Origin of the sequence: Pseudomonas sp. MPC6, from assembly GCF_006094435.1 — a bacterium.
GTDB lineage: Bacteria > Pseudomonadota > Gammaproteobacteria > Pseudomonadales > Pseudomonadaceae > Aquipseudomonas.
In genome coordinates, this window is the sequence record NZ_CP034783.1 from 2,613,429 (window position 1) to 2,844,114 (window position 230,686).

197 protein-coding genes and 4 pseudogenes (2 of these 201 only partly in view) are annotated in these 230,686 nt (G+C 61.3%); 97 read left to right on the plus strand and 104 right to left on the minus strand.

Annotated features, from left to right (window positions below):
* Together ELQ88_RS14295 and ELQ88_RS14300 are read right to left on the minus strand one after the other, a co-directional pair.
* On the minus strand, window positions 1–713 hold the beginning of the coding sequence (locus tag ELQ88_RS14295) for an Ig-like domain-containing protein (protein ID WP_138965818.1). It extends 1,522 nt beyond the left edge of the window; the window shows 713 of its 2,235 coding nt (coding positions 1–713); the start codon lies at window positions 711–713; its stop codon lies beyond the left edge, outside the window.
* 35 nt (window positions 714–748) lie between these two features.
* Window positions 749–2,095, minus strand: a complete 1,347-nt coding sequence (locus ELQ88_RS14300) for a hypothetical protein (protein ID WP_138965820.1) — start codon at window positions 2,093–2,095, stop codon at window positions 749–751.
* A 304-nt stretch (window positions 2,096–2,399) separates the two neighbouring features.
* Here ELQ88_RS14300 and ELQ88_RS14305 point away from each other — a divergent pair, with 304 nt between their 5' ends.
* From ELQ88_RS14305 to ELQ88_RS14325, 5 genes are all read left to right on the plus strand, one after another.
* Entirely contained in the window at window positions 2,400–3,848 is a 1,449-nt protein-coding gene (locus ELQ88_RS14305) for a HAMP domain-containing sensor histidine kinase (RefSeq protein WP_138965822.1), read from the plus strand.
* 182 nt (window positions 3,849–4,030) lie between these two features.
* On the plus strand, window positions 4,031–6,838 hold the full coding sequence (locus ELQ88_RS14310) for a multicopper oxidase domain-containing protein (protein WP_138965824.1): 2,808 nt from the start codon (window positions 4,031–4,033) through the stop codon (window positions 6,836–6,838).
* Window positions 6,839–6,855: 17 nt separating this feature from the next.
* Window positions 6,856–7,866 carry an SCO family protein gene (locus ELQ88_RS14315; RefSeq protein WP_138965826.1) on the plus strand — a complete coding sequence of 337 codons (1,011 nt, stop codon included), beginning with the start codon at window positions 6,856–6,858 and terminating at the stop codon, window positions 7,864–7,866.
* 102 nt (window positions 7,867–7,968) lie between these two features.
* Window positions 7,969–9,462 carry an ATP-binding protein gene (locus ELQ88_RS14320; RefSeq protein ID WP_138965828.1) on the plus strand — a complete coding sequence of 498 codons (1,494 nt, stop codon included), beginning with the start codon at window positions 7,969–7,971 and terminating at the stop codon, window positions 9,460–9,462.
* Window positions 9,431–10,861: a sigma-54 dependent transcriptional regulator gene (locus tag ELQ88_RS14325; protein ID WP_128870065.1), complete on the plus strand. Its 1,431-nt coding sequence runs from the start codon at window positions 9,431–9,433 to the stop codon at window positions 10,859–10,861. The genes ELQ88_RS14320 and ELQ88_RS14325 overlap by 32 nt, the downstream gene beginning before the upstream one ends.
* Here the strand turns inward: ELQ88_RS14325 and ELQ88_RS14330 are convergent.
* Window positions 10,852–11,238 carry a hypothetical protein gene (locus ELQ88_RS14330; RefSeq protein WP_128870064.1) on the minus strand — a complete coding sequence of 129 codons (387 nt, stop codon included), beginning with the start codon at window positions 11,236–11,238 and terminating at the stop codon, window positions 10,852–10,854. The genes ELQ88_RS14325 and ELQ88_RS14330 overlap by 10 nt on opposite strands.
* A gap of 179 nt (window positions 11,239–11,417) precedes the next feature.
* Between ELQ88_RS14330 and ELQ88_RS14335 the strand changes: the two genes are divergently transcribed.
* The 7 genes from ELQ88_RS14335 (at window position 11,418) to ELQ88_RS14360 (ending at window position 18,673) form a co-directional block, all read left to right on the plus strand.
* On the plus strand, window positions 11,418–12,224 hold the full coding sequence (locus tag ELQ88_RS14335) for a class I SAM-dependent methyltransferase (protein WP_138965830.1): 807 nt from the start codon (window positions 11,418–11,420) through the stop codon (window positions 12,222–12,224).
* Between the two features lie 212 nt (window positions 12,225–12,436).
* Window positions 12,437–13,105, plus strand: coding sequence for an ABC transporter ATP-binding protein (locus tag ELQ88_RS14340; protein ID WP_138965832.1), 669 nt, complete (start codon window positions 12,437–12,439; stop codon window positions 13,103–13,105).
* 1 nt (window position 13,106) lies between these two features.
* Window positions 13,107–15,578, plus strand: a complete 2,472-nt coding sequence (locus ELQ88_RS14345) for an FtsX-like permease family protein (protein WP_138969520.1) — start codon at window positions 13,107–13,109, stop codon at window positions 15,576–15,578.
* Window positions 15,568–16,638 carry a lipocalin-like domain-containing protein gene (locus ELQ88_RS14350; RefSeq protein ID WP_138965833.1) on the plus strand — a complete coding sequence of 357 codons (1,071 nt, stop codon included), beginning with the start codon at window positions 15,568–15,570 and terminating at the stop codon, window positions 16,636–16,638. The genes ELQ88_RS14345 and ELQ88_RS14350 overlap by 11 nt, the downstream gene beginning before the upstream one ends.
* A 137-nt stretch (window positions 16,639–16,775) precedes the next feature.
* Window positions 16,776–17,018, plus strand: a complete 243-nt coding sequence (locus ELQ88_RS14355) for a hypothetical protein (RefSeq protein ID WP_128870061.1) — start codon at window positions 16,776–16,778, stop codon at window positions 17,016–17,018.
* Window positions 17,019–17,029: 11 nt separating this feature from the next.
* On the plus strand, window positions 17,030–17,203 hold the full coding sequence (locus tag ELQ88_RS34315) for a hypothetical protein (RefSeq protein ID WP_168187314.1): 174 nt from the start codon (window positions 17,030–17,032) through the stop codon (window positions 17,201–17,203).
* Between the two features lie 792 nt (window positions 17,204–17,995).
* Entirely contained in the window at window positions 17,996–18,673 is a 678-nt protein-coding gene (locus tag ELQ88_RS14360; protein WP_128870060.1) for a type 1 glutamine amidotransferase domain-containing protein, read from the plus strand.
* 94 nt (window positions 18,674–18,767) lie between these two features.
* Here ELQ88_RS14360 and ELQ88_RS14365 read toward each other — a convergent pair whose 3' ends face one another.
* Together ELQ88_RS14365 and ELQ88_RS14370 are read right to left on the minus strand one after the other, a co-directional pair.
* On the minus strand, window positions 18,768–20,147 hold the full coding sequence (locus ELQ88_RS14365; protein WP_138965835.1) for a VOC family protein: 1,380 nt from the start codon (window positions 20,145–20,147) through the stop codon (window positions 18,768–18,770).
* A gap of 112 nt (window positions 20,148–20,259) precedes the next feature.
* Window positions 20,260–21,216, minus strand: coding sequence for an alpha/beta fold hydrolase (locus ELQ88_RS14370; RefSeq protein WP_138965837.1), 957 nt, complete (start codon window positions 21,214–21,216; stop codon window positions 20,260–20,262).
* Window positions 21,217–21,433: 217 nt separating this feature from the next.
* Between ELQ88_RS14370 and ELQ88_RS14375 the strand changes: the two genes are divergently transcribed.
* Together ELQ88_RS14375 and ELQ88_RS14380 are read left to right on the plus strand one after the other, a co-directional pair.
* Window positions 21,434–22,507, plus strand: coding sequence for a diguanylate cyclase (locus tag ELQ88_RS14375; RefSeq protein WP_138965839.1), 1,074 nt, complete (start codon window positions 21,434–21,436; stop codon window positions 22,505–22,507).
* A 239-nt stretch (window positions 22,508–22,746) separates the two neighbouring features.
* Window positions 22,747–23,988, plus strand: coding sequence for a M20/M25/M40 family metallo-hydrolase (locus tag ELQ88_RS14380; protein WP_138965841.1), 1,242 nt, complete (start codon window positions 22,747–22,749; stop codon window positions 23,986–23,988).
* 108 nt (window positions 23,989–24,096) lie between these two features.
* Here ELQ88_RS14380 and ELQ88_RS14385 read toward each other — a convergent pair whose 3' ends face one another.
* From ELQ88_RS14385 to ELQ88_RS14400, 3 genes are all read right to left on the minus strand, one after another.
* On the minus strand, window positions 24,097–24,966 hold the full coding sequence (locus ELQ88_RS14385) for an oxaloacetate decarboxylase (RefSeq protein WP_138965843.1): 870 nt from the start codon (window positions 24,964–24,966) through the stop codon (window positions 24,097–24,099).
* 174 nt (window positions 24,967–25,140) lie between these two features.
* Window positions 25,141–26,175 carry an arginine N-succinyltransferase gene (astA, locus tag ELQ88_RS14395; protein WP_138965847.1) on the minus strand — a complete coding sequence of 345 codons (1,035 nt, stop codon included), beginning with the start codon at window positions 26,173–26,175 and terminating at the stop codon, window positions 25,141–25,143.
* Between the two features lie 61 nt (window positions 26,176–26,236).
* Complete coding sequence (locus ELQ88_RS14400) at window positions 26,237–27,253, minus strand: arginine N-succinyltransferase (RefSeq protein WP_138965849.1); 1,017 nt, start codon at window positions 27,251–27,253, stop codon at window positions 26,237–26,239.
* Between the two features lie 571 nt (window positions 27,254–27,824).
* Here ELQ88_RS14400 and ELQ88_RS14405 point away from each other — a divergent pair.
* A complete protein-coding gene (locus tag ELQ88_RS14405; RefSeq protein WP_138965851.1) occupies window positions 27,825–28,397 on the plus strand; it encodes a histidine phosphatase family protein in 573 nt (190 codons plus the stop codon).
* Entirely contained in the window at window positions 28,397–29,152 is a 756-nt protein-coding gene (gene cobF, locus ELQ88_RS14410; RefSeq protein WP_138965853.1) for a precorrin-6A synthase (deacetylating), read from the plus strand. The genes ELQ88_RS14405 and cobF overlap by 1 nt, the downstream gene beginning before the upstream one ends.
* Window positions 29,153–29,205: 53 nt before the next feature.
* Here the strand turns inward: cobF and ELQ88_RS14415 are convergent, their stop codons facing one another.
* Complete coding sequence (locus tag ELQ88_RS14415) at window positions 29,206–29,850, minus strand: type 1 glutamine amidotransferase (protein ID WP_138965855.1); 645 nt, start codon at window positions 29,848–29,850, stop codon at window positions 29,206–29,208.
* 342 nt (window positions 29,851–30,192) lie between these two features.
* Between ELQ88_RS14415 and ELQ88_RS14420 the strand changes: the two genes are divergently transcribed.
* Together ELQ88_RS14420 and ELQ88_RS14425 are read left to right on the plus strand one after the other, a co-directional pair.
* Window positions 30,193–30,972 (plus strand): ABC transporter substrate-binding protein, encoded by a 780-nt coding sequence (locus ELQ88_RS14420; RefSeq protein WP_128869997.1) that lies wholly within the window; start codon window positions 30,193–30,195, stop codon window positions 30,970–30,972.
* Window positions 30,973–31,112: 140 nt separating this feature from the next.
* Entirely contained in the window at window positions 31,113–31,829 is a 717-nt protein-coding gene (locus ELQ88_RS14425; RefSeq protein WP_138965857.1) for a dienelactone hydrolase family protein, read from the plus strand.
* A gap of 2 nt (window positions 31,830–31,831) precedes the next feature.
* Here the strand turns inward: ELQ88_RS14425 and ELQ88_RS14430 are convergent, their stop codons facing one another.
* The 5 genes from ELQ88_RS14430 to ELQ88_RS14450 all read right to left on the minus strand — a co-directional run bounded on the left by ELQ88_RS14430 (window position 31,832) and on the right by ELQ88_RS14450 (window position 36,313).
* A complete protein-coding gene (locus tag ELQ88_RS14430; protein WP_128869995.1) occupies window positions 31,832–32,419 on the minus strand; it encodes a hypothetical protein in 588 nt (195 codons plus the stop codon).
* 178 nt (window positions 32,420–32,597) lie between these two features.
* Entirely contained in the window at window positions 32,598–33,392 is a 795-nt protein-coding gene (locus ELQ88_RS14435; protein WP_138965859.1) for a hypothetical protein, read from the minus strand.
* Window positions 33,393–33,720: 328 nt separating this feature from the next.
* Window positions 33,721–34,902, minus strand: a complete 1,182-nt coding sequence (locus ELQ88_RS14440; protein ID WP_138965861.1) for an acetyl-CoA C-acetyltransferase — start codon at window positions 34,900–34,902, stop codon at window positions 33,721–33,723.
* Window positions 34,903–34,913: 11 nt separating this feature from the next.
* Complete coding sequence (locus ELQ88_RS14445; protein ID WP_128869992.1) at window positions 34,914–35,579, minus strand: CoA transferase subunit B; 666 nt, start codon at window positions 35,577–35,579, stop codon at window positions 34,914–34,916.
* A gap of 35 nt (window positions 35,580–35,614) precedes the next feature.
* Window positions 35,615–36,313 (minus strand): CoA transferase subunit A, encoded by a 699-nt coding sequence (locus tag ELQ88_RS14450; protein ID WP_138965863.1) that lies wholly within the window; start codon window positions 36,311–36,313, stop codon window positions 35,615–35,617.
* Window positions 36,314–36,548: 235 nt separating this feature from the next.
* On the opposite strand from ELQ88_RS14450, the gene ELQ88_RS14455 reads away from it, so the two are divergent.
* Window positions 36,549–37,451 (plus strand): LysR family transcriptional regulator, encoded by a 903-nt coding sequence (locus ELQ88_RS14455; RefSeq protein ID WP_128869990.1) that lies wholly within the window; start codon window positions 36,549–36,551, stop codon window positions 37,449–37,451.
* 114 nt (window positions 37,452–37,565) lie between these two features.
* Here ELQ88_RS14455 and ELQ88_RS14460 read toward each other — a convergent pair whose 3' ends face one another.
* Both ELQ88_RS14460 and ELQ88_RS14465 read right to left on the minus strand, forming a co-directional pair.
* Complete coding sequence (locus ELQ88_RS14460) at window positions 37,566–38,408, minus strand: NAD-dependent protein deacetylase (protein ID WP_138965865.1); 843 nt, start codon at window positions 38,406–38,408, stop codon at window positions 37,566–37,568.
* 137 nt (window positions 38,409–38,545) lie between these two features.
* The gene (locus tag ELQ88_RS14465; protein ID WP_138969521.1) at window positions 38,546–39,592 is read right to left on the minus strand and encodes a class I SAM-dependent methyltransferase; all 1,047 of its coding nucleotides are present in this window, start codon (window positions 39,590–39,592) and stop codon (window positions 38,546–38,548) included.
* Window positions 39,593–39,966: 374 nt separating this feature from the next.
* Between ELQ88_RS14465 and ELQ88_RS14470 the strand changes: the two genes are divergently transcribed.
* From ELQ88_RS14470 to ELQ88_RS14480, 3 genes are all read left to right on the plus strand, one after another.
* Window positions 39,967–41,301 (plus strand): acetamidase/formamidase family protein, encoded by a 1,335-nt coding sequence (locus ELQ88_RS14470; protein WP_128869988.1) that lies wholly within the window; start codon window positions 39,967–39,969, stop codon window positions 41,299–41,301.
* A 144-nt stretch (window positions 41,302–41,445) separates the two neighbouring features.
* Window positions 41,446–42,285 carry a DUF692 domain-containing protein gene (locus ELQ88_RS14475; protein WP_138965867.1) on the plus strand — a complete coding sequence of 280 codons (840 nt, stop codon included), beginning with the start codon at window positions 41,446–41,448 and terminating at the stop codon, window positions 42,283–42,285.
* On the plus strand, window positions 42,278–43,036 hold the full coding sequence (locus ELQ88_RS14480) for a putative DNA-binding domain-containing protein (protein WP_138965869.1): 759 nt from the start codon (window positions 42,278–42,280) through the stop codon (window positions 43,034–43,036). The genes ELQ88_RS14475 and ELQ88_RS14480 overlap by 8 nt, the downstream gene beginning before the upstream one ends.
* Before the next feature lie 205 nt (window positions 43,037–43,241).
* On the opposite strand, the gene ELQ88_RS14485 is transcribed toward ELQ88_RS14480, so the two are convergent.
* Window positions 43,242–44,555: a HAMP domain-containing sensor histidine kinase gene (locus tag ELQ88_RS14485; protein ID WP_138965871.1), complete on the minus strand. Its 1,314-nt coding sequence runs from the start codon at window positions 44,553–44,555 to the stop codon at window positions 43,242–43,244.
* The gene (locus ELQ88_RS14490) at window positions 44,552–45,292 is read right to left on the minus strand and encodes a response regulator (protein WP_128869984.1); all 741 of its coding nucleotides are present in this window, start codon (window positions 45,290–45,292) and stop codon (window positions 44,552–44,554) included. Before ELQ88_RS14490 ends, ELQ88_RS14485 begins: the two co-directional genes overlap by 4 nt.
* A gap of 304 nt (window positions 45,293–45,596) precedes the next feature.
* On the opposite strand from ELQ88_RS14490, the gene ELQ88_RS14495 reads away from it, so the two are divergent.
* From ELQ88_RS14495 to ELQ88_RS14510, 3 genes are all read left to right on the plus strand, one after another.
* The gene (locus ELQ88_RS14495) at window positions 45,597–45,860 is read left to right on the plus strand and encodes a DUF2790 domain-containing protein (protein WP_138965873.1); all 264 of its coding nucleotides are present in this window, start codon (window positions 45,597–45,599) and stop codon (window positions 45,858–45,860) included.
* A 48-nt stretch (window positions 45,861–45,908) separates the two neighbouring features.
* Window positions 45,909–46,121 carry a hypothetical protein gene (locus ELQ88_RS14500; protein ID WP_138965875.1) on the plus strand — a complete coding sequence of 71 codons (213 nt, stop codon included), beginning with the start codon at window positions 45,909–45,911 and terminating at the stop codon, window positions 46,119–46,121.
* A gap of 330 nt (window positions 46,122–46,451) precedes the next feature.
* Window positions 46,452–47,681, plus strand: coding sequence for a cytochrome c biogenesis protein DipZ (locus tag ELQ88_RS14510; protein ID WP_138965877.1), 1,230 nt, complete (start codon window positions 46,452–46,454; stop codon window positions 47,679–47,681).
* A gap of 8 nt (window positions 47,682–47,689) precedes the next feature.
* Here ELQ88_RS14510 and ELQ88_RS14515 read toward each other — a convergent pair whose 3' ends face one another.
* Window positions 47,690–48,682: an AraC family transcriptional regulator gene (locus ELQ88_RS14515; protein ID WP_138965879.1), complete on the minus strand. Its 993-nt coding sequence runs from the start codon at window positions 48,680–48,682 to the stop codon at window positions 47,690–47,692.
* A gap of 197 nt (window positions 48,683–48,879) precedes the next feature.
* Between ELQ88_RS14515 and ELQ88_RS14520 the strand changes: the two genes are divergently transcribed.
* Both ELQ88_RS14520 and ELQ88_RS14525 read left to right on the plus strand, forming a co-directional pair.
* Window positions 48,880–49,149, plus strand: coding sequence for a DUF4242 domain-containing protein (locus ELQ88_RS14520; protein WP_138965881.1), 270 nt, complete (start codon window positions 48,880–48,882; stop codon window positions 49,147–49,149).
* 51 nt (window positions 49,150–49,200) lie between these two features.
* Window positions 49,201–50,013 carry a class I SAM-dependent methyltransferase gene (locus ELQ88_RS14525; RefSeq protein WP_128870552.1) on the plus strand — a complete coding sequence of 271 codons (813 nt, stop codon included), beginning with the start codon at window positions 49,201–49,203 and terminating at the stop codon, window positions 50,011–50,013.
* Between the two features lie 127 nt (window positions 50,014–50,140).
* Here the strand turns inward: ELQ88_RS14525 and ELQ88_RS14530 are convergent, their stop codons facing one another.
* Window positions 50,141–51,067 (minus strand): universal stress protein, encoded by a 927-nt coding sequence (locus ELQ88_RS14530; protein WP_128870551.1) that lies wholly within the window; start codon window positions 51,065–51,067, stop codon window positions 50,141–50,143.
* A 201-nt stretch (window positions 51,068–51,268) separates the two neighbouring features.
* On the opposite strand from ELQ88_RS14530, the gene ELQ88_RS14535 reads away from it, so the two are divergent.
* A complete protein-coding gene (locus ELQ88_RS14535) occupies window positions 51,269–52,342 on the plus strand; it encodes an NAD(P)-dependent alcohol dehydrogenase (protein WP_138965883.1) in 1,074 nt (357 codons plus the stop codon).
* Window positions 52,343–52,484: 142 nt separating this feature from the next.
* Here ELQ88_RS14535 and ELQ88_RS14540 read toward each other — a convergent pair whose 3' ends face one another.
* The 4 genes from ELQ88_RS14540 to ELQ88_RS14555 all read right to left on the minus strand — a co-directional run bounded on the left by ELQ88_RS14540 (window position 52,485) and on the right by ELQ88_RS14555 (window position 56,528).
* The gene (locus ELQ88_RS14540) at window positions 52,485–52,871 is read right to left on the minus strand and encodes a DUF488 family protein (RefSeq protein WP_138965885.1); all 387 of its coding nucleotides are present in this window, start codon (window positions 52,869–52,871) and stop codon (window positions 52,485–52,487) included.
* 6 nt (window positions 52,872–52,877) lie between these two features.
* Window positions 52,878–53,600 (minus strand): phosphatidylcholine synthase, encoded by a 723-nt coding sequence (gene pcsA / locus ELQ88_RS14545; protein ID WP_138969522.1) that lies wholly within the window; start codon window positions 53,598–53,600, stop codon window positions 52,878–52,880.
* A 198-nt stretch (window positions 53,601–53,798) separates the two neighbouring features.
* Entirely contained in the window at window positions 53,799–55,100 is a 1,302-nt protein-coding gene (gene dctA, locus ELQ88_RS14550) for a C4-dicarboxylate transporter DctA (RefSeq protein ID WP_128870548.1), read from the minus strand.
* Window positions 55,101–55,172: 72 nt separating this feature from the next.
* Window positions 55,173–56,528: an adenylosuccinate lyase family protein gene (locus ELQ88_RS14555; protein ID WP_138965887.1), complete on the minus strand. Its 1,356-nt coding sequence runs from the start codon at window positions 56,526–56,528 to the stop codon at window positions 55,173–55,175.
* A 117-nt stretch (window positions 56,529–56,645) separates the two neighbouring features.
* On the opposite strand from ELQ88_RS14555, the gene ELQ88_RS14560 reads away from it, so the two are divergent.
* On the plus strand, window positions 56,646–57,383 hold the full coding sequence (locus ELQ88_RS14560; protein WP_128870546.1) for a GntR family transcriptional regulator: 738 nt from the start codon (window positions 56,646–56,648) through the stop codon (window positions 57,381–57,383).
* A 106-nt stretch (window positions 57,384–57,489) separates the two neighbouring features.
* Window positions 57,490–58,218 carry a tellurite resistance TerB family protein gene (locus tag ELQ88_RS14565; protein ID WP_138965889.1) on the plus strand — a complete coding sequence of 243 codons (729 nt, stop codon included), beginning with the start codon at window positions 57,490–57,492 and terminating at the stop codon, window positions 58,216–58,218.
* A 156-nt stretch (window positions 58,219–58,374) separates the two neighbouring features.
* Here ELQ88_RS14565 and ELQ88_RS14570 read toward each other — a convergent pair whose 3' ends face one another.
* Window positions 58,375–58,827: a cupin domain-containing protein gene (locus tag ELQ88_RS14570; protein ID WP_138965891.1), complete on the minus strand. Its 453-nt coding sequence runs from the start codon at window positions 58,825–58,827 to the stop codon at window positions 58,375–58,377.
* Window positions 58,828–59,020: 193 nt separating this feature from the next.
* Between ELQ88_RS14570 and ELQ88_RS14575 the strand changes: the two genes are divergently transcribed.
* The 3 genes from ELQ88_RS14575 to ligD are packed head-to-tail and all read left to right on the plus strand — an operon-like array spanning window position 59,021 to window position 64,099.
* Window positions 59,021–60,406, plus strand: coding sequence for an iron-containing redox enzyme family protein (locus ELQ88_RS14575; RefSeq protein ID WP_138965893.1), 1,386 nt, complete (start codon window positions 59,021–59,023; stop codon window positions 60,404–60,406).
* Window positions 60,407–60,416: 10 nt separating this feature from the next.
* A complete protein-coding gene (locus tag ELQ88_RS14580) occupies window positions 60,417–61,412 on the plus strand; it encodes a class I SAM-dependent methyltransferase (protein WP_138965895.1) in 996 nt (331 codons plus the stop codon).
* On the plus strand, window positions 61,409–64,099 hold the full coding sequence (gene ligD, locus ELQ88_RS14585; protein ID WP_138965897.1) for a DNA ligase D: 2,691 nt from the start codon (window positions 61,409–61,411) through the stop codon (window positions 64,097–64,099). Before ELQ88_RS14580 ends, ligD begins: the two co-directional genes overlap by 4 nt.
* A 904-nt stretch (window positions 64,100–65,003) precedes the next feature.
* Here ligD and ELQ88_RS14590 read toward each other — a convergent pair.
* From ELQ88_RS14590 to ELQ88_RS14605, 4 genes are all read right to left on the minus strand, one after another.
* Window positions 65,004–65,285 (minus strand): DUF3303 family protein, encoded by a 282-nt coding sequence (locus tag ELQ88_RS14590; protein ID WP_128870540.1) that lies wholly within the window; start codon window positions 65,283–65,285, stop codon window positions 65,004–65,006.
* 214 nt (window positions 65,286–65,499) lie between these two features.
* A complete protein-coding gene (locus ELQ88_RS14595) occupies window positions 65,500–65,901 on the minus strand; it encodes a hypothetical protein (RefSeq protein ID WP_138965899.1) in 402 nt (133 codons plus the stop codon).
* A gap of 83 nt (window positions 65,902–65,984) precedes the next feature.
* Window positions 65,985–66,503, minus strand: a complete 519-nt coding sequence (gene mug / locus ELQ88_RS14600; protein ID WP_138965901.1) for a G/U mismatch-specific DNA glycosylase — start codon at window positions 66,501–66,503, stop codon at window positions 65,985–65,987.
* An 8-nt stretch (window positions 66,504–66,511) separates the two neighbouring features.
* On the minus strand, window positions 66,512–67,138 hold the full coding sequence (locus tag ELQ88_RS14605; RefSeq protein WP_138965903.1) for a TetR/AcrR family transcriptional regulator: 627 nt from the start codon (window positions 67,136–67,138) through the stop codon (window positions 66,512–66,514).
* A 223-nt stretch (window positions 67,139–67,361) separates the two neighbouring features.
* On the opposite strand from ELQ88_RS14605, the gene ELQ88_RS14610 reads away from it, so the two are divergent.
* From ELQ88_RS14610 to ELQ88_RS14630, 5 genes are all read left to right on the plus strand, one after another.
* The gene (locus tag ELQ88_RS14610; protein ID WP_128870537.1) at window positions 67,362–68,501 is read left to right on the plus strand and encodes an HlyD family secretion protein; all 1,140 of its coding nucleotides are present in this window, start codon (window positions 67,362–67,364) and stop codon (window positions 68,499–68,501) included.
* Window positions 68,498–69,985 (plus strand): DHA2 family efflux MFS transporter permease subunit, encoded by a 1,488-nt coding sequence (locus tag ELQ88_RS14615; protein ID WP_138965905.1) that lies wholly within the window; start codon window positions 68,498–68,500, stop codon window positions 69,983–69,985. The genes ELQ88_RS14610 and ELQ88_RS14615 overlap by 4 nt, the downstream gene beginning before the upstream one ends.
* A gap of 19 nt (window positions 69,986–70,004) precedes the next feature.
* Window positions 70,005–71,474: an efflux transporter outer membrane subunit gene (locus ELQ88_RS14620; RefSeq protein WP_138965907.1), complete on the plus strand. Its 1,470-nt coding sequence runs from the start codon at window positions 70,005–70,007 to the stop codon at window positions 71,472–71,474.
* 31 nt (window positions 71,475–71,505) lie between these two features.
* A complete protein-coding gene (locus ELQ88_RS14625; RefSeq protein ID WP_138965909.1) occupies window positions 71,506–72,456 on the plus strand; it encodes an aldo/keto reductase in 951 nt (316 codons plus the stop codon).
* Between the two features lie 69 nt (window positions 72,457–72,525).
* Complete coding sequence (locus ELQ88_RS14630; RefSeq protein ID WP_138965911.1) at window positions 72,526–73,479, plus strand: LysR family transcriptional regulator; 954 nt, start codon at window positions 72,526–72,528, stop codon at window positions 73,477–73,479.
* A gap of 47 nt (window positions 73,480–73,526) precedes the next feature.
* Here ELQ88_RS14630 and ELQ88_RS14635 read toward each other — a convergent pair whose 3' ends face one another.
* The 5 genes from ELQ88_RS14635 to ELQ88_RS14655 form a co-directional block, all read right to left on the minus strand.
* On the minus strand, window positions 73,527–73,799 hold the full coding sequence (locus ELQ88_RS14635) for a DUF2790 domain-containing protein (protein WP_138965913.1): 273 nt from the start codon (window positions 73,797–73,799) through the stop codon (window positions 73,527–73,529).
* 252 nt (window positions 73,800–74,051) lie between these two features.
* On the minus strand, window positions 74,052–75,308 hold the full coding sequence (gene glyA, locus ELQ88_RS14640; RefSeq protein ID WP_138965915.1) for a serine hydroxymethyltransferase: 1,257 nt from the start codon (window positions 75,306–75,308) through the stop codon (window positions 74,052–74,054).
* A gap of 455 nt (window positions 75,309–75,763) precedes the next feature.
* Window positions 75,764–77,470 (minus strand): ATP-binding cassette domain-containing protein, encoded by a 1,707-nt coding sequence (locus ELQ88_RS14645; protein ID WP_138965917.1) that lies wholly within the window; start codon window positions 77,468–77,470, stop codon window positions 75,764–75,766.
* Between the two features lie 198 nt (window positions 77,471–77,668).
* Entirely contained in the window at window positions 77,669–79,177 is a 1,509-nt protein-coding gene (locus tag ELQ88_RS14650) for a sigma-54-dependent transcriptional regulator (RefSeq protein WP_138965919.1), read from the minus strand.
* Between the two features lie 81 nt (window positions 79,178–79,258).
* Window positions 79,259–80,173 carry a LysR family transcriptional regulator gene (locus ELQ88_RS14655; RefSeq protein ID WP_138965921.1) on the minus strand — a complete coding sequence of 305 codons (915 nt, stop codon included), beginning with the start codon at window positions 80,171–80,173 and terminating at the stop codon, window positions 79,259–79,261.
* A gap of 152 nt (window positions 80,174–80,325) precedes the next feature.
* On the opposite strand from ELQ88_RS14655, the gene speB reads away from it, so the two are divergent.
* The 4 genes from speB to betA all read left to right on the plus strand — a co-directional run bounded on the left by speB (window position 80,326) and on the right by betA (window position 86,300).
* On the plus strand, window positions 80,326–81,330 hold the full coding sequence (speB, locus tag ELQ88_RS14660; protein WP_064678307.1) for an agmatinase: 1,005 nt from the start codon (window positions 80,326–80,328) through the stop codon (window positions 81,328–81,330).
* 27 nt (window positions 81,331–81,357) lie between these two features.
* The gene (locus tag ELQ88_RS14665) at window positions 81,358–82,866 is read left to right on the plus strand and encodes an aldehyde dehydrogenase family protein (protein ID WP_138965923.1); all 1,509 of its coding nucleotides are present in this window, start codon (window positions 81,358–81,360) and stop codon (window positions 82,864–82,866) included.
* A gap of 174 nt (window positions 82,867–83,040) precedes the next feature.
* Window positions 83,041–84,609: a cytosine permease gene (locus ELQ88_RS14675; protein WP_128870529.1), complete on the plus strand. Its 1,569-nt coding sequence runs from the start codon at window positions 83,041–83,043 to the stop codon at window positions 84,607–84,609.
* 2 nt (window positions 84,610–84,611) lie between these two features.
* Window positions 84,612–86,300 carry a choline dehydrogenase gene (gene betA / locus ELQ88_RS14680; RefSeq protein WP_138965925.1) on the plus strand — a complete coding sequence of 563 codons (1,689 nt, stop codon included), beginning with the start codon at window positions 84,612–84,614 and terminating at the stop codon, window positions 86,298–86,300.
* Window positions 86,301–86,505: 205 nt separating this feature from the next.
* Here the strand turns inward: betA and ELQ88_RS14685 are convergent, their stop codons facing one another.
* Complete coding sequence (locus ELQ88_RS14685) at window positions 86,506–88,791, minus strand: Orn/Lys/Arg decarboxylase N-terminal domain-containing protein (protein ID WP_138965927.1); 2,286 nt, start codon at window positions 88,789–88,791, stop codon at window positions 86,506–86,508.
* Window positions 88,788–90,197 (minus strand): putrescine-ornithine antiporter, encoded by a 1,410-nt coding sequence (gene potE, locus ELQ88_RS14690; RefSeq protein ID WP_138965928.1) that lies wholly within the window; start codon window positions 90,195–90,197, stop codon window positions 88,788–88,790. The genes ELQ88_RS14685 and potE overlap by 4 nt, the downstream gene beginning before the upstream one ends.
* Before the next feature lie 178 nt (window positions 90,198–90,375).
* Here potE and ELQ88_RS14695 point away from each other — a divergent pair, with 178 nt between their 5' ends.
* Window positions 90,376–90,711 (plus strand): hypothetical protein, encoded by a 336-nt coding sequence (locus tag ELQ88_RS14695; RefSeq protein WP_138965930.1) that lies wholly within the window; start codon window positions 90,376–90,378, stop codon window positions 90,709–90,711.
* Window positions 90,712–90,818: 107 nt separating this feature from the next.
* On the opposite strand, the gene ELQ88_RS14700 is transcribed toward ELQ88_RS14695, so the two are convergent.
* Window positions 90,819–91,337, minus strand: coding sequence for a carboxymuconolactone decarboxylase family protein (locus ELQ88_RS14700; protein WP_138965932.1), 519 nt, complete (start codon window positions 91,335–91,337; stop codon window positions 90,819–90,821).
* 133 nt (window positions 91,338–91,470) lie between these two features.
* Here ELQ88_RS14700 and ELQ88_RS14705 point away from each other — a divergent pair, with 133 nt between their 5' ends.
* Both ELQ88_RS14705 and ELQ88_RS14710 read left to right on the plus strand, forming a co-directional pair.
* The gene (locus tag ELQ88_RS14705) at window positions 91,471–92,298 is read left to right on the plus strand and encodes an AraC family transcriptional regulator (RefSeq protein WP_138965933.1); all 828 of its coding nucleotides are present in this window, start codon (window positions 91,471–91,473) and stop codon (window positions 92,296–92,298) included.
* Window positions 92,299–92,448: 150 nt separating this feature from the next.
* Entirely contained in the window at window positions 92,449–93,102 is a 654-nt protein-coding gene (locus ELQ88_RS14710) for a peroxiredoxin (protein ID WP_128873291.1), read from the plus strand.
* Window positions 93,103–93,126: 24 nt separating this feature from the next.
* On the opposite strand, the gene ELQ88_RS14715 is transcribed toward ELQ88_RS14710, so the two are convergent.
* The 5 genes from ELQ88_RS14715 to ELQ88_RS14760 all read right to left on the minus strand — a co-directional run bounded on the left by ELQ88_RS14715 (window position 93,127) and on the right by ELQ88_RS14760 (window position 99,309).
* Window positions 93,127–95,514 (minus strand): DUF3772 domain-containing protein, encoded by a 2,388-nt coding sequence (locus ELQ88_RS14715; protein ID WP_138965934.1) that lies wholly within the window; start codon window positions 95,512–95,514, stop codon window positions 93,127–93,129.
* 137 nt (window positions 95,515–95,651) lie between these two features.
* Window positions 95,652–96,836: an acetyl-CoA C-acyltransferase family protein gene (locus tag ELQ88_RS14720; protein WP_128873289.1), complete on the minus strand. Its 1,185-nt coding sequence runs from the start codon at window positions 96,834–96,836 to the stop codon at window positions 95,652–95,654.
* 506 nt (window positions 96,837–97,342) lie between these two features.
* Window positions 97,343–97,603 (minus strand): hypothetical protein, encoded by a 261-nt coding sequence (locus ELQ88_RS34115; protein WP_161599963.1) that lies wholly within the window; start codon window positions 97,601–97,603, stop codon window positions 97,343–97,345.
* Window positions 97,604–97,611: 8 nt separating this feature from the next.
* Window positions 97,612–98,277: a hypothetical protein gene (locus ELQ88_RS34120; RefSeq protein ID WP_161599964.1), complete on the minus strand. Its 666-nt coding sequence runs from the start codon at window positions 98,275–98,277 to the stop codon at window positions 97,612–97,614.
* A 69-nt stretch (window positions 98,278–98,346) separates the two neighbouring features.
* Window positions 98,347–99,309, minus strand: a complete 963-nt coding sequence (locus tag ELQ88_RS14760; protein ID WP_138963519.1) for an IS110 family transposase — start codon at window positions 99,307–99,309, stop codon at window positions 98,347–98,349.
* A 654-nt stretch (window positions 99,310–99,963) separates the two neighbouring features.
* Here ELQ88_RS14760 and ELQ88_RS14765 point away from each other — a divergent pair.
* Both ELQ88_RS14765 and ELQ88_RS14770 read left to right on the plus strand, forming a co-directional pair.
* A complete protein-coding gene (locus tag ELQ88_RS14765) occupies window positions 99,964–101,103 on the plus strand; it encodes an alkaline phosphatase family protein (protein WP_161599965.1) in 1,140 nt (379 codons plus the stop codon).
* Window positions 101,104–101,229: 126 nt separating this feature from the next.
* Window positions 101,230–101,451 (plus strand): hypothetical protein, encoded by a 222-nt coding sequence (locus tag ELQ88_RS14770; protein ID WP_128873287.1) that lies wholly within the window; start codon window positions 101,230–101,232, stop codon window positions 101,449–101,451.
* A gap of 21 nt (window positions 101,452–101,472) precedes the next feature.
* Here the strand turns inward: ELQ88_RS14770 and ELQ88_RS14775 are convergent, their stop codons facing one another.
* Window positions 101,473–102,417: a LysR substrate-binding domain-containing protein gene (locus ELQ88_RS14775; protein ID WP_138965937.1), complete on the minus strand. Its 945-nt coding sequence runs from the start codon at window positions 102,415–102,417 to the stop codon at window positions 101,473–101,475.
* Between ELQ88_RS14775 and ELQ88_RS14780 the strand changes: the two are divergent.
* Window positions 102,361–103,032 (plus strand): annotated as a pseudogene (locus tag ELQ88_RS14780) (extracellular solute-binding protein); the annotation flags it as partial. The gene ELQ88_RS14775 and the pseudogene ELQ88_RS14780 sit on opposite strands and share 57 nt — an antisense overlap.
* 184 nt (window positions 103,033–103,216) lie before the next feature.
* Here ELQ88_RS14780 and ELQ88_RS14785 read toward each other — a convergent pair.
* The 4 genes from ELQ88_RS14785 to chrA all read right to left on the minus strand — a co-directional run bounded on the left by ELQ88_RS14785 (window position 103,217) and on the right by chrA (window position 107,063).
* A complete protein-coding gene (locus ELQ88_RS14785) occupies window positions 103,217–104,419 on the minus strand; it encodes an NAD(P)/FAD-dependent oxidoreductase (RefSeq protein ID WP_138965938.1) in 1,203 nt (400 codons plus the stop codon).
* Between the two features lie 245 nt (window positions 104,420–104,664).
* The gene (locus ELQ88_RS14790; protein ID WP_128873282.1) at window positions 104,665–105,177 is read right to left on the minus strand and encodes a DUF6644 family protein; all 513 of its coding nucleotides are present in this window, start codon (window positions 105,175–105,177) and stop codon (window positions 104,665–104,667) included.
* Window positions 105,177–105,527, minus strand: a complete 351-nt coding sequence (locus ELQ88_RS14795; RefSeq protein ID WP_138965940.1) for a DUF6152 family protein — start codon at window positions 105,525–105,527, stop codon at window positions 105,177–105,179. The genes ELQ88_RS14790 and ELQ88_RS14795 overlap by 1 nt, the downstream gene beginning before the upstream one ends.
* A 339-nt stretch (window positions 105,528–105,866) precedes the next feature.
* Entirely contained in the window at window positions 105,867–107,063 is a 1,197-nt protein-coding gene (chrA, locus tag ELQ88_RS14800; protein WP_138965941.1) for a chromate efflux transporter, read from the minus strand.
* Window positions 107,064–107,286: 223 nt separating this feature from the next.
* Here chrA and ELQ88_RS14805 point away from each other — a divergent pair, with 223 nt between their 5' ends.
* Genes ELQ88_RS14805 through ELQ88_RS14815 form a run of 3 tightly spaced genes read left to right on the plus strand, consistent with a single transcriptional unit; the run spans window position 107,287 to window position 110,282 of the window.
* The gene (locus ELQ88_RS14805) at window positions 107,287–108,258 is read left to right on the plus strand and encodes a tripartite tricarboxylate transporter substrate-binding protein (RefSeq protein ID WP_138965942.1); all 972 of its coding nucleotides are present in this window, start codon (window positions 107,287–107,289) and stop codon (window positions 108,256–108,258) included.
* Window positions 108,255–108,749 carry a tripartite tricarboxylate transporter TctB family protein gene (locus ELQ88_RS14810; protein WP_138965943.1) on the plus strand — a complete coding sequence of 165 codons (495 nt, stop codon included), beginning with the start codon at window positions 108,255–108,257 and terminating at the stop codon, window positions 108,747–108,749. Before ELQ88_RS14805 ends, ELQ88_RS14810 begins: the two co-directional genes overlap by 4 nt.
* A 24-nt stretch (window positions 108,750–108,773) precedes the next feature.
* Window positions 108,774–110,282 (plus strand): tripartite tricarboxylate transporter permease, encoded by a 1,509-nt coding sequence (locus ELQ88_RS14815; RefSeq protein WP_138965944.1) that lies wholly within the window; start codon window positions 108,774–108,776, stop codon window positions 110,280–110,282.
* Window positions 110,283–110,298: 16 nt separating this feature from the next.
* Here the strand turns inward: ELQ88_RS14815 and phnE are convergent, their stop codons facing one another.
* The 5 genes from phnE to ELQ88_RS14840 form a co-directional block, all read right to left on the minus strand.
* Complete coding sequence (gene phnE / locus ELQ88_RS14820) at window positions 110,299–111,066, minus strand: phosphonate ABC transporter, permease protein PhnE (protein WP_128873276.1); 768 nt, start codon at window positions 111,064–111,066, stop codon at window positions 110,299–110,301.
* Window positions 111,063–111,890: an ABC transporter permease gene (locus tag ELQ88_RS14825; RefSeq protein ID WP_138965945.1), complete on the minus strand. Its 828-nt coding sequence runs from the start codon at window positions 111,888–111,890 to the stop codon at window positions 111,063–111,065. Before ELQ88_RS14825 ends, phnE begins: the two co-directional genes overlap by 4 nt.
* Window positions 111,884–112,681, minus strand: coding sequence for an ATP-binding cassette domain-containing protein (locus ELQ88_RS14830; protein ID WP_138965946.1), 798 nt, complete (start codon window positions 112,679–112,681; stop codon window positions 111,884–111,886). The genes ELQ88_RS14825 and ELQ88_RS14830 overlap by 7 nt, the downstream gene beginning before the upstream one ends.
* Window positions 112,678–113,529 (minus strand): putative selenate ABC transporter substrate-binding protein, encoded by an 852-nt coding sequence (locus tag ELQ88_RS14835; RefSeq protein WP_138965947.1) that lies wholly within the window; start codon window positions 113,527–113,529, stop codon window positions 112,678–112,680. Before ELQ88_RS14835 ends, ELQ88_RS14830 begins: the two co-directional genes overlap by 4 nt.
* 184 nt (window positions 113,530–113,713) lie before the next feature.
* Complete coding sequence (locus ELQ88_RS14840) at window positions 113,714–114,244, minus strand: glyoxalase superfamily protein (RefSeq protein ID WP_138965948.1); 531 nt, start codon at window positions 114,242–114,244, stop codon at window positions 113,714–113,716.
* Between the two features lie 358 nt (window positions 114,245–114,602).
* Between ELQ88_RS14840 and ELQ88_RS14845 the strand changes: the two genes are divergently transcribed.
* Complete coding sequence (locus ELQ88_RS14845; protein ID WP_138965949.1) at window positions 114,603–115,601, plus strand: bile acid:sodium symporter family protein; 999 nt, start codon at window positions 114,603–114,605, stop codon at window positions 115,599–115,601.
* A gap of 27 nt (window positions 115,602–115,628) precedes the next feature.
* Here ELQ88_RS14845 and msrA read toward each other — a convergent pair whose 3' ends face one another.
* On the minus strand, window positions 115,629–116,135 hold the full coding sequence (gene msrA / locus ELQ88_RS14850) for a peptide-methionine (S)-S-oxide reductase MsrA (protein ID WP_138965950.1): 507 nt from the start codon (window positions 116,133–116,135) through the stop codon (window positions 115,629–115,631).
* 535 nt (window positions 116,136–116,670) lie between these two features.
* On the opposite strand from msrA, the gene ELQ88_RS14855 reads away from it, so the two are divergent.
* Window positions 116,671–117,246 carry a nucleotidyltransferase family protein gene (locus ELQ88_RS14855; RefSeq protein ID WP_138965951.1) on the plus strand — a complete coding sequence of 192 codons (576 nt, stop codon included), beginning with the start codon at window positions 116,671–116,673 and terminating at the stop codon, window positions 117,244–117,246.
* Window positions 117,247–117,291: 45 nt separating this feature from the next.
* Here ELQ88_RS14855 and ELQ88_RS14860 read toward each other — a convergent pair whose 3' ends face one another.
* Window positions 117,292–117,723, minus strand: coding sequence for a nuclear transport factor 2 family protein (locus ELQ88_RS14860; protein ID WP_138965952.1), 432 nt, complete (start codon window positions 117,721–117,723; stop codon window positions 117,292–117,294).
* Window positions 117,724–117,892: 169 nt separating this feature from the next.
* Here ELQ88_RS14860 and ELQ88_RS14865 point away from each other — a divergent pair, with 169 nt between their 5' ends.
* The 3 genes from ELQ88_RS14865 to ELQ88_RS14875 all read left to right on the plus strand — a co-directional run bounded on the left by ELQ88_RS14865 (window position 117,893) and on the right by ELQ88_RS14875 (window position 120,956).
* Window positions 117,893–118,324 (plus strand): DNA methylase, encoded by a 432-nt coding sequence (locus ELQ88_RS14865; protein WP_138965953.1) that lies wholly within the window; start codon window positions 117,893–117,895, stop codon window positions 118,322–118,324.
* Complete coding sequence (locus tag ELQ88_RS14870) at window positions 118,321–119,088, plus strand: DUF72 domain-containing protein (RefSeq protein ID WP_138965955.1); 768 nt, start codon at window positions 118,321–118,323, stop codon at window positions 119,086–119,088. The genes ELQ88_RS14865 and ELQ88_RS14870 overlap by 4 nt, the downstream gene beginning before the upstream one ends.
* Before the next feature lie 254 nt (window positions 119,089–119,342).
* Window positions 119,343–120,956, plus strand: coding sequence for a methyl-accepting chemotaxis protein (locus ELQ88_RS14875; protein WP_138965957.1), 1,614 nt, complete (start codon window positions 119,343–119,345; stop codon window positions 120,954–120,956).
* Window positions 120,957–121,003: 47 nt separating this feature from the next.
* Here the strand turns inward: ELQ88_RS14875 and sodC are convergent, their stop codons facing one another.
* Complete coding sequence (gene sodC / locus ELQ88_RS14880) at window positions 121,004–121,525, minus strand: superoxide dismutase family protein (protein ID WP_138965959.1); 522 nt, start codon at window positions 121,523–121,525, stop codon at window positions 121,004–121,006.
* Window positions 121,526–121,906: 381 nt separating this feature from the next.
* Window positions 121,907–123,589: a dihydroxy-acid dehydratase gene (gene ilvD / locus ELQ88_RS14885; RefSeq protein WP_138965961.1), complete on the minus strand. Its 1,683-nt coding sequence runs from the start codon at window positions 123,587–123,589 to the stop codon at window positions 121,907–121,909.
* 383 nt (window positions 123,590–123,972) lie between these two features.
* Between ilvD and mqo the strand changes: the two genes are divergently transcribed.
* The 7 genes and pseudogenes from mqo (at window position 123,973) to ELQ88_RS14920 (ending at window position 135,196) form a co-directional block, all read left to right on the plus strand.
* Window positions 123,973–125,622, plus strand: a complete 1,650-nt coding sequence (gene mqo / locus ELQ88_RS14890) for a malate dehydrogenase (quinone) (RefSeq protein WP_138965962.1) — start codon at window positions 123,973–123,975, stop codon at window positions 125,620–125,622.
* A gap of 164 nt (window positions 125,623–125,786) precedes the next feature.
* Entirely contained in the window at window positions 125,787–127,109 is a 1,323-nt protein-coding gene (locus tag ELQ88_RS14895; RefSeq protein WP_228761614.1) for a hypothetical protein, read from the plus strand.
* A 143-nt stretch (window positions 127,110–127,252) separates the two neighbouring features.
* A pseudogene (locus ELQ88_RS14900) lies at window positions 127,253–127,786 on the plus strand (tyrosine-type recombinase/integrase); the annotation flags it as partial.
* 246 nt (window positions 127,787–128,032) lie between these two features.
* Window positions 128,033–129,157, plus strand: coding sequence for an HDOD domain-containing protein (locus ELQ88_RS14905; RefSeq protein ID WP_138965964.1), 1,125 nt, complete (start codon window positions 128,033–128,035; stop codon window positions 129,155–129,157).
* A gap of 107 nt (window positions 129,158–129,264) precedes the next feature.
* Window positions 129,265–133,425, plus strand: coding sequence for a CHASE domain-containing protein (locus ELQ88_RS14910; protein WP_138969524.1), 4,161 nt, complete (start codon window positions 129,265–129,267; stop codon window positions 133,423–133,425).
* Window positions 133,425–134,360: a diguanylate cyclase gene (locus ELQ88_RS14915; RefSeq protein ID WP_138965965.1), complete on the plus strand. Its 936-nt coding sequence runs from the start codon at window positions 133,425–133,427 to the stop codon at window positions 134,358–134,360. Before ELQ88_RS14910 ends, ELQ88_RS14915 begins: the two co-directional genes overlap by 1 nt.
* A 524-nt stretch (window positions 134,361–134,884) precedes the next feature.
* Complete coding sequence (locus ELQ88_RS14920; protein WP_168187405.1) at window positions 134,885–135,196, plus strand: DUF6124 family protein; 312 nt, start codon at window positions 134,885–134,887, stop codon at window positions 135,194–135,196.
* Between the two features lie 445 nt (window positions 135,197–135,641).
* Here ELQ88_RS14920 and ELQ88_RS14925 read toward each other — a convergent pair whose 3' ends face one another.
* The 3 genes from ELQ88_RS14925 to ELQ88_RS14935 all read right to left on the minus strand — a co-directional run bounded on the left by ELQ88_RS14925 (window position 135,642) and on the right by ELQ88_RS14935 (window position 140,360).
* Window positions 135,642–136,343, minus strand: a complete 702-nt coding sequence (locus ELQ88_RS14925) for an AbrB family transcriptional regulator (RefSeq protein ID WP_138965967.1) — start codon at window positions 136,341–136,343, stop codon at window positions 135,642–135,644.
* A 339-nt stretch (window positions 136,344–136,682) separates the two neighbouring features.
* Window positions 136,683–138,938, minus strand: a complete 2,256-nt coding sequence (katG, locus tag ELQ88_RS14930) for a catalase/peroxidase HPI (protein WP_138965969.1) — start codon at window positions 138,936–138,938, stop codon at window positions 136,683–136,685.
* A gap of 462 nt (window positions 138,939–139,400) precedes the next feature.
* A complete protein-coding gene (locus ELQ88_RS14935; RefSeq protein WP_138965971.1) occupies window positions 139,401–140,360 on the minus strand; it encodes a DMT family transporter in 960 nt (319 codons plus the stop codon).
* Window positions 140,361–141,306: 946 nt separating this feature from the next.
* Here ELQ88_RS14935 and ELQ88_RS14940 point away from each other — a divergent pair.
* A complete protein-coding gene (locus ELQ88_RS14940) occupies window positions 141,307–142,527 on the plus strand; it encodes a helix-turn-helix domain-containing protein (protein WP_138969525.1) in 1,221 nt (406 codons plus the stop codon).
* Window positions 142,528–142,563: 36 nt separating this feature from the next.
* Window positions 142,564–143,196, plus strand: coding sequence for a glutaminyl-peptide cyclotransferase (locus ELQ88_RS14945; RefSeq protein ID WP_138965973.1), 633 nt, complete (start codon window positions 142,564–142,566; stop codon window positions 143,194–143,196).
* Between the two features lie 18 nt (window positions 143,197–143,214).
* On the opposite strand, the gene ELQ88_RS14950 is transcribed toward ELQ88_RS14945, so the two are convergent.
* From ELQ88_RS14950 to ELQ88_RS14975, 6 genes are all read right to left on the minus strand, one after another.
* Window positions 143,215–143,589 (minus strand): RidA family protein, encoded by a 375-nt coding sequence (locus ELQ88_RS14950; RefSeq protein WP_138965974.1) that lies wholly within the window; start codon window positions 143,587–143,589, stop codon window positions 143,215–143,217.
* A gap of 32 nt (window positions 143,590–143,621) precedes the next feature.
* Entirely contained in the window at window positions 143,622–144,347 is a 726-nt protein-coding gene (locus ELQ88_RS14955) for a DUF3726 domain-containing protein (protein WP_138965976.1), read from the minus strand.
* Between the two features lies 1 nt (window position 144,348).
* Entirely contained in the window at window positions 144,349–146,067 is a 1,719-nt protein-coding gene (locus ELQ88_RS14960; protein ID WP_138969526.1) for a hypothetical protein, read from the minus strand.
* 26 nt (window positions 146,068–146,093) lie between these two features.
* Window positions 146,094–147,647, minus strand: coding sequence for a BCCT family transporter (locus tag ELQ88_RS14965; RefSeq protein WP_128873245.1), 1,554 nt, complete (start codon window positions 147,645–147,647; stop codon window positions 146,094–146,096).
* Window positions 147,648–147,753: 106 nt separating this feature from the next.
* Window positions 147,754–148,740: a dipeptidase gene (locus ELQ88_RS14970; protein ID WP_128873244.1), complete on the minus strand. Its 987-nt coding sequence runs from the start codon at window positions 148,738–148,740 to the stop codon at window positions 147,754–147,756.
* 13 nt (window positions 148,741–148,753) lie between these two features.
* A complete protein-coding gene (locus ELQ88_RS14975) occupies window positions 148,754–150,196 on the minus strand; it encodes an aldehyde dehydrogenase family protein (RefSeq protein ID WP_128873243.1) in 1,443 nt (480 codons plus the stop codon).
* 91 nt (window positions 150,197–150,287) lie between these two features.
* Between ELQ88_RS14975 and ELQ88_RS14980 the strand changes: the two genes are divergently transcribed.
* Window positions 150,288–151,184 (plus strand): LysR family transcriptional regulator, encoded by an 897-nt coding sequence (locus ELQ88_RS14980; RefSeq protein ID WP_128873242.1) that lies wholly within the window; start codon window positions 150,288–150,290, stop codon window positions 151,182–151,184.
* Window positions 151,185–151,424: 240 nt separating this feature from the next.
* Here the strand turns inward: ELQ88_RS14980 and ELQ88_RS14985 are convergent, their stop codons facing one another.
* Both ELQ88_RS14985 and ELQ88_RS14990 read right to left on the minus strand, forming a co-directional pair.
* Entirely contained in the window at window positions 151,425–151,727 is a 303-nt protein-coding gene (locus ELQ88_RS14985) for a hypothetical protein (RefSeq protein ID WP_138965977.1), read from the minus strand.
* A 439-nt stretch (window positions 151,728–152,166) separates the two neighbouring features.
* Window positions 152,167–152,568 carry a hypothetical protein gene (locus ELQ88_RS14990; protein ID WP_138965978.1) on the minus strand — a complete coding sequence of 134 codons (402 nt, stop codon included), beginning with the start codon at window positions 152,566–152,568 and terminating at the stop codon, window positions 152,167–152,169.
* Between the two features lie 193 nt (window positions 152,569–152,761).
* Between ELQ88_RS14990 and ELQ88_RS14995 the strand changes: the two genes are divergently transcribed.
* The 4 genes from ELQ88_RS14995 (at window position 152,762) to ELQ88_RS15010 (ending at window position 156,299) form a co-directional block, all read left to right on the plus strand.
* Window positions 152,762–153,133: a hypothetical protein gene (locus ELQ88_RS14995; RefSeq protein ID WP_138965979.1), complete on the plus strand. Its 372-nt coding sequence runs from the start codon at window positions 152,762–152,764 to the stop codon at window positions 153,131–153,133.
* Window positions 153,134–153,495: 362 nt separating this feature from the next.
* Window positions 153,496–153,912 (plus strand): organic hydroperoxide resistance protein, encoded by a 417-nt coding sequence (locus ELQ88_RS15000; RefSeq protein ID WP_138965980.1) that lies wholly within the window; start codon window positions 153,496–153,498, stop codon window positions 153,910–153,912.
* 242 nt (window positions 153,913–154,154) lie between these two features.
* Complete coding sequence (locus ELQ88_RS15005) at window positions 154,155–154,589, plus strand: cupin domain-containing protein (RefSeq protein WP_138965981.1); 435 nt, start codon at window positions 154,155–154,157, stop codon at window positions 154,587–154,589.
* 501 nt (window positions 154,590–155,090) lie between these two features.
* A complete protein-coding gene (locus ELQ88_RS15010) occupies window positions 155,091–156,299 on the plus strand; it encodes a patatin-like phospholipase family protein (RefSeq protein ID WP_138965982.1) in 1,209 nt (402 codons plus the stop codon).
* Between the two features lie 178 nt (window positions 156,300–156,477).
* On the opposite strand, the gene ELQ88_RS15015 is transcribed toward ELQ88_RS15010, so the two are convergent.
* The 8 genes from ELQ88_RS15015 to ELQ88_RS15050 all read right to left on the minus strand — a co-directional run bounded on the left by ELQ88_RS15015 (window position 156,478) and on the right by ELQ88_RS15050 (window position 168,433).
* Window positions 156,478–157,260 (minus strand): hypothetical protein, encoded by a 783-nt coding sequence (locus tag ELQ88_RS15015; protein WP_228761644.1) that lies wholly within the window; start codon window positions 157,258–157,260, stop codon window positions 156,478–156,480.
* Window positions 157,261–157,337: 77 nt separating this feature from the next.
* Window positions 157,338–158,327: a twin-arginine translocation pathway signal gene (locus ELQ88_RS15020; RefSeq protein ID WP_138965984.1), complete on the minus strand. Its 990-nt coding sequence runs from the start codon at window positions 158,325–158,327 to the stop codon at window positions 157,338–157,340.
* Window positions 158,324–158,977 carry an alginate O-acetyltransferase AlgF gene (locus ELQ88_RS15025; protein WP_138965985.1) on the minus strand — a complete coding sequence of 218 codons (654 nt, stop codon included), beginning with the start codon at window positions 158,975–158,977 and terminating at the stop codon, window positions 158,324–158,326. The genes ELQ88_RS15020 and ELQ88_RS15025 overlap by 4 nt, the downstream gene beginning before the upstream one ends.
* A gap of 8 nt (window positions 158,978–158,985) precedes the next feature.
* Window positions 158,986–161,529 (minus strand): bacteriophage N4 adsorption protein A, encoded by a 2,544-nt coding sequence (locus ELQ88_RS15030; protein ID WP_138965986.1) that lies wholly within the window; start codon window positions 161,527–161,529, stop codon window positions 158,986–158,988.
* Complete coding sequence (locus ELQ88_RS15035) at window positions 161,526–163,640, minus strand: glycosyl transferase family protein (RefSeq protein WP_138965987.1); 2,115 nt, start codon at window positions 163,638–163,640, stop codon at window positions 161,526–161,528. Before ELQ88_RS15035 ends, ELQ88_RS15030 begins: the two co-directional genes overlap by 4 nt.
* 12 nt (window positions 163,641–163,652) lie before the next feature.
* Window positions 163,653–165,866 (minus strand): hypothetical protein, encoded by a 2,214-nt coding sequence (locus ELQ88_RS15040; protein ID WP_138965988.1) that lies wholly within the window; start codon window positions 165,864–165,866, stop codon window positions 163,653–163,655.
* Window positions 165,867–165,935: 69 nt separating this feature from the next.
* Window positions 165,936–167,066, minus strand: a complete 1,131-nt coding sequence (gene wecB, locus ELQ88_RS15045) for a UDP-N-acetylglucosamine 2-epimerase (non-hydrolyzing) (RefSeq protein WP_228761615.1) — start codon at window positions 167,064–167,066, stop codon at window positions 165,936–165,938.
* A 578-nt stretch (window positions 167,067–167,644) separates the two neighbouring features.
* Window positions 167,645–168,433, minus strand: coding sequence for an alpha/beta fold hydrolase (locus ELQ88_RS15050; RefSeq protein ID WP_138965990.1), 789 nt, complete (start codon window positions 168,431–168,433; stop codon window positions 167,645–167,647).
* Window positions 168,434–168,518: 85 nt separating this feature from the next.
* On the opposite strand from ELQ88_RS15050, the gene ELQ88_RS15055 reads away from it, so the two are divergent.
* Together ELQ88_RS15055 and ELQ88_RS15060 are read left to right on the plus strand one after the other, a co-directional pair.
* On the plus strand, window positions 168,519–169,805 hold the full coding sequence (locus ELQ88_RS15055; protein WP_138965992.1) for an MFS transporter: 1,287 nt from the start codon (window positions 168,519–168,521) through the stop codon (window positions 169,803–169,805).
* Complete coding sequence (locus ELQ88_RS15060) at window positions 169,792–170,736, plus strand: aldo/keto reductase (RefSeq protein ID WP_128873229.1); 945 nt, start codon at window positions 169,792–169,794, stop codon at window positions 170,734–170,736. Before ELQ88_RS15055 ends, ELQ88_RS15060 begins: the two co-directional genes overlap by 14 nt.
* Before the next feature lie 3 nt (window positions 170,737–170,739).
* Here ELQ88_RS15060 and ELQ88_RS15065 read toward each other — a convergent pair whose 3' ends face one another.
* The 4 genes from ELQ88_RS15065 to ELQ88_RS15080 all read right to left on the minus strand — a co-directional run bounded on the left by ELQ88_RS15065 (window position 170,740) and on the right by ELQ88_RS15080 (window position 173,995).
* Window positions 170,740–171,201, minus strand: coding sequence for a MarR family transcriptional regulator (locus ELQ88_RS15065; RefSeq protein WP_138965993.1), 462 nt, complete (start codon window positions 171,199–171,201; stop codon window positions 170,740–170,742).
* Window positions 171,202–171,333: 132 nt separating this feature from the next.
* Window positions 171,334–171,774, minus strand: a complete 441-nt coding sequence (locus tag ELQ88_RS15070) for an Ohr family peroxiredoxin (RefSeq protein ID WP_138965995.1) — start codon at window positions 171,772–171,774, stop codon at window positions 171,334–171,336.
* A 109-nt stretch (window positions 171,775–171,883) separates the two neighbouring features.
* A complete protein-coding gene (locus ELQ88_RS15075) occupies window positions 171,884–172,336 on the minus strand; it encodes an Ohr family peroxiredoxin (RefSeq protein ID WP_138965997.1) in 453 nt (150 codons plus the stop codon).
* 165 nt (window positions 172,337–172,501) lie between these two features.
* Entirely contained in the window at window positions 172,502–173,995 is a 1,494-nt protein-coding gene (locus ELQ88_RS15080; protein WP_138965999.1) for a M15 family metallopeptidase, read from the minus strand.
* 28 nt (window positions 173,996–174,023) lie between these two features.
* On the opposite strand from ELQ88_RS15080, the gene ELQ88_RS34320 reads away from it, so the two are divergent.
* Window positions 174,024–174,200 (plus strand): hypothetical protein, encoded by a 177-nt coding sequence (locus ELQ88_RS34320; RefSeq protein ID WP_178084695.1) that lies wholly within the window; start codon window positions 174,024–174,026, stop codon window positions 174,198–174,200.
* A 90-nt stretch (window positions 174,201–174,290) separates the two neighbouring features.
* Here the strand turns inward: ELQ88_RS34320 and ELQ88_RS15090 are convergent, their stop codons facing one another.
* The gene (locus tag ELQ88_RS15090; RefSeq protein ID WP_138966000.1) at window positions 174,291–175,859 is read right to left on the minus strand and encodes an aldehyde dehydrogenase (NADP(+)); all 1,569 of its coding nucleotides are present in this window, start codon (window positions 175,857–175,859) and stop codon (window positions 174,291–174,293) included.
* A gap of 4 nt (window positions 175,860–175,863) precedes the next feature.
* Window positions 175,864–176,493, minus strand: coding sequence for an isochorismatase family cysteine hydrolase (locus ELQ88_RS15095; RefSeq protein WP_138966002.1), 630 nt, complete (start codon window positions 176,491–176,493; stop codon window positions 175,864–175,866).
* 100 nt (window positions 176,494–176,593) lie between these two features.
* On the opposite strand from ELQ88_RS15095, the gene ELQ88_RS15100 reads away from it, so the two are divergent.
* The 3 genes from ELQ88_RS15100 to ELQ88_RS15110 all read left to right on the plus strand — a co-directional run bounded on the left by ELQ88_RS15100 (window position 176,594) and on the right by ELQ88_RS15110 (window position 179,705).
* Window positions 176,594–177,109, plus strand: a complete 516-nt coding sequence (locus ELQ88_RS15100) for a helix-turn-helix domain-containing protein (protein WP_138966004.1) — start codon at window positions 176,594–176,596, stop codon at window positions 177,107–177,109.
* A 132-nt stretch (window positions 177,110–177,241) separates the two neighbouring features.
* Window positions 177,242–178,450 (plus strand): YbfB/YjiJ family MFS transporter, encoded by a 1,209-nt coding sequence (locus tag ELQ88_RS15105; protein ID WP_138966006.1) that lies wholly within the window; start codon window positions 177,242–177,244, stop codon window positions 178,448–178,450.
* Entirely contained in the window at window positions 178,440–179,705 is a 1,266-nt protein-coding gene (locus ELQ88_RS15110; protein WP_138966008.1) for an MFS transporter, read from the plus strand. The genes ELQ88_RS15105 and ELQ88_RS15110 overlap by 11 nt, the downstream gene beginning before the upstream one ends.
* Window positions 179,706–179,710: 5 nt before the next feature.
* Here ELQ88_RS15110 and ELQ88_RS15115 read toward each other — a convergent pair whose 3' ends face one another.
* Window positions 179,711–180,607, minus strand: coding sequence for a LysR substrate-binding domain-containing protein (locus ELQ88_RS15115; protein ID WP_138966009.1), 897 nt, complete (start codon window positions 180,605–180,607; stop codon window positions 179,711–179,713).
* A gap of 272 nt (window positions 180,608–180,879) precedes the next feature.
* On the opposite strand from ELQ88_RS15115, the gene ELQ88_RS15120 reads away from it, so the two are divergent.
* Genes ELQ88_RS15120 through ELQ88_RS15135 form a run of 4 tightly spaced genes read left to right on the plus strand, consistent with a single transcriptional unit; the run spans window position 180,880 to window position 184,430 of the window.
* Window positions 180,880–181,194 (plus strand): DUF485 domain-containing protein, encoded by a 315-nt coding sequence (locus ELQ88_RS15120; protein WP_138966011.1) that lies wholly within the window; start codon window positions 180,880–180,882, stop codon window positions 181,192–181,194.
* Entirely contained in the window at window positions 181,191–182,864 is a 1,674-nt protein-coding gene (locus ELQ88_RS15125; protein ID WP_138966013.1) for a cation acetate symporter, read from the plus strand. The genes ELQ88_RS15120 and ELQ88_RS15125 overlap by 4 nt, the downstream gene beginning before the upstream one ends.
* A gap of 54 nt (window positions 182,865–182,918) precedes the next feature.
* Window positions 182,919–183,473, plus strand: a complete 555-nt coding sequence (locus ELQ88_RS15130; protein WP_138966015.1) for a cytochrome b/b6 domain-containing protein — start codon at window positions 182,919–182,921, stop codon at window positions 183,471–183,473.
* Window positions 183,474–183,476: 3 nt separating this feature from the next.
* Window positions 183,477–184,430, plus strand: coding sequence for a nitronate monooxygenase (locus ELQ88_RS15135; RefSeq protein ID WP_128873217.1), 954 nt, complete (start codon window positions 183,477–183,479; stop codon window positions 184,428–184,430).
* A 134-nt stretch (window positions 184,431–184,564) separates the two neighbouring features.
* On the opposite strand, the gene ELQ88_RS15140 is transcribed toward ELQ88_RS15135, so the two are convergent.
* Window positions 184,565–185,452, minus strand: a complete 888-nt coding sequence (locus ELQ88_RS15140; protein WP_128873216.1) for a LysR family transcriptional regulator — start codon at window positions 185,450–185,452, stop codon at window positions 184,565–184,567.
* 114 nt (window positions 185,453–185,566) lie between these two features.
* On the opposite strand from ELQ88_RS15140, the gene ELQ88_RS15145 reads away from it, so the two are divergent.
* The 5 genes from ELQ88_RS15145 (at window position 185,567) to ELQ88_RS15165 (ending at window position 190,166) form a co-directional block, all read left to right on the plus strand.
* Window positions 185,567–186,265, plus strand: coding sequence for an MOSC domain-containing protein (locus tag ELQ88_RS15145; RefSeq protein WP_138966017.1), 699 nt, complete (start codon window positions 185,567–185,569; stop codon window positions 186,263–186,265).
* 435 nt (window positions 186,266–186,700) lie between these two features.
* Window positions 186,701–188,218 carry a CoA-acylating methylmalonate-semialdehyde dehydrogenase gene (locus ELQ88_RS15150; RefSeq protein ID WP_128873214.1) on the plus strand — a complete coding sequence of 506 codons (1,518 nt, stop codon included), beginning with the start codon at window positions 186,701–186,703 and terminating at the stop codon, window positions 188,216–188,218.
* Window positions 188,219–188,331: 113 nt separating this feature from the next.
* Complete coding sequence (locus tag ELQ88_RS15155; protein WP_138966019.1) at window positions 188,332–188,721, plus strand: tautomerase family protein; 390 nt, start codon at window positions 188,332–188,334, stop codon at window positions 188,719–188,721.
* Window positions 188,722–188,773: 52 nt separating this feature from the next.
* A complete protein-coding gene (locus tag ELQ88_RS15160; RefSeq protein ID WP_138966021.1) occupies window positions 188,774–189,829 on the plus strand; it encodes a nitronate monooxygenase in 1,056 nt (351 codons plus the stop codon).
* A gap of 127 nt (window positions 189,830–189,956) precedes the next feature.
* Window positions 189,957–190,166: a hypothetical protein gene (locus tag ELQ88_RS15165; RefSeq protein ID WP_138966023.1), complete on the plus strand. Its 210-nt coding sequence runs from the start codon at window positions 189,957–189,959 to the stop codon at window positions 190,164–190,166.
* Between the two features lie 47 nt (window positions 190,167–190,213).
* On the opposite strand, the gene ELQ88_RS15170 is transcribed toward ELQ88_RS15165, so the two are convergent.
* The gene (locus ELQ88_RS15170; RefSeq protein ID WP_138969527.1) at window positions 190,214–191,485 is read right to left on the minus strand and encodes an epoxide hydrolase; all 1,272 of its coding nucleotides are present in this window, start codon (window positions 191,483–191,485) and stop codon (window positions 190,214–190,216) included.
* A gap of 207 nt (window positions 191,486–191,692) precedes the next feature.
* Between ELQ88_RS15170 and vgrG the strand changes: the two genes are divergently transcribed.
* The 3 genes from vgrG (at window position 191,693) to ELQ88_RS15185 (ending at window position 195,695) form a co-directional block, all read left to right on the plus strand.
* The gene (gene vgrG / locus ELQ88_RS15175) at window positions 191,693–194,437 is read left to right on the plus strand and encodes a type VI secretion system tip protein VgrG (protein ID WP_138966025.1); all 2,745 of its coding nucleotides are present in this window, start codon (window positions 191,693–191,695) and stop codon (window positions 194,435–194,437) included.
* Window positions 194,438–194,442: 5 nt separating this feature from the next.
* On the plus strand, window positions 194,443–195,216 hold the full coding sequence (locus tag ELQ88_RS15180; protein WP_138966027.1) for a hypothetical protein: 774 nt from the start codon (window positions 194,443–194,445) through the stop codon (window positions 195,214–195,216).
* Window positions 195,217–195,314: 98 nt separating this feature from the next.
* Window positions 195,315–195,695 carry a hypothetical protein gene (locus ELQ88_RS15185; RefSeq protein ID WP_138966029.1) on the plus strand — a complete coding sequence of 127 codons (381 nt, stop codon included), beginning with the start codon at window positions 195,315–195,317 and terminating at the stop codon, window positions 195,693–195,695.
* Between the two features lie 222 nt (window positions 195,696–195,917).
* On the opposite strand, the gene ELQ88_RS15190 is transcribed toward ELQ88_RS15185, so the two are convergent.
* The 10 genes and pseudogenes from ELQ88_RS15190 to ELQ88_RS15235 all read right to left on the minus strand — a co-directional run bounded on the left by ELQ88_RS15190 (window position 195,918) and on the right by ELQ88_RS15235 (window position 208,135).
* Entirely contained in the window at window positions 195,918–197,954 is a 2,037-nt protein-coding gene (locus tag ELQ88_RS15190; RefSeq protein WP_138966031.1) for an alkaline phosphatase family protein, read from the minus strand.
* Window positions 197,955–197,981: 27 nt separating this feature from the next.
* The gene (locus tag ELQ88_RS15195) at window positions 197,982–198,584 is read right to left on the minus strand and encodes a hypothetical protein (protein ID WP_138966033.1); all 603 of its coding nucleotides are present in this window, start codon (window positions 198,582–198,584) and stop codon (window positions 197,982–197,984) included.
* Entirely contained in the window at window positions 198,581–199,879 is a 1,299-nt protein-coding gene (locus ELQ88_RS15200; protein ID WP_138966035.1) for a sialidase family protein, read from the minus strand. Before ELQ88_RS15200 ends, ELQ88_RS15195 begins: the two co-directional genes overlap by 4 nt.
* A gap of 212 nt (window positions 199,880–200,091) precedes the next feature.
* Window positions 200,092–201,135, minus strand: a complete 1,044-nt coding sequence (locus ELQ88_RS15205; protein ID WP_138966037.1) for a TerC family protein — start codon at window positions 201,133–201,135, stop codon at window positions 200,092–200,094.
* A gap of 206 nt (window positions 201,136–201,341) precedes the next feature.
* Window positions 201,342–202,520, minus strand: coding sequence for a cystathionine gamma-synthase (locus tag ELQ88_RS15210; protein WP_138966039.1), 1,179 nt, complete (start codon window positions 202,518–202,520; stop codon window positions 201,342–201,344).
* Window positions 202,517–203,893, minus strand: coding sequence for a cystathionine beta-synthase (locus tag ELQ88_RS15215; protein WP_128873198.1), 1,377 nt, complete (start codon window positions 203,891–203,893; stop codon window positions 202,517–202,519). Before ELQ88_RS15215 ends, ELQ88_RS15210 begins: the two co-directional genes overlap by 4 nt.
* A 263-nt stretch (window positions 203,894–204,156) precedes the next feature.
* On the minus strand, window positions 204,157–206,592 hold the full coding sequence (locus ELQ88_RS15220) for a TonB-dependent siderophore receptor (protein WP_138966040.1): 2,436 nt from the start codon (window positions 206,590–206,592) through the stop codon (window positions 204,157–204,159).
* 102 nt (window positions 206,593–206,694) lie between these two features.
* Window positions 206,695–207,399 (minus strand): annotated as a pseudogene (locus ELQ88_RS15225) (FecR domain-containing protein); the annotation flags it as partial.
* Window positions 207,400–207,403: 4 nt separating this feature from the next.
* Window positions 207,404–207,643, minus strand: a pseudogene (locus tag ELQ88_RS15230) (sigma factor); the annotation flags it as partial.
* A 252-nt stretch (window positions 207,644–207,895) separates the two neighbouring features.
* Window positions 207,896–208,135 carry a hypothetical protein gene (locus tag ELQ88_RS15235; RefSeq protein ID WP_138966044.1) on the minus strand — a complete coding sequence of 80 codons (240 nt, stop codon included), beginning with the start codon at window positions 208,133–208,135 and terminating at the stop codon, window positions 207,896–207,898.
* 166 nt (window positions 208,136–208,301) lie between these two features.
* Here ELQ88_RS15235 and ELQ88_RS15240 point away from each other — a divergent pair, with 166 nt between their 5' ends.
* Entirely contained in the window at window positions 208,302–208,550 is a 249-nt protein-coding gene (locus ELQ88_RS15240; RefSeq protein ID WP_128869842.1) for a hypothetical protein, read from the plus strand.
* Between the two features lie 11 nt (window positions 208,551–208,561).
* A complete protein-coding gene (locus tag ELQ88_RS15245) occupies window positions 208,562–209,716 on the plus strand; it encodes a carboxylate-amine ligase (RefSeq protein WP_138966046.1) in 1,155 nt (384 codons plus the stop codon).
* Between the two features lie 13 nt (window positions 209,717–209,729).
* Here ELQ88_RS15245 and yghX read toward each other — a convergent pair whose 3' ends face one another.
* The 6 genes from yghX to glcD all read right to left on the minus strand — a co-directional run bounded on the left by yghX (window position 209,730) and on the right by glcD (window position 218,045).
* Window positions 209,730–210,617, minus strand: a complete 888-nt coding sequence (gene yghX / locus ELQ88_RS15250) for a YghX family hydrolase (protein WP_138966048.1) — start codon at window positions 210,615–210,617, stop codon at window positions 209,730–209,732.
* 992 nt (window positions 210,618–211,609) lie between these two features.
* Window positions 211,610–213,784 carry a malate synthase G gene (locus ELQ88_RS15255; protein WP_138966050.1) on the minus strand — a complete coding sequence of 725 codons (2,175 nt, stop codon included), beginning with the start codon at window positions 213,782–213,784 and terminating at the stop codon, window positions 211,610–211,612.
* A gap of 55 nt (window positions 213,785–213,839) precedes the next feature.
* The gene (locus tag ELQ88_RS15260; RefSeq protein WP_138966052.1) at window positions 213,840–214,241 is read right to left on the minus strand and encodes a heme-binding protein; all 402 of its coding nucleotides are present in this window, start codon (window positions 214,239–214,241) and stop codon (window positions 213,840–213,842) included.
* A 19-nt stretch (window positions 214,242–214,260) separates the two neighbouring features.
* The gene (glcF, locus tag ELQ88_RS15265) at window positions 214,261–215,478 is read right to left on the minus strand and encodes a glycolate oxidase subunit GlcF (RefSeq protein WP_138966054.1); all 1,218 of its coding nucleotides are present in this window, start codon (window positions 215,476–215,478) and stop codon (window positions 214,261–214,263) included.
* A gap of 3 nt (window positions 215,479–215,481) precedes the next feature.
* A complete protein-coding gene (gene glcE, locus ELQ88_RS15270) occupies window positions 215,482–216,546 on the minus strand; it encodes a glycolate oxidase subunit GlcE (RefSeq protein ID WP_138966056.1) in 1,065 nt (354 codons plus the stop codon).
* Window positions 216,546–218,045: a glycolate oxidase subunit GlcD gene (glcD, locus tag ELQ88_RS15275; RefSeq protein WP_138966057.1), complete on the minus strand. Its 1,500-nt coding sequence runs from the start codon at window positions 218,043–218,045 to the stop codon at window positions 216,546–216,548. Before glcD ends, glcE begins: the two co-directional genes overlap by 1 nt.
* A gap of 234 nt (window positions 218,046–218,279) precedes the next feature.
* Here glcD and glcC point away from each other — a divergent pair, with 234 nt between their 5' ends.
* From glcC to ELQ88_RS15305, 6 genes are all read left to right on the plus strand, one after another.
* Window positions 218,280–219,047: a transcriptional regulator GlcC gene (gene glcC / locus ELQ88_RS15280; protein ID WP_128869849.1), complete on the plus strand. Its 768-nt coding sequence runs from the start codon at window positions 218,280–218,282 to the stop codon at window positions 219,045–219,047.
* Window positions 219,047–219,958 (plus strand): LysR family transcriptional regulator, encoded by a 912-nt coding sequence (locus tag ELQ88_RS15285; protein WP_138966059.1) that lies wholly within the window; start codon window positions 219,047–219,049, stop codon window positions 219,956–219,958. The genes glcC and ELQ88_RS15285 overlap by 1 nt, the downstream gene beginning before the upstream one ends.
* Before the next feature lie 100 nt (window positions 219,959–220,058).
* Entirely contained in the window at window positions 220,059–220,988 is a 930-nt protein-coding gene (locus ELQ88_RS15290) for a hydroxymethylglutaryl-CoA lyase (protein WP_138966061.1), read from the plus strand.
* A gap of 22 nt (window positions 220,989–221,010) precedes the next feature.
* Window positions 221,011–222,201, plus strand: coding sequence for a CaiB/BaiF CoA-transferase family protein (locus ELQ88_RS15295; protein ID WP_138966063.1), 1,191 nt, complete (start codon window positions 221,011–221,013; stop codon window positions 222,199–222,201).
* 157 nt (window positions 222,202–222,358) lie between these two features.
* Window positions 222,359–223,672 carry an MFS transporter gene (locus tag ELQ88_RS15300; RefSeq protein WP_138966065.1) on the plus strand — a complete coding sequence of 438 codons (1,314 nt, stop codon included), beginning with the start codon at window positions 222,359–222,361 and terminating at the stop codon, window positions 223,670–223,672.
* 55 nt (window positions 223,673–223,727) lie between these two features.
* A complete protein-coding gene (locus ELQ88_RS15305; protein WP_138966067.1) occupies window positions 223,728–225,014 on the plus strand; it encodes an OprD family porin in 1,287 nt (428 codons plus the stop codon).
* Between the two features lie 121 nt (window positions 225,015–225,135).
* Here ELQ88_RS15305 and ELQ88_RS15315 read toward each other — a convergent pair whose 3' ends face one another.
* The gene (locus ELQ88_RS15315; RefSeq protein WP_138966069.1) at window positions 225,136–226,899 is read right to left on the minus strand and encodes an L-lactate permease; all 1,764 of its coding nucleotides are present in this window, start codon (window positions 226,897–226,899) and stop codon (window positions 225,136–225,138) included.
* A gap of 147 nt (window positions 226,900–227,046) precedes the next feature.
* Between ELQ88_RS15315 and ELQ88_RS15320 the strand changes: the two genes are divergently transcribed.
* Entirely contained in the window at window positions 227,047–227,283 is a 237-nt protein-coding gene (locus ELQ88_RS15320) for a hypothetical protein (protein ID WP_128869851.1), read from the plus strand.
* A gap of 183 nt (window positions 227,284–227,466) precedes the next feature.
* Here the strand turns inward: ELQ88_RS15320 and ELQ88_RS15325 are convergent, their stop codons facing one another.
* The 3 genes in view from ELQ88_RS15325 to ELQ88_RS15335 are tightly spaced (at most 31 nt apart) and all read right to left on the minus strand, a layout consistent with a single transcriptional unit that may run on beyond the window.
* Complete coding sequence (locus tag ELQ88_RS15325) at window positions 227,467–229,032, minus strand: amino acid permease (protein WP_138966071.1); 1,566 nt, start codon at window positions 229,030–229,032, stop codon at window positions 227,467–227,469.
* Window positions 229,033–229,043: 11 nt separating this feature from the next.
* Window positions 229,044–230,204 (minus strand): iron-containing alcohol dehydrogenase, encoded by a 1,161-nt coding sequence (locus ELQ88_RS15330; protein WP_138966073.1) that lies wholly within the window; start codon window positions 230,202–230,204, stop codon window positions 229,044–229,046.
* 31 nt (window positions 230,205–230,235) lie between these two features.
* Window positions 230,236–230,686 carry the final stretch of an aldehyde dehydrogenase family protein gene (locus ELQ88_RS15335; protein ID WP_138966075.1) on the minus strand. It continues 941 nt past the right edge of the window, so the window shows 451 of its 1,392 coding nt (coding positions 942–1,392); its start codon lies beyond the right edge, outside the window; the stop codon is at window positions 230,236–230,238.

Genomic DNA, 230,686 nt, shown 5'->3' on the forward strand with positions numbered 1-230,686 from the left:
CTGCCGGTGACCTGCTCGGTGAGGTTCGGATCGCCGACGAAGGTGTCGACGGTTCCGGTGTCCGGGTTCATCTCGGTGTAGGGGCCGTTGACGCTACGCAGGAACGGGCCGACGTTGCCATTGAGCACGCCGCTGAAATTACCGGGTGCACCGATGCCGATGTCGCGGGTGATATTGATGGCACGCCTGCCAGGCGTGGTGACGTTGACCGTTTCCACCCCGTAAGGGTGGGTGATGGTGTAGACCCCGGCGGTCGGCACTGAGATGCGCAGGCGAATCCGCGCGAAGCTTTGCTGATCGCCATCGACCGGGTTTTCCGAGGCGAATGCCGCCTCGATCCCGGCCACGTAGACTTCCAGCTCATAGCCGCTGTTACCGACCTGCGGGATTGCGGTCTCGGCCAGGAACCAGAAGGCTTCCGGCGGCCAGTTGTCGGGGAAGATCATCGGCTGAGCGTCGTCGTAGACCCCGGGTTCCGCCAGCAATATGCACATATAGGCCGGTGGCACGCTGGGCGGCACCCGCGAGCTCGCGGCCCGGGACTGGCACAGTTCCATCGACAGCTGATTGTTGTCCTGATACCACATGGGGAATTTCCCCGTGGCGAAGGTGTAAGGACCGGGGTCGACGGCGGCGAGTTGCGCGAACGCGCTGCCGGACAGCGATAACGTCAGTCCCAGGGCGTTGAGCGCCAGGCGTGGCCAATTGTTCATGATGCCTCCTGATGAGGATCTGGGCATGTGAGCGTTCATTGCACGATGACCACTTCTTCGGTGTCGCTGCCGCCATTGGATGACGTCACGCGAACCCTGGCCGGTGGAATCGGCGAGATCCCGGTGGCCAGGGTTTTCACCGCGCCTTCGCCACTGAGGGCGCCGATGGCGGCACCGCTGGCGGATGAGGCGGTGAGCACTGGCGGCGAAGTTTCATCACTGGTCGAGGCCACGAGGGTCAGTTGCCCGCTGCTGAGGCTGTACTCCGCACGCTGGATCACCACCAGGTCGGTCAGCGCCATGGACAAGCTGGTCGGTGTGCTGGTGGGGATCGCCAGGTGGTTGTCCGCGGTCACCTGCACCGTGCTCGGCAAGGTCGGGTTGGCCGCGGACTGCGCGTACCAGTTGCCGGTGGTGTTGGCTTCGCTCATGTTCAGCACCGGGCTGCTGCTGGTCACGGTGGCAGTCGCCGGCGGCGGAGGTGCCATGACGAACACGTCCTGCTGGGCGATCGGCGCGCTTGCACCGGCTTTGCGCGAGTAAGTGCTGCGCTGGGCGATCACCGGCGTCGGCCGCACCACCGTCGACAACTTGCCGGAGATGCTGAACAGCGTGGTGCGCAGATCCAGGCCATTGGGCCCTTCGATGCGCACGAAGTTGGTGTTGAACGGGCTGCCGGTGATGGCCTCTTCGAGGTTCGGATCGCCGATGAATTGCTCGGCTGCACCGGTCAGCGGATTGGTCTCGGTGTACGGGCCGTTGACGCTGCGCAGGAAGGGGCCGACGTCACCCTTGAGGGCGCCGTCATAGGTTTTCGGTGAGCCGATGCCGATGTCGCGGGTCATGTTGATCGCCCGCCGCCCGGGCACATCGACGTTGAACACATCGACGCCGTAGGGGTGGGTGACGACGTAGGTGCCGGCGGTGGGCACATCGATGCGAATGCGCACCCGGGCGAAGCTGAGCTGGTCGCCCTCGACCGGTTCTTCCGCAGCGAAAGCCGCTTCGATGGCGGTGCCAAACGACAGGTCGATGCCCCGGGTGGCGTCGACGATGGCCGCATCGGCGCTGAACCAGAACGCCTCGTCAGGGAAATTGGTCGGGAAGACGATCGGCTGTGCGTCATCGAACACGCCGGGGGTCGGCAGCAACGTGCACATGTACGACGGCGCACCGGGTGCGCCGGGAGCCCTGGAGCTGACGGCCTTGGACAGGCACAGGTCGAGGGTTCGACCGTGGGTGTCCTGATACCAGGCGGCGAACGAGCCGTTGGCGGGCAGATAGGGTCCGGGGTCGACGGCATACAACGCCGCCTGGGCGATGCCTTGGGCCAGAGCACTCACGACCAGCGCGGCCGCGGTTTTGGACAGTAAAGGGTGCATGAGTTAATCCCTCTATCAGAGTACCTGTCCCGTGAGGTGGGTCAGTTGAGAGGGTCTTCGGCAACTTCCGTACCAAGCGGCGAAAACGATCCTGAGAGGTCCGGGGCGCGGGCCTGCGGCGGGCAAACGCTGTCAGGCCATCGCTCGATCAAGCGGGCCATTGTCCCCAGCATTGGGGGTAGGTGGGGAAGGCGGGGAGGTGTGGGATAGCTACCACAGCCTTTGCCGGTCCAAACCCCGACATCGGGCAAACGGCCAGCATTGGGCTATAACCCTATAGGGGAAACGTCGGGAACAAATGTCCATGAACATGCCTACCAAAGCGCTCCTGTCGCAGGAGGGCGATACCCGCCTGCACTCGCGCAAGCCGCCGTTCAATCTGTTGCGCTGGTTTTCGCTGATCAGCCTGGCGGTGATCGGTACGGTTGCGGTGGCGCTGGGGGCGGTGTCCACGCGGTTCGTGATTACCGAGAGCGTGCAGCGCGATGCCTTGCTGACGTCGCAGTTCATTCAGGCGATCGCCTCGGCCGAGGTGCGCCATGTGTCGATCCCCAACGTGCGGACTATGGGCGAGCTGCTCGACCCCCGCAAGGACAAGGACTTTCCCGACGTCGACCCGATGGCCCGGGCCAATGCCCGTGGCGAATTCCTCGACCATATCGAACACTTGCCGGACGTGATCCTGGCCAACATCTACGCCCCCGACCGCATGGTGATCTGGTCGACGAACCCGGCATTGATGGGCACCACGATCCATACCGACGACGATCTGGATCAAGCCTTCGCCTCCAGGACCCCGGTGTCGGCCAGCTATCACGACGTCGACCACGGCCGCATGGAACAGAAGTTCGTGACGCCCCCGGAATACATCTTCATCGAGAACTACATTCCGTTGTTCGATGCCGACGGCGACAAAGTCACCGCGATGGTCGAGATCTACAAGGAGCCCAAGGACCTGATCAATCGCATGGAGCGCGGCCTGGTCATGATCTGGCTCGCCACCGCCCTGGGCGGCGGGCTGATTTACCTGGGGCTGTACTGGATCGTGCGCCGGGCCGCGATCCTGTTGGCGGCGCAACAGCAGCAACTGATCACCAACGAAACCTTTGTCGCCCTGGGCGAGATGTCGTCGGCGGTCGCCCACAGCCTGCGCAATCCGTTGGCGACCATTCGCTCCAGCGCTGAACTGGCGCTCGAATTCGACAGCGGCGCGGCGCACAAGAACATCAACGACATCATCGGCCAGGTTGATCGTATGTCGAAATGGGTCAGGGAGCTGCTGCAATCCTTGCGCCCGCTCAACGACGAGGCGGAGCCGGTCAATCTGGTGGCGGCATTGCATGACAGCCTCATGGCCTTCGAGCAGCAGATCGCCAAGGCCAACGTCCTGGTCGTGTTCGAGCCCAGGCAGACACCCATGGTCCTGAGTCAGCAGGTGCAGTTGACGCAGATCCTCAACAGTTTGCTGGCCAATGCGCTGGAGGCGATGGAGAAGGGCGGCACGCTCACCATCGCCCTGGAGCCGACCGATGCCCAAGGCGTTTGCGTGGCGGTGAGCGACACCGGCAAAGGCATGAGCGAAGAGCAACGCAGCATGGCCTTCCGGCCGTTTTACACCACCAAGCGCGGTGGCCTGGGGGTCGGACTGGTGCTGGTCAAGCGGATCATGGACCGTTTCGGCGGCGCGGTGACCCTGGAAAGCCGCGAGGGCGAGGGCACCACCGTGCGGCTTTCATTCAAACGGCTCACCTGAAATCGGGTATGAACTTTCCCCATTAGCGGGTGCCATTCCCCAGTCGTTTTTCAGTCATGGCACATTGATGTTGATAAGCCACTGTTTTGTCAGGCGTTAACGCTATGTAAAAACTTGTTACAAATCTGGCGAGCTACTTGCAAATCACCATTACCCCTTCATGAGCTTCGAGGCGGATGGTGATGGACAGTAAAGCGCGGTTTCCCTTCAAGCGGTTCGGCTTCCTGACGCCTTTGAGCGTCCTTCTGACGATGACGCTGGGAACAGCCGGTCTTCGCGCCAGCCCCATCGATGACGAACGACAGCCCGAACCCACCGACCCGTCGGCGTATTACGACGAGCCCGCCGATAAACCGGCCGCGCTGAATGCCATCCTGACGATGCCGGAAGCCAACGAAGACGCCTTCGATTTGCCCGATGGCGTCAAAGGCAGCCGCGACACCACGCGCCAGGAAAATATCCTGCCGCCCAAGGTGCAGACCAGCTTCAATTACCCCACCAATGGCAAGCCCAGCCCGCTGTTCGGCGCTCAGCCGTTCACCCAGCAACTGGTGCTGTTCGAAGAATTCGGCCCGGAAAAACTCGACCCCACCACACCGGCGGCGCCCTTGGGGTTTCCACCGGCGGCGATCGGCCCGGCACCTGCGCAGGACCCCGGCAGTGCGGCGCGCAGTGCGCCACCCGGCGCGGCCCTCGATGCGTTCTTGCGCCAACCGGGACTGACGCCATTTCCGAGCCAGTTCGCCAACGTGGTCGACCGCAATCCGTGGCAGGCGCAGATCGAGTATTTTCTCAACCGGCACATCGGCTCTGCCGCCGAAGGCCGTCCGCCAGGAAAGGGTTGGTCGCATCAGCGCTGGAACGAGTTCTACCCGCAAGCGGCCTACAAGACCGTGCAGTCCGGTGCGCGAATCAACGGCGGCCTGCGCGACAGTCGCCAGATGCATGGTTACGCCCTGGGAGAGTTCGGCCCCGGTGGTCTCTATCACAACACCGCCGGTGTACCGCTGACCGATGGCACCGCCAAAGGCGTCGATGCGCGCTTTCACCCGAACATGCCGGTACAGAACCACAACTCGGTCTGGACCTTCGACGGCACCTTACCCCCAAAATTACTGATGGTGCGTTACGGCCAGCCGGTGCTGATGCGCCATTACAACGGCTTGCCCATCGACCCGGCGGCCAACATGGGCTTCGGCTTGCACACCATCAGTACCCACGAACACAACGGTCACGCGCCGGCGGAAAGCGACGGTTACGCCAACGCGTTTTTCTTCCCGGGGCAGTATTACGACTATCGCTGGCCAATCCAGCTGGCCGGTTACGACAGCATCAATACCCGCGCCGAAGACCCGCGTGCGGCCTTCCCGTGTTCGCCGGGGGAAACCCTCTGGGTCAATGACATGAACCCCGGCCGCAAGACGTGCGACCACGGCACCATCAAGATCCGTGGCGACTGGCGCGAAACCATGAGCACCCACTGGTTCCACGATCACATGCTCGATTTCACCGCGCAGAACGTCTACAAGGGCAACGCGGCGATGATGAACTACTACAGCGCCCTGGACCGCGGGAACGAATCGGTGAACGACGGCGTCAACCTGCGCTTCCCCAGCGGCAGCGCCTTGCCGTGGGGTAACCGCGACTATGACGTCAACCTGTTGATCGCCGACAAGGCCTGGGATCAGGGCGGTCAACTCTGGTTCAACCCGTTCAACACCGATGGTTTTCTCGGTGACCAGGTCCTGGTGAACTGGCAGTGGAAACCGGCCCTGGACGTGCGCGCCCGCAGCTATCGGCTGCGTATCCTCAACGGCTCGGTGTCGCGTTACTTCAAACTGGCCCTGGTGCGCGAGGTCAAGGGCAACGGCGGTGAATTTCCCGGCCCGAAAAACTCCGGGGTTTCCTACAGTCGGGTGCCGTTCCACATGATTGCCAACGACGGCAACATCATGGAACACAGCGTGCCGTTCGACGGCAGCATGGACCTGGACGCCGACGGCAATAAACAGAATCACAACGCGATCTTGCCGACTCAGGGCATCGCCGAGCGCTTCGACATCATCGTCAACTTCGCGAAAAACGGAATCAAGCCCGGAGACAAGCTGTTCTTCGTCAACCTGCTGGTGCATGACGACGGCAAGGGCCCAAAAGAGCCCGTTGCCCTGGGTGATGTGCTCTCGGAAAAATACCTGGCGGTACTCAAGCAAAGCAGCAAGGGCCCGCAGTGGGACAAGGGTGATCCGGCCGTGGGCAAGATCTTGCAGCTCAACGTCAAGGCCTATACCGGTCAGGACCTGGCCATGGACCCGGCCGCCTATGAGCCGGCCAAACCGGGCAAGGCCGAAGGCATGGCGATGATCCCGCTGAAGATCCATCGCGATACCGTCGCCGACAAGGCGCTGTTGGCCAAGGCCCGTCACCGCACCTTCACCTACGGGCGCTCGGACGGCACCGACGAAGCGCCCTGGACGGTCAAGACCGACGGCGGGTTCGGTTTCCATATGGACCCGCGTCGCCTGAATGCCTCGACCCAGTTGGCCAGTGGCCCCACCGATGCCGGTGTCACCGGTTTCGGCACCCTGGAGGTGTGGAACATCAAGGCCGGCGGCAAGGGCTGGAGCCACCCGGTGCACGTGCACTTCGAGGAGGGGATCATCCTGAGCCGCGGCGGCAAGGCACCGCCGGAATGGGAAAAATGGGCGCGCAAGGACGTCTATCGCATCGGCTCGGAAGACGATGGCCTGGACAGTGTCGAATTCGCGATCAATTTCCGCGAATTCGCCGGGACGTACATGGAGCACTGTCACAACACGCAGCACGAGGACAACTCCATGCTGCTGCGCTGGGACATCGAGAAACCGGGGCAATTGCAGTTGATGCCGACGCCGCTGCCGAGCTGGGATGGCGTGCGTTACGTCAACTCCGCCGCATTGCCGACCTTCCGCACTGGCGATGGCTTCGGCCCGCAAGTGCCGGTCAAGAAATGAAGCGGGAGCGCACCGACATGAACGGGCATACGCCGCGCTCCCGTGCCTTGGGCGCGCACCTGGTACTGATGCTGGTCTGTTGTCTGCTGGCGAGCCGGTTGCTGGTGGCCCACGAGGTCGCCGAGGCGCCGACTGCGGCGGCGACACCCTGGGGTGCAGATTATTTCCCCAATACCCTGCTGACCGACCAGGACGGTCGGCAGGTGCATTTCTTCGATGACCTGATCCGGGACAAGGTGGTGGTGATCAATTTCATCTTCACCACCTGCAGCGATTCCTGCCCGCTGGAAACCGCGCGCCTGCGTCAGGTGCAACAGTTGCTCGGGGACCGGGTCGGCAAGGACATCTTCTTCTATTCGATCAGCATCGATCCGCTCAGCGACACGCCCGAGGTGCTCAAAGCCTACGCGCAGCGGTTCAAGGTCGGGCCGGGCTGGCAATTTCTCACCGGCGACTTCGACGCTGTCACCGAACTGCGGCACAAGCTCGGGCTGTTCATCGAAGGCGTCGACAACGGACGCAGCAAAGACCACAACCTGAGCCTGATCGTTGGCAACCAGGCCACGGGCCGCTGGATGAAAGCCTCGCCCTTCGAGAACCCGTGGATTCTGGCCGATCAGTTGGCCAACACCTTGCAGAACTGGAAGCAGCCCAGTGCCGAGCAAAGCTACGCCAATGCACCTGAACTCCGGCCGCCCAGCAGCGGCGAAGAATTGTTTCGCACCCGCTGTGCCTCATGCCACAGCCTCGGCCCGCAGGACGGGCAAGGCATCGGCATGCGCAGCATCGGTCCCGACCTGATCGGCGTCACTCGCCAGCGAGCGCCGGCATGGCTGGCGCGCTGGATTCGCGAGCCGGACCGCATGCTGGCCGAAAAGGACCCGATCGCGATGGAATTGTTTGAGCGCTTCGACAAGATACCGATGCCCAACCTGCGTCTGGATGAGAACGCGGCGCAGTCCATCCTGGCTTTTTTGCAGGAAGAAACCGAGCGGCAGCAGCCGTTGCAGGCGGTGCAAACGCAGTAGCGGCCAAATAATATCAATGACGCCATCAACCTTGAACAATGCCACCTACACTGAGTCGAAACACGGCTGAAAAGGCTTGATGCAAGCATCCAGGACCCGCCCATGCAGATATTGGAACAACACACTACAGCGGCGTCGCAGACGCCGGCTACAGAACGCAAGGGCAGGCGTGGGCCGTTCAATTTGCTGCGCTGGTTCTCCTTGGGCAGCTTTTTCATCATCGCTGCCGTGGCGCTGGGGTTGGGCTCTGTTTCCACGCGATTCGTGGTGACCGAGAGTGTCGAACGCGATTCCATGCTGACCGCGCAGTTCATTCAGGCCATGGGTGACGCCGAAATCCGCCATGCTGCGATCAGCCCGAACCGAACCATGGGTGAAATGCTCGATCCACGCCAGGACCATGGGTATCCCGACGTCGAACCGGCGACCCGAGCCGCCGCGCGCATCGAGTTTCTCGATCATGTGGAGCATTTGCCCGACCTGCTGCTGGCCACGGTGTATGCCCAGGACCGTACCGTCGTCTGGTCGACCAACCCCGAGTTGATCGGTGAGCGCATTGAAGGCGATGACGAGCTGGATGAGTCCTTCACCATGAAGGAGTCGGTGTCCACCAGCTACCACGAGATTGTCGAGGAACGCCCCGAGCAGCGATTGCTGCGCGAACCTGAATACCTGTTCATCGAGAACTATATCCCGATGTTCAATGCCGACAAAAGCCAAGTGATCGCCATGGTGGAAATCTACAAGGAACCGGTGGATCTGGTGGCGCGCATCCAGCGCGGTTTCAAGGCCATCTGGCTGGCGACGGTGCTGGGCGGCGCGGCGATTTACCTGGCGTTGTTCTGGATAGTGCGGCGTGCGGCCAAGCTGCTCGAGAGCCAGCAGAAACAACTGGTCAGCAACGAGACCTTTGTTGCCCTGGGGGAGATGTCCTCGGCGGTGGCTCACAGCCTGCGCAATCCGCTGGCGAACATACGTTCCAGTGCCGAACTGGCCCAGGACATCGCCAGCCTGGGCGCGCAGAAGAACATCGGCGACATCATCAACCAGGTCGATCGCATGTCGCGCTGGGTCCGGGAACTGCTGATGTCGTTGCGACCGGTGAATGACGACGATGAGACAGTGGACCTGGTGCTGGCCATCGACGACACCCGGGGTGCCTTCGACGCGCTGATCAAGCGCTACGGGGTCGAGGTGCGTTTCACCCCACAGGGTTGTCCGCTGGTGGTCAGCCAAAAGGTATTGCTCACGCAGATTCTCAATAGCCTGTTCGCCAATGCCCTGGAAGCCATGCCCAAGGGCGGCGTGCTCAGTATCGAGATCGAATCGCCGCAGCCGGGGCGGGTGTGCATGACCCTGAGCGACACCGGCAAGGGCATGAACCCGCAGCAACAGCAAATGGTGTTCAAGCCGTTTTTCACCACCAAACAAGGCGGGTTGGGCGTAGGCCTGGCCCTGGTCAAACGAATAATGGAGCGTTTCGACGGCTCGGTCGAACTGACCAGCCGGGAGCAGGAAGGAACCCGCGTCAGTCTCAACTTTATAGTGGCAACGGGAGGGGAAAATGGAGCGCAGCATACTGCTGGTCGAGGATGATGAACTCCTCGCCGAGAATATTCAGACCTATCTGGAGCGTAAAGACTTCGAGGTGACAGTCTGCCACTCGGCCGAGGATGCACTGGGGCAACTGGGCACGTTCGTGCCTGATGTGGTGCTCACCGATAATTCGCTGCCGGGCATGAGCGGTCACGACCTGATCCAGAAGCTGCGCATCAGCGCGCCGGACCTGAAGGTGATCATGATGACCGGTTACGGCAACGTCGAAGATGCCGTGACGGCGATGAAGGAGGGCGCGTTCCATTACGTCACCAAGCCGGTGGCCCTGCCGGAGCTCAAGCTGTTGCTGGACAAGGCCCTGGCCACCGAGCGGATGGAGCGCACGCTGTCGTTCTACCAGGAACGCGAAGCGCAGAAGTCCGGGGTGCAGGCCTTGATCGGCGATTCGGCGCCCATGCAATATCTTAAAAACACCATCGGCCAGTTGCTCGACGCCGAGCGGCGGATGGCCAACACCGATCTGCCGCCGGTACTCGTCGAAGGCGAGACCGGTACCGGCAAGGAACTGGTGGCCCGGGCGCTGCACTTCGACGGTCCGCGCAGCAAAGGCCCGTTCATCGAATTCAACTGCGCGTCGATTCCCTCCAATCTGGTGGAGTCGGAACTGTTCGGTCACGAGAAGGGCGCCTTCACCGACGCCAAGGACCGTCGCGTCGGGCTGGTGGAAGCGGCCGATGGCGGTACGCTGTTTCTCGATGAAGTCGGGGAAATGGACCTGTTGCTGCAAGCCAAACTGCTGAAGTTGCTGGAAGACCGGACCATTCGCCGGGTCGGTTCGGTGAAGGAGCGCAAAGTCGATTTGCGGGTGATCAGTGCCACCAACTGCAACCTCGAACAGATGGTCCAGCAGGGCAAGTTCCGCCGCGACCTGTTCTTCCGCCTGCGCATCATCTCGATCAAAGTGCCGCGCCTGTATGCCCGTGGCGAAGACATCCTGGTGCTGGCCCGGCATTTCCTGGCGATCCATGGCAAACGCTATGGCAAGCCGCACCTGCATTTCAGCGACCAGGCCGAAGAGTTGCTGCTCAACTACAGTTGGCCGGGCAACGTGCGCGAGTTGCGCAACATGCTGGAGCAGACCGTGCTGCTGGCCCAGAGCGACACCATCGCCACCCACCAGTTGAACGTGTGCCTGAGCCTGGTGGACGAGCCTCTGGCGTACCAACAGGAGCTCCAACACAGCGAACCGCGTCCGGCCTACAACGGCACCGAGTCGATGAACCTGCCGGAAGTGGAGCGCGACATGGTGCGCAAGATGCTCGACAAGACCGACTGGAACGTCACCAAGTCCGCACGGCTGCTGGGCCTGAGCCGCGACATGCTGCGTTACCGGATCGAAAAACTCGGCCTCGCACGCCCGGATAAACGTCAGTGGTAGACCTGGGCAGGCTGTTCCTGGCCGCGGAGGCACGCGAGCATACAGGAGGGGTCGAGCACTTCTTCGTTGACGTAGACGCCGCGTTCCGCGTCATAGGAGCGGATGAACACCCGCACGGTGGCATCCGCGACGGTCGGCAATCGTGAGTCGTAGAACACATGCTGGCTCGCAATCGGGATGAACTCCCGCGGGGCCGTCGGAATGTACGACCGCGGCGGCACTGTGCTCAGGGACGGTGGAACGGGATGGGCGAAGGGTTGGTTGTCGCCGTAATAGTTGAACCCGCTGCTGTAATCGGTGGTGGGGGTCAGGTCGTCCGCCTGGGCGGCGGTGGTCAGGCAGACAGCGAACGCCAGCATCAGATCGGTTTTGCTCATGGTTGCACCTGCGAAATCGGTATTCCCGCATTTCCCCAAGGTCATTAACTATAGCTGTCATATGGGCACGCGTTTGCGATGTCTGGGTTACAAGAAACCAACAAACGCCAAATGGGTTTTTTCAAGGCGCTGATCTAGACTCGTGCCGGTCAATCAAGACCCGAGTTCTGGAGCGTGCAATGGAAATGCCGACAAAAGAAAACGCCATCGCCAGCAACCGCGATGCCTGGAATGACTCCGCCCGACACCACAAGGACGCCCCGGAATGGCAGGCTCTTTCGAGCGCCGTGGGTCATCGGGGTTTTTCCTGCCTGGATGAGACCCTGACCGATTTGCTGGAACAGGTCGGCGTCGATGGCAAGGATGTGGTGCAACTGGGCTGCAACAACGGACGCGAAAGCGTTTCGCTGTTTGCGCTGGGTGCCCGCAGCGTGGTCGGCGTCGACCAGTCCGCCGCCTTCCTCGATCAGGCGCGGGAGCTGGCGTCTCGTTCGCCCCATGCGCCTGAATTCATCGAGGCCGACATCCATCGTCTGCCGGGCGAACTTCGCGATCGTTTCGACGTGGCGCTGATCACCATCGGCGTCTTGAGCTGGATGCCGGACATCGGCGAATTTTTCCGCCATGTCGAGCAAACCCTCAAGCCTGGCGGCAGCCTGGTAGTGTACGAAACCCACCCCTTCCTGGAAATGTTCGACCCCGAGTCAGCTGATCCCTTTCGCCCGGACAGCTCGTACTTTCGCCGCGAACCTTTCGTGCAGGACCAGCCCATCGTCTACGAAGGCCAAGTCGAACAACCCTGCGCGACGTCCTACTGGTTCGTGCACACCCTGGGCGCGATCTTCACCGGCGCCATCGACGCCGGACTGCAGATCAGTCACTTCAAGGAGTACCCGCATTCCAACCGCGAGGAACTCTATGACCAGTATCAACAGCAGCAGGCGCAGTTGCCGTTGTGTTTTACGTTGGTGGGGGTGAAGGGTTGAGTTTCTGAGCTGGACTATGTGTAGCTGCCACTGACGCCTTCGCGAGCAAGCTCGCTCCCACAGGGGATCTGCGTCGGTCACAAAACTCGCTCAAACACAAATAAAATGTGGGAGCGTGGCTTGTCTGATCGCCGCACCGCCACAATGAACGATAACGCGGTGCCACTGGCGTCCGCTATCCTAGGTCCACTGACCTCAACGAGCCTGCCCCCATGCTGTCGGTCCAAGGCGTCTTCAAAAGCTACGCCACTCCCCAGGGTCCATTACCCGTATTGCAAGGTGTCGACCTGACCTTGAAACCCGGCAGCAGCCTGGCGCTGATGGGCGAGTCGGGCAGTGGCAAGAGCACCTTGCTGCACTTGATCGCCGGGTTGGACAAGGTCGATCGCGGCAGCATCGTCAGTGGCGGGCATCGCCTGGAACAGATGAGCGAAGGGCAATTGGCAAACTGGCGGCGGACTGAAATCGGCCTGGTGTTCCAGCAGTTCAACCTGATCGGCAGCTTGCGCGTGGAAGACAATCTGGCGTTCCAGGCACGGCTGGCGGGGCGCCATGATCCGCGTTGGCAGGCGCATCTGGTGCAGCGTCTGGGGTTGGCTGATCTGCTGCGGCGTTATCCGGAGCAATTGTCCGGCGGGCAACAGCAGCGGGTGGCGCTGGGCCGGGCGCTGGCGTCGCAACCGCAACTGCTGCTGGCCGACGAACCCACCGGCAGCCTCGATGAAGCCACCAGCGACGAGGTGTTGAAGTTGCTGCTGGAACTGCTCGACGACAGCCCCACAACCTTGTTGATGGTCACCCACAGCCCACGGGTCGCGGCGCGACTGGCGGAGAAAGTGGTGCTGCAGGGTGGCCGTCTGGCTGGCGCGGACGAGCGCTGAAGTGCGGGTCTTTGGCGAAACCTTGCGCGCGCTGCTCAGCCATTGGCGGCAGCACCCGGTGCAATTTTTCAGCGTGCTGACCGGGCTCTGGCTCGCCACCAGTCTGCTGGCCGGCGTGCAGGCGCTGAACAGCCAGGCGCGGGACAGCTATGCCCGGGCCAGCCAGATGATCGGCGGTGAACCCCAGGCCAGCCTCAGTACCCCCAGCGGCGCGACCTTTTCCCAGCAAGTGTTTGTCGACCTGCGCCGTGCAGGCTGGCCGGTGTCGCCGGTGCTGCAGGGCCGGCTGACACTCAAGGGCCATGAAGACCAGCGCTTGCAGCTGATGGGCATCGAGCCGGTGTCGCTGCCGGCCGGTTCCGCGGTGGCCGGGCAGGCACTGGCGATCGAGCAGATCGTCGAATTTTTCAGCCCGCCGGGCAAGACCTGGATTTCGCCGCAGACCTTGCAGGCCCTGGGCTTGCACGAAGGTGAACAGCCGTCGAGCCTGGGCGGCGTGGCATTGCCGCCGCTGCGCGTGGAAAACGAGATGGCCCCCGGTGTGTTGCTGGTGGACATCGGCGTCGCCCAGCAGGTGCTGGGGCTGCCGGATCAACTGTCGCGCCTGCTGCTGCCCAGGGATTTCAGCGCGACGCTGCCCGATCAATTCAAAGGCCAGCTGCAACTCAAGAGCAGCGGCGATGAGAACAATCTCGCGCGCCTGACCGAGAGTTTTCACCTGAACCTCGATGCCCTGGGGTTTCTGTCATTCGTGGTCGGCTTGTTCATCGTTCACGCCGCCATCGGCCTGGCGTTGGAGCAACGCCGAGGATTGTTGCGAACCTTGCGCGCCTGTGGCGTCAGCGCGCGGATGTTGATTGCGTGCCTGAGCGTCGAACTGGGTGGACTGGCACTGATCGGCGGCCTCGCTGGAGTGATCAGCGGCTACGTGCTGGCCAGCGTGCTGTTGCCGGATGTCGCCGCCAGCCTGCGCGGGTTGTATGGCGCCGAAGTGGCAGGACGGCTGAGCCTGAGCCCGTGGTGGTGGCTCAGCGGCGTCGGCCTGAGCCTGCTCGGCGCCTTGCTGGCAGGTGCCAACAGTCTGTGGCGGGCGGCGCGTCTGCCGTTGCTGGCCCTGGCTGATCCGCAGGCCTGGCATCAGGCGCATGCGCGCTGGTTGCGACGCCAGGGATGGGTGGCCGGGACTGCCGCTTTAATTGCGCTGCTGGCATTGCTGCGGGGCGACAGCCTGGCCAGTGGTTTCGTGCTGATGGCCGCGCTGTTGCTGGGCGCCGCGCTGGCGCTGCCGGTGGTGCTCAATAGCGTGCTGAGCCTGGTATTGCCGCGCAGTCGCTCGGTGCTCGGCCAATGGTTTGTCGCCGATTGCCGCCAGCAACTGCCGGCCCTGAGCCTGGCATTGATGGCGCTGCTGTTGGCCCTGGCGGCCAACATCGGTGCCGGCAGCATGACCGCCGGTTTCCGCCAGACTTTCAGCGACTGGCTCGAACAACGGTTGACCGCCGAGCTCTACCTCAACCCGCAAAACCCGGCCCAGGCCAGGGAGCTGCACAGCTGGCTCAAACAGCAACCGCAGCTCACGGCGGTGCTGCCCAACTGGCAGGTGTCTGTCCAGGTGCAAGGGTGGCCGGCGGATATTTTTGGCGTGATCGATCACCCGACCTACCGCCAGCACTGGCCGCTGCTGGAAGCCTTGGGCGACAAGCCGTGGGAGCGCCTGGCCGGCGACGATGCGCTGATGCTCAGCGAGCAACTGGCCCGGCGCTTGAAAGTGCGCCTTGGCGATCACCTGACGATACCGACGCCGGGCGGCCCGTGGTCGCCACAGATCGTCGGGATCTACGCCGACTATGGCAACCCCAAGGGCCACATTCTGGTCAACGCCGACCACTTGCTGCGCGCCTGGCCGCAGTTGACCCCCAACCGCTTCAACTTGCGCATCGACCCGCCGTCGATCCCGGCATTCCTGGCGGCGCTGCAAGCGCGCTTCCATCTGGATGACAGCCGCATCGTCGATCAGGCGCGGCTCAAGGGCTGGTCCACGCAAGTGTTCGAGCGCACTTTCGCCGCGACCGCTGCGCTCAACAGCCTGACCCTCGGCGTGGCGGGCGTGGCGTTGTTCATCAGCCTGTTGACCCAGAGCCAGAGCCGCCTCGGGCAGCTTGCACCACTGTGGGCGCTGGGTGTGACGCGCCGGCAATTGATGCTGCTCAACCTTGGGCAAACCTGGCTGCTGGCGGTGCTGACGTTGGTGCTGGCATTGCCATTGGGCATCGCGCTGGCCTGGTGCCTGAATGCCGTGATCAACGTCCAGGCCTTCGGCTGGCGTCTGCCGCTGCAGGTGTTCCCGCTGCAGCTGTTGCAGTTGCTGGGGTGGGCGCTGCTCGCGACCTTGCTGGCGTCGGCGTGGCCGCTGTACTCGCTGTATCGCACGCAACCGGCGGATCTTCTGAGGACCTTTGCCCATGAGGATTAAGGTCGGTGTGTTGATTCTGGCATTGCTCGGCGGGTGCGATCACCCGGCGCCTGTCGAGAAAGGCTTCGCGGGGCTGGGCAATCAGGCTGCCGCGTTCAAGCCGGTGGTGCCTGGCAGGGTCTTCAGTTTCCCGCTGGATCACGGCCCTCACGCCGGTTTTCGCATCGAATGGTGGTATGTCACCGCCAACCTCAAGGACGCTCAGGGCAACGTGTTTGGCGCGCAATGGACCTTGTTTCGCAGTGCCTTGAACGCGGCGCCCGAGCAAGCTGGCTGGGGTAGCCCGATCATCTGGCTGGGGCATGCCGCGGTGACGTCGGCAACGGTGCACCACGCCGCCGAACGTTACGCCCGGGGTGGCGTCGGCCAGGCCGGGGTGAACCTGACGCCGTTCAGTGCGTGGATCGACGATTGGCATTTCAGCAGCCAGGCCAGGGCTGACAACCCGTTGGCCGACCTGCAGCTCAGCGCCCGGGACAAGGCGTTCAACTATCAATTGCGGCTGACTTCTGCGCGTCCGTTGGTGTTGCAGGGCGACCAGGGTTTCAGCCAGAAGTCCGAACAGGGCGAGGCGTCCTACTACTACAGTCAACCGTTTTTCCAGGCCAGTGGCACCCTCGAAATCGATGGCAAGTCACATCAGGTCAGTGGCCTGGCCTGGCTCGATCGCGAGTGGAGCAGCCAGCCGCTGACCGCGAATCAAACGGGCTGGGACTGGTTTTCCCTGCACCTGGACAGCGGCGAGCAGGTCATGCTGTACCGCATGCGGCATAGGGACGGCGAGCCATACCTCACTGGCACCTGGATCGACGCCCGGGGGCAGACGCAGTCATTGCATGCCGCCGACATCCTGCTCGCACCACAGGGCACGGCGAACGTCGCCGGCCGCTCCATGCCCGTGCGCTGGTCGATCAAGATTCCCGGCAAGCAACTCGACATCACGATCAATGCCCTCAACCCCAATGCCTGGATGGATTTGCGCATTCCCTATTGGGAGGGACCGGTGCAGGTGACCGGCAGCCATGGCGGGCAGGGGTATCTGGAAATGACCGGCTATTAAAATCAAAAGATCGCGTTGCCCTGTAGGAGCTGTCGAGCGAAAGCGAGGCTGCGATCTCTTGATCTTGACCCAATCCCCCCGGAACTCCGAACGCCGCCCAACCCTCTACCGTACGAACGCCCAAGCTGGAGCCCGTCATGAGCGACGACCTGAAACCGCCCGACCTTGCATCGTGGCAGCGCCTGTTCGAAGACAAGGCCTACTGGCAGCAGTCCCCCGATGCCCATTACGCCGAACTGTTGCGAGTGGCCGATGATTTGCTGGGGCAGGGCGCCATCGACCTTGAACAGTGGCAGGCCTTGAAGGCCAAGGCCGATCAATCCCATAAAGACTCGCCTGGAGTAAACGTCGCCCGGGAAGTCGACGACCCCCAAGCCTGAGGAGAACCGTCATGCACCGCAAAGCACCTGAGACCACGGAACACCCCGACGAGCCGCGGCCGCCCGGAGAAGTCGAACGCGACAACGACGCCCTGCGCCCCACCGATCCGACCCGGCGCAAGGACGGTGGTAAAGGTACCGACAGCGGCGAATCCACCGCGCAGGAAACCGCGAAGACGCCCTGATCCAGGTCAATGCTCGTCGACACGGACAGGGAAAGGATTGAAGTTCAGAGGAAGCGCAAGATGGCTTATGACTAACTGTGAAATGCCAGTATGAAAATTGAGCATTGACCCTATATACAGTCTTGTACAACTTTTCTGTATAAGGTCGCTCAATGATCGAACTGGTGAGTTTAAGCGGTTCAAGTAATGATATTCAGATTATCATTTAATAAAAATGTTTCGATAAATTTCATGTTTATATACGCGCACATATTGTTGAAGTTGCATTAAAATACCCCCGTTCGCCCAGTGTCAGGGCTCTTTACCAGTGCATGGATTGCCGAGGCCCCTACACTGGGCGAACACCTTTGCTTGAACATCACGTTAAAAGTTTCGGCACGAAAAATGGGCGACCGTCATAGTCGCCCATTTTTTATTAGCGATCAATTCTTCTGATGCTATAGATGAATGTATCTCGCGCCACGCTATCCACATGTCATCCATTGCACCGCAAAAATGTATAAGCCAGATCAACCGCACTCAGAATGTTATTCAGAAGATTTTTCCTCAAGTGCGCTAGAAGTTGCGCGGTGTTGTGCAATTTGTTGCACTCAACAGCAGACCTTGGTGCGCAGCAGCAAAAATGTTCTTTTACAGCCAGGTCATTGCGTCACCCGGCGCGCATCAAGGCCATACGCCATCACTCAATTCTCGCGGGCGACAAGTGAAACAAACTGACACCGTGAAGGGTCCATCACACAGGTCCCCCGCGCGGTTCAGCCTGCGAAAACCCTGAAATGGAGTGAGAACGACATGAAAATCCTGATGGTCCTGACGTCACACGATCAATTGGGTGACACCGGCAAGAAAACCGGCTTCTGGCTGGAAGAGTTCGCCGCACCGTATTACGTGTTCAAGGATGCCGGCGCTCAGTTGACGTTGGCCTCGCCCAAGGGCGGCCAGCCCCCCCTGGACCCGAAAAGCGATGAGCCGGATGCGCAAACCGCGGCCACCGAGCGTTTTCGCCAAGACTCCGCCGCCCGGTCCGCCCTGGCGTCTACGGCCTTGTTGAGCAGCGTCCGAGCGGCAGATTACGATGCGGTGTTCTACCCGGGAGGTCATGGTCCCCTGTGGGATTTGGCCGAAGACCCGAATTCGATCGCGCTGATCGAGACCCTGCACCAGGCGGGTAAACCGGTCGCGGCAGTCTGCCACGCGCCGGGGGTGTTACGTCACGTCAAGGATGCGGATGGCCAGCCGTTGGTCAAAGGCAAGCGCGTGACGGGCTTCACCAACACCGAGGAGGAGGCTGTGCAGCTGACGAATGTCGTGCCGTTTCTGGTGGAGGATATGCTCAAGGCCAATGGCGGTGTTTATTCCAAAGGCGCTGATTGGGCGAGCTATGTGGTCACGGATGGCCTGTTGCTGACGGGGCAGAATCCGGCGTCTTCCGAGGCGGTGGCTGAGGCCCTTTTGGCGAAGCTGAAATAAGATCAAAAGATCGCAGCCTCCGGCAGTTCCTGCGGGTGTTTACAACCCCATGCAGGAGCTGCCGCAGGCAGCGATCTTTTGACGGCGTTTACGGTTATTTGCTCAATGCTGCGAAACACTCTTCGATCGAACGCCGTTGCGTCTCGGCATACAACCCCAACTCATCGATAGTCGGTCGCCCCAGCGCCTTTTCGAACGCCTGCCGGTTCGAATGCTCCCCGTAATGGGTTTGTGCCGCATCGCCCAGGTTCGATTGAAAGATCCCCGCCGCGCTGACCGGCAGGAAATCCTCATACACCAGCGGTTCAACCCGCACGTAGCCCCCGCTCAACAGATCCTCCAGGGTTGCAGATTTCAGCGCGTCCGCCCCCAGGCCTTTTGCTGTGACGAAGTAGCGAAAGTACGCCAGTTCCTCGAGCCGCATGCCTTCATAGGTATCAGGGAACTCGCTGAAGTGCTGCGCCATCAATTCGTTGTAGCGGACCGCGTTGGCCTCGTTGGGGAAATCGTCGAGTTCGTCCCGGGCGGCATTCAGCAGGCGGTCGTAAAGTGCCCGGCCCTTGGGGGTGAGCGCGGCACCGCGCTGTTCGATTTCACCGAAGCGGGCACTGTGGCTGCCGCCAGCCCCGGCTTGATCGGTGAAGGCGACGGGTTCGTCCAGGGCCTTGAAACTGGTCTGGCGCAACAGGATCGGACACTGACGGCGGGGCGGTCCTTCGATCACCGCTTTGGGCGTGATGCCGTGGGCGGGCATTTGCGCCTGGACGATGTCGATGTCCAGGGTGCGCGGTGTCAGGTGATTGATGTGTGGGCCTTTGAACGCCACCACGTCGGCGATCAGGCGATGCTGGGCGCTGAGTTTGCGGTACTGCTCGGCGGTGACCGTGGCGCTGTGGTGCCAGCGGAAGGTTTCCAGGGCTTGCTCGACGAAGTCCTGGGCTTCCTGTTCGGTCAGGCCGCCCTGGCTTTCGGCGCGTTCGATGAGAATCAGCGCTGCCGGGGTGAATATCGAGCGCTTGTCCAGTACCGACTGGGCAAACGCCCGCAGTTCCGGGTCTTCGATCAATTCCAGGCGCAGCAGAGAAGTGAATACGCGAAACGGGCTGACCTGCAATGCCGCTTCATGCACGGCACGGAATGCAGTGGAATGTACCGGTACGCCGGCCGGGGTCAGGTCGTAATAACCCACCGGCTGCATGCCCATGACCGCGAACAGCCGGGCGAGGGTGGCGAGTTCAGCGGCGGTGCCGACCCGGATTGCGCCATGGCGCTCCAGGTCCAGCCGTTCGATTTCGCCGGTGCCGTGCAACTGGCGGGCGATCTGCGGATCGCTGTCCAGGACATGGCGGTTGGTCTGTTCCACCAATTCCATCAGCGCGCCATACAACGGCACTTCTTCGCGGTACATGTCGGACATCGCTTTGGAGAAGCGTTGGCGGATCAGGTCAGGGCTGACGAAGTTCGGGTGGCTCATGAAAAAGGATTCCTGGCGCGGTGACGTGAAGGATGAGGGAAAAGATCGCAGCCTTCAGCGGCGCCGACAAACGAAGAATCTTCCGGACTTCATTCTGCCAAGGACTGCTTGCTCAGTGCAGCCGTTGGTCCTGCGGGCTTTCCGAGCGCTGGGATGCCAAAAACTCCCGATAGACCCGCGCCGTGTGTGAAGGGTCTTCGACCATCGGCAGATGGCCGATGCCTTCCAGGATCTCCACCCGCAGATCGTCGATGCCTTTACTCCAGATGGCCACGCTGCTGACATCGATCAAGCGGTCCTTGCGTCCCCACACCAACAGCGCCGGGCACCTGATGTCGGGGAGATGCGGTTCCATCGGCGCACTGGCGCGATAATCCCTGAAGATTTCTTCCAGTTCATCGCAGGCCTGTGCGTAGCGCTGGGCGATGGCGTCCAGCACCACACCGGGCACCCACGGCGGCTGGGTCATGGTCATGGCGTAGAAACGCTGGAATTCTTCTTTCGAATGAATCAGGAACGGGTTGTGCCCCTTGGCCAGGTGGCGCTCCAGGTCACTGATCTCGGGGGCGGTGACCCCGGCCGGGTCGATCAGGGCGACTGAAACAATGCGGTCCGGATAAGTGGCCGCCAGCCACGCCGCCATGTAGCCACCCATGGCGCTGCCGATCACATGGACCTTTTCGACGCCGCAGACGTCGAGCAACTGGATCATTCGCTTGGCCTGCAGCGCAATGTCGTAGCCGCCGCCCGCCTTGAAGCCGGTTTCGCCATGACCGGCAATGTCGGGGATGATCACTCGATAGTTGCCGACAAAGTGCCGGGCAAAGCGCAGCCAGATCTGCTTGTCGGCGCTGAAACCGTGGAGCATCAGCACGCTGCTGGACGCCTCGTACGGCCCGCCTTGCCAGGTCGAGACGGTCATTTCCGGGATCGGCACGATGAGCTTGTGCAGGCGATACAACTTGGCCTCTGCCGCCATGTTCAGGTCATACAGCCAGTGCCCGATGGCCGGGTAGCTCAACCAGCTCCAGGCCGCGAACACCGCGATTGCGACAACCAACAAAAGCATCAGCGTCTTCCTTCTATCTGATCAGGGCAGGTTGTGATCGAATCATTTGAGTGTAGGTCCGTTCCGCTCAGGGGCGAACTTCGATAGGCGCAGACCGGTTTTTTTTCAATGGGCCAATACCGCCAGCCGGTGATGGCTATTTAACGTTGCCCTGATAAACTTCCAGCACATCTGCAACCCCGGTGTGTTCAGGTTCCGTCAGCGGCATAGAGGCCCCATGGAAAAAACGGGAGGAAAAGGACTTTCACTGGCCAGGAGGCTGTATACATCGCGGACCCTGGGCCTGGCCCTTGGGCTGTTGTGCGTGGGCGCGGCGATGTATCCACTCGATCCGGCGCCGTGGGTCTGGGTGTTGATGCTGCTCAACGGCATCCTCTGGCCGCATGTGGCCTACCAATGGGCACGTCGGGCGAAGGTGCCTTTCCACGCCGAACACCGCAACATCCTGGTCGATGCCTTTCTCGGCGGTTTCTGGGTCGCCGCCATGCAGTTCAACCCGCTGCCCAGCGCGGCGACACTGTCGATGATGGCGATGAACAACGTGGCGATCGGCGGCCTGCGTTTCCTGCTGGTGGGGACCGTCGCGCAGATACTGGGGGGCGGTATCGGCTGGCTGATTTTCAGGCCGTTGTTCATCCCGCAGACCACGCCGTTGCAGTTATATGCCTGTCTGCCCCTGCTGTGTCTCTATCCGTTGGCGCTGGGCTGGATCTGTTTCCGTCAGGCCACGACCCTGGGCCGGCACAAACGTGAGTTGCTGGCCCTGAGCCGCACCGACAGCCTCACCGGCCTGCTCAATCACGGTGCCTGGAAGGATCAACTGGAAGTCGAGTTCCAGCGCTGCCAACGCCAGCATCGGGGCGGGGCGGTTGCCCTGATCGACATCGACCATTTCAAATCCATCAACGACACCTACGGCCATGTCGCCGGGGATATCGTGTTGCGCCAGCTGAGTAAGATCCTCAAACAGAACCTGCGGGCCGCCGACCTCGCCGGGCGTTACGGTGGCGATGAGTTCTGTGTGATCCTCCCGGATCTGCCCCTCGCCAGCGCCGCCGCGGCCATGGACGCCCTGCGAGATCGCTTCGCCACGCTGGGCTATGAGCAGAATCCGGCACTGAAAGTCAGTCTGAGTATCGGCCTGGCTGCTTTCAATCCGGCCCACACCGACGCGACCTTCTGGCTCAACGATGCCGACCGGGCGCTGTATGAAGCCAAATCGACGGGTCGCAACCGGGTCATCTGCTGCGGCGATGGCAGGCCTCGGCACGAATTGCTCGACCCGGTCTAAAAAGGCCTGAATTGGCCCCTGTGAAATCCTGCACTGACCCCCCTGTAGGCGCTGGCTTGCCAGCGAAGGCGTCCGTTCAGGCGATAAATTTGTCGGCTGACCCACCGCCTTCGCTGGCAAGCCAGCTCCTACAGGGGATCGGTGGTCATTCGGGTTCGTATGCGTCGCATTCGGTGTAGAGCCTTGCAGCGCAGTCAGGTAGGGTTTCAGCTCCCCTGACACGAAACAAGGATCGATTCATGACGCTCAATCTCCCTCGCTCCCTGCTCGCCACCAGCCTCGGCTTGACCCTCGCCTTCGGCGCCTGCGCCCCCGTGGCGTTCGCCGAGCCGCACAAACAGGTCCTCGCCGATTCCGAGCAGTACAAAGGCGAAGCCCTGAAACTGCTGGAGCGGCTGGTGAACATCGACTCCGGTTCCGGTTATGAACCGGGCCTGACCCAAGTCAGCGACATTGCCATCGACGAGCTGAAAAAACTCGGCGCCACCATCGAACTCGTGCCGAACACCCCGGACAAAAGCAACCATGTGCTCGCGACCCTGAAAGGCACCGGCAAGGCGAAAATCCTGTTGATGGCGCACATGGACACCGTATTCAAGGAAGGCTCCGCGGCCGAGCGGCCCTTCCACATCAAGGAGGGCCGCGCCTACGGGCCAGGGGTGATGGACGACAAGGGCGGCATCGTCGCCGGCATCTATGCGCTGAAAGTCCTGAAAAACCTCGACTTCAAGGACTACGCGCAGATCACCTTCCTGCTCGATGCCAGCGAAGAAACCGGCTCGGACATCGCCACCGACCTGATCAAGAAAACCGCCAAGGCCCACGACGTGACCCTCAACCTCGAGCCGGGGCGCCCGGCGGATGGCCTGGTGGTGTGGCGCAAAGGCAGTGCCACCGCGGTGGTCGAGGTCAAAGGCAAGGCTGCCCACGCCGGTGTCGCCCCGGAGTTGGGTCGCAATGCCGCGATGGAAGCGGCGCACCAGATTCTGCAACTGGGCAAACTGGGGGATGCGGAAAAGAAAACCACCATCAACTTCACTGTGATCAAGGCCGGCGACCGCACCAATGTGATCCCGGATCAGGCGACGGCCAAGGCCGACGTGCGGGCCGCGGTGCCGGAAGAGTTCGACCGGATCGAGAAGGACCTGGCGCGGGTGTCCAAGGACAAACTGATTGCCGAGACTGAAGTCACCACGACGCTGCAACGTGGCTTGCCGCCGATGCCGCAGACGGCGGAATCGGATCGCTTGATGGCCATGGCGCAGGGGATCTACGGTGAAATTGGCCGCAAGCTGACGGAAGAAGGCAGTGGCGGGGCGGCGGACGCCAGCCTCTCGGCCGGTGTGGGGACACCGACCCTGGATGGGTTCGGGATTGTCGGCGGCAATATTCATACGCCGGAGGAATACGCGGAAGTGGAAAGCGTGGCGCCGCGGATTTATCTGTTGTCGCGGATGATTATGGAACTGGCCAAGAAGTAAGCGAGGTGCGGGTCAAGGCCGTGGTTTAGCGGTGTAGCGACTGGCGCCTTCGCGGGCTTGCTCGCGAAGGCGTCGGTTCGGTTCACACCAATATATATGGTTGAACCCTCACTCCTTGACGCTCATGAACTCCTCCGCCCACCGAATATATTCCTCAGGCTGCGTATACGTATGCGTCAGTTCGGTCGCGCTCAGGTCCGAGGCCTGGGTAAAGATCTGCCGCTGTTCCCGCAGGCTGTCGTAAGTGGCCTTGATCGCAGCGAAGTACGCACCATGGCCGTCGATGGTGACCCGCACGCCCAGTTCGGCCAGGCGTTTGTCGTCGCGCAGCAACGGGTTGCCGTAGGTGACCAGCATCAGCGGCACGCTCAGGTGCTCGGCGATCTGTTCGAGATGGTCGAAGTCCCGCACGCCCACCATGCAAATGCCGTCCGCCCCCGCCTGCTGGTAATGCCGGGTGCGGCTGATGATTTCCTGGACCGGCAGGATCCCCGCATGGGTGCGGGCGATGATCGCCATCTCCGGGTCGACCCGGGCTTCCAGCGCCGCGCGAATCTTGCCGACACCTTCGGCGACCGTGATCAGGTCGGTGGATTTGCGGCCGAACTGCGCCGGCAGCAGGGTGTCTTCGATGGTCAGCGCGGCCACGCCGGCGCGCTCGAGTTCGACGATGGTGCGCATCACGTTGAGCGCGTTACCGTAGCCGTGATCGGCGTCGGCGATGACCGGCAGTTGGGCCACGCGGCCGATGCGGGTGGCCTGCTCGGCGAACTCGCTGAGGGTGATCAAGGCAAAATCGGGCGCGCCCAGCACCTGCAGCGACGCAACCGAACCGCCGAGGATCCCCACTTCAAAACCCAGGTCAGCGGCAATGCGTGCCGACATCGGGTCGAAGACCGACGCGGTGTGATAACAGGCATCGGAGGCGAACAGCTGGCGAAAGTTACGGCGCAAATCTTGATGAGAAAGCCTGGACATATGAATTCCACCAATGGAATGGACGGGCTTGAGCAAAAGTGTCAACGCCGAAGAAACAAAAGGCTATCACGCGCGTGGGAGAGAAATGATGACGAATTTGCAGGCAATCGCGCAATCACGCCGATTGCTGCGGCCAGAGAGCTTGTTGTGGCCGGTGTCAGTGCTGGAGCCTGATCACGCAGCCACCGCCTGCGGTAGTTGATCGAGCAGCGGCACGGCGCGCACCGAGTTGCCGGGTTGCAGTTGCAGGCGCTTGGCGGTGAGGCGGTCGACGATCAGGCTGTTGCCCACCCGCCGTGCGCGAGCGCTGGTGATGCGGCAGTTTTCCAGGCGGCGATTGTGGATCAGCCATACCGGTGCTTCATCGTCCGGTGTGCCAATGGCCAGCACCAGTGGCTGGCTATCGCGCACGGTGCGGATTTTTGCAATCGGCGCTTCGATGACCGGGCCGGCGTCGAAAATGTCGATATGGCCGTTATGGGCAAAGCCTTCGGCGATGAGGATTTTCAACGCCTGCTCGGTGCTCGGATGGGCTTTGCCGATCACTGCCCGGGCCTGTTCGGTCAGCAGGCAGGTGTAGAGCGGTTGGCGTGGCATCAGCTCGGCGATGAACGATTTGTTGCCCAGCCCGGACAAGTGATCGGCATGGCGGAAATCCATCTTGAAGAAATGCCGGCCCAGACTGTCCCAGAACGGCGAACTCCCTTGTTCGTCAGCGCTGCCACGCAGTTCGGCGATCAGTTTGTCGCCAAACAGGTGCGCAAACTCGGCAACGAACAATAGCCGCCCCAATGACAGTAATCGACCATTGTTGTCCTGGCGTTGATCGGGTCGCAGGAACAACGAGCAGATTTCCGATTGCCCGGTCATTTCATTGTTCAGGAACAAAGTCGGGATCTGCCGCTGGATACCCAGGTCCGGCGATGAACTGACCGTGAGCCCGACCCGGTAGTTGTACCACGGCTCACGCAGGCCGACGGCCCCCGTGAGGGCGCTGACCCCCACCACTTGTTGATCGTCATCTTCGAGCACGAACAGGTAATCGGCATCGGCACGCTCGACCTGCCCGGCGAAGGTGCGTTGGGCCCAGCGCAGCCGGTGGGCCAGGCGTTCCTCACTGGCCGGCAGGGTGGTGAAGCCGGGGCCGGCCTGCCGCGCGAGCGCGAGCAAGGCTGGCATGTCAGTGACGCTGACCGAACGGACGATCATGCTGCAGTTCCTTCTTCACGCTTGTTCGGACGCTGTCGCCGGGCACAGGGCCGCAGGCTGCTCACAGGGCAATCAGCCGGATCGGGCTGCCTTGTGTCACCTTCAGCGCCGCGCACATCCGGGCATCCAAAGTCACCGGTTGTCCCGGGCTGTAGTCCAGGTCGGCGACGATTGCGCGATAGTCCTTGAGTGAATCGTTACTCACCAGATAGCGGCCACGGGCATCGATGGCCAAGCCCGATTGCGCGACACCGGCCTGGCTCTGCGCAATCGAGCGGATGTTCGAGGTACGCGCATGCAGCGTCGGGCCGCCGTCGAACAGGTCGATGTAGTTGTTGGTCGCGAATCCTTCGCGCGCGAGGATATCGAAGGCTTCCTGGCCATCGGGGTGGATGCGGCCGATGCAATCCTGCGCGGCCTGGGGCAGCATCGGCACATAGATCGGGTAATGCGGCATCAGTTCGGCGAGGAAAGTCCGGCTCTCCAGGCCGCAGAGTCGCTCGGCCTCGGCGTAGGACAAGTCGAAGAAATGCTTGCCCAGCGCATCCCAGAATGGCGACCCGCCTTGATCGTCGCTGAAGCCGACGATCTCGGTAATCACCGCGTCGGCAAAGCGCTGCGAATGAGCGGCAATGAACAACAGCCGTGCCCGTGACAGCAACTCGGCTGCCGGTGTGCGCACCAGCGCTGCATCGATATGAAAGCCCCGCAGCAAGGTGTGGCCACTGAGGTCGTGGCATAACGATAACGCGGGTACCCCGTGCTCGATGTTCAGCTCCCGCGAGGCACTGGTGAAGTGCCGGTTACGCAGGCTGTAGAACGGTTGGCTGAAGCCTGCGGTGGCGAGGATTTCCGAACAGCCCGCCAAGCGTCGGGTCGACGGGTCTTCCAGCACGAAGAAGTAATTCTCCGGGCCATTGCCCTGAACGTCTTTTTCGAATGAGGCGTCAGAATCGAGAATCCTGCGGCGCAAGCGTTCGGTGTCGTCCGGCAAGGACGTGACGCCCACCAGGCTTTCGCGGGCAAGTTGCTGCAACTGGGGCAGATCGGTTAACTCCACTGGGCGTAAGACCAGCATGGATGCACTCCTGTATCAATGGGTTCGGTGGTCGGCACCGGACCTGACTATCACTGTCGGTTTCCACGCATTGAATGGGCGATCGTCTGCATGACTGTCAGACGTCACACTTTATTTTTATCAGCCGTTAGTGGGTGGGGCAGCACCGTGCCGGCGACGGGTTTTTTGTTGAAATAGCCGTCGAACATGCAACTGAGCGCAGGGGAAAATGAGGCGGTCATGGTGGTCGTTGCGAGAGGGCATCCGGGCTCCTGCTGGATGGGGGGGCGGTTTCAATTGCTGATCCGAGAAAACAGTATTTATTTATCGCCTGCGCCCTGTCTAGTTAATTTTTCACGGTGTTTCCATGCCTGGAAATGGGGCGAAATGCCCGTATGCCGGGGGCTACGGCGAACTCGACTGATCGTGTAAGACATCGCCTATAAAGGTATCGGAGATAGCCGATTTTCAAGCAGGGATATGCTGTGGAATCGGCTGAAACGAAACGCCCCCGATCGCGTGACTTGCGGCACAATTACCCGGATATTGACGGTTTAAAGCCGTTTTTCTCCTTTAAACAGAGTGATCGTTCGTGCAATCGACCCGTTTGACGCTGATGTGCCACGCTAGAACCGTCGCACAGAAACTTGGGCGTTTTCCTACAGATGAGCCATTGGAGATGGCCGGGCAATCGGCGATGGGTGCCCGCCGCGCCCGGTTCAAGGGAACGCCGCGCCTGCTCTGCGGCCCGGAACTGCGGGCTAGACAAACCGCCGGGTTGTTCGGCGGCGACGTGGAGGTGGTCCCTGCGCTGCGCGATTGCGATTTCGGGCGCTGGAAAGGCGCGCGGATCGACGATTTGCTTAAATCCGAACCGGACATGCTCCAGGCCTGGCTCGACGACCCGGCCTCGGCCCCCCATGGCGGCGAGTCGGTGGTGCAACTCGGTGAACGGGTGAGCGCCTGGCTGGCGACACTGGAGGCGACGCCCAGGCACATCGTCGCCATCACCCATCCGTTTGTCATTCGCGCCGCGCTGACTCAAGTGCTGCAAGCCGCGGCGTTCCATCTGATCGATGTCGAGCCGCTGTCGGCCATCGAGTTACGGTTCAATGGTTGCTGGCGCTTGCGTTTAATCGGCACTGACCTCGAGGAAATACATTGATGAAAAAGCTTCTGGTCATCGGCATCGGTGCCGGCAATCCCGACTACATCACGATGCAAGCGGTGAAAGCGCTGAACCTGGTCGATGTGTTTTTCCTCATGGACAAGGGCCAGAGCAAAGACAAACTGATCGACCTGCGCCGGGAGATCTGCGATCGCTACATCACGGATCGCACGTATCGCTTCGTCGAAGCCCACAGCCCGGAGCGCGAGCGGGGTGATGTGGACTACAAGACCAGCGTGGAAGAGCTGAACCTGGCCAAGCAAATGACGTTCGAACGGCTGATCGATGAGCAAATGTCTGACGACCAGTGCGCCGGTTTTCTGGTGTGGGGCGACCCGGCGTTGTACGACAGCACCATAAGGATCCTGCAGGCGATTCTGGCCTCGGGTCGTTGTGTGTTCGAGTTTGAAGTGATCCCCGGCATCACCAGCGTCCAGGCCCTGGCGGCGCAGCACAAGGTGCCGTTGAATCGCATCGGCCGCTCGATTGAAATCACCACCGGCAGGCGCCTGGCGGCGGGGCAGGTGAGCGATGCCGACAGCCTGGTGGTGATGCTCGATGCAGAAGACTCCTACCATCAGGTGGCGGATCAACAGACACAGATTTACTGGGGAGCCTACCTGGGGACGCCGGATGAAATCCTCATCAGCGGCAAGCTCGAGGACGTGGCGGATGAGATCGAGCGGGTGCGCAAGGCGGCGCGGCTGGCGAATGGGTGGATCATGGATACTTATCTGTTGCGCAAGCCTTGAGTGCATCGGTGTCTGGGCTGGCCCCTTCGCGAGCAAGCTCGCTCGCCACAGGGTTAGTGTGTGCCTGACGATGCAGCCCACCACCCATCCAGCGTCACCTGCAGCCAGTCAAAGACGGCTGCATGGGCGGCGCTGTCCTGTGGTTCCCGAGGCAAGGGTGACTCGTCGGCAAAGTGCGCATTGAGCGTCGCCACGGATTCGGCATTCCACTCCGGATGAAACTGCAGCCCCAGCCGCGTCGGTCCGACGCGATACATCTGCTGCCGGCATCGATCACTGCTGGCCAGCAACTGCGCATCGGGCGGTAGGTCGATCGCGTCTTCGTGCCACTCCAGCACCTTGAGCCTCTGGCCATCGGCAAACATCACCGGGGTCCAGCCGGTTTCGCTGCGGTCCATCCGCCGTACATGGCCGCCCAGACTCAACGCCAGCAACTGCGCCCCCAGGCAAATCGCAAACACCGCCGCGCCCTGGTCCAGGCTGCCCGCCAGCCATTGCCGTTCGGCTTCCAGCCACGCCGGCCCCGCGTGGGACTCATAGGGCCCGCCCAACAGAATCACCGGTGCCGCACTCACCGGCGGCAAATGGCCGAGGTCGGCGCGAAAGACATTCAGCGTCACGCCCCGGGCTGCGGCCCACTCGCCAATGGCGCCGGGACCTTCGGCAGGGTGGTGCTGGATCAGGTTCAACGTAGGCATCACGTTTCTCGTGTCGGGCGATGGAGCGCTCAATGTGCCGCAAAAAATCACGGATCGCCAGTCGGAGTCATCAAGCGGATTTTTACCGAAATCGTGAAGGTTTTTTCCGAAACATGGGCTTGTCCTACAGTCCGTGTACCGCCTTGGCGCAGGCATCAAGCGTCTCTGATTCGGTGGCTGCTTTTTTATAAGTATTTGTCGCTTGAACACAATTTGCCCCGGGGAAGCCCCTCTAGACTGCCGGCCACTTCGGTGGCTCTCCAACGCATTCAGCACCGGAACCAGCCACCGAAAGCCAATCGAACGCTGCCAATAAGAAGCCTCCGCACACAGGAGTTATAAATGAACAAGCTAGTGATGTTCGGTGCCCTGGCACTGTCGATGTTGTCCCTGACCGCCGTGGCCGATGACGCCAAGCCGATCCGCATCGGTATCGAAGCCGGGTACCCGCCATTCTCGATGAAAACCCCCGACGGCAAACTCACCGGTTTCGACGTGGACATCGGCGATGCGCTGTGCGAACAGATGAAAGTGAAATGCACCTGGGTCGAGCAAGAGTTCGACGGCCTGATTCCGGCACTGAAGGTCAAGAAAATCGACGCCATTCTCTCGTCGATGACCATCACTGACGACCGTAAGAAAAACGTCGATTTCACCATCAAGTACTACCACACCCCGGCACGCTTCGTGATGAAGCAAGGCACCGACGTCAAGGACCCGCTGACCGAACTCAAGGGCAAGAAAGTCGGGGTGCTGCGCGCCAGTACCCACGACCGCTTTGCCACTGAAGTGCTGCAACCGGCCGGCATAATCCTGGTGCGCTACAGCTCCCAGCAGGAAGCCAACCTGGACATGGTTTCCGGTCGCCTGGACGCGACGCTGGCCGACTCGGTCACCCTCGACGACGGTTTCCTGAAAACCGACGCGGGCAAGGGCTTCGCCTTCGTCGGCCCGACCTATGAAGACGCCAAGTACTTCGGCGGCGGCGCCGGGATCGCCGTGCGCAAGGGTGATAAAGCCCTGGCGGACCAGTTCAACACCGCCATCAGCGAAATCCGCGCCAACGGCAAGTACAAGCAGGTGCAGGACAAGTACTTCGATTTCGACGTTTACGGCCATTAATCACGAAACAAGGCTGCGATCTTTTGATGTTGTTTTTTAAAAGCAAGATCAAAGGATTGCAGCCTGCGGCAGCTCAGAGCTCCGGTCGGCGACAAGAGTGTTAGGCTCTACCCGAATCCTGCACGTGTGAAGGAAGGTTCATGTTGAAGTTTGTTGCTCTGCTTACACTGCTGGCATCCGCCGCCGTCCACGCTCAAACCCCGCTGCACACCGATCTGCCGCTCAAGTACCTGGAGCAGACCCACGCCGAATCCCGCGATCAGCCCCTGGTGATTTTCCTCCACGGTTACGGCAGTAACGAGCAGGACCTGTTCGACATCAAGGATGAGTTGCCCACGCACTATAACTACCTGTCGGTGCGGGCACCGATGGTGATGGAAGAGGGTAGTTACAAGTGGTTTCGCGAAAAAGGCACCGGTGCCTATAACGGCGAAACCGATGATCTGAAGTCCAGCGCGCAGCTGCTGCAGGATTTCGTCGCACAGGCTGCGAAGAAGTATCACACTCGACCGGACAAGGTATTCCTGGTGGGGTTCAGCCAGGGTGCGATCATGTCCTACGAGGTGGCGCTGCGTCAGCCCGAGGCAGTGGGCGGAATCGCGGCGTTGAGCGGGCGGATTCTGCCGGTGCTCAAGTCCGAGCTCAAGCCGGATGAAAAACGCCAGGCGCTGGCGATTTTCATCGGTCATGGCACCGCGGACAAACGCCTTCCGTACAACGACGGCACGGAGGCGAACAGCCTGTTGCAGAGCCTGTCACTCAAGCCGGAGTTCCATGCCTACCCGGGTGTCGGTCACAGCATCAGCGCGACCGAAATGCAGGATTTGAGCGCCTGGCTGCAGCGTCTCAATCCCTGACCCTACTTGCCCGCGACGATCTGTTTGACCAGCGCCTCGTGGCCGGCATTGTCGCTGAGGCGGGAAATCACCTGGACGATCGCCATGCGCTTGTTGGACGCCGCCATCAGCGTGGTGTCGAGGGTTTTGCCGCCGCCCTGGGTGGCGGTGCTGTCGATCTGCCGCAGCCCCAGGCCAGTGCCTTTCTGGGTCAGGCTTTTCTCGCTGAGCTTGGTGAAGTCCGGCAGCGCGGCGGCTTGCTCGGTGGCGAAGTTGGACACGGCGGAGTCGAGGAACTGACCGTCGTTGTCCTTGACGTTGACGCCGCCGGGAATGGTGTTTTCAGCCGCGATCACTACGGTTTTGGTGGTCTGGTTGGTGTACATGGTGCCCGTCGCCCCGGCGGTACCGGTGGCCGCGTCGCCGGCGGGCAACGGGGTGGCGACAAAGCCCTTGGGCAAGGTGAACTTGAACTTGCCGCCCAGCATCGAAACCTTCTGCGCCGGCGCCTTGTCGCTGGCCGTCGCCTTGGCGGCCTGTGCATTCAACGCGCCGAGACTGGCAACCGCCGTCAACAACAGGACAACGGCTTTTTTACTCAACAATGACATTCAGAAACTCCAGGGGATGGCCGCGCTTTGGCGGGCGATGATCCCACAGAGTCCGGTGCACTCGCACTGTGCCATGCAGGGTCGGGGATGGATTACGACAACTGGTTCAGTGGCTGTCCTGTCTGTTCCTTCAGCTCCCCGGGCAGGCGAGCGCCTGGTCGCCAGCCGGGAGTACAGTTCAGCGCCTGATTGCCGGCTCCCCGACCTCGGGCGCGGGTGTCGCCGGTTTTGCCAGCAGGCGCCTGGTGACCCCGAGCATGGCCACGGACACCGCGACGCTGAGGCCGAAAGCGCTCAGGCCCAGGCTTGGCAAGGTCAATGCCAGGACCAGGCAGAACGCGCTAAAGGAATACATCCCGGTTGCGGTGGCCCGCAGCAAGGCCGCCGTAAATGCGGGCCCGCGGGTTTGCTGGGAGAATACCGCCATCACGCTGCCCAGGACCGGGAACACCGCGAGCAGGCCGCTCCAGCGTTCGCCGACAGTGCTGGCCAGCAGCGTGACGGCCAGGGTCAACAGGGCACCGGCCACCATGCGCAACAGTAATTTGTCGGACTTCGGTGCCGGGCCTGAAAGGATGGGCTGCACCTTTGGAAACAGATACGGCGCCGCCAGCAGCGCTGTCGCGGCGGCAATCACCGAAAACACCAGCGACGGTGGAACCAGGGACAGCACCACAGCCGCCGTGGCCCAGACCATCAGCGAAATCACCAGAGCCCAAGGCCAACCGGTTCGCTGTGCGACCCGAGCGTAGGTCACACAGAAGGCTATCATCGCGAACATGGCCGATAACGCCGCAGTCGCGGACTGTGCGGCGAACACTTCACCTTGCTCGATGGCGAGGAAGAACAGAATCGGCCCCACTACTACCGGCAACCCCGACAACCAACCGGCGACGCTAGGTCCCCAGCGTTTGCCCGCGAGGGAAATCAGCAAGAGAAATCCGGGAATTACCAGCAATTTGAGGATCAACACGCACGCATCTCCGACCTGAGTGAGGAGCAACGTTAGCATTGCCGGCGGAGGATTGCTTCATATGTGGGGAGATAGTGTATACAAAGCTTGAAATGCAAAGGCCGTGATCTCGCCACGGCCCCTGTAGGAGCTGGCTTGCCAGCGAAGGCGATTTCATATCCAACGACGATGGTGACTGATCTACCGCCTTCGCTGGCAAGCCAGCTCCTACAGGGGTACGGGTTCACAGCCCGGTAAAGGGTAGGACCCGGTGCGACGTGAGTCGCACCGGGTGTGTTGCCAGACTGCGACGGTTCTTCGTGGGCCCCCGCGCAGTCTGTTGAACGCTTTACGCTCGCTCGATCGCCAGTGCCACGCCCTGACCACCACCGATGCACAGGGTGGCGAGGCCTTTCTTGGCGTCACGCTTGATCATTTCATGCAGCAAGGTCACCAGCACCCGGCAACCCGAGGCACCGATCGGGTGACCCAGGGCGATAGCGCCACCGTTGACGTTGACCTTGTCCAGGTCCCATTCCAGGTCCTTGGCCACCGCCAGGGATTGCGCGGCGAAGGCTTCGTTGGCTTCGATCAGGTCCAGTTGCCCGATCGACCAGCCGGCCTTGTCCAGGCAACGGCGAGTGGCCGAGACCGGGCCGATACCCATGATCGCCGGGTCGACGCCGGCGTTGGCGTAGGCGGCAATTTTCGCCAGCACTGGCAAACCCAGGGCCTTGGCTTTTTCCGCGCTCATCAGGATCACGGCGGCCGCCCCGTCGTTCAGGGACGACGCGTTACCGGCAGTCACCGAACCGTCCTTCTTGAAGGCGGCTTTGAGTTTGCCCAGGGCTTCGGCGGTGGTGCCGGCCCGTGGCTGTTCATCGGTGGCGAAGGACAGCGGTTCGCCCTTGCGCTGCGCAATCATGATCGGCGTGATCTCATCGACAAAACGCCCGGCTTCGATAGCGGCCGTGGCTTTCTGCTGGGAGGCCGCGGCGAACGCGTCCTGTTGCTCGCGGGTCAGGTTGTATTGTTGCGCCAGGTTTTCGGCGGTGATGCCCATGTGGTAATCGTTGAACGCATCCCACAGGCCGTCGCTGATCATGGTGTCGACGATTTGCGCGTTACCCATGCGCAGCCCGGTACGGGCGCCGGGCATGACGTAGTTGGACAGGCTCATGTTCTCCTGGCCGCCGGCAATGATCACCTCGGCATCGCCACAGCGAATGGCTTGGGTGGCCAGATGCAGCGCTTTCAAGCCCGAGCCGCAGACCTTGTTCAGGGTCATGGCCGGCACAGTGAACGGCAGGCCAGCCTTGATAGCGGATTGGCGCGCAGGGTTCTGCCCGGCGCCGGCAGTCAATACCTGGCCCATGATCACTTCATCGACTTCGGCAGGGTCCAGGCCGGTTTGCGCCAGCAACTGACGGATCACCGCAGCGCCGAGGTCAACCGCGGACACGTTGGCCAGGGCGCCCTGGAAACTGCCGATGGCGGTACGGGTGGCGGCGACAATGACGACTTCTTGCATGGAAAGGTTCCTCACTGGGCAGTGAACTGCATTTCCGGAACGTGATCGGGCACGATCAGTTTGCCGGCGGTCTTGGCGACGATTTCCTCGACGCTGACACCCGGCGCACGTTCCTTGAGGATGAACGCGCCGTTTTCGATTTCCAGGTAAGCCAGGTCGGTCAGTACACGCTTGATGCAACCGGCGCCGGTCAGCGGCAGGCTGCAGCGGTCCAACAGCTTGGACTCACCGTCCTTGGACGCGTGGGTCATGATGACGATGATGTTGTCTGCACCGGCCACCAGGTCCATGGCGCCGCCCATGCCTTTGATCAGCTTGCCGGGGATCATCCACGAGGCAATGTTGCCTTGCACGTCTACTTCAAAGGCACCCAGCACGGTCAGGTCGACATGACCACCGCGAATCATCGCGAACGACTCGGCGGAGGAAAAAATCGAAGCGCCGATACGCGCGGTCACGGTTTGCTTGCCGGCATTGATCATGTCGGCATCGATGGTTTCTTCAGTCGGGAAGGGACCCATGCCGAGCAGGCCGTTTTCCGACTGCAGCATGACTTCCATGCCTTCGGGGATGTAGTTGGCGACGAGGGTCGGGATGCCGATGCCCAGGTTCACGTAAAAGCCGTCCTGCATTTCGCGGGCGACGCGTTGAGCCATTTGTTCGCGGGAAAGTGCCATTGTTGTTATTCCTTATTCGGTCCGGGGGCAGGGGTTCACTTACGCACGGTGCGCTGTTCGATGCGCTTTTCGAACGTGCCGCAAATGACCCGGTCGACGTAGATGCCAGGGGTGTGGATCTGCGCCGGGTCCAGCTCGCCGGGCTCGACGATTTCTTCGACTTCGACCACGGTGATCTTGCCGGCGGTGGCGGCCAGCGGGTTGAAGTTCTGGGCGGTGTGGCGATAGATCACGTTACCGAAATGGTCGGCTTTCCAGCCTTTGACGATGGCGAAGTCACCGGTGATGGATTCTTCCATCAGGTACTGGCGGCCATGGAATTCACGCACTTCCTTGCCGTCGGCGACCGGGGTGCCGACGCCGGTGGCGGTGAAGAAAGCGGGGATGCCTGCACCGCCTGCGCGCATTTTTTCGGCGAGGGTGCCTTGGGGGGTCAGGACGACTTCAATTTCGCCTTTGAGCAGTTGGTCTTCGAACAGTTTGTTCTCGCCGACGTAGGACGCCACCACTTTGCTGATCTGGCGGTCTTCCAGCAGTATGCCAAGGCCGAAACCGTCGACGCCGCAGTTGTTGGAAACCACGGTCAGGTCGCGAGTGCCTTTGCGCTTGATCTCGTTGATCAGGTTTTCCGGGATCCCGCACAGGCCGAAGCCGCCGGCGATCACGGTCATGCCGTCTTCAAGACCTGCCATAGCTTCTTCGTAGGAACTCACGCGCTTGTCGAAACCTGCCATATGCACCTCTTTTATTCTTTATGGGCGGCTGGCTAGCCGAATGGAATGGAGTGTCGCGCTGCTGGATTTATTTGTTAAGTTTATTTTTAAGGTAGATTAATAGATAAAACTCACCAATCTGTAGGAGCCGGCTTGCTGGCGAAGGCGTCTTCTCGGGCGATATCAGGCTCCACGCCGCCTTCGCTGGCAAGCCAGCTCCTGCAGGGGAATGCGTATTACGTTGGAGACAGTGTTCATGACAGTCAAGCAGATCCGTGCCTTCCTGGCCGTGGCCCAGAGCCTGAGCTTCGCCGTGGCCTGCGAACGGTTGCACCTGTCGCAATCGGCGTTGAGCCTGACCATCAAGGCGCTGGAGGAGGGCCTGGGCGGGCGTTTGTTCACCCGCAACACGCGCAATGTGGCGCTGACCCCGGAAGGCGAGTCGCTGGTGCCGCTGGCACGGCGACTGATTGCCGACTGGGACAATGCCGAGGATGAGCTGCGCCAGCGCTTCACCCTGCAGCGCGGTCGCGTGACCCTGGCGGCGATGCCGTCGTTTGCCGGCAACCTGCTGCCACCAATCCTCAAGACTTTCCGCGCGCGGTATCCCAACGTCAACGTCACCGTGAACGACGTGATCAACGAGCAAGTGCTGGAAATGGTACGTGATCGACAGGTCGAGCTGGGGGTGGCGTTTGAGCCGATGCAGAGTTCGTCGCTGCAATTCACGCCGTTGTACATGGACCGGTTTGTGGCGGTGGTGCCGCACGATTCTGCGTTGGCGGAACTGCGCGACGTCGACTGGCAGACATTGTTGCAGGAGCCGTTCATCACCTTGCAGCGACCGTCGACGCTGCGGGTGATGCTCGAAGAACACTTGCAGGCCCGGGGCATGAAATTGCCCGTGGAGTTTGAAAGCCATCAATTGGCGACAGTCGGAAGGATGGTGGCCAGCGGGCTGGGTGTCAGCGCGGTGCCAGCCTTGTGCGCCCAACAGATGCGCGAACTGGGCGCGCGGTGCATTACCTTGCGCGATCCGGTGGTGGAGCGGGCGATCGGGGTGTTGACCACACCTGGAGGGGAACTGTCGGCGGCGGCGCAGGCGTTGTTCGATATCCTCAAGGAAGAAAACCTGGGCGACCAGGTTTCCAGGAACTGATCACAGCCCCCTGTAGGAGCTGGCTTGCCAGCGAGAGCGGAGTGTCAGGCAACATCAATGCAGCTGACCCACCGCCTTCGCTGGCAAGCCAGCTGCTACAGGGTTTTGCGTCAATCAGGATGAGAGGTGTTGCGCCAGCAACGGCAGCAACCGTTCACACGACGCTTCTATTTTCATATTGAGGATGTCATCCGCCCGAGTCTTGCCCAGGTTGATCGCAATCAGCGGCTTGCCCTGATCCGCTACCGCCCGACACAACCGAAACGCCGAATACGCCATCAACGAAGACCCTACCACCAGCAATCCAGCCGCCTTTTCGACCGCCGCCATGGCCTTGGCCGCCGTTACCTGCGCTACATTCTCGCCAAAAAACACCACGTCCGGCTTCATCCGCGCCCCCGCGCAATACGGACAATGGGGTACCTGAAAGCGTGCTTCGAACGCCGCATCCAGCAGCGTATCGCCATCCGGGGCCTGCACCGCATCAACCCCGGCCAGGTAAGGGTTCTGCGTTTCCATCAGGCGCTGGATCGAATCGCGATCGCTGCGCTGCCCGCAGTCCAGGCACAACACACGGTGCAGGCTGCCGTGAAGTTCGATCACGTCATGGCTGCCAGCCTGGTCGTGCAAGGTATCGACATTCTGGGTGATCAGCCCGCAAATCTGCCGGGCGCTTTGCAGGCTGGCCAAGGCTTCGTGGGCCTCGTTCGGCCGCGCCTGGCGCACCCGTGGCCAGCCGATCATCGCCCGCGCCCAATAGCGGCGCCGGGATTCGGGGGCCGAGAGGAATTCCTGGTACATCATCGGTGACCGGCCACGCCGCACACCCTGGTTGTCGCGGTAATCCGGAATGCCCGACGGGGTGCTGATGCCAGCGCCGGTCAGGACCACGAACGGCTGATCGGCCATCAACTGTTGGAGCCGGTCGAGCTGTTCGCGGATGAGGCTTTCGAACATGTTCAACACCCTGGAGGACCTGTAGGAGCAAGCTTGCTCGCGATGGTGGTCAACGATAACGCATGCAAGCATGACACCCCGCGGCGTTCTCAGGTTTTTCGCGAGCAAGCTCGCTCCTACAAGAGGAACGACCGGATTTATTTACGCGCCTCCAGGATCAGGTTGAACGGCGTTTCCGTCGCCCGCCGGAACGTCTTGAAGCCCGCCTCGGTAAAGACCTTGCGCAACCGCGCCTCACCCGCCTGGGCACCGAGGCCGAGACCGACTTCCTGGGACAGCGAGTTCGGGGTGCAGATGAAGGTCGAGGCGGCGTAGAACAAGCGGCCAACCGGGGTAATGTTGTCGTCGAGCGAGTCATTGGCGAACGGTTCCACCAGCAGCACCGTGCCGTCCGGTTTCAGCGACTCATAGGCATGCCGTGCCGCGCCCACCGGGTCGCCCATGTCATGCAGGCAGTCGAAGTAGCAGACCAGGTCATAGTCATCGCCGGGGTAGCTTTTTGCCGTGCCCTGGAAGAACCGCGCGCGTCCGGACACGCCGCCTTCTTCCGCGCGCTGGGTGGCCACGGTGACGGAGGGCGCGTGGTAGTCGAAACCGACGAACCGCGAATCGGGGAACGCCTGGGCCATGATCACGGTGGATGCGCCATGGCCGCAGCCGATGTCCGCCACCTTGGCGCCAGCTTCCAGTTTGGCGACCACCCCTTCGAGTGCCGGTAGCCATTCGGCGATCAAGTGCGCTTTATAGCCTGGCCGGAAGAACCGCTCCGTGCCGCTGAACATGCACGGATGGTGATCGCCCCAGGCGAGGGCGCCGTTGCCGCGCATGGCGTTGACCAGTTTGTCCTTGTCATGGAAAAACGACGCGACCACCCCGATTCCGCCCGCCACATAGACCGGCGAGTCTTCGTTCGCCAGCGCGAGGGCTTGCTCTTCGGGCAGGCGGAACTGGCCGTCGCGGTGTTCCATGTACCCGGAGGCGGCGTGGGCACTGAGCCATTCACGCAGCAAGCGCGTGTTGCAGCCGGTCTTTTCGGCGAGTGTTTCAGGGGTGATCGGCTGACTGTCGGCCATGGCCCGGTACAGACCGAGTTCTTCGCCGAGGATGACATTGGCCAGCATCGCCGCGCCGCCCATGTCGTTTACCAGTTTACCCATGAAATCATTTAGTCGGGCCTCGTCCATCATGTGTGCTCCTGTGGTGGATCACGGTCCAGAGGCGAGGTTTTTCGAGGCGTTCAGCCCTGGGCTGTGGTCGTGGGAATGACCAGGACGATGAGTACGTCCTGCGTGCATTAAGTTTAGTCCGGGGGCCGTGCACTGCTGACCGGAGCGACGAAAGTCGTTGCGAGCGCAACATCGCGTGTATCCCAATGTATCAATCCACCTTCTCGATACAGTTGCCCTCAATACCGGTGCACTGGCGAACACACCCCGGATACAAACCTGCGATGAACTGTGAAGGTTGTCTGGCGCCCGCAAGCACGGGCTTTCGAGGCAATTTCCTGGTCGTCGCAGCGGGCGGCCGTTTCGCTCCTGATACCGTTAAGGGGACAATAATGACCACGATCCTTTCTGAACCTGCCTTGAAACACTCTCCCGTCAATCGCCTGCGGGTCGACCAGTACACCAACGGCCTCATCGGCCCGAGCCAGCCGATGCTGGGTCCGCTGGCCGACGGCGGCACTCTGATCACCGGCACGCCGCCGGGTTGCTGGGGGCCGATGATCACGCCGGCCTTTGAAGGTGGCCACGAAGTGACGCAACCGGTGGCGATTGCCGGGGCCGACATCGGCGACGCGGTGGCGATCAAGATCAAAAGCATGCGCGTCACCTCGCTGGCCACTTCGTCAGGGGTGATGAGTTTCGTTGAAGGGCGTTATCACGGAGACCCGTTCGTCTCCAAGTTCTGCGCCAAGTGCGGCACTGAACACCCGGCCAGTCATGTCGAAGGCATTGGCGAGGACTCGATTCGCTGCAACACCTGTGGAGCCGAAGTCAGCGCGTTTCGCTTCAGCCATGGTTACGTGATCGTGTTCGATGCGCAGAATCAGGTCAGCCTGACGGTCAATCAGGACATCGCCAACCGTTTGGCGGGCAAGGCCAGCGAAATGTCGGCACTGCCGGAATTCGCCGCCCAGCACTCGATCCTGTCCCTGGCCCGCGCCGACATGCCCGGCGTTGCGGCGCACATGCGGCCGTTCCTCGGCAACATCGGCACCACGCCATCCCGTGACTTACCCGACTCCCACAACTGCGCCGATTTCGGCCAGTACCTGATCGATGCACCCCACCGTTTCGGCATGACCCGCGAAGAGCTGCACGCGGCCAAGACCGATGGCCACATGGACACCAACTCGATCCGCGAAGGCTGTGTCCTGATCTGCCCGGTCAAGGTGCCGGGTGCCGGCGTGTACATGGGCGACATGCACGCCCAGCAGGGCAACGGCGAGATTGCCGGCCATGCCACCGATTGCTCGGGGGAAACCGAAGTGGTGGTGGAGGTGATCAAAAACCTGACGCTGGAAGGGCCGATCCTGCTGCAAAACCTCGACGATTTGCCGCCGATGGCCCGTCCCATGAATGCCGGGCAACAGCAAAAAGTCCGTGAGCTGGGCGAGCGCTGGGGCCAGATCGAGATCGAGCAGAGTGGCCCGATCACCTTCATCGGCAGCGGCGAAAACCTCAATGTGGCCGTGGAAAACGGCTTGAAACGCGCGGCCGCAGTCACCGGCCTGCCGTATGACGAAGTACTCAACCGCGCGACCATCACGGGCTCGATCGACATCAGCCGCTTGCCGGGCACCGTCCGCGTGACGTTCCTGTGCCCGATGAAGGTGCTCGACCGCATCGGCATCGGCCATCTGGTGCGCGAAAAATACGACCTGGCATAACGCCAAACGGCGGGTTCGTACCACAGTGTGTACAGACCCGCCGACGATACAAGCGCTGCGATTTTCTGCCGCAACGCAACACAGACTCGATACACCCCTGCGCTTAACTGGGATTCCGTTCCGGCAACCCTCGAGATCGACATCATGCACACCCCCCTCACATCAGCGAAGGCCAGCGTCGGGCTTGGCCTGCGTCGCGGTTTAATGAAAGACCTCCAGGCCGCGCCGATGGGCGACTTCGACTTTCTGGAAGTTGCGCCGGAGAACTGGATCGGCATCGGCGGCGCCCATGGCGCGGCATTGCGGGCATTGGCCGAACGTTTTCCGTTGTCCTGTCACGGCTTGTCCCTGTCGTTGGGCGGACCGTCCCCGCTGGACGTCAAATTCCTGCAGGAAGTCCGGGTGTTCCTCGATCACCACAAGGTGCCGCTGTACAGCGAACACCTCAGTTACTGCAGCGATGATGGTCACCTTTACGACCTGCTGCCGTTGCCGTTTACCGAAGAAGCCGTGCATCACGTGGCCGCGCGGATCCGTCAGGCCCAGGACATCCTCGGTCGGCGCCTGGCGGTGGAAAACGTCTCCTACTACGCCGCGCCACAGCAGGACATGGACGAGGTGACCTTCACCAACGCGGTGCTGCGCGAAGCCGACTGCGACCTGTTGCTGGACGTCAACAATGTGTACGTCAACTCGATCAATCACGATTTCGATCCGCAGGCCTTTCTCGCCTGTATCGACTCGGACCGCGTGGTGGCGATGCACGTGGCCGGGCACTTCGATGAATCCGACTCCTTGAAAATCGACACCCACGGCGCGTCGGTCAAACCGGTGGTCTGGGCGTTGCTGGCCCAGGCTTACGGCCGGTTCGGCGCGCAGCCAACCTTGCTGGAACGGGATTTCAATTTCCCCGCATTCTCGGAGCTGGTGGCCGAATTGCAGACAATCCGCCGCCTGCAAACCGTGGAGGTGAACCGTGGATAAGCACTCGCTGCATCAGCAGCAAACGACGATGGGGCTGCACCTGCGCGATCCCGAGCACTGCCCGCCGCCGGCCGGCATGGACGTGGCGCGGGCCCGGGTTTACCGCGAGCTGGTGTTCTCGAACCTGTCATCGTTGCTCAGCGGGACCTTTCCGGTGCTGATCAAGCTGCTTGGCGATGAGCATTGGCGTTCTCTGGTGCGCAGCTTTTTGCGGGACTACCGCGCGCACACGCCGAAATTCGGCGAAATCGCCGAGGAGTTTGTCGAGTTCCTCGCCTCTGAACCGCACGCCTTGAGTGCAGGCTCGTGGCCGCCGTTCATGGTTGAACTGGCGCATTACGAGTGGGTCGAGATGGCACTGCAACAGTCCGAAGCCGAGCCCTTGCCGGCCAACGATGCCGGGATGTTGCTGGATCGGCCGCTGCAGGTGTCGCCACTGGCCTGGCCTTTGGCCTATGTCTGGCCAGTCCAGTTGGTCGGGCCCGATTTTCGACCTGATGCGCCACCGGTGCAGCCGACGCTGCTGTTGGTGCGGCGAACCGAGGACTGGAGTGTGAAGTTTTCCGAACTGAGCCCGTTGGCGTGGCGGTTGTTGCAGCGGATCGGCGAGTTTCCTCAGCTAAGTGGCCGTGCGCAGCTGGAAGGTTTGGCGGTGGAGGCGGGGGCCACTGGATCGCCTGCGTTCATCGACAGCGGGCTGGCATTGTTGCGACAGATGCATGGGGAAGGGGTGGTGGGCGTCGTCGCATAGCCGCAATCGCCCAAACACCGCCAATCCAATGTGGGAGCGGGCTTGCTCGCGAAGGCGGTTTGTCAGTCAACATCTCTGTTGAATGTGACGGCCTCTTCGCGAGCAAGCCCGCTCCCACATTGGATTGGCAGTGTTGTCGTGCCCTGTGTTTGACCGTTGAAACACGCGTAACTTTTTCCCCAATCTCCGGGAAATCCCCCTCCTTTCAACGCACCGCTTTACTACCCGGCAACCTGAGCTCCACGCACAAACCCCCGCCTTCACGATGACTCAAGGTCAACGAACCCCCGAGCGCCAACGCCAATTGCTGCGCAATCGCCAACCCCAGTCCGGTGCCGCCGGTGCTGCGGTTGCGGGAATTTTCCACGCGGTAGAACGGCTCCATCACATGCGCCAGTTCCTCTTCGGCAATGCCGGGGCCACGGTCCATCACCTTCACCGACAAACTGCCATCGGCCTTCGACTCCACCCATAACTCGGCGGCGCCGGCGAACTTCAGTGCGTTGTCCGTCAGGTTCACCAGTACCCGGCGCAGGGCATGGGGCCGGGTATCGATCACCGCTGCGCTTTTGCCGCCCAGCTGCACGTCCTTGCCCATGTCCTGATAGTCGAACACCAGGCTGTCGAGGAACGAATCCAGATCGGTGCGGCGACTCTCCTCGGTGGCACCGTGAATGCTGCGGGCGTAGGCCACGCCTTCGCGCACCAGGTGTTCCATTTCGCCGAGGTCGTTCCACAGTTTGTCTTTTTCGCTGGAGTCGTCCATGAATTCGGCGCGCAGTTTCATGCGGGTGATCGGGGTTTGCAGGTCGTGGGAGATCGCCGCCAGCAGCTGCATGCGTTCCTTGAGGTAGGCGGCGATGCGTGCCTGCATGGCATTGAACGCCTTGGCGGCATGGGCGACTTCGGTCGGACCTTTCTCGTCCAGGTGTACCGCGTGGGTGTTGGGGTCCAGGGTCTCCACCGCCTGGGCGAGGCGGGTGAGGGGGCGGATGGCGATTCGCACGGCCAGCCAGGTGCAGGCGATCATCAGCGCCAGTTGGCCCAGCAACATCATGGGCAACCACGGCGACAACGGCAGCATCGACGGTCGTACATCGATGGTCACCGGGCTGCCGTCAGCCAGCTTCAGGTGGACCTGGAAGTGTTTGATCGGACCGGGAATGTCGGTAACGGTCATCGGGTAGTCCTTGCCGATGGCGTCCTTGATCGAGGTCACCGCCATGGGGGTGTCGCTCATGGGCATGCCCGGTGAGCCCTCGTCGAGCAAATAGCGGTAATTGCGCCGTTCCAGTTGTTGCAGCCAGCTGGCACGTTCTTCGGCCGGCAAGCGGTCGAGGATGGCGATGGAGGTCGATACGTCGGTTTCCAGATTGCCCAGCATGGTGTTTTTCGCGCTTTCGTAACGTTCGTAATACTGCGCGCCAAAGGACAAGGCCTGCGCCAGGATCAGGCCGATCAGAAAAATCAGCGACAACCGCGAGGCGAGGGTGCGGGGCCAACGTATCGCGAAGTTCATGATGGCGCACCCAGCACTTCCACCGGCAGGGAAAATACATAGCCTTCACTGCGCACGGTCTTGATGTACGCCGGCTCGCGGGCGTCGTCCAGCAAGCGCTGACGCAGGCGACTGACCAGCAAGTCGATGGAGCGGTCGAACAGGTCGGCGTCGCGGCCCTGGGTCAGGTTCAGCAGTTGGTCGCGATTGAGCACCCGCTGCGGATGATCGAGGAACACCCGCAGCAGCCGATATTCGGCGCCGCTGAGCGCGACCATGGTGCCGTCGTCATCGAGCAGGTGCCGGGCGGAAGTGTCCAGGCGCCAGCGGCCGAAGGCCAGCAACCGCCCGCTTTCGGTGACCACCAGGTTCGGCGGCAGCATCCGCGTGCGGCGCAGTACAGCGTTGATACGCGCGAGCAATTCACGGGCGGCGAACGGTTTGACCAGGTAATCGTCGGCGCCCATTTCCAGGCCGATGATGCGGTCGGTTTCATCGTTGCGGGCGGTGAGCATCAATACCGGAGTGGCCTTGTGTTTGCCGGCGCGCAACTCGCGGCAGAGCATCAGGCCATCGTCGCCGGGCATCATGATGTCGAGCACGATCAGGTCCACCGGCGTGGATTCGAGGAACGCGCGCATTTGCCGCCCATCCGCCACGACGGTGGTGCGCAGGCCGTTCTTTTTCAGGTAGTTGCCTACCAGCTCTCGAATTTCGCGGTCATCGTCCACGATGAGAATGTGATCGACGTGTTCCATGGGGCCAGGCCTCTGTAGATGGGGATGTCGCACAGTCTATCGAGCCTTGGCCCGCCTGCCCGCAGCCCTTTGTATTGCAGTGTATCTGCTGTAGCAGCGGATACATGCAGACGCAAAAACACCGTTTTTCCATGGTTTTGTATCGCTGTGTATCAGAGGGCGGCTTTGATACGTATCGATTTACACGCGCCTGTTTTCGACACAGACGAGATACCTCGCGGGCTTTTAATAGGTTCCATCGAGGCAAGCCAGGACGCCTCGGCCCAACCAACGATTGACCCATTGAAGCCTTGAGGAAACCACCATGAACACCAAAGCCGTCGTCGCCGCCTGCCTGTTTGCCGCACTGAACATCTGCACCCTGTCGGCCCGCGCCGAAGCCGATGTCACCCCTCAAACCTACACCTACGGCACAAACCTGGACATCAAGAAGGTGATCTCGATGAAACAGGACGCCACGCCTTCCTGCGGGATTGTAAATGCCCAGCTGACCTACCTGGACTCCGGGAATAAAACCCAGGTACTGGACTACCGCAAATTTGCCGACGGCTGCAACGACGACAACTGAGTCCTTTGCTGGCCGATTGCCCAACCTTTTTGAAACAGGAAGAACATCATGAACAACCTATCGCGTTTTCTGACCGCCGCTGCCTTCTCCCTGGCCGGCGCCGCCGCCCATGCCAATGCCGCCGTGGAACAAGGTAGTTGTGGCAGCAGCACCTGCTTCCAGCTGACCCCGGTGGCGAAGCAGGGCGCCGATGCCTTGCTGGCACAGGACGGCTCCGGCCGTACGCCGCAGGGGCAGCAGCTGGATAACCAGACTGCCTGAATCAACACGGTCCCCCCCCTGTAGGAGCTGGCTTGCCAGCGAAGACGGCGGCACATTCAACATGGATGTTGACTGGCAGATCGCTTTTGCTGGCAAGCCAGCTCCTACAGGGGGCCAGCTTTGCGGCGAAGACGGCGGCACATTCAATATGGATGTTGACTGACAGATCGCTTTCGCTGGCAAGCCAGCTCCTACAGGGGGCCAGCTTTGCGGCGAAGACGGCGGCACATTCAACATGGATGTTGACTGACAGATCGCTTTCGCTGGCAAGCCAGCTCCTACAGGGGGGATGTGTGTGAATCGCCATCCTCGTATTTTCAAGGTGATCCCATGTTACTCATCGCGTTCCTGGGCGGCATATTGACCGTCCTCAGTCCCTGCATCCTGCCGGTCGTGCCGTTCCTGTTCGCCGGGGTCGACCGCACCCGGTCCTCGATTCTGCTCACCCTCGGCGGCATGGTCCTGACCTTCGCCCTGATCTCCAGCCTGGCGGTGGTCAGCAGCGAGTGGGTGGTGCAAGCCAACGACACCGGCCGGCACGTGGCCCTGATCGTGATGGTGCTGTTTGCCCTGTCGCTGATTTCCGCACGCATCGGCGGTTGGCTGGCGCGTCCATTCGTACTGCTCGGCAATCGTATCGACCCTGAGACCCGCAGGGTGTCCGGCCCGCTGAGCTCGGTGATGATCGGCGTCGCCACCGGCCTGCTGTGGGCGCCATGCGCCGGCCCGATCCTCGGCGTCATCCTCACCGGCGCCATGCTGCAAGGCGCCAATGCCCAGACCAGTCTGTTGCTGGTGGCGTACGGCCTGGGCAGCGCGTTGTCCCTGGGCACCCTGATCTTCGCCGGTCGCGGCCTGGTCAATCGCTTGAAAGCGTCGATCCCGGTCACCGGCTGGCTGCGTCGGGGTGCCGGTGTGGCCGTGCTGGCCGCGGCGGCGGTGATCTCCACCGGTGCCGACAAGACATTGCTGGCCGGCACCTCGTCCGAAGCCCTCGGCAGCCTCGAGCAAGGAATGCTGGAAACCGTACCGAAAGTGGTCGATTACTTCGTCAGCAAGGTCAAGGCCGACTCGTCGATGGATAACGCCAAAGGTGCCATGCCATCGCTCTCCGGCGCGGTCGAATGGCTCAACTCGCCAGCGCTGACCAACGAGTCGCTGAAAGGCAAAGTGGTGCTGGTGGATTTCTGGACCTACGACTGCATCAACTGCCAGCACACCCTGCCGTACGTGAAGGACTGGGCGAAGAAGTATGAGAAGGACGGCCTGGTGGTGATCGGCGTCCATACCCCCGAATACGGCTTTGAACGCATCATCGCCAACGTCAAGGATCAGGTGAAGAAGCTCGGCATCACCTACCCGGTGGCGATCGACAACAACTATGCGATCTGGCGCAACTTCGACAACCAGTACTGGCCCGCTCACTACCTGATCGACGCCAAGGGCCAGGTACGTTTCACCCACTTCGGTGAGGGTCGCTATGAGACCCAGGAGAAAATGATCCAGCAGTTGCTGGAAGAGGCCAAGGCCGACGCCAAAACCCTCGCTCCAGCTGCTTGAAGCTTGATTCAATGGCTCACAGGCTGCGCGCCGTGGGCCATTGGTTTTTTCTCCTGACTGCGCCGCCACGCCGCCGGGGGCGCCCCGAACTCACGACGGAACGCCCGGCTGAACGCCGTGTCGGTCTGGTAACCCACTTCTTCGGCAATCCGCATCAATGAACTGTTGCTGCTGCGTAACAGGTTCGCCGCCAGCAACATCCGCCACTGCGTCAGGTACTGCATCGGCGAAATCCCTACCAGCAGCTGAAAGCGCTCCGCCAACACCGATCTTGAGGTGCCGGCGGTGCGCGCCAGCTCTTCCAGCGTCCAGGCATGACAGGATTTATTGTGCAGCGCATTCAGGGCGGCGCCGACGATCCGGTCGTTCACGCCCGCCAGCCAACCGGTCCGGCCTTTGCCCTGTTCGTGCATGTACAGGCGCAACACCTCGATGAACAACACCTCGGCCAGCTTGGCCAGGACACCTTCGCCACCCGCGCGCGGCGAGCGAGCTTCGGCCAGCGCGTAACGCACCGAGGATTCCAGCCAGATCCCGGCATTCGAACCACGTACGTTGACCCTCACTATGGGCGGTAACCCGTTCAGCAGCATGCCCGCCAGCCGTGTGTCGCACGCCAGATAGCCGCACACCAGGCGCGTGACCGCACCACCTCCGCCATAACTCAACTGCCGGGGACGGCGCGCCAGCACCACATCCAGTCGGGAGCCGGTGGCGGGCGTAAGTCCCGGCCTGGAACTCATGCGATGGGCGTCTCCCTGGGGGAACACCACCACGTCGCCAGCCGTCAGCAGAAGGGGCGGATCAGCACCCAGCTCGACGTAACACTCGCCTTCGGTGATCAAGTGAAAGATCACCACCCGTTCGGCGCCAGGCTCCAGGAAGGGCGCCGCGGTGTCGGCGCTGGGCGACTGGTAGCACCAGGGTGCGGTGAACCTGGCATTGATGAAGATCGCGCCGACCAGGCGGACGACGCGCAGGGTCTGAGACAGGGCGTCCATGATGGTTTTCCCCTGTGTTCGGGGGCAGCTTTTCAAGGGTGAGCTTGATTGTGAGCCCGTCGCGGCAGAAGGTGAAATCTCCGGACGATCGGACAGGGTTGGCCGACGATCGGGCAGGACGCCGCCGTTCCCCGGCGCGATAGTTGGCACACAGGGTCAGCCGACCCTGTCATCAATAACAAGAATGAGAGGTTGCCATGCCGAAGTTCGTCATAGAACGCGAGATTCCAGGCGCTGGAACACTGTCAGAACGGGATCTGAAAGCCATCTCGCAAAAGTCCTGCAGGGTCTTGCGCGATCTGCCGGAAGTACAATGGCTGCAGAGTTACGTCACCGGTGACAAAATCTACTGCGTGTACATCGCGCCGAATGCGGAGCTCATCCGGGAGCATGCCAGGCAGGGTGGTTTCCCCGCCAACAGCGTATCCCAGATCATGAACATCATTGACCCCACGACGGCGGAGTAATCGAGCGCCCCGTTGCCGGTCCATTGTTCCAACCCGCCAGAGACAGTCTCCATGAGTACACCCATTGATCTTACTGCCCTGAAAAACCGTCAGATGGCCTCCTGGGCCAGCGGCGACTATGCCGTGATCGGTACCACGTTGCAGATCGTCGGCGAGGAATTGGCCGAAGCCTGCGACCTGCTCTGCGACGAACGCGTGCTCGACGTGGCCGCCGGCAATGGCAATGCGACGCTGGCCGCCGCACGCCGTGGTTGCCATGTCACCTCCACCGACTACGTGGCCGCGCTGCTCGAACGCGGCGAAGACCGGTCCAGGGCAGAGCGCCTGGAAGTGACATTCCAGGTGGCCGATGCCGAGGCGTTGCCTTTCGACGATGCCAGTTTCGACGCCGTACTGTCGACCTTCGGTGTGATGTTTACGCCGGACCAGGCCAAGGCCGCCGCGGAACTGGCGCGGGTCTGTCGTCCTGGCGGCCGGATCGGCCTGGCCAACTGGACGCCCGAAGGCTTCGTCGGCCAGATGTTCAAGACCCTGGGCCGGCATCTGCCGCCACCACCGGGGGCGCAACCGCCTTCGAACTGGGGCACCGAGGCCTGGCTGCACTCGCACTTCGATGAGCGCGACTTTCTGCTGCAGGTCACGCGCAAGCATTTCAACTTCCGCTACCGCTCGGCCGCGCATTTCATCGACACGTTCCGCACCTGGTACGGCCCGGTCCACAAGGCGTTCGCGGCACTGCCCCCCGAAGGTGCACAGGCCTTTGAAGCTGACATGACCGAGTTGCTGAACCGCTTGAACCGGGCGGGAGACAAGTCGCTGGTGGTGCCGAGTGAGTACCTCGAGGTGGTCATCACAAGGCGTTGAACCTGGTTAACACGGACAATGTAGGAGCTGGCTTGCCAGCGAAAGCGATCTGTCAGTCACATCAATGTTGGATGTGCCGCCGCTTTCGCTGGCAAGCCAGCCCCTACAGCGGCCGTGTGCGTCGCAGCTATTCATCCAGCCGCTCGGTATACACCACCCACACACTGCACGGCATCTTGTACAGCAGGTGCTCCACCGTGCTGCCGATCAGCCGGCCCAGCCCGCGATGGCCGACCCGCCCCATGACAATCACATCGGTGTCATAGGCCTCGGCAAAGCGGATCAGAACCTTGCCCGGACTGCCCATGATCATGTGCCGCTGTTCCGGCGAGATGCCGTTGCGCTCGGCCAGTTCGTGGAAGGCGTCTTCCTGGTAGTCGTACAGGGTCTTGGCCTTGCCCGACGAGAAAAACGCCGACCCGTTGTCGAAGCCGAACTCGTCCGCACTGATCGAGGACAGATCGTAGGCATACACCACGTCGAGCTCGGCGTTGCAGGCGCTGGCCAGTTTCGCCGCCTCATGCAGGATCCGATCGTTGAAGGTCTTGTAGTGATCGTCGCGATGGAAGGGATCGACCGCGGCGACGATCTTGCGTGGCAAAGCGTGCACCGCGTGGCTGACGAAGTGTAAAGGTACCGGACACTCACGCAGCAAATGCACATCGAGCGGGGTGAACATCAGCCGAGACCACAGTGATTCATGCTCCAGCGCCTTGATCAGCACGTCCATCGGCTGCTCCTTGAGGTGCAGCAGGATTTCCTTCAGCGGGCTTTCGACCCAAGCCACCTCGGTGGTGACGTGCACACCGATCTTGCGCAAGGGCCGAGCCTGTTCCTCCAGCCACTGCCGATGGCGATCGACGTAGCCCAGGCGCATCTGCTCCAAAGCCTTTTCGTTGACCAGACTGGCAGTCGCCAGCCCCTCCAGATAATCGAAAGCGACGATGTGCAACGCCGCATCTTCGGCCTTGGCCAACGCCGCGGCGCGGTCGAAGGCGGGGCTGTGTTCCATCAGGGGCGAGGCGACCAGCATGAATCGTGATTGCTCAGACATGACAAACCTCCCGTGGGTTGACGAGCAGGTGGCGGCACCACTGTAACGACCAGGGGTTGCGACCTTGCCGCCCGATGTGCAGTCATTTCATAGCCATTCAATCCCTAAGTATTGACCATGATCAACCTCCCGTCCGTCAACCTGGCGCAGGCTGCGGTTCGTGCTGAACTCATGTGCACGCGCACACTTGGGAGAATTGCCATGGCAACCATGAAAGCCGCGATATTCGTTGAGAAAAACCGCATCGTGCTCGACGACAAGCCGATCCCTGAAGTCGGGCCGCTGGACGCGCTGATCCGCATCACCACCACCACTATCTGCGGCACCGACGTGCACATCCTGCGGGGTGAGTACCCCGTGGCCAAAGGGCTGACCATCGGTCATGAACCGGTGGGCATCATCGAGCGGCTCGGTTCTCAGGTGCGCGGCTTTGTCGAGGGGCAAAGGGTGATTGCCGGCGCCATCACCCCCAGCGGGCAAAGTTATGCCTGTCTCTGTGGCTGCGGCTCACAGGATGGCGCGGACACCCGCCACGGCTTCAAGGCAGCCGGCGGCTGGAAGTTCGGCAATACCATCGACGGTTGCCAGGCCGAATACGTGCTGGTGCCGGATGCGCTGGCCAACCTGTGCCCGATTCCCGACGGCCTGAGCGACGAACAGGTGCTGATGTGCCCGGACATCATGTCCACCGGTTTTTCCGGCGCGGAGCGGGGCGAGGTCAGCATCGGCGATACCGTTGCGGTTTTCGCTCTCGGGCCAATCGGCCTCTGTGCCGTGGCCGGTGCACGTCTCAAAGGGGCGACCACCATCATTGGCGTCGACGCCGTGCCCGAGCGGATGAGCGTAGCGCGACAGTTGGGCGCGACCCATGTGATCAACTTCAAGGACGGCGACGTGGTCGCGCAGATCATGGCCCTGACCGATGGTCGTGGCGTTGACGTGTCTATCGAAGCGCTGGGGACCCAGGGCACTTTCGAGTCCGCGCTGCGGGTGCTGCGCCCGGGTGGCCGGTTATCCAGCCTGGGGGTTTACTCCAGCGACCTGCGTATCCCGCTTGATGCCTTTGCCGCGGGCCTGGGGGATCTGAGCATCATCAGCACCCTGTGCCCCGGTGGCAAGGAGCGGATGCGGCGGCTGATGGCGGTGGTGGAAAGCGGCGGGGTGGATCTGTCGCCGCTGGTGACGCACAGGTTCAAGCTCGACGATATTGAAGCGGCCTATGAGCTGTTTGCGCATCAGCGGGATGGGGTGATGAAGGTGGCGATAACACCCTGAAGCCATCAAACACAACGCAAAACCCCTGTAGGAGCTGGCTTGCCAGCGAAGACGATCTGTCAGTCACATCAATGTTGAATGTGTGCGGTGCGGCGATCCGACAAGCCAGCGCCTACAGGGGGATTTGTGGGGGTTGTGGTAGCTAAACGACCTTGGCGCCGCGGGCTTTCAGCAGTTCGCGCAATACGGAGCGATGGCAGTGCGCCTCTTCCTCGCAATAACAGCCGACAGCCAGCGAGGTTTGATGGGAGAGGGCGGCCAACAGATCCAGCAATTGGCTTGGCGCCGGGTGGTTCATTTCAGCCTTGAACTTGCGCCGAAACGCCTCCCAGGCCTTTTCGTCCTCGGCGGCTTTGGCTTGTGCGACCAGTTCCGCACTGGGCGACAGCAGCGGTTGCCACACATCATAAAAATCCCGGCTGGCAAACTCAGCCTTTGGCACGCCCCGGGGCGGGCGGCGTACCGTGCCTATCCGCAGGCCTTCATCGGGCAGGCGCGGGGAGCCGAGCCGGACGATATGAATGGGCATGGCGGCCTACTTGTGCCGCGAGGTGTCAAACCATTCCATCGCCGTGCGCCAGATGCAGATCCCCAGGAAATAAGCCGACATCAGCAGCCAAAGACCCATCACCAGCGGGTTGATCACCGGGTGATTGACCACCAGCGACAAGCTGCACAACAGCCAGATGGCCGTCACCGCGATGTTGATCGGCATGAACCGGCGCACGCGGAACGGGTGCAGGAACTTCATCCGGGTCACGGTCAGCAGCGCCAGGCCGATGACGGTGAGCAGGGTGATCCACGGTGATGGGGCAATGATGTACAGGCAGAGGGCGACCACGTTCCAGGCGGCGGGGAAGCCCTGGAAGTAGTTGTCCTTGCTTTTCATGTTGACGTTGCAGAAGCAGAACAGCGACGAGACCAGAATCAGCGACACGGTCAACAGCAGCGTGTAGTCCGGCAACGGGATGTAGCGATAGATGAACAGCGCCGGGATAAACACATACGTCAGGTAGTCGATCACCAGGTCGAGGACCGAGCCGTCGAAGCTCGGCAGTACCGACTGGACATTGACCTTGCGCGCCAGCGCGCCGTCCAGCCCGTCGACGATCAGCGCGACGCCCAGCCACAGCAGGCAGTTGGCGGGTTGGTTTTCCAGCAGCGCGAGGGTCGCGAGGAAGGCGGTGACTACGCCCGTGGCGGTAAAACCATGGGCGCCCCATGCTTTGAGCCTGGCGATGTGTAGAGTCGAAATCACGGGGGCGTTCTCCAGAAAGTGCAGCAAGCCGGTCATCACCCACTCTATCGGGGGCGGCGGCAAACCTGGTCGGGTTGCAGGTATCGACCGGGAATCCGGGAATAAGGTTCACCACTCATGAATCTTAGCTGCGCCACACGAATATACCCCGGATAAATCCGGGGTACGGGTTGGAACCGGAGGCCGTCTGTCTGCGGACTAAAGGGCTGCCTCCGGATTGCGACCAAACACCCGGCTGTATTCGGCTTTGGCGGTCTGCTCGGTAAACTCTCCCGACCATTTGGACACTACCACCGTTGCCACGCTATTGCCGATTGTGTTGCAAGTCGCAATGGCCATGGACATGAAGCGGTAGACGCCAAACAGTAAAGCAAGGCCCTCGACAGGTAGCACCCCGATGGCGGTTACCGTAGCGGCAAACACCACGAAGCTGCCACCGGACACCGCTGCTGCACCTTTGGACGTCACCAGCATGATGGCGATGGTGCCCAGCTGTTGCTCCCAGCTCATCGGCACCCCATAGGCGTTGGCGATGAACAGCACGCACAGCGACATGTAGATCGAGGTGCCATCGAGGTTGAAGGCATAGCCGGTCGGCAATACCAGCCCGACGCTCTGCTTGGAGCAACCGAATTTTTCGAGCTTTTGCAGCAGTCGTGGCAGGGCGCTTTCCGAGGAAGCCGTGCCCAGGACGATGAAAATCTCATCCTTGATGTACTTCAGGAACCGCCACAGGCTGAACCCTGACAATCGGCAAACCACGCCCAATACCACGAAGATGAAGAACGCAATACAGACATAGAACATCAGCACCAGGTTGGCCAAGGACATCAGCACGGCAGTGCCATTGGCGCCTACGGCATAGGCCACGGAACCAAAGGCACCGAGCGGGGCGAACTTCATGATCAGGTTGATGAACTCGAAGAAGCACTCGGAGATGCGGCTCAGCCCGTCTTCAATGACACTGCGACGCTCGGGTTTCAGCGCGAGCAGGGCGAAGCCAAACAGCACCGAGATCACCAGCACTTGCAGCAATTGACCGCCCGCGAACGCGCCGACGAAGTTGTCCGGGAAAATCCCGTAGATGAAGTCCATGGTTGACGCCGGCGCATGGCCCTTGGCAACGGCGGAGCTGGCCGCTGCGGCAGTGGCACTGCTGGGGTGTGCGTCGTGCATGCCGGACCCGATGTTCAACAAATTGCCCCATAGCAGTCCGAGAGCCAGCGCGATGGTGGACACTACTTCGAAGTAGATCAGCGCGCGTAAACCGACTTTGCCGACCCGCTTGATATCACCCGCCGAGGCGATGCCATGGACCACGGTGAAAAACACCAGGGGCGCGACGGCAGTCTTGATCAGCTTGAGAAAGATATCGCCGAGGATCTTGAACTTGGCAGCCAGCTCCGGGGCCAGGAAGCCGAAGGCAATCCCCAGCACCATGGCGGCGATAACCTGAAACGTCAGATCCTTGTAGAAAGGTTTCTTGTTGAGGGTGGTCATGTCTGCGATCTCGTTGTTGTTATTGGCGAGTGGCGGGCAGAGGGGGCTCGATCATGGCGAGCCCCTTGAGGATCAGCGCTTGACTGAACCCTCTCGTGCCAGGGCGATATCGACCATCTGCGGGGCCAGTCCCAGGTAATTGGCCGGATCGGTCAGGCGCTTGAGCTCCTCGATATCCAGTTGCGCCGTGGCTTCGCCTTGAGCGAGCAAGGCGTCGAGCAGGCTGGTGCCTTCGTCGTTGGCCATGCGGCAGGCGGCATAGACCACGTCATGGGCCACCTGACGGCCCAGTGCCGGCGCGAGCCCCATCATCACAGCTTCAGCGACGATCAGGCCCTGGGTCATGTCGAGGTTTTTGCGCATGCGTTCGGTGCGCACTTCCAGCCCGGCGAGCATGAACTTTGCCTGACCGAGGGACGCGGCACTCAACGCGAAGGCTTCGGGAATGGCGATCCACTCGGCCTGCCATGGGCCGGTCGAACGCTCGAAGTCCTGGATCATGGCGTCGAGCATCAAGCCCGCGTGCTGGCGTACACCTTTGGCCGCGGCGTACATCAATTCGCAGGAAATCGGATTGCGTTTCTGCGGCATGGTGCTGCTGGCCCCCCGACCCTTGACGAAGGGTTCGTACACTTCGCCCAACTCGCTGGTCATCATCATCATCACATCCAATGCGATTTTGCCCAGGGAACCGGTGACCAGTCCGAGAAAGTTCAGGGTTTCGGCAAGACCGTCCCGGGCGACATGCCAAGTGGCTTGCGGTATGCCCAGTCCGAGCTCGGCCATCAAGGCTTCCTGGACTTCCAGGCCTTTGTCACCCAACGAAGCCAGCGTGCCCGCCGCACCGGCGAACTGGCCGACTTCCACCCGTGGGCGCAGCTCCACCAGGCGTTCGGCATGACGGTCGAACATGCTCAGCCAGACCGCGCATTTGTAGCCGAAGGTGATCGGCAGTGCGTGCTGCAGGTGAGTGCGGCCGGCCATCGGTGTATCGCGGTAGCGCTGGGCCAGGTCAGCGAGCAGACCTCGGACGGCCTGGATGTCGCGCTCGACGATCGCCAGCGCCGCGCGGACCTGCAGCACCACGGCGGTGTCCATGATGTCCTGGGTGGTGGCACCCCAATGGACATAGCGACCGGCTTCACCACAGGTTTTCGACAGTTGTTCCACCAGCGGCAGAATCGGGTAGCCGACGATTTCAGTTTCGTGCTGCATCAGCACCATGTCGAGCGAGGCGTAGGTCGCGAGTGCTGCGATCTGCTCGGCAGCGGCGGCAGGAATCACGCCGCAACGCGCTTCGGCCCGGGCCAGGGCCACTTCCACTTCGATGTAGCGTTCGATCAGGGCTTGGTCGGAAAACACGCCACGCATCTCGGCAGTGCCGAACATGTCGCGGAAGAGGGCGGAGTCGAAGACGGTGCTGGACATGAGGTATTCCCGAATATGTTTGTTATTGATCGGACATATTTAATATGTCCGTACATAATTCTTACGTGCTCGCTGATACACTGTCAACTCGGTAAATCCTCGGGACTGATGAAAGGTATGAACCAGACGCGCTATGCGGTCGTTGCAAAAGACTTGTTGGAGGGGATTTCCAGCGGGCGCTACCCGGTCGGGTCGCTGTTGCCCACCGAGTTCGAACTGTGCGAACTCTATGAAGTGAGCCGACACACGGTGCGCGCGGCCATTACTCAACTGCAGAATCAAGGCCTGGTTTCCCGGCGCAAAAGGGTCGGTACCCGCGTTGAAGCGTCCTCACCCAAGGGCGGCTATTCGCAATCTTTGGCCTCGGTGTCTGACCTGGTTCATCTGGCCGAAACCCAGGTCCGCAGCATCCAGAGCGTGCATCACTTTGTGGCCGACATTGCCTTGGCCAAACGACTGGGGCTGGAGCCCGGCGAGCATTATTTTTGCGTGTCGAGCATTAGGGTCGACCAGGAAAACCTGCGCGCACCGCTGTGCTGGACCGACGTTTACGCCCAGGACCTCTATTCAGAGGTGATCGAGTTGGCCGAGCAACATCCGGACGAGTTGATTGCCGCGCTGATCGAGCAACACTACGGTCGGCATATCGATGTGGTGGATCAGCAGGTCCGAGCGGTCCTGCTGACACCCGAGATTGCCAAGAGCCTGAATGCCGAAGCCGGCTCTCCCGGGTTGAACATCATTCGCCAGTACCGGGATGAGGAGGGTGCGTTAATGGTTGTGTCGGAAACGGTCCATCCCGAGGATCGATTTACCTTGGTCACGCAGATGAAAAGGGAACGAACTTCGGCTTAGCGTCGGGTTTGCAACCGGGGTTCGTGTCAGCCAAACGGTGGTGGCACATTTGCCTGCGAGGACTATCGTTGCCTGACTGGATCACTCCAACAAAGAGGATGCCGTCATGAACACCAGCGATCTGCTCGAACAACTACTGCGCGGTGCCGGCCAGAGTTCGACGCCGCAGCAGGGCGGCCGTAGTGCTTTGGCCCAGGGCGGGCTTGGCGACCTCGGCGGGTTGCTCGGCGGCCTGTTGGGCGGTGGCACCGGTTCCAGCGCTGGCGGCGGTGGGCTGGGTGGCTTGCTCGGTGGTTTGCTGGGCGGCGGCTCGTCCTTGGGCGGTACGACCCGGAGCCGGTCAGGCGGTGGCGCCAACTACGCCGCGCTGGCGTCGCTGGGAATGATGGCATTTCAAGCGTATCAGGCCTGGCAACGCAGCCAGGCCGCGGCACCGCAACAGGCACCGCGCACTGTAGACCTGCTGTCTGGCCCGGAAGTCGAGGACCACAGTAACGCGATCCTGCGGGCATTGATTGCGGCGGCCAAGGCCGATGGTCGGATCGATGATGCCGAGAAACAGATGATCAGCACCGAAATTGGCCGTCACACCGATGATCCGCAGTTGCAGCAATGGCTGGACGATGAAGTCGCGCGGCCGCTGGATGCCGCCGATGTGGCGCAGTCGGCCACGGATCCGGGCATGGCGGCGGAAATGTACCTGGCCAGTGTGATGCTGGTGGACGATCAGCACGACGCCGAGCGCAGTTACCTGGATGAACTGGCTGCGGCGCTGGGTATTGATCCGGATTTGCAGGTGCATCTGGAGCAACAGGCCAAGGGTGGCGTCGCCTGAAGGCACATCCTTGAACGCTTGGTTGGCTGCCAGGCCGCCTTCGCGAGCAAGCTCGCTCCCACAGTTGATCGCGCTGGCCGATACGACTCGGTTTCCTGCGGGAGCGAGCTTGCTCCGGGCGGCGTTCCGACGAAGAACGATAACGCGGTCTGTCTGTTACATAGCTGCAGATGGTTCCGGCACCAGAAACGTTACCCCATAACGCTCGGCCACCTCAAAAATCCGCGGTAGATCCTCCGGCACCTTGAGCTGATCCATCGCCGCAAAAAACTGTCCGCCCCGCGGATCGGACACCACGCCGATGATTTTCGCCGTGCTGCTGAGGTTCTTGTAGGCGTGGATGGTCCCCGCAGGGATATGCACATAGCCACCACTCGACACCGTGTTGGATGTGCCTTCGACCGTCACTTCCACCTGCCCGTCGATGACATAAAAAGCCTCATCCCAGGGATGAAAGTGCGGCGGCGGCCCTCCGCCTTGTACGCCTTGCTGGATATGCACTTCAAAGGGTTTGGACAAATCCCCGCCGGCGAGAATCGTGATTGCCTCACCCACGACGTTGACCGGCCTGGGGATGTTATCCGCCTCGATGACATGAACCGTGCGCATGATTGCTCTCCGAAGGATGGGTCCACACCCGTTGAGTATATTCACTCCAGTGCAAGCCAAGTGCCGCACCGGCAGCCGTCTGTCCGGGCTCTTTCAACGCCGATGGAATTTTTCTGCGCCGCGGTCGCTCTGCTGATGTAGAGACGTACTGATCCAGCGTCCTGCCACTGGCCTCAGACCGAGAGATTGCGCCATGACTGCCCTGACACGACTTGAATCCAAGCCTGCCCACGAACACGCGATTTCCAGCGCTGGCAGCATGAAGCAGATCTACGAACAGCTGTTGCTCAACGACGATGCCATGCAACGTCGCGCGCTCGCCCAGCGCTTTCTCGCCACGCAACTTCAGCAAGCGGCGGATTTGCCCGAGGACATGCCTGGGGACCTGTCGGCACTGCAAAACTTCGTCGAACAACACTGCATCGACGTCGCCCGCCAATACGCCGACTACCTGCAACAGCGCAAAGAGGGCGGGCCTCGGCAGTTCTTTTCCAGCAAGGCGCACGCGCTGTTTTTTCTGCAGGCGGTTGCCCCGACCAAACTGGTGGACGGCGCCTGGCTGTCCGGCCTGTTGCGGCACTGGCGCGACCCCCGCTTCGAGGGCTTGATCTGCACTTACCTGGAGGAGCTGGGCGAGGGCAATCCGGCGCAGAATCATGTGGTGATCTACCGTAAATTGCTCGCCGAGCATGGCTTGCAGGACAGCGGCGTGATCGCTGACCAGTATTACCTGCAAGGCGCGGTGCAGTTGGCGCTGGGTGAATGCAGCGATGGGTTTCTGCCCGAGGTGATCGGCTATAACCTCGGCTACGAGGTGCTGCCGCTGCACCTGCTGATCAGTGCTTATGAGCTCAGCGAACTGGGCATCGATCCGTATTACTTCACCCTGCACGTGACCATCGACAATGCCAGCACCGGCCATGCGCACAAGGCGGTGCAGTCGGTGTTGCAATTGCTGCCGATCGAAGGTGATCGCGAGGCGTTTTTGCGCCGGGTCGCATTGGGCTACCGGCTTAATGATCTGGGGCAGGGCAGCCGCGCGATTATCGAGTCCTTCGACCTGTACGGCGAAGTGCTGAGCATGCTCGAACGTAAACGTCCGTTCGGCCAGCACATGCATTCGGATTACTGTCGCTTCGAAGGCAAGACCGTCAACCAATGGCTGTCGGCGTCCGAGCAGTTGCCCGGCTTCCTCGCGGCACTGGAAAACAAGGGCTGGATCAAGCGTCACCAGGATCCGCAGGCCAGCCGCTTCTGGCAATTGATCGACGGTGACGGCGCGGCCATGTTCGGGGTATTCAGCCCCTATGAAAAACAGTTGCTGCATGACTGGATCGGCGGAAACTGGAGACCGGAGCATTCGCCGGCATCGGTTCGACGGGGCACTGGTGCCTCGGCCGAGCCACTGGTGCCCGGCAATGACCCGGATGTCGCGAGCCTGCAAGCCGCGCTGGAGGGGCTTGCCGCCCACGAGCAGATGCCGGTGCTGATCCCATGGCTGTCGGCCCACCGGCACTCCCACCCGGCTGGCCTGATGGCCACCCGACGTTTCATCGAACTCAAATCCAGCCTTCGATAGGGAGCCTGCGATGAATCAGGAAGAACGTCTGGGTGCTGCCGATCTGGCATTACTGCAGCTGGGGCGCCGCTTGCAGGCCGACGGCTATCGTTTCATCACGCCGACACCGCTGACCCACCAGCGAGTCAATGATCGCGCCTTCGGTCAAAGCGCCCGGACCCTGCGCGACATTTTTGGCTGGTCGCGGTCGTTCGAGCCCGGCCTGTTGTCGGTGGACGAACAACGTCAGTTGGAACTGGCGGGCGTCCTCGAGCAGAGCAACGGGCGGCTGAGAAGCCGGGTGCGCTGGTCCAGCCTGGACGACTTGCTGTTCGTGCATTCCGGGTTCCCCACCGATGCCGCCGACGCGGTGTTCTTCGGCCCCGACTCCTACCGTTTCGCCCAGTTGATACATGCCCATCTGCAACAGAACTTCGCCCCGATCAGGCGCGCGGTAGACATCGGTTGCGGCGCGGGGGTCGGAGCGATAGTGATTGCTCGCGCGCGGCGTGAAGCCGAGGTGCTGGCCGTCGATATCAACCCGATGGCGCTGCGTCTGACGGCGGTCAACGCGGTGCTCGCCGAAGTGGCCAACGTCAGCATCGAAGCCAGCGATGTGCTGCAGGATGTCGACGGCAACTTCGACCTGATCGTCGCCAATCCGCCTTACATGGCCGACCCCGCCGAGCGTGCCTACCGCCATGGCGGCGGGGCGCTTGGCGAACAGTTGTCGCTGCGCATCGTCGAGCAGGCCCTGTATCGTCTGGCCCCCGGCGGCTCGCTGGTGCTGTACACCGGCGTGGCGATGATCGATGGTTTTGACCCGTTTCTGTCTGCACTGACTCCGCGCCTGGAGTCGCCGCAGTTCGGCTGGACCTACCGCGAACTCGATCCCGACGTGTTCGGTGAAGAGTTGTTGACCCCCGGCTATCAGCGCGTGGAGCGGATTGCCGTGGTCGCCTTGATCGTCACCCGCATCGGCCCCGGCATCGGGGGCATCGTCACCTCGCCTGCAGGTGCGCCATGAACAGGAATCTGGACGATTACAACCGCATGCGCGACTTTTCGGCGACCTCGGAACCGGCCGCCAAGCGCTCCAGCAAAAAAAAGGCACAGGCGCATGCCCTGCAATTCTGCATCCAGAAGCATGACGCCTCGCGCCTGCATTACGACTTCCGCCTGGAACTCGACGGCGCCCTGAAAAGCTGGGCGGTGCCCAAGGGGCCATCACTGGACCCCAAGGTCAAGCGCCTGGCCGTCCACGTTGAAGACCATCCGCTGGACTACGCCACGTTCGAGGGCAGCATCCCCGAAGGACATTACGGCGCCGGTGACGTGATCGTGTGGGACCGTGGCGTCTGGATCCCCCAGGAGGATCCGGCCACGGCCTACGCCAAGGGCAAGCTCAAGTTCGAGCTGCAGGGCGAGAAGCTCGGCGGCCTGTGGAATCTGGTGCGCACGCACATGCCGGGCAAGCAGGAGCAATGGTTTCTGATCAAGCACCAGGACGGCGCGGCCAAACCCGAAAGCGAGTACGACGTGGTCGCCGCCGAACCCGACAGCGTGCTCAGCGAGCGCACCATCCTCGCCAAAAAGTCGAAGACTGCCGACAAACCCAAGCCCGTGAAGAAACCGGCCGCAGCGGCGCGCAAGGAAAAGGCGACGCCGTTGACCGGCGCCCGCAAAGCCAGACTGCCGGAACAGCTCAAGCCGGAACTGGCCACCCTGGTCGAGAAAGTCCCGGGCGGTGACTGGAGCTACGAGATCAAGTTCGACGGCTATCGGATCATGGCGCGCATCGACCACGACCAGGTCCAACTGTTTACGCGCAATGGTCACGACTGGACCCACAAGCTGCCGGGACAAGCCGAGGCGCTGGCTGCGCTGGGCCTTGAATCAGCCTGGCTCGACGGCGAAATGGTCGTGGCCAACGACCAGGGCGTGCCGGACTTCCAGGCCTTGCAGAATGCGTTCGATTCGGGCGGCAGCGGCGCCATTCTTTACTATCTGTTCGACATGCCTTACCTCAACGGCGTGGACCTGCGGGAAGTGCCTGTCGAGGAGCGCAGGGCCGCGCTGGCGACGGTACTCAAAGCCAATGAACACCCGCTGCTGCGGTTCTCCGACGCGTTCGGCGAAGAGCCGGAAGCCTTGCTCAACAGCGCCTGCCAAATGCGCATGGAAGGGCTGATCGGCAAGCGGCTGGGGTCGCCCTACGTGTCCCGGCGCAGCAGCGACTGGGTCAAGCTCAAGTGCAAGCATCGCCAGGAATTCGTGGTGGTCGGCTTCACCGATCCAAAAGGTTCGCGCAATGGCTTCGGTGCCTTGCTGCTGGGGCTGCATGACCGTGACAGTGGCGAATTGCGCTACGCAGGCAAGGTCGGCACCGGGTTCAACGAGACCACGCTCAAGCATATCCACGAGCAACTCAAACCCTTGCAGGTGAAAAAACCGTCCGTGGTCAATCCACCCACCGGCTTTGACGCCAAGGGTGTGCATTGGCTTAAACCGACGCTGCTGGCAGAGGTGGCCTTTGCCGAAATGACCAAGGAGGGCTCGGTGCGCCATGCGGTGTTCCATGGCCTGCGCGACGACAAACCTGCCAAAGACATTACCGAGGAGCGTCCGAAAGCCGTGAAGACCTCAACCTCGAAAACCGCTGCGGCGAAAACCGCTGCTAAAAAAACTGCTGCTGCAGACACCGCGGCGACGAAAACTGCGCCTAAAAAAACTGTTGCTGACAAAACTGCCGCTGAAAAAGAGAGCACTGCTGAAAAGCCCGCCACCAAAAAGAAAACCGCAGAACCTGCACCTTCACAAATCGGCCTGGGCAAGGGCAAGGTGCGCATCACCCACCCGGACCGGGTGATCGACGCCAGCAGCGGCACCACCAAAGTGCAACTGGCCGAGTATTACGCCAGCGTCGCCGAATGGATATTGCCCGAGCTCAAGGATCGGCCCGTGGCACTGGTGCGCGCCCCGGACGGCATCGCCGGCGAGCTGTTTTTCCAGAAGAACGCCGAGCGCCTGGCAATTCCGGGGATCACCACCCTGGACAAGGCCCTCACCGGCCAACCGGTGATGATCATCAACAACGCCGAAGCCCTGATCGGCGCGGTGCAGATGAGCACGGTGGAACTGCACACCTGGAACGCCACGTCGGACAACCTCGACAAACCCGACCGCTTCGTCCTCGACCTCGACCCGGACCCGGCGCTGCCCTGGAAAAGCATGGTCGAGGCGACTCAACTGACCCTTTCGGTGCTCGATGAACTGGGGCTCAAGGCATTCCTCAAGACCAGCGGCGGCAAGGGCATTCACCTGGTGGTGCCGCTGACCCGCAAGCTTGGCTGGGATGAGGTCAAGGACTTCAGTCATGCCATCGTCAGCCACATGGCCAACTTGCTGCCGGAGCGCTTCTCCGCGGTCTCCGGCCCGAAAAATCGGATCGGGCGGATCTTCATCGATTACCTGCGCAACGGACTGGGCGCCACCACCATCTGCGCCTACGCCGTGCGGACTCGCGAAGGATTGCCGGTGTCGGTGCCGATCTTTCGCGAGGAGGTGGGTGAACTCAAGGGTGGCAATCAGTGGAATGTGCACAACGTGCATGAGCGGCTGGCAGAGGTGGGCGATGAACCCTGGGCAGGCCTGAACAAAACCCGCCAGACCATCACCGCCGACATGCGGCGGCGGGTGGGAATGAAAAAGTAACAAGCCGTGCGACAGGTCGAACCCCGACACCCGGCCCCTGTAGGAGCCGGCGTACCAATTGGTTATGGTCAACGCCAGACCCTGTAGGAGCCGGCTTGCCGGCGAAGGCGTCTTCATATGCGCTGCATGGCTCCAGGCCGCCTTCGCTGGCAAGCCAGCTCTACACGATCCCCGGCGTACCGATTGGTTATGGTCAACGCCAGACCCTGTAGGAGCCGGCTTGCCGGCGAAGGCGTCTTCATATGCGCTGCATGGCTCCAGGCCGCCTTCGCTGGCAAGCCAGCTCCTACACGATCCCCGGCGTACCGGTTAATTATGGTCAACGCCAGACCCTGTAGGAGCCGGCTTGCCGGCGAAGGCGTCTTCATATGCGCTGCATGGCTCCAGGCCGCCTTCGCTGGCAAGCCAGCTCCTACACGATCCCCTGCGTACCAATTGGTTATGGTCAACGCCAGACCCTGTAGGAGCCGGCTTGCCGGCGAAGGCGTCTTCATATGCGCTGCATGGCTCCAGGCCGCCTTCGCTGGCAAGCCAGCTCCTACACGATCCCCGGCGTACCGATTAATTATGGTCAACGCCAGCTCCTACACGATCCCCGGCGTACCGATTAATTATGGTCAACGCCAGCTCCTACACGATCCCCGGCGTACCGATTAATTATGGTCAACGCCAGACCCTGTAGGAGCCGGCTTGCCGGCGAAAGCGTCTTCATATGCGCTGCATGGCTCCAGGCCGCCTTCGCTGGCAAGCCAGCTCCTACACGATCCCCGGCGTACCGATTGGTTATGGTCAACGCCAGACCCTGTAGGAGCCGGCTTGCCGGCGAAGGCGTCTTCATATGCGCGGCATGGCTCCAGGCGGTGCATGCGAGGAGGGCGGCGAGCAGCACCCGCCGCCCTGTCGATCATTGCTTGCCGACAACCGCCGCCAACAACGGCGCCGCCTGCTCGTCGGTCAACGCCGCATGGACTTCCATATTCATGAGGTCATTCCATTGCAGCACCCACTTCTGAATCTGTACGACATCGTCGGTTTCTGCGATGCCAAAACCGTTGGAACCACCGACGGCATGCCAACGGCCCAGCATTTTCACGCCTTCGGGCGGAGCACCTTGAGTTTCGAGAAAACGCTTGATCACGGCGTTACGATTTTCCGGACAGATCGACCAACTGACCATGAATAACATACGCCACCTCCCGTTACGGATTGGCACCTGTTGAAGTTCGCGCACCTGGCTGGCGCCGGGACCACGGTCACGCCTGAACTGCCAGCTTCATCCTGGCCGGCCTGAAACGATTTCTCCCATGAGAAGGCATAGCAGCGGGCCCGCCTGCGCGTATGACCGCTGATCCTGTTTCGTTGCATTTGGACTGAATGGCATGAAATGAGGGCTGCAGCGATCAGGCGTCACGCAACAGGTCGTTGGCATTGAGCAACTCGAAGGCAACCTCGGGCCGTTTTTCCAGCCCGCGTCGAATGGCCGCCGGAATCGACTGCCGGGTCTTGCGACACAACCCCGGCAGTTCGCCGATGGAAATGGCGATGCCGCGCATGGTCCGCACTTCGTTGAAACCGGGGGCGATCTGCACCCGGATACCCAATTGATCGTACATCCGCTGCTGCAACCGCTCGAGGTCGCCCAGGCTCTGCAGGTTTTCCAGGCGCTCGACCAGGCGCTTTTCCTCCGCGCGGGTCAGGAACAGGACGCGCACGTCCGCGCCCGGGGTGTCCAGCAGCGGGTCACGCCCGCAGTCGCAGGCGCCGGGCGGGCAGGGTTGGCGAATTGGAGGCGTGGTCGTCATGGGGATCAATCATAGAGCGCTCGGGTCGGGTTTGCCCATAGGGTTGCATTGACACCTCAATGATGCCATCGCCACCCATTCATCTAGAACCGACTCTCATCCGCTGCCAGTCGGAGTTGGCGATATGCGCCCACCAATTGATCGAGGGTAAACGTGCGATTTCGCCCGCTGGGATTGGGCAGGACCCACACCTCGGCGTTGGCGAAGGCCTTCGGCTGCGGCCCCCACGCAACGTCTCGTTGGCCGGACAACGCGCAATACGCCGCCTTGCCGAGAAAGGCCACGAAGCGGGGCGCATGGCGGATGATCTTCTGTTCAAAATCCGCAGCGCCAGCAATCAATTCTGCGGCAGACAGCTGATCCGCCCGCGCCGTGGGCCGGGCGACTACCGCCGTCAATCCGCACTGATACTGCAAGATCGTCCGGTCGTTTGCCGGGCACACTTCTTCCGGGGTGAAACCGGCAAGGTGCAGCGTGCGCCAGAAGCGATTGCCTCTGCCGGCAAAATGATGCCCCTGTGTGGCAGCCATCACGCCCGGGTTGATCCCGCAAAAAATCACCGCAAGATCCTTGGCAAGAATGTCTTCGAGTCTTTCGCCCACCTTGAACCTCACACTGCGCAAATCACGCGGACCGCAGCGCGCGCAAGCGCCGTCAACTCGGCACGGGATTTACCCGCCCGCGCACGTATCGAAATGCTGTGCAGCAGGGATGACGCGAGTACGGCCAGCGCCGCCAAGTCGACATCGGCCTTGAGTTCGCCGCAATCAACGGCCACCCGCAGACGCGTTTCAAGATCGGCATCCAGCCTGCTGAGGCGCTGCGACAGCACCTCGCGTATTTGCGGATCCTCGACCGCTTCAGTGGTCGCCGTGCCTATCGCAAAGCAGCCACGGGGTTGGCCGTCCCCCGAAAAATAGATCGACAGCTGCCCCTCGTAGAAACCCAGCAACGCCTGCTCCAGCGTCAGATTGCTGTCGGTCAGCACCTCCTGCATGGCCGCGGCGGCGAACGCCCAATACTGCTCAAGCGCCTTGATATAGAGCGCGTGCTTGTCACCGAATGCCGCATACAGGCTGGGGCGGTTCATGCCGGCCGCGGTGGCGATGCTGTCCAGTGACGCGCCGGAGTAGCCGGTGTTCCAGAAGACCCCAAGCGCCTGCTGCAGCGCTGTCTGCGGGTCGTAGGCACGGGGGCGGCCCCGGCCTTTGCCCGCGCTGATTTTATTTTGTGCCATGTTGTACAAAATCCTTGAGCAAGGGTGAATGAGTGGATATTCTTACACCATCGCACAAAATTAAGGAACCAGAAGTTCCTCGATGGCAGGTTTGTTGTAGCGGAGCTCTAACCGGGTGTTGCGGCGACGAAACAGGTGCGGCGGGAGTGATCCTCCCGACCGCGCACGCTAAGGCTGTTTTTTGGGTGTCAGCCCCATTTCCCGGTTAAAGGTGGATTCGATCATGACCAAACAGTTCGACATCTCGGCGACGCAGGCCTTCGAGCATCCAGGGCCGAACCTGGCAGACACGCCGCTCAACAAACCGTTGAAAGAGAGACTGCGGCCACTGCTGATGGTGGGGGTGCCCGCGCTCTTCGCTGCGGTGGGCTACGCCTGCTATCTGGCGGGCGAGCCCTTTGTTTCCACCGACAACGCCTACGCCCGGGTGGCGAAGGCTTCGATCAATGCGCGCATTTCCGGACAGGTCGTCGACATCGCCGTCGAAGACAATCAGCCGGTTCGCAAGGGTCAGGTGTTGTTCCGGATCAATCCGGAGCCGTTCCAGATCGCCGTCAACCGTGCGCAAGCGCAATTGAGCGTCGCGCGGCTGCGCATCGACGGGCTCAAGGCCCGCTATCGGCAGCAGCAGGCTGAATTGCAATCGGCCAAGGCATCGGCCGGCTTCGATCAAAAGGAGTTCGCCCGGAAGAAGGCACTGGTTGCCAGCGAGTTCGTTTCCCGAGCGATCTATGAGCGTGCGGACACCGATCTGCAAGTCGCACGACAACGCATAGCGTCTATCGAACAACAGATCGCCAGTACGGTCGTGGCCTTGAACGGGCATCCCGACATTGCCGTCGATAACCACCCGGAAGTGCGTGAAGCCCAGGCCCGGGTTGACGAGGCGCAGCTGTATCTGTCGTACGCGACGGTGTACGCGCCTGACGATGGCATTGTGGCTAAGGTCGACGATTTGCAGGTGGGCAACTATGTCACCAGCGGTGCGCCAGCCTTTGCTCTGCTGTCTGATCGCCAGGCCTGGGTGGAGGCCAACTTCCGCGAAACCCAGGTGACCCATATGCGTCCCGGCCAGGAAGCGACCATTCGTATCGATACCTACCCGGATCACGTTTTCAGGGCCCACGTCACCAGCATGAGCCCTGGCGCCGGGTCGGACTTCGCCCTGTTGCCGCCGGAAAATGCGACCGGCAACTGGGTCAAGGTGATCCAGCGGGTGCCGGTCCGGCTCGAACTGGATGAGCTGGACCCGGCTTTGCCACTGTTTTCGGGGACCAGCGCCACGGTCGAGGTCGATACCGGGTATCGCACGCCCTGGTGGCATCCACTCAAAAGTCTGTTGAGCGCAGGTAACTTTCGATGAACGCCAACCCTGTCGAAAAACCGCAAGGGGAGGGTGCGCGCTTGCTGAGGTTGGCCGCGCTGCTCGCGACCTATATGCAGTCAGCGAACCTGCCGTTGCCGAACTCGGCCCTGAGGTTCATTCAGGGCAGCTTGTCGATGACCGACGACCAGGCCGGCTGGATATTCACCGCGTACCTCGCGGCCAGTGCTATCACGTTGCCGATTGCCCAATGGCTCGCGGGTCGTTATGGCTTGAAGCGGGTTTATCAAACCGCACTGGCCGTCTTCGTCCTTGGCTTGCTGCTCGCCACCCAGGCAACGACGCCCCTGGAGTTCGTCGGTGCGCGCATCGTTCAAGGCGCTGCAAGTGGCGTGCTGGCACCGCTGTCGATGGCGATTGCCCTGGAGACATTAGCCCCGGCGCGACGCGCGAAATTCGGCACGGTGTGGACGGCCATCGTGCTGTTCGGCATCGCCAGCGGCCCGAGCATCGGCGGCTGGATCAGCGAACATTTCGGATGGCGCCCGATGTTCTACAGCAGCGTGCCGTTATCGGTGTTCATCTTTCTGGTGATGGCACTGTTGCTCGGGGAGAAGAAGGCCGAGAAAAGTCAGTCTTTCGACTTCTTTGGCTTCGGCACCTTCACCCTGGGGTTGATCAGCCTGCAGATGCTGCTCGACCGCGGTGAGCGCCTGGACTGGTTTGCCTCGACCGAGATCTGGCTGGAAGCGATGGGCTGTGCGCTGGGGCTTTACCTGTTCGTGGTCCACGTGCTGACCGCGAAGGTGCATTTCCTCAACAAAGGTTTGTTCAGGGACCGCAACTTCGTGCTGTCGACGATTATCTTTTTTGCCCTGGGTTTCGTGCTGTTGTCGACCATGGCACTGACGGCGCCGATGCTCGATGAGCTGCTCGGATTTGCGCCCGACACCACCGGCTTTCTGACGATACCGCGAGGCGTTGGGCTGGTAGGCGCGTTTTTGCTGATGGGGCGGCTGTCCGATCGCCTCGACTACCGGCCGTTCGTGGTGGCGGGCATCGCCCTGGTGATATATGCCAACTGGTTGATGCTGGGTTATTCGCCCTTGATGGACGGCTGGCCGGTGGCGGTTGCCGGGGCACTCCAGGGCGTCGGCCTCGGTGTATTGATGCCGGCGATCAGCAAGGTGGCGTTCAGCACGCTCGACCCCAAGCTGCGGCCGGAAGGTACCGGGTTGTTCAATCTGGTTCGCGTCTATGGAAGCACCATCGGCGTGGCGATCGTGCAGATTTTCTTCTTCAACAACACCCAGGCGATGCACATGGCGCTGGCCAGCAATCTGACGCCTTATCGCGTTACTGCGCAGTCGGTGACCCTGCAAACACTGGAAGGGCTCAATCACATGATTACCCACCAGGCCGCTTTCATCGCCGTTGTCGGCCAGTTCAAGATCCTGATGTTGGCAATGGTGGTGGTGTGTCCGCTGGTTGTGTTTCTTCGCAAACCCGTCCCGGCCTACTAGTTTTCGTGGAGTCTGCCCAATGAAAAGCGCAATCAACAGACAGCGGTTCCAGACGATGGTCGGGGCTCTGTCGGCTCTCATGCTGCTGTGTGCCTGTACCGTCGGCCCGGACTTTCAGAGGCCGCCGCCGAGCCAGTCGCAGCACTACGACCAACAAGCCGAGCAGCGCCTCGGCCAGGGTGGTGAACGGCAGATTGCCCTTGGCCAGAAGGTCCGAGGGGATTGGTGGTCGGCCTTGCAGTCGCCAAAGCTCGACAAGGTGGTGCGTCGCGCCATCGACGGCAATCTTGAGCTGGTGGCGGCGGACGCCACCATTCGCCAGGCGGCGTCCTCCGTCGCTGCCGCAGAGGGCACGCTGTATCCGCAGGTCGATTTTGCCGCCCAGGCGGGCCGGCAACGGGTGCACAACGCGGCCGAGCCAGCCGTCTCCAATTTCTATGCAATCGGACCACGGGTCGGCTTCGACCTTGATGTATTCGGCGAGAACAAGCGGCGGGTCGAACAGCAGCAAGCGTTTACCGAGCGACAAAAGCATCGATACGAAGCGGCGTACCTGACCCTGACGGGCGATGTCGCGAGCCAGGCCTTGTTGATTGCTTCGGCCAACGCGCAAATGCAAGCCGTGCAAAAACTGCTGGCCAATGACGCGAAGAATCTCGAGCTGGTACGCATGGCGCACCTTAATGGCAGCACTACCCAGATCGATGTTTCGCTGGCCGAGACCCGGCTCGCCCAGGACCGCACGCTGCTGCCGCCTCTCGCGCAGCAGCGGGACTCGGCGCGCCACGCACTGGCGATCTTGACGGGTAACGGTCCTGCCGACTGGATCGCGCCGGACTTCGATCTTGCCGAGTTTGTCTTGCCGTCGAACGTGCCCGTCAGCCTGCCTTCGGCAATGGCTCACGATCGGCCGGATATACGCCAGGCAGAAGCCGAGCTGCACATGGCCAGCGCCGCCGTGGGCATTGCGACAGCGAACCTCTATCCGCATGTCGAGCTGTCCGCGTTTCTGGCGCAGTCGGCTTCCGGCAATGGCGGTGCCGCACTCTGGGGGTTCGCGGCGGGGCTGGCGGGCCCGATCTTCGATGGCGGCACGCGCAACGCCGAACGGCAAGCGGCGATCGAGGGCTACAAGGCAACGCTCGCCGGCTACCAGCAGACTGTCATTCAATCCTTCGGTCAGGTCGCGGACACGCTGCAGGCGATCAACCATGACGCCGAACAACACCTGGCGCAGGAAGATGCGTTACGCGCGGCAGAAAGCAGTTTGCGCTTGAACCAGCAAGCCTATGCGCAAGGGGAGAACAGCATTCTCCAAGTGCTGGAGGCAGAGCGTGCCTATGAGCAAGCGTTGCTGGGCCACATCAGAGTGAAGACCGCGCAATACCTCGACACGGTGCGGCTGTACGTAGCACTCGGCGGCAATTCCATCGGTGTATTCGAGCAACGGGTTGCCGCTCGCGAAACACCCAACCGTTCTTATCAATAGCCGCTGTGGCCCCTGAGACTGGAGTACAGACATGTCATATGAAGCTTTTCACGATGCACTGCGCGATACCCGTTTTCCTCTTGTGCACGGCTCGGGTGAGATGCCGGCTGTCGGGTTCGGCACCTTGTTCCGCGATCTGGCGGTCACCACCCAAGCGGTCAAGGACGCACTGCAAACAGGCTTTCGCCATTTCGATTGTGCAGAACGCTATCGCAATGAGGACCAGGTCGGCGTTGCCATGAAGGAAATGATCGAGGCGGGGAAGGTCCGCCGGGAGGAGGTGTTCATTACCACCAAACTGTGGAACACCAACCATCGTCCCGAGCGAGTCGAGCCTGCTTTTGCAGCCAGTTGCCGACGGCTCCAGGTGGACTATATCGACTGCTATCTGATCCATACGCCCTTCGCCTTTCAACCTGGCGAGAACCAGGACCCGAGAGACGAGCAGGGGAACGTCATCTACGACCGTGACGTGACGTTGATCGAAACCTGGCGGGCGCTCGAGTGTCTGGTGGATCAAGGCCGCTGCAAGTCCATCGGCCTGTCCGATATCACCCTGGAGGCTTTAAAGGAAATCGTGGCGGCGGCCCGGATCAAACCGGCCGTGGTGCAGGTTGAAGCCCACCCTTATCTGCCTGAGTGGGAGCTGCTGGAATTTTGCCAACAGCAAGGAATCATCGTCCTCGCGTTTGCGCCACTCGGGCATGGCATGGCGCCGAACGTGCTGGAAGACGACGTGATAACCGGGATCGCCCGGCGCTTGCGCAAGACCCCGGCGCAAGTTGCACTGGCCTGGTCGGTGCAGCGTGGAGTCGCTTTCCTGACCACTTCTGCAACACTGAGCCATATTCAGGAAAACTTTGATATTGCGACGCTGCCTCATCGGGCCATGCATGAAATCAAGACCGATATTACAACCCGGGTACGCTTCAACTCGGTAGTGGAAACCGGCGTGCCTGGCTTCATTGCGCGGAAAAAGTGATACAGGATGCAGGGGCGGTCTGATGCCAGACCGCTTTTTTTCATCGGAAAGCTTGGACTGAGGTAGGCGATGGACGTTTTCCAAACCATGCGGTTTTTTGTGGCGGTCGCCCAGAGCGGCAGTTTCACGGCGGCGGCCGAACTACTGGACACCAACACCACCAACGTCTCCAAAGCCGTTTCCAGTCTGGAAGCCAGGTTGCAGACCCGCCTGATCAACCGGACGACCCGACGCCTGGCATTGACCGAAGCCGGCATGCGTTATCTGCAACGCTGCGAGAACATTCTTGACGAGGTACGGGAAGCCGATGAGGAAGCGGGCACTGCCCAGACCCTGCCCGTCGGCCGCCTGAAAATTCATGCGATGTCAGCCATCGGCAATCATTACGTGATCGATGCCATTGCCCAATACCGAGAGATTTACCCCTCGGTCATGTTTGACCTGACACTGACCAATCGGCTACCGGATTTGCTGGAGGAGGGGTATGACATGTCGATTGTTCTGGCGCGGGATTTACCCGACTCGGGTTTTGTCGCTCAGCGACTCGGCATTACCTGCAGCATTCTCTGCGCGTCGCCCGGGTACTTGCAGAAGCGCGGCATCCCCGATTCTCCAGGTGCTCTTGGCGCCCATGATTGCTTGAGGATCGTTAATACGGTGATGCCCGTCGAGAATTGGGCATTCAAGGGGCCGCAAGGGGTAGAAACAGTCAACGTGCCCTTGTCGCCTTTTCATATCAATACCGCCGATGGCATGACGGTGGCGATAAAACACGGGATGGGTATCGGCATCCAGCCTATTGCGTCTGCGGTCGATGGCCTCAAGGCGGGCGCTTTGGTGCGGGTGCTGCCGGACTATCATCTCGAAGAGTTGAGTCTGTTTGCCATCTATCCGTCACGCAAATTCGTCGATGCCAAAATAAAGACGTGGGTGGAGTTTCTTAAAAACGCCATTCCAGGCCTGTTGGCAGCAGATGAAAAAATCGCAGGCTCGCCAAAAAAAAATAATCAATCCGCGGTTTGATGACCTTGCAGACATGGAGTGTCGACCCTCCACCTTGCGCACCGTACTCAACCGTTGGAACAGCCAGTGCCCATCACTTGATATTGCAGCACATGACGCTGACCGTGGGAGTCTTCATAGGTCATCTGCGCCGGGACCGGCCCGCACTGATCGGCAATATCGGTCACCGTGATGACTTTGTCGATGTCGAGTTTTGTTGAGTAAGTGTAATTTTCCACCGGAGTCTGGCTGGCGTTGCCGGTTGTCTCGTTCTCGTCCGCATGGGCCTGTACGCCGGCAGTAGCAAGAACGAGAAGAAGCGCCATTCTGGAAATTTTCATGAGAGTCACCGTGTCGTTAAGGATTACTCGGCGCTCGAGTTGATTGCATTCATCTCGAACTGTGGAGTTTTTACCTTGCGAGCCAGTAGAGGCATGTGGCATTGGCTGACTTGGTAGACACGATGCTAAGTGTTCCCCCTTTGCTCAAATAGCGGCCCGGGGGACAAACACTGTTGCCGGATTCCCCATGAATGGCGACTTCGACGCGTTGATGCCTGAACGAGCGGGAGGGCCTGGCCCTCCCGTTGTGGATCAGTCGCGGTACACCGGGAAGTCACTGCACATCGCGGCAGCCAGGCTGGCGACCTGGGCCTCGACATCGGCGTCACTCAGGTGATCGAGAATGTCGCAGATCCAGCCCGCCAGCTCGATGCTCTGGGCTTCCTTGAACCCACGGCTGGTGATGGCCGGGGTGCCGATGCGCAGGCCGGAAGTCACGAACGGCGACTGCGGATCGTTCGGCACCGCGTTCTTGTTCACGGTGATGCCGGCGCGACCGAGGGCGGCGTCGGCGTCTTTGCCGGTGAGGCCCTGACGGATCAGGCTGACCAGGAACAGGTGGTTATCGGTGCCGCCGGACACCACATCGTAGCCACGGTCGATAAACACCTTGGCCATGGCCTGGGCGTTGCGGATCACTTGCGCCTGATAGGTCTTGAAAGCAGGCTCCAGCGCTTCCTTGAAGCACACGGCCTTGGCGGCGATCACGTGCATCAGCGGTCCGCCCTGGCCACCGGGGAATACCGCGGCGTTGAGTTTTTTCTCCAGTTCCGGATTGGACCTGGCCAGGATCAAACCACCACGAGGGCCGCGCAGGGTCTTGTGGGTGGTGGTGGTGACCACATCGGCGTACGGCAGCGGGTTCGGGTACAGACCGGTCGCGACCAGCCCGGCGACGTGGGCCATGTCGACGAACAGGTAGGCGCCGACTTTATCGGCGATCTGCCGGAAGCGCGGGAAATCCAGGGTCTTGGAGTAGGCCGAGAACCCGGCGATGAGCATTTTCGGCTGATGCTCGACCGCCAGGCGCTCGACTTCGTCGTAATCGATCAGCCCGGTATCGGTGTCGATGCCGTACTGCACCGCGTTGTAGAGCTTGCCGGAAAAACTGACCTTGGCGCCGTGGGTCAGGTGACCGCCATGGGCCAGGCTCATGCCCAGCACGGTATCACCGGCCTGCAGCAACGCCAGATACACCGCGGCGTTGGCCTGGCTGCCGGAGTGCGGCTGGACGTTGGCGTAGTCGGCGCCGAACAGCTGTTTGGCGCGGTCGATAGCCAACTGCTCGACCACGTCGACATGCTCGCAGCCACCGTAATAACGCTTGCCCGGATAGCCTTCGGCATACTTGTTGGTCAGGCCACTGCCTTGCGCCTCCATCACCCGTTGGCTGGTGTAGTTTTCCGAGGCGATCAATTCGATGTGATGCTCTTGCCGTGCGTCCTCGGCATTGATCGCCGCCAGCAGTTCATCGTCGTAGCCTTTGATCTGGTCGTGCTTGCTGAACATGGTGGAGTCCTCTGTTTATCTCTGAATGAGCTGACGGTCACCTGTAGGAGCTGGCTTGCCAGCGAAGGCGTCTCCAAGGGCGCTGCAAGGTTTGAGGCCGCCTTCGCTGGCAAGCCAGCTCCTACAGGGGTAATGCGGTGTTCTTGCCATCCCGCGAAGGGGTGGGAGGCGTGCTGATAGGCGCACGTGAAGTTGATTAGCAAGGGCGATGCCAGTCACGATTAGTATAATTAAATCAATAGGATGGAGTAATTTTGTGAGAAACAACTGAACTTCTTTGTATTGAAATCAATACAGGTGGTCCGGCGTATGTAGAGCGGAAAGGTGCCCAGTTGAAAGATACGGGGGGCGCGGCGGCGTGTATCGAATTCAATACAATGTATCGAATCCAAGACGCACCAGATTGCTCACAGTTGTCAGCTGGAACGCAATCAGAGGCGGTTTTTCTCCGAGTATTACGCTTGCGGTTGAAGGTCGCTCAACAGCGCTTTGATTGCCTTTCTGTTAACCAACTCACACCACGGGCCGTCGTCGATAATCGCACCGTCCTGCATGACGATGACTCGATCAAAGCGATACAGGTGGCCAACGTCGTGAGTGACACAAATCAGTCCGCGCTCGGCGAAGGTGTCGAAAAGCAAATCCCACACCGGAGTGGCGAGCTTCGGTTCGATCGACGCACTTGGCTCGTCGAACAGATTGAAGTGTCCTGGTCTGTTGATCAGGCGCAGTAGCGACAGGCGTTTGGCTTCGCCACCGGAAATATTGGCCGCGTTTTCGCTGAGGTTTCGCCGGGTAACAATCTCTTCAAGGTTCAATCGTTGTATCGCCTGGTGCAGATGTGGCGAAGGATTGATTCCGAACAGAACCGAGCGGTCGAAGGTGCCTTCCAGGAACTGCGGTGATTGAGGACAATATCTCAGGCAATTCAAGTGGGTCAGGGCGCTCAACCTGCAAACCGGCAGGCCGTCGATGCTCAACTGACTTCTGACCGAAGCATTCAATCCGGCCAGCGTTTCCAGCAAGGTGGTTTTTCCCGCCCCGCTGGGACCGGTAATGGCGACCGATTGGCCTTGTTGAAAGGTGATGGCATTCGCGATTGATAACCGGACCGCTCTGTTATCGGTCACTACGCAGGGGGCGAGCACCATGGTCGAGGCGTGCCGGGATGTGATTTCGGCTTGACGGTTGTCATGGTCAAAGTTTGGCAATGACAACAATTGCTGCAGTCGACGCTGGTCAGCGAGAAATTGGTCCAGTACTCGATAACCTTCGGTAAGCGCGGTGATGTTGAGTAAAAAACTTCCCGCAATGGAAAATATGGCTACCAGTTGCCCGACGCTGATGCTTGGCTCGCCCGACAATTGATCGAAAACACCCCAGCCCAGCAATCCTGCCGTGGAGAGGCTGACAAATAAAATTTTTGCCGCGCTCAGGAAGCCGCCGGAGCTTGTCACGGTTACTGCTGCGTTGGCGTATTGCGCGAAGGCGCGATTCAACGGTTGTGTTGCTGTGCGTTCGGATCTTTCCAGTTTTATCGATTTTCCCGCGGTCAGGGTATTGAACAAAATCGCACTTAACTCATCCTCTTGGTCGTTGACTGCATCAATATGCTTTCTGCGCCACCTGATTATTTTATGGGTGACAAACAGGTAGAGGATGCCAAGACCGGTCAGTGCGAGGAAAATCCCGGCACCACCCATATAAAGAAAAATACCCCCCACGATCAAAAACTCCAGACACATGGGGAATCCGACGGTCACGAAGAATGTCAATAATTGTTCATGGGCCGTGATGCCGCGCTCCACGGATTTGATGAAATGTCCGATGCGCCACGAATCGAAATGACAAAATTCTTTGCGCATCAACTCTGACATCCAGTCTATGGATGCATTCATCACGATCTGCTGCACTAATCTGGATAAAAGAAAAATTTGCAGTGGATTAATGATCGCTTGAATGCATCCAGCCAGGGCAAACGCTGCCGTCAGGGTAAGTAGCGTGTTGAGGGTTGTATGGCTATCATTGTTCAGCGCGTCGACGACGTTGCCTAACAGCAGGGGCGGAGCCAGCGCTATAAGCTTGAGCACTATGATGGTGGTTATTGTTGAAGTCAGCAGTGCTGCGTGTTTTTTACAGGCTGTTCTGATGAGTGTCTGCATGGGGCACCTGTCGCCTGTGTTTTTTGCGCAGGTGGATTAATAGCAGTGAGTTTTCACGTGTTCAATTGTTGGGGCGGATCTATCTTCCCATGATTATGTAGGAACGTTCCTATTTGCGGATAGGACAAATCCATTAGGTATTACGTTAATGTATTTATATATCGATTTACAGGTTCGTAGAAATCATCAGCAAAGGCGTCAAAGCTTCCCCGGAATCCCATACTTACGCAACCGAATAGCAATCGCACTGTGCGAAGTTTGCAACCGCGCAGCCAACAAACGGCTCGACGGATAGCTGCGGTACAGCTGTTCCAGCAGGTTTTTTTCAAAATCACCGACGGCGGCTTCCAGGCTGCCGACCTCGCCGGCATTCTGCCGCTCCATGGTCGTGCGGGCGATGTCCAGGTCGTCGATGTCCACCAGTGGGTTTTCGCAAATGGCGGCAGCGCGGAAGATCACGTTCTGCAGTTGCCGGACGTTGCCCGGCCAGCGGTTGCCGAGCAGCGCCGGATACGTGCCTGGCGCCAGGCGGCAGACCGGGCGCTGGATCTGTGCGCAGGCCTGTTGCATGAAGTGATTGGCCATCAGCAGGATGTCGTGGCCGCGGTCGCGCAGCGGTGGCACTTGCAGGTTGAGCACATTCAGGCGGTAGAACAGGTCTTCGCGAAAGCTGCCTTCGCTGACCATTTTTTCCAGGTCGCGGTGCGTTGCGCTGAGGATCCGCACGTTGACCTTGACCTCGCGATCGCCACCCACCCGACGGAAGCAGCCATCGCTCAGGAAGCGCAGCAGCTTGGCTTGCAGGTAGGGCGACATTTCGCCGACTTCGTCGAGGAACACCGTGCCCTGGTCGGCCAGTTCCAGCAGGCCGAGCTTGCCGCCCCGTTGCGCGCCGGTGAAGGCGCCGGCGGCGTAGCCGAACAGCTCGCTTTCGGCGAGGCTCTCCGGCAGTGCCGCGCAGTTCAGGGCCAGGAAGGGTGCATCACGGCGGGTGCTGATGGCGTGGCAAGCACGGGCCACCAGCTCTTTGCCGGTGCCGGTTTCGCCCTGGATCAGCAGCGGCGCGTCGAGGGCGGCCACTCGCTGGGCGCGGGCCTTGAGCGTGCGAATCGCCGGGGATTCGCCCAGCAGCGCATCGAACCCTTCGGCATGGTCGTGGTGCAGCGCCGAGAGGCGTTCGCCGATGCGGTTCGGTTGATACAGGGTCAGCAGGGCGCCGGCATCGGTGATCGGCATCGCGTCCAGCAGCAAGGTCTGGCCAGCGAGGCTGACCTCGTGCATGGGCAGGCGGTAGCCGTGTTCGATCAGCGTGCGTTGCAAGTCGGGATCATCGAACAGCGCCGTCAGCGGCTCACCCGCCGGTTCACGGCCGCACAAGGCGATCAGCGCCGGATTGGCCAGCAGCACATGGCCGCGGTCATCCACCGCCAGCACCGGGTCGATGCTGGCCGCCAGCAAGGCGTCCAGTTGCAGGCGGCGACGCTGTCCCGGGAGGATATCGACCAGGGTCACCGCTTGCACACCCCGCACGCCGAGCAAGGCCTCGCGCAGTTCCTCCAGCACATCGGCACCGAGTGTCGGGGCATCGATGTACACGTTGGGCGGCACCATCTCGACGGCATCCAGATTGAAACTGCGCCCGCCGAGCAGGGCCAGTACTTCCTGGGTGATGCCGACACGGTCGATGAAGGTGACGTGGATGCGCATGAAGGGCCTGCAAAGTGGCGAACGGGATGACTGCGCCGATCAGTATGCCGGGCACTGTTCGATTGTGGCGAGCAGTGTCTGTCAGCGACTGGCGGTCTTGCGTGAACAGGCGTCCAGGTCCTCGAGAAAAGCCTGCAGGATCGGCGGCGGGGCAGTGCCGCGTCGGGTGATCACATCGAACGGCGACATCAACTCCAGGCTGGTGGGCGCCAGCTGATGCATTTCGCCGGTCTTGACCCACTGGGTGGCGAAGTGCACCGGCAAGAAGCCCAGGTAGGCACCGGAAATCAGCAGGATGGCCAGCGCTTCGATGTTGTCCACAGTGGCCGCGGCCTTGCTCACGCCCAGGTGCTCCAGGTCGTATTGCTGCATGTAGCCCCTGACCACAATCCGGCTCGCGGCAATCTCTTCGAGCAGTTCGCCACCCTCGGCCTTGCTGCCGTACAGCGGATGCCGCCGCCCGCAATACAGCCCCAGGGCTTCCTGATACAGCGGTGAATGCAACAGCCCGGGAACGTGGATCGGGAAGTGCCCGATGGCCAGGTGCAGGCGGCCGTCGAGGACGCGCTCTTCCAGTTCGGCCGGGGTGCCGACGTACACGTTGAGGTGCACGTCATGCCCTCGGGACACGAAGCGCTGGGTGGTGCGCGGCAGCGGGGAGGCCGGATCGGTAATGGTGGTGTCGATGATGCCCAGGTTGAGCTTGCCGCTGATGTGTTGCTTGAGCACGTCGGCGTCCATGCAGAAATTCTCCACCGCCGAGAGCAGGCGCTGGGTGGCTTCATGGATCGCCACGCCTTGCTCGGTCAGGCGAAAGCCGCTGCGCCCGCGTTGGCAGAGTTTGACCCCGAGCCGGGTTTCCAGGTGCGTCATCTGTTCGCTGATGGTCGACTGGCCGGCATTCAACGCCGCCTGCGCGGCAGAAAAACCGCCGCACCGGACAATCGTGGCAAACACCCTGAGCAGTTTCAGATCGACATCGTGCAGCTGGATCACCTTGGACCTCCGGCGTGTGGATGCATCGGCAATGCCGATATGAGTATCTGATGTTTAGCATTTTTTCCACGAAAACCTGCGCCCATAGTCACTCCAACGGCGGTCGCCTTCCACGACCGCACAGCCAAAAACAAGAATTGGAGATGCCCGACATGTCGAACAACGGTTATGAATCCGGTCGCCTGAACCTGCCATTCGTGGGGCATTGCACCTTTGGCAAATCCCCGGTGTGCACCGATTGGGATGCTCTCGATGCTGACGTGGCGGTCCTTGGCGTCCCCAACGACATGGGCACCCAGTGGCGCTCCGGCGCCCGTTTCGGACCACGGGGCATTCGCGAGGCATCGACGCTGTTCTCCTTCGGGCATGCCGGTGCCTACGACCACGAAGATGACGTGATGTACCTGACCGCCGCCGATGTGCGCATGGTCGATGTCGGTGACGCCGATATCGTGCATACCGACATGGTCACCAGCAACCAGAACACCGAATACGCGGTACGCAAGATCCTCGACGCCGGCGTCATGCCAGTGGTGCTCGGCGGCGATCACTCGGTGCACGCTCCGGTGATCAAGGCCTTCGAGGGGCGCGGGCCGATTCACATCATCCATTTCGATGCTCACCTGGACTTTGTCGACGAACGCCACGGCGTGCGCTACGGCCATGGCAACCCGCTGCGCCGAGCTTCGGAAATGAACCACATCGTCGGCATGACCCAGATGGGCATCCGCAACGTGTCTTCCTCCAATCGCGATGACTACGAAGCGGCCCATGCGGCGGGCTCGAAGATCCTTTCGGTGCGCGATGTGCGGCGCCTGGGCGTCGACGGTGTGCTGGCGTTGATCCCGCAGAACATCAACTACTACATCACCATCGACATCGACGGTTTCGACCCTTCCATCGCACCCGGCACGGGCACCCCGAGCCATGGCGGTTTCCTCTATTACGAGGTGCTGGAAATCATCCAGGCCCTGGCCAAACGCAGCCAGGGCAACATCGTCGGCATGGACCTGGTCGAGGTGGCGCCCGTCTATGACCCGACCGGCATGACCTCGATCCTGGCGGCGCAGCTGCTGCTCAACAGCATCGGTTTCATCTTCCACGAGCGGGCTCAGGCACGGCACGTCATGAGCGCAACCACCACGGCTTCGGCGTGACTTGACCGCCGCACAGAGAGACTGAAAATGGACACCATCGTCAAAAATTACCTGCAGAAATTCGGCGTCTCCGAAGCCACCCAGACCTTCCTCGGCAAGGCGCAGAAGATGTTCATCGGCGGCGCCTTTGTCGACGCCAGCGACGGGCAGACGTCCGACGTCATCGAACCCTCCACCGCAGGCCTGATCACCCGGATTCCCATGGGCACCACCCAGGACCTGGATCGCGCCGTGCAAGCGGCCCGCGCGCAATTCGACGGTGGCGCCTGGCGTCAGGCCAAACCGGCCGAACGCGAACGCCTGATGCAGCGCCTGGCCGACCTGATTGAAAGCAACGCCGCCGAACTGGCCGAAATCGAATCGATCGACATGGGCAAGTCAGCGGCTTTCGCCCGGGATGTCGACATCCAGGGCACGGTCGATACCCTGCGCTATTTCGCCGGCTGGGCCACCAAGCTGCATGGCCGCACTGTCGAGCCATCGCTGCCGGGCAACTACCTGGCGTATACGCGCAAGGAAGCGGTGGGGGTGGTCGGCGCCATCGTGCCGTGGAATTTCCCGTTGCAGACCATGGCCTGGAAGCTGGGCGCCGCGTTGGCAACCGGCTGCACCGTGGTGGTCAAACCCGCCGAACTGACCTCGCTGTCGGCCTTGCGATTCGCTGAACTGGTGCAGGAAGCCGGGATTCCGGACGGCGTGATCAATATCGTCACCGGGCGTGGCAGTGTGGTCGGTGCGGCCATGGCTACCCACCCGGGCATCGACAAGCTGACCTTCACCGGTTCGACCCCGGTCGGTCGCACCGTCGGCCGTGCGGCGCTGGACGAAATGAAGCGACTAACCCTGGAACTCGGAGGAAAATCACCGGTAATCGTCCTGGCCGACGCCGACGTGAAAGCTGCCGCCCAGGCCATCGCCAACGGCGTGTTCTTCAACTCGGGCCAGGTGTGCGATGCCGGTACGCGGGCTTATATTCATCGCAGCGTCTACGACGAATTCCTGCGCGAACTGATCGCCTACACCCGGACCTTGAAGATGGCGCCAGGCCTGGATCCGGATTGCTTCATCAGTCCGCTGGTCTCGGCATTGCAGCAGCAACGAGTGACCGACTACATCGAAACCGGCAAGCAGGAAGGCGCCGAACTGGTCTACGGCGGGCAGCCTGTGGAGGGCCCCGGTTTCTTCGTCGAACCGACCATTTTTGCCCATTGCCGCAACGACATGCGCATCGTCCAGGAAGAGATCTTTGGCCCGGTGCTGGTGACTGCACCGTTCGACGATGAGGAAGAGGCGCTGGCCCTGGCCAACGACTCGCCTTACGGCCTGGCGGCCGCACTGTATTCCAATGACCTTGGCAAGGTGCACAGCTTGATCCCGCGGTTGCAAGCGGGATCGGTCTACGTCAACGCCCACGGCACCCTCGATCCGTCGATGCCGTTCGGTGGCTACAAACAGTCCGGATTCGGCAAGGACCTGGGCGCGGAGCAGCTGGATTATCTGCTCGAAACGAAGGCGGTCTGGATCACGTTACCTTGAGTCATGGCTGACTCAATCCCTGTAGGAGCGAGCTTGCTCGCGAAGGGGCCATCTGATTCAACATCAATGTTGACTGACACGCCGCTTTCGCGAGCAAGCTCGCTCCTACAGGGGCGTCGTTCACCTGAAACAATGCAGTTATCCGTCATGATCTTCCAAAAATAAGAGCCCATCATGAACATTGACGCCAAAGCCACCCCCAGCCTGTCCATCCTCGACGACAAACCCATCGTCGAAGGTCATTCGATCGATTTCATCCCGGAGGCCGAGCGCACCGACAAACTGTCGAGCCAGGGCCCGTTCTGGTTTCTCGGCAACTTCACCTTCTTCACCATGACCATCGGCTTCGTGGGCCCGAGCGTCGGTCTGACCGCGCTCTGGACCACGCTCGCCGGGACGCTGGGCATCATGTTCGGCACACTGTTCATGGCCTTTCACGGATCGCAGGGCCCGCACCTGGGGCTGCCGCAGATGATCCAGTCCCGTGCGCAGTTCGGCTATCGCGGGGTGATTCTGGTGCTGCTGGCGACGCTGTTCGTGTTCGCCGGATTCAACATCGTCAACCTGGTGTTGATGATGCAGGGCCTGCACACGCTGTTCGGCTTCAACCCCATTGTGGTGGCGGTGGCCGTGACGCTGCCGGCGGCCGTCCTGGCGATCCTCGGTCACGACTGGATGCATCGCAGCTTCAAGTGGGCGTTGTTCCTGTCGCTGCCGTTGTACGGCCTGGTGACCCTGGCGGTGCTGATGGGGTGGGTGCCCGACGCACCGATGCCGGTACTGGCCGCCGGTGAAGTGGCCCCGGCGCCCTTGGGTTTCAACTGGACCGGTTTCATCGCCCAGTTCGCTGCGGCGGCGAGTTACAACATCGCCTATGCGCCCTATGTGTCCGACTATTCACGCTACCTGCCGAAAAACACTTCCAGCGGCAAATTGATCGCGGTGGTGTTTCTCGGAGCCTCGTTGTCCGGTGCCTGGATGATTTCCGTGGGTGGCTGGCTGGCCGATCACCTGCATTCCACCGACGTGCTGGTCGCCCTTGGCCAAGTGGGTAACACCGTGTCGCCGTTCATGGGCACCGCCGTGGTGGTGGTCACGATCCTGGCGTTCCTGCCGGTGATCGCGATGAACATCTACAGCGCCAAGCTGACCACCCTGACCTGCGTCGATTCCATCAAGCACATCGAGCCGACCCGCAAGGCGCGGATCCTGGCCATCGCTTTCGTGATCATGCTGCAACTGGGCGTGGCCCTGAGCATTCAGAGTTCGGGCAAAGGCCTGTCGGTGCTGGGGATTTACCTGGTGGTGATGCTGTACTTCCTGGTGCCCTGGACCTCGGTCAACCTCACCGACTATTTCTTTGTGCGTAAAGGCCGCTACGCCATCCCGCACTTCTTCATGCCCCACGGCAACATTTACGGCAGCTGGGGCCTGCGGGGCATCGCCGCCTATGCCATCGGTTTCATCTCGATGATCCCGTTCTTCTACATCTACGACGGCGTCGAGCAGCGCGAGGTCTATGTCGGCCCGCTGGCGAAGGCGCTCGGCAGCATCGACATCGCCTGGCTGGTCGGGCTGATCGTCTCGGGGCTGGCGTACTACTGGCTGAGTCGCTCGATCGACCTCAAGCGTGAAGAAGCCGTCATCCGGCACATCGAACAAACATCCCCGCAATACACCACCGGCGACCGGCTGACCAAGCCTTCGTTGCCGGTATTCAACGAATCGACGGCCGGGAGATAACCATGGCTACGCAAAGATACGACTACATCATCATCGGTGCAGGCTCGGCCGGTTGTGTGTTGGCCAACCGCCTGAGCGAAGACCCGGCCACTTCCGTGCTGGTCCTGGAGTTCGGTGGCAGCGACCGCAGCGTGGTGATCCAGATGCCAAGCGCGTTTTCGATCCCGATGAACACCAAGAAGTACAACTGGCGCTACGAAACCGAGCCGGAACCCTACCTCAACGGCCGGCGTATTCACTGCCCGCGCGGCAAGGTGCTGGGCGGCTCGTCGTCGATCAATGGCCTGGTGTACATCCGCGGCCATGCGTGTGACTTCGACGAATGGGAATCCCTCGGCGCACAGGGCTGGGGCTACCGCAATTGCCTGCCGTATTTCAAGCGGGCCGAGCATTACGAGGAGGGCGGTGACGGCTATCGCGGCAGCACCGGGCCGTTGCACACCACCAACGGCAATCACATGAAAAACCCGCTGTATGGCGCCTGGGTCGAAGCCGGTGCCGAAGCGGGCTATATCAAGACCGACGACTGCAACGGTTTCATGCAGGAAGGGTTCGGCGCCATGCACATGACGGTGAAGAATGGCGTACGCTGCTCTACCGCCAACGCCTATCTGCGCCCGGCCATGGGCCGTCCGAACCTGACCGTGATCACCCACGCGATGACTCGCCAGATCATGCTCGAAGGTAAACGCGCGGTGGGGGTCATCTATGACCACGATGGCCAGAGCCACCAGGTCTATTGCAACCGGGAAGTGCTGGTATCGTCCGGCCCCATCGGCTCACCGCACCTGCTGCAACGCTCCGGCATCGGCCCCGCCGAGGTCCTGCGCAAAGCCGGGATCGGCGTACGCCATGACCTGCCGGGGGTAGGGGAGAATCTGCAGGATCACGCCGAGGTCTACATCCAGTTCGGCTGCAAGGAGCCGGTGACGCTCAACAGCAAGATGGACCCGCTGAGCAAGCTGATGATCGGTCTGCGCTGGCTGTTGTTCAAGGACGGGCTCGGCGCCACCAACCATTTCGAGGCCGGTGGTTTCATCCGCTCCGACAAGGGCCTGCGCTGGCCGGACATTCAGTTCCACTTCCTGCCGGCGGCCATGCGATACGACGGCAACAAACCGATCAAGGGCCACGGTTTCATGGTGCTTACCGGGCCGAACAAACCCAAGAGCCGCGGTTATGTACGGGTGCGGTCGGCGGATCCTTACGAGCATCCCGAGATTCAGTTCAACTACCTGCAACGGGAAGAAGATCGTGAAGGTTTCCGCCGCTGCATTCGCCTGACCCGGGAAATCATCGGCCAGCCTGCGATGGACCGCTTCCGCGACGGCGAGATCGCACCCGGGCCGCAGGTGAACACCGATGAAGAGATCGACGCCTTCGTCCGCGAGAACCTGGAGAGCACCTACCACCCTTGCGGCTCGTGCCGGATGGGCGAGGATGACATGGCGGTGGTGGATTCCGAGCTGCGGGTGCGGGGCATCGCGGGTCTGCGGGTGATTGACTCGTCAGTGTTCCCGACCGAACCGAACGGCAACCTCAATGCACCGACCATCATGCTCGCCGAACGTGCCTCGGATCTGGTTCGCGGGCACAGCATGCTGCCGGCGTCCGATGCACCGGTGGGCTTGGTGGAGGATTGGGAAAACAGTCAGCGATCGACATTGCCGGGACGCAATGTGAGGGTTTGATTCAGGCCTTCGGGATGCGATTGCCATGGCTGAAGGAGGTCCCCTGTAGGCGCTGGCTTGCCAGCGAAAGCGTCCGTTCAGGCGACAACTACGTCGGCTGACCCACCGCTTTCGCTGGCAAGCCAGCTCCTACATTTTTGATCGCCGTCGAGCACGCATTTTGTGTTTGCCACAGATCCCCTGTACGCCGGGGATCCTGCTTACTTCACTTCAACACCAACAACCGATAAACCCCGCCCTCACTTTCGATCCCATGGGTGTCATGGGTAAATCCGGGGAAGGATTTGTCGAAGCTTTCCAGCGCCCTGAGGTAGGCCAGCAATGGCCCGTCCGCCGGCCCTGCGTTCTCACCTGGCATCAACAATGGAATGCCCGGTGGATAGGGCACGATCCCGGTCGCGACGATCCGCCCGGCGGCTTCTTCCAGGGTGACCAGTTCGACTTCGTTCTTGACCAGTTTTTCGTAGGCCTCCACCGGACTGAATTCGGCCTGCGGCAGCATGCCGAACGCCTGGGCCATGGTCGCCGTGGTCTTGTGTCGCTTCATGGCGGCAAAGATGTCCGCGGCGAGGTCCTTGAGGCCCATGCCGGCGTAGCGTTGCTGGTTGGCGGTCAACAGGTCCGGCAGGCACAGCTCGAGCTCGAGGTTATTGTCGAAGTCGCGCTTGAAGTCGAGCAGGGCGTTGACCAGGGTGCCCCATTTGCCTTTGGTGATGCCGATGGAAAACAGGAACAGGATGGTGAAATCGGTGGTTTTCTCGACGACGATACCCTGGCGTCCGAGGTAGGCGGTAAGAATGCAGGCGGGGATGCCGAAGTCCAGCAGGTTGCCGTCGTCGCCCATGCCCGGGCTCAGCACCGAGACCTTGATCGGGTCGAGCATGCAGTAGCCTTCCTCGATATCGCCGAAACCGTGCCACACCTCGTTCGGGTGCAGTACCCAGCAGTCCGGCTCGGTTTTCAGCAGCACCGGATCGACTTCATGGAAAGGTACCGCTGCGCCACCCACCTGCACTGACGGCGGCTGCCAGCAGGTGAAAAACCACTCGTCCTTGCCCTGCATCTCTTTGTTCATGCGCGAGATGACCTGGCGGAAAGCGATGGCTTCTTCGATGGATTCGGTGGTCAGGATCTGCCCGCTGGGCGCTTCCATCATCGCCGAGCTGACGTCGCAGGAGGCCATGATCGCGTAGTTGGGCGAGGTCGAGGCGTGCATCATGAACGACTCGTTGAAGCGCCCGTGCGGAATCGGGTTGCGGCCGTTGCGCACGTGAATCATCGAGGCCTGGGACAGCGCGGCCAGCAACTTGTGCGTCGATTGTGTGGCGAACACGGTCGGGCGCGACTCATCGTGATCGTCCGGGCTGCCGTGCATGGCGAAGCGGTCGCGATACAGCGGGTTGAACCGCGCATAACCGTACCAGGCTTCATCGAAATGCAGCCGGTCGACACTCTGGCCCAGCAGCTCTTCGACTCGGGTAACGTTGTAGGTCAGGCCGTCGTAGGTCGAATTGGTAATGATCGCGTGGATCGGCGTCGGATCAATACCGCCCTTGACCAGCGGGTTATTGGCAATGGCAGCTTTGACGCTTTCTGCGCTCAGGGTCTGCGGCAGGATCGGGCCGATGATGCCGTAGCGATTGCGGGTCGGCACCAGGTAGGTCGGAATGGCCCCGGACAAGGTCATCGCGTGCTCGGCGGACTTGTGGCAATTGCGGTCGCACAGCGCGATCTGGTTGCGCGTGACGCTGGCCATGAGAATGACGCGGTTGGACGTCGATGAGCCGTTGGTCACGTAATAGGTGCGGTGCGCGCCGAACACCTTGGCGGCATAACGCTCGCCCTGGCCGATGGGGCCGCTGTGATCGAGCAGCGAACCGAGTTCGCCGACCGAAATCGACAGGTCGGAACGCAACAGGTTTTCGCCAAAGAACTCGTAGAAAGCGCGGCCTGCCGTGCTCTTGAGAAATGCCGTGCCACCGGCATGCCCGGGGGTGTGCCACGAGTATTCATAGGTGCGGGAAAACTTCAGCAGCGCGCCGAACATCGGTGGCAGCACCGCCTGCCGGTAACGTTCGATGGCGGCCAGGATGCGCCCGCTGAGGAAACGGCTGGTGTCCTCGGGCAGCCAGATGAAGTCGTCGGCGTGCTGCATGACCACCAGCGGAATGTTCGACGCCGTGCTGCGGTCGCTGATCAGGAACACCGGGACCCGGGTGTTGCGTTCGCGCAGGCTGGTCAGCAGTTTGATGCATTCCTCATGGCCTTCGCTGTCGTCCATTTCCCAGCTGAGCAGCACGCATTGAATCGCCGAGTCCGAATGCAGGATCGAGGTGGCGTCGCTCAGGCTTTCCGAGACCAGCACACTGATCGTGCGTTCCTCCACATCGCTGATCAACTGATTCAGGGCGCGACCGAATACGGTTCTCTTGTCCGGCGGACTGCTCACCAGCAGCGTGAGCATTCCGAGCAAATTTCTATGTTCCGTCATGATTGAGTCTCCAGAGTGGCCGTTTTCAGATTGTTCACCGGCACCGGCTCGCCACTGATGTGCTGAGCACTGACAGTCTGCGTCGGTACGCTGTTATTGAGTGCTTCCAGGCGAATCAGGCGGTTGTTGACGAAGCCGAACAGCGTGTAGCCGAAGATGGTCGCCACGCCGCCAAGCATCAGCGCCTGCTCGCCCGAGCTGTAGAGCGCCAGGTAGCTGTAGGCGGCCGCGATCAAGGCGATGATGTTGGTGGCCAGTGCTTTGCTCGGCGGCACGTTGGAAACCTTTTGCATGGTGATCAAGGCCGCCATGGACAGGATGTACGGCACCAGGTTGGTGACCACTGCGAGGTTGACCAGAATGTCGAACTGCTTGCTCAGGTCCGGGCTGATGGTCAGAAAACCCAGCGCCGTCTGGCCCGCCAACAGAATCAACATGCCGACAATCGGCGTACCAGCCTTGTTGGCCTTGGCGAAGATCGGCAGGAAGTAACCGGTGTCCGCCGAGCTTTTGAACACCTGGGCGATGGTGAACTGCCAGCCCAGCAACGAACCGACGCAGGCCAGCACCATCGCCGCCATCACGATGTCGCCCACCAATGGGGTGAACATCTTGGCAAACACCAGGCCGAACGGCGCAGTGGAGGAGGCCAGTTCCGGGTTGTCGACGATACCGGCGATGACGTTGGTGGAAACGATGTAGATCACGGCCGCGCCGAGGGTGCCACCGAGTACGGCGATCGGCACGTTCTTCTCCGGATTTTCCACCGCGTCGGTGTTGGCGCACGCCGACTCCAGGCCCAGGAATGCCCACAACGTGATCGCCACCGAGGCGCCCGCGGCTTCCAGCCAGCCCATGTTGTGCGGGTTCCAGCCGGCGGCGTAGACACTGCTGTCGAACCAGAACCAGCCGATGGTGGAGACCAGCACCACCGGCGCAATCACCCCCCAGACCGTGATCGCGCCGATACGGCCGGTAATTCGCGCGCCGCCGAAGTTGGCAAAGGTGGTGATCCATAACAGCGCGATGGTCGCCAGGCCCACTTGCAGCGAACCCAGCTGCACATCGAACAGCACCTGGATATAGCCGACCGCGGTAATACTGATCGCCACGTTGGCGATCAATAACGAGAGGCCGTAGGTGTAGTTGGTCAAGTAGTTACCGGCCTTGCCGAACGTGTATTCGGCATAGCCGCCCATGCCCCCGGTCTTGCGGCTGAGCATGCCGCAGCGGGCAAAGGCGTAGGCCAGCGCCAGGGAGCCGGTGGCCGTGATCAGCCAGGACAGAATGGAGATGCCGCCGACTTCGGCGAGTTTGGTCGGCAACAACACAATGCCTGAGCCCAACATGTTGACGGCCGTCAGCATCGTCAGCTGTCCCACGGTCATTTTCTTTGCGACTGACATTCCGTTGCCTCTGTGGATTGCGGTTGGAAGCGTTAGCTATAGCCAAGGTTTGAGATCTCGCAAAAAACGTCCGCAGGACATCGAGAAAACAAGCTATCGCGCACTCAAGGCATTTTGCTGGCCCCGATGTCTCGATGTTTTGACCAAAATCAATTTATTTTCAGGTAGTTAGGATCGAATGCAAATGCGGAATGTGTTGATCGCACTCATGTCGTGCGGGCTGGCGAGTGCTGCTGCCTCCGTCCAGGCCAGGGAGCTGGTAGAGAATGATCGGTATATGTGCAGTTGGGGCGCGGGAACGGCGGCCAAAGCCCAGGAACTCAAACTGTCGGGCGTGTCGCTGTATGCCGCACGGCAGAAGTTACAGACCTACAGGTTCAGCAAGCCATGGATGCGCATGATGGCCATGGGCATTACCGAGCAGACCTACGACAGTCAATCGCGGCTTAAGCCGGCGGCGATCAGGCAGGGTTTTTACGATGACTGCGTCCGTTACAAGGTGGCGCGTAAATAGCTGACACACGGTGCCTTCAATATCGCCTTCGTCGGCAAGCCTGCTCCTACAGGTCTGCGTCAGCCTGTAAGAGCGAGCGGAGCGGCGATCCGGGAAGACGCCTGGGATCAGGCGTCAATGGCCGGGAAATCCACCTCGGTCAGGGCGACGTTGTTGAGATAATTGGTCAGGGTTTGCGACGCCACGTGAGCGATCACTTCAACTATTTTGGCATCGTCGATACCGGCTGCGCGTGCGGCCTGGATCTGCTCGCTGCTCAGGTGACCACGACGTTCGGTGACTTGTCGGGCAAGCGCAGCAAAGGCATTGAGCTGGCCATGGCGAGCGCTGAGGATGTCTTCCCCGGAAAGCCCGGCCTTGCCGGCAAACAGCGTGTGAGCCGCCAGGCAATAGTCGCAGCCGTTGACCTGTGACGTGGCGAGAAAAATCGCTTCTTTTTGGATAGCGCTCAAGGACGTCTTGCCCAAGGCGACGGAGTGTTGCAGGTAGGCAGCCAGGACGGCCGGGGCATGGGCCAGTGTCGGGAAGACATTCGGCAGGAAGCCGATCTTTTTCTGCACGCCTTCGAGCAACGCACGGGTGCTGTCGGTGACCTGTTCAAGGCTCAGTGGGGTAATGCGACTCATGGTGATACTCCGTAGATCGAAGCGCGGTGTGCGCTGGGTACGGGAGCCATGCTACTGATGGTGGTTGGACTTATGGGTGCAAATCGTCGAGGATATGCGACTCATCGTCCAGAAATGCCCCTGGAGTCGCGCCATGGATCGCTTATCCACCTTGCTCGCGCATTTCGGCGTCAGTGCCGGTACTTTCCACAGCGGGAGCTTCTGCGGCACCACGGGCTTCGATGGCAATCAGGCCTGTGGTCATTTGCATCTGCTTCAGGCGGGCGAACTGAGCCTCAGGCTGGCCGATGGACGCGACCTCCAGCTCGACAAGCCAACGCTGATTTTTTGCCCTCGGCCTTATCGCCATCGATTATTGGCAACGGACACCTCAGACACCCAGCTGGTGTGCGCCTCGCTGACCTTCGATGGTGGTGCCGGTAATGCGCTGGCTGCAGCCTTGCCCGATTACCTGGTGCTCGATCTCGATGCAGTGCCGAGCCTGGCTGGCACCCTGGAGTGGTTGTTCAACGAAGCCTTCGGCGGCATCTGTGGCCGCGAAGCGATGATGGACCGACTGGTCGAAGTGCTGGTGATCCAGTTACTGCGGCATATTCTGACTGACCGCGAGCAAAGCCCGGGAATGATGGCCGGCCTCGCCGATCCGCGTCTGGCGCGACCTATGAGCCTCATGCACGACACGCCCGCGAGGGCCTGGACCGTGGCCGAACTGTCGGCGGCGGCCAACATGTCCAGAGCCGGCTTTGCCGAACACTTTCGCCGGGTGGTGGGGCAGACGCCGGTCGATTATCTGGTGAACTGGCGCATCAGCCTGGCCCAGAAACGCTTGCGCGAAGGCAAGTCGATTGCCGTGATCGCCGATGAAGTCGGCTACGAGAGTCCCTCGGCCCTGGCCCGGGCGTTTCGGCGCAAGACAGGCGTCAGTCCGCGGGAATGGGTGCAGGGTGGGAAACAACGCTAGTCGCGCAGCTGTTGACGTCGAAAGTCTCTCGCCTGCGGGTTTGCTTGTGCCTGTTTTCAGCGCTTCGCCAGGGCAAGAAGCGAAGTGTCGAAGGTCTCCTATACTGGAACGCCTGAGAGTTTCCCTACCCCCACCACGAGGAGAACGAACATGGCAATCCGCATTGGCGATGAGGCACCGGACTTTACCGTCGAGAGCACCGAAGGCACGCTCAACTTCCACGAATGGATTGGCGACAAGTGGGCCATCCTGTTCTCGCATCCGAAGGACTTCACCCCGGTCTGCACCACGGAACTGGGCTACATGGCCGGGCTCAAGCCCGAATTCGACAAGCGCAACACCAAAATCGTCGGGCTCAGCGTCGACCCGGTCAGTAACCATCAGAGCTGGGCCAAGGACATCGAAGAAACCCAGGGCCATGCGGTCAATTACCCGATGATCGGCGACGAGAACCTGGTGGTGGCCAAGCTCTACGACATGATTCACCCCAACGCCAGTGGCGGCGCACGGACCGCCGTGGACAACGCCACGGTGCGTTCGGTGTTCATCATCGGCCCGGACAAGAAGGTCAAGGCGATGCTGATCTACCCGATGAGCGCCGGGCGCAACTTCGATGAAGTGCTGCGACTGCTCGACTCCCTGCAGCTGAACGCCAAGCACACCGTCGCCACCCCAGTGAACTGGCGGCCGGGGGAGGACGTGATCATTCCTACGTCGGTGTCCGACGAGGATGCGCGCAAGAAGTATCCGGAAGGCTTCAAGACCGTGAAACCTTACTTGCGCACGGTGGCGCAACCCAAGTAACCGGCGCTGATGCCGGGCACCCGCTCATGCCGCGGGTGCCGGCTTGGCCAATTCAATCCCGGCGGCACCCAGGCGCTTGAGGATCTCGAACAGCAGGTCGCTTTTGGTGGTGCTGACAATTCTCGGGCTGCCGACATAACCGGTGATGGTCAGCGTGATGCCTTCGGGGGTCAGTTTGCTGAACCGGACCACCGGCGCCGGTTTGTCAAGAATGGTCTCGTGCTCGCAATACGTGTCGTACAGCAGGTTTTTCACCTGCTCGGGGTCGATGTCCAGGGGGAAGGTCAGTTCGAGTGTCGCCACCCCTTGGGCACTGCCGCCCAGGGTCACGTTGCGCAGGTTCTGCGAGATCAGCTGCGAATTCGGGACGATGACGATCGAGCGGTCACTGAGCTGGATTTCGGTGGCCCTCACGTTGATTCGACGGATGTCACCTTCGACCCCGCTGATACTGATCAGGTCGCCCACCTTTACCGGCCGCTCGGTCAGCAGGATCAGGCCGGAGACGAAGTTCTTGACGATCTCCTGCAAGCCAAAGCCGATCCCCACCGACAAGGCGCTGACGATCCAGGCCAGATTGGTCCACTGCACGCCCAGGGATGACAGCGTCAGCAGAATGACCAGGGCGTAGCCGATGTTGGCGAACAGCGTGCTGAGCGAGGCCCGCATGCCCGGGTCCATGTCGGTTTTTGGCAGAAATTCGTTATCCAGCCAGCGGCGCAACGATCGAATCAGGTAAACGCCAATCAACAGGGCCAGCACCGCATTGAACAGGTGGCCCGGGATAATGTTGAGTTTGCGCAGCCCGCCGCCGCCGAGCATGGAAAAGACATTGGTGATCAGTTGTGCAAGCGTCGATCCGATACCCCCGACAACCAGCGTGACAGCCGCTAACAGCAATAGCCCGGCCCGGGCGGCCCCCGATAGAATGACCTCGATCTGGTCCAGTCGGCGATCATCGATGCCCAGCAATTGTTTTAGCGCCTTGCCGCTTGGACTCCTGGGCGAAAACAGGTACTCGCAGGCATCCTTCGCCAGCTGTATCAGCAGATAAAAGCCGGAAATGATCAGGAAACCCCAGACCAGTTCGTAAGTGATGAACCTTGCCAGAGAGATGTAGCCACTGAGCAGCGCCAACAGCGCAATCAATAACGCCAGACCGGTGATGGCATAGAGCACGCCGGCGAAGGTCGTGCCTGCTTCGGAGGCCTCGCCGCTCGCCACGACTTGTCTTCGGACTTTGCCGGTACGCAACAGTAAAATAATGATAATGATCGTGACCGTCAGCGCGATGACGCCTCGACCCGCGATCACGACGTCACTGCTCATGCCGGCTGCATTGCTCACCTGGACTGTCGTCATCAGAACCAGCAGGGTTGTGGCCAACAGCCGAGGAAAGGGTTTGAGCGCCAGCGCCACCGGATCGGAAAGCGCGGGCAGCCGCCAGGAGGGGTGTTGCGTGGACAACAAGGCGCGGCTCAACGCGGTAATGAGCACGCAGGCATAAACGATCTTTTCGAATTCCTGGGAAAAGGTCATCAGCATCGGCGTCAGTGGACTTTCGCGCGTGCAGGCAAAAAACAGCAATTGCAGGGAAATGCCAACGGTCAATACCGTGGCCAGCACCGAGGCGAGTGCAAGTGAGCTTCGGCGCAGGCGCCCCTCGGGCATGCGGTGGATGCACAACCACGTCAGCCCTCGTTCGGCGAGCCTGCGGCCCAGGGTCCAGAGGACCAGGGCCAGCAACAGCAATGCCACGGTGAAGAGGCGCTGACCGGGTTGCCAGACGGTCTTGATCACGTCTCGCGCTTGATCGATGAACGAGCCCAAGCGCTGCCGATCATCCGGCGACGGGCTCAATAGCGGCGACCAGAAACCCGGATTGAGGATGCTGCGGGTGCTCAGGGTCAGTTCGCTTTCCAACAGGTTGCGCCGAATGCCGGCAATCTGGGTGATGAGGTCAGCGGCACTTTCCTTGAGTGCTACCAGGGTTTTCAAGGTGGCGTCGACTTTGTTTTTTTGCTCGGTGAGTAATGCCCTTTGCGCAGCGATATCGGACTGCTCCGTTGCCACATCGTCGAGCGGAACGGGGCCCAACACGCCGAGTTGTGCGCGCAATTGAGTCTGCAAGGGAAGCAATGAGGCCGACTGGCGATCGACATCGAGGATGAACGCCTGAACCAGATCCTGCGGCCCTTCGAGCTGGTTGTAGTTGTCTACCAGCGAAATTTGCTGTTTGAGAATGTCCAGTCGAAGTTGCAACGCCTGGAGGTCGCTCTGGGACACCGCAAGGGCTGCGATCCCCGGCCTGGGCGCTGAAACGTCCGGCAGGTCGGCTGCCGACAGCGTTCCGGGGCTCGACCCGAAAAGCGTGAAAGCGACAAAGATCATGGCTTTCAATGCAGGGCGCATAGGCGTGATCGACTCTGTTATTAGTCATTCAGCCTATGAGGTTAGGTCATCGCGCCCATGTTCGAAGGATAGTTTGTCGGGTGCATCAACCCTGCCCCCGTCGGACGGGGGCAGGGGAGTCGATCAACGTCGGCCTGTCAGACGCGCTCGAACAACACGGCAATGCCCTGGCCGCCGCCAATGCACATGGTTGCCAGGGCGTACCGGCCCTGAACTCGGTGCAGTTCGTGAATGGCCTTGGTGGCGATAATCGCGCCAGTGGCGCCCACCGGATGCCCCAGGGAGATCCCCGAACCGTTGGGGTTGACCTTCTCCGGGTCGAAGCCCAGTTCTTGCGCCACGGCACACGCCTGGGCGGCGAAGGCTTCGTTGGATTCGATGACATCCAGGTCGGCAACGGTCAGACCGGCGCGTTTGAGCACCAGCCGGGTGGCGGGAATCGGGCCCAGTCCCATCAGTTCCGGCTCGACACCGGCATGGGCATACCCGACCAGTCGGGCCATCGGCTTGAGGCCTTGCGCACGGACCATTTCACCGGTGGCCATGATCAGCGCGCCGGCACCGTCATTGAGGCCGGAGGCGTTGCCGGCGGTAACGCTACCGTCTTTTTTGAAGGCCGGTTTCATCTTGGCCAATTGCTCGGCGTTGACCTCGGCGCGTACGTGTTCGTCGGTGGCAAAGGTCACCGTACCTTTACGGCTCGCCACTTCGATCGGCACGATCTGCGGGGCAAACCGCCCTTCGGCAATGGCCCGGGCCGCACGCTGCTGACTCAGCAGTGCCAGTTCATCCTGGGCCTGACGGCTGATGCCATAACGCTCGGCGATGTTTTCCGCGGTGATGCCCATGTGGAAACCGGCAAAGGGGTCTTGCAGCACGCCGAGCATGTAGTCGATGGCCTGCATGTCACCCATGCGTGCGCCCCAGCGTGCCTGCGGCAGCAGATAGGCGCCACGGCTCATGGACTCGACGCCACCGGCCAGTGCCGCCCCGGCATCCCCCAGCATCAGGCTTTGTGCAGCACTGACAATCGCCTGTAAACCGGAGCCGCAGAGACGGTTGACGTTGAAGGCCGGCGTTTCCTTGGGCAGGCCGGCATTCATCGCCACGGCCCGGGAAATGTAGGCATCACGGGCTTCGGTCGGGATCACATGCCCCATTACGGCGTGACCGATATGCTCCGGCGCCAGGCCCGAACGCTCAATGGCGGCACGGCAAACGTCGGTGGCCAGCTGGATGGGTGACACATCCTTGAGTGAGCCGCCAAAGCTGCCGATGGCCGAGCGCACGGCGCTGATAACAAAAATATCGGAAGGGTTCATGGTGTTTCTCCTGGATCAGCACCGGATTTTATTTGGTTTGGATGCCTTTATAGGAGGGCGAGTCTAGATTCGGCAAAGTGTTGCGCCTATGTCGAAACTGCTCAAAGGCGCTGGTGTTTTTTGCCATTTTACGTGAGATTCTCGCGGTCCCCTGCAGGCGCTGGCTTGCCAGCGAAGGCGATATGTCAGCCAACCTCTCTATTGAATGTCCCGCCGTCTTCGCCAGCAAGCCGGCTCCTACACGGGAACGGTGCCGTTCACCGACTTCATGTTCACTGAAGATCCCCTGTAGGAGCTGGCTTGCCAGCGAAAGCAGTCTGTCAGTCACCATCTCTATTGAATATGCCGCCGTCTTCGCCAGCAAGCCGGCTCCTACACGGATCGGTGCCATTCACCGACTTCATGTTCACTGAAGATCCCCTGTAGGAGCTGGCTTGCCAGCGAAAGCGGTCTGTCAGTCACCATCTCTATTGAAGATGCCGCCGTCTTCGCCAGCAAGCCGGCTCCTACACGGGAACGGTGCCGTTCACCGACTTCATGTTCACTGAGATCCCCTGTAGGAGCTGGCTTGCCAGCGAAAGCGGTCTGTCAGTCACCACCTCTATTGAATATGCCGCCGTCTTCGCCAGCAAGCCGGCTCCTACACGGGAACGGTGCCGTTCACCGATTTCATGTTCACTGAAGATCCCCTGTAGGAGCTGGCTTGCCAGCGAAAGCGGTCTGTCAGTCACCACCTTTACCAAATCTGCCGCCGTCTTCGCCAGCAAGCCGGCTCCTACACGGGAACGGTGCCGTTCACCGACTTCATGTTCACTGAGATCCCCTGTAGGAGCTGGCTTGCCAGCGAAAGCGGTCTGTCAGTCACCATCTCTATTGAAGATGCCGCCGTCTTCGCCAGCAAGCCGGCTCCTACACGGGAACGGTGCCGTTCACCGATTTCATGTTCACTGAAGATCCCCTGTAGGAGCTGGCTTGCCAGCGAAAGCGGTCTGTCAGTCACCACCTCTATTGAATATGCCGCCGTCTTCGCCAGCAAGCCGGCTCCTACACGGGAACGGTGCCGTTCACCGATTTCATGTTCACTGAAGATCCCCTGTAGGAGCTGGCTTGCCAGCGAAAGCGGTCTGTCAGTCACCACCTCTATTGAATATGCCGCCGTCTTCGCCAGCAAGCCGGCTCCTACACGGGAACGGTGCCGTTCACCGACTTCATGTTCACTGAAGATCCCCTGTAGGAGCTGGCTTGCCAGCGAAAGCGGTCTGTCAGTCACCACCTTTACCAAATCTGCCGCCGTCTTCGCCAGCAAGCCGGCTCCTACACGGGAACGGTGCCGTTCACCGACTTCATGTTCACTGAAGATCCCCTGTAGGAGCTGGCTTGCCAGCGAAAGCGGTCTGTCAGTCACCATCTCTATTGAAGATGCCGCCGTCTTCGCCAGCAAGCCGGCTCCTACACGGGAACGGTGCCGTTCACCGACTTCATGTTCACTGAAGATCCCCTGTAGGAGATTCTATGTTTGGGGGGAAGCCCCAAAAACTGGATTTGGCTGATATTCGCTCTGGTTCTTCATCAGGGCGAATGCCACCCGTGCCAGCTTGCGAGCCAGGATGACCAGCACTTGAGTCGTCTTTAATCCCCGCTCCAGATAGCGTTCGTAAAACGGCTTCCAGGTCTTTGAGCGACTGGCAGCCATCGCCGCGTTATGCAGCAGGCGCCGTATCTCTGAGTCACCTTTCTTGGTCAGCTTTCGACGTCCGTTCATCTGCCCCGAATCAGAGACTCTCAAATCCATTCCAAGAAACGCGATATAGGCGTCACCACTGGCGAAGTCGCCGCGTTGAAATGCCATCGTCAGTGCGGTGGCGGTAAGAAAACCGACCCCCTCTACGGCCTGGCAGCGTTTGACTTGCTCGAGCAGACCCGCCTCTTTTACGACGTCCAACAGCTTCTTCTGGATGAGTAAATCCAATCGGCCCATGGCAGCGATCTGTTGTTTGAATGCCGCTTTCAGCAGCGGTTCGTCGTTCCAGCTTTGAGTCAAACTGACACGCGCCTGGACCAATGTCGCTCGTCTTCGAAGCAGGCTTTGAAGCTTGGTATAGACCTTCGGCGGCGGGCTCCAAGGACGTAGCTCTTCCTCTTCGTTCTTCAAGTAACGCGCCAGTAAACGGGCGTCGCTGGCATCTGTTTTGGCGCGGCCACCCACTCCTTTGCGGTAATTACTCAAACGGAAGCCGTCGATGACATAGACGGTATGTCCCATTGCATGAGCCAGCTCAACCGTATCCAGGTGATAGATATTGGTGGCTTCAATAGCGATGGCGCTGTTTGCAGGTAACGTTTTCAGCCACTTTGTAAGAGACGGTTTATCGTTTGACACGGCCAACAGCAGATCCGTGTCGGCCTGATAGACCACCACTTCGGCCTTGGCGACATCCACTCCGACTACAGAACGCGAGACACTCATTGCCACAAAGAAAGCTCCGGGTTAGGGTTTAAAGGCTTGTCGGGGCTTCACCATTGCGCTGGCTTGCTTCTATCGTCGGTCATGGCCGATGCATTCCTTATCGGCGCTTTGGTGAAGGGGTGGGGCGAAGTCTCCCACGGTCTGTACTGGCTAGAGTCAGATGCTGGCTTTTAGTCCCACCACCCCTACAAGTCTAAACATACAAGCTGGCTTGCCAGCGAAGGCGGTCTGTCAGTCACCATCTCTATTGAAGATGCCGCCGTCTTCGCCAGCAAGCCGGCTCCTACATGGGAACGGTGCCGTTCACCGACTTCATGTTCACTGAAGATCCCCTGTAGGAGCTGGCTTGCCAGCGAAAGCGGTCTGTCAGTCACCACCTTTACCAAATCTGCCGCCGTCTTTGTCAGTGATCACTAATGCACCACACACCCTGGGCTTGGTAATCCAGCACATACAGCTGAATGACAATTTTCTAATGAATTGCGGCACCGGGTACGGCGGGCGACCGGCGGCTCCCGGGGTGGGACCGGCGCCACCACGATAGGAAACGAGGGTGCTGGCTACGCTGACAACTCGCTGACAAGTTTGTAATCTCCATGGCTTCAACCCTCTACGATGGAATCGGATAGAGGCCATTCACACCGCTCAAGGAGGTGCGTCATGTCCCAGCCGATCAGGTCTGGCCTGGCCAGCTTGACGAACTCGGTTCTGCAATCGCTGGGCGCCGGCGATAACGCGGCAGGCATCGTCTTGCCACGCTGCAAGCAGGTGGTGTTGTGTCTGGTTGACGGGCTCGGCGCGCAACTTCTGGACCGTTATGCCCACAGGGCTCCGTACCTGAGCTCACGGATAAACAAAGGGGAGGGGCAGGTGCTGCGTTCGGGCTTTCCGTCGACGACGGCTGCCAGCCTGGCGTCGCTGGCGACTGCAGAAGACAGCGGCAGTCATGGCATAGTCGGTGCGGCTTTCAATGTCGAGGGGTGGCAGTTCAATCCCCTGTCCTGGCAGCTCTTCGACCCGCGCACCGGTCGACTCGACGCAGCCGCCTGTGCCGAAGAGATCGTGGCCAGCCAGTCGGCCTGGGTGAAAGCGGCTGCCGATGGCTTGTTGATCAATGCGTTTCTGCCGGCCGCCATTGCCGGTTCGGCCTATACCCGGGCCGTGTTCAACGGGGCCAACGTCATTGCGTTCACTGATCCTGACGATCTGATTGCAAACGTTCGGTCGGTGTCAGCGTGCAATGATCGACAACTGTCGTACGTCTATTTCGGTGAACTCGACCTGTGCGGGCATTTGCACGGACCAGGGTCCGAGAAGTGGCAAGACACGCTCGAAGACATCGATCGACGAATCCGCAGTCTGCGAGATCAAATTGAGCAGGATGCGCTGCTGATAGTGACCGCTGACCATGGTATGACCACGATCGAAGAGGCCAGGACCTTTGATTTTGACTTGATGCCGGACTTGCAACGAGGAGTCGCCAGTATCTGTGGTGATATTCGGGCGCGGCATGTTTACCTTCAAGATCCCACCGATGCCAATGTAGTGAAGCGCTGGCGCGACATTCTCGCAGGTCACTCTGTGCTCACGCGAGAACAGGCGTTGGTGCTTGGCCTGTTCGGGAAGAACGTGACAGATGCCGCGTGCAGGCGCATTGGCGATCTTCTGCTGATCGCCGGGGGCAATGCCGGCCTGGTTCGCTCTGTCCGGGAACCCTTTCAGACCTCGTGGACAGGTCATCATGGAGCGCTGTCGGATGAAGAGCAGCTTGTACCTTTGATTGTCGCAACCGGGGGATGAAGCGCCGCACAAGCCTGCCCATGGTCCGGGATCAATGTCTGATGAGCTGAGCGCCGTACGTCGGAATCGAGGAACGGCTATCCATGAAATAACTTCCAACGACAGTCACAGCCCGGGAGTTTGACCATGAATGACGATCGCAAGCAGGAAGCCCTGGATGCCTGGTATCAGCTCTTGAAAGAGCCCGAAATCCGCATGGACCCTGAGGAGCAGTACGACGAGTTGCTCAAGGCCGCCGATGAAATGGAACGCAAAGGGCTGATCAACAGCGTTGAATGGCGCGGACTGGTTCGGCAGGCCGGCAGTGCTTTCGCCAATGCGATAGAAGGGTTGGGGCGCGGCACTTAGGAATCAGGCTTTGTGCGAAGGTCATTCGGCCTGCTGGGCGAACCATTGCATGATCAGCGAACACGCCGGGTGCGAGGCTGCTGAAGGCTGCAGGTTCAGCGCATAGATGCCGCGGGTTTTCAAGGGAGGGCCGAACGGTATGACCAGCACGCCCCGTTCGATGGATTCGGCCGCCAGGGTCAAGTCGGTCATGGCCACCCCCAATCCTCGCGCTGCGGCATCGAGCGCCAGCTCGTCGAGGTTGAAGGGGATGTGCCGGTAATCCTCCAGCGACTTGCCATCGTTGGCTGCCAGCCACTGGCCCCAGTCATGCTTGTCCGCCGAACGATGCAGCAGCGCAAAACCCACCAGATCTTCGATTGACTGCAGGGGCCGGGTCGGGCTGGCCAGGCCCGGGGCGCACACCGGCACCAGGGCGTCCTCGAACAGGGTCAGGCAATCCGGATCAGCGGACGGCTCCGGCAGATAGAGGATGTAGGCATCGCTATCGATCGCCGGCTCCACCACTTCAGTCGCCACGGTTTCGATCGACAGTGAAACGTCCGGGTGACTGCGATAGAACTCGCTCAACTTCGGCAGTAGCCATCGCACCGCCAGCGACACATGCATGCGGATGCGGAAAGGACGTTTCTGCGGTGCCAGCCGCTCCTCCAGTGTTTTCAATTGCGCCAGGACAGTGCGCGCGGTTGCCAGCACCTGTTCGCCCTCCGGCGTCAGTCGGACATGGCGGCTATTCCGCACAAACATCGGCAAGCCGAAATGACCCTCCAGTTGCTGGATTTTCCTGCTCACTGCGCTTTGGGTCAGGCACAGCGTCTGCGCAGCCTGGGTGAAGCTGCCGGTGTCGGCGACTTCGACCAATGCCTGCAAGGCTTGCAGCGAAGCAACGTGGCGACTGCAACGGGTCGGGAGTCGAAGTTGATGACCGGCAACACCGGCTACGACGTGGTGAGCCCCTCGAACCATTTTCTGTCCCGGTTGAGCAAGGCCGGGGCCATTCAGAAACTCGATAAAAACCAGCTGCCCAACTGGAAGAACCTTGACCCGGCACTGATGAAAAAACTCGAGGTCAATGATCCGGGCAACCAGTATGGCTATCCCTACATGTGGGGGACCGCGGGAATCGGCTACAACGTCGAGAAGATCAAGGCGATCTTCGGCAACACCGATGTCACCCGCTCCTGGAATCTGTTTTTCGATGAAAACAACATCAAGAAGTTGAGCCAGTGCGGCGTGGCGATTATCGACAACCCCACGCAGGTCCTGCCGATCACCCTCAATTACCTGGGCCTGCCACCCCACAGTCACGAACCCGCGGACTACAAGAAAGCCGAGCAGGCACTGCTGAAAATCAGACCCTACATGCAGTATTTCCACGCTTCCAAGTACATCAGCAACAGCGTGCACTACGCCAACCCCAACCTGGCGGCGGATCAGTATGTGGTTCCAGCCGTGAAACAGGACCTGGCGATCTACCCGCCCAGCAGTGTGCTGGACAAGTTGTTTACCGTGGAGGAACTGCCAGCGGCCATCGCACGGTTGAGTACGCGGTTGTGGACCAGGCTGAAGACCAATACCTGACTGAGCGACCGGAAAAAAAGCCCGCCAGAAAAACCAGTGGCGGGCGTTTGGGAAGTGCCGGCTCAGCAAGCAGAGCACACTGGCCGGGGGAAGGGCGCGCGGGATCGCACAGTGCCGGCTACCTGTGGGATTACCGAGATGCGGCTCGGTCAACCCAGGCAGGGGCATGCTGTGCGAGCCGGGTTCATGCCACTGGAATCAGCGGGTCGGCTGCCGCCAGGGCCGTCGCACGATCGGCTGCCGGCGGATAGATCCACCGGGTGTTGATCTGGGTCTTGAGTTCCTTGGCTTCCTGTTTCACCAGTTTCAATTGACGATCCCAGCCTTCAGTGAACACTGCGCCCCAGGCGCCGAGGTCCAGGCACGTCACGTACTTGGGCTGGCTGTAGATCATCGGTGCCACGCCGAGCAGGTCGGCCGCCACGTTGTTGCCGGCGTAACGGCCCAGGCTAATGGCGTGCTGGCAGGACATCGCCGCGAAATTCCCCACCGTGTCGGTCGCGGCATAGGCCACGTCACCCGTGGCGAAAATGTCGGTTTGTCCCAGCACCTTCAGGTGACCATCGACGTGCAGGCGCCCTTGAGGATCCCGGGTGCCGGCGACTTGCTCGGTCAGAGGACTGGCGCGAAACCCGACCGTCCAGATCACGGTACTCGACTCGATACGCTGCCCGTCAGCCAGCGTTACCCCGCCGGCATCCACCGAAGCGACTGTCGCATCGAGTACCCACTCGATCCCCAGGTGCGCGGACGCTTCGATGATGGCGGGACGAATACCGTCGCCCATCGACGCGGCGATTTGCGGCCCGCGGTCCACGACAATGACTCTGATGTCTGCGTCGTCACCCAGCGCAGCACGCAGGCGGGCCGGCATTTCGGTGGCCGTTTCGATGCCGGTGAAACCACCACCGGCCACCACCACGGTGTTGCGGGCGGCGCTGGCAGGCCGGTTCTTCAGCGACTTGATGTGGGTTTCCAGCCGCGTGGCCGTTTCGATCTGATCGACGTCGAATGCATGCTCGATCATGCCTTCAAGGTCAGGACGGATGAGACGACTGCCGGCGGCCAGGACCAGTCGGTCATACTGCAACCGGCCTTGCGTGCCGTGCACGTCGTTGTAGGTCACCTGTTTGGCCTGCACATCGATCTCGTCGGCCGAGCCTTGTACGAAATTCACGCCCACCGCGTCGAACAACGCGCCAAGCGGCGCCATCATCGTGTGCACGTCCGGCTCGTAGAACCGAGGGCGGATTCGCAGCTCCGCCTGGGGGGCCAGGACGGTGATCCGGACGTCATTGCGATCATGCTGGTCCAATAGACGGGCTGCGCCCAAGGCGCTCCAGACGCCACCGAATCCTGCGCCAACGATCAAAATGTGCTGTGTCATGGTTTTTTCCTGAAAGCAAAATCGAGAACGATGAGTCATGACCCGTCGGACGCGTTCAGTGTGTTTTCGCGCAGGGAGAAGGGGTCGAGCCATCTGCAACAGCGCGGCTGGGTAACGGTGACAAATCCTAAAAGCAATGTTTGTCATCCGACAGGACAAAAAACCCTGAATTACCGCCACAACTCACGGTGAAGGTAGCGAAGCGCCCACTTGAAAAGAGTGCGCTGCGTCGCAGGCAAGTTGGCTCAGGTGTACGCCAACAGTCGTCCGCAGAGAATCACGATGACCCATAGTGCAATCGAAAACAGCGCCTGCATCTTTGCGATGCCAGGGGCCGCAACGGCGGTGTTCCATCGATTGACGGAGCGGTACACACCGACGTGGAACAGGGCTGCATTGACGCCTGCGGTGGCGATCAGGCACAGCTTGAGGATAAACACGCCGTTGGAGGCGAAATCATGGGGATGGGCTGAAAACATCATCAGCCCCGCGGGCACGATCAACAGCAGGGCCGCAATCGACCAGGTCAGCAGGTGGCGCGCCAGGGCCGTGACCGCAATGTCTTTCGACAGCCCGAGCACCCGCAGATCGAACATCAGGACCGAGCCCACCAGCACCGTGAAACCGAGGATGTGAACCACCTCGACCATCGGATACAGCCACAGGTCGCCGCGCATGGCCGCCCCGACGGACGAGTCATTCAGCCAGTCCAGCCAGCTGTCCGGCCTCGTTCCACCGTTGCTATCCACGGCCTGCATCACCGCAACTCGGTGGTCTTGCCGCCGACCGTGATGCGTTCGGCGCGCAATTCGTCAGGCTTGTTGCGATTCTGATAGCCGACCACGGTGGCCTCGTTGCCCACACTCAGCATGTCCCGGGTAAGGCCGCGATTCTCCATGCGCGAGGGCGGTGCAAGGACGACGGTCCAGGTCTTGTCCGCTGTCTTGAGGCGCACGAAACCGTGGGGATGGGAGTAGCCGGATTCTTCTATGGTGCCGTTCAGTGTCAAGGATTTGCTGGAGTCGTATTCACTCCAGCCGTGATGGGCGAACGCCGCCGTTGTGGCAAGTAAGAGCGACAATCCAATACTGCCGAGCATGCCTTTCATGACAAGTTTCCTGCTGCAGACTATTGAACAACTTGACTCCCGACGTACCAGGCCAGGGTTCAGCGCAGATGGTTTTTAGAATAGCTCGGCATTATTCAGCGCTGTAGCGCGCCATCAGGGATAAGTGTTTCTGAAAAAGTAGAAGTTTGAATATCAATAAGTTGCCAGACGGTCATCATCTCGCGCCGTTATAACAAGCCGGCTCCTACACGGGATCGGTGTCGTTCACCCATTTCATGTTTGGCGAAGACCCCTGTAGGAGCCGGCTTGCCGGCGAAACCGGTTTGTCAGAAGACACCTCTACCGAATGTACCGCCGTATTCGCCGGCAAGCCGGCTCCTACAACAGCCACCCCGTGACCCCGCAGCCGATAACCACCAGCCACGGTGGCAATTTCCAGAACATCAGCGCCACCAGCGCGACCAGTGCCAGAACGAAGTCTTGCGCCTGGACAATGGCACTGGTCCAGACCGGCTGATACAGCGCGGCCAACAACAGGCCGACCACCGCCGCATTGACCCCAGCCAGTGCGGCCTGGGTGCGTAAACTGCGACGCAAGCGCTCCCAAAAGGGCAATACGCCCATGATCAATAGAAAAGCCGGCGCGAAAATCGCCAACAGGCTGATCATGCCGCCAACCCAGCCGGAAGGGGCAAGGTTCATCGACGCGCCAAGGAACGCGGCGAACGTAAACAAAGGTCCGGGCACCGCCTGGGCGGCACCATACCCGGCGAGAAAAGCATCATTGCCGACCCAGCCGCTGGGTACCACCTCGGCTTGCAGCAGGGGCAGCACGACGTGACCACCCCCGAATACCAGTGATCCGGCCCGGTAGAAGGCATCCACCGTCGCCACGGTTTGATTGGGCAGCGCCTGGGCCAGGAGGGGCAGGCCCACCAGCAATGCCAGGAACAGCACCAGCCAGATCGCCCCGGTCCGGCGTCTGATCGTGATCGGCAGCGGGTCGTGGCCGGCACTTTGCCCCGGCTTGAACAGCAGGAGGCCCGCCACGGCCGAGGCGGCAATCACGCTGACCTGGCCCCAGGCGGACGGTTCGAGCAGGGCGACGCACGCCGCAATCGCCATAAGGGTGACTCGCGGCACGTCCGTGCACAGGTTTCGCGCCATGCCCCATACCGCTTGCGCGACCACCGCCACGGCCACCACCTTGAGGCCATGCAGCGCGCCGGGGGAAATGGCCGTGCCATATCGGGAAATGCCCAGGGCAAACAGGATCAGGGCTATCGCCGAAGGCAGCGTAAAGCCAGCCCAGGCCGCCAGCGCGCCAGGGTATCCAGCCCGGGACAACCCCAGCGCAATGCCGACCTGGCTGCTCGCCGGCCCCGGCAGGAATTGGCACAGTGCAACCAGATCCGCGTAGCTGCCTTCGCTCAGCCAGCGCCGTCGCGTGACGAACTCATCGCGAAAGTAGCCCAGGTGCGCAATCGGGCCGCCGAACGAGGTCAGCCCGAGGCGCAGGAAGATCAGAAACACCGACCACGCACTGCTGCGGTCATCGCCATGAGCGTTGAGCATGTATTCGCCTTCCTGATAAACGGGTCCGGTTCAATCATCGAACGACAATAGCGAGGTTAGATGACTGTAAACGGCGCTCCCTTTCGACGCGACGCATCGTTGTATGCCGTCGTCCCGAGCATGGCCTACTCTTATTCGCAGGCCAAGGTGCGTTGAACAGGGATTGCGCCCTGATCGACGTGCACCCGGCAACTATAAAAACAATGCAATCGGGAGACGACTCATGTCCGCTTTGTTCCATCGATTCAATCGCTACCTGGTCGCAGGGATTACCGCTGCCGCGCTCGCGACGCCGGCCTTGGCGCTGGACACCGTCAAGTTCATGGCCCCGGGCTCCGTGGGTGGCGGTTATGACCAGACCGCACGGGTGCTGGGCAAAGCCCTGGTCGAGGCCAAAGCGGCGAAATCCACCACCTTCGAGAACAAAGGCGGCGCAGGAGGCACCCTGGGGCTGGCGCAATTCGCCAACAGCACCAAGGGCGACCCGAATGCACTGCTGGTCGTTGGCGCGATCATGGTCACCGCCATTGAACAGAACAAGCCGCAAATCAGCTTGAAGGACGTGACGCCGATCGCCCGGCTGTTCACCGAGTACAACGTGCTCGCCGTACGCAAGGAGTCTGAATTCAAAACCCTGGAGGACTTGCTCAAAGTCTTTAAAGACAAGCCGACCAGCATCGCCTGGGGCGGTGGCTCCAAGGGCTCGATCGATCACATCGGGATTGCCGAGCTGGCGGGCAAAATGGGGGTGCCGGTCAACAAGGTCAATTACGTGGCCTTCGCCGGTGGCGGGGAAGTCGTTGCCCAGGCCTTGGGCGGCCAGATCAAGGTGATCACCGGTGGTTATGCCGAACTTGGCCAGTACATCCGCAACGGCCAGTTCCGGGTGCTGGCCATCGGCGCGCCCGAGCGTGTGCCCGGCATCGATGCGCCGACGCTCAAGGAGAGTGGTTACGACATGACGATCGGCAACTGGCGGGGCGTTTACGGCGCCGCGGGCCTCACGCCGGAGCAACGCAAGGAAGTGACCGACGCGGTCGTGGCCGCGACTAAAAGCAACGTCTGGAAAGAAAATATCGACACCAACAAGTGGTCACCCAACGTCCTGACCGGCGATGAGTTCGGCAAATTCGTCGACGACGAGCACGTGCGGCTGCGAGCGATGCTGGTCGAGGTCGGGCTGGTTGCGAAATGACTCCGCCTCGCACGATTGTGCCCACGCAACTGGCGATTGGCATCGGCGTGATTGCCATCAGCGCCGTGCTGGCGTTCGGCGCGTATCGGTTTCCCCCCGAGATGGGGTTCGTCATCCTCGGTGCGCACGTCTACCCCTTCGCTGTGGCGGCATTCCTTGGCGCCGTGGGCTTGTTGCTGAGCTATCAAGCGGTCTCGGGCGGCTTTCGCGAACTGGCCGACGACACCGACGGGACGGCTGGCGTCGTACCCGACGGAAAAGCCGGTGCGGCCTGGGTCACGGCGGGGCTTCTGGGGGTGGCCTTGCTCATCAACTTCATCGGGTTCGTGTTGGCGGCCGCGTTGTTGTTTGCCTGTTCGGCACGGGGTTTCGGCAGCCGCCGTCCGGTGCGCGATCTCGCCATCGGCATGGCCCTGACGCTGCCGATTTACTGGTTGTTCAACGCCGGCCTGGGGGTTTCCCTGCCGCCCCTGGTCAACGCCTGGATTTGAACCGGGCCGAAGGAGATCGAAACGGTGGACATTCTCGCAAGCCTGGCGGTGGGGTTTTCCTCGGCACTGACGCCGATCAATTTGATGTATGGGTTTATCGGCTGTCTGTTGGGCACTGCGATTGGTGTCCTGCCAGGGATCGGGCCGGCGCTGACGGTGGCCTTGCTGCTGCCGATCACCGCCAAGGTCGATCCTACCGGGGCCTTGATCATGTTTGCCGGTATCTATTACGGCGCTCAATTCGGCGGCTCGACCACGTCCATTTTGCTCAATACCCCGGGTGAGTCGTCGTCCATGGTCACGGCGCTGGAGGGCAATCTCATGGCGCGCAACGGTCGTGCGGGGCCGGCCCTGGCCACGGCGGCGATCGGCTCATTCGTGGCGGGTACCATCGCGACGATTCTGCTGACCCTGTTTGCGCCCATCGTGGCCAAACTCGCGCTCAACTTTGGTCCCGCAGAGTATTTCGCGATTCTGGTGCTGTCCTTCACGACTGTGTCTGCGGTATTGGGGGCGTCGATGCTGCGAGGTTTCGCGTCCTTGGGGATCGGTCTGACCGTGGGCTTGATCGGCCTGGACTCGACGTCGGGTATAGCCCGCTACACCTTGGGGGTGCCCGAGCTGGTGGATGGCATCGAGGTGGTACTCGTGGCGGTCGGTTTGTTTGCCGTGGGCGAGGCCTTGTACAGCCTGCTCTATCAAAAAGAAGCAGCCGCCGGCCGGCACCGCTTGACCTCTTTGTGGATGACGCGCTCCGACTGGAAGCGCTCGGTGCCCGCCTGGCTGCGGGGCACGCTGATCGGTTTTCCCTTCGGTTCGATCCCGGCCGGTGGTGCCGAGATTCCGACCTTTCTGTCCTATTCGACCGAGCGCAAACTGAGCAAGTACCCGAAAGAATTTGCCGCCAGCAAAGGCGAGGGCGCCATTGAAGGCGTCGCCGGCCCCGAAGCCGCCAACAACGCGAGCGCCACCGGTTCTCTGGTGCCGCTGCTGACACTGGGCATTCCCACCTCCGCCACAGCGGCGATCCTGTTGGCCGCGTTCCAGAACTACAACCTGCAACCGGGACCGATGCTCTTCGAGACCTCGGGGGACCTGGTCTGGACCCTGGTGGCCTCGCTGTACATCGGTAACGTCATCCTGCTGGTGTTGAACCTGCCGTTGGTGGGCCTCTGGGTGAAGCTGCTGCAGATCCCGCGGCCGTACCTGAACGCCGGCATTCTGGTGTTCGCCACCATCGGCGTGTACGGCATGCGCCACTCTTCCTTCGATCTGTTGCTGATGCTGGCGATCGGTTGGGGCGGGGTCCTGATGCGGCGCTTCGACTTCCCCGTCGCCCCCGTGATCGTCGGCATGCTGCTGGGGCCGATGGCTGAAAAGCAACTGCGTAACGCCTTGTCCATCAGCGAGGGGGACTGGACGGTGTTTTTGACGCAACCGATCTCGGCGGCATTCCTGGCGCTGACATTACTGGTGCTGTTGGTGCCTCATGTGCTGCATGCGCGGGGTATCAAGTTGCATGAGGATGATTGAGACGCTTGGGGCCCGGTCAGGCCTTGACCCAGCGTTGACGGCTCCAGCTGCTCAAGGAGTCGACGGCGAATACCAGGATCAGCATGGCCAGAATCACCGTGCTGGCTTGAGCTTCCTGGAACAGGCTGAGGCTGACATAGAGCATTTGTCCCAAGCCCCCGGCGCCGACGAAGCCAAGCACACTGGCCATGCGGATATTGTTCTCCCAGCGGTACAGGATGTAGGCCAACAGCTGTGGCAACAGGTTGGGCAGGGTCCCGTAACAGAACGCCCAAACGGCATTGCCACCCTGCAGGCGGATGGCTTCGGCGGGTTGCGGCGGGGTATTTTCCAGCGCTTCGGCGAACAGTCGGCCGAGCACGCCGGTAGTGTGCAGGGCTAATGCGAGGGTGCCGGCATTGGGCCCGAGGCCGGCGGCAAGCACCATCAGCGCGGCCCACACCAGTTCCGGCACCGCGCGCAAGGCGTTGAGCACCAGGCGCGACGCGCTCTGCAAGGGCCAGCCAAAGCGCCCGGCCGCGGGCAACGCCAGCAGCAGGCCGAGTACCGCCGCGAGCAGGGTGCCCAGGGCGGACATGGCAATGGTTTCCAGGGCGCCGTGACCGATGGCTTGCAGATGGCCCGCGCTCAGGTCGGGGCTGAGAAAACGCTGGGCATAAGCACCCATCCGGTTCAGGTTGCCGCTGCCGCCGAGCTCGCCGAGGTCGATGCCCAGGTAGATGAACGAAGCGACGACCGCTGCACCGATGCACAGCAGCAGGATCAGGTTCAACAGGCGATTCATGCCAGCCTCCAGCGCAGCAGGCGGCTGAGTTGATCGGCGAGCAGCACCAGCACGAGAAACGTCAGCAACAGGCTGGCCACTTCACCGCCGGCGAACATGCGCAACGACAGGTCCATTTGCTGGCCCAGGCCGCCGGCGCCGACAAAGCCCATCACCACCGAAGCGCGGATGGCGCATTCCCAGCGGTACACCGTGTACGACAGCAATTCCGCAGCGACATTGGGCAGGATTCCGTAGCTAAAGGCCGTCAGCCGACCGCTGCCGGCCTGCAGCAGCGCGTGGGCCGGGCGCTGGTCGACCGACTCGAAAATCTCTGCGTAGACCTTGCCCAACATGCCGCTGTAGGTAATGGCAATGGCCAGCACCCCGGCCGTCGGACCGAGGCCGACGGCACGCACGAACAGCAGGGCCCAGACGATTTCCGGCACGCTGCGCAGGAAGATCAGCAAGCCGCGAACCGGCCAGCGCAGCAGTCGGCCCCAGAAACCCGGATGGCCGGCACGGGAGGCAGCGGACAGCGACAGGGCGCGACTGGCCAGCAGGCTGGCGGGGATGGCCAACAGCAACGCCAAAGCCATGCCGGCCGTGGCGATGGCCAGGGTCTGCAGGGTGGCTTGCAACAACAGCTCGATGAACGCCTCGTCATGGGCGGGTGGCCAGAAGGCTGACACGAACTTGCCGATCTCGCTCTGGCTGTCACTGGCGACCAGTACGCTCAGGTCCAACTCGCTGAAGTGGATGCCCGGCCACAGCAGGAGCAGGGCCAGCAGCGTGATCAGCAAGCGGGGGCGGGTGGCGGGATCTCGGGTATCGCGTGTCAGCATCGGGGAATCTGCACAACCAAGGGTGCGGTCGGAACTGGTGAGGACTGCAGCTGCTCATTGGCGTAGAGCTTGTCGAGCAACTCGCGGTCGACGGCGCCGGCGGGCAGGTCGAACAGGATCTGTCCGTCACGCAAGCCGATGATCCGCGAAAAGTGCGCCAGCGCCAGCTCCACCGCATGCAGGCTGGCGACCAGGGTGACATTGTGTTCCCGGGCATGGCGGCACAGCACCGACAGCGTGTGCTCGGCCAACACCGGGTCCATGGCCGATACCGGCTCATCGGCCAGCAACACCTCGGGCGCTTGATACAGCACCCGGGCGATGCCCACGCGCTGCAGCTGGCCACCGGACAGTTGCTGGCATTGCGCGAACAGCTTGTCGCCCAGGTCGAGCCTGGCCAATGCCGCGCGTGCGCCCGGAATGTCCAGTGGATGCAGCAGGTTCAGCAGGCTCTTGCCCAGGCCCCACTGGCCCAGCTTGCCGGCCAGGACCGCGGTGACCACGCGCTGGCGCGGCGGCAGCGGTGGCGCTTGATGGATCAGTCCGATGCGCGCGCGTAAACGCTGGCGCTGACGGGCAGACAACTGCCAGGCGCGCTCGCCGAGTACCTGTAACTCGCCGCTGCCAGGGCGCAGGGCGGTGGCCAGCAGGTTGAGCAGGCTCGACTTGCCCGCCCCGGACGGGCCGATGATGGCGACCTGTTCCCGTGCTGCGATGTGCAGGTCCACGCCCTGCAGCGCCTGGACGCCGTTGGCGTGGGTAAGACTGACCTGGGTCAGGTGCAAGGTCATTTGAGCAGGTCGGCGGCGCGAGCGGCTTCTTCGATGCCCTTATAGTTTTCCGGGTTGGTTTCGATGAACCGGCTGGCGGCCTGCAGATCGAGGATCTCCTTGTCTTTGGGCTTCGCCGGATCGAGCGCCAGGAAGGCCGCCTTGATCTTCGCCGCCAGCGCCGGGTCGAGGGTCCCGCGCACCGTCCAGTTGTAGTCGAAGTAGGCCGGGGTGGTGGCAAACACTTTGACCTTGTTGGTGTCGACCTTGCCGGCGGCGACCAGTTTTTCCCAGACGCTGGCGTTCAGGACCCCGGCGTCCACCTTGCCGGCCTGGACCCAGGCGACGGTGGCGTCATGGGCACCGGAGTAGCCCACTCGACTGAAATAGGTTTCCGGCTTGATGCCGTCCTTGAGCATGAAAAAGCGCGGCATGAGGCTGCCTGACGTGGAGGACACCGAGCCGAAGGCAAAGGTCTTGCCCTTGAGGTCGGCCAGCGACTTGACGGCCGGGTCGGCGGTGATGAATTTGCTGGTGAACTGAGCGTCCTGTTCGCGCTGTACCAGCGGTATCGCATTGCCGGTTTTCAGGCGGGCCTGCACGAACGTGAAGCCGCCCAGCCAGGCCATGTCGATCCGGTCGGTCGCGAGCGCCTCGACCACGGCCGGATAGTCGCTCACGGGTACGAACTCGACCTTCATGCCCAATTGCTGTTCCAGATAAGCACCCAGGGGCTTGAACTTGCGCAACAGTTCGGTGGGCGCTTCATCGGGAATGGCGCTGACTTTCAGTGTGTCGGCGGCCTGCGCCAGCAGGGTGCAAAACGACAGGGTCAAGCCAACGGCCAATGCCAGGGGGCGTTTGAACATGAAAATTCTCCGGTACATTAACGCAAGAAGGTCGATGCGCCGGGCACCAGCTGATGGCTGCAGGGCGCTTTGTGAGGGTAGACGAAACGGTGCGGTATTGACCGCTTTTGGCCCAATGGCAATCTGTCGCCAAGGGTGCCATCGAACGATGGCGGACTGGGCCTGCCCAGTCCGCACGGCAGGGTCAGCTTTGGCAGAACCGGATCCGGTTACCGAAAGGGTCGTAGACTTCCAGCACTTGTCCCCAGCCCTGCTGAACGATTTCCGGGCGTCCGTACCCGTAGCGCTTGGCCAGTAATTCATCCCGCAGTCGTTCGATATTGTGCATGGGCACAAATACCGTGGACCCGGGGCTCGCATCGCCATGATGTTCGGAAAGATGCAGTTGCAGGCCGTCCCGGCTGATCCCCAGGTACAGCGGTAGATCGGCTTCGAAGCGGTGCTCGAATTCGACGCTGAAACCGAGGAAATCCAGATAGAACTCCCGCGCCTTGGTTTCATCGAACATCCGCAATATCGGGATGGGTTTGTCGAATGTAATCGTGGGCTGGGTGTTTTCCTGGGGCAGCAGCGCCGACGCGGTGTTCCAGTCCTTGTAGCCCAGTTGCTGCGCAACCAGTTCAAGCGCGGTGGCGTGAGGCACCGCTTGATTGCACGTCTGAAGCGAGGCACGCAGCCGCTTGGCCATCTGCTTGGCTTGCTCGATCGAAAACATCGTTGCTCCTGTAGTCGAGGCTTTTTGGAGCTCGCGTTACCAAATCCCGACCGTCAAGAGATACGACATGATTTGGAAAAAAACAGATGCTTTCACCTTTCCCGGCGGGAGCGAGCGGCGGGCAGCAGCGGCCCGGGCTGATGATACATAGGCGCTGCCGAGTGCGGAAGGTTTTCCTGGCTGATCATCACGGTCACAGGAAACCCCGGTGAAGTCATTCAATGGTCAGGATGCTTGCGAATCGAGAACACAGCTACCGTTGTCCTTTTGGCGGCATCTGCTGGCTTATTGGCGTTAGTCGGCCATCGGCAGGCAGGTTACAGTCGTTACCACGTTCCTGGCGCCCCGGATGATGCTAATGACCCGCCCTCGCTTCTTGCCTGACAACTTCACCCTGACCTTGATCGGTGTGGTGGTTCTCGCCAGCATCCTGCCTGCCAGCGGTCAAATAGGCGTCGGCTTTGGCTGGCTGACCAACTTTGCCATCGGCCTGCTGTTTTTCCTGCATGGCGCCAAGCTGTCGCGCGAGTCGATCATTGCCGGAGCGGGGCATTGGCGCTTGCATCTGCTGGTGTTCGGCCTGACCTTTGTCCTGTTCCCGCTGCTCGGCCTGGCGCTCAAACCCTTGTTGTCGCCGCTGATCGGCAACGATCTGTACATGGGCATGCTCTACCTCTGCGCGCTGCCCGCCACGGTACAGTCGGCGATTGCATTCACCTCTCTGGCCCGTGGCAACATTCCGGCGGCGATATGCAGTGCGGCGGCGTCCAGCTTGTTCGGAATCTTCCTCACGCCGTTGCTGGTGACCTTGCTGTTGGATGTGCACGGCGAGGGCGGTTCGACCCTCGATGCGATTCTGAAAATCAGCGTGCAACTGTTGCTACCGTTCATTGCCGGACAGATCGCCCGGCGCTGGATCGGTGCATGGGTAGCGCGCAATAAGAACTGGCTGAAGTTCGTCGACCAGGGCTCGATCCTGCTGGTGGTCTACGGTGCGTTCAGCGCGGCGGTGGTCGAAGGCATCTGGCATCAGATTCCGCTCTGGGCGCTGGCCGGGCTGGTGGTGGTGTGCTGCATCCTGTTGGCGCTGGTGCTGCTGATCGCTACCGTGTCGGGCAAAGCCTTGGGCTTCAATCAGGAAGACCGCATCACCATCCTGTTCTGCGGTTCGAAGAAAAGCCTGGCGACCGGTGTGCCGATGGCCCAGGTGCTGTTCGCCGGCAGCACCCTGGGTGTGTTGATTTTGCCGCTGATGCTGTTCCACCAGATTCAGCTGATGGTGTGTGCGGTGTTGGCGCAACGCTATGCCAATCGCTCGGAAACGGTTGCCGAACTGATGGGTCAGGTCGATCCCTGATGGCCAGGACTTGAGCCTCCCACACCATCACCCGCGTTTGGGCAGCTTCCAGTTCGGTCGGATGAAATGGCAAGTGTAGCCGTTGGGATAGTGTTCGAGATAGTCCTGGTGTTCCGGCTCGGCTTCCCAGAACGGGCCGGCGGGCACGATCTCGGTGACCACCTTGTCGGGCCAGAGACCGGAGGCGTCGGCGTCGGCCACCGTGTCTTCGGCTACGCGCTTCTGCTCTTCGTCGAGGTAGAACAGGGCAGAGCGGTAGCTTGTACCGATATCGTTACCCTGGCGGTTCCTGGTCGTCGGGTCGTGGATCTGGAAGAAAAACTCGAGGATCTGGCGATAGCTGATCTGGGCTGGATCGAACTCGATTTCGATCGCTTCGGCGTGGGTGCCATGGTTGCGATAGTTGGCGTTGTCCACATCGCCGCCGGTGTAGCCCACCCGTGTGGACAATACGCCGGGTTGGCGCCTGATCAGATCCTGCATGCCCCAGAAACAACCGCCGGCCAGAACGGCCTTTTCGGTTCGCGTCGTCATTTTGCGGTCCTTCCCATCAGTCAATGTGCCCATTGAACATAGCCACTGGGCATGTTCTTGCCGGGACCGTCGAGTATTTACCAGGCCTGTGTGAGGGTCAATTTCATCCTTGGGACCAGCCATAGTATTTTTGCTTCCAGCCGCCGTTTTTCATGAAGGAAATCGGTCTAAAAATCGAGTTCAACGCCTAGAGCTTCTTTGCTACTCTGAAGTTGTAGGTGAAGACGCAGACTGATGCGCAAAGCGGATAGCGAGGAAACGTGGGGCGCGTTCCGAAGGGTACACGGTTAGAAAGATCTCCGCGCTGAGATCCAGCCCTTATGCCGTGTGAAGCAGAAGAGCGCAAAACTCTTCTGTCAGAGTCCTGATAAACCTTGTAAGCCAGAGACCAGCGCTGGTCACCTACTCAACTTTCACCAACTAAGCCCGCCTTGTGCGGGCTTTTTCGTGTTCGTGGATGCACCGGATGGGCGTATTTCAACGGACTTCATGTATCGTCAGCTCTCAAGGATATTAACGCCCATAAGGAGACGGCTTGATGTTGACCACCGAACACCTGATTGAAATCGCAATGACCAATCCGGCCAACGCCGAGATTGCCCGACGCTTGCCTTCACTCGGCCTGAACCAATGCATGCTGACCGCAGGCTGTCTGTTTCAGGCGGTATGGAATCGGCAAGCCGGGCATCCCGCGGCCTGGGGCGTCAAGGATTACGACGTGTTTTACTATGATGAAGACGTGTCCTGGGAGGCGGAAAACGAGGTCATCACTCTCGCACGCCAGCTCTTTCACGACCTCGAAGTGGACATCGAAATCAAGAATCAGGCACGGGTTCACCTTTGGTACCGCCAGCGGTTCGGCAAGGCGTATCCCAGGCTCCAGTCCGCAAAGGACGGCATAGACCGGTATCTGATTGCGGGAACTTGCATCGGGTTGGATGTGCTGACGGGTGAGGTGTATGCGCCTTACGGTTTGAGCGATATCGAAGAAGGGCTGTTGCGGGTCAATCCGGTCAATCCTGAACCGGATTTGTTCGAGCAGAAGGCCAAGAGTTATCAGGCGCGCTGGCCCTGGTTGAAGATCGTTGGCGAAGACGGTTGTTTGAAATGAACAAGGGGGCGAAATCTTCCTAGACCCCGGCCCCCTACGCAACCATCAGAACCGAAAGGCTTGTCGGCCAACCAGCAACCATTGGCCTTTCTGTTTCTGCCAGATCTGGAAGTTCTCGATTTCCGTTGGCACCACCTCGGTCACCTTGAGCGCCTGGGCCGAGAAGTGGTGACGAACCAGCGCCACATCGCCGGACAGGGTGATGGTCTGGTTCTGCATTTCCAACGTCTTGAACGCACTTTTGCCGGTTTCGATATCAGCGATGAATGCCTTCTTGTCCTGGACCTTGCCGCTGGAGTGCCCGTAGGTGAGGTTCTCGGCAGTCAGTGCCTGCAGCTCCGGAATGTTCTTCTTCAGCATGGCTTGAGTCAGGTGGTCGACGGCTTGCGCGACTTCGTTCTCGCCCGGGGAAGGGGCTGCCGCTACGTAGCCACTGAAGAGGCACAGAAAACCAATCAGCAGTCTGGTTCGTTTCATGGGGATGTCCTTGTTGTTGTGGTTGATTGGATCGATGGTCATACAGGGTGACTCGTCGGTCATCGTACAACCTAGCATGGGTTGCGAAAAAAACGAACTTGCAGGGCGAGCTTTTCTCGAAGTTAAGGAGCCAGTGGTGGGTTTTTGACTGGGGAGAAGAACGCCTGAAATGAACAAATCGATCAGTGCCAGCGATCTCGGTATTCATCTGAAAAATGCAGACGAAGGCGGCTTGTTCAAATGGTTTATCGCCAGCTTCCTGATGGGCAAGCGTATCCAGGCAGAGATCGCCGCCCAGGCCTACCGCGTCATCGTTGAAAAACACGGTCGCGATACCCCGCGCAAACTGGGTGGCTGTACCCATCGGCAACTGGTTGCGATGCTGGGTGAAGCCCATTACGTGCGCTACGACGAGACCACCGCGACGCGCCTGTTGAACCTGTGTAAAAAACTCAGCGATGAATACGCCGGCAAGATCGGCCAGATTCAGGCGGCCAGCGCCGATCGCCAAACCTTCGAAAAGCGCTTGCTCGAGTTCGACGGGGTAGGGCCCAAAACCCTGGAGATTTTCATGCGCGATGCCGCGGCGGTGCTCTATTGAACCAGGCTAATCAAGTCCCGTCGGTGCACGTCGGCTGTGCCGGCTGGAGCCTGCCCCGGGAACACTGGCCGACGTTTCCTGAGCACGGCACCCATCTGCAGCGGTATGCCTCGCAACTCGCTGCCGTTGAAATCAACAGCTCTTTTTATCGCCCGCATCGCTCGCAGACCTATTGGCGCTGGGCGCAGTCGGTGCCGGCGGCGTTTCGGTTTTCGGTCAAAGTGCCCAAACTCATCACCCATGTTCAGCGCTTGCAGGGCTGCGAGCTGTTGCTGGACGAATTTCTATCCCAATGCACGGCGCTGGGTGATGCCCTGGGCTGCCTGCTGGTGCAGTTGCCGCCGTCGCTGGCTTACGAGGAACGCGTTGCCGCGGCGTTTTTCCAGGCACTGCGGCAACGTTACACCGGGGCGGTGGTGCTTGAGCCGCGGCATGCAAGCTGGCTGGACGCAGACGCTTTATTGATCGCGCGGCGAGTAGGGCGGGTCGCTACCGACCCATCGCCCATTACCGGCGGCGATACCCCGGGCGGGTGGTCGGGGATTCATTACTGGCGCTGGCACGGCTCGCCGCGCATTTATCACAGTGACTACGACCTGAGCCGATTGGAGACGCTGGCTCGGCAGGTGCAAAATTCGGCGCAGGCAGGCATTGCCAGCTGGTGCATCTTCGATAACACCGCCAGCGGGTTTGCGCTGGCCAACGCGCTGACCCTGCAAGCACTTCTTGGTCGCGAGGCTACGCTGTGGCAAGCCGGGCATTAGGCTGGGGCGTGTGGCCTCATCGGTGGCAAGCCAGGCTCCTACAGGTAGCGCACAACATGCAGCCGATGCCACATCCGCGATGCGTCCTGGCGGTTTCCCTGTGGGGACACGCGCAAAAACAGTCAAGGACGACCGCATGTCGTAAAAGAAACGAGCGTATGCAAATAGCCTTCAATTAGCGCCCGGCACAGTCGATAACCTGTTCAGAAAAGCCTTCCACGCAGGGCTTTACCCAACTGACAGGGGACCTACAAGTGTCGATAAAATTACGTTTGCTGTTGTTGATTGGCACCGGCCTGCTCACCGCCTTGATCATGAGCCTGGTCAGTTACCTGGGAAACACGCAGATGGCGCAGGCGGTGAATGACAACGAGGTCAGCATGACCGCGCTGCGCAATCACCTCGAAGCCGACATGATGCACGACGCGTTACGCGCCGACGTGCTGGCGGCGATGCTGGTCGGGTTGGGCAAAAGCACCAGCAGCGCGGCCGAGGTGCGCAGTTCCATCGAGGAACATGCGGCGCGCTTTCGTGAAGTGCTCGGTGAAAACCTCAAGCTGCCGGTCAATGCCACCGTCAAGGCCGGCCTGGACAAGGTCAAGCCGAGCCTGGATACCTACATCAACGCTGCCGAACGCATCGTCGGCCTGGCGCTAACCAACCCGGAGGCCGCGCAACAGGAGCTGGGTAGCTTCAATACTGCTTTCAGCCAGTTGGAAGACCAGTTGGCCGCTCTGAGTGAGTTGATCGAAACCGACACCCGACAGACCGGCGCCGGTACCGGGCAAGCCATCGGCAACGCCAGGTTCGCCATTGGCGGCATGCTCGTCGCCAGCCTGCTATTGCTCCTCCTCCAGGGCCGCTGGGTGATTTTGAGCATCATGGGGCCGTTGCAGACTGCCAGCCGCATTGCCGACAGCATCGCCCATGGCAACCTGAGCGAACCTATTGTCGAGCCCACCCGCAAGGACGAAGCCAGTGCGCTGATTCGTAGCCTGGCGACCATGCAGCGCGACCTGCGCGGCATGATCGAGGCGGTTCGCAGCAACGCCCATGGCGTGAGCGGCATGAGCCAGCAGTTGAGCGACGGCTGTCACGAGGTCGCCGGCAGCAGCCAGCAGCAAAGCGCAGCGGCCAGCACCATGGCAGCGGCCGCCAGCGAGATGACCGCCAGCATCGAGGAAATCACCCGGCATGCCGAGCGGGCGCTGAACATGGCCAACCAGGCGGAGACCCTGGCCAAGGATGGCGGGCGGGTGATCCATCAGGTGGTCAACGACATGGACGGCATCGCCCGTTCGGCACAGCAATCGGCCCAGGTGATCCGCACGCTGGACAAGGAGTCCGAAGGGATCTTCAGCATCATCCAGGTGATCAAGGGCATTGCCGATCAAACCAACCTGCTGGCGCTGAACGCCGCCATCGAGGCCGCTCGCGCCGGGGAGCAGGGCCGTGGTTTTGCCGTGGTGGCCGACGAAGTGCGCAACCTGGCGGGGCGCACCAGCGCCTCCACCCAGGAAATTGCCGCCATGGTCGCGCGTATCCAGCTCAGCACCCGGGAGGCGGTGACCAGCATGGAAGCGGGCGTGGCCCAGGTCGACAAAGGCATGGCGGTGACCGCCGACGTCGAACGCGCCATTCGCGAGATTCTCGACGCCACGCTGAACACCACGCAACTGGTCAACGACATCACCCGCACCATCGGCGAACAGAGCCTGGCGAGCAATGAAATCGCGCATCAGGTGGAAATGATCGCCGGCATGTCCGAGGGCAACAGCCAAGTCATCGGCCGCACCGCCTCGACCACCGATGAACTGTCCACCCTGGCGGGCAGGCTGTCGCAATCGGTGGATCGGTTTCGGCTCTGAGGTAGCGTCGCTGGAAGATCGCAGGCGCTTACAGCGATCGCGTGGGGTCAGATCACACCGCACGCCACACGATCGCCGCCACCGCCCAAGGGTTTTGGCATGTCCGAATGATTATCGGCGCCGGCGTGGATCATCAGCGCGTGCCCTTTGATTTGCGAGAGCGTCTTGAGGCGCGGCGCCAGTACCGGATAATTGGCGATGCCATCGGCTGTCACGTAGACCGCCGGCAGATCCCCCAGGTGCCCGTCGGCATATGGGCCCAGGTGCTTGCCGGTTTTCTGCGGATCCAGATGTCCCCCGGCCGCCAGTGCAGCACCTTTGACCCCATCCTTCATGCCGGCTTCGCAGCTGCCGTTTTCGTGCACATGAAAACCGTGCATGCCCGCTGGCAGGGATTTGAGATTCGGCGTGAACAACAGGCCATAGGGTGTCTCGTTGACCGTTATCGTGCCGATGGCCTGGGGCACCCCCTCGGCGCTAACCAGATTCATGGGCACTTCCTGGGAAGCTGCGTGTGCCGTGCCAGTTGCCAGCGTAGCGATCAATCCAAACCACATGGAGCGTTTCATAGGCGATTCCTGAAAGGGGGGGTGAGGGTTTTTGCGAGGCGAACTCATAACCTGAGGGCATTAACTGCCGATGAAGTGCCTCGGCGATGCAGGGAGGTTCGCCAGCGTAAAAGTGAGAGTCGGGGGGAGTTCAGAAGTTTTAGGGGATTGCGCGCGCATTTGTTACGAGAAGCTTTTAAAGAGGGATCTGGGGATGGGTAAGGGCTGCGCCGTACAGTGATTTTCTGTGTTGTTCATGGGGGGCTCTTCGTCGGAACGCCGCCCGGAGCAAGCCCGCTCTCACACTTTGATCTTTGTCGTACACAAAACTGTCCCCAACTGGAGATCCAATGTGGGAGCGGGCTTGCTCGCGAAGGCGTCAGTTCAGTCAACGTTGCCCTCCTACAGATACTTATCCGTCACAGCACCTTCCGAAGCACTGGACACGGTCTTGGCATACTTGGCCAGCACCCCGCGTTTGTACTTCGATTCCGGCCGCACCCAGCGCGTCTTGCGCTCGGCCAGTTCGGCGTCGGACACGTCGACGCTGATCTGCCGGGTTTCCGCGTCGATCGTGATCCTGTCGCCATCTTCGATCAGCGCGATCGGCCCGCCCTCGAAGGCTTCCGGCGTGATGTGCCCCACCACGAAACCGTGGGAACCACCGGAGAAGCGTCCGTCGGTAATCAGCGCCACATCCTTGCCCAAGCCCTTGCCCATCACCGCCGACGTCGGCGAGAGCATTTCGCGCATGCCGGGGCCGCCCCTGGGGCCTTCGTAGCGGATCACGATCACATCGCCGGCCTTGACTTCGCCGTTGAGAATGCCCGCCAGCGCGCCTTCCTCACCGTGATACACCCGAGCCGTGCCTTCAAAGCGCAAACCCTCCTTGCCGGTGATCTTGGCCACCGCGCCCGTGGGCGAGAGGTTGCCGCGCAGCACCACCAGGTGCGAGTCCTTCTTCACCGGCTGGTCGAAGGGCAGGATCACGTCCTGGCCTTCGGGGTAGTCAGGCACGTTTTCCAGGTTCTCCGCCAGGGTCTTGCCGGTGACCGTCAGCACATCGCCGTGCAGCATGCCGGCCGCCAGCATGCGCTTCATCAACGGCTGGATGCCGCCGATGGCCACCAGTTCGCTCATCATGTATTTGCCGCTGGGGCGCAGGTCGGCCACCACCGGCGACACCTTGCCCAGCTCGACGAAATCATCCAGGGTCAGCTCGACATCCACCGCATGGGCCATGGCCAACAGGTGCAGCACCGCATTGGTCGAGCCGGCGAGGGCGATCACCACCCGAATCGCGTTTTCAAACGCCTTGCGGGTCATGATGTCCCGCGGCTTGAGGTCCAGCTTGAGCAGCTCCATCACCTGCTGGCCGGCGCGGAAACTGTCCGAGGCCTTGTCGCTGCCGACCGCGTCCTGGGAGCTGGAACCCGGCAGGCTCATGCCCAACGCCTCGATGGCCGAGGCCATGGTGTTGGCCGTGTACATGCCGCCGCAGGAACCGGGGCCGGGGATTGCCACTTCCTCGATCTGCTTGACCTGGATCTCGTTGATATCACCCCGGGCATTCTGGCCCACGGCTTCGAACACGGAAATGATGTCGGTGTGGCCGGCACCGGGGCGGATGGTGCCGCCATAGACGAAGATGGAGGGGCGATTCAGCCGCGCCATGCCGATCAGGCAGCCCGGCATGTTCTTGTCGCAGCCGCCCACGGTTACCAGCCCGTCAAAGCCCTCGCAACCGGCGACCACTTCAATGGAATCGGCAATCACCTCCCGCGACACCAGCGAATACTTCATGCCTTCGGTGCCGTTGGCGATGCCGTCGGAAATGGTGATGGTGTTGAAGATCACGCCCTTGGCGCCGGCGGCGTTCGCGCCTTTTTCCGCTTCGATCGCCAGCTTGTCGATGTGCATGTTGCACGGCGTGACCATCGCCCAGGTCGAAGCGATGCCGATCTGCGGCTTCTTGAAATCCTCGTCGGTGAAACCCACGGCGCGCAGCATCGAGCGGCCGGGCGCGCGCTCTATGCCGTCGACCACTTGAGAGGAGTATTTGCGCAAATCGACTTTATCGCTCATGACTGTTCCTCACCGCTCGCAGAAAAATCAGCATCAGTATAGTGGCGCCCGGCGCCCGTGCCCGGATCATCAAGCCGGGAACAGACGCGCGGGTTTGCCAGGTCGTGATATTCTTGGCAGTAACTTGCTTTGACCTATTCAGTTTGCGTGTCCACGAGACGCGCCAACAGAATCACTGTCGCTCAAGCAGCTGAGGCCAATAATGATAAGAAGTCAGTTCAGCAGGGACATATAAACTGAGGTCGATGGAACACGTCGGCCTTGTGTGCCCACCCTCCAATCGTCATGTGCGAGCACCCACGACATCTGCCTGTATGCCGTGAAACAAGGGGCTTGCGAGTGAAGATGGAAGGGCGGATGGCGTTTTATCATAGGTGCTACAGATGTTTAAGAAAATGAACACAGCCCTGCTGGGGCTGGCTTTGTCGATGGGGATCACTTCCGTTCAGGCGGAAGAGGCAAAGAAAGTCGATGTGCTGCTCATCGGCGGCGGCATCATGAGCGCGACCCTGGGTGTGTGGCTCAATGAGCTGGAACCCGGCACCTCGATGGAAATGATCGAGCGCCTCGACGGCGTCGCCCAGGAAAGCTCCAACGGCTGGAACAACGCCGGTACCGGTCACTCCGCCCTGGCCGAGTTGAACTACACCCCGGAAGACGACAAGGGCAACGTGCAGATCCCGAAAGCCGTTGAAATCAACGAAGCCTTCCAGATCTCCCGTCAATTCTGGGCCTGGCAGGTTCAGCAAGGCGTGCTGAAAAACCCGCGTTCGTTCATCAACTCCACGCCGCACATGAGCTTTGTGTGGGGCGATGACAACATCAAGTTCCTGAAAAAGCGCTACGAAGCCCTGCAAGCGAGCCCGCTGTTCGCCGGCATGCAGTACTCCGAAGACCCGGCCGTGATCAGGAAATGGGTGCCGCTGATGATGGAAGGGCGTGACCCGAACCAGAAAATCGCCGCCACCTGGTCCCCGATCGGCACCGACGTCAACTTCGGCGAAATCACCCGCCAGTTCGTCGCGCACCTGCAGACCACACCGAAATTCGACTTGAAACTGTCCAGCGAAGTGCAGGACATCACCCGCAACGAAGACGGCAGCTGGCGCGTCAGCTACAAAAACCTCAAGGACGGCAAAAAATCCGAAACCGACGCCAAGTTCGTGTTCATCGGCGCCGGCGGCGGTGCCCTGCACCTGCTGCAGAAGTCCGGCATTCCTGAAGCCAAGGAATACGCAGGCTTCCCGGTAGGCGGCTCGTTCCTCGTCACCGAAAATCCGACCCTTGCCGAGCAACACCTGGCCAAGGCCTACGGCAAAGCCTCCGTTGGCGCCCCGCCGATGTCGGTGCCGCACCTGGACACCCGTGTTCTCGATGGCAAGCGCGTCATCCTGTTTGGCCCATTCGCGACCTTCAGCACCAAGTTCCTCAAGGAAGGCTCGTACCTGGACCTGCTGAGCACCACCACCACCCACAACGTGTGGCCAATGACCAAGGTCGGCATCAAGGAATACCCGCTGGTCGAGTACCTGGCCGGCCAACTGATGCTGTCGGACGAAGACCGCCTCGACGCCCTGAAGGAATACTTCCCGAACGCCAAGGCCGAAGACTGGCGCCTGTGGCAAGCCGGCCAGCGCGTGCAGATCATCAAGCGTGACGAAGCCGCCGGTGGCGTGCTGAAGCTGGGCACCGAGATCGTCGCTTCGCAAGACGGCAGCATTGCCGGTCTGCTGGGCGCATCGCCAGGCGCATCGACTGCCGCGCCGATCATGCTGACCGTGCTGCAGAAGGTGTTCAAGGACAAGGTGGCTTCCCCGGCCTGGCAGGAGAAGCTGCACCAGATCGTGCCGAGTTATGGCACGCAGTTGAATGGCAGCCCGGAGAAGGTGGCTGAAGAGTGGGCTTACACCGCGAAGGTGTTGGAGCTGACTCCGCCGCCGGTGATGGGTCAGGCTGCAGTTCCTGCTGTGCCTGCTGCCGCTGAACAGCCGAAGGCTGTGAAAGAGAATGCTGCTAGTGATATGGCTCTGTAACTAGAAGCCTGATCAGAAGCCCACTGAACCGGTACCGGTCAGTGGGCTTTTTTTTGGGTAGGAAAATCTTGGGGTCTACCTCAGTACACCATTCCGTCCCTGGTACACAGCGGAAAACATGCCTATGCATCCTCCTTAGGAAATCCTATTGCTAAGTTCAACAAATGAGGATTTTATTGGCTGGCGAGAAGTCGATACCGCACAGCATTGCGACACTCGACAAGGTCCACGGTGTAACGCTGGTGAGGGATATTGTGGGATGGGAAAACACACACATGAACAGTAACCCACATCAGCGGTTCGCTCACTCTTTGGCACGCGCCGCGTTATGCGCTGGTGCGCTCTGCTTAAGCGCGGAAAATGCGCAAGCACGGCCGCACGACCAGGAAGATTTGCGCTCCTATATGCATGGCATCGAAGCGGTCAAAGGGGCCGACGGCCGTTTTTTGATTTTCATTAGCAGTTCCGGAATTCCACCCAAAGGCAAGGACGAAAACGGCAACTGGCCGCACGACATCTACCTTTCGAAATGGGGAATCAATGATGCGCGGATCAGTCCGCCCACATTATTCATCCAAAAGCCGGAAGCGCAAGAACCGGTGTCGGTCGCCCAAACAACTGACGGCAATGTCATGCTTTCGTTTGAAGACGGCTGGAATACCTCGAACGAAGTCAATCAACGTTATGGCGTTTACGATGCGAAGCTGCGACCGATCGCGCCGTATCCGCGCGTCGTTGCGACCGGCGGACATTCCGGCCATGTTGCCGCGGCAGGAAAGCATTTCGTCGTGTTGTATTCCGAGGACTGGGTCAACGGTGGCGGTGTCGATGATCTCGGTACCGGCAATGGTGTATATGCAAAGGTCTTCGATAGTCACGGCCACCTGCTCAGTACGTTCGATGTCGCACCCCAGCGGCGTGAATGGTGGCCGATGATTGCTGGTTCCAGCAATCGCGCGCTACTGGTCTGGCAACAATTCGTACCTGATCAAACCTCTGCAAATTTGAAGATAACGGTACTCGATCCCGAGACCGGGAAACGCTCCGCCCATAAGATCCTGAGATCCGGCTTGAATTACTACACCTACAAAGCCAAATATATTCCATCGATCGATCGTTTTCTCGTGACCGGTACAACGGTGAACGGTAAAGGTTTTGCGTACTTGATCAACAACGACGGCAAAGTCAGCGCGACGTTGGAATGCATGCCGGCAACTGTGAGGGGAGCCGATGTTGTCGCCAGCGAGAATATCGCCTATACGCCTTCGCAAGACAACCGCCTTCTGCATCTGGAGCTCACACCCTCTTCAATCAAGTTGAAAGCTGTGCAGCGCTCGCCGCTGACTTGGTCCTATATCGGGAGCCTCGGATTGATGCGAAATCCCTCTTCAATTCATTGGATATCGCTGACAAAGAATGGAGTCGAGGAAACCGATTTTGATTTGCGCAATGCGGTGCAACCCGATCGATCCGACCTGTGCCGATGATGGTTGCGCCAAGGCGGAAGGGTAAGTTTCTGTCATTAACGAAATTGTTTCTGCCGCACCCCAACCTCTATAAGTGGAACATAGCGACCACGACACACTGTGACTGAACCACCCTTGTCCTCCCTCAACCCGGAGGACAAGCCATGAACTCAATTGCTACATATCGCCATCAGCCTTGGAACAAGGGAAAGCCCGTCGGGCAAAAGGCGCCGCTCCGAGTCAGAGATATCTGGGCCATCCGCGTAAGACTCCAGCTCGCGGAGAAGACACGGGATCTGGCGCTCTTCAACTTGGCTATCGACAGCAAACTGCGTGCCTGTGACTTAACCAAGCTGCGAGTCCGAGACATAGCCCATGGGGAACATGTGTCGTCACGGGCCATCGTGATTCAGCAGAAAACCCACCACTCAGTGCAATTTGAAATCACTGAGCAAACCCGAACGGTTCTGGAGGCTTGGATGCATCAAGCTCACCTCCACAGCGAGGATTTCTTGTTCCCGGGCCGGTTGCACGACTCAGACCATCTCTCCACCAGGCAGTACGCTCGAATAGTCAAAGGGTGGGTGACCGCCATTGGGCTTGACCCAACCATGTACGGTACTCACACGCTACGGCGAACCAAGGCATCGTTGATCTATCGCAGGACAAAGAATCTGGGAGCAGTTCAACTCTTGCTATCCCGGTGTTCACGAATTAACCGTTGCCTGCCTTTTTAGCCGCGAGCTATCTGCTTGCTTGTATAGTTCGCCGGTGAGGCATAGATTCGGTTATGAGCCTTTTTACACGTAAAATTTAAATGGATATCGCTGTGGCTCAAGCCCCATCACCCCACCTCCTGACGTCAACGACCTCTGCATTGTTGTCGAACAATACCGGGCCGCAAGGCCTTGCCAAATGGTGCATTAAGCTAGTGCGGTGACCGAATGCGCGTGATGATTTTGGATGATGATCCCTGGATAGCCGAGCTGTTGAAACAATTGGTTTTGAGCCTGCGCCCGCTGGCGATAGTTGATAGCTTTGGCGATGTTGCCAGCGCTTTGCATGCCTGGCAACAGAATGCCTATCAGATGGTCATGGCTGACTGGAATCTACCGGATGCCAGCGGTGTGAGTCTGCTGCAGACGATTCGTGAGCATGATCAGGAAACACCGCTGATTATGATCACCGGGCGTTCCGATCGGGACAGTGTCCTGGAGGTGCGGCCTCTGGGGATTAGCGCTTTTATTACCAAGCCGTTTCAGGTGTCGCGCGTCGTTGAGCTTCTCAAGATGCTCCTTCCTCCAGATTCCTCTATCCAGAAAATCCCTGTCATTGATGAGAGCTTGATCAGTTATCTCGGTAAATTATCCGCAGATGAGTTAGACCTGCCTTTACTCGCGCAGGTCAAGGAAAGACTTCAGCGTGGATACGGGGGAGAACAGCTGGACGTTCGCGAGCTTGTCCAGGAATGGCAGCATGACCCGGCGCTTTGCGCTCATCTGATCGCGGCAGCCAACAGCGCTGCTTATCATGGGGTCGGCCAACCCTGCACCAGTTTGATCGATGCCATTAAACGATTGGGACGGCTTACCAGTGTCAATCTGGCGTTGAGCCAGGCCCTGCGACAAGCCAATACCCAAACCAATGGGCTGCTGATGATCCGAATGCAATCCGAGTTGGATAATTCCGAGCGACTGGCTGAACAGGTTGTTTCCCTGGCTCGGCGATGCAAGCTGGATCCGGCGCCACTGCAGAGTGCTGCGTTGCTGCACCGGATAGGCGAGCTTTGTGTGCTTTACCAAATCCAGAAGTGGGAGGGCCAGGGGAAAAGCCTGGACGAAGAAGCGCTTTCCCAGGCCCTGCTTGATTTCGCAGCCCCTTTTGCCATCAGCTTGAAAGCCTGCTGGGGACTCCCATTGGCTCTGCGTGAGTTAATAGGCGCGATCTATGTGTTGCCTCCCATGCAGGTACGCCGTGAACAAGTGGTTATGCGACTTGCTGCGGCCATTAACAATGGCGAGCCTGAGGCAGACCTTGAAAGACTGCAACGATTGTCGGGCCTGCCCTGAGCGCACTCGGGAACGCAGCCTAGGCTCGCCGTAGAAAAGCAGGTCGAGGATTTTTTGTCATGGAATGCAAGGGATTCGCGAGGGGCAATGGAATGCGTGACAAGACAATGAGGATGAGAAAGCATCAGTTTTTTGCATTGAACCGGGAAGTAGCGACAACTCTGGCGGTGGGCCTGGGGGCAAGCTTTCTGGGGTGGTGGATCCTTGAACGGATCAACGAACAGCATGCTCAAGAAGCGATCGTAGCGGCGACCGAGGAGGCCGCAGAGTTGGTTTTGACGCGTCTTAATCTTTACCAATACGGATTGCGAGGCGCTCGTGGAACGGTGCTGACAGCGGGTGAGCATGGCATCAGCCGCGAAGTTTTTGACCAATATCACAAAACCCGTGACCTTGTTTCTGAGTTCCCCGGCGCGAGCTCCTTGGGCTTTATCAGGCGTGTACCGCAGCGCGAGGAAGGCGAGTTCCTCAAGTCCGCTCGGGCGGACGGCAAAGCCGATTTCTCCATTCGTCAACTCTCACCCCATTCCGGCGAGCGTTACATTGTCCAGTATGCCGAACCGGTTGAGGGTAACCAGGCTGCAATCGGCTTGGACATAGCTTCGGAAACAGCGCGGCGAGAGGCTGCCCAATCCTCGATACAGAGCGGTGTGGCACGGTTAACCGGGCCCATCACTCTGGTACAGAACACAGCGAAACCGCAGCAGTCTTTCCTGGTTCTGATGCCCATCTTTCGCGGTGGAGAGACTCCGGCGACCGCCGTTGAGCGAGAGACAGCAGCGTTTGGCTGGATCTATGCCGTGTTGCAGACAGAGCAGGTACTCAGAGGCCTGCGCATAGAAAACGAGACGGTGCATCTGCGATTGAGGGATATCACTGTCCCTGGGCAAGAGACGCTGTTTTATGAAAGCACCAACGACTCGGCCAGTCGTGAAACGCTGATGACCCATCAGGTGGAGCGCGAGGTATACGGGAGGCGATGGCAAATCGAACTTGGCGCGCATCCGTTGTTCGTCCAGCGCCTGCATCAGGTTTCACCAGCAGTCGTCCTGTTGATGGGTGGTTTGCTCACTCTTCTACTGGCTACTCTGGCGGGTGTCGTGCGTGTCAGCCGTCAACGCCGGCGGCAACTCAACTCCAGCCTGGAGGAGCAGGTTGCGCAACGAACTTCCGAGTTGCGGCATCTCAATCTGTTGTTGGGTACTGTGTTGCGCTCGGCCACCGAGGTCTCGATCATTGCGACAGATCTCAATGGTGTTATCCGGGTGTTCAACAAAGGCGCCGAACGCTTGTTGGGGTATGACGCCGAAGAGTTACTGGGTAAAAACACCCCAACGCTGATCCATGTACCAGAGGAAGTCGCTGATCGTGGCGTTGAGCTGACCAAGGAATACGCTCAGGCTATCGATGGTTTCCGTGTGTTTACCCATAAACCTGAGCGTGAAGGCGCTGAAACCCGGGAGTGGACTTACATACGTAAGGACGGCTCACGATTACCCGTCACGTTGGTAGTCACAGCCATGCGCGATGACGAAGGGAAGTTGAGCGGTTACCTGGGCATCGCGGTCGACATCACCGAACGTAAAGCGGCAGAAAAGGAACTGGCCGCGAGTTTGGAGACAACGCAGAAGCAACGAAGCGAACTGATGACGGTGCACGAGCAGTTATTAATGGCCGCTGAAGTAGCCGAGCTGGGCGTCTGGTCCTGGACATTGGCGGACAATTCATTGCAGTGGAATGACCGTATGTTCGAGTTCTACGGTCAGTCACTGTCGTTGCGCAATAATGGTCTGAGTTATAAGCACTGGTACTCTCGTGTTCACCCTGAGGATGCGGTGGCTGCGGCTGAAAATCTGGATGCAGCAGTCAAGGGGCTTGCGGTATACAACCCCACATTTCGCGTCGTGCTCCCCGACGGCCAGATCCGCTTCATCCAGGCCGGCGCGCAGATCGAACGCAGTCCGAGCGGTGCGGCTTTGCGTGTGACGGGTATCAATCGGGACATCACCTCCCAGCGCAAACTGGAGTCACATCTGTTGTACGCCAAGGAACAGGCCGATACCGCGAGTGCGGCCAAATCTGCCTTCCTGGCCAACATGAGCCACGAAATTCGCACACCGATGAACGCCGTGCTGGGTATGTTGCAGTTGGTGCAGAACACTGACCTGAACGGTCGCCAGCTCGATTATGTGAGCAAAGCGCAGACCGCTGCGAAATCACTGCTGGGTTTGCTCAATGACATCCTCGACTACTCCAAGATTGAGGCCGGCAAATTGCAACTGGATGTGCACCCATTCGAACTCGAATTGCTCATGCGTGACCTCGCCGTTGTGCTCGCCGGTAACCAGGGGCAGAAAGAGGTCGAGGTCTTGTTTGACCTGGTCTCCAATCTGCCCAACGACCTGATAGGCGATAGCCTGCGGCTGCAACAGGTGCTGATCAACCTGGCGGGCAATGCCCTCAAATTCACCATGGAAGGCCAGATCGTGGTCAGCGTCGAGCAACTGCTGCGCACGGATACCACTGTGAGCTTGCGTATCGCCGTTTCTGATACCGGCATTGGAATCAGCCCCGAGCAACTTCAACGCATTTTCGAAGGTTTTACTCAGGCCGAGGCTTCAACCAGCCGCCGTTTTGGTGGCACCGGTCTGGGCTTGGTGATCTGCAAGCGGCTGGTCAGCCTGATGGGCGGTGAGCTTCAGGTGGAAAGCCGGCAGGGCGTCGGAAGCCGCTTCTGGTTCGATATCACACTGGAGATTGCGCCAACTTCCCTGCTGAGATCTGCCTGTCCTGAAGTCGATGTGTCCATACGGATACTGGTAGTCGACGACAACGCCATGGCGGGTGAATTGCTGGTGCGAACCGTCCATGCATTGGGATGGAAGGCCGATCATGTGAGTGGTGGCACGCAAGCAATTGAATGGGTGAAGAACGCCCAGGTGCGAGGCGAGACCTACGACGTGGTGCTGATGGACTGGCGGATGTCTGATATGGATGGGCTGAGCGCTGCGCAATTGATCCACCAGCAGGGCAACGGCGTGCCACCGCCAATGATCATTATGATCACTGCTTACGGCCGCGAAGTGCTGGCCGATGTCCTCCAGACGGGAGACGCGCCCTTCGTGGGGTTTCTCACCAAGCCTGTCACCCCCAAGCAAGTAGCCGACGCTGTTCGGCAAGCACTCGACGGCAGAGGCCTTCCACAGTCACTCCCGTCCAGTTCGACTGTTGGCAGGCCGCAGCGTCTGGCCGGGTTGCGGTTATTGGTGGTGGAAGACAACAAGCTCAATCGGCAGGTTGCCGATGAGTTACTGACGGGGGAAGGCGCTCAGGTGACGCTGGCTGAAGGAGGGCTGGAAGGGGTGAGCAGGGTGGTGACTGAGAAAGTGCCCTTCGACGTCGTATTGATGGATATCCAGATGCCGGATATTGATGGCTTGGAGGCGACCCGTCGCATTCGATCGAATCCACGCTTTGCCGCGCTGCCGATTGTGGCGATGACCGCAAATGTCTCCAGTACTGATCTTGACGCCTGTCTTGCTGCGGGGATGAATGAGCATGTCGGCAAGCCCATAGATCTGGAACAACTCGTCGCAACGCTGCTCGTTCAAGCGGGTCGTGAGAATAGCCAGGTATCTCTATCCTTGGCGCAAGCCAATACAGGAGACAGTCTCACCGAGCCTCGTGCATCGATCATAGAGCGCTTTGGCGGTGACATCGATTTGATCCGCAACGTGCTGCGTACCTTTGGCCCGGAACTGGAAAAGCAGCGTGTCAGCTTGCTCGATGCGATCCAGCGCCAAGATGCATCGGGGGCAGCTTTCGTGCTCCATACCATTTGTGGTAGCTGCGGCACCATGGGGGCCAAGGCGGTGTCGCTGCTGGCCGGCAAATTGGAGCACGAACTGAAAAAGGGAGATGAAAAGTCTGTAGCAAGCCTCCTTACTGACGCAACATGGTTTGATGAACTGAGCCGGTTACTGCAACAGAGTATTGAGCAGATGAATGTCGACTTTGGTCAGAGCCATAGCGCAAAGGTGAGTGTTGATTCAGAAATGATGGCGCTCACGCAATGGCGAGAATCCCTCAAAGAGATTTTGCTGTTGCTGGAAGCGGGCAACCTTCAAGCCATAGAGCTGACAGACGCTTTGGCGTCAAAAACGCCGCCATTCCTGCGCCCACAGTTCGACGAACTGGTTGGCATGGTGCAGTCACTAGACTTTTCCTCAGCGATGCCGATTGGTCGTGAACTGTTGAGATCTGCCTGATGGAACAATCGATGGAAACCTGGTTGCCACATTTCCATAACCGTCCAAAACTCCTCATAGTCGACGACCAACCGATTAATATCCGGGTACTCCATGAGTTGTTTCGTAAGGACTGTGATGTGTTCATGGCCACCAGGGGTGAGCAGGCGATCACGATATGCCAGACCCGTCTACCCGATCTGATTCTGCTGGACGTGGTCATGGAGGGCATGGACGGGCATGAAGTGTGCCGTCGACTCAAGGCTGACCCTGCGACCCAGGACATCCCCATTATATTCATTACCGCACAGCAGCAGGAGTCGGATGAGGTACTAGGTTTGGAACTTGGTGCGGTTGACTTCATCAGCAAACCCATCAATCCAATCATTGTCAGAGCGCGTGTGCGAACACACCTGACCCTGAAAGTACAGAACGATCTGCTGCGTTCCATGGCGTTAATTGATGGTCTTACTGGAGTGGCTAATCGACGCAAATTCGATGAGGACATATTGGCAGATTGGAGTCAGTGCTTTCGAGAGCAAAAGCCGCTGTCGCTCATCATGGTGGATGTCGACTTTTTCAAACGCTACAACGACCGATATGGGCACCAAGCTGGAGATGGCTGCTTGAAATCTGTTGCCCAAGCATTATCTGAAATAGTTAGACGCCCCTACGACCTGGTCGCTCGATATGGCGGCGAAGAGTTTGCCTGCGTGCTACCCAATACAGGTTTTTCTGGGGCAGTCGAAATGGCAGAAAAAATGCTAGAGCGTGTTCGTGCGCTGAATATTGAACACTCTGCTTCTGATGTAGATCGAGTGGTGACTATTTCTCTAGGTGTCGCAACAGCGACGCCCGTTGGCGATCTTAAATTCCAAACCTTGATAGAAGCAGCGGATAAGCAACTTTACGAAGCGAAGAGAACTGGGAGGGGGAGGGTATGTTCAGAACGGTGACTTCATAGTTACCCGCCACCTGGCCGCGACACGACAGGCGCATAGAAGGTCCGTCTGAGCGCGCATTTTGTTTTTTTGGGCTTGATAACACAATAAAAAAAATCCCTTCAAAAAGTACCATATTCAGTTCATCAAGGAGAACATGACTTGAACTCCCGGCGCTCGTGTTCTTACTCCAGCGATCTCGGCCGGCTGCAAAGCCAGCTCGACATCGGTCGCGCTCCATTACGCTGAAAATTAAATCTCAAACAGCTAGCAAAATCCACCGGGCTTGCGCTTCGGGAGCCACCTCGCTAATCTTCTCCTGTCGCTGCCAATTCAGCGATCGGGTGTGGTAGCCCGGTTACTTCATAGACCCAGAACGCCTCAGGGCGTTTTTTTGTGCTGGCTGCTTTGTGGCGGCTGTGCATGGGAGGCTTCGGCCTGCCGGGTTCCTATGACCGGTCTACCACCCCGTGTACAGCCGTCTCCTTATTTTGCGTGGTAGCGGATAGGGAGGGGCTCACTTTCATAGGAGCTTCACAATGTTCAAAGTAACCCCGAATCCGCCGGATGCGGACGGCTACACCGAAACCGATCCCGTGTCTCCATCCCCCAAGCCAGCCATGGCCGAGCGTCGTCCCAATCCCATCTTCACCATTGTCCCCACCGTAAATAGCGAGACCCTCCTGGTTCACGCCTGCGAAACCCTTGCCTCAGCCAGTGTCATGGCCAGTGAGTTGGCGTTTATCCTTGAAGGTCCGAAATGTAATTTGGCGTTGGCGATTCAGCAGATGATTTCGTTGGCGGAGTTGTCGGTGAATCGGGTGTTGGATCAGGTTGATCCGCAGGAGTAGGTGAGGTTCAAGACTGTATCTACAGGGGAAGAGTACGGTCGAAATGGATAGGTTGGCTGCCAGGACGCCTTCGCTGGCAAGCCAGCTCCTACAGTTGGGTTGCGTGCGGACTGGAGAGCCAGGCCAGCAATCAGGACGCCATCGCGGGCAAGCCACGCTCCCACAGGGGCCGGGTGCGACAGCGATGTTTAGGGTGTCATCGAGCTTGGAGGAATCTGATCCGTATTTTCCTGCGCCATCTGCCGCTGTAATGCACAACGTCCACGGCTCACAATGACAGCACGGTCCGCAGTTCCATCAGCTACTGCACCGCAAACTCATAACGTAGGAGGCCCCATGGGCAAGATGGCATTTTTCCTCGGTGGATTTCTGGTGTTGACCATTTTGATCGGCGCCCTTGCCACCATCTCTCCCGTTTAGTCCTTCCCGCAGTGCCCGCTGCCGATCACACCTCTGCCCGCCAGCGCCGCGCCTGAATCAGCAAGGCCGGCGCGAAGTGCAGCATGACCATCTTGATGTAGGCGCCAGTGACGACAATCGCGGTGATCATGAAGGGTGCGGGAACGCCGATACGCAGCAACAAACGGCCGAGCACGATGCTCAAGGCGATCAGCGACAGCAGGCTCAATGCCGTACCCGTGACCAACGGACTGCTCTCGGCGACCAGCGCGGCGGTCTGTGCGGGAATGCAAAAACTGACCAGCACGGTGATCGTCAGCAGGCGGACCAGGTGCACGACGATCACTTTGCCGGACGCCCGTTCGGACTCGAGCAAGTCGAAGACGGCGGCGAGGGCGCCGGGGTAGACGGCCAGCAGGCTGTCCTTGCGGTTCCATCCCGAGACCCTGAGCAGCCAGAAACCGGCCACGGCGCTCTGGACTGCCAGGGCCAGCAGCATGAACCCCAGGCTGGGCAGCATGGCCGCCGCCGTTTGGCTGTCCCATGACTTGAACATCAGGCCGGTGGCGATCCCCAGGACGATTTGCACGTAGCCAAGGCTGAGGGGCAGCGTGGGCGAAAAGCGCAGGTTGCTGGCGAACAATGCGGTGGCGAGTATCGAGCCCAGCAACAGGCCATGGGGGATGCCGGCGTATTGCAGCGCGATACCGACGCTGATGGCGATCAGCAAGCAGAGTAGGGTTTTCATGGGGCTGACGAATCTTCCTTAATTCTTGAAATAACCCAATGCTTGCATCGTAATGTTGTTCAGTTAACGACATTGTAGGAGCGAGCTTGCTCGCGATGGTCGCTAACGATAACGCGTGTTTGCTGGATAACACGCGGTGCTCTGGAGTCCATCGCGAGCAAGCTCGCTCCTACAATGTCCAACGCTTGCATCGAGTTTTCTATCCGGGCACGCACGTTTCCCACTTAACGGCTTGAAGCGTCAAGTGCGCCGGGCTCGATGAGAGCAAGACCTCGCGAGCCAAACAGCACAACGCCTCCACAGTGGGAGGCGTTGCGGGTTTTCAGCAGTACTGTTGGGTTACTTGAGATCGAAGCGATCCAGGTTCATCACCTTGGTCCAGGCCGCAACGAAGTCTTTGACGAACTTCTCCTTCGAATCGCTGCTTGCATAGAATTCGGCCAATGCTCGCAGCTGCGAGTTCGAGCCAAAGACCAGATCGACACGGGTCCCGGTCCACTTCACTTCACCGGTTTTACGATCCCTTGCTTCAAACTCCTCATTAGCCTCCGAGACGGGCTTCCATTCCACGCCCATATCCAGCAGGTTCTTGAAGAAGTCGTTGGTCAACGCCTCCGGTTGCTGGGTGAACACGCCGTGTTGGGTTTGCCCGGCGTTGATGTTCAACACGCGCAGGCCGCCCAGCAGCGCGGTCATTTCTGGCGCGCTGAGTGTCAGCTGTTGCGCCTTGTCGATCAGCAATGCCTCGGCGGGTACGCGGTAGCGGGACTTGAGGTAGTTGCGGAAACCATCGGCAATGGGTTCGAGGAAACCGAAGGATTCCACGTCCGTCTGCTCTTGCGAGGCGTCCATCCGTCCGGGTGTGAATGGCACCGTGACAGTGTGGCCGGCATTTTTCGCCGCCTGTTCGATACCGGCGCTGCCGCCCAGGACTATCAGGTCCGCCAGCGAGATTTTCTTGCCGCCGCTGTTGAACTCGCTCTGGATCCCCTCGAGTTTCGCCAGCACGTTCGCCAGTTGCTCAGGCTGGTTGGCCTGCCAGAATTTCTGCGGGGCCAGACGCAGGCGGCCACCATTGGCGCCGCCACGTTTGTCGGAGCCGCGGAAGGTGGAAGCCGCCGCCCAGGCGGTTGCTACCAGCTGCGAAACCGTCAGGCCCGACGCCAGGAGTTTGCTCTTGAGTGCGGCCACGTCGCTGTCGTTGACCAGGGGATGGTCGACCGCTGGAATCGGGTCTTGCCACAGCAGTTCTTCGTTGGGCAGTTCCGGGCCGAGGTAGCGCGACAGTGGACCCATGTCACGGTGGATCAGTTTGAACCAGGCGCGGGCGAACGCGTCGGCCAGTTGATCCGGATTCTCCAGGTAGCGCCGCGAGATCGGTTCGTAGATGGGGTCGAAGCGCAGCGACAGGTCGGTGGTCAGCATGGTTGGATTACGCCGTTTCGACGGGTCGTGGGCATCGGGAATGATGCCGGCGCCGGCGCCGTCTTTCGCGACCCACTGGTTGGCCCCGGCCGGGCTTTTGCTCAGTTCCCACTCGAAACCGAACAGGTTCTCCAGGTAGTTGTTGCTCCAGCGGGTGGGCGTGGTGGTCCAGGTCACTTCCAGGCCGCTGGTGATGGTGTCGCCGCCTTTGCCGGTGCCGAAGGTGCTCTTCCAGCCCAGGCCCTGTTGTTCGAGGCCGGCGGCTTCGGGTTCGGCGCCGACATTGTCGGCAGGCCCGGCACCGTGGGTTTTACCAAAGGCGTGGCCGCCAGCGATCAGCGCCACGGTTTCTTCATCATTCATGGCCATGCGGGCGAAGGTTTCGCGGATGTCCTTCGCCGCGGCGAGCGGATCCGGGTTGCCCTCGGGGCCTTCCGGGTTGACGTAGATCAGACCCATCTGCACCGCAGCGAGCGGGTTTTCCAGGTTGCGCCCTTGCTCGGTACGGCTCTCCTCGTTTTCCCCAGGCTCGGCCACCAGCGGGCCTTCACCGGGCTCTTGCATCGGCTCGTTTTCCTTGCCGTAGCGGGTGTCGCCGCCCAGCCATTTGTTTTCCGAACCCCAGTAGACGTCTTCGTCCGGTTCCCAGACGTCCTTGCGACCGCCGGAAAAACCGAAGGTCTTGAAGCCCATGGACTCCAGCGCGACGTTGCCGGTCAGGACGATCAGGTCAGCCCAGGAAATCTTGTTGCCATATTTTTGCTTGATCGGCCACAGCAGCCGGCGCGCCTTGTCCAGGCTGACGTTGTCCGGCCAGCTGTTGAGCGGTGCGAAGCGCTGTTGACCGGAACCCGCACCGCCGCGGCCATCACCGGTGCGATAGGTACCGGCGGCGTGCCAGGACATGCGAATGAAGAGGGGCCCGTAGTGACCGAAATCCGCCGGCCACCATTCTTGTGAATCGGTCATCAGTGCGTTCAGGTCTTGCTTGAGCGCCGCAAAGTCCAGGCTTTTGAAGGCTTCGGCGTAGTTGAAGCCCTCGTCCAGGGGGTCGGTCAGGGACGAGTGCTGGTGCAGGATCTTCAGATTCAGTTGGTTCGGCCACCAGTCGCGGTTCGTCGTGCCACCGCCAGCGGCGTGGTTGAACGGGCATTTCGATTCGTTTGCCATGTGTGAGCTACCTTTAGGTCGTGTTCATCCGGCTATCCGGCCCGGTATGGGCGCGCAATAGCGACGAGCAAAATCAATGACTTAGGCGGAAGGGCCAGCAGTTTGATCAACTGATTGTCTTGACCACACGGGAATTCTGAACAGCGGCAATCGAGTTGCCTGCGCGGTGGCCCACGGGTGCCCTAGTCAAGCTTCGGACTCATTCGGTGTTTCCTGATCAGCGCTAAACCGGCCAGCTTGTAGTGCCAGCGCTGGAATAAGGTTAGACCCGAGTGCGGGAGTCAGCTAATAGGTGGAGTATTCGGGGGTGATAGGCAGAATCTTTCAGCTTGGGCTTTGGGTGAAGCTGATGGCCTCTTCGCTGGCAAGCCAGCTCCTACAGGGTTGCGGCGTCGGGTTGAACACTGCAAACCTGTAGGAGCCGGCTTGCCGGCGAAGGCGTCCCCATTATCGATACAACCCTCAAGCCGGCGCTTTCTCGACAACCTTGCTGACCGCCTTGCGATACGTCAGCAACACAATACCCGTGACCACGATCACCCCACCCATCACCTGGCCCGCACTGAGCATCTGATCCAGCACGATCCAGCCCATCAGCAAGGTCGCCAGCGGCTCGATGTTCATCACCGGTGCATTGCGCGGCATGTCCAGGCGGGGGACCGAGATGAACAGCACGATAAACCCCGTGCCATAGAGCACCACCAGCGTGGCGAGGGCCAGCCAGCCGGTGGTGGTGGCCGGCAGGTTCAGGCCGCCGGGGAGGGCGCCGGTCAGGCCGGCGAGGTTGACGCTGCTGAAGACGATGAAGATGGTCAGCAGGCTGCGCACCGAGCCGCGCACCTGGGACAGTTTGTGATCGGTGATCCATAGCGCGCAGGCAAATACACTGGCGGCGCAGAAGGCAAGGGCGACGCCGAGCAGCCATTGCGGGCCGGCGCTGCTGTTGGCCGAGAGGCGTCCCGGCACGTCGAGTACAAACACCAGGCCCAGCAGAATCAGGCCCATCAACGAGGCGGTGCGCGCGGTCGGTCGTGGCCCGCCCAGTGCCCAGGTCAGCAGTGCCAGCAGGATGGGGAAGACGTTGGCCACCAGCAGCGCCAGCGCCACCGGCACCCGCGCCACGGCGGAGTACAGGCACAGGCTTTGCGCAGTAATCAGCAAGCCCAACAGCAGCTGCCAGCGCCAGGCGCCCGCAGGCAGGCGCAGACTCTGGCGTTGCCAGAGCACCAGCGCGACCAGCACCAGCACGGTGGCGCCCGAACGCATCAGGATCGCCAGCAATACGCCAGCGCCGTCGTCGAACGCTACCCGCGCGGCCACATGGTTGCCGGCGAAGGCGCAGCCCATGCATAGCAGGATGAGCACGGCGAGGTGGCGGGGGAAGGGCGGCGGGACGGTTTGTGCGGTGGCGAGGCGGGTCATGGCAGGGTCTCGAAGGGTGTTTGCCATCGTCGGGGATGGACGGGTGTTTTTATTATGTTGTCGTACAACTTGGTGGGGTTGTACCGTATTTGGAATGGAGGGGCAAGGGTGGGGCGTTCGTTGAATTGTTGTGGGCTGGGGGTTGTGTGGGGATGATTGCTTGCTAGGGGGGATCGGATATTGCACAAGAGGTCGTATGACTATGGGGTGTGTGGTGACTGTATGGGCCCCTTCGCTGGCAAGCCAGCTCCTACAGTTGATCGCTGTCATGCGCGGATTCTGTGTTCGCCGCTGGCCCCTGTAGTAGGAGCTGGCTTGCCAGCGAAGGCGGCAGCACATTCAACATTGATGCAAGCTGACCCACCGCTTTCGCTGGCAAGCCAGCGCCTACAGTTGATCGCTGTCATGCGAGGATTCTGTGTGCGCCGCAGGCCCCCTGTAGGAGCTGGCTTGCCAGCGAAGGCGGCAGCACATTCAACATTGATGCAAGCTGACCCACCGCTTTCGCTGGCAAGCCCGCTCCTACAGTTGATCGCTGTCGTGCGCGGATTCTGTGTTCGCCGCAGGCCCCCTGTAGGAGCTGGCTTGCCAGCGAAGGCGGCAGCACATTCAACATTGATGCAAGCTGACCCACCGCTTTCGCTGGCAAGCCAGTTCCTACAGTTGATCGCTGTCGTGCGAGGATTCTGTGTTCGCCGCAGGCCCCCTGTAGGAGCTGGCTTGCCAGCGAAGGCGGCAGCACATTCAACATTGATGCAAGCTGACCCACCGCTTTCGCTGGCAAGCCAGCTCCTACAGTTGATCGCTGTCGTGCACGGATTTTGTGTACGGGTTGATAGCGTGACAATAAAAACCGCGTAGCCCGGACCGGCGAATGCTTTACTCCGTGAATCAAACCGAAACCCGGGTATCGCTCGTCAGGAGTGACAGCTATGGCGCACAACACATGGATTCCTTGATCGCCGCGGCGGCGCGTGCGCTGGCGGCGGGTGATCCGCTTGGGGCGCTGGACCGCGTGGCGTTGCGTGACGACGCGCCGGCGCTCGCCCTTCGGGGCATCGCGATGGCGCAGCTCGGCGATCTGGTGCGGGCCAGGGCGCTGGTGAAAAGCGCGGCGCGGGCCTTTGGGCCGAAAGAGGCGGTGGCCCGGGCGCGGTGTGTGGTCGCCGAGGCCGAGATCGCGCTGGCTTCGCGGGATTTGGGCTGGCCGGTGAAGGCCCTCGATGCGGCGCGGGTGACGCTCGAGGCGCACGGCGATCGGGTCAACGCAGCCCATGCGCGCTACCTGCAGATCCGGCGCTTGCTGTTGATCGGCCGGCTCGATGAAGCTGAAGTCTTGCTCGCCGCGCTCGATCCGGCACCGCTACCCCCGGTTTTGCGCGCCGCCCATGAACTGGTGGTGGCGGGGATTGCCATTCGCCGCCTGCAGTCGCAGTCGGCGCACAACGCCCTGGCGCGAGCCAGGCATGCGGCCGAATTGGCCGCTATCCCGGCGCTGACCGCCGAGGTCGAAAACGCCGCGCTCATGCTCGACACGCCCGCCGCGCGCCTGATCATCCAGGGTGAAGAGCGGCCCCTGTTGCTCGATGAGGTTGAAGCGCTGCTCGGCTCGACATCACTGGTGGTGGATGCATGTCGTTACAGCGTACGCGGTGCCGGCATGTCGGTGTCCCTCGCCACCCGTCCCGTGCTGTTCACCCTGGCCAGAATGATGGCCGAGACCTGGCCCGGTGACGTCTCGCGCGAAGCGCTGATCGCCGGGGCCTTTCGCCTGAAGCTGACGGACGAATCCCATCGCGCCCGGTTGCGCGTCGAAATCGGCCGGCTGCGGGCGGCGCTCAAACCCTTGGCCGGTGTGATGGCGACCCCGCGCGGATTTGCCCTGGTGCCTTTGGTATCCGCCGACGTGGAGGTGCTGGCGCCACCGGTCGACGAGAAGTGTGCCGCAGTGTTCGCCTTTCTCGCCGACGGCGAGTCATGGTCGAGTTCCGCCCTGGCGCTGGCCCTCGGCACCAGCCAGCGTTCCGTGCAGCGCACCCTCGAGGCGCTGGCGGCGGCGGGCAGGGTGCAGTCGTTCGGGCGTGGGCGTGCGCGGCGCTGGATGACCCCGCCGATCCCGGGTTTCGCGACGACCTTGTTACTCCCGGCGCCACTGCCGAGTGACTAGGATGAACGCCATCAACCCGCAAACGAGGAAGCCAGCATGAAAAGCACAACCGCTGAAATACTCCGTGAATATGGCCCGTTTCCCGGTGTCGACACCATCCATGGCCTGACCTGGGACGGCCGCCAGGTGTGGTTCGCCAGCGGCGAAAAACTCAATGCCCTGGACCCGGAAAGCGGCAAGACCCTGCGTTCGATCGATGTCACCGCCGATGCGGGCACGGCCTTCGACGGCCAGTACCTGTTCCAGATCGCCGCCGATCGCATCCAGAAAATCGACCCGCAGACCGGGCGGGTGCTCAACACCATCCCGGCACCGGGCGGCGGTAACGATTCGGGGCTCACCTGGGCCGAAGGCACGCTGTGGGTCGGCCGCTATCGCGATCGTAAAATTCACCAGATCGATGCCGAAACCGGGACGATTTTGCGCACGATCGAGTCCAACCGCTTCGTCACCGGGGTGACCTGGGTCGAGGGGCAGCTGTGGCATGGCACGTGGGAAGGGGACGAGAGTGAATTGCGTCGTGTCGATCCGCAAACCGGCGAGGTCCTGCAAAGCCTCAAACTGCCGGAGGGCGTCGGGGTGTCGGGACTTGAGTCCGATGGCGGCGAGCGGTTTTTCTGCGGCGGTGGCAACAGTGGCAAGGTGAGGGCGGTTCGGCGCCCCCAATGAGGCGCCGCCCGCACGGGCTCAATCCATGCACGCGTACACCACCAGTTCCACCAGCATCTCCTCCCTGGCCAGCCCGGCGACCACCACGGCCGCGCGGTTGGGGTAGGGCGCCTGGAAGTACTCGCTGTATAGCCCGTTCACCGTGGCCAAGTAGCTGCGGTCGGTAACGTAGATCAGCACCTGGGTCACGGCATCGAGCGAGCTGCCGGCGGCCTCCAGGGTATGGCGCAAGTTGTCCAGGGTCTGCCGGGTCTGCGCTTCGATGCCACCGGTGACCACCTGGCCCTGGCGGTCGATGGGGATCTGCGCGGTGTACAGCGTGCCGTTGCCGACCACCGCCCATTCCATGGGGGCGCGCGAGGCGAAGAGGTCAGTCTTGATGGCGTATTTCATCGATGGTTTCCTGTCAGCAGGCTTAATGATGTTCAGCGGGCGTCGCTGCTTTCGCCGGCACCGCGGCGTCGGGATTCTTCGGTGCTTTCCACCAGCACCTGTTCGCCCAGTTTTTTCAACATGACCCAGACCTCGTCGTCGACCTCCAGGCCGGCGACGAGCTGGCGGGCGGGCAGCGGCGGGTCGCCGGGATCCGTGTCCTCGGCGCTGAGCCGTGGCAGCAGGGTGAAGTGCCGCGAGATCAACACATTGATGCTTTGCTCGTCGCTGCGGGCGGAGGGAGGCAACGCGTACACCCGCAGGGACGGCGTGCTTTGCCCGGCGGCCAGGGTGGCGACCAGTTCCTGGCGGGCGTCGCGCCAGTAGACGCAAAAGTTCAGCCCCTGTTCGGTGCAGCGCGCCAGGTAGCCAAGCAGCAGGATGCGGTTGTGGCAGTGGCGGATCCGCACCTGCGCACTGCCGCCGCGCAGGGCCTTGCTCACGCCCAGTTCGATGGCCTGGGCGGCGCAGCGCAGGACGCTTTGGCCGTGGGCATCGAGGGTCAGTTGGGCGGCATCTTCGTAACAGGTGTCGAACGGCCGATCGACTTCATCGTGGAGAAAGACCAGGGCTTTTTTCAGCGCGCCGATACCGTCGAGCCCCTGCAATTGCAGCCAGGCGATCATCTCGGCGGCGTCGTCGCAATCACCCGGGGCAAAGCCGATGCCTTCGAAGGCCTTGCGGCAGACCACCTGGATTTCATTGAGCGAGACACGCATATCAAAGTTCTCCGGCAGCGATTGCCAGTGGGGGCATGACGGCGAAATTCCAGTCATCGTCGAAGGGTTGGCCAATTTCGCTGACCAGTGGCGCGCCCTGGAACAGGGTGATGCGTACCCAGCGACTGGACTTGGGGTCGAATTTACCGGCCCCGAAGAACGCCAGCTTGCAGCGCAGCAGGTGGATCGGCAGCATGGCGCGGTCCATCAGGTTGGCGCGGATTTCCCCATAGGCGCAGCGGTCCATGCCCTGCAAGCGGCAGACGGTGCCCTTGAACTGCGGCTGGGCCAGCAGGAAATGCGCGGTCAGTTGCTGCGGATGCTGCTCCCGGTAAACCAACAGGGCGCGGTGGCAGCGTTGAATGTTGTGCGCGATGCCCAGCTGCATTTCTTTCTCGGCACCCGGTTCCATGGCGCGCTCGCCCAGACGCGGTTCTTCCTTTTCCGCCGAGCGATACCAGAAGAAGTGGTTGGCCTCGGCCGCGCTCAGGTCATAGTCGAGTGCCCAGCGGTAGCGGCTTTCTATCAGTTCGCACAACTCATCCAGCGGCATCTCGGCATTGAGTCGAAAGCCTTCCTTGACCGACATCTGTTCGGCCAGCGGATCGACCTGTTCGGGGTACAGCTCCAGCAGCAGGCTCACCAGCAATTCCTGGCAACCGTTGCTGCCGTGCCGCTCGACCCAGGCCTGCACCCGCGGCCACAGGTCGCTACTGACGGGTTGCCCGTCGAACCACTGCGCCAATTGCCCAAGATCGGCCAGGGTCTGCCGGTCGATAGCGCTTTGGCGCGGGTCGTCGGTGGTGGTTTGCTCCAGGTGCTGGCGAGCGCGCTGCATCAGCGCCTGGAAGTGCTGCACCCGGGGCAGGTCGGCAGTTTGCGCCATGACCCGTGCCAGGGCAGTTTCCCTCGCCCACAGCCATTGATTGACCAGTTGCGGGTGATTGATCAGGAACGGCGCCATGCCCAATCCCGTGGAGTTGCCGACCCCGAGGTAGCGTTGCAGGGCGATGTCCAGCCCGACCGCCCGTTGCGGATTGCGTGCCCGGGCCATGTGTTCGATTTGCTCGATGCTGAAATGCCGCAGCAGGTACACGGTAAACATCTGCGCGCTGAAGGGTTGCGTGAAGTCGGCATTGCCTTGCAGGCAACTGAAGTCGGCGATGCCGAACTTGCCGTTGCCATACACGGCGGTGGTGCGATACAGGTAGCCCACCTCGGCGAGTTGCCGCGGGTCTGGCTGACAGCCTTCGGCCAGCGCCCCGAGAAAACGCTCGAAGTTGCGCAGGCTGCGGTTGGCGCGCGACAGCACCAGCACCCGGGCATCGAAGCGCCCGGCTTCCTGCAAGGGCACGTTGCGCCGCAGATCGGCCAGCTGCTGCTCATCGACATCACCGGCGAGCAGGACGAAGCTGACGTCCCACTGATCGGCGATCACCCGGTCGCTGCGTTTTTCCGGCGGCAGGTAATTTGAGAAAATCACGCAGTGATAGTGCGCATTGGCGGTGTCGATGCGGTAGATGGCGGTGCCAAACCCTTCGGCATCCAGGTCGAAGCAGGTGCGCTGGATGCGCCACTGCTCATTCATCATGCGCCGCATGCTGCTGCGCACGAAACTCAGCCGGCTTTGAAAGTGGCTGCCCAGCCGATCCAGGTCCATGACCTGCGCCGCGGGGCGCAGGCTCGGTTGTTCGGCAGCATCGGGACGGGAGGGTGACATCATTGCGATTCCTGAACTATTCATCATCAGACAGCCTGTTCGCGAGCCATGTGCCGCGCGATTCGCAGCGCATCCCAGAGCGACGGCAAGATCAACAGCGACACCGGCACCGCGGTGATCACGATAAAGGATTGCAGGGCCGTAACCCCGCCGGAACCGATGGTGATCAGCACGACTGCGGCCAGCCCCATGCCGATGGCCCAGAAGGCTCTCAGCCATTTTTTCGGCTTGTCATTGCTCGACATCGCCATCGCCACGGTGAACGCCATGGCATCGCCGTTGGTGGCGACCGAGATGAAGCTCAGAAACAGGAACAGCGCGGAGACCAGGCCACCCAGGGGCAGGTTTTGCGTCACCCCCAACAACAGGGCTTCGGGTTGTGCGCCATTGGCCGTGACGATGCCCGGGGTTTGCAGTTCCAGGCCGATGCCGGTGCCGCCGACCACGGTGAACCAGAACATGGTCACGATGGGGGCGATGATCGACAGGGTCATGATCACTTCGCGGATGGTCCGGCCACGGGAGATTTTGGCGACGTAGAGCGCGACCATCGGTGCATAGCCGATGAACCAGCCCCAGTAGAACACCGTCCACCAGTCGAGCCATTTCGGGTCGGCGCGAAACAGCGTCATCGGGATGAACTGTTCCAGGTGCAGGGCGAACGCCGACGGGAAGCCGCCGAGGATAAACATTGTCGGCCCGAACGCGACCATGAAGATCGCCAGGCCGATCATCAGCCACACATTGATTTCGCTGACGAAGCGGATGCCCTTGAGCCCGACCAGGCAGGATGTGGTGTACATCACCGTGACCAGGATGATGGTGATCGACTGCACCATCAGGTCATTGGGAATGCCCCAGACCGAATGCAACGCACTGCTGATTTGCAGGCCGAGGAAGCCGATCGGGCCGATGGTGCCGGCGACCACGGCGATGATGGAAGTGGCGTCCGCCAGGGTGCCGATCGGGCCTTTGAGCGCGCGCTCGCCGAGCAATGGATACAGGAGCGTACGCGGTGCCAGCGGCAGGCCCTTGTCGTAATGCAAGTGCATCAACACGATGGACAACAGGCTGCCCAGCACCGCCCAGGCGAGAAAGCCCCAGTGCACGAAGGACTGCGCGAGCGCCGCATGGGCCGCCGCTTCGGTGTGCGCTTGCACCCCGGCGAACAGCGGTGGCGGGCTGGCGAAGTGCATCATCGGTTCGGCCGCGGCCCAGAAGGCGCCACCGCCGGCGAGCAGGGCGCACATGATCACCGCAATCCAGTTGAAGGTGCTGGTGTCGGGGCGTTGGTCGACGCCGCCGAGCCGGACCCGTCCGCATTTGCTGAAGCAGATGAACAGGCTCACGGCGAAGGTCAACAGCATCAGGATCTGCCAGTACAGCCCGAAGAACCGGGTCGACCAGGCGAACAGCGTGTTCACCAGCAGCGACACGCCATCGATGTCGATCAGCGCCGCGATCAGGAACGCGCCGAGGAAGCCGCCACTGATCAGAAACAGCGGCCAGTCGATGTCTTTTTTCGGCGGCGCAAGGTTCAGCGGCTGGCTGTCGACTTGCAAGGTGCTGGTGGTTTTCATGATGCCTCCAAAATACGCGCTTGAGGCTGTCCATCGCCGAGTGGGGAGATGAACGGGACGCTGTTGTTGTTGTTTTTCATGCTGTCCTCACGGTTGATATCAGGCGTCAGTGTTGGGCGGTGGTGGCGCTTTCCAGCAGGCGTAGCCAGTTGAGTCCCATGACGTTGCGCACCTCGTCGTCGGCGAAGCCGCGGGCTTGCAGGCCCCGGGCAATGACCGGGAAGTCGCGGCTGTCGCGGAACCATTGCAGGGGTGACGGCCAGCTGGCGTTGTCCTTCGAGCCTTCGCCGTAGTCCTTGTCCTTGCTCCAGCGACCGTTGCGCATCCACTCGAGTACCCCCAGTGGTTGCTGCTGGCACAGGTCGGTGCCGATGCCGATGTGCTCCACACCCATCAAGTCCGCGGTATTGGCGACCATGTCGCAGAACGCCTCGAGGGTGCAGCCCGACGCGCCCTTGAGGTGGAAGGGGTAAGTGCTGAAACCGAGCAGGCCGCCGGACTCGGCGATGCCGCGCAGAACCGCGTTGGATTTGTTGCGTTTGGCGGCGTGGAAGCTCGACGGGTTGGCATGGGACACGATCACCGGCCGGCTCGACAGCTCGATGGCTTGCAGGGTGCTGCGCTCGGCACTGTGGGACATGTCGATCAGCATCCCGACGCGGTTCATTTCGCGGATCACCTGGCGGCCGAAGCGGCTGATGCCGTTGTCTTCGGATTCGTAGCAGCCGCTGGCCAGCAGGCTCTGGTTGTTATAGGTCAGCTGCATGATCAGCACGCCCAGCTGGCGGAAGATTTCCACCAGGCTGATGTCGTCTTCGATGGGCGAGCAATTCTGGAAGCCGAAGAAGATCCCGACGCGGCCTTCCTGATGGGCCAGACGAATATCCGCCGCCTCGCGCACCGGACGAATCAGTTCGGGCCAGGTCTCGAAACGCCGGTTCCATTCGCCGATTCGCGACAGGGTTTCCCGGGCGTTTTCGTGGTAGGCGATGGTGGCGTGTACCGCGCTCAGGCCGCCGGACTGCATCTGGCGAAAGATCTCTTCGTCCCAGTTGGAGTATTGCAGGCCATCGATCATCAATAAGTCGTGCATGGTGCTCTCCGATTCAGGGACGCACGTAAGTGGTCTTGACCACGGTGTAGAAGTCGCGGGCGTATTGCCCTTGCTCGCGCGGACCGAAGCTCGAGTTTTTGCGCCCGCCAAACGGCACGTGGTAATCGGTGCCGGCGGTGGGCAGGTTGACCATCACGCAGCCGGTGCGGGCGCGGCGTTTGAAATCGCTGGCATGGCGCAGCGACTGGGTGATGATCCCGGCGGTGAGGCCGTACTCGGTGTCGTTCAATACCGCCAGGGCTTGCTCGTAGTCGCTGACCCGGATCACGCAGGCAATCGGACCGAAGACTTCTTCGCGGTTGATGCGCATGCCGTTATGGCTGTTGATGAACAGTGCCGGGCGCATGTAGTGCCCGGCCGGCTCCAGCGCCAGCAGCTCGCCGCCTTCGACCAGGGTGGCGCCTTCTTCCGCCGCCAGCTGCAGGTATTGCAGGTTCTGCTCCAGTTGGCGGGCTTCGGCCACCGGACCGATCTGCACCCCTTGTTCGAGGGCGTGGCCGACCTTCAGCTGACGCATGCGTGCAATCAGTGCCTCGACAAAACGGTCGTGGATACCATCGCAGACAATCAGCCGCGAAGAGGCGGTGCATTTTTGTCCGGTACCGAAGAAGGCACCGTTCAACGCGCATTCCACGGCGATTTCCAGATCAGCGTCATCGAGCACCACCAGCGCATTCTTGCTGCCCATTTCCAGCTGGCAGCGCACCAGGTTGCCGGCCGTGGCAACCGCCACCCGGCGTCCGGTGGCCAGTGAGCCGGTGAAGGTCAGCGCGTCGATATCCGGCGACTGGATCAGGCTTTCGCCCACCACACCGCCAGTGCCCATGACCAGGTTGAAGGTGCCGGGCGGCAGGGCCTGGCGACTGATGATTTCACTCAGGGCCCAGGCGCTGGCCGGCACCAGGTTGGCCGGTTTGAACACCACGGCGTTGCCGAAGGCCAGGGCCGGGGCAATCTTCCAGGCCGCGGTCGCCATCGGGAAATTCCACGGGGTGATGATGCCGACCACACCGACCGGTTCGCGCTGCACTTCAATCTCGATGCCAGGGCGCACCGACGCGGCCGTCTCGCCCATCTGCCGCAGCACTTCGGCGGCGTAGTAATGGAAGAACTGGGCAGAGCGATTGACTTCACCGATCCCCTCGGCAAGCGGTTTGCCTTCTTCGCGGGAGAGCAGCTCACCCAGCTCGTCCTTGCGCGCCATCAGCTCGTTGCCGATGGCCATCAACACCTGTTGGCGCTGTTCCAGGCCAGTGGCGGCCCACAGTGGCTGAGCCTCACGGGCTGCCGCGATGGCGTCCAGGGTTTGTTCGGCGCTGGCCTGGTGATAGTGGCCGACGATGTCTTCGACATCCGATGGGCTGTGGTTGGCGATAACGGCCTGGCCATCACACCAGTGTCCAGCGATGTAGTTCTTGCAGGGTTGCAGTGCCATGGGAACCTCCGATTGCGTGGTTCCCATCATGAGAGTATTAATCTGCAAATAAAAATTAATAATAAAAATGAATTGATAAGGAAAACTTACCGTGTTGCCCGAGCTGAAGATCACCCAATTACGCTATTTCGTGCTGGTCGCGCAGCTGAAAAGCTTTCACGGCGCGGCTAAATTGGCCTATCGCACGCAACCGGCGCTGTCGTTGGCGGTGCGTGAGCTGGAGCAGAAGCTGGGCCAGGCACTGTTCGAAAAAGGCGGCAAAACCGAACTGACGCCTTTTGGCGAGCATTGTTTGCCGCTGTTCCAGGACCTCCTGGCGCACCACGACCGGATTGCCCGGGAAGTCAGCTTGCTGGCGCAGCATGAAATCGGTCAGGTCAGCATCGCCACGGTGCCGTCCGTGGCCAGCCGGTTGCTGCCGCACCTGCTTGCGGGATTTGTCAGTGAGCATCCGAAGCTGCAGATCAGCATCCAGGACGGTAACGCCGACAGCGTGCGGCAGTTGTTGCTCCAGGGGCAGGTGGACTTCGCGATCAGCAGCGTCTGGCTGCCCGATGAGAGCATTGAGTTCCTGCCGATCCTGAGTGACCAGGTCGGGGTGGTCTGTCGCCATGATCACCCGCTGGCCGCGATGGGCGGCGCGGCCTTGCACTGGTCCAGCCTGCTGGCGTATCCGCTGGTGCGCAATGGCACCTCGCGCTTGCTTGAAGGCACCGCGGCGGCGGGGCTGCTGGAGAGCAGTCTGTTGTTCGTCTCCAACATGATTTCGCTGATTGCCATGCTCGAACAAGGCATTGGCATCACGACGCTGCCATCCCTGGCATTTCCCCAGGGCAATGAACAGCTGGTGTTTCTGCCGCTTTCAGAGCCGAAAGTGGAACGGCAGATCGGTATCCTGTGCCGCAAAGGCCACAGCCTGTCACCCGCGGCGGCCGAGTTGATGGGTTTTTTGAAGGAGAATATGCGCATGACGGCCATGCAAAGCTGACGCGCAATTGTGGAAAACGCCAAACCCCTGTAGGAGCCGGCTTGCCGGCGAAGACGGTCTCGAGCCTTGCAGCGACCATGAAGACGCCTTCGCCGGCAAGCCGGCTCCTACAGGGGTCATGTCCCCCAACCTTCTCTCACCGCCCGGCGAATGCCTTCCAGCAGCATCGCAAAAGCCGGGTTGTCGTTGTTGTCGATGACGTGAAGCAAATGCAGCGATACAAGCCGGAGTGGAAGGCGGTCAAACCGCGGTTTTGAGTTCAGCCAACAGGCGCTCGATCTGCGCCAGCTCCCAGGCGCTGAGCAAACTGACGGGGTCGGTGCGTTGCCAACTGTCGAACACGCCCTCGCGGCCGTCCGGACTCTGGCAGCGCTGGCAGTGACGCAGGTGGTTGCCGTCGACGTCGAGGGTCAACCGCCAGCCCTCGATATCGACCTGCACCAGGCCAGGCCCGGACTGTTCGCCGAGGCGTTGCAAAGGGCGAATGCCCAGGGCGGCGTCGCGCAATGACTGGTAAACCTCGCGGGCAGTAAGAGGTGTCACAGGTGTCTCCGTCGGGTGGGGGGCTGTAGGAGCAAGCTTGCTCGCGATGGTCGTAAACGATAACGCGTTTTTCCTGAATGAACGCGTTGTTGTTGCCATCACGTGAAAATCAAAAGATCGCAGCCTTCGGCAGCGCCCACACCGACCGCGTTCAACCCTGAGTTCAGCAGGTCTTCGCGATTCCTTGTAGGAGCCGGCTTGCTGGCGAAGGCGTCTTCATGGGCACTGCAAGGCTTGAGGCCGCCTTCGCTGGCAAGCCAGCTCCTACAGGGTTTGGCGTTTTCCACAATCTGGTTGTATGCAGGTGATTGTGTCGATACCGAAGGCGGCGATTTTGGCGATCGCCCGGGCAACCTTTGAATTGCGGGTTATTGCAGGTATAAAAAACCCGGCAGACGAGGCCGGGTTTTTCGTTGAGTGTCGCGGTAAAACCATTCATTTATGCCGCACGGCTTTCGATCAGGCGATCCGAACCACCTTCAGCCACGCGATTCTCGATCAGACGATCCGAGCCATCGGCCGCCACGCGGTTTTCGATCAGACGATCCGAGCCATCGGCCGCCACACGGTTTTCAATCAAGCGATCCGAGCCATCGGCAGCCACGCGGTTTTCGATCAGACGATCCGAGCCATCGGCAGCCACACGGTTTTCAATCAAGCGATCCGAACCATCAGCCGCCACACGATTCTCGATCAACCGATCCGAACCACCCTCAGCCACACGACTTTCAATCAGACGATCCGAGCCGCCTTCAGCGACAACCGGGTGAGCAGAGGTAGCGGCGAAAGCGTTAACTGCAAAAACCGAGAAAGCGATGCTGAGGAAGAGTTGGCGTTTCATGATTGTGTGCTCCGGGGTGTAGTTGTCTGGTATGGAGGCGATGTTACGCCCCGCAGTTTTTAAGAGAACTTCATTGGGTTGATGGTGACTATCGACGTCGGCAATGGATGACCTGTGCTTCCTGTTGATGTAGTCCGAAGAGCGCACACTGGTATCGTATGATGGTTTTTTTTGTCGGTAACAGGATTCAGCCATGGGATTAAGCAAACGCGAGCAAGCGCAAATCGAACGGCTGCTGGTCGCCACGCTGACCGAGGCATGCGAGACGGCCAAGGCGGAATTGGTCGGGTTCGCCTGGTTGACCCACGAGGTCGATTACGCCGAATTTCCTTCCAGCCTGAGGGTCGTCTGGGTCTTCGATACTCAGGCGCAAAAGGATCAGGCATTGGCGAGCGGGCAGGGTGGACGCATGATTGAACTGACAGCCGAGGCGTTGAATACGGCTCAGGTTTCGCTCAACCCGGTCTCGGCCCATGTGCAGTTCGATTCCGAAGAGGAATGTCAGCGTGCCAACGGCGGGAACTGGCCGCTGCGGCTGAAGGGCAAACGCCCGCTGCGCCGGTGAATGAGTCGGTTGGACCTTGCGCAAAGTCGACCGACGGAGCGCAGTAGTCGCCTGTAAGAGAGTGCTTGGATCGAGCCCGGCAGGCGACCGGCAACCCGATAGACGCACTGACACGAACTATAGTGAGAGATCCGGCGCGTTACAGTTTATGGACAAGCCCGATCGGGCGGCAAATCCATGATGCGAGGCGTGCCGGCTGTCCTCTTACGAACGAGCCAAACCAGGCCTGATCCGATGAGCAGGCGAGTTTTGCGATTCACCTGAGCGCGCGTAAACGACGTCTTCACCCACCCCCATAGAGGCTACTCGATCGGGATGTGCGTCGAAGGCAGTTTTTTTACCTTTTCAATCAGGAGATCATCATGTCCCAGCTCGAAAAAGTACTCTACACCGCCAAAGTCCACACCACCGGTGGACGGGACGGCGCATCACGCAGCGATGATGGCCGTCTCGACGTCAAGCATTCGTCCCCTGGCGGGCCGGGCGACGGCACCAATCCGGAGCAGTTGTTCGCTGCCGGTTGGTCCGCCTGCTTCATTGGCGCGATGCAGGTGGCGGCGCGCGAAATGCAGGTCAAGCTGCCGCCTGACCTGAGCATCGATGCTGAAGTTGACTTGGGTACCAATGCGGGCGGTTACCTGCTCCAGGCCCGCCTCAACATCAAACTGCCGGGCATGGACCCGGAAACGGCCCGCAAGCTGGTGGATAAAGGCCACCAATTGTGTCCGTACTCCAAGGCCACTAGGGGCAATATCGAGGTTGAGATCAACCTGGCCTGAACCTGAACTGTCATCGCGAGGGTGAAGCCGACGCTTCACCCTCGCGATGAATTGATGGACAGGCAAGTCGATACGCTGCTGCGATTTGTATCGGTACGTATCCACCGCCCCGACAGCTACCTTCGCATACAAAACCATGGGTCTGGCGACACTTGCGCGATACACGGCGGCCTCCCAATAGAGCCACCGCATCTCGCGGCAAACCTGGCGCGGCCTTGCCGTGTAACCCCTGGAGAAATGCGATGTCCCGTATCAACTTGCGCAACACCACCGGCCTGCTGGCCATTGCCGCCAGCGTGGCGCTCACTGCCTTCGCAGGCGTTTCCCAAGCACAGGAGCCGGCCAAAAGCTGGCAGACCGGGATCCACCGCACGGACCTGTTGAAACGCGACCTGGATGTTGCCGGGCGTGAGGTGATCCAGGTTCTTGTCGATATCGATCCGGGTGTGTCATCGCCCAAGCATTCTCACCCCGGTGTGGAAGTTGCCTACGTCCTGGAGGGCACGTTCGAGTATCAGCTCGAGGGACAGCCACCGGTCACGCTCAAGGCCGGTGAATCCCTGTACATCCCCGCTGGTACTGCGCATGTCGCGAAGAACGTCGGTGCAGGCAAGGCGTCGGAGCTGGCGACCTATATCGTGAAGAAAGGTGTGCCGGCTGTGGAGTTGTCCAAATAAGCGGCGAAGATTGGCCACCAATGTCAGTTGGCAAAACGCGGTCCATGTGGGAGCGGGCTTGCTCCGGGCGGCGTTCCGACGAAGGCGGTGGGTCAGCTTGCATCGATGTTGAATGTGCCGGCGCTTTTGCGAGCAAGCCCGCTCCCACAGGGGGGCAGCATTTCAAGTGACGCTTTGAGGCGCTGAGATCCACTTGCCGATCGTCGGCGCCTGTCACTGTTCCAGCGTATCGAGCAGGGTAGACAGGTGTCGAAGATCACTATTGCTGCGAAGCCGGCGGACACGGTGACCTGCATTGCAAGGGTTTTGCCCGGACATCCCGGGACGCGGCCAACGTGTTTGTTTCTCTCGTAAAGGGGCGCAAGATAAGTGACTGGACGATTGACCAAGGTGTCGCGCTGAGCTTGCAAATAGCCATCTCGGGCACCACCGGCAAGGACATCTCAACGAATAACAGGATGAGCGCGTTCTCTGTCGAATGCAGGGGCCGGAGGAGGCGTTTTGAACCCGTTCCAGCTCAGACCCGGTGCCTCAACCCTGAACATGTTGCTTCAGGCATGCCTGCAACGCCGTGATGCCGTGCCACCGACTTTAACGGAAAAAGCGGTAATACCGGGTATTCCCAATGCGCGCTACTGGATGGACCAGGACCTGAGCCCGTTCATTCAGGATGCCATTGCATCCAACAAGAGAGAGCATGAGGCGCTCATGGCAACCGGCAGGCCGGACACCATCCTGCCGCTGGCAAGCATGCTGGCCATTTCCGGTGGCGGCGACGCCGGCACCTTTGCCGCGGGGCTCATTGCGGGGTGGACCCTGCATGGCACCCGTCCGGTGTTCAAGATTGTCACGGGCATCAGCGCCGGAGCCCTGGTCGCCCCGTTTGCGTTCCTGGGGCCGCAGTACGATGCAGTCATCCAGCATATCTGCAACGCCGTCGGGCCGAAGGACATTTTCCGGTCGCGTAATGTCCTGACGCGGCTTGCCAGCGACGGAGTAGCCGACAGCAAACCACTGGCGCGGCTCATCGCGAAGTACATCACGCCCGAGGTGCTGGCGCAGATCGCGGCGGAATATGCCAAGGGACGAATCCTGATGATCGGCACCACCGACCTTGATTGCGCGCGGCCGGTCACCTGGAACATGGGCACTATCGCCGCCAGCCAGGCGCCGGGGGCGCTCGAGCTGTTTCGCAACATCATGGTCGCCTCGATGAGCATTCCCGGCGCCGTTTCCCCGGTCATGATCGATGTGGAAGTCGACGGCAAACTGTTCCAGGAAATGCACGTGGATGGCGGCGTCATCACCCAGATGTTCCTCTACCCGCCTGGCACCGTGATGGCGATGAACAAAGTGCCGGGCGCCCCCATGCGCCATGACCGTCACTTTTATGTCATTCGTAACGGCAAGCTGGAACCGCAGTGGTCCGGTACGAAGCGCCGTACCTTGAGCATTGGCGGTCGAGCCATCAGTGCCTTGATTCAAACCCAGGGCATCAGCGACCTCGATCGAATCTACCGGATGGCGAAGCAGGATGGGGCCGACTTCAATCTTGCCTATATCGGCACCGACTTCGTCTTTTCGCGCAATCATCGATTCGATGGCGAGTACATGAAGCGCTTGTTCGAGTACGCCTTTGAACTCGGCGCGAAGGGCTATCCGTGGCACAAGTTGCCGCCGGGCCCGGTGCTCTGGCTCCCTTACGAGTAATACCGGCACCGCCGGTTTGGCTCAGGCTGGTTCCGGCAAGCTGAAGCGTGCCGTCAGGGCTAATGCGGCTTTTGTAGGAGCGAGCTCGCTCGCGATGGACTCAAGAGCGCCGCGTTTAACCAGCAAACACGCGTTATCGTTAACGACCATCGCGAGCGAGCTCGCTCCTACAGGCCCGTCAGGGCTGCAATTGCTCCACCAGTTCGGGTGTCACGTAGTGCGGGCCGTCGAACAGGTACAGCGGATAGCCGTCATACGCCGCAAGCTGCGTCTTGAGTTCGGCCGCAGTCGCGGAGCGGAACCCGCCGCCGAAGTTGGGGCGGAAGGCTTCGACGATGATGCGCACACGCTCCTTGCCCAGACGGTCGGCCAAGGCGTCGGCATAGGTTCGGGCCACCGGTGCCGTGCGCGCATAAACGCCGACGCCATCCTGAAAGAACACGCCGATGTCATCCGGCAGCCATTGCTTGAGCCAGTCGGCCGTGGCCGCAGGGCCGATGTTGGCGCCGTCGTAGACACTGATCCACAGCGGGCGCGGCAGCTTGGCCAGCAGCGCCGGCAGTTCCCTGGCGCGGGTCCAGCTGGGGTCGACTTCGGCCGGGAAATACCAGCCGGTGACGTGCAGTGGCGTCGGCAACCTGGCGATGCGTTCCGAGACCGCCGCCAGTTGCTCGATGTTGTCCCGTGAGCGGTTCTCGCTGAAGTAACCGGCCAGCCCGAGGATGACATCCTGGGCCCAGGGTGCCTTGGCGATGCGCGCCCAATCGGGCAGGACAGGGACGCTGGGCAAGCCGCTGTCGGGAACGAAAGCCTGGTCGTCGACCACCGTCCATTGCACCAACAGTTCCCGAGCGCCCAGTTTTTCCCAGTTGCCATTGATGCCGACGGTCTTGTTGTCCGGCTGCCAGACGATGCCGACGATCCCCGGTGCCAGGGCCTTGGTACTCGTCACGTAGAGCATGCCGACACCCGCGCCGAGGAGGACGGCGAGCAACAGGGCCGCAACGGCTGCGCGACTGGCGGTGTAGCCGAAAATCCTCACTGCAGTGCCTTCTCGATGCGCTGATGCCATTGGCCCGGCGGGGTGACGCCTTTTACATTCCAGTTCGCGGCGGCATCAGGGCCGAGGTGGAACTGGCCTTCATTGAATTGCCAGACGATGACTTGCGGCTTGTGTTGCGCAAAATCCGGCGACTCCAGGTATTGCAGCAGCGTAGCCCAAGGGCCGACATCGCCGGGGTTCCAGGTCAGCGCGACCGGACGGTCCAGGGCATTGGACAGCTTCTGGGTAAAACCCAGGTACGGCTGGACAAAGCTGTTGCCGATCACCTGGACCGCTGCCGGCGCGTCATCGATCAGCAGGTCTTTCTCTGCCTGATGGCGCACGGTGTAGATGTCGCGGCCAATGGCCTTGCGCTTGACCGCTGGCAGGAAGTTGCTGGCCAGGTCGCCGAACGCGCGTCGGTCGAACCACTGGCCCAGCGTCGCGCCGCCGCCAGATTCCCCCGACAGGGAATATCGCTTGGAGATCAGTTGCGCCGTGGCGTCGGCGGTGTTTTCGGCGCTCCAGGCTGTCCAGTGGTAATCGGCGCGATAAAACGCGGTCTGCCGGCCTTGCTCGGTCCGGTGCAGGATCGGCTTGACGTCCAGCGTGGTCAGGCCCGCTCGGGTCAGGTCGCCCTGCAAGTGGTCATAGCGTTGCATGACGGCGGCGCTCAAGGGCTGATCGGCGGGCAGGCGCTGGGCATAAAACGGCGCTTTCATCGGCACCACCAGCACAACCAACCCGATGTGCTGGCGTGCAAGTCGGCGCTGGAGGTGTTCCACCCGTGCAATGTTGCGGGCCGTGCCAGGGTTATCGACCTTGCTCAGGCTTTCCCAGGCCGGGAACAACCAGCCGCCATCGCCGGTGATCACTGCCGACGCCGCTTGCGCGCCAGTGCCCGACACGCCCAGCAGCAGACCGGCGACCATGCCGGGAATCGACAAGCGCTGGATAAAACGCTGGGGGTTGAAGGTAAGGATCATGGTGCAGCCTGGTCGACAAGGCCAAGCAAACGTGGCGCCTGAGGGGAACCGATCAGGAACAGGCTATAGCGATCACCGGCCTTGAAGGGCGCCAGTTTCATCGGCAGGCTGCGGTTCTGGTTGCAGCTGGCAACCAACGTCGCTTGCACCGGGTTGATCGTGCGCTGGGCTTGTCCGTTGAACGGCACCTGCTTGAATACCGGGGCGCCATTGGCCAGCTGGATCTCGGCCTGTTCACAGCCGCGGCTCAGGTTATAAAAGTTGAGTTCGGCGCGCAGGTCTTTTCCGCGTTGTGGCGGATCGATGATCAGGCGTGGGGCCCGTGCCGGGTTGCTGTCGAGAACCAGCGTGACCCAGGCGCCTTTCGGTGCGGTCAGGCCTTTGATCTCGCGACCATTGACGGTCACGTCAATCGGCTGTTGCGAGTCCACGACCTGGAACGGGCTGGCCACCTTGGCCTGGGCGGAAAGGGCCAGCGTCGCGCCTTGGCCTACCCGGACTTGCATGGAAGTATCGGCGGGATTGACCACCCGTACCCAGGCGGAACCTTCGGGCAGTGTGGGCGCGTAAAGACGGGCGATTTCAGGGGCGGCTTGTACCCCTGTCGAGACCAGGCCAAGACCCAGCCACAAAAAAACTCGAACGTTCATGTCAGTCCTCAATAGGAATAAGTCAGGCGCGCGAACACGCCTTCGGCGCGCTCATCGCCCAGCACTTTCACGCGGTACTGCAGGGAAAAGTCCACATAGGAACGGGGGGCGTTGTAGGTGTCTTCGCGGAACCAGTAGCGCACATTGTTACCGACACCGAGGCCTCCCGCTTTGCCGGATGATGAGTCCGTGCTGCCGTCGGCCGCCGTTTCGCTGTGCATTTTGGAGTCGTAGTCGAACGCGGCCACGACATGGGGGAAGCTCACCCAGCGCGAACCCGTGCCGCCGATGGCGTAACTGCGGCCCACCTGCCATTCGCTGTTGAAGTAATCGCGCGAGTCATTGATGTAATGACCGGCCTCGGCAAACAACTGCGAAGTCCACCAGCTGGAGGTATCCACCCGCAGGTCGGTGCCGACGCTGGAGCCATAGCCCAGGCGCACCAGCCAGTCGCCATCGACGTCCGACGATCCCAGGGGGAATGTGCGCTCGACGGCGGCCATCACGTTCAGCGCCGTGAAGGGTTTGACCCGGACACCCACGGCGCCTTGCAGGGCATCGAAACCGGTGTCCGAATCGCTGTTCTTGCTCCACAGGGTGTCGGTGACGCGTCCGTAGAGTTCGACAAAACGTGCGTTGCGATAACCCAGGGGACGCCAGGACAATTCGGTGCTGTTCTGCAGGTTGTCATTGCTGGTGCTGCCGCTGGTCGGGGCGGCACTCAGGCCACTGCTGGAACTGTTGCCCCGATAACTGGTGGTGCTGGTCAGGCCCCAGGTGCGCGACACATCGGCCACTGCGCGACGGGTGTCGAACAGCTGCTGTGCGGGCATGTCGAGGTTACCGGAACCTTGTGCGTCGATCACGCGTTTGAAGTAGCTGACGGCTTGCTCGTCGTCATTGACCCGCATGGCGGTGTAGGCGGCGTCCTGGGTTGCCGTGGGCGTGAGCCGGGTATCGGCGTCGGCCTTGCGAAACGACCCGTGGGCCGCGTCATCGTCGCCGGCCTGGACCGACAGATAAGCGATCTGCAGCGGGCTCATCGACTCCAGTTCGCCCGTGTCCCGCGCCTGTTGCAGCCGTTCGCGCGCGGTGCGGCGTTGGCCGATGGCGGCGTACAGACTGGCTTCTTCGTAAGCGGGCAGGCTGCCCAAGGCCAAGGCCCGGGTGAAGTCCTGGCGTGCCCCGGCATCGTCACCGGATTGCTGACGCAGGCGGCCGCGCTGGGCCAGCAGCCGGGCGTCGTCGCCGGTGATCCTGAGGCCTTCGCTGGCCGCCGCAATGGCTTCAGGCACGCGTTTCTGCTCGCTCAGGGCGCTGACCAGCAGACGCCGGTACGCAGGATTGCGCGGCGCGCGGGCGATGGCGTCGTTCGCCAGGGCCACCGCGGTCGCAGCGTCCTTGCGGGCCAGGGACGCGTAGGCCTGGCCGGCCATGTCGGTGCCGCCGTCGCGCTGGTTGCCCGGCCAGATATCACACACCAGGCCGAAGGCGGTTTCCTGACAATTCAAGGCGGGTGCCGGAAAATCGGCGACAGTGTCCACGCCATGGTTTTTCTGTCGCAGCGCCATTCGCGCGGCGGTTCGCCGACGGGCCACTTCGCCGCTGTCGTCGTCAGCCAATGGCTGCAGATGCTCGAGCGCCTGCTGTGGCTCGCCATGGGCCAGTGCGGCGTCGGCGGCGAAGAAACGCAGGTCACGGACTTCGGCCTCCAGCAGGCCATCGATGGCCAGGGCATGCTTCAGATCCGCTTCGGCTGCGACGGTTTGGCCCTGGCGATCAAGGGCATAGCTGCGCAGAATCCACGGCGCGATTTCGCCATCGTCCTCGGCCAATGCGCCCGATGCGGCTTGTTCGGCCCCGGGATAATCCCTGGCGGCGAGCAGGGCACTGATCAGCAGTTGCTGATTGGCGCCGATTTCCGGTGCCCAGGCCACGGCTTTCCTGGCCTGGTCCACGGCCAGTGGCACCTGGCCCTGCTCCAGGGCGCGATAGCCCTGAACGGCCAGCGGTGCCGCCAATTGACGACGGATCGCCTCGCGGCGCATCAACAACGTATCGTCGTCCGGGAACACGGCCAGGGCCTGGGTGGTGGCTTGATCCGCTGCCAGCAGATCGGGTTGGCGCTGCAAGGACTCGATCAACAGCAACCGGTAATCCATGCGCCCGGGTGCCTGTGCGATGGCTTGGCGGGCTGCCTGGGCAGCGAGGCCAAAGTCATCGCGATCATAGGCCTTGAAGGCCCGGGCCGCGGCACCGAAGCCCGGGGCCTGGCGGGACTGCGGATAGCGTTTGGGATGATCACGCAGATCCTTGTCACGCTGTGCCAGCCCGATCAGCGTGTTCAAGCGGGTGATATCTGCCCGCTGGCGCAATGCTTCGCGGGCCTTGGCGATGGCCAGGTCGTAATCTTTGCGCTCGTAGGCGCTGTACGCTTCGTTGGCGGCCACATAGGCCGGCCCGGTCAACGGCAACGGCAGCGTTTGGCCATGAACCCACCCGGGCATCAGGCTCAGCCCCGTGGCCATGAGGGTCAGGAAAGGGCGGTTCATGCCGGAAGCTCCTCGGGATAGTGGCTGTGCTGACGCGCGACGGCCTTTTCGATGGTGGCGCGAGGCAGCACGCCGCTGTCGACCAGGTAGTCGCCGATGCGGCCGTGATATTGCGGGCGGTACTGCAGCATGGTGCGGCTGAACACGTCGCGATCCATCAGGCCCATTTCGATCAGCAGGTCGCCCAGCAGTGGTGCTCCGGCGTCGGGAACCGACTGGCCTTCACGCACCTTCAGATGACGCAATCGTGCGACGATTTCGCTTTCCCGGGCAATCAGCTGCACCGGTACGCTGCCCAACTCATCGCTGACCTGTTGCAGACCTTCGGCCGGCAACGGGTTGGCCACAGCCACTTGCGCACGGCCCTGGGCATTCAAGCCCAGCGGCACCACGCGCCAGCGCAGGGCAAATTCATCGTCCAGCTTCAGCGTCGAGTCCCGTGCCTTGGCCGCTACGTCGAACACCCGCGGCAAGTCGTTCTGGAAGGCGATGGCTTCGGCCAGGGTTTCGTCGTCCAGCCAACCGTTGCTGAGCAGAATCCGCCCCAACGGCATGTGCCGGGTTTTCTGTTCCGCCAGGGCGCTTTGCAGGTCGGTGTCGTTGATCGCCTGCCAGGACAGCAACACGCTGCCCAGCTTGCGCGGTGCGGCTGCGACCAGATCGGTGGACGGGAAGTCGTGCATGGTCTTGTCCCAGACCAGCTTGCGGTTGAGCACCTTGCCGACCAGGAACATGCGCCAGGCACGGGACGCTGCCATGAAGTTGACGAAATTGCCCACGACCATCCGCGGGATGGACAGCAAGCCATGCTGCCAGCCGTACAGCACGGTGGTGAAATAGCAGCGGTGCGCCATCCGCCAGGCCAGGGCGATACCGTTGGCGAGCAGCAAATACGCGATAAAACCATTGCTTTCGAAGGGCGTCGGGAAACTCACGTCCCACAGGCCGCTCTGGCGCAGGATGATCAGGCCCAGCAACTGCGCCAGGATGATATAGGCGATGATGCTGACGAACGCCGTCACCAGGCCTTTGCGGTCACGAAACAGCAGATACCGGTTGGCCAGCGAACCGCTCCAGCCCATTTGCTCCCAACCTTGCAACCCGATGCCCAGGGTCCAGCGCGCTTTCTGGCGGAACGCGGTGCGGAAGGTGTCCGGGAACAATTCGCGCACGCACAACGGCATTTTCAGGGTCGATTCGTAAGGCTTGCGGAACCATGATTTGCGCAACACCCGAAACTGCACCGGGAACTGCACGAAGATCGCATTCATGCCGACCTTGGCCAGGCGCGCGCCGACGTCGTAGTCCTCGGTCAGGCTGTCGGTGTTGAACGGCTGGTTCCGGTTTTTCCCGGCCAGCACGCGCAGGGCTCGATGGGAGAAACAGGTGCCGACACCGGCCGATGGCACGCTATCGGTCATGCTTTCACGCACCACCAGATCCTTGCCGTGCCATTCGGCGAATTCGTCCATGTAAGTGCCGGCCACCCACTCGTACCAGTTGCGTTCCAGTGACACCACCGGCAGCTGGATCATGTCCTTGCGTGGCAGCAAATAGTTGAACAGGCGCAGTTCCATCGGGTGCAGCACGTCTTCGCTGTCGTGCATCACCACGCCGGCGAAGGTCATGCCATGGGTTTGCTCATGGAGGAAGATGGCCTGGATCACCCAATTCAGGCAGTCGGCCTTGCAGGTCGGGCCTGCGTGCGGCACTTCCACCCGGTGCAGCTGTTTGTAGCGCCGGCGCATGCGTTCCACTTCATCGATGGTGCGCTGGTCGTTGATGTAGGTGCCGACGAAGACCACATAGTTCTGGTAATCCAGGGTCGACACCATGTTCTCGATCATCGGTGCGATCACGTCATATTCCAGCCAGGCCGGGACCATGATCGCCAGGGGCTGTTCATCCCGCGCCAGCAACTGCTCGGCCGTCAGCGGCCGGTATTTGCGCTCCGCGGTGAGTTTGCGGAACAGGCGGCGCGACCAGTACCACAGGTCGATAAACAGATCGTCCAGGCCGGAGATCAGGATCAGCACCGCGACCACAATGGTCGAGATCTCCAGGAAGCTGTAGTAGTGGGCCAGCCAATAGGGCCAATAAAGCGAGGTCATCGAAGGTTTCCGTTACTGGCGATTGCGACGGGCGTTACGGCCGGCCAGCAACAGGATGAGGACCAACAGGATGCCGCCGGGAATCAGCCACAGCCACGACGGTTTGCGCCAGGCGTCCAGCCCCTTGGGTTCTTCGTTGTCGATCAGTTGGCTGCCGCTCGGGTCCTGAGTGTTGAAGGTGGTCAGTGCACCCTTGTCACCGAGGATGGCCACGTCGCCGCGGGTCAGCAGAATCTGCCGGGCGAAACGCGGTGCGTCGGCGCCCAGGGCGCGGTAGACCAGGCCGTGCTGGCTGCCGGCAGCCACCACTTGCAACGAGGCCAGGTGGTTGAGGGGATGCACGTCCAGCAGCACCTGATCCTTGTGATTGATGCGCAGGCGACCCTGCTCATCGACCTGCACCGATTCCTTGCTGTCCTTGATCGGCAGCTCGAAGGCAAGGAAGGCCTTGTCCGGCGTGACCGAAGCCTTGGGGTCGGCACTGACGTTCAGCTGTGCCCGCAGCGGCGAAACGCCGGCGGCATCGGCCACCGAGATCACTTGTGGCAAGCTGCTCGCCGGATGCTCGAGATAGGCTTGTGGCACGAGGATCTGCGCGTCCATGGCAAAGCGCGCGGCCATGCCGGAGAAGTCGTTATCCAGCGCGGTTTTTTCCAGCACGATGTGACTGGTGGGCAGCACCGAGACCGGGAAGGCCTGGGGTGTTTCCAGGCAGCGGTCGCTGACCGGCTGGCGCTGGAACGACACCCGCAACACGTTCTTCGAGCCCAGGGCGTAGCGCGGGACAGACGCTTCGATGCGCTGCTTTTCCCCATTGGCCACCAGCTGTTGCGCGCCAATCAGGTAGTCGTTGAGGAACAGCGAGGCCACCGGCGCGGTGTCCGAGGCGCCGGGTGCGGCAGACACATCGATCACCGCCTTGACCGGCAAGCGACCGTCATAGGCCACACTGCCCAAGGGGAACGAGGTGCTCCAGTCGGACTTGGCCAATACGTCGATGGCGCCGGGATTGCCGCCCAGGCGCGACAAGGCCACGCGACCGTCGGCGCTCAATGGCAGCTGTGCTTCGCTGACCGTCAATTGGCGGCTGCGGGCCAAGGTGTTCCAGGCTGAACTGAACAGGGCCAGCGCCTTGCCGGTTGCCTGGGGCGCGATCATCAGCACCGGGCGTGTACCGAGCAATGCCAGGCGCACATTGTCCGTTCCGGTGGCGGCCAGACCTGCATTGATATGCCGCTCACGCCATTGCGTGAAGGCGTTGGCTGCCGTGGCGTCGAGGCCCTGGATCTGGCGCTGCAGCGCGTCCAGTGACTCATTGACGGCCTTGAGCAGTTGCGGATCGTTGACGGCCAGGTCCGCCTGGACGTTCGGTGTCTGCCCCAGCATCAATAGCGCGCCGATTTGCGCCGGGTCCGCCAGAACGTGCGTGCCTTTGCCGTTGAGACCGGCGAACGCCGGAACCGCCAGCAGTTCAGCGGGGATGCGCAGGCCGCTGAGGTCAACGCTGTCTTGCAGGGCAGGAAAGGGCAGGATGCGACTGTGCTTGCCAATGCGCTCCAGAGCCACACCCAGGCGCCAGGCCGCGTCATAGCTGTCGGCGGACAGGGTGCCCGGTGCGACCATGATCCCCGGCTTGCCCGGCAACGCTGTCCAGGCGGCGCCGACGTCCTGTAGCTGGCTGGCGTCGTAGCTGTAATTGAGGCGGGTGGCGGGCTCGATACGTAGAACGTTGCCAATGGCGCGTTCGTCTTCGCACAGCACCCTGGACACAATCGACGACCAGGCAATGCCCAGGCGCAGCGAGCCGCTGTCCCGCGCTTTCTTGTCCACGCCCAAAGTGGCGCTGGCATCGCCTTGGGGTTCGCTGAGACCTTCGGCGCGAACCGGATAGCCGTCCAGCGACAGCAGCAACGTATTGCGGCCGCCCTCGCCATTGAGGTAGCTGGCGTCGAAATTCAGCGTGGCATCCGTCAGCGGCACACCGGCGGGCACCGGCAGGTACAGTTCGCGTCGGGCGTCGGTGGAGCCGAGGATGATCGGTGCGTCGATCCCCAGGTCGCTCAAGCGGATTTCGCGCTCCTGCCGGGTATCGGCGTTGAGCCGGTTGATCGCCTGAGTGAGCGGGCTGTCCGCCGCCAGGGCAAAGGCGGGCATGAGCGCTAGCAGGCTCACGCCACAGGCAAGGGCGCTGAGCGCACCCGTATGGAGGGCAACGGAAGACTTCATTCAGGCAGATCTCGAGCAGGTAAGAGGGGGCGAGCGGGTTACAAAGAGGTGAACACCGAGTGATTTTTTTTACGGTACGGCACGGGCGTGTTGCCGCTGTCCGGGCGGACGATTCACGGCAAACTCATCGACCGGGCGGCCCAACAGGGCGTCGACGATGCGGGCACTGGCCTTGCCATCGCCGTAAGGGTTGGCCGCCTGGGCCGTTCGGCGCCATAACAGATCGTCATCGAACAAGGCGTTGACCCCCTGGATGATCGAAGCCGGTGCCGTCCCGACCAGCCGCACGGTGCCCGCGGCCACGGCTTCCGGGCGTTCGGTGACGTCACGCATCACCAGCACCGGTTTGCCCAGGGACGGCGCTTCTTCCTGCACGCCTCCGGAGTCGGTGAGAATCACGTGGGCACGCTGCATCAGGCGCACGAACGCCAGGTAATCGAGGGGTTCTATCAAGTGCACGTTGGGCAAATCGCCCAGTTGTTCGGTTACCGGGCCCAGCACATTGGGGTTCAGATGCACCGGGTAGACGATCTGGATATCCGTGCGCCGCGCCAGGTGGCGCAGGGCCTTGCAGATATCGAGGAAGCCTTCGCCGAAGTTTTCCCGACGATGGCCGGTCACCAGCAACACCTTGCGCCCGGGCTGCAGGAACGCGAACTGCCGGTCCAGGCTGTCTCGCAGCGCCGGGTTCTGTTCGATGCGTCTTGCCGTCGTTTGCAAGGCGTCGATCACGGTATTGCCGGTCACCAGCGTCTTCCCTTGCAGGCGTTCACCCAACAGGTTGTCGCGGGATTCACAGGTCGGTGCAAACAGCAGATCCGCCCCCAGGTCGATGCAGCGCCGGTTCATTTCCTCCGGCCACGGGCTGTAGATATCACCGGTACGCAAGCCGGCTTCGACGTGGCCCACGGGAATGCGTCGGTGAAAGGACGCCATCGCCGCGACCATGGCCGAGGTCGTATCGCCATGCACCAGCACCCGGTCCGGCCGGGTCATTTCCAGCACCGGGTCGATCGCTGCGTATAACGCCGCGGTCAGCGAGTTCAGGGTCTGCTTGGGGGTCATGACATCGAGGGTGTAATCGGCCTTCAAGTCGAACAGATCCAGCACCTGTTTAAGCATGCTTTGGTGTTGGCCAGTGATGCAGATCTGCGAATGAATGCCGGGCTCGGCAGCGAGAGCCTTGACCAGGGGGGCCATCTTGATGGCTTCCGGACGAGTGCCGAAAATCGAGAGGATCCTGATCGGTGAATGATGGCGAACGATGATGCCTTCCTTGCGCAGTTCTAGTGCGCCGCATATCAGTCGAGCCAGGCATGATTGGGTCCTGGATCAACTTGCGATAGTTGAGAGTAGTAAGGGTCGGAGTGATACGAGAGAGACTTGCCGACCACGCAAAGTTAGAGGGCAAGTTGCGTGACTGTCCGAGAGCGGCGCGATTATTAACATCAATGGCGATAAGGGCAAAGGTTATATGAAGTTTTTTATTAATTTAATAACTGAAACTTTTCGAGATAATGCGAGTCGCGAATAATTGTTTTTGATTTCTAGATATTACTGCAGGTTAGTAGTATTAATTTATGATTTATAACGATATTTTATTTTTATTCCATTCATCGATTTATATGAATTTGTCAGGTTTAATCTTGTCGTTCGGAGTTTGTCAGGCAGTGCCAATAGGTCATGATAATGGCGCCTGTATATTGTCATGTTATGTGGTGGAGGTTTTAGTAGTTGTTTTGGTGGTGATAAAAAGTTCCATCTAAAGATGGGTGTGTTCACAATCCGCTGTTTAGCAGTTTGAGATAGTCGGGACTTTCGGAAATTGAATTATGCCCGACACCTGGTATGACCCGTATCGTTGCCACGCCGTCGGCGAAGTGTCGGTAGAGTTGCTCGGTGCTGGAACGCGGTATCACTTCGTCGTGCCCGGCCGCGATCAACAACGTCGGCACCTGGATGCGAGCGGCGTATTTCCAGGAGTCGAAGCTGTCCTTGAGCAGCCACTTCACCGGGAACATCGGGTACAGCCGGGCACCGAGTTCTGCGAGGCTGTTGTAAGGCGTAATCAGCACCAGGCGCGCCGCCGGCCGTTGGCTGGCGAGGCGTACGGCGACCCCCGAGCCCAGGCTGCGACCGACCACGGCGATATGGCGATGCGTGGCGTAGACCTGGTCGAACAAGGCCACGGCATCGCGCTGGATCGCCTCTTCGGAGGGCGACCCGGAACTGCCGCCGTAGCCCCGGTAGTGCATCAGGTAGAGCGCATGCTCCGGGAAGGCCTTGGCGAATCCGGGCAGGCTGCGGGACACGTCTTCGGCATTGCCGCCGAAATAGATCAACGCCTTGGCGCCGTCGCGCGGGCGCACCGAAACCAGCACCTGCGCGTCGTCGACCGTCAGGGTCAGCAGCGCGGCCGAGGCGTCGAGCGCGCGTGGTTGCGGGTAGTAGATGAGCGCACGCTGGAACACGAACAGCGCCACACAGAGCACCAGGTACAGCGCTGCGACGATGACGACGAGAGACACCAGGATGCGCGACATTCGGCTAACGTTAGTGGGCGGCATTGACTGCTCGGGGCCTGAAGATGGCTATCGCCTGATAGCGCTCAGAGTGTAGTCGATCGACAGTGGACGCAGCGGGAGGGCTACCATGCCCATCGTTCTGAAGTGGCTCGAGGTACGGCCAGCCGAAAGAACGGCGCTGATGCTGGGTTTTGCCTTCCATTTCTGCGTGCTCGCCAGCTACTACCTGGTACGCCCGTTGCGCGATGCCCTGGGGCTGGAGGGCGGCGCCGACAAACTGCAGTGGCTGTTCACCGCCACGTTCGTGGTGATGCTGTTGATGGTGCCGCTGTTCGGTGCGCTGGTGTCGCGGCTGCCGGCCATTCGCTTCGTGCCGCTGATCTATCGCCTGATCGCGTTGTCGATGCTGGCGTTTGGCGGATTGATCGCCAATCACGTCGCGCCGGTCGGCGTCGGGCGGGTGTTTTTCGTCTGGATCAGTATTTATAACCTGTTCATTGTCAGCATCTTCTGGAGCGTGCTGGTGGACCGCTTTTCCAGTGAACAGGGGCGGCGCCTGTTCGGCTTCATTGCGGCGGGCGGCACCCTGGGCACCTTCATCGGGCCCTTGCTGGCCGCGACCATGGCCACGCGCCTGGGCCCGGTGGCGTTGACCGTCGCGGCGGCGCTGCTGCTGGAAGCCGCGGTGCGCTGCTATCGGGCGTTGTTGTCCCGCACGCAATCGCAATCCGGCAGTCGTTCACTGGATGATCGGCGGCTGGGTGGCAGCATGCTCGCCGGCATTACGCTGATTGTGCGCTCGCGCTACCTGCTGGGGCTGGTACTGTTCATGCTGTTGCACACCAGCGCCGCGACCCTGCTGTATTTCGAGCAGGCCCGGATCGTCGCCGGCCACTATGCTGATGTGGCCAGCAGGACGCAATTTTTCGCCTTGGTCGATTTAATTGTGTCGGCATTGACCCTGATCTTTCAGCTGGTGCTGACAGCGCCGTTGATCCGTCTGATTGGCGTCGGCGGGGCGCTGGCAGCCTTGCCGGTGGCAACGATCGTGGCGTTCACCGCCATGGCCCTGGCGCCCGTGCCGACCACTGTTGCCCTGGCACAAGGGTTGCGCCGCGCAGTCGAGTTCGCCATCGTCCGGCCGGCCCGCGAAGTGCTGTGGACCGTTGTCAGCCGGGAGGAAAAGTACAAGGCGAAGAATGTCATCGAAACCCTGGTCTATCGCGGTGGCGATGCCGCCAGTGGCTGGCTGTCCGCCGGCTTGACGGCGCTGGGCGCCGGGTTCGGTCTGGTGGCGCTGGTGATCGTGCCGTTTGCCGGGCTGTGGGGCTGGTTATGCCTGTGGTTGGCCAGGCGACAACAGCAAAGGGCTGACAGCAAAGATGGGGAAGGGCCATTTCATGAGCCACACTGATGGATACACGCGTCGCCAATTACTCACGCTGGCCGCCGGTGCTTCGGTGGTCCTCACCTTCGATCCGGCCTTCGCAATGTCCCCGCCATCGAAGGAAACAGGAGGCAAGAACATGCTGACCCGAGCCATCCCTTCCAGCACCGAGCCGTTGCCCGTCGTCGGGCTGGGCACTTATCGCGGCTTCGATGTCGCGCCCGGGGACCCTGCCTACAAGGATCTGCCCGCGGTGCTCAGTGCGTTGTTCCAGAAGGGCGGCACTGTAGTCGACAGCTCGCCGATGTACGGGCGCGCCGAACAGACCACCGGTGAATTGCTGTCGATTCACCGGCCGCGTTCGCCGGCCTTCCTGGCCACCAAGGTGTGGACCCGCGGCCGCGAAGAAGGCATCGCGCAGATGGAACAGTCTTTCAAATTGTTACAGACCGACCGCATCGATCTGATGCAGATCCACAACCTGCTGGACTGGAAAACCCACCTGCCGACCTTGCGCAAATGGAAGGAAGAGGGACGCATTCGCTACATCGGCATCACCCATTACACGGCGTCGGCGTATGACGAGGTGGAAGCGGTGCTCAAGGCCGAACCGCTGGATTTCCTGCAGATCAACTACGCCATGGATGATCGCGGCGTGGAGAAACGCCTGCTGCCGCTGTGTCGCGAGCGCGGTGTGGCGGTGATCTGCAATCGACCCTTCGGTGGCGGTGGCTTGATCGCGCGTTTGAAGGGCAAGCCGCTACCGGGATGGGCCGCCCAGGTGGAGGTCAGCAGCTGGCCGCAACTGGCGCTGAAATTCCTGCTGGCGCATCCGGCGGTGACCTGTGTCATTCCCGGGACGGGCAACCCGCGCTACATGGCGGAAAACGCCGGTGCCGGGTTCGGCCCGATGCTGACGGGGGCGCAGCGCGAGCAGTTGATCGATCTGGTGGGGTAGGGGTCATGCCCCGGCCTTGGTCCATTTGATGAGATTGTTGCGCAGCGTCACGACCGCTTTCTGCATGTCCATGAACTCCTCCGGCGTCAGCCCGGTGGCCTCGGCGAGGCCCGATTCCGGGCGACCGTCGCGCAGTTGTCGACCGGCCTTGGTCAGGCTGATCCGCACCTGGCGCTCGTCCTCGGGGTCGCGCTGGCGCTGCAGATAGCCCATCGCTTCGAGCTTCTTCAGGATCGGCGTCAGGGTGTTCGATTCCAGAAACAGCTTTTCGCCCAGGCTGCCCACGGTCTGGTCGTCTTGCTCCCATAGCGCGACGATAGTGATGTATTGCGTGTAGGTCAGCCCAAGCTGCTCGAGTATCGGCTTGTAGGCCTTGCCGAACGCCAGATTGGTGGAATAGACCGCAAAACACAGGAAGTCGGAGAGCTTCGGGTCGGCGGGGGCCGTCTTGTCGGTGGTTTTCATGTGCATCCTCTGTGGCCGCGACACGTGGCTGGCAAAAACCTGAATATACCTCGTATGCGATTCTATCGGAATGGTACCCGCTTGCGGGTTGCGACCGGTTCGCCGGTGAAGGCGAACCGGTCACAGGATGGATCACGCCGTCAGGGCGTTAATGACCACATTGATATTGCCTCGGGTCGCCTTCGAGTACGGACAGATCTGGTCGGCGGCGTGCGCCAGTTCCGTTGCGACGTCCTGCGTCAGGCCCGGCACGCGCAGGGTCAAACGCGCCTGGAGGAAGTAGGCCGCACCGGTCTGGCCCAGATCGACCTCGATGATGACGGCCAGGTTGGCCGGGAGCGTCACCTTCATGTTTTTCGCCGCCAGCTCGACGGCGGCGGTGTAGCAGGCCGACCATGCCCCGGCGAACAGCTGCTCGGCGGTCGGGTGCGGCACGATGGCGGTGAACTCGTGAGCCAGTTTCGCGTTACCCGGTGACGAGAGCTGGATGTCGAGGCCATGGGCGGAGTTGCCAGCGTCGCTGAACGTCGTGTGGGTTTTGCCGGTCGCCAGTACTTTTTCAATCTTGTTCATGGATGAGTCCTCATTGTGTTGCTGGGTTTGTTGTTCGCATACGCTTAAAGCGTATGCGATATATATGTTGTGTCGATGCTGCCGATCGATATCAACGCCGCGCGGTGCGTCATGCCGTGAGGACGTTCAGGGCCACGTCAATGTTACCCCGCGTCGCCTTGGAGTACGGGCAAATCTGGTCGGCGGTGTGTGCCAGCGTCGTCGCGATATCGTGCGCCAACCCCGGCACGTGCAGGGTCAACCGCGCCTGGAGGAAGTAGGCCGCGCCGGTCTGGCCCAGATCCACTTCGATGTCGACGGACAGGTCGGAGGGCAGCACTACGTTCATCTCACCGGCTACCAGCCCGACGGCGGCGGTGTAGCAGGCGGACCAGGCGCCGGCGAACAGTTGCTCGGCGGTCGGGTGTGGCTGGGTGGCGGCGAACACGTGGGCCGGTTTGGCGTTGCCGGGGGTCGACAGAGTGATGTCGAGGCTGCCGTCATGGCCGCGCGAGGTGATGCCGGCTTCGCTGACGGTGGTGTGGGTTTTGCCGGTGGCCAGGACTTTTGCGATCTTGTTCATGGGGGGTGAATCCTCAGGGTCTGGAAAGTTGCGATATGTATCGTGTACGCTTGCATCGTATGCGATGGAAATAATAATCGCGCAGACGCCCATCGATGTCAACAGCTTGAAGGTGGACTGCCCGACGAGTGGTTGAGCCTGGCTATCGTCTGTGGGAGCGCGATATCAGCGTTCGGGCAATTTCCAGTCGGCACGAAAGTGCTCGTATTCCGTCTCCGGCAACTGGATAAGCAGCGGCGACTGGCGTGGATCCAGCCAGCCGAACAATCGGGAAATATCCGCTTTATCCATGGCGGTGCAGCCCTGCGTCGGCGAGGAAGGGCCGCGCCAGAGATGGAAGAAAATGCACGAGCCCAGGGCGGGGGATGCCGGCGTGTTGTGCTCGATGACAATGCCTTGGCGATACATGTCATCGTCACGCCGCATGCGTTCCGAACTGTTCCAGTCCCTGGCTGTTGTCGCCCCGTCGACCAGCTCGTTGTAATGTCTGGAGTGGCTGTCATCCACGCATTCGCTGGTCGGGGTCAGCGCCAGGTAAGGCAGTTGGGTGTTGGCCGTGTTGTCGTAGCCGAACGCCGTTCCCAGCTTGAATATCCCGGCGGGAGCTTTTCCATCACCCTCGCGCTTGACCGGCCCTTCGCCTTGCTCGACGTTGGCCGCAATACCCTTGCCCCAGGCCAGCCCGTTCTTACCCAACACCACCGCAAAGGGCTCCGCGTATTTCTCAAAGGTGGACCCTCGGCGGACATAGCGCTGGGCTGTGCCTTGAACGTCAGTCCAGTTTTTGCTGGTAACCACGATCAGCTGGTGGCTCGTATCGAGAAGGTTGCTGGCCTGCAGCGGCGTGATGGGGAAATCCATGACGTCCTTGCGCGGACCCGCGCCACTGTAGGTGAAGTGCCACCATTCCTTGTCGTAACCGGAAAACCCTGCCTGTTCCATGGCCCGGCTGAGTAGCTGGCGATTTTTCCGGGCGTCGGCGTCTATCAACGGCGTGTCGGTGTGCGCGCGCTCATCGAAGCAGTCGTAGCCGGTGCCCATGTCGAGTGCGCCGTCGCGCCAGCGCTGGCCGTAAGGCGCCGTGCAATCGACTTGCGCGGCCGCGGGCGTCCAGGTGTCGGCGGGCAGCGCCTGCGGACCGGTCAGGGTCAGGTCCACGGTCGAGCCCCTGGAGTGATTGGACACACGGGCCACATAACCCAGGCGCCAGAAGTCCTGCTTGTCCACGCGTGGATAGAATTCGGCCTTGCGTGGGTCACCCGGTACCGTCGCGAAATGCCCCATGTCGGCAACCGCACGGCTGGGTCGATAACAGTCGAATACCTTCAAGCCGTAGCCCTGGGCGCTCAGCGCCTTTTGTACCCGGGCGAGGGCCTGGGCCGCGTCCAGCGTCAACAGGCACTGCGCCGCGGCGTAGCCGTCAAGCGGGTGCCCGGTGAAGTTATGCGCGCTGGCATAGCGGATGTCCTGCTCGATGCCCGGATCGATCGAGCGCAGATACACCATGTCCTCGGGCCGTGATTGCGCCGCGGCCATGGCGGATGCGAAGACGCTGAGGCACAGGATCCAGCGCAGCCATGCGCCTGCGCGCAGGTTCCCCGGACGATGCGGAAATGGCCTCGACAACGTCGCGGATTTGACTCGGCACACAGGGCGCATGCAATGCCTCCGATGATGCGGGCTGCTGTTGCTGTTGCTGTTGCTGTTGCTGTTGCTGTTGCTGTTGCTGTTGCTGTTGCTGTTGCTGTTGCTGTTGCTGTTGCTGTTGCTGTTGCTGTTGCTGTTGCTGTTGCTGTTGCTGTTGCTGTTGCTGTTGCTGTTGCTGTTGCTGTTGCTGTTGCTGTTGCTGTTGCTGTTGCTGTAGGAGCAAGCTTGCTCGCGATGGACGTAAACGATAACGCGTTTTCCCTGAATAAACGCGTCATCCTTGAGACCGTCGCGAGCAAGCTCGCTCCTACAACCCGCCGTCCACGCTGCGAGGCAACCGCAACAGGTTGCTTTCACGCAGCGCCTCAGGCAGTAAAGCATCAGGAAACCCCTGGTAACACACCGGGCGCAGGAAACGCTCAAGGGACGTCATGCCCACCGAGGTGAAGCGACTGTCCGATGAGGCCGGAAACGGTCCGCCGTGAACGGTGGCAAAGGTGACCTCCTGCGGATGCGCAAAGGCGTTGACGACGATGCGTCCGGTGCGCCGCTCCAGCACCGGCAGCAAGCGCCGGGCCAGTTGCAGGTCGCTGTCCTCGAGGTGCATGGCGGCGCTGAGCTGGCCACGCAGCGAGCGCGCGACAGCCAGCATTTCCTCCGCGTCCCTGACCTTCACCAGCAGTGCGCAGGGGCCGAACACTTCCTGGGCCAGCGCGGGGTCGCGCAGGAAAATCGCGCCGTCGACCTCGAGCAAGGCCGATCGGCCGTCAAGCCGCGCATTCACTGCGTAGCCTTCGGCGACGCGACGGGCCCCGGCGTTTTCCATGGCGCTGAGCCCGCTGACATAGGCCGCATGAATTCCCGGCGTCAGCATGGGCCGCGCCGCTGCTGCGCTCACGCGCCGGACCATGGCGGCCCGCAACGCCGCAAAGCCGGGCCCTTCGATCGCGATCAGCAGGGCGGGCTTGAGGCAGGCTTGCCCGACATTGACCAGCATGCGTTCGATAAAACCATCACCGATGCGCTCGCCACGTTCGGCCAGCGCATCCGGGAGGATGAACGTGGGGTTGACGCTGGTCATTTCGGTAAACACCGGAATCGGCTCGGGGCGTTGCTGCGCCCGACGATACAGCGCCATGCCGCCTTGCTCGGAGCCGGTGAAGGTCACCGCCTTGATCAGGGGGGGATCGACCAGGGCTTCGCCGATCGCATTGCCGCCGCCACGCACCATCGAGAACACGCCTTCGGGCAGCCCGTTGTCCTGCACGGCCTTGCGGATGGCTCGCGCCTGGATTTCCGAAGCGCCAGGGTGAGCGTTATGCGCCTTGACGATGACGGTCGCGCCGGCCGCCAGGGCCGATGCGGTATCGCCCCCGGCGACCGAATAGGAAATGGGAAAGTTGCTCGCACCGAACACGGCCACCGGGCCGATCGCGATCTTCTGCAGTCGATGGTCCATGCGCGGGCGTGGCTGGCGCTCAGGTTGCGGCGGATCGATGGCCAACTGCAGGAAGCGGCCCTGGCGCACGACCTCGGCGAACTGGCGGAACTGGGTCGCGGCTTTTGCCGCCTCGGCCTCAAGCTGCGCGGCGGGCAGACCCGTTTCCAGAGCGGCCCGCGCCGCAAGTTCGTGGCGAACGGCGTCGAGATTGTCGGCGATGCTGTCGAGGAAGGTCGCACGGCGGGCGAGAGAGGTATGGCTGTAAAAGTCAAAAGCCTCGTCGGCGAGTGTTGCAGCCTGGTCAACCTCGGCCACGCCACCCAAGGCGAAATCCGGCTCGATCAATTGGTGGGTGGCGGGATTGAGCGCTTTCATCGTCCCCTCGGTGGCCGGGACATCGTTGGCGCCGATAATCAGGGCTCCTGTCAATTTCATCGGATCACTCCTGCTGTGCCAGTGCGGCGATGAGTTCGTCGGTGGCCACAATGGAATGGGCGAATGTCGGGCCATTGAGCTCATGGGCGGCCTGCATCATTTCCGGTTTGAACGCAGCGGTGGCATCGCGTACCAGGGTGACGTGGTAGCCGAGCTCGGACGCATAACGGGCCGTTGCCTCGATGCAGGTATTGGCCAGCAGGCCCACGATGATCACGTGGGTGATGCCTTTTTGCTTGAGGCGAAAATCCAGGTCGGTGTTGGCAAAACCACTGGAACCCCAATGCTCCTTGACCACGATATCGCCGTCCCTGGGCGCGAAATCGGGGTGCCATTCGCCACCCCATTCGCCGCGTGCGAAGTGGTGCATGTGCATGACCTTGCACTGGGTCGGGCTCGGGTGGTCCCAACCTTCGTAGTCGCCTTGTTCCCAGCGGCGGTGCGGTACGATGACCACCGGAATGGCCAGGGCACGGACCGCGCGATCGAGGGCGCGCAGGTTGTCGAGCAGGCCGACTTGCGTGGCGATCGGCTCGATCAACGGATAGACCTTGCCGCCTTCCGACAGGAAATCGTTGTAGGGATCGACCAGCAGGTAGGCGGTTCTGTCGAGGGGGTAGAGGGGTTTCGACATGGCGATGTTCTCCAGGGATTTTCGGTGGCCTGTGCCGTGGAGTTGCCGTGGCACGTTGTAAATATGATAATCATAGTAACTGTGAAAGAGGCAAGTCCTTATGGCGGCAAACCCAGGCACTTCCCAGACCTTGTGCCCGATTTCGAGGGCCGAGGACATCGTGGGCGACCGCTGGACCGTGCTGGTCCTGCGCGAGTTGTTCATGGGCAGTCATCGCTTCGACGAGATCCAGGCGCAGACCGCAGGCACCCCGCAAATGGTCGCCACACGCCTGAAAAACATGGAGGCCGACGGCCTCGTCACGCGGCGCCCTTACAACGAGCGGCCACTGCGCTACGAATACCACCTCACCGCAAAAGGCGAGGCCTTCTACTCGGTAGTCCTGGCGCTACGCGCCTGGGGCGAAACCTGGTGCAAGTTGCCGGAGGAGGGGCTGGCAGTGCGCTACACCCATCAAACCTGCGGCAAACCTGCTGGCCTCGGGCCGCTGTGCGAACACTGCGGCGAGCCTTTGCGCCGTGGCGAGCTGATCAGCGAGCACAGCGAAGCTTATGCCGTCGAACGACAATCACGGCGCGAAGCCTTCAAGGGCAATCGTGGCTCGGATTCGGTCTGAATGTCCCGCTGTCAGAGGGATCGGGTCGGTCCAGGTATCTTTTGATGAGATAACCCTGATCGTTTTAATTCGCTTCTGAAGATTGCTGCGTCGCGCGTACTGTCTGCCCATCTGAAGAAAAGAAGGGCCGATATGAACAGTGTGAAGCGATCGATCGCCAGCGCGCCCACGTTGCGGCCAGCCTCCGCCGGCTGGGGCATCCTGGCCGGTTTTTCTGCCAGCCTGGTGGGCATCGGCCTGGCGCGATTTGCCTATACGCCGCTGCTGCCGGCCATTATCGGCGCGCAATGGTTTGAGCCTTCCAAGGCCGCTTACCTGGGGGCCGCCAACCTGGCCGGCTATCTGGTCGGGGCGATTTTTGGTCGTTCCATGGCGGCGAAAACCTCCACGGTGTTTACCCTCAGGGCGATGATGTTGCTGGCAAGCCTGGCGTTTTTTGCCTGTGCCTGGCCTGTGTCCTTCGTGTGGTTCTTTGCCTGGCGCTTCCTTTCCGGAACGTCCGGCGGTGCGCTGATGGTGCTGGCCGCGCCGACCGTGCTGGCGCATGTACCGGCGTCCCGGCGTGGACTGGCAGGCGGAATCATCTTCATGGGCGTCGGTGTTGGCATCGCGGCCTCTGGCACCCTGGTCCCGCTGTTGCTGGAACAGGGGTTGCGGCAAACCTGGCTCGGCCTTGGGGTGATTGCTCTGGTGTTGACGGCCATTGCCTGGCGCGGATGGCCAAGGGCGCACGCGCCGGCGGCCACCCCCACGCCGCACCGTCGACCGGCGGCCAACGGCACACTCAAGGCGCTGTATGTCGAATACGCACTCAACGCAGCGGGTTGGGTGCCGCACATGATTTTTCTGGTGGATTTCGTGGCCCGGGGCATGGGCCAGGGCCTGCAGGTCGGCGCGCAGTACTGGGTGCTGTTCGGCCTCGGCGCCACGGTCGGTCCACTGCTGGCGGGCGTAGTGGCCGACCGGGTCGGCTTCGGCCGCGCCTTGCGCGTGTCTTTCATCATCGAAGCCATCAGCGTCGCCGTACCGGCCCTCGGCCTCGGCAGCGTCTGGCTGATGATCTCCAGCGTCGTCGTCGGCGCGTTCGTCACCGGGACCGTGCCACTGATGTTGGGTCGGGTGCACGAACTACTGGCCAGGCATCCCGCCCAACAGCATTCGGCCTGGCAAACGGCCACGGTCGGTTTTGCCTTGTTCCAGGCGGTGGCGGCCTATGGCTTGTCGTTTCTGTTCTCCTACAGCGGGGGCAATTACAGCGTGCTGTTCATCATTGGCACTTCGGCGATGCTGCTGGCTTTTGTCATCGATGTAGCAGTGGGCAGGGCAACCGATGGCCAATAACGGTGCTCCTCTCCCTGGGAATTATGCCGAGCGAAATCTTCCCTATTGGCGGCGGAACCTGACGGTTTGCGTGTTCGGCTCGTTTACCACGCTGGTCAGCCTGAGCATGTTGTTGCCGTTCCTGCCGCTTTACGTCCAACAACTTGGCGTCACGCACCAGGCTGACGTGGTGCAATGGTCGGCGGTGGCATTCGGCGCAACTTTTTTTGGCACGGCGATTACCGCACCGATGTGGGGACGCCTGGCCGATCGTTATGGCCGCAAGCCGATGCTGGTCAGAGCGGCGATCGGCATGGCCATTGTCATGTCGATGATCGGCCTGGCCCGAACTGTGACCGATCTGGTGGTACTGCGCCTGATCGCCGGCCTCATCGGCGGCTACGCCTCGGCCTCGATCGTCATGATCGGATCGCAGGTGCCACGGGAAAAGGCCGGTTGGGCCCTGGGTGTGCTGTCCACGGGCGCCTTGTCCGGCAACTTGATCGGGCCGTTGGTGGGTGGATTCCTGCCGGAGCTGGTCGGGATCCGCGGCACGTTCTTCGTGGGGGGAGGGATGATCGCCCTGGCAGCGCTGACGACCGTCCTGTTCATTCGGGAGGATTTCGATCGCGTCTCGGACGGCAGGCGACGGATCAACAGAACCCGCCCCGAAGGCGCCACGTCCAACTGGCCGATCATTGGCGCCCTGCTGATGACCGCGATGATGGTGCTCCTGGCCAACATGTCGATCGAGCCCATTATCACCGTCTACATCGGCCACTTGGGTGTGGCCTTCGATGACCAGGCGCGGATGGCGGGCGTAGTGATGGCCTGTTCGGCGCTGGGCAGTATCCTGACCGCAGCCAGGCTGGGTGCGCTGGCCGACCGCATCGGCAGTTGGAACGTCATCGTTGGTTGTCTGGTGTTGACGGGCATCGTCATGGTGCCCCAGGCGTTTGTCACGCAATGGTGGCAGTTGGCGGTGCTGCGCGGGGTCATGGGCATGACCCTGGCCGGGCTGCTGCCGGCGATTGCCAGGCTGATACGGCATTCGGTCGAAGAGCACAACACCGGCAAAGTGTTGGGCTATCTGCAATCGGCGCAGTTTTCCGGGCAGGTGATCGGGCCACTGATCGGCGGCCAGATCGGTGCCCATGTGGGGTTGAACGCGGTATTCCTGGTCACCGGCGCGCTGTTGGTGCTGTGTGCCGGAATGAACGCCTGGGTGAAACGTCGCTTCATCGCGCAAACCCGAGGCACTGCCAGCAGCACCTGAGCGGGCTAGGACGCCAGGGGCATTGGCGCAGCGGTGGCACCGTCCAGGCGCACGCTCTGCAGAAACGTGCTTAACGCACTGGAACAATAACCGTCGAGGCGCCTGACAAACACCGTCTCCACGGCGGCGAGTTCTGGCGCAATCTCGTGCGCGGCAACCAAGCCCTCGCGCACGGCGTTCGCTACCACGCCCCGGGGCAACAGCGTGACCCCGACTCCGGCGGACACGCAGGCGATGATGGCGTCGATCGAGCCAAACTCCAGCGGCTCGAGGGCCTGGATACCCAGGCTGGCAAGCAGGGCATCCAGGCGCTGGCGATATGAGCAGCCGACGCGAAAAACCACGGTCTTCAAGGTGTCGATGCCAGCGACAGCCTCCAGGCTGTGAATCGCCGGGGAAGTGACCAGCACCAGCTCTTCGCGGAACGCCAGTTCGCTGTGCAGGTGCGGATGGTTGACCGGGCCCGCGACGAACGCGCCTTCCAGCCTGGAGTCGATGACCGCTTGAATCAGGCTGCCGGTGGTGCCCGTGCGCACCACCGGCCGGACCGCGGGGTAGGTCTTGGCAAATTGTGCAATCAGCTGCGGCAGACGCAGCGCCAGGGTGGTCTCCAGCGTACCGATCTCAAGCACACCGTTGGGCTGTCCATCGTCGCGCGCGGCGCAGGATGCATCCAGCAACAGCTTCGAAAGCCGTGCGGCGAAGGGCAGCAGGCGGCGTCCCGCGGGCGTGACCTGGACGCCCCTGGCGCTGCGCTGAAACAGCGCCACACCCAGCTCGACTTCCAGTGAACGAATCCTCGCGGACACGTTGGACTGCACGGTATTCAGCTCGCTGGCCGCCTTGTTCATGCTGCCATGGCGGGCCACCGCCTCCACCACCTTGAGATCCGTCACATCCATCAACTTCACCTATCACAAAAACAAATAACCAATCATCAAAAAGATGCTTTCGAGAGATTAGTTTTCCAGGGCGATGAAGGCAAGCAATCAAGGCGAATCGAGGGGCGTCAGGTTCATCAAAACAGATCATATGCATCATTAATCATCGTTTTACATGATCTTTTGCCAGGCATAGGTTGATCAGGCAAACAAACCGCAGCCAGTGGCGGATCGAGTCTTCGAATCCGAGGTTGTGGAACAACAATAATTTCCCACTGCACCACGGAGTCAACGTGAATCATCCATCTGAATCAGCCAGAATTCGCAACCATCCCCGGTACAAGGATTTGGTCTCACGGCAGCGAAGATTCGTCGCTTGTCTGACCACTGCAACCCTTGTGCCGTACTTCACGTTCATCCTCGTTGCCGCGTTTACACCCCAGCTTCTGGCGACGAAGCTTTCCACCACGAGCATGATCACTATCGGTTGGCCGCTGGGTGTCGCGTTCATTATCGGCGCCTGGTTGTTTACCGGCGTGTACATCCTGCGTGCCAATGACGAGTTCGATGAACTGACCGCGGAAATCCGCGCGGGGGCAGTCGTATGAAACCTGTATTTCAATACCTCATTGTTCCTGCACTCCTGGGCGCGGTCGCCACTGGCGCCCCAGCCGCCGACGTGTTGCAACACGTCGAAAAACAGCCGCTGAATATCACCGCGATTTCAATGTTTCTGATCTTTGTGGTGACGACCCTGGGCATTACCTGGTGGGCCGCGTCCAAGACCAAATCGATGGAGGATTTCTACACCGCCGGCGGCGGCATCACCGGCTTCCAGAATGGCCTGGCACTGGCCGGCGACTACATGTCGGCCGCGGCTTTGCTGGGTGTCACCAGCATGATTTTCTTCAACGGATTCGATGGCGTGCTGTACTCGATCAGCTTCTTTGTCGCCTGGCCCCTGTTGCTGTTCCTGTTTGCCGAGCGCATCCGGAATCTGGGGCGCATCACCATCTCCGATATCGCCTCGTTTCGCCTCGATCAAAACCGCATCCGCACCCTGACCGCCTTCGGCTCACTGACCGTGGTCTGCTTTTACCTGGTGGTGCAGATGGTGGGGGCGGGGCAGTTGATTCAATTGCTGTTCGGTCTGCCCTACAACTATGCGGTGATTGCGGTCGGTCTGCTGATGGCGGTCTACGTCACCTTTGGCGGCATGGTCGCCACCACTTGGGTGCAGATCATCAAGGCCGGGCTGCTGCTGGTGGGCGGCACCTTGCTGGCGTTTCTGGCGATGAGCAAGTTCGGCTTTTCCTTCGAGTTGTTGTTCGAAAAAGCGGTGGCCGCGCACCATGATGGCGAGCGGATACTGCTGCCCAGCAAGCTGGTGGCCGACCCGCTGTCGCTGATCTCACTGGCACTGGGCCTGGTGTTTGGCACGGCGGGGTTGCCGCATATCCTGATGCGCTTCTTTACCGTGGCGGACGCCAAACAGGCGCGTAAGTCGGTGTTCGTCGCCACTGGTTTCATCGGCTTTTTCTACCTGATCGTTGGCGTGCTCGGCCTGGCTGCGATCGTGATCGTCGGGCAGGACCCGGCCTTCTACGAGTCCGGCATTGTGGGTGGCAAGCTCATCGGCGGCGGCAACATGCCGGTGATGCACCTGGCCAAAGCCGTGGGTGGCGACTTCCTCCTGGGCTTCATCTCCGCCGTCGCGTTTGCGACGATCCTGGCGGTGGTGTCCGGACTGACCATGGCCGGTACCTCGGCGATTTCCCATGACCTCTATGTGATGGTCTTCAGGAAAAACCGGGCCGATGCCAAGGACGAGCGGCGGGTGTCGCGCATCGCTTCGGTCGGCATCGGCATCGTCGCGGTGGTGCTGGGTATTTTGTTCAAGGACCAGAACATCGCGTTCCTGGTGGCGCTGACATTTGGCGTGGCGGCCTCGGTCAACTTCCCGATACTGGTGCTTTCGATGTACTGGAAAGGGCTGACCACCCGAGGGGCGTTGATCGGTGGCATTGCCGGCCTGATCAGCGCCGTCAGCCTGGTCATTCTCTCGCCCGCGGTGTGGGTCAAGGTGCTGGGCCACGCCGACGCGATCTTCCCTTATGACTACCCGGCAATCATCTCGATGAACGTGGCCTTCCTGTTCACGTGGCTGGGTTCGATCACCGACCGCAGCAGCGCCGCAACGCTTGAGCGAGCGCGTTTCGATGATCAGCTGATCCGTGCCCAAACCGGGCTTGGCGCGTCCCAGGCTGTCAGCCATTAAAGCGGCCTCCTTGGGTACCGCAGTCCTTTCCATGTCCTGAAAAAGGAGTCAGCCATGCAATTGCGAGACAATGGCCTGAGATTCTCACCCATCACTGTCGTCCTGCACTGGATCGTCGCGTTTTCGCTGCTGTCGATCCTCTGCCTGCAGGGTTTTATCGCCCACGCCTCCGATCAGGCGCTGCGGATGGAGTTCACCAGGTTGCAAAACCTGATCGGCCTGATGCTGTTCCTGGTATCGATCTATCGGTTCTGGGCCAGGGTCACGGCTTACCATCCGCTGCCCGTGGGCACCCCCAATCCCATAGAGGTGATCATCAGTCGTTCCGTGGCGGTGGCGCTCGCCCTGGCGATGGTGCTGCTGCCGATCGCGGTCTGGGCGTCGAGGTCTGCGGCCGGGGAGGTGACGGCGCTGCCCTGGGGATTGGCGATTCCAGCGCTGTTGCCAGCCAGCCAGGCGCTGAAACAGGTCGTCGACGTGCTGTTTGATATCGGCGCCTCGTTGTTCCTGGCCGGCCTGGCCCTGCATCTCTTCGGCGCAGTCAAGAATCACTTTCTCCTGAAGAACAACACGCTCAAGCGGATGCTTGGCAAACATGTGGAGTTGTGAGCAATGAACGAAGTCAAATTCGATTTTGCCGGTAATGCCATCACTCGTTTGTGTGGCGTCAAGTTCCCGATCTTTCTCGGCGGCATGGCGGCCATTTCCGGCCCGGCGCTGGTGGCGGCAGTCGCCAATGCCGGGGGGATGGGCGTCATTGGCGGGCTGCGTCTGCCGCCGCTGGCCTTGCGTCGATGGCTGCAGGAAACCCGCGCCCTGACCGACCAGCCCTTTGGCGTGAATCTGGTGCCGCAGTTTGGCGGCCCGGATGTGTTCGAAGCGCAATTTCAGATGGTGCTTGAGGAAAAACCGCGGCTGCTGTCGCTGTTTTATGCCGAAGCGTATTCCGCCGACATGATTCCCCGGGCGAAAGACGCCGGGCTGGTGGTCATGGTGCAAGTGGGCTCGGTAGCGCTGGCGAAAAAGGCCATCGCCCAGGGGGCCGACATTATCGTGGCGCAAGGCAGCGAGAGTGGCGGTCACCTGAATCGCGGCACGATCGGCATCATGCCGTTGTTGCCTTCCATCATTGCCGTTGCCCAGGGGCGTCCGGTATTGGCGGCCGGCGGCATCACCACCCGCGACGATGTCCGGGCGCTGATGTCGCTCGGTGCGGCCGGGGTTGTGGTGGGCACCGCGTTCATTGCCACCGATGAGTCGAATGCGCACCCGCTGTACAAGCAGAAAATCGTCGAGGCGACTACCGATGACTCCGAATACCGCACGGGGTATTCGTTCGGCTGGACCTATGGCACGCCGCACCGGGTGATTCCCAATCGGGACAAGTGGAACCTGCTGCGCTTCATCGGCGGCGGCGCCCGCGCGATCGACAAGCCGCGCATGGCCCGCAAGCTGTCGCTGTACGCGGGTCAGGGCGTGGGGAAAATCCACAGTGTCGTCCCTGCTGCGCAGCGCATGGCCGAGCTTGCGTTGGGGCTGCCACTGACCAACCACGTTGTTCTGTAGGAGCAAGCTTGCTCGCGATGGACGCCAACGATAACGCGTGATACCTGAATAAACGCGTCGCGATTGGGTTCTTCGCGAGCAAGCTCGCTCCTACAGGGACCGCGTGCGGTCACCGAACCGCTTGGGTCGCGGATTTACAGAATCACCGGTCGGGCAATCTGCTCTTGCGCCATCCCGACGAACGCACTCATCGCCGAGGTAAGCATCGAGTCGTTCCTGCGAATGAACACCGTTGAAACCTTGGCAAACTCGGGGGGCAAGGTATGGCAGCGGATGCCGTGGCGCACACTGCAATTCTCGGCGATGGCCTTGGGCAGCAAGGTCACGCCCATACCCGCGGCAACGCAAGACAGGATCCCGTCGAGCGTGCCCAGTTCCATGATCTGGTTCGGCACCAGCCCGACCTGGTAAAACCAGTTTTCCAGGGTCGAGCGATAGAAGCAGCCCGTGCGGAACACAAGCACGGTCTGCTGGGGCATTTTATCGATGAGCGCGGCCAGTGACTCGAAATGACTGCTGCTGACCAGCACCAGTTCTTCCTGGAACACCTCTTCCTGCGCCAGCGCCGAGTTCTGGTGGAACCCGCCAACGAAGGCGCCATCCAGTCGATGCGCTTCAATCGCCTTGATCAGCTCGACCGTGGTACCGGTGAGGAGCGACAGCTGCACGTCGGGGAATTTTTCGCGGTACTTGGTCAGGACCTGGGGCAAGCGAATGGCGGCGGTGGTTTCCATCGATCCCAGCCGCAGCAGGCCGGTCGGGCTGCCGGTGTCCATCAAGGCGCTGCGACTCTCTTCGGTGAGTTGCAGGATACGCCGCGCATAACCGAGGAAGGTTTCGCCCGCCGACGTCAGTACGACTCCGGATTTCTTGCGGATGAACAGCTCGCGATTGAGCTCGGCTTCCAGCTCCTTCACCCGCATGGTGACATTGGACTGCACGGTGTTCACGTTGACCGCGGCGGCGGTGAAGCTGCCAAGCTCGGCCACCGCGCAGAAAATCTTCAGCTGGCGCATTTCCATGATCATTGTCACCTATCATAAAAAGTGATGGATTGCATCACGAGCCATCATTTTACTGGCTTTGTCGGCGGTTAGTAAAGTGGACAAAACAGCACTGACAAGCGTGGCGGGACGATGACACCGACTTCACACATTGACCATGTCTTTGCCGGCGGACTGGGGGTGCTAAAACCCGAGGGGCAACGGACGGGCATCTTCAAACGGAAAATTTCAGGCCCTGCTCGAGTGGAGCTGAACGGGATTGTCGTTGACCAGCACGGCGATACCAGGGTTCACGGAGGTCCGGAAAAGGCGGTGCATCACTATGCGGCGCAGAACTATGAGCGATTGGCCCAGGCGTTTGCGCACAGTGCCCCGGCGCTGATTCCCGGGAGTCTTGGTGAGAATATTTCAGCGTGCCAGCTTTCTGAGCAAAACGTGTATATCGGCGACGTGTTCCAGATGGGCAGTACAGTCCTGCAGGTCTCTCAGCCGCGCAGTCCATGCTGGAAAATCAATCATCGCTTCGATGCCGAGCACATGTCGATGTACGTCGCCAAAGAGCGAATCACCGGTTGGTACTACCGGGTCATCCAGCCGGGATTCATCGAGGCGGGGGACAGGATAGAACTGCTGGATCGGCACACCGAGCGCTTTTCCATCGACGAGTTCTGGCAGGTGCAGCTGTCGCATCGGCCCTTGATCGACGACTTGCTGGCGCTGGCGGCAACCCATGGCCTGGCCGAGGACTGGAAGCAACGTTTATCCAAACGGGCGCAGTGGCTGCAAAAGTTGCTCAGAACCGAGACAACTGCACAGCCCCGAGCGAGCTAAACCAGGACGATTCGGCTTGTCCGCATTGGCGGCCTGACAGCCGGCCTGGTCAGCCCCGGGATTTGTGTACACCCCGATTACTTGTAGGAGCTGGCTTGCCAGCGAAGGCGGCGTCACAGGCAACAATGATAGTGAATGTGCCGGCCCCTTCGCTGGCAAGCCTGCTCCTACAAGGGGTCTTTGCCGGACGCAGATTTGTGTGCGCCCCGATCACCTGTAGATACCGTCTCGATCCTCACTGAGCAAGCCTCATTACGGCCTCATCCGCCGTGCCTGTTGCGAAAGATATTTCATCATTTGTGATCCATAAGATCATTAATCATCATTTTACATGATCCGGCGGCTGACCTACTTTGGCCCTGACAGGCACACCGCCTGCCGCTTTCCTGACAACAACAAGAGATGGTTCTTATCCACCACCAGGGGACACCCGCCATGAGCAACCCGCCAGCAGCAATCGCCCACTACATTCACGGCCGCGCAACGCCAGGCACTTCAATCCGCACGCAGAACGTTACCAACCCCGCCACCGGTTCGGTCATTGGCCAGGTGACGCTCGCCAACGCCCATGACGTCGACGCGGCGGTGAAGTCGGCCGCGGCTGCTTTCCCGGCCTGGTCGGCGCTGCCGCCGCTGCGCCGCGCCCGCATCATGTTCAAGTTCCTGGCGTTGCTCAACGAGCACCGCGACACCCTGGCGCGGCTGATCACAGCCGAGCACGGCAAAGTCTTCACCGATGCCCAGGGCGAAGTGACGCGGGGCATCGAGGTCGTCGAGTTCGCCTGCGGTATCCCGCAACTGCTCAAGGGCGACTACACCGAGCAGGTCTCCACCAATATCGATAACTGGACCATGCGCCAGCCGCTGGGTGTGGTGGCCGGCATCACGCCGTTCAACTTCCCGGTGATGGTGCCGATGTGGATGTTCCCGGTGGCCATCGCCTGCGGCAACACCTTTGTGCTCAAGCCCAGCCCGATCGATCCTTCGCCCGCGCTGCTGATCGCCGAATTGTTCAAGGAGGCCGGGCTGCCGGACGGCGTGTTCAACGTGGTACAGGGCGACAAGGAGGCGGTGGATGCGCTGCTGGATCACCCCGACGTCCAGGCCGTGAGCTTTGTCGGGTCGACACCGATCGCCAACCACATCTACGAGACGGGCGCCCGCCACGGCAAACGCGTGCAGGCATTGGGCGGGGCGAAGAACCACATGGTGGTGATGCCCGACGCCGACATCGACCAGGTGGTCGACGCGCTGATCGGTGCGGCCTTCGGTTCCGCCGGCGAACGTTGCATGGCGATCTCGGTGGCGGTGTTCGTCGGGGATGTCGCCGATAAGGTGCTGCCGAAACTGGTGGCGCGCACCCGCACCCTCAAGGTGCTCGAGGGCATGAACCTGGCGGCCGAAATGGGCCCGATCGTCTCGCACGCGGCGCTGCAACGCATCACCGGCTACATCGAGCAAGGCATCAACGAAGGTGCCGAATTGCTGGTCGATGGGCGTGGCTTTGACGGCCAGCAAGCCGGTGCCGATTGTGCGCAGGGTTTCTGGCTCGGCGGCACGGTGTTCGACCATGTCACCGCCGAAATGAAGATCTATAAAGAAGAGATTTTTGGCCCGGTGCTGGCCTGCATGCGGGTGAAGGACTTTGCCGAGGCGGTCGATCTGGTCAACTCCCACGAGTTCGGCAATGGCACCGCTTGCTATACCCGCGACGGCCACATTGCGCGTGAATTCGCCAGCCGGATCCAGGTCGGCATGGTCGGCATCAACGTGCCGATCCCGGTACCCATGGCGTGGCACGGTTTCGGCGGCTGGAAACGCTCGCTGTTTGGTGACACCCACGCTTATGGCGAGGAGGGCGTGCGCTTCTACACCAGGCAGAAATCAGTCATGCAGCGCTGGCCGAACAGCATTGCCAAAGGTGCTGAATTTGCCATGCCGACTGCCAAGTAGGCATTGCTCTTTATAGTTTCGGGTTGGATGGCGGGAGGCACGGGCTGCACGCCATCCTTTTTCCCTGGGGGCGAATTTCTCGCTCCCGATTTTTTCCGCAAAGGTGAATCGCGATGCCGCTGCTCAAGTTCGACATCATCCAGGGTCGCAATGACGAACAACTCAAGGCGCTGCTGGATGTGGCCCATCAGGCCATGGTTCAGGCTTTCGAAGTGCCTGCCAGCGATCGCTACCAATGCGTCACGCAACATCGTCCAGGGGAATTGGTCCTGCAAGACACGGGACTGGGCTACACGCGCTCGGCCAATGTCGTCTTGCTGACGGTGATTTCCCGACCGCGTCCACAGCAACAGAAAACCACGTTCTACCGGTTGCTTGCCGAGAGGCTGCAAACCGACTGTGACCTGTCGCCCGACGACCTGATCGTTTCGCTGGTGGAGAACGCCGATGCGGACTGGTCCTTCGGCCGTGGCAGGGCGCAATTCCTGACCGGGGAGCTTTAGGCCCCCGCAGCCTGCTCGCGATCAACCGCGCACATTTCCTACAGGTGGTGCCATGTCCAATCCTCTGCTGTCCCTGTTGAACATCGAACTTGCGATCATTCAATCGCCCATGGTTGGCGTTTCCACCCCAAGACTGGCGGCTGCGGTGTCCAATGCCGGTGCGCTGGGTTCCATAGGCATCGGTGCGAGCAGCGTCGAACAGGCGCGGGCCATGCTGCGAGAGACGGCGGCGCTGACGGACAAGCCCTTCAACGTCAATCTGTTTTGCCACCAGCCTGCGGTGCATGACGCTGTTCGGGCCTCTCAATGGCTGAACGACCTGACTCCTTTTTTTGCCGAGTTCGGCGCCGTTGCGCCTGCCTCGCTGCGTGAGATCTATACCTCATTCGTCGAAGACCCCGACATGCTGCAGATGCTGTTGGAAGAAAAACCGGCGGTGGTCAGCTTCCATTTTGGCTTGCCCCCGCAACCGGCGATCGATGCCCTCAAGGCTGCTGGCATCCGCTTGTTGTGTTCGGTGACCAACCTGGCCGAAGCGCGGTTGGCCGAGCACGCCGGGGTGCATGCCCTGGTGGCTCAAGGTTACGAAGCCGGCGGGCATCGCGGGGTCTTCGAGCCCGGGCAGGACACTGAAATGGGGACTTTCGCGCTGGTGCGTGTGTTGAGCGCTGAATGCCGCCTGCCGGTGATTGCGGCGGGGGGCATCATGGACGGCGCAGGCATCAAGGCCGTCCTGCAACTGGGGGCCAGTGCCGCACAGTTGGGTACAGCGTTTATCCTCTGCCCGGAATCTTCCGCCAACGGCGCTTATCGTGAGGCCCTCAAAGGTCCGCGAGCACAGCAGACCCAGGTCACCAGCGTAATTTCCGGCCGTCCCGCCCGGGGCATGGTCAATCGCAACTTCACGTGCCTGGAGGCGACTGGCACGCTGCCGGATTATCCGTTCACTTATGACGCCAACAAGGCGCTCAACGTGGCAGCCGGCGTCCGCGGCAACACCGACTTTGCCGTGCAGTGGGCCGGGCAGGGGGCACCACTGGCCCGTGAAATGCCGGCTGCGGCATTGGTCAAACTGCTGGCCGCGGAAATGACAGTTGACTCGATATAAGGGCTTTTCAGCTGCGGACTGCATGTACCGGCGGTCGGGTTGGCGGAATCTTCTGTGACAGCCGTACTCGACCGTTCGATCAGCAATGGCTTTTCAATGGCGGTGATTTCCGCCCGGGGCACTCGCAATGATATCGGTCGAAGACTTCAGGACCCAATCCCACGCACTACTGATCGAACTGGACGCCGCCACGATGGGCATGATGGTGCTGGTTTCCTCCAGATGCGTTTCAGGGCCGGCGTGGGACGATGCGACCAAGAGACATCACGATGCCTATGAGGTCTGGAATGCCTTTCTCAATGTGCCAGATTCAGCCCTGAACCCGGCTGCTCACTGACATCCATCACCCCCAGACCAAGGACGATTTCCGGGCGACCTCGCGCTTCAGCGCAACGATCGGAACGCCGTGCGCAGTTCCTCGGTAAACAACTGCGGCTGTTCCCATGCCGCGAAGTGGCCACCCTTTTTCGCCTGGTTAAAGTAGATCAGGTGGCCATAGGCGCGCCTGGCCCAGCTTTCCGGCGGGTAATAGACGTCATCCGGAAACACCGTGACGGCCACCGGCAGCGTGATCTCGCTGGTCTTCTGCGCGCTTGAAGACAGCGGGCTGCGACCCATGTTCTCCCAGTAGAGCCGCGCTGCCGAAGCGCCGCTGTTCGTCAGCCAGTACAACGTCATGTCATCCAGCACCTGATCCCTGGTCGGCGACTGCCGAGGGTCGGCGCCGTACGTCCATTTGGCAAAACCTGGATGCACCAGCATCAGCGCCGCGAGAAAGGCCGGCGAGTCCGTCGCGCCGTAGCCCATCATCTGCGGCCGCGCCGCCATCATCGTGCTGTAGGCCAGGTTGCCCTGTTTGACGAGAGTGGCGACGGCGTCGTAAGTCGCGCGCTCTTCCTCGGAGAATCCCGCCGGTGCCGGCCCGCCGACAGCCAGAGCCGCGCCCGCTTCCGGTGGAATCGTCGCCGGCAGATTGAGATGAATGCCGCGCAAACCCGCCGGTGCCTGGCGCGCCATCGCGCTGGTGATCGGGCCACCCCAGTCGCCACCCTGGGCCACGTAGTGGGTGTATCCCAGGCGCTGCATCAGCTGCGCCCAGATCCGCGCGATGTGGTCCGGGTCCCAACCGGTGCCACCCGGCTTGCCAGAGAAGCCGTAGCCCGGAATGGACGGAATCACCAGATCGAATGCATCGGCAGCATTGCCCCCATGTGTGGCTGGATCGGCCAGTGGGCCGACAACCTCGACGAACTCGAACACCGAGCCTGGCCAACCGTGGGTCATGATCATTGGCAGCGCGTTCGGACTGGGCGAGCGCACCCAGATGAAATGGATATCGACCCCGTCGAGGGTGGTCATGTACTGCGGCAACGCATTGAGCTGCGCCTCCGCCTTGCGCCAGTCGTAATCCGTGCCCCAGTAGCGAACCAGCGCCTGCAACTGCGCCAGCTGCGCCCCCTGTGAGCGATCGGCAACCGTCTCCTTGTCCGGCCAGCGGGTCGCCAGGAGGCGGGCGCGCAGATCGGTGAGGTCCTTGTCCGCAATGGCGACGTGGAAAGGGCGGATGGCGTTGGCGTCCTCGGTGGGCGCGGCACTGGCGAGGGGCGAAATGGACAGCGAAAGAACAGCCAGAACGACCGCGAACAGGTGCTTCATCTTCACTTCCTCGGTTGAGGGGCGGATGGGTGATGCCGTGCTCATTTTAATGTAGACCAAGCGCCCCAAAACTCGGAAGCATCCTACGCCCTTATCGGAAACGGCCTATTTCAACTCCAGACGCCATCGTGAAAGCTTGCGGGCGCTTGAACGAGAGTGGGCATAACGCCTCCTTGTCAGCCCCACACAGACCAGGAAGGCCTGAACATGTCCAGCCAACTGCCCATCTTCTTCGACCACAGCCGCCACAAGCTGCACGTCCTCAACGCCGACTTGACCCTCGACGTCCTGGCCTTCCACGGCGAAGAACAGCTGAGCCAGCCGTTCCACTACGTCGTCGAATTCACCTGCACCAAACAGGACCTCGCCGCCGACCAGCTGCTCAACCGCGAGGCCCAGTTCAGCCTGCACCCCGTGCCGAAAAAGCTCACCTTCCTGACCAAGGACCTCAAGGTCAAACCGCTGCGCACCTTCAACGGCGTGATCACCGCCTTCAAACGCCTGTCCGGCTCCGTCGACGAAGCCCGCTATGAAATCACCCTTGAGCCGCGCCTGGCATTGCTCGCCCGCGGCCAGCAGTTCCGCCTCTATCAACACCAGTCGGTGCCGGAAATCGTCGAACAGATCCTGCGCAGCCGCCACGATTTCCGCGGCCAGGACTTTTTCTTCAAGCTCACGCGCACCTACCCCAAGCGCCTGCAAGTCATGCAATACGGCGAAAGCGACCCGGCCTTCATCGCCCGCCTGCTGGCCGAAGTCGGCATCTGGTACCGCTTCACCAGCGACGAGCGCCTGAAGATCGACGCCGTCGAATTCCATGACGACCAGCTGCATTACCAATCCGGCATCGAGCTGCCTTACCACTCACCCGCCGGCCTGAGCAGCAGCGAGCAGGACGGCGTCTGGTCCTTGCAAACCCACCACCAGGTGGTGGAACGCCAGGTCAATATCCGCACCTACCAGCACCGCGACGCCCGAGCTCACCTGGACGGCGAGATCGACCACACCCGCGGTGCGACCACCACCTACGGCGAGGCCTACCACTACGCCGAACCCTACAGCGCCCTCGGCGACCGCTACCAATTCTACGAAGACCTGCCGCCGGAAACCGGCTACTTCTACGCCCGTCTGCAACACGAACGCTACCTCAACGACCAGACCCGCCTCAGCGGCACCAGCAGCAGCGCGACCCTGGCTCCCGGTCAGGTGCTGAAAATCACCGGCGGCGCGCCCCAGGCCTTCGCCCGCGGCACGGTGATCACCCACCTCAGCACCCGCGCCGCCCGCGATGCCAGCTTCGAAGCCCAATTCGAGGCCATCCCCTATTCGGAAAGCGTGTGCTTCCGCCCGCCACTGCTGGCCAAACCGCAAATCGCCGGCACCGTCCCGGCGCGGGTCAGCAACCCGCAAAAACACGATCCCTACGCCGAAATCGACGTCGAAGGGCGCTACCGCGTGCAGTTCCTGTTCGACCGCGACACCTGGAACCCCGGCCAGGAAAGCATGTGGCTGCGCCTGGCCCGACCGTATGCCGGCGACACCCACGGCCTGCACCTGCCGCTGATCGCCGGCACCGAAGTGGCGGTGGCCTTCGAACAGGGCGACCCGGATCGGCCGTACATCGCCCATGCCCTGCACGACAGCGAACATCCGGACCACGTGACCCTGCGTGCGCGCAATTACAAACGCAACGTGCTGCGCACGCCGGCCAATAACAAGCTGCGGATGGAGGACACGCGGGGCGAGGAACACGTCAAGCTCAGTACCGAGCACAGTGGCAAGAGCCAGCTGAATCTGGGGCATTTGGTCGATGCCGAGCAGAAAAAACGTGGTGCAGGGTTTGAGCTGCGTACCGATGGCTGGGGGGCGATTCGGGCGGGGAAGGGGTTGTTCATCAGTACCGATGAACAAGCCAAGGCCCACGGCCAGCAACTCGACATGACCGCGGCTATTGAACAACTGGAAAGCGCGCTGTCGTTGGCCCGTTCCCTGGCCAATGCCGCCTACAGCGGGCAAGCGACTCCTGGCGATATCGACAGCCAGACCCGCCTGAACCAGGCTCTCAAGGGGTTGGCGCAACCGGGGCTATTGCTGCAGGCCCCGGCGGGCATCGGCCTGGTGAGTCCCGAAGCCCTGTGCCTGTCCTCCGGCAGCGCCAGCGTGGGCATCATGGCTGCGCACAACACCGACATCAGCGCCGGGCACGACGTCACCGCAGCGGCGGAAAGCGGCATCAGCCTGTTCGCAAAGCGCGCCGACCTGAAACTCAAGGCGGCCAAAGGCAAGGTCGAGCTGCACGCCCAGGGTAGCGATCTGCACGCCCTGGCCAAGACCGACATCAAGATCGAAAGCGTGGAAGGGCGCGTGGAGATCAGCGCGCCGGACGAATTGCTGTTCCGCTGCGGCGGAGCCTACATCCGCCTGAAAGGTGGCGAGATCGAGCTGGGCGCGCCCGGCAACATCTACCTCAAGGCGGCCCATGTGCAAAAGCTCGGTGGCGCCAGCCTGGACACCCCGGCCACACCGCTACCGGCGGGTTATGCCGCCGGTTACACCGTGAAAGACGACGCCCAGGCGCCGGTGTCGTTCAACCGCTACCGGATCACTACCCAGCAAGGCGAAGTGTTCAACGGGGTGACCGACAAGGATGGCCAGACCATGAGTGTGCATACGCTGGTGCCGGGGGATCTGAAAATCGAGTTTCCGGATTCAGAGCAATGGATCAGTTTTTCCGCTCCACAGGACCTGAATTATCAAGGCATCAAGTGCACCGCCACCATGGATGATGGATCGGTCCTGCAAGGTGAGTTCGACAGTGAAAACAGGGCGAATTTTTATTCTTTCGCAGGGAAGTCGTGCGTGAAATTCGAGGTGGAGAACCTGGATAACCTGGATAGCCAGCAAAGTGTACTCAGTGGTGCACAGAAATTGTTAAAGGAGCTTGCGGAGTAAATATTATGGACTCTTTTTATCGGTATTACCTGGCTCAAGAAATTCATCCTGTAGATGATGAGGTTTTGAAGACCGCCCTTGAAAGCTTTGAGGGCGCAGCACTTAAGTTTTCTGCGGATTTTATAAGCGATGCGAAACAGCGAGAAAACTATAATCGTAATGTGAAGAGGGTCAAGGCAGAGGTCTTGAATCAAGTGAAGTCGGGTAGTATTTCTGTGAGAGAAGCAGCCAAGTTCTGTTACGAAATGCGAAACAAGATTATGGATGAAGTCAGGTTAAAGACCTCTGTGCATGGGCGAGCTGTTGCGCAAAAAAGAAAAATGGTTTCTCCTGATCTGGAAAAATTAATAGAGGAGAAGGCACTTCGGAAATTTGGCAAAAAATTTTCCGATCTGAGCGGTCAGCAAAGAAATGCGATTCATTATGAGATTATAGAGTCTTCAGCGAGGCCGGATGCTAACTACAATGTGCTCAATAAGACATTAAAAATAATGGGTAAGGTGCTTATAGTTGTCACTATAACTTATGCCGCATACGACATCATTAGTGCCGAAAACAAATCAAGAGCGGCGATCAAGCAGGGAGTCACAGTAGGAGGCGGTTTTGTAGGGACCGTGGTAGCTAGTGCTGCTGTGTCAACAGTCTGTGGACCGGGAGCGCCAGTGTGCACGATCGCGCTTTTACTCGCTGGAGGATTCACTGGTGGGTGGGCTGCGACGGAACTTATCGAGTCGATGGATGATGAAACTGAAGAGTTTTCTAAATGGCAGGTCCAATAGGGCGGTGAGGGAGTGTCTTACGTTTAGTATGGGGTGATGAAATATAATTTAGGCTGCGATACGATGATTTGCAAGAAGATGTGTCAAAGGGAGGGAGGATGAATTTCGAATCGGTTAAGCTTTGTTTGGTGGTTGCGCCGCTATTGATCAGCATTGTTGGTGTAGGTGTAAATTGTTACATCGCTCATCGTGATCTTGATGTGGTGCTCAGTGTTTTTAAAAAAAGTTACGCTGTAACATACTATGGAAGGATGCCGCCGGGAAAATGGTCGTTTGCCACACGGCTTTTTTTAGCTTCAAATTTATCGGGGACCATTGCTTGGTCGAGTAGGTATATTCGACGTGGGATGCTTGATCCTGAGGAACTTGCTCGGTTGCCAGTATCGATAAAGACGCGGATGATATGGTCTTCCGTGCTTACCACTGGTGGGTTTGTAGGGCTGTGCGCAGTATTTGTTGTGCTCGTGATTTTGAAGTAACGGGCGAGTCAATAATAAAGGCACTCGTTCATAACTACTAAATTTTTAAAGTGTTGGCAGAGCTTTGGCTTTGCTGTTGTCAGGCCTCGCCCATTTCGGTTATGACTTCACTGAAACGCGACTGCCGCCTGCACGGCCCCAGTGTTTCATTAGGTACCTGCTGGAGCAGCTTGAAAATGCCTGAGGCCGGCCCCCTTGGAGAAAGGGGGCCAGTGCAACACATCACTCACGCACGTTCTGGTACAGCATCAACCGCGAAGTCTCATGCATCCCGCGAGTCAACTCCACCAAACGCTTGAACTCATCAGGGTTTTTCTCGGCCACATTATCCAGCGGCGTCTTTGAAGCCAGGTCGTGCAGCGTCGGCGAGCTGCCGTCGTGTTCCATCTGCACCATATAGTGCTGGGTGACGCCGGCAATCAACGGGAAGGTGCCTTCGCGCAATACCAGCGGCACCACACGCTCTCCCTCGGGTGCAGGTTGCTGGATGTCGCGGCCCATGCCGCTGTTGCGGAATTCGAGGCCGGCCATGCCGGCGACGGTGGGCAGCAAGTCCACCAGGCCCACGGCTTCCTTGACGTTACGCGTGCCGAGCAGGCCCGGTGCGTGGATGATCATCGGCACCGCGTTGCTTTCCAGGCCCAGTTGCTCGTAGGCCGGGGCCAGGAACGGGATCTGGGCGATGCGGGTGTTGTGGTCGCCAAACAGCACGAAAATGGTGTTGTCGTACCAGCCGCCGGCCTTGGCGATTTCCATCAGGCGACCGATGTTGAAGTCCAGCAGGCGCACGGCGTTGTACTGTTCGACACTGCGCGATCCTGCAGCCTGGACTTCGGCCAGGGTAGGGTGCTTGACCTCGAAGCCGTCATTGGTCTTGGGAATGGTGAAGGGGCGGTGGTTGCCGGCCGTCTGCACGTAGGCGAAGAACGGTTTGTCCTTGGGCAGCGCTTGCAGGATCTGGTCGGTTTCCTTGAACAGGTCGAGGTCGGAAATGCCCCAGACATCCACCACCGGGGACTTCCAGTCGCGCTCTTCGAACAGGCGAACGCCGTCGATGCTCTGTCGGATCAGGGCATTCATGTTGGCCCAGCCGGAGTTGCCGCCGATGGTGTAGAGCTTCTCGTAACCGGTGAAGGCGTTGATCAGGGTGTGCTGTTTGGTGATCAACGGATTACGGGTCGCGGTTTCCTGGCGAGTGACGTCAGGTACTCCGCTGATGCTGGCCCAGACGGTTTTCGCGGTCCCGGTCACCGGCACGTAGAAGTGCTCGAAGAACCAGCTCTGCGTGGCCAGGCGATCGATGTTCGGGGTCGGATTGATCGGGTTGCCATAGGCGCCGACGGCGCTGGTGCCCAGGGATTCGAGCATGACGAACATCACGTTCGGTGGGCGGTTGCCCGGTACTTTGTAAGGTTGCGGCGCCTGGTGACGGACGAAATCAAGGCGTTGCGGGTCAGGTTGTGCGACCCCCAGGTACTTGGCCATGACGGGATAGTGTTGGCGCACCTGCGCTTCGTCGTAGCGCGACTGGCCGACCTTGACCGTGTCGTAAAGGAAAATCACCGGGTTCAGGCCCAGTGCGGCGACCTGGTTGTTACCCGAGAAGAACGCGTCGCTCCAGCGCAACGGCACCGGGTTTTCCAGGTTCATGTTCTCGACACGGCCCAGAATGCCCAGCAACACCACCACCACCATCACCGCGCTGCCCCAGGTGACGGAGAGCGGGTGAATGACTTTGCGCGGGCGGTCCAGGGTCACGCGTTCCAGGCGCACCAGAGCCAGGGTCACCAGGGCGACGGTCGCCAGCCAACCCAGTGAAATCCAGATCACCGGGTAGGTCTGCCAGACCATGTCCCGGGAGATTTGCGCATCTTCGATAAAACGCAGCACGGTGGCGTTGATTCTCACGCCCAGGTACGCGTAATGGCCGAAATCGATGATGTAGATCAGCAGCATGACGCTGAAGATCGCGGCCAGGTACACCCGTGCGATGCGGCGCAGCAGGCGGCTGGTGGTGAGGTTCCAGCGCGGGATCCACGCCAGCAGCGCCACTGGCAACATCACCAGGATGGCCAGGCGCAGGTCGAAACGAAAGCCGATGCCCAGGGTTTCCAGCACGGCCGGTTCAGCGCTCAACGCGTTGGCGTCAAAGCCGGAAAAGCCGAAGAAGAACACCACCCGCAGCAGTGCAAACAGCACAAACGCAATGGCTATTGCGCCCAGCCAGTAATGTAAACGTCTCGATTGCAGCCAACCCATCCATGTTCCCCTAAAAAATTCGTGAATCTAGTTTCGCACTGAGCCGCGCAGCGAGTTCAGCCAGCCAAAGGTCCGGCGCACGGCCAACACCAGCAGTGCCAGGCAGCAATACAGGCCCAGCAGCGGATCAACCAGGTAATCCCAATAATTGTGCGAGGGCTTGATGCCGGCGATGAACGCCAGGGTCGCGCCGGCCAGCATCACGACGGCCAGATAGCTGCGCAGGTAAAACAGGGCCATCGTCAGCACGGCGACGAACACCAGCATCGGGCGCGGGCTGAAGCCGAGCCGATACGGGTCCAGGTCACTCAAGCCCAGGGTGGCCGGGTACAGCGCCAGGGCCATCACGGCAAAGAGGACCAATACGCTGGTTTGACCGTGCTGCGCGGGCGGCAGGAAGTCCATTCGACGCAAGCAACCCCAGGCCATGAACACCAGGGTCGTGACCGCAAGGTCATCGATGTGGCTGCGCAAGTACGCGGCCAGGGTCAAGCCGTCCAGCGGGATGAAGCTGGCGGCCAGCAAAGCGAGCAATAGCGCGACGCGCCAGGCCTTGCTCAAGCCAAAAGACGGCAGCAGCAGGAAGAGGATCATTGCGAAGCTGATATGGGCTTGCCAGAGGTTGATCAAGGGGCGCGCTCCGACAGCCAGGCATCGTTGAAAGTCACGTGTTTGATGAAGGTGTTGTTCCAGGAATACACCAGGTGATACAGACCGTCGGGACTGCGGATGAAGTAGGGGTACTCATATTCGAATTCGCAGCCCTGGCTTTTGCAGACACGGGTGTCGAGGTTGCTCAGGAACTGGGCTTCGAGCGGTTGGCGGAGCGCGCCACTGGAACCGCGAAACTCCTGGCCGATGATTTCCTTGTAGGCCTCGGGTGAAAACGGCGCACCCAAGGGGTCAGGCGATTTGTCCAGGTCCCGAAGCGAGCGCCAATCGTCCATCTCCGCGTCGGTACCGTACAGGCTCAGCTTGAAGCGCCCCTCCTGCAGGTCATTGAGCGCTACCAGCAACCCGCGTTCGGGGGTCGCGACCGCCGCCAACGAGGAGTTCGGATTCGATGGATCGAGCGGGTAGGGTTCGCTCCAGGTTTGCCCGGCATCTTCAGTGCGGGTCGCCAGCACCCGGTGGTGGACGTTGCCGGCGTAGCGCAGCAAGGCCACACCGCGCTGCCCATCCAGTGGAACCACCGCGGGTTGCAGGGAGTTATTACCGTGGCTGATGCGGTATTTATCGATCACATCGCCGTCTGCACTCAAATACAGGTACTCGGCAAACTTGCCGAGAAACTCGTGATAGACCGGCAGGCCGATCGAGCCGTCGGCATGAAACACCGGTGCCGAGCGGACCAGGGTGCTGATATTCAGGAAGGGTGAAGTGATCAATTGGCGCGGTTCGGACCACTGCCGACCAAAGTCGTCCGAGACCATCACGTTGACCGCACTGCCGGCCCAGCCGCCCATGGACACAGACACGTAGAACAGCCAGAGGCGATTGTCCGGCGCGAGTGCGACCACCGGGTTACCCAGCTTGCGAATGTATTTGCGGGTGCCCTGCTGGGTCGAGTCACGCGTCGCCAGGACCTGTTCCGCACCCCATTCACCGGAGTTGGCGTCGAAGCGGGCGGAGCGCACCTGCACGTCGGAGGCGCCTTCGCGACTGCCGGCGAACCAGACCGCCATCAGGCTGCCGTCAGGCAAGGCGGTGACCGCCGAGGAATGCACGAAGTCCACCAGCCCGGACGAGGCGAACCGGCTGGTATAGATGGGCTTGGCCACTTTATCGGCCGCCGCCATGACCGGTTTCATCAGGGCAAAGGAAGAGTGAACGGGGGCCGGATGGGTGAACCATGCGCCCGCAAACAGGCAGGCAAGGGCAAGGTAGGCACCGAAGGCGGGAAGACTGGGAAGTTTGATGCGCATAATAAAGGCAGAAGAGCATCTCGTGGCCCGGGCAAGCGCCGTAACCTATCACTAGTAGTCGACATCCCGTTGTTTAACGAGCCGTTGAATTGTAAGCAAATATTTGTAGGGTTTTTCCCGGCCGAAACCGGTACGTGCGGCACCTTCTAGGACCAGTGTTTGCGGCGTTTAACCGATGTTTGACCGTCAGTCTGAAACACCGTTTGCGCAGACTAAACATCGCTGGGTTTCGTCCATTTCTTGCTGTTGCTGCACCTTTTGGCCGTTCCCGGATCTCGTTCATTGATCTTCGCCAGCGCCTGGGGGTTTTTCCGGTTGCGCAACAGGCTCAACAGCACCGAGGCCAGGATGATGCCGGCGACCAGCCCCAGCGACCATTGGATCGGCACATGAAACCACGGCATGAGCAACATCTTGCCGCCAATGAATACCAGGACGATCGCCAGCCCGTATTTGAGCAGATGGAAGCGCTCCGCCATATCGGCGAGCAGGAAGTACAGGGCGCGCAAGCCCATGATCGCAAAGATGTTGGAGGTGAACACGATGAAGGGATCGGTGGTGATGGCGAGGATCGCCGGGATGCTGTCGACCGCGAATATCAGGTCGCTGGCCTCGATCAGGACCATCACCAGAAACATCGGCGTCGCCCAGCGCACGCCGTCCAGCCGCACGAAGAACCGCTCGCCGTGAAAGCCATCGGTCACGCGCAAATGACGTCGCAGCCAGCGCAGTAACGGGTTCCTGGCCAGGTCGGGCTGCTGGTTGGCGAAGATCAGCATCTTGACCCCGGTGATCATCAGGAACGCGCCGAAGACATACAGCAGCCAGGCGAATTGCGACACCAGCCAGACCCCGGCGAAAATCATCAGGGTGCGCATCACGATGGCGCCCAGCACGCCATACAGCAGGACTCGGCGCTGTAACTCCGGCGGCACGGCGAAGTAGCCGAAGATCATGACGAAGACGAACATGTTGTCGATCGACAGCGATTGCTCGATCAGGTAGCCCGTGAGGAATTCAAGGGTCTTGCGCTGGGCGACCTGCGCGCCAAAAGTGTCGTTCAGGTACCACCAGAGCAGGGCGGCGAAAGCCAGCGCCAGGCCGCTCCAGGCGATGACCCAGGCCAACGCCTCGCGGACGGACACGCGATGCGCCTTGCGTCCGCCGAACACGAAAAGGTCCAGCGCCAGCATGCAGACGATGAAGGCGATGAAGCTGGCCCACATCCAGGGTTCGCCGATGTTCATGGGGGACATGCGATTATTCCCGACTGATCGAGGCAGGTGCAGCTCATGCTATCGATCAGGTTGCATCAGGAAAAATCGTTTATTTTTTGCTGACCCTTCGTTTTTTTCGAAGTGTTGTTGGCCTCGGCGACTGGCCCGTCATGGCACGCCATGCCTCCTGCATGGCGTCTATTCCCATCCCGGGTTCATGGTCATGGACAAACAGACAGTCGTACTCAAATCCGCGCCAGCGCCTGGGCCAGGTCCGCCCGCAGGTCTTCGACATCCTCGACCCCCACCGACAAACGCACCAGCGCATCGCCGATGCCCAGCTGCGCACGGGTCTCGGCAGGAATGGTCGCGTGGGTCATGATCGCCGGGTGTTCGATCAGGCTTTCCACGCCACCCAGGCTTTCGGCCAGGGCAAAGATCTGCACACTTTCGAGGAAGCGCCGGGCACCGGCCAGGTCGCTGTTCAGGTCGAGGGAAATCATCCCACCAAAACCGCGCATCTGCTGCCGCGCCAGTTCGTGCTGCGGGTGCGATGGCAGGCCCGGATAATAGACCCGCGCCACCTGGGGCTGCCGCTCCAGCCATTGCGCCAGTTCCAGTGCGTTGCTGCAGTGACGCTCCATGCGCAGTGCCAGGGTTTTCACCCCGCGCAGGGTCAGAAAGGCATCGAACGGCCCGGCGATAGCCCCCACCGCGTTCTGCAGGAAACCCAGGCGCTCGGCCAGTTCGGCGTTCTGACCGACCACGGCGATGCCGCCGATCACGTCGGAGTGGCCGTTCAGGTACTTGGTGGTCGAGTGCAGCACGATGTCGAAGCCCAGTTCCAGCGGGCGCTGGATCCACGGGCTGGCGAAAGTGTTGTCGGCCACGCAGATGATGTCGCGGTCGCGGCAGATGCGCGCGATGGCCGCCAGGTCAGTGAGGCTCAGCAGGGGATTGCTCGGGGTCTCGACCATGACCATGCGCGTGTCGTCCTGCAGCGCCGCTTCGAAGGCCGCCAGGTCCGAGAGGTCGACGAAGCTGAAACGATGCCCGGCACTGCGCCGGCGCACCTTGTCGAACAGGCGGAAGGTACCGCCGTACAGGTCGTTGCCGGAGACGATGTGCGCGCCGGTGTCGAGCAATTCGAGCACCGTGGAAATCGTCGCCAGCCCGGAGGCGAAGGCGAAGGCCTGGGTACCGCCTTCAAGGTTCGCGACGCAGCGCTCCAGGGCAAAGCGCGTCGGGTTGTGCGAGCGCCCGTAGTCGAAGCCCTTGTGCACGCCGGGGCTTTGTTGCAAGTAGGTGGAGTTGGCGTAGATCGGCGGCATCAGCGCCCCGGTGGTTGGGTCCGGCACCTGCCCGGCGTGGATCACGCGGGTAGCGAAGGCGCGGGTTGCAGCGTGTTCATCGTGTTGACTCATGTCAGGGCTCTCCGTAAGTGATTGAGCAGGTCGACCCGGGTAATCAGGCCGTGGAAGCCCGACGCGTCGGCGATGATCGCCACCAGCCCGCGGTCAAGCTCGGCTTGCAGCTGGGCCAGACTGGCGCCGGGCGGCAGGGTTTGCACCTTGTCCGTCATCGCGCTGGCCACGCTCATGCGAAAGTGCGAGGGATCTTCCTGCATGCCGAACAGGATGTCGGACTCGTCGATCACGCCGACCAGCCGTTGGCCGTTCACCAGCACCGGCAGTTGCGACACATCCGCCAGGCGCATGCGCTGGAAAGCGGTGAGCAGGGTGTCGTCCGGGCCGACGCTGATCACCCGGCCATCTTCGAAGCGCCGCGCGATCAGGTCGCGCAGATCGTCATAGTGCTTGTACTGCAGCAGGCCCTGATCGTTCATCCACTGGTCGTTGTAGACCTTCGACAGGTAGCGGGTGCCGGTGTCGCAGACGAAGCTCACCACCCGTTTCGGCTCGGTTTGCTCGCGGCAGTAACGCAGCGCCGCGGCCAGCAGGGTGCCGGTCGAAGAGCCGCCGAGAATGCCTTCGGCGCGCAGCAACTGGCGGGCGTGATCGAAGCTTTCTTCGTCGCTGATCGAATAGGCCTTGCGCACACTGGACAGGTCGGCAATCGAGGGAATGAAGTCTTCACCGATGCCTTCCACCGCCCATGAGCCGGGCGTGCCAAGGGTGCCGCTGCGGCTGTACTCGGCCATGACCGAGCCGACCGGGTCGGCCAGTACCATCTCCAGGTCCGGCTGCACGCGGCTGAAGAATCGGGTCAATCCGGTCAGTGTGCCGGCGGAGCCGACGCCGACGACGATGGCATCCACATCATGTTGGGTCTGCGCCCAGATCTCCGGCGCGGTGCTGCACTCGTGGGCCAGCGGGTTGGCCGGGTTGTTGAACTGATCGGCGAAGAAGGCATCGGGGATGTCCTGCGCCAGCCGCGCGGCAACGTCCTGGTAGTACTCGGGATGGCCCTTGCCGACGTCGGACCGGGTGATGTGCACTTCGGCCCCCATGGCCTTGAGGTGCAGGACCTTCTCGGTGGACATCTTGTCCGGCACCACCAGCACCACCCGGTAGCCCTTGGCGCGGCCGACCAGAGCCAGGCCCAGGCCGGTGTTGCCGGCGGTGGCTTCGACTATGGTGCCGCCCGGTTGCAGACGGCCATCGCGTTCGGCGGCATCGATCATCGCCAGCCCGATGCGATCCTTGATCGAACCGCCGGGGTTTTGTGATTCAAGCTTGAGAAACAGGGTGCACGGGCCGGTATCGAAGCGGCTGATACGCACCAACGGCGTATTGCCAATCAGTTCGAGCACGGCGGGGCGGGAGTCGTTCGGCATGTTGTCACCTCGCTGCAAAAATCTGCACTGGATGGGACAGCAACCCGCGGCGAGTTCTCGCGCGCCGGTCGCAAGCAAATGCGTCGTTTGGAACATAGGCCGGGATTGCCCCACTCGCAACCGCGCACGGCCAATTGGTCACCTCTTCGCTGAAATCACGGAGCTTGCCGTTAGTCACCTGTAGGAGCCGGCTTGCTGGCGAAGGCGGCCGTGAGTACGCCTTCGCCAGCAAGCCGGCTCCTACAGAAAAGCGGTTTTCGGGGTTAGAACGTGGGGGTGTATTTCACGCTGAACATGACATTGCGCGGATCACCAAAGTTGTTGTTGCCATTGAGCTGGTCGTACCCCGCGGTGTAATAGCGCTTGTCGAACAGGTTGTTGGCGTTCAATGCCAGGCCGATCTCCGGGGTCAGTTGATAGCCGAGGCGGGCGTTCCATACGGTGTAGCCCGGCACCTCATACGTGCGTTCGTAACCCAGGGTGTGGCTTTGGGTGGTGAAACCCAGCCCGGTGCTGGCCCGGCTCCAGTCGCCGCTGAACTGATAGTCGCTCCAGACCCGCAGCATGTGTTTCGGCGTCCACTGGCTGAAGACCCGGCCTTCGTCGACCGGGTCTTCGAGGTATTTGGTGGTGTTGTAGGTGTAGCCGGCGAACAGTTGCAGGCCGCCGAGTACTTCGCCGCTGATTTCGGCCTCGATGCCCTGGCTGCGAACCTTGCCGGAGGCCGTCGAGCAGTACCAGCCGTCGCAGGCGAAACCCGAGGCGACGTCGTTGACCGCTCGATTCTCCTGGTCGTAACGGAACACCGCCAGGGACGTATTGACCCGGCCATCCAGCAGCTCGCCCTTGAGACCGATTTCGTAGTTGCTGCCGATCACCGGCTTGAGCACCGAGCCGCTCGTGGTGCGTGCAGTCTGGGGTTCGAACACGTCGGTGTAGCTGGCATAGACCGCCCATTCGCGGTTCAGGTCGTAGACGATGCCGGCGTAGGGCGTGACTTCCCCGGTTTCGTTGGTGGTGCTTGGCAAGTCGTCGATAGCGACGTCGCTGAACGCGACCTGGGTCGCCGATTTGTAACTGTAGTCGTACCAGCTGACCCGGGCGCCGAGCACCAGGGTCAGCGGCTCGATCGGCTTGACTCGCCAGCTGCCGTACAGGCCTTTTTGCCGGATGTCGTATTTGCTCGGGGTCGCACGGCCACCGGGGGTATTGAGCAAGCCGTCGTAGCTGATTTCAGGCCGGTCATGATCGATGCCGAAGATCGTGTCGCTGCTGTTGTTGAAGGTCCGCGCAAAACGGTCGTCCGAGGTGTACTTGGAGTAGTTGCCGCCCAGCATGATCTCCTGCTCCATCGACAAGGCTTCGAAGCGTCCGACGAGGTTCATGTCCAGACCGATCTTGGTGGCGTCGAAGTCCGAGACGAAGTCGGCGTATTGCACGCCGCTGCCATCGGCATTGAGGCCGTCGCCGGAGGTTTGCAGCCGTTGGTTTTTCGCCTGGTTGTCTTCCGTCATGCGCACCGCGCCGACCTTGAAGGCCCAGTCGTCGTTGAAACGGTGTTCCAGATCGGTGTAGACCGTGGTGACATCAATCTGCGAATGGTTCCAGCGCGCACCGGTGTAGGTCGAACGCGGCACGTCGAGCGGGCTGCCGTCAGCGTAGCGGGGCAGCCCGCGGATCATCGGTCGCGACTCGCCGTCGGAGCGGCTGACGGCCACGCCCAGGGTGGTGTCTTCGCGCAGATCGAAGTCCAGCGCGCCGTACAACGAGTGGGTCTTGCTCCATTCGTAGTCGATGAAGGATTGGCTCTGGTCTTCGTCGGCGACGAAGCGGCCACGCACGGTGCCGGTCTGGTTCAGCGGTCCGCCGGCGTCCAGTTGCAGGCCATAATGGTCCCAGGAGCCGGCCTTGCCGGTGAGCGTCACGGTGGGTGCGTTCTGGCCGCGCTTGCGCACCAGGTTGATCGCACCGCCGGGGCTGCCGGTGCCCTGGAGCAAGCCGGACGCACCGCGCAGCACTTCCATGCGATCAAAGAAGATCAAGTCCTGGGTGGCCCAGTTGCCCAGCGCGTAGGTGTTGCGCGGGATCGGCACGCCGTCGTACTGCCAGTCATCGATCTGGAAGCTACGCGAGGTCAGGATCATGCCTTTGCCCACACCCTGGACGCCGACCAGTCCGGTGGTCTGGTTGGCGGCGTCCTTGAGGTCGGTCAGGCCCTGGTCGTCCATCTGCTTGCGGGTCATCACGGTGACCGACTGCGCAATTTCCTTGAGCGTGTGGGTGCCCTTGCCGATGGTCACCGCCCGTGCGGCGTAGGAGCCAGAGCCTTCGGTGGTGGCATCGACACTGCGTTCGACGATGTTGGTGGCACCCAGTTGCAGCGCGGCGTTGCTGTCCGTGGCCGGTTCGACGCTGAAGTTGCCTTGCTCGGTGACGCGCAACTGCAGGCCGCTGCCCGACAGTGCCCTTTGCATCGCCTCGGCGGCGGGCATCTGGCCGATCACTGCCGGCGCCTGTTTCCCCTGAACCAGCAAAGGCTCCAGTGAAACGATATGCCCGCTTTGGCTGGCGATCGCATTCAGCGTGCTGGCGAGGGGGCCGGCCGGCAGGTTGAAGGACAGGTCCTGGGCCAGGGCAGGGCTTGCCAGGGTTGCCAGGGCAACGGCGATGCAAAGGGGGTGGGGCCACGGGTTGAACACAGCATTCTCCTGATGGTGTGGAAGTGTCAGGAGATAGGTGGGACGAGAAATGAAAACCGGACACGAATGAGAGTGATTTTCAAAAGAAATTTTTCTGCACGACTATTTCGCCCGAATCAGCGTCAACCAGGGGCTGTAACGATCGACCCGTATCGGCAGGGTTTCAGCCAGCACATTCAGCCGTCCGCTGAGCCAATCGGCGCGATGGCGCTGGTCGCCGACAACGGGGGTAATGTGGCGGGCGTTCATCAGGGCAGACTGATCTTCTTGCAGGTCCAGCGTCGTGCCGTCGATCAACCGGGCCTGGACTGAATGCTGCAGCACGACCACACGACTGGCGTCCTGCTCCTGAGACACCAGGAAACGCGTGCCCAGTGCGCGTATTTCACCCTGGGCGGTGCGCACCCGCAGTGGGCGCCGGGGATCGGCCGCCACCTGAATCATCAGTTCGCCGTGACGCAGAATCACCAGCCGTTGCTGCTCGTCGAATTGCAAGTCCACCGCGCTGTCGGCATTCAGGCTCAGGCGGCTGCCGTCGGCCAGCGTGAAATCCTGACGCTGGCCGCGCCCGGTGTGCAGGTCCGCCAGCAGCGAGTCACCCAGCGGGCTGCGCGCGCCCAGCCACAAACCGCCGCCGAGCAGGCCCAGGCCGGCGATCACACGCAACGCATCACGTCGCGAACCGTGGGGCTGCAACAGCAGTTGGCGCGCTTCGCCGGCCTGCCCGGGCACGCGTCGATCCAGGGCGCGCACCGTGTTGAAGGACCCACCGAGTCGCTCCTGCAATTTTGCCCAGGCCTGGGCATGCCAACTCCAGCTTGCGCCGCCGATGCCGATCGAAGATCAACCGGCGGGCGATGGTCGACAGGTAGGCGCGAGGTTGTTCGATGCTGTCGGGGTCGACGCGGGCTGTCAGCATCTGGCAAAACGTATCGGCGGCAGTGTCCTCGGCGTCCGCGTGGTTGCGCAGGCGACGCTGGATATGCTGCAGCAGCCAGCGATGATGGTCGCTGAAAAAGAAGCCCAGCTTGCTGGTCGGAGGAGATTGCACCGGTGGCTTTCCAGATGCGAGTGTAAATCGTTCTCAATCTTACCTGTGAGAGGATCATCACTGTAATCGCCGGGTTTGCCAACGCCCCGGCGGGTGGTTCGTCTGAAAAGCACAAAAAGCCGCGGCCGCGATCATGGCGCATGCGACATCTACGAATATTGAGCTAATGTCTAGTTGTTCCCCTCGCCAGTCGCGGCCCAATCAGCTCGTCCCTGACGTCGCTGGCGAGGTGGACGCCTACTGAATACTCCGCTAGTTACCATCCGCCACCTTGCGTTCTATCTCGGCAATTTTTTTCCTGAGCTCCTCGGCGTCCTGCTCCTTGGTTCGAGTGGAAGAGGGCGTAATGCTTTCATCCACCCCTTTGGTGTCGCTGTCCCTGTCCTCAATATCTCGTTCCACCACATTGACCGGCTTGCCGGATGCATCAGTGGGCGGGGCGTTCGACGTGGCTGGGGATTGGATGTCGTTGTCGCGGTCATCGTTGTTCATCGCGCTTACCTCGGTTGGCCTACACATTGGATGCAGCACCCGGGGCCGAGTTCGAGAATTTTTGCTGCCGCCTTTACACCTCTTGTCGGCCTTCATGAACCTATGTCGCAGGCGATAGCTCCATTCCCAAAATAACCTCACAAAATCACTCTGGAAGTCCACGGCCATGAACTCATTCAGAAACCTGCTGACGCAGGCCGAGGAGCGGCGACTTTGTGCATTGGATGGCTGGCACCGGGCGCTGGAAAACATCGCGCTGCGCATGGAATCGCCCGATGCCTACCATGAAGAGCTGTTACGACAGTCGGACGAGATGGATCGTCAGGGCATGGTCAGTTGGGAAGAGTGGCGCGACCTGCGAATCGAGGCGGATCAGGCGTATCTGCGCGCGGTCGCGGGCGAGGACTATCACTGAGGGGCGCAGGGATGAACCGACACCTGAAGTTTGGCATCGAAGAGGAATACTTCATCACCGACCTGGATTCCCGGTGCATGTCCGGCAAGCCCCCCGGCGCGGCGATCGACGCGTGCAAGGCGGTGCTGGGCGAGTGTTTTGCCCTTGAGATGTTCCAGGGGCAGATCGAAGTCGCTTCCCCGATCTTCACCAGCCTGGCGCAAGCCACACAGTACCTGGGTACTGCTCGCCAAGAGTTGCGGCTCGCACTTGCGTCCTATGGTCTGGGATTGCTCACGGCCGGCAGTCACCCTTTGGCGGACTGGCGTACGCAACAGGCCACGGAGCAGATGCACTTTCTCAAACTGTTCGAAGACTACCAGCACGTCGCCTGGCGTAGCCTGCTATCCGGTCTGCATGTGCATGTTGAGGTGCCGGGCCATCTGGATCGCATTTGCGTGATGAACGAGGTCTTGCCGTGGATGCCGTTGTTGCTGGCGCTGAGCAGCTCCTCGCCCTTTTGGAACGGTGCCGACAGCGGCTTCATGAGCTATCGCCAGACGGCCTGTGATGAGTGGCCGAGGATGGGCGTTCCCGAGTACTTCGAAGATCAAGGTGCCTATGACGCCTACGTCGCCTTGCTGATCCGCACCGGCGCCATCCGCCAGGCCAGCGAATGCTGGTGGGGGGTACGACCGGCTACCCGGTTTCCGACCCTGGAGCTGCGGATGACGGATGCGTGCCCGCGCCTGGAGGATGCCCTGTGCATCGCCTCTCTGTTTCGATTACTGGTCGCCTGGGCCATCGATCAACGCCGCCCCGGATCAACCTGGTCACAGCAATCGCGATGGATCCTCCAGGAAAATCGCTGGCGGGCGAAACGATTTGGCATTCACGCGTCCTTCATCGTCGAGGGTTACGACCGGCCTTTCTCTGCCGAGCAGTGGTTGTTCATGGCCGAGCAGATCTTTGGCGACGCCGCGCAGGCCATGGGTGTGGAGGAGGTGTTTCCCCAGGCGCGCCGGATTCTGCGGGACGGTACCAGTGCCGAGCGACAGCGCAGCCTCTACCGACGAGTCGTGGGGAGCACCGGGGATGTGCAAGCCGCGCTGTCGGCGGTGGTGGATCAGTTGCTGATGGAGACGGAGGAGCAACCCTGCATCAATCGAGCAGTGTGTGAGTCATGAACCGAACTCACCCCTAAACCAGATACCGCCGAAACCATCCCAGCGTCCGGTCCCAGGCCAACCGCGCCGCCGCGTCGTCGTACCGGGGCGTGGAGTCGTTATGGAAACCGTGGTTGGCGCCCGGATAAATGTAGGCTTCGTAGGTCTTGCCCGCGGCTTTCAACGCCTTCTCATAGGCCGGCCAGCCTTCGTTGATCCGGGCATCCAGTTCGCCATAGTGCAGCATCAAGGGCGCCTTGATCCGGGGGACGTCCTTGGCCTCTGCCTGGCGGCCATAAAAGGACACGCCAGCCGCCAGTTCCGGATAGGCCACGGCCGCGGCGTTGACCACGCCACCGCCGTAACAGAACCCGGTGATGCCGACTTTGCCAGTGGTTGCGTCGTGCTTCATCAGCCACTCGATGGCGGCGAAAAAATCGTTCATGAGCTTTTCAGGGTCGACGGTCGCCTGCAGCTCCCGGCCTTTGTCGTCGTTGCCCGGATAGCCGCCGACCGACGTCAGGCCATCGGGGGCGAGGGCGATGAAACCGGCTTTGGCCAGGCGTCGCGCGACATCCTCGATGTACGGGTTGAGCCCGCGGTTTTCATGCACGACCACCACCCCCGGCACCTTGGCGCCGGCCTTCGCCGGACGCACCAGATAACCACGGACCTGCCCGTTGCCCTTGGGCGAGGGGTAGGTGACGTACTCGGCGATGATCTCCGGGTCGGTAAACTCGACCTGCTCGGCGAGCGCATAGTTCGGGCTCAGCGCGGCGAGCAGGGCGCCGGCCGTCAAACCGCCCAGGGTGAACAACGCCGCACGATCGAGAAACTCACGCCGGTTGATCTTGCCGTGGGCGTAGTAGTCGTACAGTTCGAGCAGTTCCGGGGCGAAGTCTTTCGCAGTGAGACGGGTCATCTGTGCGCTTCCTATGGGGCGGGTCGAGTGTCTGGCGGGTCGACGGTGTGAGCGATTGTTATCGAGCGTAGTTGATCAAGAACTAGTGCTGAAGTGGAGATTAGGCAATCGTCGTTATCGAACAACGCTTGTGGTCTGGATTGATTGGTAAAAATACCCGTGAACAATACATGAAGGGGCTTTGTGAACCGTATACGGGTATTTATGTTGCCTGGAGACGTCTTCGCTGTGGCGGTTTTCACAATCCAGCGGTGTGCAGTTGATGGTGTAGGAGCTGGCTTGCCAGCGAAGGCGGCGTCGAGCCTTGCAGCGGCCATGCCGACGCCTTCGCCAGCAAGCCGGCTCCTACACGGGGGTTGGCGTTTTCCACAATTCATCTGTACACCGGTGATCCCTGTAGGAGCTGGCTTGCCAGCGAAGGCGGCCCCAAGCCCTGCAGTGGCCATGAAGACGCCTTCGCCGGCAAGCCGGCTCCTACAGGGTTTGGCGTTTTCCACAATCCAGCGGTGTGCAGTTGATGGTGTAGGAGCTGGCTTGCCAGCGAAGGCGGCCCCAAGCCTTGCAGTGGCCATGCCGATGCCTTCGCCAGCAAGCCGGCTCCTACACGGGGGTTGGCGTTTTTCGCAATTCAGCGGTGCGCAGGTGATCGTGTAGGAGCTGGCTTGCCAGCGAAGGCGGCCCCAAGCCCTGCAGTGGCCATGAAGACGCCTTCGCCGGCAAGCCGGCTCCTACAGGGTTTGGCGTTTTCCACAATCCAGCGGTGTGCAGTTGATGGTGTAGGAGCTGGCTTGCCAGCGAAGGCGGCCCCAAGCCTTGCAGTGGCCATGCCGATGCCTTCGCCAGCAAGCCGGCTCCTACACGGGGGTTGGCGTTTTTCGCAATTCAGCGGTGCGCAGGTGATCGTGTAGGAGCTGGCTTGCCAGCGAAGGCGGCCCCAAGCCTTGCAGTGGCCATGAAGACGCCTTCGCCAGCAAGCCGGCTCCTACACAGGTTCAGCGCTGTTTGAACCGCTGCCGGAATTTGTGCAGCAACGGTTCGGTATAGCCATTGGGTTGCGCGCCGCCTTCGAACACCAGCGCACACGCCGCCTGGAACGCCAGAGACTGTTCGAAGTCAGGCGCCATGGCGGTGTACAGGGGATCGCCGGCGTTCTGTTCGTCGACGACCCGGGCCATGCGCTGCAAGATCTCGACAGTCTGGTCCCGGGTGATCACGCCGTGCAGCAGCCAGTTGGCCATGTGCTGGCTGGAAATGCGCAGGGTCGCGCGGTCTTCCATCAGCCCTACGTTGTGGATATCGGGAACCTTGGAGCAGCCGATGCCTTGTTCGACCCAACGCACCACATACCCCAGCAAGCCTTGCGCGTTGTTTTCGACCTCCTGGCGAATCTCGTCCGCCGACCAGGATGGCTCGGTCACTACCGGCACGCTGAGCAAGCCCTCCAGCAACGACTGGCTGACGCCATTGAAATCGGTGTGTTCGAGCTTCTCCTGCACGCCGCGCACCTTGACCTGGTGGTAATGCAGCGCATGCAGGGTCGCGGCGGTTGGCGAAGGCACCCAGGCGGTGTTGGCGCCGGCTTGCGGGTGGACGACTTTCTGTTTCAGCATGTCGGCCATCCGGTCCGGCATGGCCCACATGCCTTTGCCGATCTGCGCGCGGCCACGCAGGTTGCAGTCCAGGCCAACCAGCACGTTATTACGCTCGTAGGACTCGATCCACGGCGTGCTTTTCATGTCGCCCTTGCGCAGCATCGCGCCGGCTTGCATGGCGGTGTGCATCTCGTCACCGGTGCGATCGAGGAAGCCGGTGTTGATGAAGGCGACGCGTGAGGACGCGGCGGCAATGCAGGCCTTGAGGTTGACGCTGGTGCGGCGCTCTTCGTCCATGATGCCCATTTTCAGGGTGTGGCGTTCGAGCTGCAGCAGGTCTTCGATGCGGCTGAACAACTGCTCGGCGAAGGCCACTTCGGCTGGGCCGTGCATTTTCGGCTTGACGATGTAGACGCTGCCGGTGCGGGAGTTGCCGCGGCGTTGCAGGTCATGCAGGGCGATCAGGCTGGTGACGACTCCGTCGAGAATCCCTTCCGGAATTTCCAGCCCGCTTTGGTCGAGAATCGCCGGGCTGGTCATCAAGTGCCCGACGTTGCGGATGAACAGCAGTGAACGCCCGTGCAGCTTCAAGGCAGCGCCGTCGGCGGCGGTGTACTCGCGGTCCGGATTCAGCCGGCGGGTGATGGTCTTGCCGTTTTTCTGCAGGTCCTCTTGCAGGTCGCCCTTCATCAGGCCCAGCCAATTGCGGTAGACCTGCACCTTGTCGTCGGCGTCGACCGCCGCCACCGAGTCTTCGCAATCGATGATGGTCGAGAGCGCCGCCTCCAGCAGCAGGTCCTTGACCCCGGCAGTGTCGGCCTGACCGATGACGCTTTGCCGGTCGATCTGGATCTCCACGTGCAGGTCATTGTTTTTCAGCAGGATGGCCACCGGGTCGGCCAGCGGGCCCTGGAAGCCGATGTATTGCGCGGCGTCGGCCAGACCGGTCAGGCTGCCATCGTTCAAGGTGGCCTGCAGGGTCCCGTTTTCGATCAGGTAACGAGTCACCGCAGCATGGGAGCCGCTGTTCAAGGGAAAAGCCTGGTCGAGGAACGCCCGGGCAAACGCGATGACTTTCGAGCCGCGCACGGGATTGTAGGTACGGCCGGGTTCAGCGCCGTAGTCATGGGAAATCACGTCGGTGCCATAGAGTGCGTCGTACAACGATCCCCAGCGCGCATTGGCGGCATTGAGTGCATAACGCGCGTTGACGGCCGGGACCACCAGTTGCGGTCCGGCCTGCAAGCTGATTTCCGTATCGACGTTGGCGGTGCTGACCTTGACCTCAGCCGGTGGCGTTTGCAGGTAACCGATGCCGCTGAGGAAATCGCGATAGGCCTGCATGTCGCTCACCGGTCCCGGGTGGGCGCGGTGCCAGGTATCCAGTTCGGCTTGCAGGCGATCCCGTTCGGCCAGCAGCGCGCGGTTTTGCGGCGCCAGTTCATGCACCAGCGCGGCGAATCCACCCCAGAATGCCTGCGGGTCCAGACCGGTGCCCGGCAGCACGTCCACCTCAACGAAACGTTGCAGGACGGGCGCGACCCTGAGGCCTTGGCAGTTGACGAAATCGGTCACTTTTTACATCTCCATCACACACTGTTTATCGAGCGCGAACAGCGCCCGGCTCAATTCAGTTCAGGCATTGCGCCCCGGCCTTGGCCACCTGCGCATCCTGCTCGGCCTTGACCCCGGACACCCCGACGGCACCGATGACCTGGCCGTCGACGATGATCGGCACACCGCCTTCCAGGGAGGTCAGCAGGGGCGCTGACAGGAAGGCGTGGCGTCCACCGTTGACCATCTCTTCGTAGCCTTTGGACTCGCGCCGACCCAGGGCCGAAGTGCGGGCTTTTTCGGTGGCGATGTAGGCGCCGATCGGGGCGCAACCGTCGAGGCGTTCGAGGGCCAGCGGGTGACCGCCGTCGTCGACGATCGCGATGGTCACGGCCCACTGGTTGTTCTGGGCTTCGGTGCGGGCGGCAGCGAGGATCTGGCTGACTTCGGTCTGACTCAGTACGGCTTTGCTTTTCATATAATTCTCCAGGGTTGGGTTAAGGCAATGCGGCTTCGACCAGTTCGATCCAGTGCCTGACCGGGGTTCGGCCCGCACCGTCGAGGTGCGACTGACAGCCGATATTGGCGGTGACGATGACGTCGGGATGTCCGCTTTCCAGGGCATTGAGCTTGTTGTCGCGCAGTTGCCGGGACAGTTCGGGTTGGGTCACTGAATAGGTGCCCGCGGAGCCGCAGCACAGGTGGCCGTCGGGCACGGAGGTGAGGTTGAAGCCCAGGCGGGTCAGGATGGCCTCGACCGCGCCACCGAGTTTCTGTGCGTGCTGCAAGGTGCAGGGGCAATGAAACGCCAGGCGCTGGTCGCTGTGCACGCCAAGCTTTTCCAGCGGCTCGTCGCGCAGCACTTCGACCAGGTCCTTGGCCAGGGCGCTGACCTTTTTCGCCTTCTCGGCATAGGCCGGGTCGGCGCTGAGCAGGTGCCCGTAGTCCTTGATGAAGGCGCCGCAACCGCTGGCGGTTTGCACAATGGCTTCGGCGCCGTTTTCAATGCTTGGCCACCAGGCGTCGATGTTGCGCCGGGCGCGATCGAGGCCGGCGGCCTGGGCGTCGAGGTGATAATCCACGGCGCCGCAGCAGCCTGCTTCGCGGGTTGCGGTGACGCTGATTCCCAGTCGATCCAGGACTCGCGCGGTGGCCGCGTTGGTATTGGGCGACAGGCTCGGCTGCACGCAGCCTTCGAGCATCAGTACCTGCCGGGCGTGGCGGGTGACCGGGCGCGGCTTGGCCGGGTAAACGCGGCGCGGCAGCTTGGCCTGCAAAGCAGTGGGCAGCAACGCGCGGAACACCTGGCCGCTGCTCACTAGCGCCTTGAACAGTCGCGGATTGGGCACGACGCCGCGCAAGCCTTCGCGCAACAGACGCTGGTCGATCGAACGCGGCACGGCGGCATCGACCACCGCGCGGCCGATGTCGAGCAAGTTGTGGTAGTCGACACCGGAAGGGCAGGTGGTTTCACAGTTACGGCAGGACAGGCAGCGATCCAGGTGCTGTTGGGTTTTCCGGGTGACTTCGTTGCCTTCCAGCACCTGCTTGATCAGGTAGATGCGCCCCCGGGGGCCATCCAGTTCATCGCCGAGCAACTGATAGGTCGGGCAGGTGGCATTGCAGAAACCGCAGTGCACGCAGGTGCGCAGGATGCTTTCGGCTTCTTCGGCGCGGGGCAGTTGGCGGGCCTTTTCGCTCAAGGTGGTCTGCATGGGTCAAAGCTCCGCGTACAGGCGACCGGGGTTGAAGATGCCCCGGGGATCGAGTTGCCGCTTGAGGCTGCGGTGGTAACGCAGCAGTGCCTCCGGCAGCGGCTGGAACGGGCTGTCGACCAGACCGTGGCTGTAGCAGGTCACATGCCCGCCGACCTCTTCGACGATCGAGCGGATGAACGAGGCTTCGGCATCGGATTTGAGCCAGCGCTGTGCGCCGCCCCAATCGATCAGCTGCCGGCCGGGCAGGGACAGTCGAGGGGTGTTGTGCGGCACCGACAGACGCCACAGTGGCTGGTCCTCGTCGAAGAAACTCAAGCGATGTTCGTTGAGGTCCGCCCAATAAGAAGCCTCCAGCACCTCGCCACCCAAGCGGTCATGGGCGGCCGCCACCGAGCCTTCGCCACCCTCGAGCCGCAGGTGCAGGCGCTGGCCGTCGTGACAGGCAGCGCTGATCGGCAGCGGTTGCTGGCCCCATTCCGCCAGGCGCAACAGGGCGCGATCGCTGTCCATGTCGAGGCTGATGCTCAAGCATTGCCGCGGTTTGGGCAGGACCTTGAGCGAGACTTCGGTGATCACGCCCAGGGCGCCGTAGCTGCCGGCCATCAGGCGCGACAGGTCGTAGCCGGCGACGTTCTTCATCACTTCGCCACCGAATCGCAAATGCTTGCCGAGCCCGGTGATGACCCGGGTGCCGAGCACGAAGTCCCGCACCGAGCCGGACCAGGGACGGCGCGGTCCCGACAGCCCGCTGGCGATCATGCCCCCCACGGTGGCGTCGTCGCCGAAGGATGGCGGTTCGCAGGGCAGCATCTGCTGCGCCGCGTCCAGCACTTGCGCGAGTTCGGCCAATGGTGTGCCGCAGCGGACGGTGATCACCAGTTCGGTCGGGTCGTAGCTGACGATGCCCCGGTGCGAGCGCGTGTCGAGCACTTCCCCGGCGACGATGCGCCCCAGGAACGCCTTGCTGTTGGAACCCTGAATGCGCAGCGGCGTGGCGTTTTGCAAAGCCTGGTTGACTTGTTCCAACAGGGTGCCGCTGTCATCCATATCGTGTTCGCCAAGCATCAGAAACGCTCCAGTTCAGGGAAGGGCATCTGCCCCATGTGCACGTGCATGGCGCCAAACTCGGCGCAGCGGTGCAGCGTCGGAATGTTCTTGCCGGGGTTGAGCAAGCCACTGGGATCGAAGGCGGCTTTGACGGCATGGAACAGGGTCAGCTCATCGCTGTTGAATTGCGCACACATCTGATTGATCTTCTCGCGACCCACACCGTGTTCGCCGGTAATGCTGCCGCCGACTTTCACGCACAATTCGAGGATCTTGCCGCCCAGGGCTTCGGCGCGATCGAGTTCGCCGGGTTGGTTGGCATCGAACAGAATCAACGGGTGCATGTTGCCGTCACCGGCATGGAACACGTTGGCCACCCGCAGGTCGTACTCGGCTGACAACGCGGCAATGGCTTGCAGCACGCCGGGCAGTTCGCGACGCGGGATGGTGCCGTCCATGCAGTAATAATCCGGGGAGAGCCGGCCCACCGCCGGGAACGCATTCTTGCGCCCGGCCCAGAAGCGCACCCGTTCGGCCTCGTCTTTAGCCAGGCGCACTTCGGTGGCGCCGGCCTGTTCCAGCACCTGGCGCACGCGGTCGCAGTCGTCGTGGACGTCGGCTTCGACGCCATCGAGTTCACACAGCAGTATGGCTTCGGCATCCACCGGATAGCCGGCGTGGATGAAGTCTTCGGCGGCGCGGATGGCCAGGTTGTCCATCATTTCCAGGCCGCCGGGGATGATGCCGGCGGCAATGATGTCACCCACGGCGCGCCCGGCCTTTTCTACCGAGTCGAACGCCGCCAGCAGCACCTTGGCGGTCTGCGGTTTGGGCAGCAGCTTGACCGTGACTTCGGTGATCACCCCGAGCATGCCTTCGGAGCCGGTGAACAGTGCCAGCAGATCGAACCCCGGCGAGTCGAGGGCGTTCGACCCCAGGCTCAGGTGCTCGCCATCGACGGTGAGGATGTCGACCTTGAGCAGGTTGTGCACGGTCAGCCCGTACTTCAGGCAATGCACGCCACCGGCGTTTTCCGCGACGTTGCCGCCGATGGAGCAGGCGATCTGCGAGGAAGGGTCCGGCGCGTAGTACAGGCCGAACGGTGCCGCCGCCTGGGAAATCGCCAGGTTGCGCACCCCCGGCTGGACCCGGGCGGTGCGGGCGGCAGGGTCGATGTGCAGGATGTTGTTGAAGCGCGCCATCACCAGCAGCACGCCCTTTTCCAGGGGCAACGCACCGCCGGACAAACCGGTGCCGGCGCCGCGGGCGACCACCGGGACCTGCAGTTCGTGGCAGACACGCAGCACGCCTTGCACCTCGTCGAGGTGACGTGGCAGCACCACCAGCATCGGCGTGGTGCGATAGGCAGAGAGTCCGTCGCATTCGTACGGCTTGAGTTCTTCGCGCTGATGCAGGATTTCCAGATCCGGCAAGCGCGTTTGCAGCGCCTGGATCAGTGCGGCCCTGTCGACATCAGGCAAGACACCGTCGACGCGTTCATCGTAGAGGATGTTCATAGGCGGTTCACGGCACTCGGTTGTTTTTATTAGAACCCTGTTTGCGGATAACGCTCACTTGCATCATTGGCCCGAGGCGGTCTACTGTCTATGCGTTGTTTGACTGGTCGAACCAGTTTTTTATTCGAAATTCCCCGTAATGTCTGAAAAACACTCTATAAAACATCAGCTTATAAGTGTGTCTGCGGGAGTCTGATTAAGTTTGTGCAGCTGGTCATACCAGTTGGAGAGTTAATGGAAAACCCAGGAACGAGTCGTAACCCGCAAGTCGCGGACGTGGTTTGTGAGCGCATCGAACGGCTGATCGTCGACGGGGTGCTCAAGACCGGGCAGCTATTGCCGTCGGAGCGGCGCCTGACGGAAAAACTCGGCGTCTCGCGCACGGCACTGCGCGAAGGGCTGAAGCTGTTGCGCGCCCGCGGCATTATCCGGACCGAACAGGGCAAGGGCTCATTCGTCGCCGACCTTTCCGGTCACGGTGGGGTATCGCCGCTGATGCACCTGTTCAGCTCGCAGCCACGCACCCTTTATGATCTGTTCGAAGTGCGCAGCCTGCTCGAGGGCGAATCCGCGCGCCTGGCGGCCTTGCGCGGCACCGACGCCGACTTTGTCCTGATCACTCGTGCGTATGAGGCATTGATCGATGCTCATAACCATCCGCTGCAAGCGAGCGACCATGCCCGGCTCGATCATGCGTTTCACCTGGCCATCTGCGAGGCTTCGCACAACCCGGTGCTGGTGCAGACCTTGCGCTCGCTGACCGACTTGCTGCTCAACACGGTGTTTGCCTCGGTCAACAACCTCTACCACCGCGAACCGCAAAAGCGCCAGATCGACCGCCACCACGCGCGACTCTACAACGCTGTGACCGGGCGCATGCCGGAGCAGGCGCGCAAGGCGGCCATCGCGCATATCCAGAGCCTGTGCGACAACCTCAAGGAAATCGAAGGCGAGGAGCAACGGCTGGTCCGGGCCACGCTACGGCTGGAGGGGTGGACCTGATGCAGCACCTGGATCACTTGTCCCTGCACCTGTTCATCCTGGTCTGCGACGAAGGCACCATCGCCCGGGCCAGTGAGCGAGCCTTCCTCGCACCCTCGGCCGTCAGCAAGCGCATTTCCGACATCGAGGCGCGCTTCGGCACGCCGTTGCTCAAGCGCAGCAAGCGTGGGGTCGAACCGACGCCGGCAGGGCTGGCGTTGCTGCGGCATGCGCGGTCACTGACCCGGGCGATGGAACGGCTCGACAGCGAACTCGGCGAATACGCCGAAGGGGCCCGCGGGCATGTGCGGGTCCTGGCGAACGTCTCGTCAATCATGGAGTTTCTGCCGGAGGAACTCTCCGCTTTCATGCTGGACAACCCGCGAATCCAGGCCGACATCGAAGAGCGTTTCAGCCCCGATGTCGTGCGCGGGGTGGCCGAGGGCAATGCCGACCTGGGCATCTGCCGGCGCTCGATGGCCGTGGGCGACCTGGAATTTTTGCCTTACCGTCAGGACCACCTCGCAGTCGTGGTGAGCGCGAGTCATCCCTTGGCCGATCGCAGCCGCATTGCCTTCGAAGAGACGCTGGACTTCGATCATCTGGGGTTGTCGGCCTTCGCCACCCTCAATACCTTCATGCGCGAAGACGCGTCCAGGCATGGCCGGGAGCTGCGTTTCCGCTCCTATGTCTCGTCATTCGATGCCGCGTTCCGCCTGGTGCAGTTCGGCCTGGGACTGGCGGTGTTCCCGCTGGAAGCGGTGGCGCGCTACGCGCAACTGTTCGACCTGCGCATCATCCCCCTGACCGACGATTGGGCGCTGGGCGAGTTTGTGATCTGCGTGCGCGATCGTGAGGCCTTGTCACTGTCGGCGCGTCGATTGCTCGACCATCTGCTGTTGCGTGCACCGCCGCGCCAATCGCCGCTCTGATCCATCGCGGTTGACGATGGATCAGGCCGTGAATCACGTCTTTTCAGCGTCGCGCTGTCTCTCTAGTCTGGGCCTGTGCTTCAGCCTGTGAGAGAACTTCATGACAACAATAACGATCAACGAAGTCGGCATGCGCGATGGTTTGCAGAGCCTGCAAGCCATCATGCCCACCAACGCCAAGCGCCATTGGATCGACGCGGCCTATGCCGCCGGCGTGCGCCACATGGAAGTCGCGTCCTTCGTGCCGGCCAGACTGTTGCCGCAAATGGCCGATGCCAGGGAAGTGGTGGCCCATGCCTTGAGTTACCCCGACCTGGTGGTCTCGGTCCTGGCGCCGAACCTGCGCGGCTGCCGCGACGCACTGGAATCCGGCGCGCACCGCATCATCGCGCCGGTCTCGGTCAGCGCCGCCCATAGCCTGGCCAATGTCCGGCGCACCCCGCTGGAAATGGTCGAGGAGCTGGCGCGGATGTGCCGGTTGCGGACCGAGATGGGCTTGCACAGGGTTCAGCTGATTGCCGGAATGTCGGTCGCCTTCGGCTGCACCCGCCAGGGCGATGTGCCGCTGAGCGACCTCTGCGAGTTGACCGGCCACGTGCTTGAAGCCGGTTGCGATCTGGTGTCCCTCGGCGACACCACCGGCTACGCCAATCCCGGCCAGGTGGCGACCACCTTGCAGGCGATTCGCGCCATTGCCGGCGACAAGCTCAGGGCCGCGCATTTCCACGACACCCGCGGCCTGGCGCTCGCCAACAGCCTGGTGGCGGTGCAGCAAGGCATCACCGAACTCGATGCGTCCCTGGCCGGGCTGGGCGGCTGCCCGTTTGCCCCCGGTGCGTCCGGCAACACCGTGACCGAAGACCTGGTGTTCATGCTGCAAAGCATGGGCTACGACACCGGCATCGACCTGGCCGCCCTGATCGCCTCACGGCAGGTGCTGCGCGATGCCTTGCCCGACGAAGCCCTGTACGGCTGCATCGCCCGCGCCGGCCTGCCGCTCAATTACACCCCGGCCGCCAGCCGCGCCTGAACCTGTGACGAGGAAAACAATAATGTCCAGACTTCCATTGGACGGCATTCGTGTCGTCGAAATCTCGCACATGGTGATGGGGCCGACCTGCGGGATGATCCTCGGTGACCTCGGCGCCGAAGTGATCAAGATCGAACCGACCCGCGGCGACGGTACCCGCCGCCTGCTCGGTGCCGGTGCCGGGTTCTTTCGCACCTTCAACCGCAACAAGCAGTGCATCGCCATCGACGTCGACACCGCGCAAGGACGCGATGCCGTCCTGGAGCTCATCGACACCGCCGACGTGTTCATCGAGAACTTCAAACCCGGGCGCATGCAGGATCTGGGCTTCGGTTACGAGGCGATTCGTCAACGCAACCCGCGCCTGATCTATGCCTCGCACAAAGGCTTTCTCAAGGGGCCGTATGACAATCGCCTGGCCCTCGACGAAGTGGTGCAGATGATGGCCGGCCTGGCCTACATGACCGGTCCCGTCGGCCGGCCGTTGCGCGCCGGCAGCTCGGTGAACGACATCATGGGCGGCATGTTCGGTGCCATCGGCGTGCTTGCCGCGCTCAACGACCGCCACGTCAGCGGCGTCGGCCGCGAGGTGCAGAGCGCGCTGTACGAAAACTGCGTGTTGCTCGCCGCCCAGCACATGCAGCAGTACGCCGTGACCGGCCAGGCCGCCGCGCCGATGCCGAACCGCATCAGTGCCTGGGCGATCTACGACGTGTTCGAGTTCGCCGGCGGTGAGCAAATGTTCGTCGCCGCCACCGGCGAAGGGCAGTGGAACGCCTTGTGCAAACTGCTGGGCCAGACCGCACTGCTCGACGACCAGACACTCGCCACCAACAACGACCGCGTGCTGCAACGCCCACGGTTGCTGGCGCACCTGGCCGAAGTGTTCGCCACCCTGGACGCCCAGGCCCTGGCGGTACAGCTCGAAGCCCACAGCATTCCTTTCGCGCCGATACGTCGCCCGGAAGAACTGTTCGAAGATCCGCACCTGCTGCAAAGCGGTGGCCTGGCCGATCTCGAACTCGAAGACGGCTCCTTCACTGCCATGCCGTTGCTGCCGTTGTCCCTGGATGGTGAGCGCCTGCAACCGCGCCGCTCGATTCCGCGCATCGGCGAGCATACCCACAAGGTCATGCGTGAACTGGGCTACAGCGACGAGCATATCGCCGAGCTGTGTGCCGCTGGAGTGCTGAAAACCGACGCTCAGGTCTGAGGAGACGCTGCCATGGCTATCTATCAATACGTCAGGTTTATCCCTGCCATTCATGCCGCTTACAGGGAAAAATTGATTCGCATCAGCTAAACCCCGTCGAGCAACTTCCTCAAGGATTTTTGCTTCTCTCCAATAATTACAAGATCGGAGAAACACCATGGTTGCCATGACTGGCGCAATGCCGCTTGCGCGCAGCGAAGAAATCAACGAGTTGCTGCTGTATCGGCGCGTGGCCTGGCGCATCATGCCGCTGGCCATCATCTGCTTTCTGTTTTCCTATTTCGACCGGATCAATATCAGCTTCGCCAAAGTCCAGATGCAACAGGAACTGGGCTTGTCCGACGCGGCCTATGGCCTGGCGGCGAGCATGTTTTTCGTCGGTTATGTGCTTTTCGAAGTGCCGAGCAGCCTGGGCCTCAGGCGCTACGGGGCGCCGGCCTGGATCTGCCGGATCATGATTTCCTGGGGGCTGGCCACCGCGGCCCTGATGTTCGCCTATACCCAATACACCCTGTACTTCCTGCGTTTTCTGATTGGCGTGATGGAAGCCGGCTTCGGCCCGGCGATCCTGTTCTACCTGGCGTGCTGGTTCCCGAAAAAGCACCTGGCGAAGATGAACGGTTTGTGGTTCCTCTCGGTGCCGCTGGCCGGTGCGTTGGGCGGGCCGGCGGCCGGGATCCTGCTGGGGACGATGGATGGCGTGCTCGGCCTGGCGGGCTGGCACTGGCTGTTCCTGATGTCCGGGTTGCCCTGTGTGTTGCTGGGCCTGCTGGTGCTGTGGAAGCTGGACCGGGATATCGAGTCGGCCAAGTGGCTGAGCCGGGGCGAGAAAGACCTGCTGGCGGCCAACCTCGAACACGACCGGGCCAGAGCCAAGCCGGTGCATGCCTCACTGTGGCGGGTGTTGCTGACCCGGGAAGTGGCGATCATGGCGCTGATTTACTTCGTGATCAAAATGGCCTCCTACGGCATCAATTTCTGGATGCCGCACCTGATCAAATCGTCCGGGGTGCAAAGCGTGTTCTGGGTCGGCATGCTGTCATCGCTGCCCTACATCGTGGCGTGCATCGGCATGATCTGGCTGACCCGTCTCTCGGACCGCACCGGCGAGCGCAAGAAGTACCTGGTGATGTGCCTGTTGCTGGCGGCGGTGGGTTACCTGCTGGCCTGCCTGTTCTCCGATTCGTCATGGGCGATGATGGCGGCGCTGGTGATGGCCACGGCGGGCACCTTCATCGCAATTCCGATCTTCTGGACCATTCCGCAATCGACTTTCTCCGGGTTGGCGATTGCCAGCGGCACGGCGGCGATCAACTCCATCGGCCAGCTCAGTGGCATGGTCGCGCCGGTGATGGTCGGCAAGATCAACGACGTCTCCGGCACCAGCTACATGGGCATGCTCTCCATCGCGCCGATGATCCTGATCGCGTGCATCGTGGTCGCGTGCTTCGTCAAGAATCCGAAGACCTGATCCGGTCGTTGAATCGATCCTCGCTCCTGATAACAACAATAAAACAGGCACAAACATGATTTCATTCACCACCCAGCGGGCATCGCTGATGCTCGCGACGCTTTGCTGCGCCTTTCAATCGGCGGTCCAGGCCGGTTTTGTCGACGATGGCAAAGGCAGTCTGGAGCTGCGTAACTTCTACTTTGATCGTGATTTTCACGGTGACTCGGCCACCCAGTCCCGGCGCGGCGAGTGGGCGCAGGGCTTCATGCTGAAGTTGCAATCGGGCTTTACCCCCGGCCCGCTGGGTTTTGGTCTGGATGCCGTGGGCATGCTGGGGATCAAGCTCGACTCCAGCCCGGATCGCTCCGGCAGCGGGTTGTTGCCTCGGGGGGCGGACAAACGTGCGGTCGACGATTATTCCAAGGCCGTTGGCACGTTCAAGGCAAGGCTATCGCAGACCGAGGTCCGCGTGGGCGGTCTCAGCCCGCAGCTGCCGTTGCTGGCGTCCAACAACAGTCGGCTGTTCCCGCAGTGGTTCAACGGTGCCCAGTTGGTGAGCAAGGACCTGGACAACTTCACCTTCACCGCGCTGGAAGTGGACTCGACCAAACTACGTGACTCCACCGATTTCGAAGACCTGACGGCGATGGCGCAGCAGGGGGCTTATTCGACCAGTGTGACCGGTGACCGTTTGTACTACGCCGGCGCTGACTATCAACCACTGAAAAACCTGACGCTGAGCGTGCACAGCAGCCAGCTCGAAGATCTGTTTCGCCGTGACTTTGCGGGGTTCAAGTACAGGATCGGCCTGGGGCCGGGGGATGCGTTTACCGAGTGGCGCTATTTTTCCGCCCGCGAAACCGGGCGCGAGTTGTTGGGCAAGGTCGATAACCGGACCTTGAGCACCCACTTCGGTTATGCGATCAAGGGCCATACCTTCAGCGGCGGCTATCAGAAAGTCCGCGGCGACACGGCTTACGCCTACGTGGGCGGTACCGACACTTATCTGTTCAGCGAGCAGCAGGTCAGTACCTTCGCCCTGGCCAATGAACGGGCCTGGATGATGCGCTATGACTACGATTTCGCGGCGCTCGGGATTCCCGGGCTGACCTTCAACCTGCGGTACGTGAAAGGGGATCAGGTGGATCCGACGGCTATCAACAGCGTCAAGGCTGGTGGTTTACGGGCTTCGGGTGGGGAGGGGGAGGAGTGGGAGCGGACGACGGACTTGAGCTACGTCATCCAGTCCGGGGCTTTGAGGAATGTTTCGCTGCGTTGGCGAAATGCGACGATGCGCTCGAATTTTGCCGATGCGGCGGATGAGAATCGGGTGATTGTTGGGTACACCATCAACTTCTAGGCTTTATCGACTCATAGTGTGGGAGCGCGCTTGCTCGCGATGAGGGCAGTACAGTCAATATCGATGTTGACTGATACGCCGCCTTCGCTGGCAAGCCAGCTCCTACAGGGTTTTGCGTCGATCACTTTCCGCCGACGACCATACTGCTGAACGGCTCTACATACGCCTGCAACGTCACCAGGCCACCGACCAGGATGGCCAGGATGATCGAATGGAAGAACACGTAACGCAGGATTTCCCCCTCATGGCCGTACCAGCGCGTAGCGGTCGAGGCGACCACGATCGACTGCGCGTCGACCATCTTGCCCATGACCCCGCCGGAACTGTTGGCCGCCGCCATCAGCACCGGGCTGAGTCCCAGTTGCTCGGCGGTCACCCGCTGCAAGCCGCCGAACAGCACGTTGGAGGCCGTGTCCGAACCGGTCAGGGCCACGCCGAGCCAGCCGAGCAGGGTGCCGAACATCGGGTAGAAGATACCCGTCGCGGCGAAGGCCAGGCCCATGGTGGCGTCCAGCCCCGAATAGCGCGTGAGGAAACCGAGCGCGAGCATGGCGACGATGGTGATCAACGAGTAACGCACGACCCAGATCGTTCGCAGGTACTGGTGGATCAGTTGCGGGATCGAATACCCCATCAGCAACCCGCCGAGGATCGCCGACAGCAGGATGCCGCTGCCGGTGGCGGTGAACCAGTTGAACTTGTACACCGCCTCTTCGGTTTTAGGCGCAGGCACCACCGGAGGCACCTTCTCGATCTGCTGGTGAATGGTGCCGAAGGTCAGGGTCGGGGCGAAGATCGGATTGGCTTCGCGCATCGGCTTGCCTTGCGGGTCGAGTTTGGCCGAACTGGTGACCGGATCGATCGCCGCGCGGGTATCGAACAGGTTCTTGAAGCTTTGGGTGCCCCAGGCGAACACGAACACCGTCAGGATGATCCACGGCATCCAGGCACGCCTCACCGCCGAGCGGTTTTCGCTGTTGAAATTGGCGGTCGCCGTGGGTTGAACGTCGTGCTCCTCGGCAATCTTCGAATTGTCCACCCGGCCTGACAGCGCTGCGGAAGTATGAATGGTGGCCGGTTTCCAGACCTTGATGAAGGCGGTCAGGCAGGCCATGGAAATCAGCGCGGCGATCACGTCCACCAGCATCGGCCCGTGGTAGTTGGAGACCAGGAACTGCGGCACCGCGAAGCTGACGCCGGCGACCAGGATCGCTGGCCAGATTTCCAGCATCTTGCGCCAGCCGGCAAACGCCCAGATCAGCCAGAACGGCACGATCACCGAGAAAAACGGCAACTGGCGGCCGACCATCATCGACAGCTCCATCTCATCCAGCCCGGTCACCTTGGCCAGGGTGATGATCGGCGTACCCAGGGCGCCGAACGCCACCGGCGCGGTGTTGGCGATCAACGCCAGGCCGGACGCCGCCAGCGGCGAGAACCCCAGCCCGATCAGGATGGCCCCGGTGACCGCCACCGGTGTGCCGAACCCCGCGGCCCCTTCGAAGAATGCGCCGAAGCAGAAGGCGATCAGCAGCAACTGCAGCCGTCGATCGTCGGTGATGCGTGCCAGTGAGTCCTGCAGCACCTTGAACGAGCCGTTCTCGGTCGTCAGCCGGTGCAGGAAGATGATGTTGAGCACGATCCAGCCGATCGGCAGCAAACCGTTGGCGGCACCGTACAGCGCGGCGGAACCGGCCATGTTCGCCGGCATGCCGAAGGCGAAGATTGCAATGATCAACGCCGAACCCAGCGCCATGAGTGCCGCCAGGTGCGCCTTGATGTGGAAAAACGCCAAGGCTGCCAGCATCACTACCACCGGTACTGCCGCCATGATGGTTGAAAACACCGGGTTACCGAACGGATCGTAGATTTGCTGCCAGACCATGTTCCACCTCTGCTTTTTATTGTTGGGAATGCAGACCCCGAAGGGGCGGTGGCTTGTAGTATAGGTGGCATTACTCCGCTGTCCTGGCCTGAGCTAACATGGCCAATAGGTGAATGCGCAACCGCACGTCGACAGGAGGATGCAGCAATGACTGAACGCCATATACAGCACAAGGAAACGCTTTCCAACGGATGCAAGATCGAGGTTAGGACCGAGATTCTGAAGGACGGATCCCTTGGGATGTTTATCGGTGTTTACCGACCTGACGGGACGGTCATCGACGAAAATCATGATCCGAAACCGCACATGCTGGATATGGAAGCCGCGATGGACTGGGGCATCGATATCGCCAAGGGCATCGGGAACAGCCAGAGAACCCTGTGACGTGCGCTTTGACTTCACTGGCATCTAACGCCGTGCTCTTTGGATCAACTGGCATCTAACGCCAGGCTCCCTGTAGGAGCGAGCTTGCTCGCGATGGACGTTAACGAAAACGCGTTCTTTCTGAATCAGCGCGTCGCCCTTGAGACCATCGCGAGCAAGCTCGCTCCTACAGGGGCTGCTGCATCAGCGCCCGGCCTGTTTGTTCAACGCCGCTTCCGCCGCGGCGATTTGCGCCTGGCGCTTGACGATCATGTCGCCCACCGGCGGCCCCTGGAAGCGTCGCGCTTCGAAACCGAACCAGATAATGGCCGTCATGACCAGGAACCCGATGGTGATGTACAGCGCCCAATCGTTCGGTGGCTGGATGCCGATGATGAAAATGATCACCATCGAGAGGATCGAGAGGATGGCGAAGAAGGAGTACCAGAAACGCCCCATGTTCCATGGCCCCATGGTCGGCCACTTCGACGTGCCATAGGTGAACAGGCCGAGGATGATCGGAATGACGAAGGAGAAGAACAGGAAGATCACCGTGCAGGACACCACAATGGTATAGACCGGCGTTGCACCGATCGAGATCACCGACGAGCCCCAGACGAACAATACCGCCAGCGTCGCTCCGGTCCAGATCGCCGGCACCGGGCTGCGGTAAGTCGGCGAGACCGTGGCCAGCGCTTGCGAGAAGGGCAGGCCACCGTCGCGGGAGAAGGCGAAAATCATTCGTGAAACCGAGGTCACGGTCGCCAGCCCGCACAGAAACTGCGAGATGAAAATCGCCAGGTACAGCGCCGTCTTGACGGCCGGGTTGACTTGAGTGTCCATCGCCCAGAAGAACACATTCCACCCCTTCGTCGCCGCTTCGTCCATGCTCGGCAGCATCAGCACGAACGAGCTGAGCATGAGCCAGCCAAACAGCAGCGACCAGACCACCGACATGACCATGCCGACCGGCACCGACATCGCCGCGTTGCGGGTTTCCTCGGAGGTATGCGCGGAGGCGTCATAGCCGGTGATGGTGTAGATCGGCAAGAGCAGGCCGAGCATGAAAATCCAGCCGTTCGAGACTGGTGGCCAGACGCTGCCGCCAGCCTCGCCGGAATAATTGCCAAAGGTCACCAGCCGGACGAATTCATAGCTGGGGGCCGCGATCAGGCACACGATGGTCAGTGCGATCGCCGTCGCGAAGATCAGATAGCCCGAGAAGTCGGTGAGCTTGGCGGTCAGGCCAATGCCGAAATGGTTGCACAAGGCCTGGATGCCGGTGAGGATCGCCAGGAAGATCATCCGGGTCGTCGTCGTGTCTTCCATGCCCAGGGCCGGACCGAAAGCCCCGAAAAAGAAGTAGTAAGTCCCGACGTTGATCGCCCCGAGCACCGTGACCAGCCCCAGCAGGTTGAACCAGGCCGTCAGCCAGCCGGTGAAGCGGTTACCCAGAATCGAACCCCAGTGATACAGACCGCCCGCGGTCGGATAGGCCGAGGAAATCTGCGCCATGGCCATGGCAAAGACCCCGGAAATCAGGCAGCCGATCGGCCAGCCGATGCCGATCGACGCGCCGCCCGCGCCCGAGGTGCCCTGGGCCAGTGAGTTGATGCCGCCCGAGAGGATGCAGATGATCGAAAAGGAAATGGCAAAGTTGGAGAAAACGCCCATTCGTCGCGACAGCTGCTGGGCATAGCCCATGCTGTGCAGCACCTTGACGTCATCGTCTTGCGGCGCGCCGGTGCCGGGCTGGCTTGCTGGGTTCATTGGGTGTGCTCCTACAGACGGCCGTGAAAAGCTGCGTTAAAAATCTCGGCCGCACCGGCCCGGGTCAACGGCAGCGGGTTGCCGCTGGCCGAGGGGTCGACAACCGCCATGTCCGCGATCAGGTCGGCCTGGCGATCGTCCACGCCCAGCTCGAACAGCGTGTGCGGCACGCCGATGTCCTTGCGCAGTTTGAGGACGAAGGCCAGGAAGCTGTCGAAGCCCGGCGAAGGCAGGCGCAGCCAGGCCGCCAGGCGCGTGATGCGTTCTTCGATGGCCGGGCGATTGAATTTCAGGACATAGGGCATCAAGGTGGCGTTGGTCATGCCGTGATGGGTGTCGTACAGCGCGCCCACCGGATGGGCGAGGGCGTGCATGCCGCCCAGGCCTTTCTGGAAGGCGGTGGCGCCCATCGCCGCAGCGGCGAGCATCTGCCCGCGCGCCTCGAGGTCGGAGGGCATGTGCACGGCCCGCACCAGGGCATTGGCGATCAGGCGCATGCCTTCCACGGCGATGCCTTCGGCCATGGGATGAAAACCGGGGGCGCAGTAGGCCTCCAGGCAGTGCGAAAACGCGTCCATGCCGGTGCCAGCGGTGACTTTGGCCGGCATGCCGACGCTCAGGGCCGGGTCGCTGATGACCACTCGCGGCATCATTTTCGGGTGAAAGATGATGCGTTTGGTGTGGCTGCGCTCGTCGATGATCACCGCCGCACGGCCCACTTCCGAGCCGGTGCCCGCTGTCGTCGGCACCGCGATCACCGGGGCGATGCGGCTTTCGTCGGCCCGGGTCCAGTAGTCGCCGATGTCTTCGAAATCCCAGACCGGTCGCGTCTGGCCGCTCATGAAGGCGATGAGCTTGCCCATGTCCAGGCCGCTGCCACCGCCGAAGGCGACTACGCCATCGTGCTTGCCGGCGCGCCAGGCATCGAGCCCGCCCGCCAGGTTGGCTTCGACCGGATTGGGCTTGAGGTCGCAAAACAATGCCACGCCAAGACCGGCGGCGCGCAGGGCGTCCAGCGCGGCGGCGGTGATCGGGGCGCGGGCCAGGCCGCTGTCGGTGACCAGCAGCGGTCGCTCGATTCCCTGGCTGCGGCAAGTCTCGGCCAGTTCGGCAATGCGCCCGGCACCGAAGCGGATGCTGGTGGGGTAGTTCCAGTTCGCGGTCAGGCTCATGGCTCGCCTCTCAAGGTTCAAGACTCATGGTTCAAATCTCATGGCGCAAATGGAAGGATTTCGCGCGGGTCAGATGTTCGTAGCCCAGGCGCGACAGCGTGACCCCGCGTCCGCTGTTCTTGACCCCGGTCCAGGCCAGGGCCGGGTCGAGGTAATCGCAGCGGTTCATGAACACCGTGCCGGTGTCGATCTGGTTGCCCAGGTGTTCGGCGGCGGCGAGGTGTTGGGTCCAGATGGACGCGCTGAGCCCGAACTCACTGTCGTTCATCAAGGCGATGGCTTCATCGTCGCTGGCCACCGGCATGATGCCGACCACCGGCCCGAAGCTTTCCTCGCGCATCACCGACATCTGATGGCTGACATCGACCAATACCTGAGGTGCGAGGTAAGCGCTGTCCGGCGCGTCGGCGGGAAAGGCCCTTGGGTCGATCAGCGCCCGGGCGCCCTGTGTCAGGGCTTCGGCGATCTGATCGCGGACGAAA

Excerpts from the sequence above, each read along its gene's own strand:
- ELQ88_RS14300 (WP_138965820.1), bottom strand. The coding sequence starts at position 2,095 with ATGCACCCTTTACTGTCCAAAACCGCGGCCGCGCTGGTCGTGAGTGCT.
- ELQ88_RS14305 (WP_138965822.1), top strand. The coding sequence starts at position 2,400 with ATGAACATGCCTACCAAAGCGCTCCTGTCGCAGGAGGGCGATACCCGC.
- ELQ88_RS14310 (WP_138965824.1), top strand. The coding sequence starts at position 4,031 with ATGGACAGTAAAGCGCGGTTTCCCTTCAAGCGGTTCGGCTTCCTGACG.
- ELQ88_RS14315 (WP_138965826.1), top strand. The coding sequence starts at position 6,856 with ATGAACGGGCATACGCCGCGCTCCCGTGCCTTGGGCGCGCACCTGGTA.
- ELQ88_RS14320 (WP_138965828.1), top strand. The coding sequence starts at position 7,969 with ATGCAGATATTGGAACAACACACTACAGCGGCGTCGCAGACGCCGGCT.
- ELQ88_RS14325 (WP_128870065.1), top strand. The coding sequence starts at position 9,431 with ATGGAGCGCAGCATACTGCTGGTCGAGGATGATGAACTCCTCGCCGAG.
- ELQ88_RS14330 (WP_128870064.1), bottom strand. The coding sequence starts at position 11,238 with ATGAGCAAAACCGATCTGATGCTGGCGTTCGCTGTCTGCCTGACCACC.
- ELQ88_RS14335 (WP_138965830.1), top strand. The coding sequence starts at position 11,418 with ATGGAAATGCCGACAAAAGAAAACGCCATCGCCAGCAACCGCGATGCC.
- ELQ88_RS14340 (WP_138965832.1), top strand. The coding sequence starts at position 12,437 with ATGCTGTCGGTCCAAGGCGTCTTCAAAAGCTACGCCACTCCCCAGGGT.
- ELQ88_RS14350 (WP_138965833.1), top strand. The coding sequence starts at position 15,568 with ATGAGGATTAAGGTCGGTGTGTTGATTCTGGCATTGCTCGGCGGGTGC.
- ELQ88_RS14355 (WP_128870061.1), top strand. The coding sequence starts at position 16,776 with ATGAGCGACGACCTGAAACCGCCCGACCTTGCATCGTGGCAGCGCCTG.
- ELQ88_RS34315 (WP_168187314.1), top strand. The coding sequence starts at position 17,030 with ATGCACCGCAAAGCACCTGAGACCACGGAACACCCCGACGAGCCGCGG.
- ELQ88_RS14360 (WP_128870060.1), top strand. The coding sequence starts at position 17,996 with ATGAAAATCCTGATGGTCCTGACGTCACACGATCAATTGGGTGACACC.
- ELQ88_RS14365 (WP_138965835.1), bottom strand. The coding sequence starts at position 20,147 with ATGAGCCACCCGAACTTCGTCAGCCCTGACCTGATCCGCCAACGCTTC.
- ELQ88_RS14370 (WP_138965837.1), bottom strand. The coding sequence starts at position 21,216 with ATGCTTTTGTTGGTTGTCGCAATCGCGGTGTTCGCGGCCTGGAGCTGG.
- ELQ88_RS14375 (WP_138965839.1), top strand. The coding sequence starts at position 21,434 with ATGGAAAAAACGGGAGGAAAAGGACTTTCACTGGCCAGGAGGCTGTAT.
- ELQ88_RS14380 (WP_138965841.1), top strand. The coding sequence starts at position 22,747 with ATGACGCTCAATCTCCCTCGCTCCCTGCTCGCCACCAGCCTCGGCTTG.
- ELQ88_RS14385 (WP_138965843.1), bottom strand. The coding sequence starts at position 24,966 with ATGTCCAGGCTTTCTCATCAAGATTTGCGCCGTAACTTTCGCCAGCTG.
- astA (WP_138965847.1), bottom strand. The coding sequence starts at position 26,175 with ATGATCGTCCGTTCGGTCAGCGTCACTGACATGCCAGCCTTGCTCGCG.
- ELQ88_RS14400 (WP_138965849.1), bottom strand. The coding sequence starts at position 27,253 with ATGCTGGTCTTACGCCCAGTGGAGTTAACCGATCTGCCCCAGTTGCAG.
- cobF (WP_138965853.1), top strand. The coding sequence starts at position 28,397 with ATGAAAAAGCTTCTGGTCATCGGCATCGGTGCCGGCAATCCCGACTAC.
- ELQ88_RS14415 (WP_138965855.1), bottom strand. The coding sequence starts at position 29,850 with ATGCCTACGTTGAACCTGATCCAGCACCACCCTGCCGAAGGTCCCGGC.
- ELQ88_RS14420 (WP_128869997.1), top strand. The coding sequence starts at position 30,193 with ATGAACAAGCTAGTGATGTTCGGTGCCCTGGCACTGTCGATGTTGTCC.
- ELQ88_RS14425 (WP_138965857.1), top strand. The coding sequence starts at position 31,113 with ATGTTGAAGTTTGTTGCTCTGCTTACACTGCTGGCATCCGCCGCCGTC.
- ELQ88_RS14430 (WP_128869995.1), bottom strand. The coding sequence starts at position 32,419 with ATGTCATTGTTGAGTAAAAAAGCCGTTGTCCTGTTGTTGACGGCGGTT.
- ELQ88_RS14440 (WP_138965861.1), bottom strand. The coding sequence starts at position 34,902 with ATGCAAGAAGTCGTCATTGTCGCCGCCACCCGTACCGCCATCGGCAGT.
- ELQ88_RS14445 (WP_128869992.1), bottom strand. The coding sequence starts at position 35,579 with ATGGCACTTTCCCGCGAACAAATGGCTCAACGCGTCGCCCGCGAAATG.
- ELQ88_RS14450 (WP_138965863.1), bottom strand. The coding sequence starts at position 36,313 with ATGGCAGGTTTCGACAAGCGCGTGAGTTCCTACGAAGAAGCTATGGCA.
- ELQ88_RS14455 (WP_128869990.1), top strand. The coding sequence starts at position 36,549 with ATGACAGTCAAGCAGATCCGTGCCTTCCTGGCCGTGGCCCAGAGCCTG.
- ELQ88_RS14460 (WP_138965865.1), bottom strand. The coding sequence starts at position 38,408 with ATGTTCGAAAGCCTCATCCGCGAACAGCTCGACCGGCTCCAACAGTTG.
- ELQ88_RS14465 (WP_138969521.1), bottom strand. The coding sequence starts at position 39,592 with ATGGACGAGGCCCGACTAAATGATTTCATGGGTAAACTGGTAAACGAC.
- ELQ88_RS14470 (WP_128869988.1), top strand. The coding sequence starts at position 39,967 with ATGACCACGATCCTTTCTGAACCTGCCTTGAAACACTCTCCCGTCAAT.
- ELQ88_RS14475 (WP_138965867.1), top strand. The coding sequence starts at position 41,446 with ATGCACACCCCCCTCACATCAGCGAAGGCCAGCGTCGGGCTTGGCCTG.
- ELQ88_RS14485 (WP_138965871.1), bottom strand. The coding sequence starts at position 44,555 with ATGAACTTCGCGATACGTTGGCCCCGCACCCTCGCCTCGCGGTTGTCG.
- ELQ88_RS14490 (WP_128869984.1), bottom strand. The coding sequence starts at position 45,292 with ATGGAACACGTCGATCACATTCTCATCGTGGACGATGACCGCGAAATT.
- ELQ88_RS14495 (WP_138965873.1), top strand. The coding sequence starts at position 45,597 with ATGAACACCAAAGCCGTCGTCGCCGCCTGCCTGTTTGCCGCACTGAAC.
- ELQ88_RS14500 (WP_138965875.1), top strand. The coding sequence starts at position 45,909 with ATGAACAACCTATCGCGTTTTCTGACCGCCGCTGCCTTCTCCCTGGCC.
- ELQ88_RS14510 (WP_138965877.1), top strand. The coding sequence starts at position 46,452 with ATGTTACTCATCGCGTTCCTGGGCGGCATATTGACCGTCCTCAGTCCC.
- ELQ88_RS14515 (WP_138965879.1), bottom strand. The coding sequence starts at position 48,682 with ATGGACGCCCTGTCTCAGACCCTGCGCGTCGTCCGCCTGGTCGGCGCG.
- ELQ88_RS14520 (WP_138965881.1), top strand. The coding sequence starts at position 48,880 with ATGCCGAAGTTCGTCATAGAACGCGAGATTCCAGGCGCTGGAACACTG.
- ELQ88_RS14525 (WP_128870552.1), top strand. The coding sequence starts at position 49,201 with ATGAGTACACCCATTGATCTTACTGCCCTGAAAAACCGTCAGATGGCC.
- ELQ88_RS14530 (WP_128870551.1), bottom strand. The coding sequence starts at position 51,067 with ATGTCTGAGCAATCACGATTCATGCTGGTCGCCTCGCCCCTGATGGAA.
- ELQ88_RS14535 (WP_138965883.1), top strand. The coding sequence starts at position 51,269 with ATGGCAACCATGAAAGCCGCGATATTCGTTGAGAAAAACCGCATCGTG.
- ELQ88_RS14540 (WP_138965885.1), bottom strand. The coding sequence starts at position 52,871 with ATGCCCATTCATATCGTCCGGCTCGGCTCCCCGCGCCTGCCCGATGAA.
- dctA (WP_128870548.1), bottom strand. The coding sequence starts at position 55,100 with ATGACCACCCTCAACAAGAAACCTTTCTACAAGGATCTGACGTTTCAG.
- ELQ88_RS14555 (WP_138965887.1), bottom strand. The coding sequence starts at position 56,528 with ATGTCCAGCACCGTCTTCGACTCCGCCCTCTTCCGCGACATGTTCGGC.
- ELQ88_RS14560 (WP_128870546.1), top strand. The coding sequence starts at position 56,646 with ATGAACCAGACGCGCTATGCGGTCGTTGCAAAAGACTTGTTGGAGGGG.
- ELQ88_RS14565 (WP_138965889.1), top strand. The coding sequence starts at position 57,490 with ATGAACACCAGCGATCTGCTCGAACAACTACTGCGCGGTGCCGGCCAG.
- ELQ88_RS14570 (WP_138965891.1), bottom strand. The coding sequence starts at position 58,827 with ATGCGCACGGTTCATGTCATCGAGGCGGATAACATCCCCAGGCCGGTC.
- ELQ88_RS14575 (WP_138965893.1), top strand. The coding sequence starts at position 59,021 with ATGACTGCCCTGACACGACTTGAATCCAAGCCTGCCCACGAACACGCG.
- ELQ88_RS14580 (WP_138965895.1), top strand. The coding sequence starts at position 60,417 with ATGAATCAGGAAGAACGTCTGGGTGCTGCCGATCTGGCATTACTGCAG.
- ligD (WP_138965897.1), top strand. The coding sequence starts at position 61,409 with ATGAACAGGAATCTGGACGATTACAACCGCATGCGCGACTTTTCGGCG.
- ELQ88_RS14590 (WP_128870540.1), bottom strand. The coding sequence starts at position 65,285 with ATGTTATTCATGGTCAGTTGGTCGATCTGTCCGGAAAATCGTAACGCC.
- ELQ88_RS14595 (WP_138965899.1), bottom strand. The coding sequence starts at position 65,901 with ATGACGACCACGCCTCCAATTCGCCAACCCTGCCCGCCCGGCGCCTGC.
- ELQ88_RS14605 (WP_138965903.1), bottom strand. The coding sequence starts at position 67,138 with ATGGCACAAAATAAAATCAGCGCGGGCAAAGGCCGGGGCCGCCCCCGT.
- ELQ88_RS14610 (WP_128870537.1), top strand. The coding sequence starts at position 67,362 with ATGACCAAACAGTTCGACATCTCGGCGACGCAGGCCTTCGAGCATCCA.
- ELQ88_RS14615 (WP_138965905.1), top strand. The coding sequence starts at position 68,498 with ATGAACGCCAACCCTGTCGAAAAACCGCAAGGGGAGGGTGCGCGCTTG.
- ELQ88_RS14620 (WP_138965907.1), top strand. The coding sequence starts at position 70,005 with ATGAAAAGCGCAATCAACAGACAGCGGTTCCAGACGATGGTCGGGGCT.
- ELQ88_RS14625 (WP_138965909.1), top strand. The coding sequence starts at position 71,506 with ATGTCATATGAAGCTTTTCACGATGCACTGCGCGATACCCGTTTTCCT.
- ELQ88_RS14630 (WP_138965911.1), top strand. The coding sequence starts at position 72,526 with ATGGACGTTTTCCAAACCATGCGGTTTTTTGTGGCGGTCGCCCAGAGC.
- ELQ88_RS14635 (WP_138965913.1), bottom strand. The coding sequence starts at position 73,799 with ATGAAAATTTCCAGAATGGCGCTTCTTCTCGTTCTTGCTACTGCCGGC.
- glyA (WP_138965915.1), bottom strand. The coding sequence starts at position 75,308 with ATGTTCAGCAAGCACGACCAGATCAAAGGCTACGACGATGAACTGCTG.
- ELQ88_RS14645 (WP_138965917.1), bottom strand. The coding sequence starts at position 77,470 with ATGCAGACACTCATCAGAACAGCCTGTAAAAAACACGCAGCACTGCTG.
- ELQ88_RS14650 (WP_138965919.1), bottom strand. The coding sequence starts at position 79,177 with ATGCGCATCCACGTCACCTTCATCGACCGTGTCGGCATCACCCAGGAA.
- speB (WP_064678307.1), top strand. The coding sequence starts at position 80,326 with ATGTCGAACAACGGTTATGAATCCGGTCGCCTGAACCTGCCATTCGTG.
- ELQ88_RS14665 (WP_138965923.1), top strand. The coding sequence starts at position 81,358 with ATGGACACCATCGTCAAAAATTACCTGCAGAAATTCGGCGTCTCCGAA.
- ELQ88_RS14675 (WP_128870529.1), top strand. The coding sequence starts at position 83,041 with ATGAACATTGACGCCAAAGCCACCCCCAGCCTGTCCATCCTCGACGAC.
- betA (WP_138965925.1), top strand. The coding sequence starts at position 84,612 with ATGGCTACGCAAAGATACGACTACATCATCATCGGTGCAGGCTCGGCC.
- ELQ88_RS14685 (WP_138965927.1), bottom strand. The coding sequence starts at position 88,791 with ATGACGGAACATAGAAATTTGCTCGGAATGCTCACGCTGCTGGTGAGC.
- potE (WP_138965928.1), bottom strand. The coding sequence starts at position 90,197 with ATGTCAGTCGCAAAGAAAATGACCGTGGGACAGCTGACGATGCTGACG.
- ELQ88_RS14695 (WP_138965930.1), top strand. The coding sequence starts at position 90,376 with ATGCAAATGCGGAATGTGTTGATCGCACTCATGTCGTGCGGGCTGGCG.
- ELQ88_RS14700 (WP_138965932.1), bottom strand. The coding sequence starts at position 91,337 with ATGAGTCGCATTACCCCACTGAGCCTTGAACAGGTCACCGACAGCACC.
- ELQ88_RS14705 (WP_138965933.1), top strand. The coding sequence starts at position 91,471 with ATGGATCGCTTATCCACCTTGCTCGCGCATTTCGGCGTCAGTGCCGGT.
- ELQ88_RS14710 (WP_128873291.1), top strand. The coding sequence starts at position 92,449 with ATGGCAATCCGCATTGGCGATGAGGCACCGGACTTTACCGTCGAGAGC.
- ELQ88_RS14715 (WP_138965934.1), bottom strand. The coding sequence starts at position 95,514 with ATGCGCCCTGCATTGAAAGCCATGATCTTTGTCGCTTTCACGCTTTTC.
- ELQ88_RS14720 (WP_128873289.1), bottom strand. The coding sequence starts at position 96,836 with ATGAACCCTTCCGATATTTTTGTTATCAGCGCCGTGCGCTCGGCCATC.
- ELQ88_RS14765 (WP_161599965.1), top strand. The coding sequence starts at position 99,964 with ATGTCCCAGCCGATCAGGTCTGGCCTGGCCAGCTTGACGAACTCGGTT.
- ELQ88_RS14770 (WP_128873287.1), top strand. The coding sequence starts at position 101,230 with ATGAATGACGATCGCAAGCAGGAAGCCCTGGATGCCTGGTATCAGCTC.
- ELQ88_RS14775 (WP_138965937.1), bottom strand. The coding sequence starts at position 102,417 with ATGGTTCGAGGGGCTCACCACGTCGTAGCCGGTGTTGCCGGTCATCAA.
- ELQ88_RS14785 (WP_138965938.1), bottom strand. The coding sequence starts at position 104,419 with ATGACACAGCACATTTTGATCGTTGGCGCAGGATTCGGTGGCGTCTGG.
- ELQ88_RS14790 (WP_128873282.1), bottom strand. The coding sequence starts at position 105,177 with ATGCAGGCCGTGGATAGCAACGGTGGAACGAGGCCGGACAGCTGGCTG.
- ELQ88_RS14795 (WP_138965940.1), bottom strand. The coding sequence starts at position 105,527 with ATGAAAGGCATGCTCGGCAGTATTGGATTGTCGCTCTTACTTGCCACA.
- chrA (WP_138965941.1), bottom strand. The coding sequence starts at position 107,063 with ATGCTCAACGCTCATGGCGATGACCGCAGCAGTGCGTGGTCGGTGTTT.
- ELQ88_RS14805 (WP_138965942.1), top strand. The coding sequence starts at position 107,287 with ATGTCCGCTTTGTTCCATCGATTCAATCGCTACCTGGTCGCAGGGATT.
- ELQ88_RS14810 (WP_138965943.1), top strand. The coding sequence starts at position 108,255 with ATGACTCCGCCTCGCACGATTGTGCCCACGCAACTGGCGATTGGCATC.
- phnE (WP_128873276.1), bottom strand. The coding sequence starts at position 111,066 with ATGAATCGCCTGTTGAACCTGATCCTGCTGCTGTGCATCGGTGCAGCG.
- ELQ88_RS14825 (WP_138965945.1), bottom strand. The coding sequence starts at position 111,890 with ATGCTGACACGCGATACCCGAGATCCCGCCACCCGCCCCCGCTTGCTG.
- ELQ88_RS14830 (WP_138965946.1), bottom strand. The coding sequence starts at position 112,681 with ATGACCTTGCACCTGACCCAGGTCAGTCTTACCCACGCCAACGGCGTC.
- ELQ88_RS14835 (WP_138965947.1), bottom strand. The coding sequence starts at position 113,529 with ATGTTCAAACGCCCCCTGGCATTGGCCGTTGGCTTGACCCTGTCGTTT.
- ELQ88_RS14840 (WP_138965948.1), bottom strand. The coding sequence starts at position 114,244 with ATGTTTTCGATCGAGCAAGCCAAGCAGATGGCCAAGCGGCTGCGTGCC.
- ELQ88_RS14845 (WP_138965949.1), top strand. The coding sequence starts at position 114,603 with ATGACCCGCCCTCGCTTCTTGCCTGACAACTTCACCCTGACCTTGATC.
- msrA (WP_138965950.1), bottom strand. The coding sequence starts at position 116,135 with ATGACGACGCGAACCGAAAAGGCCGTTCTGGCCGGCGGTTGTTTCTGG.
- ELQ88_RS14860 (WP_138965952.1), bottom strand. The coding sequence starts at position 117,723 with ATGAAACGAACCAGACTGCTGATTGGTTTTCTGTGCCTCTTCAGTGGC.
- ELQ88_RS14865 (WP_138965953.1), top strand. The coding sequence starts at position 117,893 with ATGAACAAATCGATCAGTGCCAGCGATCTCGGTATTCATCTGAAAAAT.
- sodC (WP_138965959.1), bottom strand. The coding sequence starts at position 121,525 with ATGAAACGCTCCATGTGGTTTGGATTGATCGCTACGCTGGCAACTGGC.
- ilvD (WP_138965961.1), bottom strand. The coding sequence starts at position 123,589 with ATGAGCGATAAAGTCGATTTGCGCAAATACTCCTCTCAAGTGGTCGAC.
- mqo (WP_138965962.1), top strand. The coding sequence starts at position 123,973 with ATGTTTAAGAAAATGAACACAGCCCTGCTGGGGCTGGCTTTGTCGATG.
- ELQ88_RS14895 (WP_228761614.1), top strand. The coding sequence starts at position 125,787 with ATGAGGATTTTATTGGCTGGCGAGAAGTCGATACCGCACAGCATTGCG.
- ELQ88_RS14905 (WP_138965964.1), top strand. The coding sequence starts at position 128,033 with ATGCGCGTGATGATTTTGGATGATGATCCCTGGATAGCCGAGCTGTTG.
- ELQ88_RS14910 (WP_138969524.1), top strand. The coding sequence starts at position 129,265 with ATGAGGATGAGAAAGCATCAGTTTTTTGCATTGAACCGGGAAGTAGCG.
- ELQ88_RS14915 (WP_138965965.1), top strand. The coding sequence starts at position 133,425 with ATGGAACAATCGATGGAAACCTGGTTGCCACATTTCCATAACCGTCCA.
- ELQ88_RS14920 (WP_168187405.1), top strand. The coding sequence starts at position 134,885 with ATGTTCAAAGTAACCCCGAATCCGCCGGATGCGGACGGCTACACCGAA.
- ELQ88_RS14925 (WP_138965967.1), bottom strand. The coding sequence starts at position 136,343 with ATGAAAACCCTACTCTGCTTGCTGATCGCCATCAGCGTCGGTATCGCG.
- katG (WP_138965969.1), bottom strand. The coding sequence starts at position 138,938 with ATGGCAAACGAATCGAAATGCCCGTTCAACCACGCCGCTGGCGGTGGC.
- ELQ88_RS14935 (WP_138965971.1), bottom strand. The coding sequence starts at position 140,360 with ATGACCCGCCTCGCCACCGCACAAACCGTCCCGCCGCCCTTCCCCCGC.
- ELQ88_RS14940 (WP_138969525.1), top strand. The coding sequence starts at position 141,307 with ATGGATTCCTTGATCGCCGCGGCGGCGCGTGCGCTGGCGGCGGGTGAT.
- ELQ88_RS14945 (WP_138965973.1), top strand. The coding sequence starts at position 142,564 with ATGAAAAGCACAACCGCTGAAATACTCCGTGAATATGGCCCGTTTCCC.
- ELQ88_RS14950 (WP_138965974.1), bottom strand. The coding sequence starts at position 143,589 with ATGAAATACGCCATCAAGACTGACCTCTTCGCCTCGCGCGCCCCCATG.
- ELQ88_RS14955 (WP_138965976.1), bottom strand. The coding sequence starts at position 144,347 with ATGCGTGTCTCGCTCAATGAAATCCAGGTGGTCTGCCGCAAGGCCTTC.
- ELQ88_RS14960 (WP_138969526.1), bottom strand. The coding sequence starts at position 146,067 with ATGTCACCCTCCCGTCCCGATGCTGCCGAACAACCGAGCCTGCGCCCC.
- ELQ88_RS14965 (WP_128873245.1), bottom strand. The coding sequence starts at position 147,647 with ATGAAAACCACCAGCACCTTGCAAGTCGACAGCCAGCCGCTGAACCTT.
- ELQ88_RS14970 (WP_128873244.1), bottom strand. The coding sequence starts at position 148,740 with ATGCACGACTTATTGATGATCGATGGCCTGCAATACTCCAACTGGGAC.
- ELQ88_RS14975 (WP_128873243.1), bottom strand. The coding sequence starts at position 150,196 with ATGGCACTGCAACCCTGCAAGAACTACATCGCTGGACACTGGTGTGAT.
- ELQ88_RS14990 (WP_138965978.1), bottom strand. The coding sequence starts at position 152,568 with ATGAAACGCCAACTCTTCCTCAGCATCGCTTTCTCGGTTTTTGCAGTT.
- ELQ88_RS14995 (WP_138965979.1), top strand. The coding sequence starts at position 152,762 with ATGGGATTAAGCAAACGCGAGCAAGCGCAAATCGAACGGCTGCTGGTC.
- ELQ88_RS15000 (WP_138965980.1), top strand. The coding sequence starts at position 153,496 with ATGTCCCAGCTCGAAAAAGTACTCTACACCGCCAAAGTCCACACCACC.
- ELQ88_RS15005 (WP_138965981.1), top strand. The coding sequence starts at position 154,155 with ATGTCCCGTATCAACTTGCGCAACACCACCGGCCTGCTGGCCATTGCC.
- ELQ88_RS15015 (WP_228761644.1), bottom strand. The coding sequence starts at position 157,260 with ATGCTCTACGTGACGAGTACCAAGGCCCTGGCACCGGGGATCGTCGGC.
- ELQ88_RS15020 (WP_138965984.1), bottom strand. The coding sequence starts at position 158,327 with ATGATCCTTACCTTCAACCCCCAGCGTTTTATCCAGCGCTTGTCGATT.
- ELQ88_RS15025 (WP_138965985.1), bottom strand. The coding sequence starts at position 158,977 with ATGAACGTTCGAGTTTTTTTGTGGCTGGGTCTTGGCCTGGTCTCGACA.
- ELQ88_RS15030 (WP_138965986.1), bottom strand. The coding sequence starts at position 161,529 with ATGAACCGCCCTTTCCTGACCCTCATGGCCACGGGGCTGAGCCTGATG.
- ELQ88_RS15035 (WP_138965987.1), bottom strand. The coding sequence starts at position 163,640 with ATGACCTCGCTTTATTGGCCCTATTGGCTGGCCCACTACTACAGCTTC.
- ELQ88_RS15040 (WP_138965988.1), bottom strand. The coding sequence starts at position 165,866 with ATGAAGTCTTCCGTTGCCCTCCATACGGGTGCGCTCAGCGCCCTTGCC.
- wecB (WP_228761615.1), bottom strand. The coding sequence starts at position 167,066 with ATGGCCCCCCTGGTCAAGGCTCTCGCTGCCGAGCCCGGCATTCATTCG.
- ELQ88_RS15050 (WP_138965990.1), bottom strand. The coding sequence starts at position 168,433 with ATGCCGCCCACTAACGTTAGCCGAATGTCGCGCATCCTGGTGTCTCTC.
- ELQ88_RS15055 (WP_138965992.1), top strand. The coding sequence starts at position 168,519 with ATGCCCATCGTTCTGAAGTGGCTCGAGGTACGGCCAGCCGAAAGAACG.
- ELQ88_RS15060 (WP_128873229.1), top strand. The coding sequence starts at position 169,792 with ATGAGCCACACTGATGGATACACGCGTCGCCAATTACTCACGCTGGCC.
- ELQ88_RS15065 (WP_138965993.1), bottom strand. The coding sequence starts at position 171,201 with ATGAAAACCACCGACAAGACGGCCCCCGCCGACCCGAAGCTCTCCGAC.
- ELQ88_RS15070 (WP_138965995.1), bottom strand. The coding sequence starts at position 171,774 with ATGAACAAGATTGAAAAAGTACTGGCGACCGGCAAAACCCACACGACG.
- ELQ88_RS15075 (WP_138965997.1), bottom strand. The coding sequence starts at position 172,336 with ATGAACAAGATCGCAAAAGTCCTGGCCACCGGCAAAACCCACACCACC.
- ELQ88_RS15080 (WP_138965999.1), bottom strand. The coding sequence starts at position 173,995 with ATGCGCCCTGTGTGCCGAGTCAAATCCGCGACGTTGTCGAGGCCATTT.
- ELQ88_RS15090 (WP_138966000.1), bottom strand. The coding sequence starts at position 175,859 with ATGAAATTGACAGGAGCCCTGATTATCGGCGCCAACGATGTCCCGGCC.
- ELQ88_RS15095 (WP_138966002.1), bottom strand. The coding sequence starts at position 176,493 with ATGTCGAAACCCCTCTACCCCCTCGACAGAACCGCCTACCTGCTGGTC.
- ELQ88_RS15100 (WP_138966004.1), top strand. The coding sequence starts at position 176,594 with ATGGCGGCAAACCCAGGCACTTCCCAGACCTTGTGCCCGATTTCGAGG.
- ELQ88_RS15105 (WP_138966006.1), top strand. The coding sequence starts at position 177,242 with ATGAACAGTGTGAAGCGATCGATCGCCAGCGCGCCCACGTTGCGGCCA.
- ELQ88_RS15110 (WP_138966008.1), top strand. The coding sequence starts at position 178,440 with ATGGCCAATAACGGTGCTCCTCTCCCTGGGAATTATGCCGAGCGAAAT.
- ELQ88_RS15115 (WP_138966009.1), bottom strand. The coding sequence starts at position 180,607 with ATGGATGTGACGGATCTCAAGGTGGTGGAGGCGGTGGCCCGCCATGGC.
- ELQ88_RS15125 (WP_138966013.1), top strand. The coding sequence starts at position 181,191 with ATGAAACCTGTATTTCAATACCTCATTGTTCCTGCACTCCTGGGCGCG.
- ELQ88_RS15130 (WP_138966015.1), top strand. The coding sequence starts at position 182,919 with ATGCAATTGCGAGACAATGGCCTGAGATTCTCACCCATCACTGTCGTC.
- ELQ88_RS15135 (WP_128873217.1), top strand. The coding sequence starts at position 183,477 with ATGAACGAAGTCAAATTCGATTTTGCCGGTAATGCCATCACTCGTTTG.
- ELQ88_RS15140 (WP_128873216.1), bottom strand. The coding sequence starts at position 185,452 with ATGGAAATGCGCCAGCTGAAGATTTTCTGCGCGGTGGCCGAGCTTGGC.
- ELQ88_RS15145 (WP_138966017.1), top strand. The coding sequence starts at position 185,567 with ATGACACCGACTTCACACATTGACCATGTCTTTGCCGGCGGACTGGGG.
- ELQ88_RS15150 (WP_128873214.1), top strand. The coding sequence starts at position 186,701 with ATGAGCAACCCGCCAGCAGCAATCGCCCACTACATTCACGGCCGCGCA.
- ELQ88_RS15155 (WP_138966019.1), top strand. The coding sequence starts at position 188,332 with ATGCCGCTGCTCAAGTTCGACATCATCCAGGGTCGCAATGACGAACAA.
- ELQ88_RS15160 (WP_138966021.1), top strand. The coding sequence starts at position 188,774 with ATGTCCAATCCTCTGCTGTCCCTGTTGAACATCGAACTTGCGATCATT.
- ELQ88_RS15165 (WP_138966023.1), top strand. The coding sequence starts at position 189,957 with ATGATATCGGTCGAAGACTTCAGGACCCAATCCCACGCACTACTGATC.
- ELQ88_RS15170 (WP_138969527.1), bottom strand. The coding sequence starts at position 191,485 with ATGAAGCACCTGTTCGCGGTCGTTCTGGCTGTTCTTTCGCTGTCCATT.
- vgrG (WP_138966025.1), top strand. The coding sequence starts at position 191,693 with ATGTCCAGCCAACTGCCCATCTTCTTCGACCACAGCCGCCACAAGCTG.
- ELQ88_RS15180 (WP_138966027.1), top strand. The coding sequence starts at position 194,443 with ATGGACTCTTTTTATCGGTATTACCTGGCTCAAGAAATTCATCCTGTA.
- ELQ88_RS15185 (WP_138966029.1), top strand. The coding sequence starts at position 195,315 with ATGAATTTCGAATCGGTTAAGCTTTGTTTGGTGGTTGCGCCGCTATTG.
- ELQ88_RS15190 (WP_138966031.1), bottom strand. The coding sequence starts at position 197,954 with ATGGGTTGGCTGCAATCGAGACGTTTACATTACTGGCTGGGCGCAATA.
- ELQ88_RS15200 (WP_138966035.1), bottom strand. The coding sequence starts at position 199,879 with ATGCGCATCAAACTTCCCAGTCTTCCCGCCTTCGGTGCCTACCTTGCC.
- ELQ88_RS15205 (WP_138966037.1), bottom strand. The coding sequence starts at position 201,135 with ATGTCCCCCATGAACATCGGCGAACCCTGGATGTGGGCCAGCTTCATC.
- ELQ88_RS15210 (WP_138966039.1), bottom strand. The coding sequence starts at position 202,520 with ATGAGTCAACACGATGAACACGCTGCAACCCGCGCCTTCGCTACCCGC.
- ELQ88_RS15215 (WP_128873198.1), bottom strand. The coding sequence starts at position 203,893 with ATGCCGAACGACTCCCGCCCCGCCGTGCTCGAACTGATTGGCAATACG.
- ELQ88_RS15235 (WP_138966044.1), bottom strand. The coding sequence starts at position 208,135 with ATGAACAACGATGACCGCGACAACGACATCCAATCCCCAGCCACGTCG.
- ELQ88_RS15240 (WP_128869842.1), top strand. The coding sequence starts at position 208,302 with ATGAACTCATTCAGAAACCTGCTGACGCAGGCCGAGGAGCGGCGACTT.
- ELQ88_RS15245 (WP_138966046.1), top strand. The coding sequence starts at position 208,562 with ATGAACCGACACCTGAAGTTTGGCATCGAAGAGGAATACTTCATCACC.
- yghX (WP_138966048.1), bottom strand. The coding sequence starts at position 210,617 with ATGACCCGTCTCACTGCGAAAGACTTCGCCCCGGAACTGCTCGAACTG.
- ELQ88_RS15260 (WP_138966052.1), bottom strand. The coding sequence starts at position 214,241 with ATGAAAAGCAAAGCCGTACTGAGTCAGACCGAAGTCAGCCAGATCCTC.
- glcF (WP_138966054.1), bottom strand. The coding sequence starts at position 215,478 with ATGCAGACCACCTTGAGCGAAAAGGCCCGCCAACTGCCCCGCGCCGAA.
- glcE (WP_138966056.1), bottom strand. The coding sequence starts at position 216,546 with ATGCTTGGCGAACACGATATGGATGACAGCGGCACCCTGTTGGAACAA.
- glcD (WP_138966057.1), bottom strand. The coding sequence starts at position 218,045 with ATGAACATCCTCTACGATGAACGCGTCGACGGTGTCTTGCCTGATGTC.
- glcC (WP_128869849.1), top strand. The coding sequence starts at position 218,280 with ATGGAAAACCCAGGAACGAGTCGTAACCCGCAAGTCGCGGACGTGGTT.
- ELQ88_RS15285 (WP_138966059.1), top strand. The coding sequence starts at position 219,047 with ATGCAGCACCTGGATCACTTGTCCCTGCACCTGTTCATCCTGGTCTGC.
- ELQ88_RS15290 (WP_138966061.1), top strand. The coding sequence starts at position 220,059 with ATGACAACAATAACGATCAACGAAGTCGGCATGCGCGATGGTTTGCAG.
- ELQ88_RS15295 (WP_138966063.1), top strand. The coding sequence starts at position 221,011 with ATGTCCAGACTTCCATTGGACGGCATTCGTGTCGTCGAAATCTCGCAC.
- ELQ88_RS15300 (WP_138966065.1), top strand. The coding sequence starts at position 222,359 with ATGGTTGCCATGACTGGCGCAATGCCGCTTGCGCGCAGCGAAGAAATC.
- ELQ88_RS15305 (WP_138966067.1), top strand. The coding sequence starts at position 223,728 with ATGATTTCATTCACCACCCAGCGGGCATCGCTGATGCTCGCGACGCTT.
- ELQ88_RS15315 (WP_138966069.1), bottom strand. The coding sequence starts at position 226,899 with ATGGTCTGGCAGCAAATCTACGATCCGTTCGGTAACCCGGTGTTTTCA.
- ELQ88_RS15320 (WP_128869851.1), top strand. The coding sequence starts at position 227,047 with ATGACTGAACGCCATATACAGCACAAGGAAACGCTTTCCAACGGATGC.
- ELQ88_RS15325 (WP_138966071.1), bottom strand. The coding sequence starts at position 229,032 with ATGAACCCAGCAAGCCAGCCCGGCACCGGCGCGCCGCAAGACGATGAC.
- ELQ88_RS15330 (WP_138966073.1), bottom strand. The coding sequence starts at position 230,204 with ATGAGCCTGACCGCGAACTGGAACTACCCCACCAGCATCCGCTTCGGT.